The organism is Acholeplasma granularum ATCC 19168 (assembly GCF_000526235.1).
In the GTDB taxonomy this organism is placed as follows: Bacteria; Bacillota_I; Bacilli_A; order Acholeplasmatales; family Acholeplasmataceae; genus Acholeplasma; species Acholeplasma granularum.
Genome location: NZ_JAFR01000006.1, coordinates 115,343 through 326,094 on the forward strand (window position 1 = coordinate 115,343; position 210,752 = coordinate 326,094).

General features: G+C 28.9%; 202 protein-coding genes, 2 tRNA genes, 2 other RNA genes, 3 riboswitches and 2 other annotated features (1 of these 211 cut by a window edge). Of the genes, 180 read left to right on the forward strand and 26 right to left on the reverse strand.

What is annotated here, in order from left to right; all coding sequences use genetic code 11:
- From G324_RS0100940 to obgE, 34 genes are all read left to right on the forward strand, one after another.
- A protein-coding gene (locus G324_RS0100940; RefSeq protein ID WP_025724524.1) for an ABC transporter substrate-binding protein crosses the window boundary here: on the forward strand, positions 1-752 show its 3' portion. Its footprint begins 742 nt before the window's first position; the window shows 752 of its 1,494 coding nt (coding positions 743-1,494); the start codon falls outside the window, past its left edge; its stop codon occupies positions 750-752.
- A gap of 77 nt (positions 753-829) precedes the next feature.
- Complete coding sequence (locus G324_RS0100945) at positions 830-1,393, forward strand: SGNH/GDSL hydrolase family protein (protein ID WP_025724525.1); 564 nt, start codon at positions 830-832, stop codon at positions 1,391-1,393.
- Positions 1,394-1,414: 21 nt separating this feature from the next.
- Positions 1,415-2,767, forward strand: coding sequence for an immunoglobulin-like domain-containing protein (locus tag G324_RS0100950; protein WP_025724526.1), 1,353 nt, complete (start codon positions 1,415-1,417; stop codon positions 2,765-2,767).
- Positions 2,768-2,781: 14 nt separating this feature from the next.
- On the forward strand, positions 2,782-4,293 hold the full coding sequence (locus G324_RS0100955; protein WP_025724527.1) for a DUF4127 family protein: 1,512 nt from the start codon (positions 2,782-2,784) through the stop codon (positions 4,291-4,293).
- Positions 4,280-5,014 (forward strand): alpha/beta hydrolase family protein, encoded by a 735-nt coding sequence (locus G324_RS0100960; RefSeq protein ID WP_025724528.1) that lies wholly within the window; start codon positions 4,280-4,282, stop codon positions 5,012-5,014. The genes G324_RS0100955 and G324_RS0100960 overlap by 14 nt, the downstream gene beginning before the upstream one ends.
- Entirely contained in the window at positions 5,015-5,746 is a 732-nt protein-coding gene (locus G324_RS0100965; RefSeq protein WP_025724529.1) for an alpha/beta hydrolase family protein, read from the forward strand. It abuts the gene before it with no gap.
- Between the two features lie 4 nt (positions 5,747-5,750).
- Entirely contained in the window at positions 5,751-7,307 is a 1,557-nt protein-coding gene (locus G324_RS0100970) for an FAD-dependent oxidoreductase (protein WP_035357014.1), read from the forward strand.
- 2 nt (positions 7,308-7,309) lie between these two features.
- Positions 7,310-8,284, forward strand: coding sequence for a hypothetical protein (locus tag G324_RS0100975; protein ID WP_025724531.1), 975 nt, complete (start codon positions 7,310-7,312; stop codon positions 8,282-8,284).
- Between the two features lie 22 nt (positions 8,285-8,306).
- Positions 8,307-8,981: a putative N-acetylmannosamine-6-phosphate 2-epimerase gene (locus G324_RS0100980; RefSeq protein WP_025724532.1), complete on the forward strand. Its 675-nt coding sequence runs from the start codon at positions 8,307-8,309 to the stop codon at positions 8,979-8,981.
- Between the two features lie 251 nt (positions 8,982-9,232).
- Positions 9,233-9,937, forward strand: a complete 705-nt coding sequence (locus G324_RS0100985; protein WP_035357015.1) for an ABC transporter ATP-binding protein — start codon at positions 9,233-9,235, stop codon at positions 9,935-9,937.
- Entirely contained in the window at positions 9,918-10,688 is a 771-nt protein-coding gene (locus G324_RS0100990; RefSeq protein ID WP_025724534.1) for a hypothetical protein, read from the forward strand. Before G324_RS0100985 ends, G324_RS0100990 begins: the two co-directional genes overlap by 20 nt.
- A 96-nt stretch (positions 10,689-10,784) precedes the next feature.
- Positions 10,785-13,619 carry an ABC transporter ATP-binding protein/permease gene (locus tag G324_RS08020; protein ID WP_025724535.1) on the forward strand — a complete coding sequence of 945 codons (2,835 nt, stop codon included), beginning with the start codon at positions 10,785-10,787 and terminating at the stop codon, positions 13,617-13,619.
- Positions 13,620-13,738: 119 nt separating this feature from the next.
- A complete protein-coding gene (locus G324_RS0101000; protein WP_162146777.1) occupies positions 13,739-14,617 on the forward strand; it encodes a U32 family peptidase in 879 nt (292 codons plus the stop codon).
- Complete coding sequence (locus G324_RS0101005; RefSeq protein WP_025724537.1) at positions 14,614-15,795, forward strand: peptidase U32 family protein; 1,182 nt, start codon at positions 14,614-14,616, stop codon at positions 15,793-15,795. Before G324_RS0101000 ends, G324_RS0101005 begins: the two co-directional genes overlap by 4 nt.
- 52 nt (positions 15,796-15,847) lie before the next feature.
- Complete coding sequence (gene tpx / locus G324_RS0101010) at positions 15,848-16,339, forward strand: thiol peroxidase (protein WP_025724538.1); 492 nt, start codon at positions 15,848-15,850, stop codon at positions 16,337-16,339.
- Between the two features lie 90 nt (positions 16,340-16,429).
- Positions 16,430-17,386, forward strand: coding sequence for a signal recognition particle-docking protein FtsY (ftsY, locus tag G324_RS0101015; protein WP_025724539.1), 957 nt, complete (start codon positions 16,430-16,432; stop codon positions 17,384-17,386).
- Positions 17,386-17,700: a YlxM family DNA-binding protein gene (gene ylxM, locus G324_RS0101020; protein ID WP_025724540.1), complete on the forward strand. Its 315-nt coding sequence runs from the start codon at positions 17,386-17,388 to the stop codon at positions 17,698-17,700. Before ftsY ends, ylxM begins: the two co-directional genes overlap by 1 nt.
- A complete protein-coding gene (gene ffh / locus G324_RS0101025) occupies positions 17,697-19,103 on the forward strand; it encodes a signal recognition particle protein (RefSeq protein ID WP_425393910.1) in 1,407 nt (468 codons plus the stop codon). The genes ylxM and ffh overlap by 4 nt, the downstream gene beginning before the upstream one ends.
- 127 nt (positions 19,104-19,230) lie before the next feature.
- Positions 19,231-21,870, forward strand: coding sequence for a DNA polymerase I (polA, locus tag G324_RS0101030; protein ID WP_025724542.1), 2,640 nt, complete (start codon positions 19,231-19,233; stop codon positions 21,868-21,870).
- 12 nt (positions 21,871-21,882) lie between these two features.
- A complete protein-coding gene (gene mutM, locus G324_RS07575) occupies positions 21,883-23,247 on the forward strand; it encodes a DNA-formamidopyrimidine glycosylase (RefSeq protein WP_025724543.1) in 1,365 nt (454 codons plus the stop codon).
- Positions 23,247-24,452 (forward strand): replication initiation and membrane attachment family protein, encoded by a 1,206-nt coding sequence (locus G324_RS0101040; protein WP_025724544.1) that lies wholly within the window; start codon positions 23,247-23,249, stop codon positions 24,450-24,452. The genes mutM and G324_RS0101040 overlap by 1 nt, the downstream gene beginning before the upstream one ends.
- A gap of 1 nt (position 24,453) precedes the next feature.
- Positions 24,454-25,251, forward strand: a complete 798-nt coding sequence (locus G324_RS0101045) for an ATP-binding protein (RefSeq protein ID WP_162146778.1) — start codon at positions 24,454-24,456, stop codon at positions 25,249-25,251.
- A 27-nt stretch (positions 25,252-25,278) separates the two neighbouring features.
- Positions 25,279-25,495 (forward strand) — a binding site (T-box leader).
- A gap of 54 nt (positions 25,496-25,549) precedes the next feature.
- Positions 25,550-27,478: a threonine--tRNA ligase gene (thrS, locus tag G324_RS0101050; RefSeq protein WP_025724546.1), complete on the forward strand. Its 1,929-nt coding sequence runs from the start codon at positions 25,550-25,552 to the stop codon at positions 27,476-27,478.
- 114 nt (positions 27,479-27,592) lie between these two features.
- On the forward strand, positions 27,593-28,498 hold the full coding sequence (locus G324_RS0101055) for an ABC transporter ATP-binding protein (protein WP_051457509.1): 906 nt from the start codon (positions 27,593-27,595) through the stop codon (positions 28,496-28,498).
- Positions 28,485-29,819, forward strand: coding sequence for an ABC transporter permease (locus G324_RS0101060; protein WP_162146779.1), 1,335 nt, complete (start codon positions 28,485-28,487; stop codon positions 29,817-29,819). Before G324_RS0101055 ends, G324_RS0101060 begins: the two co-directional genes overlap by 14 nt.
- Positions 29,816-30,814 (forward strand): P-loop NTPase, encoded by a 999-nt coding sequence (locus G324_RS0101065; RefSeq protein WP_025724549.1) that lies wholly within the window; start codon positions 29,816-29,818, stop codon positions 30,812-30,814. Before G324_RS0101060 ends, G324_RS0101065 begins: the two co-directional genes overlap by 4 nt.
- 18 nt (positions 30,815-30,832) lie before the next feature.
- Entirely contained in the window at positions 30,833-32,107 is a 1,275-nt protein-coding gene (locus tag G324_RS0101070; RefSeq protein ID WP_025724550.1) for a hypothetical protein, read from the forward strand.
- Complete coding sequence (locus G324_RS0101075; protein ID WP_025724551.1) at positions 32,108-32,797, forward strand: DUF6320 domain-containing protein; 690 nt, start codon at positions 32,108-32,110, stop codon at positions 32,795-32,797. It abuts the gene before it with no gap.
- A 57-nt stretch (positions 32,798-32,854) separates the two neighbouring features.
- Positions 32,855-33,508: a RadC family protein gene (gene radC, locus G324_RS0101080; RefSeq protein WP_162146780.1), complete on the forward strand. Its 654-nt coding sequence runs from the start codon at positions 32,855-32,857 to the stop codon at positions 33,506-33,508.
- Positions 33,509-33,537: 29 nt separating this feature from the next.
- Positions 33,538-34,491, forward strand: coding sequence for a DUF697 domain-containing protein (locus G324_RS0101085; protein ID WP_025724553.1), 954 nt, complete (start codon positions 33,538-33,540; stop codon positions 34,489-34,491).
- 165 nt (positions 34,492-34,656) lie between these two features.
- The gene (rplU, locus tag G324_RS0101090) at positions 34,657-34,956 is read left to right on the forward strand and encodes a 50S ribosomal protein L21 (protein ID WP_025724554.1); all 300 of its coding nucleotides are present in this window, start codon (positions 34,657-34,659) and stop codon (positions 34,954-34,956) included.
- Positions 34,956-35,270, forward strand: coding sequence for a ribosomal-processing cysteine protease Prp (locus G324_RS0101095; RefSeq protein ID WP_025724555.1), 315 nt, complete (start codon positions 34,956-34,958; stop codon positions 35,268-35,270). The genes rplU and G324_RS0101095 overlap by 1 nt, the downstream gene beginning before the upstream one ends.
- A 1-nt stretch (position 35,271) precedes the next feature.
- The gene (rpmA, locus tag G324_RS0101100; protein WP_025724556.1) at positions 35,272-35,550 is read left to right on the forward strand and encodes a 50S ribosomal protein L27; all 279 of its coding nucleotides are present in this window, start codon (positions 35,272-35,274) and stop codon (positions 35,548-35,550) included.
- Positions 35,551-35,616: 66 nt separating this feature from the next.
- Positions 35,617-36,876 carry a GTPase ObgE gene (gene obgE / locus G324_RS0101105; RefSeq protein WP_025724557.1) on the forward strand — a complete coding sequence of 420 codons (1,260 nt, stop codon included), beginning with the start codon at positions 35,617-35,619 and terminating at the stop codon, positions 36,874-36,876.
- Between the two features lie 77 nt (positions 36,877-36,953).
- Here obgE and G324_RS0101110 read toward each other — a convergent pair whose 3' ends face one another.
- Entirely contained in the window at positions 36,954-40,505 is a 3,552-nt protein-coding gene (locus G324_RS0101110; protein ID WP_025724558.1) for a hypothetical protein, read from the reverse strand.
- Between the two features lie 257 nt (positions 40,506-40,762).
- Between G324_RS0101110 and ruvA the strand changes: the two genes are divergently transcribed.
- From ruvA to queA, 3 genes are read left to right on the forward strand one after another with little or no spacing between them, the layout of a single operon-like run.
- Positions 40,763-41,323, forward strand: coding sequence for a Holliday junction branch migration protein RuvA (ruvA, locus tag G324_RS0101115; RefSeq protein ID WP_025724559.1), 561 nt, complete (start codon positions 40,763-40,765; stop codon positions 41,321-41,323).
- Positions 41,324-41,330: 7 nt separating this feature from the next.
- Positions 41,331-42,344, forward strand: a complete 1,014-nt coding sequence (gene ruvB, locus G324_RS0101120) for a Holliday junction branch migration DNA helicase RuvB (RefSeq protein ID WP_162146781.1) — start codon at positions 41,331-41,333, stop codon at positions 42,342-42,344.
- Complete coding sequence (queA, locus tag G324_RS0101125; protein ID WP_025724561.1) at positions 42,341-43,360, forward strand: tRNA preQ1(34) S-adenosylmethionine ribosyltransferase-isomerase QueA; 1,020 nt, start codon at positions 42,341-42,343, stop codon at positions 43,358-43,360. The genes ruvB and queA overlap by 4 nt, the downstream gene beginning before the upstream one ends.
- On the opposite strand, the gene G324_RS0101130 is transcribed toward queA, so the two are convergent.
- Positions 43,353-44,189: an undecaprenyl-diphosphate phosphatase gene (locus G324_RS0101130; protein ID WP_025724562.1), complete on the reverse strand. Its 837-nt coding sequence runs from the start codon at positions 44,187-44,189 to the stop codon at positions 43,353-43,355. The two genes, queA and G324_RS0101130, sit on opposite strands and share 8 nt — an antisense overlap.
- 104 nt (positions 44,190-44,293) lie before the next feature.
- Here G324_RS0101130 and G324_RS0101135 point away from each other — a divergent pair, with 104 nt between their 5' ends.
- The 19 genes from G324_RS0101135 (at position 44,294) to G324_RS0101225 (ending at position 63,320) form a co-directional block, all read left to right on the forward strand.
- The gene (locus G324_RS0101135; RefSeq protein ID WP_162146782.1) at positions 44,294-44,653 is read left to right on the forward strand and encodes a PTS sugar transporter subunit IIB; all 360 of its coding nucleotides are present in this window, start codon (positions 44,294-44,296) and stop codon (positions 44,651-44,653) included.
- Positions 44,650-44,922 (forward strand): HPr family phosphocarrier protein, encoded by a 273-nt coding sequence (locus G324_RS07050; RefSeq protein ID WP_162146783.1) that lies wholly within the window; start codon positions 44,650-44,652, stop codon positions 44,920-44,922. The genes G324_RS0101135 and G324_RS07050 overlap by 4 nt, the downstream gene beginning before the upstream one ends.
- The gene (locus tag G324_RS0101145; protein WP_162146784.1) at positions 44,919-45,836 is read left to right on the forward strand and encodes an undecaprenyl phosphate translocase family protein; all 918 of its coding nucleotides are present in this window, start codon (positions 44,919-44,921) and stop codon (positions 45,834-45,836) included. Before G324_RS07050 ends, G324_RS0101145 begins: the two co-directional genes overlap by 4 nt.
- Positions 45,802-46,419, forward strand: a complete 618-nt coding sequence (gene trmB / locus G324_RS0101150; protein ID WP_025724566.1) for a tRNA (guanosine(46)-N7)-methyltransferase TrmB — start codon at positions 45,802-45,804, stop codon at positions 46,417-46,419. Before G324_RS0101145 ends, trmB begins: the two co-directional genes overlap by 35 nt.
- Positions 46,403-47,449, forward strand: a complete 1,047-nt coding sequence (locus tag G324_RS0101155; protein ID WP_025724567.1) for a M42 family metallopeptidase — start codon at positions 46,403-46,405, stop codon at positions 47,447-47,449. Before trmB ends, G324_RS0101155 begins: the two co-directional genes overlap by 17 nt.
- A gap of 14 nt (positions 47,450-47,463) precedes the next feature.
- Positions 47,464-48,303, forward strand: a complete 840-nt coding sequence (locus tag G324_RS0101160) for an aldo/keto reductase (protein WP_025724568.1) — start codon at positions 47,464-47,466, stop codon at positions 48,301-48,303.
- A gap of 100 nt (positions 48,304-48,403) precedes the next feature.
- A complete protein-coding gene (parE, locus tag G324_RS0101165) occupies positions 48,404-50,359 on the forward strand; it encodes a DNA topoisomerase IV subunit B (RefSeq protein WP_162146785.1) in 1,956 nt (651 codons plus the stop codon).
- Positions 50,356-52,929 carry a DNA topoisomerase IV subunit A gene (gene parC / locus G324_RS0101170; RefSeq protein WP_035357023.1) on the forward strand — a complete coding sequence of 858 codons (2,574 nt, stop codon included), beginning with the start codon at positions 50,356-50,358 and terminating at the stop codon, positions 52,927-52,929. The genes parE and parC overlap by 4 nt, the downstream gene beginning before the upstream one ends.
- Before the next feature lie 9 nt (positions 52,930-52,938).
- Positions 52,939-54,573, forward strand: coding sequence for a nucleoside kinase (locus tag G324_RS0101175; protein WP_025724571.1), 1,635 nt, complete (start codon positions 52,939-52,941; stop codon positions 54,571-54,573).
- Between the two features lie 27 nt (positions 54,574-54,600).
- A complete protein-coding gene (locus G324_RS0101180; RefSeq protein ID WP_025724572.1) occupies positions 54,601-55,668 on the forward strand; it encodes a hypothetical protein in 1,068 nt (355 codons plus the stop codon).
- A 12-nt stretch (positions 55,669-55,680) separates the two neighbouring features.
- Positions 55,681-56,550 carry a DegV family protein gene (locus G324_RS0101185; RefSeq protein WP_025724573.1) on the forward strand — a complete coding sequence of 290 codons (870 nt, stop codon included), beginning with the start codon at positions 55,681-55,683 and terminating at the stop codon, positions 56,548-56,550.
- Positions 56,537-56,899, forward strand: a complete 363-nt coding sequence (locus G324_RS0101190; protein ID WP_162146786.1) for a hypothetical protein — start codon at positions 56,537-56,539, stop codon at positions 56,897-56,899. The genes G324_RS0101185 and G324_RS0101190 overlap by 14 nt, the downstream gene beginning before the upstream one ends.
- 1 nt (position 56,900) lies before the next feature.
- Positions 56,901-57,266: a hypothetical protein gene (locus tag G324_RS0101195; RefSeq protein WP_025724575.1), complete on the forward strand. Its 366-nt coding sequence runs from the start codon at positions 56,901-56,903 to the stop codon at positions 57,264-57,266.
- 17 nt (positions 57,267-57,283) lie between these two features.
- Positions 57,284-57,625, forward strand: a complete 342-nt coding sequence (locus tag G324_RS0101200) for a hypothetical protein (protein WP_025724576.1) — start codon at positions 57,284-57,286, stop codon at positions 57,623-57,625.
- Between the two features lie 130 nt (positions 57,626-57,755).
- Positions 57,756-58,838 (forward strand): BMP family lipoprotein, encoded by a 1,083-nt coding sequence (locus G324_RS0101205; RefSeq protein ID WP_025724577.1) that lies wholly within the window; start codon positions 57,756-57,758, stop codon positions 58,836-58,838.
- 87 nt (positions 58,839-58,925) lie between these two features.
- The gene (locus G324_RS0101210; protein ID WP_025724578.1) at positions 58,926-60,434 is read left to right on the forward strand and encodes an ABC transporter ATP-binding protein; all 1,509 of its coding nucleotides are present in this window, start codon (positions 58,926-58,928) and stop codon (positions 60,432-60,434) included.
- Complete coding sequence (locus tag G324_RS0101215) at positions 60,434-61,576, forward strand: ABC transporter permease (RefSeq protein ID WP_162146787.1); 1,143 nt, start codon at positions 60,434-60,436, stop codon at positions 61,574-61,576. Before G324_RS0101210 ends, G324_RS0101215 begins: the two co-directional genes overlap by 1 nt.
- Positions 61,573-62,526, forward strand: a complete 954-nt coding sequence (locus tag G324_RS0101220) for an ABC transporter permease (RefSeq protein WP_025724580.1) — start codon at positions 61,573-61,575, stop codon at positions 62,524-62,526. The genes G324_RS0101215 and G324_RS0101220 overlap by 4 nt, the downstream gene beginning before the upstream one ends.
- Positions 62,527-62,666: 140 nt before the next feature.
- A complete protein-coding gene (locus G324_RS0101225) occupies positions 62,667-63,320 on the forward strand; it encodes a deoxynucleoside kinase (RefSeq protein ID WP_025724581.1) in 654 nt (217 codons plus the stop codon).
- Positions 63,321-63,365: 45 nt separating this feature from the next.
- Here the strand turns inward: G324_RS0101225 and gcvPB are convergent, their stop codons facing one another.
- From gcvPB to gcvT, 4 genes are read right to left on the reverse strand one after another with little or no spacing between them, the layout of a single operon-like run.
- Entirely contained in the window at positions 63,366-64,820 is a 1,455-nt protein-coding gene (gene gcvPB / locus G324_RS0101230) for an aminomethyl-transferring glycine dehydrogenase subunit GcvPB (protein ID WP_025724582.1), read from the reverse strand.
- The gene (gene gcvPA, locus G324_RS0101235; protein WP_210994105.1) at positions 64,817-66,130 is read right to left on the reverse strand and encodes an aminomethyl-transferring glycine dehydrogenase subunit GcvPA; all 1,314 of its coding nucleotides are present in this window, start codon (positions 66,128-66,130) and stop codon (positions 64,817-64,819) included. Before gcvPA ends, gcvPB begins: the two co-directional genes overlap by 4 nt.
- A 12-nt stretch (positions 66,131-66,142) precedes the next feature.
- Positions 66,143-66,511, reverse strand: a complete 369-nt coding sequence (gene gcvH, locus G324_RS0101240; protein ID WP_025724584.1) for a glycine cleavage system protein GcvH — start codon at positions 66,509-66,511, stop codon at positions 66,143-66,145.
- A gap of 14 nt (positions 66,512-66,525) precedes the next feature.
- Positions 66,526-67,608, reverse strand: a complete 1,083-nt coding sequence (gene gcvT / locus G324_RS0101245; protein ID WP_084027020.1) for a glycine cleavage system aminomethyltransferase GcvT — start codon at positions 67,606-67,608, stop codon at positions 66,526-66,528.
- A 105-nt stretch (positions 67,609-67,713) separates the two neighbouring features.
- On the opposite strand from gcvT, the gene G324_RS07580 reads away from it, so the two are divergent.
- The 3 genes from G324_RS07580 (at position 67,714) to G324_RS0101260 (ending at position 70,304) form a co-directional block, all read left to right on the forward strand.
- Positions 67,714-68,406 carry a metallophosphoesterase gene (locus tag G324_RS07580; protein WP_025724586.1) on the forward strand — a complete coding sequence of 231 codons (693 nt, stop codon included), beginning with the start codon at positions 67,714-67,716 and terminating at the stop codon, positions 68,404-68,406.
- 141 nt (positions 68,407-68,547) lie between these two features.
- Entirely contained in the window at positions 68,548-68,871 is a 324-nt protein-coding gene (locus G324_RS0101255; protein ID WP_162146788.1) for a PadR family transcriptional regulator, read from the forward strand.
- Positions 68,868-70,304 carry a hypothetical protein gene (locus G324_RS0101260; RefSeq protein WP_025724588.1) on the forward strand — a complete coding sequence of 479 codons (1,437 nt, stop codon included), beginning with the start codon at positions 68,868-68,870 and terminating at the stop codon, positions 70,302-70,304. Before G324_RS0101255 ends, G324_RS0101260 begins: the two co-directional genes overlap by 4 nt.
- Positions 70,305-70,366: 62 nt before the next feature.
- Here the strand turns inward: G324_RS0101260 and gpmI are convergent, their stop codons facing one another.
- Positions 70,367-71,899: a 2,3-bisphosphoglycerate-independent phosphoglycerate mutase gene (gene gpmI / locus G324_RS0101265; protein ID WP_025724589.1), complete on the reverse strand. Its 1,533-nt coding sequence runs from the start codon at positions 71,897-71,899 to the stop codon at positions 70,367-70,369.
- A 221-nt stretch (positions 71,900-72,120) separates the two neighbouring features.
- A riboswitch (FMN riboswitch) is annotated at positions 72,121-72,243 on the forward strand.
- 78 nt (positions 72,244-72,321) lie between these two features.
- Between gpmI and G324_RS0101270 the strand changes: the two genes are divergently transcribed.
- The 11 genes from G324_RS0101270 to G324_RS0101320 all read left to right on the forward strand — a co-directional run bounded on the left by G324_RS0101270 (position 72,322) and on the right by G324_RS0101320 (position 82,460).
- A complete protein-coding gene (locus tag G324_RS0101270) occupies positions 72,322-73,053 on the forward strand; it encodes an ECF transporter S component (RefSeq protein ID WP_025724590.1) in 732 nt (243 codons plus the stop codon).
- 131 nt (positions 73,054-73,184) lie between these two features.
- Positions 73,185-74,480: a phosphopyruvate hydratase gene (gene eno, locus G324_RS0101275; protein ID WP_025724591.1), complete on the forward strand. Its 1,296-nt coding sequence runs from the start codon at positions 73,185-73,187 to the stop codon at positions 74,478-74,480.
- Between the two features lie 179 nt (positions 74,481-74,659).
- Entirely contained in the window at positions 74,660-76,282 is a 1,623-nt protein-coding gene (locus G324_RS0101280) for an EAL domain-containing protein (RefSeq protein WP_025724592.1), read from the forward strand.
- Positions 76,283-76,413: 131 nt separating this feature from the next.
- The gene (mgsA, locus tag G324_RS0101285; protein ID WP_025724593.1) at positions 76,414-76,782 is read left to right on the forward strand and encodes a methylglyoxal synthase; all 369 of its coding nucleotides are present in this window, start codon (positions 76,414-76,416) and stop codon (positions 76,780-76,782) included.
- Positions 76,783-76,786: 4 nt separating this feature from the next.
- Positions 76,787-77,422 carry a hypothetical protein gene (locus G324_RS0101290; RefSeq protein WP_025724594.1) on the forward strand — a complete coding sequence of 212 codons (636 nt, stop codon included), beginning with the start codon at positions 76,787-76,789 and terminating at the stop codon, positions 77,420-77,422.
- 47 nt (positions 77,423-77,469) lie between these two features.
- Positions 77,470-79,599: a ribonuclease R gene (rnr, locus tag G324_RS0101295; RefSeq protein ID WP_025724595.1), complete on the forward strand. Its 2,130-nt coding sequence runs from the start codon at positions 77,470-77,472 to the stop codon at positions 79,597-79,599.
- Positions 79,600-79,647: 48 nt separating this feature from the next.
- Positions 79,648-80,097 (forward strand): SsrA-binding protein SmpB, encoded by a 450-nt coding sequence (gene smpB / locus G324_RS0101300; RefSeq protein WP_162146789.1) that lies wholly within the window; start codon positions 79,648-79,650, stop codon positions 80,095-80,097.
- Positions 80,094-81,083 carry a patatin-like phospholipase family protein gene (locus G324_RS0101305; protein ID WP_162146790.1) on the forward strand — a complete coding sequence of 330 codons (990 nt, stop codon included), beginning with the start codon at positions 80,094-80,096 and terminating at the stop codon, positions 81,081-81,083. Before smpB ends, G324_RS0101305 begins: the two co-directional genes overlap by 4 nt.
- On the forward strand, positions 81,076-81,951 hold the full coding sequence (locus tag G324_RS0101310) for a phosphatase PAP2 family protein (protein ID WP_025724598.1): 876 nt from the start codon (positions 81,076-81,078) through the stop codon (positions 81,949-81,951). The genes G324_RS0101305 and G324_RS0101310 overlap by 8 nt, the downstream gene beginning before the upstream one ends.
- Before the next feature lie 4 nt (positions 81,952-81,955).
- On the forward strand, positions 81,956-82,369 hold the full coding sequence (locus G324_RS0101315; protein WP_025724599.1) for a GNAT family N-acetyltransferase: 414 nt from the start codon (positions 81,956-81,958) through the stop codon (positions 82,367-82,369).
- Between the two features lie 14 nt (positions 82,370-82,383).
- Positions 82,384-82,460: transfer RNA gene (locus G324_RS0101320), tRNA-Arg, on the forward strand.
- 4 nt (positions 82,461-82,464) lie between these two features.
- On the opposite strand, the gene G324_RS0101325 is transcribed toward G324_RS0101320, so the two are convergent.
- Positions 82,465-83,409 carry an L-lactate dehydrogenase gene (locus G324_RS0101325; RefSeq protein WP_025724600.1) on the reverse strand — a complete coding sequence of 315 codons (945 nt, stop codon included), beginning with the start codon at positions 83,407-83,409 and terminating at the stop codon, positions 82,465-82,467.
- 127 nt (positions 83,410-83,536) lie between these two features.
- Here G324_RS0101325 and G324_RS0101330 point away from each other — a divergent pair, with 127 nt between their 5' ends.
- From G324_RS0101330 to G324_RS0101410, 17 genes are all read left to right on the forward strand, one after another.
- Positions 83,537-84,196, forward strand: a complete 660-nt coding sequence (locus G324_RS0101330; protein WP_025724601.1) for an HD domain-containing protein — start codon at positions 83,537-83,539, stop codon at positions 84,194-84,196.
- 90 nt (positions 84,197-84,286) lie between these two features.
- A complete protein-coding gene (locus G324_RS0101335) occupies positions 84,287-85,546 on the forward strand; it encodes an HlyC/CorC family transporter (RefSeq protein WP_025724602.1) in 1,260 nt (419 codons plus the stop codon).
- A gap of 25 nt (positions 85,547-85,571) precedes the next feature.
- Positions 85,572-85,763 (forward strand) — a binding site (T-box leader).
- 58 nt (positions 85,764-85,821) lie between these two features.
- Entirely contained in the window at positions 85,822-88,386 is a 2,565-nt protein-coding gene (gene alaS, locus G324_RS0101340) for an alanine--tRNA ligase (protein WP_025724603.1), read from the forward strand.
- A 1-nt stretch (position 88,387) separates the two neighbouring features.
- Positions 88,388-88,804 carry a Holliday junction resolvase RuvX gene (gene ruvX / locus G324_RS0101345; protein WP_162146791.1) on the forward strand — a complete coding sequence of 139 codons (417 nt, stop codon included), beginning with the start codon at positions 88,388-88,390 and terminating at the stop codon, positions 88,802-88,804.
- 2 nt (positions 88,805-88,806) lie between these two features.
- Positions 88,807-89,079: a DUF1292 domain-containing protein gene (locus G324_RS0101350; RefSeq protein WP_025724605.1), complete on the forward strand. Its 273-nt coding sequence runs from the start codon at positions 88,807-88,809 to the stop codon at positions 89,077-89,079.
- Entirely contained in the window at positions 89,057-89,629 is a 573-nt protein-coding gene (locus tag G324_RS0101355; protein ID WP_162146792.1) for an O-methyltransferase, read from the forward strand. The genes G324_RS0101350 and G324_RS0101355 overlap by 23 nt, the downstream gene beginning before the upstream one ends.
- A complete protein-coding gene (locus G324_RS07585) occupies positions 89,626-90,246 on the forward strand; it encodes a M48 metallopeptidase family protein (RefSeq protein ID WP_025724607.1) in 621 nt (206 codons plus the stop codon). The genes G324_RS0101355 and G324_RS07585 overlap by 4 nt, the downstream gene beginning before the upstream one ends.
- Positions 90,247-90,295: 49 nt before the next feature.
- Positions 90,296-90,772 (forward strand): transcription elongation factor GreA, encoded by a 477-nt coding sequence (gene greA / locus G324_RS0101365; protein WP_025724608.1) that lies wholly within the window; start codon positions 90,296-90,298, stop codon positions 90,770-90,772.
- Entirely contained in the window at positions 90,772-91,320 is a 549-nt protein-coding gene (locus tag G324_RS0101370; RefSeq protein WP_025724609.1) for a YqeG family HAD IIIA-type phosphatase, read from the forward strand. Before greA ends, G324_RS0101370 begins: the two co-directional genes overlap by 1 nt.
- On the forward strand, positions 91,301-92,329 hold the full coding sequence (locus G324_RS0101375) for a GTPase (protein ID WP_162146793.1): 1,029 nt from the start codon (positions 91,301-91,303) through the stop codon (positions 92,327-92,329). The genes G324_RS0101370 and G324_RS0101375 overlap by 20 nt, the downstream gene beginning before the upstream one ends.
- Positions 92,326-92,880 (forward strand): bis(5'-nucleosyl)-tetraphosphatase (symmetrical) YqeK, encoded by a 555-nt coding sequence (gene yqeK, locus G324_RS0101380; protein ID WP_025724611.1) that lies wholly within the window; start codon positions 92,326-92,328, stop codon positions 92,878-92,880. The genes G324_RS0101375 and yqeK overlap by 4 nt, the downstream gene beginning before the upstream one ends.
- Positions 92,881-92,882: 2 nt before the next feature.
- Positions 92,883-93,194 carry a ribosome silencing factor gene (gene rsfS, locus G324_RS0101385; protein ID WP_025724612.1) on the forward strand — a complete coding sequence of 104 codons (312 nt, stop codon included), beginning with the start codon at positions 92,883-92,885 and terminating at the stop codon, positions 93,192-93,194.
- Between the two features lie 6 nt (positions 93,195-93,200).
- A complete protein-coding gene (locus tag G324_RS0101390; RefSeq protein ID WP_025724613.1) occupies positions 93,201-93,848 on the forward strand; it encodes a class I SAM-dependent DNA methyltransferase in 648 nt (215 codons plus the stop codon).
- Positions 93,849-93,899: 51 nt separating this feature from the next.
- Positions 93,900-94,397, forward strand: a complete 498-nt coding sequence (locus G324_RS07065) for a ComEA family DNA-binding protein (protein WP_025724614.1) — start codon at positions 93,900-93,902, stop codon at positions 94,395-94,397.
- The gene (locus tag G324_RS0101400) at positions 94,366-96,348 is read left to right on the forward strand and encodes a ComEC/Rec2 family competence protein (protein WP_025724615.1); all 1,983 of its coding nucleotides are present in this window, start codon (positions 94,366-94,368) and stop codon (positions 96,346-96,348) included. Before G324_RS07065 ends, G324_RS0101400 begins: the two co-directional genes overlap by 32 nt.
- A gap of 64 nt (positions 96,349-96,412) precedes the next feature.
- Positions 96,413-97,360: a DNA polymerase III subunit delta gene (gene holA, locus G324_RS0101405; RefSeq protein WP_162146794.1), complete on the forward strand. Its 948-nt coding sequence runs from the start codon at positions 96,413-96,415 to the stop codon at positions 97,358-97,360.
- Positions 97,357-98,040 (forward strand): 3'-5' exonuclease, encoded by a 684-nt coding sequence (locus G324_RS0101410; protein ID WP_025724617.1) that lies wholly within the window; start codon positions 97,357-97,359, stop codon positions 98,038-98,040. The genes holA and G324_RS0101410 overlap by 4 nt, the downstream gene beginning before the upstream one ends.
- Before the next feature lie 7 nt (positions 98,041-98,047).
- On the opposite strand, the gene rpsT is transcribed toward G324_RS0101410, so the two are convergent.
- Positions 98,048-98,308: a 30S ribosomal protein S20 gene (rpsT, locus tag G324_RS0101415; RefSeq protein WP_025724618.1), complete on the reverse strand. Its 261-nt coding sequence runs from the start codon at positions 98,306-98,308 to the stop codon at positions 98,048-98,050.
- A gap of 103 nt (positions 98,309-98,411) precedes the next feature.
- Here rpsT and pgsA point away from each other — a divergent pair, with 103 nt between their 5' ends.
- The 4 genes from pgsA to G324_RS0101435 all read left to right on the forward strand — a co-directional run bounded on the left by pgsA (position 98,412) and on the right by G324_RS0101435 (position 103,931).
- Positions 98,412-98,999: a CDP-diacylglycerol--glycerol-3-phosphate 3-phosphatidyltransferase gene (gene pgsA / locus G324_RS0101420; protein WP_025724619.1), complete on the forward strand. Its 588-nt coding sequence runs from the start codon at positions 98,412-98,414 to the stop codon at positions 98,997-98,999.
- A gap of 62 nt (positions 99,000-99,061) precedes the next feature.
- Positions 99,062-100,054: a recombinase RecA gene (gene recA, locus G324_RS0101425; protein WP_025724620.1), complete on the forward strand. Its 993-nt coding sequence runs from the start codon at positions 99,062-99,064 to the stop codon at positions 100,052-100,054.
- A gap of 121 nt (positions 100,055-100,175) precedes the next feature.
- Positions 100,176-101,909, forward strand: a complete 1,734-nt coding sequence (locus G324_RS0101430) for an ABC transporter ATP-binding protein (RefSeq protein ID WP_025724621.1) — start codon at positions 100,176-100,178, stop codon at positions 101,907-101,909.
- Positions 101,910-101,921: 12 nt separating this feature from the next.
- A complete protein-coding gene (locus tag G324_RS0101435; protein ID WP_025724622.1) occupies positions 101,922-103,931 on the forward strand; it encodes an ABC transporter ATP-binding protein in 2,010 nt (669 codons plus the stop codon).
- A 68-nt stretch (positions 103,932-103,999) separates the two neighbouring features.
- Here the strand turns inward: G324_RS0101435 and G324_RS0101440 are convergent, their stop codons facing one another.
- Positions 104,000-104,647, reverse strand: coding sequence for a hypothetical protein (locus tag G324_RS0101440; protein ID WP_025724623.1), 648 nt, complete (start codon positions 104,645-104,647; stop codon positions 104,000-104,002).
- Positions 104,648-104,965: 318 nt separating this feature from the next.
- Between G324_RS0101440 and rny the strand changes: the two genes are divergently transcribed.
- From rny to G324_RS0101520, 16 genes are all read left to right on the forward strand, one after another.
- Complete coding sequence (gene rny, locus G324_RS0101445; RefSeq protein WP_084027037.1) at positions 104,966-106,546, forward strand: ribonuclease Y; 1,581 nt, start codon at positions 104,966-104,968, stop codon at positions 106,544-106,546.
- A 54-nt stretch (positions 106,547-106,600) separates the two neighbouring features.
- Positions 106,601-107,365: a TIGR00282 family metallophosphoesterase gene (locus G324_RS0101450; protein ID WP_025724625.1), complete on the forward strand. Its 765-nt coding sequence runs from the start codon at positions 106,601-106,603 to the stop codon at positions 107,363-107,365.
- A 116-nt stretch (positions 107,366-107,481) separates the two neighbouring features.
- Positions 107,482-109,380 (forward strand): ring-infected erythrocyte surface antigen domain-containing protein, encoded by a 1,899-nt coding sequence (locus G324_RS0101455; protein ID WP_025724626.1) that lies wholly within the window; start codon positions 107,482-107,484, stop codon positions 109,378-109,380.
- 29 nt (positions 109,381-109,409) lie between these two features.
- Complete coding sequence (gene mutS, locus G324_RS0101460) at positions 109,410-111,941, forward strand: DNA mismatch repair protein MutS (RefSeq protein ID WP_035357028.1); 2,532 nt, start codon at positions 109,410-109,412, stop codon at positions 111,939-111,941.
- 3 nt (positions 111,942-111,944) lie between these two features.
- Entirely contained in the window at positions 111,945-113,657 is a 1,713-nt protein-coding gene (gene mutL / locus G324_RS0101465; RefSeq protein WP_162146795.1) for a DNA mismatch repair endonuclease MutL, read from the forward strand.
- Positions 113,654-114,505 (forward strand): tRNA (adenosine(37)-N6)-dimethylallyltransferase MiaA, encoded by an 852-nt coding sequence (gene miaA, locus G324_RS0101470; RefSeq protein WP_162146796.1) that lies wholly within the window; start codon positions 113,654-113,656, stop codon positions 114,503-114,505. The genes mutL and miaA overlap by 4 nt, the downstream gene beginning before the upstream one ends.
- Positions 114,502-114,993: a shikimate kinase gene (locus G324_RS0101475; RefSeq protein ID WP_162146797.1), complete on the forward strand. Its 492-nt coding sequence runs from the start codon at positions 114,502-114,504 to the stop codon at positions 114,991-114,993. Before miaA ends, G324_RS0101475 begins: the two co-directional genes overlap by 4 nt.
- The gene (locus tag G324_RS0101480; protein WP_025724631.1) at positions 114,990-115,418 is read left to right on the forward strand and encodes a type II 3-dehydroquinate dehydratase; all 429 of its coding nucleotides are present in this window, start codon (positions 114,990-114,992) and stop codon (positions 115,416-115,418) included. Before G324_RS0101475 ends, G324_RS0101480 begins: the two co-directional genes overlap by 4 nt.
- Before the next feature lie 36 nt (positions 115,419-115,454).
- Positions 115,455-116,012, forward strand: coding sequence for an elongation factor P (gene efp, locus G324_RS0101485; protein ID WP_025724632.1), 558 nt, complete (start codon positions 115,455-115,457; stop codon positions 116,010-116,012).
- Positions 116,013-116,120: 108 nt separating this feature from the next.
- The gene (locus G324_RS0101490; RefSeq protein WP_025724633.1) at positions 116,121-116,840 is read left to right on the forward strand and encodes a pseudouridine synthase; all 720 of its coding nucleotides are present in this window, start codon (positions 116,121-116,123) and stop codon (positions 116,838-116,840) included.
- Between the two features lie 54 nt (positions 116,841-116,894).
- Positions 116,895-117,563 (forward strand): (d)CMP kinase, encoded by a 669-nt coding sequence (cmk, locus tag G324_RS0101495; protein ID WP_162146798.1) that lies wholly within the window; start codon positions 116,895-116,897, stop codon positions 117,561-117,563.
- On the forward strand, positions 117,556-118,962 hold the full coding sequence (locus tag G324_RS0101500; RefSeq protein ID WP_025724635.1) for a S1 RNA-binding domain-containing protein: 1,407 nt from the start codon (positions 117,556-117,558) through the stop codon (positions 118,960-118,962). The genes cmk and G324_RS0101500 overlap by 8 nt, the downstream gene beginning before the upstream one ends.
- 15 nt (positions 118,963-118,977) lie before the next feature.
- Positions 118,978-120,294 (forward strand): ribosome biogenesis GTPase Der, encoded by a 1,317-nt coding sequence (gene der, locus G324_RS0101505; protein WP_025724636.1) that lies wholly within the window; start codon positions 118,978-118,980, stop codon positions 120,292-120,294.
- Positions 120,284-121,279 carry an NAD(P)H-dependent glycerol-3-phosphate dehydrogenase gene (locus G324_RS0101510; protein ID WP_025724637.1) on the forward strand — a complete coding sequence of 332 codons (996 nt, stop codon included), beginning with the start codon at positions 120,284-120,286 and terminating at the stop codon, positions 121,277-121,279. The genes der and G324_RS0101510 overlap by 11 nt, the downstream gene beginning before the upstream one ends.
- Positions 121,280-121,355: 76 nt before the next feature.
- Complete coding sequence (locus tag G324_RS0101515; RefSeq protein ID WP_025724638.1) at positions 121,356-121,634, forward strand: HU family DNA-binding protein; 279 nt, start codon at positions 121,356-121,358, stop codon at positions 121,632-121,634.
- Positions 121,635-121,768: 134 nt separating this feature from the next.
- Complete coding sequence (locus G324_RS0101520) at positions 121,769-122,728, forward strand: ankyrin repeat domain-containing protein (RefSeq protein ID WP_162146799.1); 960 nt, start codon at positions 121,769-121,771, stop codon at positions 122,726-122,728.
- A gap of 30 nt (positions 122,729-122,758) precedes the next feature.
- Here G324_RS0101520 and G324_RS07590 read toward each other — a convergent pair whose 3' ends face one another.
- On the reverse strand, positions 122,759-123,952 hold the full coding sequence (locus G324_RS07590; RefSeq protein ID WP_025724640.1) for a CPBP family intramembrane glutamic endopeptidase: 1,194 nt from the start codon (positions 123,950-123,952) through the stop codon (positions 122,759-122,761).
- A gap of 104 nt (positions 123,953-124,056) precedes the next feature.
- Here G324_RS07590 and rdgB point away from each other — a divergent pair, with 104 nt between their 5' ends.
- The 8 genes from rdgB to G324_RS0101565 all read left to right on the forward strand — a co-directional run bounded on the left by rdgB (position 124,057) and on the right by G324_RS0101565 (position 131,437).
- Positions 124,057-124,656, forward strand: a complete 600-nt coding sequence (rdgB, locus tag G324_RS0101530) for an RdgB/HAM1 family non-canonical purine NTP pyrophosphatase (protein WP_162146800.1) — start codon at positions 124,057-124,059, stop codon at positions 124,654-124,656.
- Positions 124,616-125,062: a metallophosphoesterase family protein gene (locus G324_RS0101535; protein WP_162146801.1), complete on the forward strand. Its 447-nt coding sequence runs from the start codon at positions 124,616-124,618 to the stop codon at positions 125,060-125,062. Before rdgB ends, G324_RS0101535 begins: the two co-directional genes overlap by 41 nt.
- Positions 125,052-125,927 (forward strand): choline/ethanolamine kinase family protein, encoded by an 876-nt coding sequence (locus G324_RS0101540; RefSeq protein ID WP_025724643.1) that lies wholly within the window; start codon positions 125,052-125,054, stop codon positions 125,925-125,927. Before G324_RS0101535 ends, G324_RS0101540 begins: the two co-directional genes overlap by 11 nt.
- Positions 125,928-125,944: 17 nt before the next feature.
- A complete protein-coding gene (locus tag G324_RS0101545) occupies positions 125,945-128,941 on the forward strand; it encodes an EAL domain-containing protein (protein WP_162146802.1) in 2,997 nt (998 codons plus the stop codon).
- Positions 128,931-129,974 (forward strand): hypothetical protein, encoded by a 1,044-nt coding sequence (locus tag G324_RS0101550; RefSeq protein ID WP_025724645.1) that lies wholly within the window; start codon positions 128,931-128,933, stop codon positions 129,972-129,974. Before G324_RS0101545 ends, G324_RS0101550 begins: the two co-directional genes overlap by 11 nt.
- Before the next feature lie 44 nt (positions 129,975-130,018).
- The gene (locus tag G324_RS0101555) at positions 130,019-130,219 is read left to right on the forward strand and encodes a hypothetical protein (RefSeq protein WP_025724646.1); all 201 of its coding nucleotides are present in this window, start codon (positions 130,019-130,021) and stop codon (positions 130,217-130,219) included.
- A gap of 145 nt (positions 130,220-130,364) precedes the next feature.
- On the forward strand, positions 130,365-130,724 hold the full coding sequence (locus tag G324_RS0101560) for a hypothetical protein (RefSeq protein WP_025724647.1): 360 nt from the start codon (positions 130,365-130,367) through the stop codon (positions 130,722-130,724).
- Between the two features lie 11 nt (positions 130,725-130,735).
- Positions 130,736-131,437 (forward strand): Type 1 glutamine amidotransferase-like domain-containing protein, encoded by a 702-nt coding sequence (locus G324_RS0101565; RefSeq protein ID WP_025724648.1) that lies wholly within the window; start codon positions 130,736-130,738, stop codon positions 131,435-131,437.
- Positions 131,438-131,585: 148 nt separating this feature from the next.
- On the opposite strand, the gene G324_RS0101570 is transcribed toward G324_RS0101565, so the two are convergent.
- Positions 131,586-131,661 (reverse strand) — tRNA-Lys (locus G324_RS0101570).
- Between the two features lie 116 nt (positions 131,662-131,777).
- On the opposite strand from G324_RS0101570, the gene G324_RS0101575 reads away from it, so the two are divergent.
- Both G324_RS0101575 and G324_RS0101580 read left to right on the forward strand, forming a co-directional pair.
- Complete coding sequence (locus tag G324_RS0101575; RefSeq protein ID WP_025724649.1) at positions 131,778-133,319, forward strand: hypothetical protein; 1,542 nt, start codon at positions 131,778-131,780, stop codon at positions 133,317-133,319.
- Between the two features lie 57 nt (positions 133,320-133,376).
- Positions 133,377-134,012 carry a Pr6Pr family membrane protein gene (locus tag G324_RS0101580; RefSeq protein WP_025724650.1) on the forward strand — a complete coding sequence of 212 codons (636 nt, stop codon included), beginning with the start codon at positions 133,377-133,379 and terminating at the stop codon, positions 134,010-134,012.
- Here the strand turns inward: G324_RS0101580 and G324_RS0101585 are convergent.
- On the reverse strand, positions 134,009-134,953 hold the full coding sequence (locus tag G324_RS0101585) for a helix-turn-helix domain-containing protein (protein ID WP_025724651.1): 945 nt from the start codon (positions 134,951-134,953) through the stop codon (positions 134,009-134,011). The two genes, G324_RS0101580 and G324_RS0101585, sit on opposite strands and share 4 nt — an antisense overlap.
- 86 nt (positions 134,954-135,039) lie before the next feature.
- On the opposite strand from G324_RS0101585, the gene G324_RS07935 reads away from it, so the two are divergent.
- From G324_RS07935 to G324_RS0101680, 19 genes are all read left to right on the forward strand, one after another.
- Positions 135,040-135,216, forward strand: a complete 177-nt coding sequence (locus G324_RS07935) for a hypothetical protein (RefSeq protein ID WP_156921264.1) — start codon at positions 135,040-135,042, stop codon at positions 135,214-135,216.
- Positions 135,217-135,506: 290 nt separating this feature from the next.
- Positions 135,507-135,989: an NUDIX hydrolase gene (locus tag G324_RS0101595; RefSeq protein WP_162146803.1), complete on the forward strand. Its 483-nt coding sequence runs from the start codon at positions 135,507-135,509 to the stop codon at positions 135,987-135,989.
- Positions 135,986-136,459, forward strand: coding sequence for a hypothetical protein (locus tag G324_RS0101600; protein ID WP_025724653.1), 474 nt, complete (start codon positions 135,986-135,988; stop codon positions 136,457-136,459). Before G324_RS0101595 ends, G324_RS0101600 begins: the two co-directional genes overlap by 4 nt.
- Positions 136,460-136,461: 2 nt before the next feature.
- On the forward strand, positions 136,462-138,003 hold the full coding sequence (locus G324_RS0101605; RefSeq protein WP_025724654.1) for an ABC-F family ATP-binding cassette domain-containing protein: 1,542 nt from the start codon (positions 136,462-136,464) through the stop codon (positions 138,001-138,003).
- Positions 138,004-138,071: 68 nt separating this feature from the next.
- Complete coding sequence (gene rpmG, locus G324_RS0101610) at positions 138,072-138,221, forward strand: 50S ribosomal protein L33 (RefSeq protein WP_025724655.1); 150 nt, start codon at positions 138,072-138,074, stop codon at positions 138,219-138,221.
- A gap of 35 nt (positions 138,222-138,256) precedes the next feature.
- Positions 138,257-138,880 (forward strand): MBL fold metallo-hydrolase, encoded by a 624-nt coding sequence (locus G324_RS0101615; protein WP_084027028.1) that lies wholly within the window; start codon positions 138,257-138,259, stop codon positions 138,878-138,880.
- A gap of 16 nt (positions 138,881-138,896) precedes the next feature.
- On the forward strand, positions 138,897-139,640 hold the full coding sequence (locus G324_RS0101620; RefSeq protein WP_162146804.1) for a type III pantothenate kinase: 744 nt from the start codon (positions 138,897-138,899) through the stop codon (positions 139,638-139,640).
- A 13-nt stretch (positions 139,641-139,653) separates the two neighbouring features.
- Positions 139,654-141,288, forward strand: a complete 1,635-nt coding sequence (locus G324_RS0101625) for a phospho-sugar mutase (protein WP_025724658.1) — start codon at positions 139,654-139,656, stop codon at positions 141,286-141,288.
- A 17-nt stretch (positions 141,289-141,305) separates the two neighbouring features.
- Positions 141,306-142,559 carry an aminopeptidase P family protein gene (locus tag G324_RS0101630; protein ID WP_035357032.1) on the forward strand — a complete coding sequence of 418 codons (1,254 nt, stop codon included), beginning with the start codon at positions 141,306-141,308 and terminating at the stop codon, positions 142,557-142,559.
- Positions 142,560-142,639: 80 nt separating this feature from the next.
- Positions 142,640-143,260: a hypothetical protein gene (locus G324_RS0101635; protein WP_162146805.1), complete on the forward strand. Its 621-nt coding sequence runs from the start codon at positions 142,640-142,642 to the stop codon at positions 143,258-143,260.
- Positions 143,257-144,000, forward strand: a complete 744-nt coding sequence (locus tag G324_RS0101640; protein ID WP_025724661.1) for a hypothetical protein — start codon at positions 143,257-143,259, stop codon at positions 143,998-144,000. The genes G324_RS0101635 and G324_RS0101640 overlap by 4 nt, the downstream gene beginning before the upstream one ends.
- Positions 144,001-144,039: 39 nt before the next feature.
- Positions 144,040-145,764, forward strand: a complete 1,725-nt coding sequence (locus G324_RS0101645; protein WP_162146806.1) for an ABC transporter ATP-binding protein — start codon at positions 144,040-144,042, stop codon at positions 145,762-145,764.
- A complete protein-coding gene (locus G324_RS0101650; protein WP_025724663.1) occupies positions 145,761-147,557 on the forward strand; it encodes an ABC transporter ATP-binding protein in 1,797 nt (598 codons plus the stop codon). Before G324_RS0101645 ends, G324_RS0101650 begins: the two co-directional genes overlap by 4 nt.
- A 278-nt stretch (positions 147,558-147,835) precedes the next feature.
- Positions 147,836-148,333, forward strand: a complete 498-nt coding sequence (infC, locus tag G324_RS0101655; protein WP_025724664.1) for a translation initiation factor IF-3 — start codon at positions 147,836-147,838, stop codon at positions 148,331-148,333.
- A 14-nt stretch (positions 148,334-148,347) separates the two neighbouring features.
- Positions 148,348-148,548: a 50S ribosomal protein L35 gene (gene rpmI, locus G324_RS0101660; protein ID WP_025724665.1), complete on the forward strand. Its 201-nt coding sequence runs from the start codon at positions 148,348-148,350 to the stop codon at positions 148,546-148,548.
- Positions 148,549-148,562: 14 nt separating this feature from the next.
- Positions 148,563-149,156 carry a 50S ribosomal protein L20 gene (rplT, locus tag G324_RS08150; RefSeq protein WP_025724666.1) on the forward strand — a complete coding sequence of 198 codons (594 nt, stop codon included), beginning with the start codon at positions 148,563-148,565 and terminating at the stop codon, positions 149,154-149,156.
- 141 nt (positions 149,157-149,297) lie between these two features.
- Positions 149,298-150,776, forward strand: coding sequence for a hypothetical protein (locus tag G324_RS0101670; protein WP_025724667.1), 1,479 nt, complete (start codon positions 149,298-149,300; stop codon positions 150,774-150,776).
- Positions 150,769-151,632 carry a UTP--glucose-1-phosphate uridylyltransferase gene (locus tag G324_RS0101675; protein WP_084027031.1) on the forward strand — a complete coding sequence of 288 codons (864 nt, stop codon included), beginning with the start codon at positions 150,769-150,771 and terminating at the stop codon, positions 151,630-151,632. Before G324_RS0101670 ends, G324_RS0101675 begins: the two co-directional genes overlap by 8 nt.
- A 248-nt stretch (positions 151,633-151,880) precedes the next feature.
- Entirely contained in the window at positions 151,881-152,918 is a 1,038-nt protein-coding gene (locus G324_RS0101680; RefSeq protein ID WP_025724669.1) for a M42 family metallopeptidase, read from the forward strand.
- A 50-nt stretch (positions 152,919-152,968) separates the two neighbouring features.
- Here G324_RS0101680 and G324_RS0101685 read toward each other — a convergent pair whose 3' ends face one another.
- Genes G324_RS0101685 through G324_RS0101695 form a run of 3 tightly spaced genes read right to left on the reverse strand, consistent with a single transcriptional unit; the run spans position 152,969 to position 154,737 of the window.
- The gene (locus tag G324_RS0101685; RefSeq protein WP_025724670.1) at positions 152,969-153,904 is read right to left on the reverse strand and encodes an SPFH domain-containing protein; all 936 of its coding nucleotides are present in this window, start codon (positions 153,902-153,904) and stop codon (positions 152,969-152,971) included.
- Between the two features lie 14 nt (positions 153,905-153,918).
- Complete coding sequence (locus tag G324_RS0101690; protein WP_025724671.1) at positions 153,919-154,362, reverse strand: NfeD family protein; 444 nt, start codon at positions 154,360-154,362, stop codon at positions 153,919-153,921.
- Complete coding sequence (locus G324_RS0101695; protein WP_025724672.1) at positions 154,363-154,737, reverse strand: hypothetical protein; 375 nt, start codon at positions 154,735-154,737, stop codon at positions 154,363-154,365. It lies immediately after the preceding gene.
- A 136-nt stretch (positions 154,738-154,873) separates the two neighbouring features.
- A riboswitch (TPP riboswitch) is annotated at positions 154,874-154,980 on the forward strand.
- A 54-nt stretch (positions 154,981-155,034) separates the two neighbouring features.
- Here G324_RS0101695 and G324_RS07075 point away from each other — a divergent pair.
- Positions 155,035-155,658, forward strand: coding sequence for an energy-coupled thiamine transporter ThiT (locus G324_RS07075; protein WP_025724673.1), 624 nt, complete (start codon positions 155,035-155,037; stop codon positions 155,656-155,658).
- Here G324_RS07075 and recU read toward each other — a convergent pair whose 3' ends face one another.
- On the reverse strand, positions 155,659-156,225 hold the full coding sequence (recU, locus tag G324_RS07080) for a Holliday junction resolvase RecU (protein ID WP_035357034.1): 567 nt from the start codon (positions 156,223-156,225) through the stop codon (positions 155,659-155,661).
- A gap of 146 nt (positions 156,226-156,371) precedes the next feature.
- Between recU and G324_RS0101710 the strand changes: the two genes are divergently transcribed.
- Positions 156,372-158,054: a ribonuclease J gene (locus G324_RS0101710; RefSeq protein ID WP_025724674.1), complete on the forward strand. Its 1,683-nt coding sequence runs from the start codon at positions 156,372-156,374 to the stop codon at positions 158,052-158,054.
- A 46-nt stretch (positions 158,055-158,100) separates the two neighbouring features.
- Here the strand turns inward: G324_RS0101710 and G324_RS0101715 are convergent, their stop codons facing one another.
- Both G324_RS0101715 and G324_RS0101720 read right to left on the reverse strand, forming a co-directional pair.
- Positions 158,101-158,622, reverse strand: coding sequence for a DJ-1/PfpI/YhbO family deglycase/protease (locus G324_RS0101715; RefSeq protein WP_025724675.1), 522 nt, complete (start codon positions 158,620-158,622; stop codon positions 158,101-158,103).
- A complete protein-coding gene (locus G324_RS0101720; RefSeq protein ID WP_025724676.1) occupies positions 158,622-159,866 on the reverse strand; it encodes an AAA family ATPase in 1,245 nt (414 codons plus the stop codon). Before G324_RS0101720 ends, G324_RS0101715 begins: the two co-directional genes overlap by 1 nt.
- A 171-nt stretch (positions 159,867-160,037) precedes the next feature.
- On the opposite strand from G324_RS0101720, the gene G324_RS0101725 reads away from it, so the two are divergent.
- From G324_RS0101725 to G324_RS0101785, 13 genes are all read left to right on the forward strand, one after another.
- Positions 160,038-160,550, forward strand: a complete 513-nt coding sequence (locus tag G324_RS0101725; protein WP_025724677.1) for an adenine phosphoribosyltransferase — start codon at positions 160,038-160,040, stop codon at positions 160,548-160,550.
- Positions 160,551-160,571: 21 nt separating this feature from the next.
- Positions 160,572-162,746 (forward strand): RelA/SpoT family protein, encoded by a 2,175-nt coding sequence (locus G324_RS0101730; RefSeq protein WP_162146807.1) that lies wholly within the window; start codon positions 160,572-160,574, stop codon positions 162,744-162,746.
- Complete coding sequence (gene dtd, locus G324_RS0101735; RefSeq protein ID WP_025724679.1) at positions 162,743-163,186, forward strand: D-aminoacyl-tRNA deacylase; 444 nt, start codon at positions 162,743-162,745, stop codon at positions 163,184-163,186. The genes G324_RS0101730 and dtd overlap by 4 nt, the downstream gene beginning before the upstream one ends.
- Before the next feature lie 5 nt (positions 163,187-163,191).
- Entirely contained in the window at positions 163,192-164,268 is a 1,077-nt protein-coding gene (locus G324_RS0101740; protein WP_025724680.1) for an AI-2E family transporter, read from the forward strand.
- Positions 164,269-164,541: 273 nt separating this feature from the next.
- Entirely contained in the window at positions 164,542-165,099 is a 558-nt protein-coding gene (locus tag G324_RS0101745; protein WP_025724681.1) for a GNAT family N-acetyltransferase, read from the forward strand.
- Positions 165,089-166,360 carry a histidine--tRNA ligase gene (hisS, locus tag G324_RS0101750; RefSeq protein WP_025724682.1) on the forward strand — a complete coding sequence of 424 codons (1,272 nt, stop codon included), beginning with the start codon at positions 165,089-165,091 and terminating at the stop codon, positions 166,358-166,360. The genes G324_RS0101745 and hisS overlap by 11 nt, the downstream gene beginning before the upstream one ends.
- Positions 166,353-168,056 (forward strand): aspartate--tRNA ligase, encoded by a 1,704-nt coding sequence (gene aspS, locus G324_RS0101755; RefSeq protein WP_162146808.1) that lies wholly within the window; start codon positions 166,353-166,355, stop codon positions 168,054-168,056. Before hisS ends, aspS begins: the two co-directional genes overlap by 8 nt.
- Complete coding sequence (gene msrA / locus G324_RS0101760; RefSeq protein ID WP_035357121.1) at positions 168,053-168,550, forward strand: peptide-methionine (S)-S-oxide reductase MsrA; 498 nt, start codon at positions 168,053-168,055, stop codon at positions 168,548-168,550. The genes aspS and msrA overlap by 4 nt, the downstream gene beginning before the upstream one ends.
- The gene (locus G324_RS0101765) at positions 168,547-169,023 is read left to right on the forward strand and encodes a deoxycytidylate deaminase (RefSeq protein ID WP_025724685.1); all 477 of its coding nucleotides are present in this window, start codon (positions 168,547-168,549) and stop codon (positions 169,021-169,023) included. The genes msrA and G324_RS0101765 overlap by 4 nt, the downstream gene beginning before the upstream one ends.
- The gene (locus G324_RS0101770) at positions 169,007-169,984 is read left to right on the forward strand and encodes a S16 family serine protease (protein WP_025724686.1); all 978 of its coding nucleotides are present in this window, start codon (positions 169,007-169,009) and stop codon (positions 169,982-169,984) included. The genes G324_RS0101765 and G324_RS0101770 overlap by 17 nt, the downstream gene beginning before the upstream one ends.
- Complete coding sequence (locus G324_RS0101775; RefSeq protein WP_025724687.1) at positions 169,968-170,351, forward strand: hypothetical protein; 384 nt, start codon at positions 169,968-169,970, stop codon at positions 170,349-170,351. Before G324_RS0101770 ends, G324_RS0101775 begins: the two co-directional genes overlap by 17 nt.
- Before the next feature lie 2 nt (positions 170,352-170,353).
- A complete protein-coding gene (lspA, locus tag G324_RS0101780; protein WP_025724688.1) occupies positions 170,354-170,854 on the forward strand; it encodes a signal peptidase II in 501 nt (166 codons plus the stop codon).
- Positions 170,841-171,731, forward strand: coding sequence for an RluA family pseudouridine synthase (locus G324_RS0101785; protein ID WP_025724689.1), 891 nt, complete (start codon positions 170,841-170,843; stop codon positions 171,729-171,731). Before lspA ends, G324_RS0101785 begins: the two co-directional genes overlap by 14 nt.
- On the opposite strand, the gene rnhC is transcribed toward G324_RS0101785, so the two are convergent.
- The gene (gene rnhC, locus G324_RS0101790; protein ID WP_025724690.1) at positions 171,723-172,580 is read right to left on the reverse strand and encodes a ribonuclease HIII; all 858 of its coding nucleotides are present in this window, start codon (positions 172,578-172,580) and stop codon (positions 171,723-171,725) included. The two genes, G324_RS0101785 and rnhC, sit on opposite strands and share 9 nt — an antisense overlap.
- 60 nt (positions 172,581-172,640) lie before the next feature.
- Between rnhC and G324_RS0101795 the strand changes: the two genes are divergently transcribed.
- From G324_RS0101795 to rnpB, 8 genes are all read left to right on the forward strand, one after another.
- Positions 172,641-174,941: an endonuclease MutS2 gene (locus G324_RS0101795; protein WP_025724691.1), complete on the forward strand. Its 2,301-nt coding sequence runs from the start codon at positions 172,641-172,643 to the stop codon at positions 174,939-174,941.
- Between the two features lie 77 nt (positions 174,942-175,018).
- The gene (gene trxA / locus G324_RS0101800; protein WP_035357035.1) at positions 175,019-175,327 is read left to right on the forward strand and encodes a thioredoxin; all 309 of its coding nucleotides are present in this window, start codon (positions 175,019-175,021) and stop codon (positions 175,325-175,327) included.
- An 86-nt stretch (positions 175,328-175,413) separates the two neighbouring features.
- The gene (gene truB, locus G324_RS0101805) at positions 175,414-176,253 is read left to right on the forward strand and encodes a tRNA pseudouridine(55) synthase TruB (RefSeq protein ID WP_025724693.1); all 840 of its coding nucleotides are present in this window, start codon (positions 175,414-175,416) and stop codon (positions 176,251-176,253) included.
- A 28-nt stretch (positions 176,254-176,281) separates the two neighbouring features.
- On the forward strand, positions 176,282-177,190 hold the full coding sequence (locus G324_RS0101810) for a bifunctional riboflavin kinase/FAD synthetase (protein ID WP_025724694.1): 909 nt from the start codon (positions 176,282-176,284) through the stop codon (positions 177,188-177,190).
- A gap of 45 nt (positions 177,191-177,235) precedes the next feature.
- Complete coding sequence (locus G324_RS0101815) at positions 177,236-177,559, forward strand: cyclic-di-AMP receptor (protein WP_025724695.1); 324 nt, start codon at positions 177,236-177,238, stop codon at positions 177,557-177,559.
- A gap of 155 nt (positions 177,560-177,714) precedes the next feature.
- Complete coding sequence (gene rpsO, locus G324_RS0101820) at positions 177,715-177,984, forward strand: 30S ribosomal protein S15 (RefSeq protein WP_025724696.1); 270 nt, start codon at positions 177,715-177,717, stop codon at positions 177,982-177,984.
- Between the two features lie 148 nt (positions 177,985-178,132).
- Positions 178,133-180,280: a polyribonucleotide nucleotidyltransferase gene (locus G324_RS0101825; protein ID WP_025724697.1), complete on the forward strand. Its 2,148-nt coding sequence runs from the start codon at positions 178,133-178,135 to the stop codon at positions 180,278-180,280.
- Between the two features lie 117 nt (positions 180,281-180,397).
- An RNA gene (rnpB, locus tag G324_RS07820) (RNase P RNA component class B) lies at positions 180,398-180,747 on the forward strand.
- Positions 180,748-180,786: 39 nt separating this feature from the next.
- On the opposite strand, the gene G324_RS0101830 is transcribed toward rnpB, so the two are convergent.
- The 4 genes from G324_RS0101830 to G324_RS0101845 all read right to left on the reverse strand — a co-directional run bounded on the left by G324_RS0101830 (position 180,787) and on the right by G324_RS0101845 (position 185,910).
- Positions 180,787-181,488 (reverse strand): glycerophosphodiester phosphodiesterase, encoded by a 702-nt coding sequence (locus tag G324_RS0101830; protein WP_025724698.1) that lies wholly within the window; start codon positions 181,486-181,488, stop codon positions 180,787-180,789.
- A gap of 76 nt (positions 181,489-181,564) precedes the next feature.
- Positions 181,565-184,300, reverse strand: coding sequence for a cation-translocating P-type ATPase (locus tag G324_RS0101835; protein ID WP_025724699.1), 2,736 nt, complete (start codon positions 184,298-184,300; stop codon positions 181,565-181,567).
- A gap of 179 nt (positions 184,301-184,479) precedes the next feature.
- The gene (locus G324_RS0101840) at positions 184,480-185,391 is read right to left on the reverse strand and encodes a pseudouridine-5'-phosphate glycosidase (RefSeq protein WP_025724700.1); all 912 of its coding nucleotides are present in this window, start codon (positions 185,389-185,391) and stop codon (positions 184,480-184,482) included.
- 12 nt (positions 185,392-185,403) lie between these two features.
- Positions 185,404-185,910 (reverse strand): peptidylprolyl isomerase, encoded by a 507-nt coding sequence (locus G324_RS0101845; RefSeq protein ID WP_025724701.1) that lies wholly within the window; start codon positions 185,908-185,910, stop codon positions 185,404-185,406.
- Positions 185,911-185,993: 83 nt separating this feature from the next.
- Here G324_RS0101845 and mvk point away from each other — a divergent pair, with 83 nt between their 5' ends.
- Genes mvk through fni form a run of 4 tightly spaced genes read left to right on the forward strand, consistent with a single transcriptional unit; the run spans position 185,994 to position 189,880 of the window.
- A complete protein-coding gene (gene mvk / locus G324_RS0101850; RefSeq protein ID WP_162146809.1) occupies positions 185,994-186,935 on the forward strand; it encodes a mevalonate kinase in 942 nt (313 codons plus the stop codon).
- A complete protein-coding gene (gene mvaD, locus G324_RS0101855; protein ID WP_162146810.1) occupies positions 186,932-187,879 on the forward strand; it encodes a diphosphomevalonate decarboxylase in 948 nt (315 codons plus the stop codon). The genes mvk and mvaD overlap by 4 nt, the downstream gene beginning before the upstream one ends.
- Positions 187,876-188,907: a phosphomevalonate kinase gene (locus G324_RS0101860; protein ID WP_025724704.1), complete on the forward strand. Its 1,032-nt coding sequence runs from the start codon at positions 187,876-187,878 to the stop codon at positions 188,905-188,907. Before mvaD ends, G324_RS0101860 begins: the two co-directional genes overlap by 4 nt.
- Position 188,908: 1 nt before the next feature.
- The gene (gene fni, locus G324_RS0101865) at positions 188,909-189,880 is read left to right on the forward strand and encodes a type 2 isopentenyl-diphosphate Delta-isomerase (protein ID WP_025724705.1); all 972 of its coding nucleotides are present in this window, start codon (positions 188,909-188,911) and stop codon (positions 189,878-189,880) included.
- Positions 189,881-189,934: 54 nt separating this feature from the next.
- Here fni and G324_RS0101870 read toward each other — a convergent pair whose 3' ends face one another.
- The gene (locus tag G324_RS0101870; RefSeq protein ID WP_025724706.1) at positions 189,935-190,645 is read right to left on the reverse strand and encodes a hypothetical protein; all 711 of its coding nucleotides are present in this window, start codon (positions 190,643-190,645) and stop codon (positions 189,935-189,937) included.
- 87 nt (positions 190,646-190,732) lie between these two features.
- On the reverse strand, positions 190,733-191,113 hold the full coding sequence (locus G324_RS0101875) for a hypothetical protein (protein WP_162146811.1): 381 nt from the start codon (positions 191,111-191,113) through the stop codon (positions 190,733-190,735).
- 92 nt (positions 191,114-191,205) lie between these two features.
- Here G324_RS0101875 and G324_RS0101880 point away from each other — a divergent pair, with 92 nt between their 5' ends.
- The 17 genes from G324_RS0101880 to G324_RS0101955 all read left to right on the forward strand — a co-directional run bounded on the left by G324_RS0101880 (position 191,206) and on the right by G324_RS0101955 (position 210,030).
- On the forward strand, positions 191,206-191,913 hold the full coding sequence (locus G324_RS0101880) for an acyl-ACP thioesterase domain-containing protein (protein ID WP_025724708.1): 708 nt from the start codon (positions 191,206-191,208) through the stop codon (positions 191,911-191,913).
- Between the two features lie 75 nt (positions 191,914-191,988).
- A complete protein-coding gene (locus tag G324_RS0101885; RefSeq protein ID WP_025724709.1) occupies positions 191,989-192,966 on the forward strand; it encodes a GMP reductase in 978 nt (325 codons plus the stop codon).
- Positions 192,967-193,071: 105 nt separating this feature from the next.
- Positions 193,072-194,580, forward strand: coding sequence for a sensor domain-containing diguanylate cyclase (locus G324_RS07595; protein WP_025724710.1), 1,509 nt, complete (start codon positions 193,072-193,074; stop codon positions 194,578-194,580).
- A 126-nt stretch (positions 194,581-194,706) separates the two neighbouring features.
- Complete coding sequence (locus G324_RS0101895; RefSeq protein WP_025724711.1) at positions 194,707-196,425, forward strand: bifunctional metallophosphatase/5'-nucleotidase; 1,719 nt, start codon at positions 194,707-194,709, stop codon at positions 196,423-196,425.
- A 51-nt stretch (positions 196,426-196,476) separates the two neighbouring features.
- A riboswitch (Lysine riboswitch) is annotated at positions 196,477-196,630 on the forward strand.
- Between the two features lie 70 nt (positions 196,631-196,700).
- Positions 196,701-197,960 (forward strand): diaminopimelate decarboxylase, encoded by a 1,260-nt coding sequence (lysA, locus tag G324_RS0101900; protein WP_025724712.1) that lies wholly within the window; start codon positions 196,701-196,703, stop codon positions 197,958-197,960.
- 4 nt (positions 197,961-197,964) lie between these two features.
- The gene (locus tag G324_RS0101905; RefSeq protein WP_025724713.1) at positions 197,965-199,167 is read left to right on the forward strand and encodes an aspartate kinase; all 1,203 of its coding nucleotides are present in this window, start codon (positions 197,965-197,967) and stop codon (positions 199,165-199,167) included.
- Positions 199,168-199,250: 83 nt separating this feature from the next.
- Positions 199,251-200,237 carry an aspartate-semialdehyde dehydrogenase gene (locus tag G324_RS0101910; RefSeq protein ID WP_162146812.1) on the forward strand — a complete coding sequence of 329 codons (987 nt, stop codon included), beginning with the start codon at positions 199,251-199,253 and terminating at the stop codon, positions 200,235-200,237.
- Entirely contained in the window at positions 200,234-201,115 is an 882-nt protein-coding gene (gene dapA / locus G324_RS0101915; RefSeq protein WP_025724715.1) for a 4-hydroxy-tetrahydrodipicolinate synthase, read from the forward strand. The genes G324_RS0101910 and dapA overlap by 4 nt, the downstream gene beginning before the upstream one ends.
- The gene (gene dapB / locus G324_RS07090) at positions 201,108-201,827 is read left to right on the forward strand and encodes a 4-hydroxy-tetrahydrodipicolinate reductase (protein ID WP_035357039.1); all 720 of its coding nucleotides are present in this window, start codon (positions 201,108-201,110) and stop codon (positions 201,825-201,827) included. The genes dapA and dapB overlap by 8 nt, the downstream gene beginning before the upstream one ends.
- 75 nt (positions 201,828-201,902) lie before the next feature.
- Complete coding sequence (locus G324_RS0101925) at positions 201,903-203,027, forward strand: M20 metallopeptidase family protein (protein WP_025724716.1); 1,125 nt, start codon at positions 201,903-201,905, stop codon at positions 203,025-203,027.
- A 4-nt stretch (positions 203,028-203,031) separates the two neighbouring features.
- A complete protein-coding gene (locus G324_RS0101930) occupies positions 203,032-203,457 on the forward strand; it encodes a putative immunity protein (protein ID WP_025724717.1) in 426 nt (141 codons plus the stop codon).
- A gap of 71 nt (positions 203,458-203,528) precedes the next feature.
- A complete protein-coding gene (locus G324_RS0101935; RefSeq protein ID WP_025724718.1) occupies positions 203,529-204,305 on the forward strand; it encodes a hypothetical protein in 777 nt (258 codons plus the stop codon).
- Positions 204,306-204,329: 24 nt separating this feature from the next.
- Positions 204,330-204,687: a transfer-messenger RNA gene (ssrA, locus tag G324_RS07825) on the forward strand.
- Positions 204,688-204,767: 80 nt separating this feature from the next.
- Positions 204,768-206,129, forward strand: coding sequence for an IS3 family transposase (locus G324_RS07600; RefSeq protein ID WP_051457511.1), 1,362 nt, complete (start codon positions 204,768-204,770; stop codon positions 206,127-206,129).
- Positions 206,130-206,568: 439 nt separating this feature from the next.
- Positions 206,569-207,828 carry an ATP-binding protein gene (locus G324_RS0101945; protein ID WP_025724720.1) on the forward strand — a complete coding sequence of 420 codons (1,260 nt, stop codon included), beginning with the start codon at positions 206,569-206,571 and terminating at the stop codon, positions 207,826-207,828.
- Between the two features lie 16 nt (positions 207,829-207,844).
- Positions 207,845-208,243 (forward strand): hypothetical protein, encoded by a 399-nt coding sequence (locus tag G324_RS0101950; protein ID WP_025724721.1) that lies wholly within the window; start codon positions 207,845-207,847, stop codon positions 208,241-208,243.
- 353 nt (positions 208,244-208,596) lie between these two features.
- Complete coding sequence (locus G324_RS0101955) at positions 208,597-210,030, forward strand: hypothetical protein (RefSeq protein ID WP_025724722.1); 1,434 nt, start codon at positions 208,597-208,599, stop codon at positions 210,028-210,030.
- Positions 210,031-210,752 lie beyond the last annotated feature (722 nt).

A 210,752-nucleotide genomic window follows, 5' to 3' on the forward strand; every position in this document is an offset into this window, starting at 1 on the left:
GAAGAACTTATAACTGGGCATACGGATTTATCGGTGCAAACGGTGGGCAATTAGTTGATGATGAATTCAATACATACTTAACTTCTAAACCAGTACTGGATGCACTTGAGTACTTAAACGGATTATATCAAGTACCAGGTATGTGGATTGATGATGCAAGTTTATCAAATACTTCACAACCACAATTTTCAGCTGGTAATGTTGTATTCCAAGATGGTGAATCATGGCATATAACTGCATCTAACAAATGGGGGAATGCTAATTTTCCAATTAACTTTATACCATATCCAGTAGGACCTAATATTAATGAAGACAAATCTAATTACAGATCATTATATGTAGGTGGAAAATCAACACACGTTATATCCTCATCATTTGCAAAAGCAAACATACCTCCAGGGTATGAAGATTTAATGATTCACGATGAAATAATCTTTAAAATTTGGGCAGATATGCAATATTTCCCTGAAACATTAGAAGAAGTACAAGATGACTTCTATAACACTAGATTACGTTCAAGTTATGAAAGTGCTGATTCACGTGAAATTCACTTAGAATTAATTGATAATACTTATCCTGATAATTTCTATAGTGTTGCTGAATCTTTAAACCAGGTAGAAGGTTCATTTATGCTTATGATTCAACAATCTATTCGTTCAGGTGATGTCAGAAACGTAATGACTTCAACTGAATCAAGTCTACGTGCAATCTTAATTGAAAGATTTAAACTAGGCGAAGGTTTTTACAATTAATTATTATTAAAAAAAATTCATATGGATAGCGTCATCAATTGGTGACGCTCTTCCAAGTGTTTAAATAAGAGGTCGAAATGAAAAAAATTGTATTTATGGGCGATTCAATTACAGCAGGATTTAAACTATTAAGTAACTATGAAAACATAATAAATATGGGTGTTGGTGGCAATAAGACTACTGAAACAATCCCACTTGTAAAAAACTTAAGACTACATCAACCGGATATCGTTGTTTTAATGATTGGTATAAATGATTTTTTATGCAATGTACGTTACTTTGATCATGGATATACAATTCCATTTTATAAAACATACGATGCATTAATTGATTTAATATCAGTTAACTTACCCAGAACTAATCTCTATTTAGTTTCTATGTTACCAATGAATAGCCGTAGTGAAGGTCAATTAACAAAAGAAAATGTTCTTGAATATAATAAAGATATTTATTTCATTAACAAATTCATTAAACATCAAGCCAAAGCATATAAAGCAACATATCTTGATTTATATAGCAAATTCATAGTTGATGGATATTTAAACCCACATTACACAATTGACGGTATTCACTTAAGTGAATTAGGATATGAAACATATCTAGAATTCTTAAAAGAGAATGCTAAAGACATATTTATTTAAAGACCAGGAAGAAGGAAAATAATGAAAAAAATATATTCGATTTTATTAATTTTATTACTCATATTTACACTTATTGGCTGCATACCTAATGATGTTCCTAATCCAGATCCAAATCCAGATCCGAATCCGGATGTAGATCCTGATGAAGAAAAATACTTAAATGATACATTTAGTCCAATATTAAGTTTTTCTGATGCATCAAAACAAACAGTTTCAGTCAATCAGTATAGTGATTTTAATGTATTTGAAGGGCTTCGTGCACTTGATAATCTAGAAGGTGATATTACAGATAAAATTCAAGTAGACCTTGGAGAATTTGATATCACTAAACCTGGAACATATGAAGTTGTATTCTTTGTCCTTGATAGAGCTCAAAATGTATCCAATCAACTCATTAAAAGTATTACTGTTATTCAAGTTTATCCACTTGTAGAAAAATATCCAGTTTTTACAGGAATTATTCCAAATGAATCACCAATTCCTGAAAAACCAAGAGTGTTTCAAGGTGCATATTATCATAGAGTTTTTTCATCAAGAGATTATTGGGTTGGGCTAGAAGCAGAATTTACATTACCAATGCCGGATATTAATAGATATCAATCCACATTTAATCAAAACTTAAATATAGATCCATTTTCTAAGAACTTAGATAATCCATCAATATATATGGGTGGTAATGCTACTTTTGAATCTGATGTAGGTCTATCATTATCTACAGTACTTGTTAAAAATCAAAGTGGAAGTATGGTAATTTCTACAGGTTCATACGCATTTAGACCTTTTTGGAGATATATTACGACATCAAATTATGATATCGGTGGTTATGATAGAGCAAATGGCAGATTTTATGCTGTTAGTAGCGTATCTACAGGTAATACTAAAAATATGATTGGTAACTGGGATTTTAATGACACACAATACTATTTTTTACCAGGTGACCGCCTAAGAATGATTCTATATTCTCCAAAACCAGGATATTTACAACTTCAAATCGAAGTACTAGAAAAATCGACATTAGAGTATTCATTAAATGTACGTTCATATAATGGATGGAAAGATCCGGAAAACTTTATGTCACCAGTATTTTCTAGTCCGGGAAATGGTGATATTAAAACAGAATTTAAACGTGTAAATGCAATCGATCAATCAGCTAATGAAGGTAAACCAGTTATTCCAACAACCTCAAGTGTTGGTGAAATGATATGGCATAATACATATCTACACCGTAAGATTGATGGAAAATTATACCGAGTGGTATTAAATATGAATCGTGGAAACTTTATAAGTGCACCACTAGAATCTTATTTTACAGCAACTCCAGTTGATCCAACAACTGGTGGACAAACAGTTATGATTCATCCAAATAATGCATAAAAGAGGTATTTAATTTGAAAAAAATAGCAATCCTGCCTTTAGATGAAAGGCCATGTAATTACCAATTTAATCAACTACTAGTAGAAGGCATGCCTTATGAAATTATTGCACCTGATCTATCAATATTAGGACTTAAAAAGCAAAAAGGTGATTTAGATAAAATCAGTACTTGGCTAAAAAATGTGGCTAAAGATGTTGATGGTATGGTTATTGCAGTTGATACATTAGTTTATGGGGGTATTGTTCCTTCAAGGCTACATCATGATGATGTAGAAACCTTACTTCAAAGATTAAATGTATTAAAAATGATTAAAGAAGAATATCCTCATATTAAAATTTATGCATATAACTTAATTATGCGTAATCCAAAATATTCATCAAGTGATGAAGAACCTGATTATTATGAGTATATGGGCCGTGAAATACATCTTTATGGCGTATATAATCATAAAAAGAGTTTAGGTATTTTAACTGAAGAAGAATCAAAAACACTTGAAAGAATTGAAAAAACAATTGACCATACAAACTTAAAGGATTATTTAGATCGTCGTGATAAAAATATTGAAGTTAACATTGCATTCTTAGAACTTATTAAAGAAGGTATTGTAGAATTTGGTATAGTTCCACAAGATGATTCAAGTCCTTACGGCTTAACAGCAAATGATCAAGTAAGAGTTAGAAAAGCAATTAAAGACTTAAATATAGAGCTAACATGTTATATGTATCCAGGAGCTGATGAAGTTACAAATACATTACTAGCTAGACTTATTAATCAATATGAAAATAAAAAACCACTCATCTATCCATATTATGCCTCAATTACTGGTGGTATGCAAATTCCTTTATACGAAGATAGAATATTAAATGAAACAGTTAAATATCAAGTGCTAGCAGCAGGTGGTATATTGGTTTCAAGTCTTAAAGAAGCTGAAATTGCATTATTAATTAATGTATCATCAAATGATATGACTGAAGCAAATAATCAACATGAAGCGAGTCTAGCATATGATGCAAACAGAAACTTAATTGAATATGTTGAATTTGCTAACTATGCATTAAGTATTGGTAAAAAAGTTATTATAGCCGATGTTGCTTATGCAAATGGTGGGGACCTAAACTTATTAAAACTTTTACGTCAAAAAGGTATATTAACAAAAATATCTGCATATGCAGGATGGAATACATCCTCAAATACTTTAGGTACATGTATACCTCAAGGAATGTTTGATTTAATTTATCCTAATCGTAAAGAAAACATTAACTTTTTAGGGTTACGTTTTGTTGAAGATTTTGGATATTGTAGTGTTGTTAGAAAAAATGTAGCTAAATCACTTAAAGAACCAAATAATTATTTTTTAATCGATGGACAAAGAGGAAAAGTGGTTGAGCAAATTAAAAAAGAACTAAATAATTTCATTAAAAACGAATTAAATGGTGAGTATACATTCGAAATAACAGATATTTATTCACCATGGAATCGTATGTTTGAAACAGGATTAAAAGTTATTGCACATGAAAATAAATAAATTATGGTTGGATGGTATACCCCTTACAACCTATGAAATTGAAGATAACAAAGAAAAACCACTAATATATTTTTTCCATGGTTTTAGTGGTAATAAAGATGCAAACATCATGGGCCGTGGAGAAATTTTAGCTAACTTAGGATTTTATGTAGTCGCAATTGATGCATACATGCACGGTGAACGTATGTCTCATTTTGAGAAAAATCGTTCAAACGTTAAAAGATATGAAGATATTATTGAAATAGTCATTCACACAGCTCATGATGCAAAACATTTATTTGCAAAATACTTTAGTAAGATGCCTTTAATTATTAAAGATAGTTACCATGCTTATGGTGTATCAATGGGAAGTTTAACAGCATTTTACCTAGGTACGATTGATACAAAATTAAAAATGATTATAGGTATTGTTCCAACACCATCTTTTGTAGAATATTATGAAGATAAAGCAAACATGTATGGATTTAATGAAGGGTTTTTCTATGATAGAAAAATAGATTATTATAAAAAAATAGACCCTACTTATAATTACTTAAAATTAAAAGAAAAAACAATTTACATGGCATGTGGAATAAAAGATGAAATTGTTCCAAATAAATATGCAATTAAGTTACATGAATACTTGCCTGAATCAACCATTAAGTTTTATGATACAGGTCATGTTTCAACTGATGAGATGCTTAAAGACAGTTATAGTTTTTTAAAAAACGAGGTGTTTTAAGTGGAAGAAATTATTGTAAGAAAATTTCATCTAGACGGTATTCCAATATCTATTTATGAATTAAATAATACATTAGATAAACCAGTAATATATTCATTTCATGGATTTAATGGATATAAAGATGGAGATTATTTTAAAAGAGAAGATGCACTAGCTAGATTAGGATTTATTGTAGTAGGACTAGATACAATATTACATGGCGAAAGAAGAATACCTTTATATGAACTAAAATCTGATTCTGAAAAGATGAAAGATATTTGCCATATGATTATTGAAAGTGCAAATGATGCCAAAACTTTATATGAAAAGTATATAAAATTTATGCCTCGTGTAAAAAAAGATGAACTCTACAGTATTGGTGTATCAATGGGTGGTGCAATTTCAATATATTTTTCAACAATATACCCATTAAAAAAAGCGGTATCTATAGTTGGTTCTCCTTCAATGGTTAAGTTTTATGAACATAAAGCTAAATTATTAAATTGGGAAAAAGACTTTTATTATCAATCAAGTATAGATTACTTAAAATTACATGATCCAGTGATAAACTCACATCTCATACAATCAAAATTATTTTTAACTGGTGGTATCAATGATGATGTAATACCTATAGAGTTTGTAGAAATGTTAAAAGATCATAAAAATGTTACTACAAAAATATATAATACAGGACATATGCCTAATCAACAGCAGTTTGATGATGCATACAAATTTTTATTAAAAGAGGATTAGCAAGATGAAGATAAAATATGATGCAGTAGTCATCGGAGGATCGTTAGGTGGCATAATGGCTGCCTATGCACTTAGTAAAGAAGGCATTAAAACTGCTTTAGTTGAACAATATCATTGGATTGGTGGACAATTAACGTCACAAGGTGTACCAAGTGATGAACATGATTTCATTGAGTTTACAGGAGCTACAAAAACATATCGTGATTTTAGAGAAAATATTCGTTCATATTATAGAAATCATCCAGATATTATTGATGAATTAAAAATAAAAGACATATTTAATCCTGGAAATGGTTGGGTTTCTAAAAACTCAAGTGATCCAAGAATATCATTACACTTTTTAGAAAAACTATTAGAGCCATTTATTGAATCCGGTATCTTAACACTTTATAAAGATACAACATTGTTAGGTAGTGAAACCAATCATAACACAGTATATAATGTGCTTCTAAAAAAAGATAATAAAGAATTTATTTTAGAAGCAAAATACTTTTTAGATGCTACAGATACTGGTGAATTATTACCACTAACAAATACTAAATATGTAACTGGCGCTGAAAGTTTTGATGAAACAGGTGAACCACATGCACCTAAAGAAGCTAAACCATTTGACATGCAACCGATTACTTGGACTGCTGCAGTAGGATTTGATCCTGATAATAAAACTAAAATGGAAAAGCCAGCCTTATATGATTATTTCAAAAATTATATTATGCCATTTAATGAATCCATTTTAAGTTGGTATGCTGCAGGTTTAGATCAAGGTTCTAAACGTGAATTTTCAATGTTTGGTGAAAAACCATATGAGCATACACCTGCTATGTTTACATATCGACAAGTGATTGAAAAAAATCACTTTAAAAAAGGTGTAAATGCTTCTGTAATGCTCATAAACTGGCCACAAAATGATTACATTTTAGGTAATATTTATGATGATAAAAACGCACTTTATCATCAATACAAAGCAAAACAATTAACACTTTCTTTAGTTTATTGGTTACAAAACGAAGCAAGACGTGATGATGGTAATGGAATTGGTTATCATGAAATATTTCTAGTACCTGATGTGTTAGGTACAAAAGATGGGCTTGCTATGGCACCATATATTAGAGAATCTAGAAGAATTAAAGCACTATATACGATTAAAGAACAAGATATCTCTAAACGTTATGCAAAAACTGCACCTAATTTTAAAGATTCAATAGGAATTGGGCATTATCATATCGATTTACATATGACAACAGAAACAAAAACATACTTTTTTGATGAAACATATCCATTCCAAATTCCCCTAGGTGCACTCATACCGATTGAAACCAATAACTTAATTGCTGCATGTAAAAATATTGGAACAACACATGTTACAAATGGTTGTTATAGACTACATCCGGTTGAATGGAACATCGGTGAATCTGCAGGATATTTAGTAGCATATTGCTTAAAAAATAATACAACACCTAAAGCTGTCTATGAAAATGATTCATTACTCAAAGACTACCAAGCTTTACTTATAAAACAAGGCATACTTCTTCAGTGGCCAGAAAGTGTATTAGGTAAATAATTATGAAAGATGATTTAAATAAATTAGTAACTCCAACACTTGATAGTCACCACGTATCATTAGAGGCTTTTAATGATGTTAAAGTATATGACAAACCATTTGAAGAAACAAAACCAACACCTCCACCTCAATGTTTTTTAGGTGCTTGGTATCATAAAGTTTTTTCATCAAAAGATCAGTGGTTAGGTATTGAAGGTACAATTCGTTTAGGAGAATTTATTCCGGATCCTAAACGTTTTGGTCATGATAATAGAACACATTGGCAACGTTATTTAGATAGTCCATCAATTTATATGGGTGGGCATGCTTTAAGTGAATCTGATGCTGGTTTAGGTTTAATGAGTGGCTATGAAACCCTAGATACATCAACACCAATTAACTATGGTACTAAAAAGGTAAGCTATCGTCCTTTTTATAGATATATTTATAGTGAAGCAATTGATAAAAATGGTAACGTGCAAAGAAATAATGTTAACTCATGGAATGTATCAGATCCAACTAGATTTGAGTATTATTATTTCCCAGGGGATTTAATAAAAATGAGTGTTTACAGCCCACTACCTAATTACCTTCAATTAAAAATCGAAGTATTAGAGACAACAACTATAGAAAAATATAAAAATCAAAGAGCTTTATACAAACTAAAAAATAACCAACCATCTACTTACTATAGTCCACTGTTTTTTAGTGAAGGACATGGATTATCAAATGCAGAATTTAAACGAGTAAACTCAATTGATCAATATGGTAATGAAGGTTCAAATGTGAAACTAACTGATGCTAAAGTAACAAAAGCAACGTGGGAATCTGTTTACTTATATAGAAAAATTGAAGATGAAATTGTAAAAGTTCCATTCAATAAAGAAAGACAATCTGTTATGACTTGTCCAAATGTGGAATCATTTACCATTACACAAAATGAAGAACAAATAAAAAAAGGTGGAGAATCTATTGAGATTCACCCTACATCATACTAGGAAAGGGGAGCTTAAAATGAATATCTTAGAACTTATAAAAGGCAAACTTATTGTAAGCTGCCAAGCACTAGAAAATGAACCACTTCATGGTCCTGAAATTATGCGAAAAATGGCTAAAGCTGCAAAAGAAGGTGGAGCTGTAGCCATTAGAGCAAATGGCATTAATGATATTATTGCCATTAAAGAAGAAACAAATCTACCTATAATAGGTCTTGTTAAAAGGGACTATCCAGGATGTGATGTATATATTACACCAACGATAAAAGAAATTAATGAACTCATTAAATCAGGTTGTGAAATTATTGCAATGGATGCTACAAATAGATGTCATGCTGATAATGTCAGTTTAAAATCAAAAGTAGATTTAATACATGAAGCAGGCTTATTAGCTATGGCTGATATATCAACATATGAAGAAGCGATCTTTGCAGAACAAATCGGATTTGATATGATTTCAACAACACTATCAGGATACACGCCATACTCAAGACAGCTTGTTGGACCTGATATTGAACTTGTAAGAGATCTTGTAAGAGATTTAAATATACCAGTAATTGCTGAAGGTAGAATATCAACAGTAGAAGAGATTATAGAAATAAAAAAATATAACCCACACGCAATAGTCATAGGCAGTGCTATTACACGTCCACAAGCTATAACAAAACGATTTGTTGATGCTTACTTAAATCAAGAATAATGAGTAAAAAATATGTAATTTTATACATACTTAAGTGTATAACTTTACACTCAAAACTAAAAGGAATATAATGAGAATGCATCCAAACAATTGGGTGCTACTTATCCCCTATTAGTGTACTTAGTACACAAATCCCCTTTAATGACCCCTTGGCCTTTAGTCAAGGGGTCGCTCTTTTTATATTCACATAAATAATATCCTTTTTATGCTACAATATATATAATAAAACACACAAAATATAAGGGGAAATTATGATAAAGGTACACAATCTTACAAAAGCATATGATAATTTATTAGTCGTAAAAGATGCTAATTTTGATATAAGTGAAAACCAGATCGTTGGATTATTAGGACCTAATGGTAGTGGTAAAACTACAATTATCAAACTTATAAATGATTTAATAAAACCTACAACAGGCCATATTGAATTTAAAGGTGAAAAACTTAATTTAAATGCTAAAAATTGTATAAGCTATTTACCAGAACGCAGTGCATTAAATATTAGTCAAACGGTTAAAAGTGCTATTAAAATGTATAGTGATTTTTTTCTAGATTTTAATTCAGAACACGCACTTCATATATTAAAATTATTAGATATACCAACGAGTAAAAGATTATCACAACTATCCAAAGGACAAAAGGGTAAGGTTCAACTAGCACTTACATTTGGCAGAAAAGTAGATTTATATATACTTGATGAACCACTAGATGGTATGGATCCTGCATCTAGAGATTTAATCATGAAAATTATTTTAAAATATAAAAAAGAAAACTCATCAATACTCATATCAACACACCAAATTACTGATATTGAAGATTACCTAGATTCAGCTATATTACTAAAGAATGGCGAAGTTATTGAATTTGGCTTAGTAAGTTCCTTAAATCAGTTGCATAATATGAAATTGTCGCAATACTTTAAGGAGGTCTATAAATATGATGAAGAAATTATATAAGTGGGATTTGATTTCCTATTTTAATCAACTTAAATGGCTTTTTGTATCAACATTATTTTTAAGTTTAGTTTCATTTATAGCTAAACAATTTATAGATGATAATTTTATTTGGACATTTTTATATCAGCCTGTATATATTATGAGTATTGTTGGAATTATAGCTTTATCAGTATATTCATATTTTTCTATTTTTCAACGATATTATCAAACGATGTTTAAAGATGAAGCTTATTTTACGCATACACTACCCTTATCTAAAACTAGAATACTTATCTCAAAAATGTTATCTGCTTTTACACTACTTATTATTCTTATCATGATTGTAGGTGGACTGCTTATATTATTAGAAATAATTAATATCAAACAGTTTTGGGACTTAAGACTTATTGATCAAAATCTATTTAATATTTCATTATTTAGTGTATTATCAGCAATACTCATGCTATTTATTACCATATTGGTAATCTATGCAGCAATTTCATTTGGCTTTTCATATAACAAAAGAGAATGGCTTTATACATTTTTATATTTCATAATATATTACATGGTCAATCAGTTCTTAAGTCTATTAAGTATGGGTATAAACTTAATATTTAATCCGAACTTATTTGATTCTGAACCAGATCAAATGTTTAACTCATTAATTGGTATCATTATTGTTCAACTTATATTTTCTATTGGATTAGGAGTTCTTAACTTCTTTATATCCAGACTATTAATTACGAAAAAATTAAATTTAAAAAATGGTTAATTATTTAGGCAATCACAACTATCAGTGATTGCCTTATTTTTATAATAATATGCTATAATAATAACATTGAAAATCTGCACATAGGGGATAAAATGAATGTTAGAATTAAAAAATATATATAAAAAATACGCCACGAAAAAAGGTGTGGAAGTCCATGCTTTAAAAGATGTAAGCATAGTTTTTGGTCAAACTGGTCTTGTTTTTGTTACAGGAAAATCAGGAAGCGGAAAATCAACCTTACTGAATTTAATTGGTGGTCTTGATATATATGATTCAGGCGATATAATCATTAATAATAAATCAAGTAACGACTTTAAACAAAGAGATTTCGATTCATATAGAAACACGATGGTAGGGTTTATTTTTCAAGAATACAATATACTAGATGAATTTAATGTAGCTCAAAATATTGGTCTAGCACTTGCACTACAAGGTCAAAAAGTTGATGATGAGAGTGTTAACAAATTATTAAAAGACTTAGATATAGAAGGCTTAGGTCAAAGAAATCCTAATGAACTATCCGGAGGTCAAAAACAAAGAGTTGCTATTGCAAGAGCATTAGTGAAAAATCCTAAAATAATTTTAGCAGATGAACCAACTGGAGCACTAGATAGTACAACAGGAACACAACTAATAGAAACATTAAAAAAATTATCTAAAGATCGATTAGTTATCGTTATCTCACATGACTTAGAATTTGCAAGAAAATATGCTGATAGAATGATTCATTTTATAGATGGTAAAATCGACTACGATATTACCTATACAGGAAAAACAGTAGAAGAAAATGAACCAATTAAGATTACAAATGAAGGTATCTTAATAAAACCCAAATATCAACTAACGCCCAATGATTTAGAGATTATTAACAACTACTTGAAAGATAAAGACAATCTTACAAGTATTAAGTTAAATAAATCAAGTAAATTCCATGATGGTTTTGAATCGACAGATGAATCTTTAATTAATAAAAGTACTGAAGAATTTGAACTGATTAAATCAAAACTTCCATTAAAAGCTTCTTTTTCAATGGCACTTAATGCCTTATCACATAAAAAGCTAAGATTGATATTTTCTATTATTTTATCTTCAATTGCACTCATTATGTTTGGTGTTGTTGATACCTTTTCAAATTACGATGCTAGAAATAAGTCATACCAATCAGTTATTGATAATGGTCACGAAACAATTGTATTAGGATATGCAAAAAAATCAGGTGGAGACTGGGTATATTATAATCGTGAGATAATGAATAATAATCAAAAATTATTATTAGAATCTAAATATGAAAATCAAACATTTTTACCTATTTATGAAGACATTCGATTGTTTTATAGTTTTTTTATAGATGCAAAACACGATGATATGACATATTATGATTATGATGGTTTAAGACAATATATTGAAGCGGATAAAGAGTTTCTTGATAATACTAATTATGAACTTATAGGTGAATTACCCAGCAATTTAGAAGAAGTAGTTATCCCGATGTATCTATTTGAACAGTTTAAGACATATGGATATATTGATGAATCAGATAATAAATTTGAAATTGATACACCAGAAGATATAATAGGAAAAACAATTTCATCTAGTTATTTTGAATTTACAATTTCCGGTGTCATGGATTATAAATATGACTTATCTAAATATGAAACATTAAAAAATCATCCAAGAAACGAAAGTATATCAGGAAATTTATACTGGGAGTTTAGGGAATTTATGGATAAATCACCTGCAGGACTATTTATTTTGGGTAAAGGCATAACACAAAAAGTAAATGAATTTCAAAGCAAAAATACATCATCAGTACTCATCCACACGAGTTTAACAAATAACGTATTTTTTAGCTACATAAATAAAATAAGTGAACTTAATTTAAGTGATATCGTCACATTTAAAGATTTATCAGTAAATGATAAAACACCTTTAGACATTGTAGTTGATCAAAATACTATGGAATACATTGCAAATCAAATAATGGGTCTTGACATTAAGCATGACATTGGACTAAATTATGTATTAAGTAATTACTATGATGAGGCAACAGCACTTTTAGATATATATTATCCGCAATACGCAAATCTTGAATCAATCCCGGTTGAATTCAAACAAGATATAATCTATCTTTCTTTAGGCTCACAAGTTTTAACTCAAGATGATCAAAAGTTAATTTCTGCCCTATCAATTAAGTATTATTTAGATAATTTCGAACCAATTACATATACAATGAATATTGATATGGTTAATAATGGAAATGATGTTATTTATGAAGAATTTAGAGTTATCGGCTATTCTAGTGATGCTAGCAGGTCAACATTTTATGTAAGTGATACCAAATTTGATGAAATAGTAGTTAAGCCAGATGCAAAATATTTTAGTCTAATAACACCTACAAAAACTTTAACAAAGAAAAACTTTTATCAAATGATTGAAGAAAACATGGATAAGTCACAAGACTACCGTTTTGAGGTTATGGATGCAGATGTTAACTATTTAGTTTTTTTAAGTGAAAATATATATAGTATGCAAACATTTTTCTTTTACACTGCACTAATAATGGCTTCATTTGCAGGGCTTTTAATGTTTAGCTTTATGAGTTCTAGTGTAGCCTATAAAAAGCAAGAAATAGGCATATTACGCGCCATTGGTGCAAGTAGTAAAGATGTCTTAGGTGTCTTTTCTAAAGAAACATTAATGATTTCTTTAATTAATTTAATGATTTCTATTATTGGTACAATAATTGTTTCTGATTTACTAAATAAAACGATGATTCAGTCCCTTAATTTAAAAACTACATTATTTGATTTTGGTATAAAACAAATTATATTACTAATGATAATTTCGTTAAGTATTGGATTTATATCAAGTGCACTACCAGTACTTAAAACAGCAAATAAAAAACCGATCGATGCAATTAAAAATAAATAAGATTTATATAAAAGGTAATATTATGTTTTTATTACCTTTTTTTATGAGTGAGTTATAACTTTCTTTGACTTCAATGATGCATCACTTTATAATAAAAACATAGAAATTAGAGGATGATTATGAAAATACTGACAACAATAAATGATCTAAAAAACCTAGATCAATTACTTAATGTTTCTGATGGCTTAATCTTAGGAGATGAAAGATTTGCTAAAACATTAACCCTTGATTTAGGTTCAAACATGATTGATACAATCAAACAAATAAATAATGCAAAAAAAGAAGTTTTTATTCTTCTTAATAAAATTTATACAGATAAAGAACTAAGTGAAGTTAAAAACTTTATTTTATCTTTGCCTAATGATTTAATTACTGCATATATCGGTGCTGATATAGGCTTATTAGAAACTTTTAAAACTTTAGGTCTACTTGAAAAATTTGTATATAATCCTGAAACTTTACTAACAAATGACGTTGATTTTAATGATTTGTCTAACCTAAATATTAAAGGTGCATTTGTTTCTAAAGAGATTACTCTAGATGATATATATGAAATTGGTAAACTAAAAAAATATGAATTATTTTATTTTGGTCATGGACATATGTCAATGTTTTATTCTAAAAGAATGATGCTTCAAACATTTAGTGATTATCAAAATAAAACTAACAACCTACACTTTAATAAAAACTTAAGATTAAGTGAAGCAAAAAGACCAAATGAAAGTTATCCAATATTAGAAGATACATCTGGAACGCATGTATTTAGAGGGTATGTTTTAAATAGTTTTGATGCAATGGATAAACTAAATGAAGTAGTTGATTACTTTATTGTAGATACACTATTATTAGATGATGCATATGCATTAGAAGTTATTCCAATGTATAAAAATATAAAATTAGATGAAAATGTAAAAATCAAATTACTAGAAACATATAATCAAACTTGGCATGAAGGTTTTCTATTTGATGAATCAACAATTAAGGGTGAAAAAAAATGACTGAACTACTCGCTCCAGCAGGAGATTTAGATAAATTAAAAATAGCAATTATATATGGTGCAGATGCTGTCTTTATTGGTGGTAAGTCTTTTAGCTTGCGTGCTAATGCATCAAATTTTACAAAAGAAGATTTAATTGAAGGATGTAATTTTGCCCATAAGTTTGGTAAAAAAGTTTATGTAACAACCAATGTTATACCACATCAAAAAGATAAAGAAGGACTAATTGAGTATTTAAAGACTTTAGAAGAAGCTAAAGTTGATGCAATTATTGCAGCAAGCCCACTAATTATTAATACAGCACTTGAACATACAAATTTAGAAGTTCATATATCAACCCAGCAATCAGCACTTAATATTCCAACAGTAAACTATTGGTACAATAAAGGTGCAACACGCGTGGTTTTAGGTAGAGATATTAGTTTAGATGATATAGAACATATTACCAAAAATGTGAAATCAGAAATTGAAGTATTTATTCATGGTGGTATGTGTGCTGGTTATAGCGGACGTTGTGCGCTATCTAACCACTTAACTAATAGAGATGCTAACAGAGGTGGATGTGCACATACTTGTCGCTGGTTTTTTGATTTGAAACAAGATGAAGAATTAACAACAAATATACCATTTAGCATGGGTTCAAAAGATTTAAGTGCCGTAAAAGAAATTACAAGACTGATGGATATTGGTGTACATTCATTAAAAATAGAAGGACGAATGAAGTCACTTCACTATATTGCAACTGTTGTAAATACATATCGCCAAATAATAGATGAATATAAAGAAACAAAAACAATAAAAGACTATCAAAAATATGCAGATATGTTAGCATATGCTGAAAATAGAGAAACTTCTCACGGATTCTTTTACGGATTACCTACTAAAGATGAGCAACTCTATGAAAAAAGAAGTGAACGTGTGATGCAAAACTTTGTTGGGTTAATTCTTGATTATAATAAAGAAACTAAGTTTGCTACTGTTGAAACTAAAAACGTATTTTTAAATGAAGAATTAGAGATATTTTCTCCAAGTAAAGAACCTATCAAGTTTATGAATGAGAAAATGTATAATAAAGATGGCCAATTAATTAACCGTGCAGCCAGAGCTAGAGAACAAATTCAAGTATATATACCATTTGAAGTCAAACCATTTGATATGCTACGTGCGAAAAGAACATAAATTCAAACCTCTTATCCTATAATAGAACTATAAAGGATAGGAGGTTTTTTATATGAAAACAATGAAACAAAAACCAATTACAGTATTGGGTAAGCAATTAAATGTGGGTGATATGGCACTTGATTTTGTTGCAGTAAATAATGATTTAAAGGATGTATCATTTTTTCATACATTCAAAAATGATTACGTATTAATTAGTGTTGTTCCAAGTTTAGATACATCTGTATGTGATATACAAACACGTACCATAAATGAGCGACTTGCAAGTTATAAAAATGTTGATTTTATTACCATTTCTAATGACCTACCTTTTGCTCAAAAAAGATGGTGTGGTGCAAACGGATTAACCATTCATACATTAAGTGATCATAAAGATTTAGACTTTTCAACCAAATATGGGCTCCTTATTAAAGAACTTAGATTACTTGCTCGTGCTGTGATTTTACTTGATCAAAAAAGAAAAGTAATATATGTAGAGTACTTAGATGAAATGAGTAATCATCCAAACTACGATAAACTGTTTAATTTCTTAGATTTATTATAATAATATATTAGAATCATAAAGGATAGTATACCTTTATTTAAGTCCCATTTTATGATAAAATAACATAGATATAAAAAGGATGTGACTTGAATGGGTTTTTTCGCACGATTATTTAAAAAGAAACCAAAAAATGATAAATATCAAATGGGCTTACATAAAAGTAAAGAGTCTTTTGATAACTTAAAAAGATTATTAGATGAATCAGATGATATTAATGATGATTTGTTTGATTCTATTGAAGATTTATTAATTTCTGCAGATATTGGTGTTGAAACTGTTTTACATTTTACAAATGAATTAAGAAATGAAGTTAAAAATAAAAAATTTGAATCACCAAGCGATTTAAGTGAAACGATTGTCGACAAGTTATTTGAAATATATTTAAAAGATGAGTTTGTTGATACAACACTTAATTTTGTTGATGGCAATGTGAATGTCTTTTTATTTGTAGGAGTAAATGGCGTAGGTAAGACTACAACAATTGGTAAATTAGCTAAGCAATATAAAGATCAAGGAAAAAAAGTATTGATGGTTGCAGGCGATACATTTAGAGCTGGTGCAATAGAGCAACTTCATGAGTGGAGTAAACGTGCTAAGGTGGACTTTTATCAAAAGGATGCAGGATCTGATCCATCATCAGTAATTTTTGAAGCACTTCAAAAAGCTCAAAAAGAAAAATATGATTTAGTATTAGTTGACACTGCAGGAAGACTTCAAAATAAAGTTAATCTAATGAATGAATTATCAAAAATGAAACGAGTTATTGAAAAAGTATTGCCTGAAGGACCACAAGAAACGCTTTTAGTTATTGATGCAACAACTGGTCAAAATGGTATGAATCAGGCTAAAGTCTTTAATGAGGCAACAGATTTAACAGGAATTGTACTTACCAAACTTGATGGTACAGCTAAAGGTGGTATTGTTCTTGCAATTCGTCATCTATATAATCTTCCAATTAAGTATGTTGGATTAGGTGAAAAAATAGATGATTTAGTACCATTTGATATTGAAGATTATATCTATAATTTATTCAAAGGATTTTTCTAATGGAAAACTTAGAGAAAATAGAATATTTAAATATTCTTTATAGTTACTATGGTGAACTTTTAACTGATAAACAAAAAGAGTATTATACAAATTATTATCATCAAGACCTATCCTTACAAGAAATTTCAGAAATATTTAATGTGTCTAGAAATGCAGTTCATACACAATTAAAAAATGTTGAAAAACACTTGTATCATTTTGAGGATAAATTAAAATTAGTTGAATTAAATGAAAAAAGAAAATCTATTATTGAAAAATTAGAACAATCAAAAGATTTCAAATATTTAGATGAATTAAGAAAGTTGGATGAATAATGGCAAATTCACTCTCTGATCGCCTACAGATGTTTGTAAGACGTGCCACTGGTCGTGGACGTTTAACAGAAAAAGATATTGAGGAAATGATGCGTGAAGTACGTTTGTCTTTATTAGAAGCAGACGTAAATTTTAAAATTGTAAAAGAATTTACAAATAATGTAAAACAACAAGCACTTGGTGAAAAAATATTAAGTGGATTAAATCCGGGACAACAAGTTGTAAAAATTGTCCATGATGAGTTAAAACGTGTCATGGGTGAAGAAACTGTTGGACTTATCTATGCTAATACGGGTATGTCGACTATTATGACAATTGGTCTTCAAGGTAGTGGTAAAACTACGGCTATTGGTAAACTCGGACTACATATTCGTAAAAAAGATAAAAAGAAAGTTATGTTTATTGCAGCAGATGTATATAGACCGGCTGCAATTGATCAACTTGTTACAATTGGTAAAGGTTTAAGTATTCATGTATATGAAGAAGGTATAAAAGATGCACGCATCATAGTTAAAAATGGTATTAAATATGCCAAAGAAAATAATTATGATGTAGTTATTGTTGATACTGCTGGACGTTTAACAATTGATGAAGACATGATGCAAGAATTAAAAGATGTTAAAGATATTTTGAAACCAAATGAAATATTATTAACAGTTGATGCAATGATGGGGCAAGAAGCTGCTAATGTTGCAAAATCTTTCCATGATCAAATTGGTGCTACAGGTGTTATCTTAACCAAGATGGATGGAGATACACGTGGTGGTGCTGCACTATCTATTCGTGAAATCTCTCAAATACCTATTAAGTTTGCAAGTAGCGGAGAAAAAATGGATAGTTTAGAAACTTTCCATCCGGACCGTATGGCTTCTCGTATTTTAGGTATGGGTGATGTACTTTCATTAATTGATGAAGTTACAGCAAACATAGATGAAGATGAAGCCAAATCAATGATGGAAAAGATGATGAGTGATTCTTATAATTACTTAGATCTTCAAAAACAATTTAAAATGATTAAACGTATGGGATCAATTACAAAACTTTTAGGCTTTATTCCTGGTGCAGGCAAAATGAAAGAAGCTTTATCTCAAGTAGATGACAAGCAATTTGACCGCATTAATGTTATCATACAAAGTATGACAGAAGATGAAAGAAAATATCCGGAACTCATTGATAAATCATCTAAAAGACGTGAAAGAATTGCTAAAGGTGCTGGAGTTGAAGTATCAGATGTTAACCGATTAAGACAATCCTTAGTACAACAAAAACAGATGATGAAACAAATGTCTAATATGGATGAAAAACAACTTGAAAGACTACAAAAAAATCCTAGTAGTTTCCAGCCAGTCCAACCTAAAGCCAAAAAGGGTAAAGGTAAGGGTAAAGGCGGATTTAGATTTTAAAAATTATAAGGTAGAATCCTTTTAGGATACTACCTTTCATTATAAAATGTATAAGTTATCCACAAATATTGTGGAAAACTTATTAGAATAACTGTGTTAAAATACAGTCATAAGAAGGGATAATTATATGAAAAAATTAACGCTAGTCGACGGTAATTCGCTACTTTTTAGAGCTTATTATGCAACTGCATATCCTGGTGCTAAAGTTTTACAAACTTCAACTGGTATTTATACAAATGCCGTTTTTGCATTTAGTGGTATGATAGATAAAATAATTGAAATATCAAACTCACATATGCTAATAGCATTTGATACAGGAGAGCCTACACATCGTCACCTTGCATATGATGAATATAAAGCTGGAAGAAAACAAATGCCTGAGGAATTAGGCATGCAAATACCTTTAATTCATGAACTTATTAAATATCTTGGTATTAAAGATTTTTCTTTAGCTGGTTATGAAGCAGATGATATAATCGGAACACTTGCAAAACTTGCAGAAAAATCCGGTTATGAAGTAGATGTTTTTTCATCTGATTATGACCTACTTCAACTTGTAAGTGAAAAAGTAACAGTTCATATGCTTAAAAAAGGTATGAAGGTAGTTGAAACTTATACACCCGAATCACTTTTAAGTACTTATGGTTTAACACATGAACAATTTATAGATTTTAAAGCATTAATTGGCGATAAATCAGATAATATACCAGGTGTACCTGGCGTTGGTGAAAAAACAGCTACGAAATTGTTAATTGAATATGGTACTTTAGAAAATATTTTAGATAAAGCATCCGAAATAAAGGGTAAACTTGGTGAAAATATTAGAAACAATAAAGATCAAGCCTTGTTTTCTAAAGAATTATGTACAATCCACACTGAAACACCTCTTCCATTTACACTAGATGATATAGTAACGGGTCCTGTTGATGAAGAAAATTTAATTAATTTTTATAAAAAATTAGAACTTAAACAGTTGGTTATTTCCTATAATAAGAAGAACCCTGAATCAACTCAAACGCCTACAAATGAACCATTTAAATACCAACAATTAGAAACTGAAGAAGAAATTCTTTCTATTTTAAATCAAAACTTGGCTATTTATTTTGAATTTTCAGACTTTAACTATCATAAGGCTGAACTTTGGGGTGTGGGTGTAAGTAATGGAAAAAAGAATTATTTTATTTCTTATGAAACCTTTTATAATTCTACTGTTTTTAAATCATATTTACTTGATAAAACTTATGAAAAATATACATATCATTATAAAGGAAGTAAAGTTTTTTTAAGAAAAATAGGTAATGAATTTAATAATGTAACCTATGATTTATTACTTGCAGCTTATTTAATTCAACCAAGTATTGGCAAACAAGATTTCACATTCATCGCTCAAAGTTTTGATATTACAGACATTCAATATGATGAAGAAATATATGGTAAAGGTGCTAAAAAAGCATTACCATTGCTTCCTGATGAATATGAAGCTCATATAGCTAAAAAAGCTCAAATAATCTATAAATTAAAAGATCATACACTTGATATATTAAAAGAAAGAGAACAATTAAGTTTACTTAATGATATTGAACTACCGCTTTCTGATGTTTTAGCAGATATGGAATATCAAGGATTAAAGGTAGATCTTGTAGAACTAGATAAGCAAATTAAAGATTTAAACCAAAGACTAGACACTTTGCGCCAAACAATACTTAAACAAGCAGGTATAGACTTTAATGTTGACAGTCCAAAACAGTTAGGTGAGGTTTTATTTGATAATTTAGGACTACCAAATGGAAAGAAAACCAAAACCGGATATTCAACAGATATTGACGTCTTAAACAGTCTTATAACGAGACATCCAATCATCCAAAACATTATAGATTATCGTCAATTAAATAAACTATATTCAACTTATTTAATAGGTATTAGAGATTCTGTATTTGAGGATAACAAAGTTCATACAATCTATAATCAAGCATTAACCCTTACAGGTAGATTATCAAGCTTGGAACCTAACTTACAAAATATACCAATTCGTACTGAAGAAGGTCGACAAATTAGAAAACTATTTATTCCTAATAATGAAAATCTATTTGTAGGTGCAGACTACTCACAAATTGAATTGCGTGTTTTAGCTGAAATGGCGAATGTAGAAAATTTAAAAAAATCATTTTTAAATGATGAAGATATTCATACATCAACTGCTCAAAAAGTTTTTCATGTAGAAACAGTAGATAGCGAACAACGTAGACGTGCTAAGGCTGTTAACTTTGGTATCATTTATGGAATAGGACCATGGAGCCTATCAGAAGATATTAATGTTACAGTTAAAGAAGCAGAATCATTTATCAATAGATATTTAGAGGTTTATCCTGAAATTAAAGATTACATGACTAATATCGTTACATTTGCTAAAGATAATGGATATGTTAAAACACTATTAAACCGCAGACGTTATATACCTGAGATTAATTCAAAAGTATATAACCTAAGAGAATTTGGAAAACGTACAAGTTTAAATGCACCTATTCAAGGTAGTGCTGCAGATATTATTAAAATTGCGATGATAGATTTATTTAAATATTTAAATGAAAATAACAAAAAATCAAAACTTATCTTACAAGTACATGACGAACTCATACTAGAGGTGGTTCCAGAAGAACTTGAAGAAATGAAAAAAATGGTACCAAAAATTATGGAAAATGCTTATCCTTTAAGTGTGAGACTAAAAACCTCATGCGATATAGGTAGCAATTGGTACGAACTAAAGTAAGGATGTAATAAAATGCCCGAATTACCTGAAGTAGAAACCATTAGAAGAAATTTACATTCAATCATATTAAATGAAGTCATTGATGAGTGTATTGTTTATTATAGACCTATAGTTTCAAATGATTTAACATTTGAAAAAAAATTAAAGGGTCAAAAAATCAATGATATCCAAAGACAGGCAAAATATTTAAAATTCATTTTAGATGATTATGTTTTAATCTCACACTTACGTATGGAAGGTAAGTATTTTATGGATGCTTTTAAATCTAAACATATTCATGTAGTTTTTAAATTTAAAAGTGGGCACACATTAAGTTATGAAGATACTAGAAAGTTTGGTCGATTTGAACTTATAGATATTAAGGATAAAGATACATATTTACATGATGTAAAAAAACTAGCACCTGATCCTAATAAAATCGATCTAAATACATTCTATTTAAGTATCAAAACTAGAAACAAAACCATTAAAGAAATACTTCTAGATCAAACAATTATTGGTGGTATCGGTAATATTTATGCAAATGAAATCTTATATTTATCTAAAATACATCCTTCTAAAAAGGGCTTTCTAATCACATATGAGGAATCTAAAACACTACTTGACTACTCAAATATAGTGTTAAATAAAGCAATCTTGATGGGTGGATCAACAATTGATACATATGAATCCTTAGGCCATAAGGGCATGTTTCAGCAAGAATTAAAAGTGCATGGTAAAAATAATGAAACATGCAAAGTATGTGGTGATAAAATTAAAAAATATCAACTTAAAGGACGCGGTACTTATATATGTCCAACGTGTCAAAAATCACATATCATTGCAATTACTGGTGGTATTGCAACGGGAAAAACAACCGCTACAAATTATTTACGTAAAAAAGGTTTTGTAGTGATTGATGCAGACTTAATCGTGCATGAATTATATAAAAACGAAAGTTTTAGTTATATAATCGGAAAAACATTTAATGCTCTAACAGGTAATATATTAGATAAGCAAAAACTTGCATCCGTTATATTTTCAAATAAAAAACATAAAAAGAAGTTAGAAGATATAATACATCCACTCGTTTATAACGAAATAGAAAAACAAAAAGCAAGTTTAAACGAACATATATTGTTTTTAGATATACCACTTTTATTTGAATCTAATTATTCAACTTATGATGAATCTATTTTAATTGATACCTCTTCAACACTACAATTAACTAGGCTAATGGATAGAAACAAATTAAATGAACAAGAAGCAATGAAAAGAATTAAAGCACAAATGCCTTTAAGCAAAAAAAGGAAATTAGCAACACTTATAATAAAAAATACATCAAGTAAAGAAGCGTTATATAATAAACTTGACCAAATTTTAGAAAGGTATAAATAATGAAACCCAAGCATACTTTTAGTATCATTACACAATCTGGATTATCAAGCGATGAATGGAAAGTTTTAGGACTTTTATATCAACCACTTATTGGTTCGGATGCTTTTTCACTATATCATACCTTCTATCATTTGCTGAATCAAAGAAATTATCAATCTGAAGTATTTACAAATCAGTTTCTTATGGATTTATTAAACATTAAAATTGATCAATTAACTGAAGCTACACAAAAGTTAGAAGCAATTAATTTACTAAATACTTTTAAACAAAATGAACATACAGTCTATCAATTAAAATCACCATTAACACCAAGAGGTTTTATACAAGATACTGTATTAGGACAATTTTTACTCACTGAAATGGGTAAAAATATGTATAATCAATTAACCAATATTTTTAAAGTAGAAAAAGTTGATTTAACAGGATATACTGAGGTAACTAAAAACTTTGATGATGTATTTAACTTCATTGATGGGCATCATTTTTATGACTCAGATGTTTATTTAGGTAAAAAAAGCAATTTAGGCGTTCAAATTAAAGATCAAATCAATTATGAGGCTTTTGTTGAAAAATTACCAAACCGAGCTAAAAAACCAATATTAATGTCTAGACTAACCAAAGATACCATCCAAAAATTGGTCTTTGTCTACGAATTTTCTATTGACGAAATTGTTGATTTATATATAAAAACCGTGTTACCAAATGGCGATATTGACTTAGGACAACTAAGTTTTAAAGCTCAAAACTATTATCAAAATAAAAAGAAAGACTTACCAGTTGTTTCAGAAACAAAAGCATTAAATGATACAGAAACAGCCATTAACTACTTAAAAACTGTTTCACCAATTAGAATTATAGAACTTTATGCTAAAGATGATTATCAAATGATGTCAACAGATACGGTCATGCAACTAATGGAACGTAATCAAGTAGAAATTGGTATAATTAATGCATTGTTGTTACATATTCTTAAATTTAAAGAAGGTCATCTACCACATTTAACTTACCTAGAAAAAGTATTAGAAACTTGGATTAAAAAAGGTATACGTAAAACAGAAGATGCTTATCATGAAGTATTAAATAAATCTAATTTTGATGATAAAACTAAAAAGAGTACATCAAAAACTAAACAAGTAACTAAAAATCCTCAATGGGTTGATGATTATTTAGAAGAACTTAAAAAAGAATTTGAAGAGGGAAAATAAGATGTTAGACGATATTAAACGCATCATTAAAAATGATAAAGAAACTAAAAACTTAAAACTTAATGATGACGATTTATTAGTTGTTTACCAGTACATTCTTCAAAGAGATAGCAACATACACCAAGACTTCATTCCTAAACTTATTTTAAAACCAGATGTTCATATTATCTATGAACCTACTAAAGAGAAAATAAAAAAAGATCTAACAAAATCAATTATAAAAAATTTAGAAACATTCGAATCAGATATTTATATTGCTGATACGACATTAGATGATTTTATTATTAGTGATGACCTACAACAACAAGCAATTGATTATGCAAAACAAATCATAGCTAATAAAGATAAATATATGCCAGGACTATATTTATATGGATCTTATGGAACAGGGAAAAGTTATCTTTTAAGTGGACTGGCAAATGAATTAACAAAAAACCATATTGATGTAGTTTATGCTTTTGTACCAGATTTAATTAGGACACTAAAAGCAGCAATATCAACAAACCAACTTGAAAAAAGAATTAATATATTAAAACGAACTAAAGTCTTAATATTAGATGATTTGGGTGGCGAGAATATGTCTATATGGTTTAGAGATGAAGTACTGCTTCCAATACTACATTACCGTTTAAATGCCAACTTACAAGTGCATATTTCAAGTAATGTAAACTATGTAGATTTGGCTCGTGTAATGACTTTAGGCAATGAAAATGATCAAATAAGAGTTGTTCGAATCATTAAAAGAATACAAGATTTAACAAAGACCTTTAAACTTGAAAAAAGATTCAAAAAAGATTGATTTTTTAATAAATCAGTGTAAAATATGATAGAAGCAATGAAAAGGACATGATTTTAAGTTGACCCGTATTAAAAGCGATGTAAGAATAGGTGAAAGCTTACAAAATAAACTTAAAAATTACCACCTTGGAGCTAGCTTAAACCAATAAGCTCGTTAATCTAGCGTTAATAGATAAACTTTTAAGTGCATACATAATTAATGTATGAATTAAGGTGGTACCGCGGAATTTTATTTCGTCCTTACATGTTTTTTTGTAGGGACTTTTATTTTTATAGATAATCAAAGGAGAAATATAGATATGATAAAGATTACATTTCCAGATGGCAGTCAAAAAGAATTTAATAAAGGTGTAGAAGTTATAGAAATAGCAAAATCTATATCTATTTCACTTGCTAAAAAAGTTATTGCAGCCAAGTTCAATGATGATTTAATTGAAATTAATAGAAAACTTGATACGGATGGTAGTTTAGTTTTATTAACTGCAAAAGATAAACTTGCATTTAATGTTTTAAATCATTCTGCAGCACATTTGCTAGCACAATCAATTAGAGCATATTATCCATCAACATATTTTGGTGTTGGACCATCCATTGAAGAAGGTTTTTATTATGATGTTGATTTTGGTGATACTGTCTTTTCTGAGAGTGACTTATTAAAAATTGAAAAGAAAATGCATGAGTTAAGTCAAAAAGATTTTCCAATTGTTAGACATGAAGTTAGCTATGAAAAAGCAAAAGAAATCTTTAAAAACGATCCATATAAACTTGAATTAATTGAAGTTTATAAAGACAGTGGTTTAACGGTCTATGAACAAGGAGATTTTATAGATTTATGTCGTGGTGGACATGTACCAAGCACACGTTATATTAAACACTTTAAATTATTGAGTATTGCAGGTGCTTATTGGCGTGCAGATGCTAAAAATAAGCAATTGGTAAGAATTTATGGTGTTGCGTTTTTTGAAAAAGAAGAACTTGATAAACATCTTATAATGTTAGAAGAAAGAAAATTAAGAGATCATCGTAAAATTGGTAAAGAATTAGATATTTTTATGACAAGTCAAGAAGTTGGTTCTGGTCTTCCTTTTTGGTTACCAAAAGGTGCAACTATTAGACGAATCATCGAGCGTTATATTACAGATAAAGAACTAGAATTAGGTTATCTACATGTATATACTCCGATTATGGCCAACGTTGAGTTTTACAAACAAAGTGGACACTGGGATCATTATCATGAAAATATGTACCCACCAATGGATTTAGGTGAAGGTGAAATGTTGGTACTTCGTCCAATGAACTGTCCACACCATATGATGATTTATAAAAAAGATATTCACTCATATAGAGAATTACCAATACGATTTGCAGAACTTGGTATGATGCACAGATATGAAAAATCAGGTGCATTAAGTGGATTACAACGTGTAAGAGAAATGACTTTAAACGATGCACATATTTTTGTAAGACCTGATCAAATTAGAGATGAATTTAAACGTGTAGTGCATTTGATTGTAGAGGTATATAAAGACTTTAAAATAACTGATTATTCATTTAGAGTTTCCTTAAGAGATCCAAAAAATACTGAAAAATATTTTGATGATGATCAAATGTGGAAAAAGGCTGAATCCGAATTAATTAGTGTCATGGATGAAATGGGCCTACCTTATGTAAAAGCAACCGGAGAAGCAGCCTTTTATGGTCCAAAACTAGATATTCAAGTTAAAACTGCTATGGGTATGGAAGAAACATTATCAACTGTTCAACTAGACTTCTTACTACCAGAAAGATTTGATTTAACATATGTTGGAGAAGATGGTAAGAATAACCATAGACCTGTTGTTATACACCGTGGTGTTGTCTCTACAATGGAAAGATTTGTTGCATACCTAATAGAAGAATATAAAGGTAGTTTCCCATTATGGTTAGCACCTACACAACTTAAATTAATACCGGTAAATTTAGATATTCATAAAGACTATGTCATGAATTTACATGAAAAACTTTCAAAACTAGGTTTCAGAGTAGAATCAGACTTTAGAAATGAAAAATTAGGTTATAAAATTAGAGAAGCACAAACACTTAAAATACCGTATCAACTAGTAGTTGGTGATAATGAACAAAACACACAAACAATTACTTATCGTCCTTATGGAAGTGATTCTCAAATAAACATAAAAATTGATGATTTTATCAAACGTCTACAAGAAAGACTCATAGATAAAAACTAAAAATATATGCAATTAGCAGATTTTCTAATGTAGTAGAATATCTGCTTTTTTCTAATATCATGTTATGATATTAATAGGTAATAAAACAATACACAAAAAAGAAAGGAAACAATTATGCTTGAAGTAAAAAACGTGACATTAAAATATGGTGACTTTATTGCAGTCGATGATTTATCTTTTGAAGTACAAAAAGGGGAAATATTTGGGTTATTAGGTACAAATGGAGCAGGTAAAACAACAACATTTAGAACAATTATGGGACTTTTATACCCATCTAGTGGTTTTGTTAGATATAACAATAAATTCGTATCATATGATACAGTAGATGAAATAGGCTATATGATTGAGGAACGTAGTTTATTAACTAAACTTACAGTTAAAGACTTAATATTATATTTTGGTCAATTAAAAAATGTTGAAGTGAAAACTATTTTAGAAAGACTAGATTACTGGTTAGATCGTTTTAACATAAAGGATTATAAAAATAAAAAAATTAAAGAGTTATCCAAAGGTAATCAACAAAAAATACAATTTATATCAGCACTAATTAATGAACCAAGTTTACTTGTATTAGATGAACCATTTAGTGGGCTTGATGTTATAAATATTGAGATGTTTGTTGAAGTCATTAGAGAGTATCAAAAAAAGGGATGTACAATTATCTTTTCATCTCATCAAATTGATCATGTTGAAAGTTTTTGTGAGCGACTTGTTGTACTTGAAAAAGGTAAACCAGTCATTACAGGATTAATTAAAGATGTAAAAAATGATTTTAAAAAACATAACATTAAAGTTATTGCAGACGGACTTGACCCTGAAAAAGTAATGGCAATACCAGGGGTATTTGAATGTAGAGAAAATGCAAAAGAGTGGGTCATAAAAATTGAATCTGATGATGTTGCACCTAAAGTTTTTGACTACATAAAGACATTAGAAAACATTCGTAAATACGATGTTGAACAAGCTAGTTTATCAGAAATATTTATTGCTAAGGTAGGTAAAAAGTATGAAGAAGCTTAAGTATTTAATTAAATATGGATTAAAAAAACGCTTATTTACTAAAGCATTTTATATTTCTACAGCAGTTATTGGATTACTTATAGTTGCAATTACATTACTACCTACAATTATTAATGTATTTACAGGTGAACCAACTGCTGAAAAAGTTGAAGACAAAATAACTGTGGTTAATACCACAGGTTATCTAGGATTTAATGATTTAATTGAAGATAACGTTAAATCTCAATTAGCCATACTTGGTTATGAAGATGATACACAATTCATTTTCACATCAGATGTACTTGAAATACCTAATAATGACTACTATACAAGTGAATATGATGAATCTGCAAGAGTTTATATTTATTTAGATCTTGAAGCAGGTATTTTAGTTCAAATATATGATCAAGGATTAAATGTAACTGTAAAAAATCTTATTCTAGGTCAAATAAGAGAACTTAATCGCTATAAGTATTTTATAGATAATAACACATCCACTGACATCATTTCTGATGTAATCTATGAAGAAATCATCAATCCAAACACTTCTAATAGTGAACTACAAATGATCGTATCTAGCTTATCAACACTTATAATTATTCCAATATTTATTATCATTACAATTGGACTTCAATTTATTGGAACAGAAATTATGGAAGAAAAATCAACTAAAGCTATTGAAATTATAATAGCCTCAGTACCACCTAGAACACACTTTTTTGCTAAAATATTATCAATTATGATATTTTTAGTCGTACAGCTATTAACTTATGTCTTATTTGGTTTAATAGGATATGGGTTAAATGAACTGATTGCTGGTAGTAGTTCAACAAATGCTGGTGCATGGGCATCAATTGTAGGTGAACTTGGAGTAATTATTTTACCTACACTAATTATTACATTATTTAGTGCAATTTTAGGTGCCCTAATATACTCAGTAATTGGAGCGTTTTTTGCATCCATGGCAGTAAACCAAGAAGATTATCAATCCATTCAAACACCTATTATGATGATCCTAATGATTTCTTATATGGGAGGGATTTTTGCAGGTAGTGCAAATATAAAGGAAGTCTTATTATTCTTTACATACTTCCCATTTAGTGCACCACTTGTATTACCGGTTGCTTATGCAGCAGGATATATAGGATATTTAGAAGTAATTATAAGCTTTTTAATCATGTTAGCTACAACTTCATTATTACTTCTGGTATTTACACCACTTTATAGAGCAAGTATTTTATCTTATGATCAATCAAAACTAATCAAACGTATTAAAAATACTTATCAAACATCAAAAGTTTTAAAAGAAAATCAAAAACAGTATGAGGAGAATCATAATTGACAAAATTAGAAACACTAATAGAAGAACTTAATAATATCGTTGATCCATCCTTAAATAAGACATTTAAAGAAGCTCAAAGTATCATCTCTTATCATATGGATGATAATGATGTATTAGAGCTAAAAATCGCATTAAAAAGCCGTAGAAAAGATGAATCAAATATTAAACTCGAAATTGCAAGATTAGTAAAAATTAAGCACGCTATTCCCGGTTTAAGGGTGGAATTTACGGATTCTAACTATAAATTAGAAGATGAAAATACTATCCAATATATAGGCATCATATCTGGCAAAGGCGGTGTTGGTAAATCAAGTGTAGCAGCTAATCTTGCGCTTGCTTTTGCAAACATGGGATTTAAAGTGGGTATTATTGATACAGATGTATATGGATCGAGTTTACCTAGTATTTTTAAATTACCCATTGAACCGCTTGATACATCAGAAGATGATGAATTAATACCGGCAAATTACGAAGATAAAGTTCAAGTAATCAGCCCAGAGTTTTTTATGCCTAAAGATCAACCACTGATGTGGCGTGGACCTATGCTAGGTAAATTAATTACACATTTTTTTAACAATGTATTATGGGATCCAGAAACAAAATATGTTTTTATGGATTTACCTCCAGGAACAGGAGATATTCAATTAGATGTACAAACATTTGTACCTGATGCTAAAATGATTCTAGTAACAACACCGCATCCTAATGCAAGTCATGTTGCATTAAAAGCAGGTTTAGGTGCTCAAGAAATTGGTCATGAAATATTAGGTGTTGTTGAAAATATGAGTTATTATTTTAATGAAGCAACTGGACAAAACGAATATTTATTTGGTCAAGGTGGGGGAGAAATAACTGCAAGTAAGTTAAATACAGAACTACTTATACAAATACCAATAAACCAACCTACAAACAAGGAAACATATCTATATAGTTTAGATGACATGAATGGTAAACTATATTATGCACTTGCAAAAAAAATACTTGAAAAACTTTAGTAAAGGATGTGAACATCTGTGGCCAAACTTAGAAAATTTTATGATTTAGATAATGCAGCAAAAATATTTCCTGTAGTAGCAAATGAATCACGCAGCTATATGTTTAGACTATCTGTTGTTTTTAAAGAACCAATTAAAATCGATATTTTACAACAGGCACTTAATAAAACAACTAAACGTTTTAGACACTTAAATGTTAGAATTCGTAAAGGATTATTTTGGTATTATTTTGAAGAAAATTTAAAAGAACCAATTATACAAAAAGAAGATGGAATGATTAACAAATATTTATTTTTTAGAGAAAATAATGACTTTTTATTCAGAACACTTTACTTTAAAGAAAGATTATCTGTAGAGTTTTTCCATGCTTTAACCGATGGTAAAGGCGCATTAGAGTTTATAAACTCACTAGCTTTAGAATATTTACTACTAGATGGTAAAAAAATAAATCCTGAAGGAATGGTTATTAGTGCAGATGCCGCAGCTACTTATCAAGAAGTAGAAGATGAGTTTAAAAAACTCTATCAGAAGAAAAAATTGCCAAAAATGAAAGAACCTAAGGCACATCATTTAACCGGTACATTTTATGCAAACAACTATAATGCAGTATTAAATGCATATATTGAAGTCGATGAATTAAAAAAAGTAAGTGAAAGTTTTAATGCATCAGTATCTGAACTTTTAGTTTCAATCATTATTTTATCAATTAAAAGAACAGGCGGATTAAAAAAATATAAACATCTACTAAGGGTATTTATCCCTGTAAATATGCGCCAATTTTATCCTTCTATTACACTAAGAAATTTTGTAAGTTTTATACGAGTCAACTATGATTTAAATGAACCGGAAAAAGAACTTAAAGAAATTATAAAGTTTGTTAAAGAAGAGATGAAAAAAGAACTTGATTTAGAAGATATGGTCAATCGTATTATACAAAATGTTAAATATGAACAAAATCCACTGCTTAGAATTACTCCACTACATCTAAAAATAATTGCTATGCGAAAAGCATATGATATTATTGGTGAATCACTCAATTCATTTGATATTTCTAATTTAGGATTAGTTAAATTACCAAAAGATATGGAACCATTTATCTCTCATTATCATTTTTCAATTGCCCCATCTAATGATACACCTAAAGCAATGGCAGTGGTAAGTTATAAAAATATAGTAAATATTTCATTTATTTCTAAAATAATCGAAAGAGATTTTGAAAAGGAATTTTTCAAAATTTTAAAAGAAATAAATATTACTTCTCAAATTGAAGGTAATAGTTGGGAGGTTGTTTAAATGAACTACTGTAAGCAATGCAACGCATATTATTTTAAAGAAGAAACATCATGTAAGATTTGTGGTAGACCACTGATTACTACAGATCATGAATCAAAGGTTTTAACTCAAGGTTACCCATCATTAAAGGTTAAAAAAAGAAAACGTAAAATGGTTTCTAAGATTTTTGGAATCATATCATTATCTGCAATATTAATTACTGGAATCATTAATTTACTAACATATGATTCAAATCCAACCTTATGGAGCCTATTAATTATTGGTCCAATAATTTATGGGTGGATATTATTAGTATCTCTTATATTAGCCAAGCATGAGTACCCACAAAAAATTAATAGACAAATCTTAGTAACAAGCACGCTTCTTATACTGATAGATATATTAATTGGTTACAAAGCATGGAGTCTTACTTATGTGGTTCCTGCTTTGATATTTGCTGCAACTGTAATCGTACCACTATTTGTTGCAAGTAAGCCGGAAAAATATTATCTTCATGCTCGTAGTTTACTGTTCTTGATTTTATTAAATATAATCGTTGGAATATTACCATTTATTTCAAATTTCATGATTGAAGGTGTTTACTGGACAGGTATCACACTGATATTATCAGGAATATTATTACTTTCTAGTATGTTTTTCTTTGCAAGAAAAGATACGTGGACAGAGTTTATAAAGATATTTAGACTATAAATAAAAGACAAAAACATCCTTTATACCTACTATAGGGTATGAAAGGATGTTTTTTTTATGAAACCAAGAGAAAAACTAATAAAGTATGGTGCTAAATCACTATTAAATGAAGAGTTAGTTGCTATTTTATTAAGAACCGGTACACAAAACAAACCAGTAATACAATTAGCTAAAGAAGTCTTAGAACTACTAGAAAATATAACGGATCTTAAAGTGTTAAGTGTTGAAGATTTAATGACAATTAAAGGTATATCTAATGCAAAAGCAACATCAATTATTGCATCAGTTGAACTGATTAGAAGAATTGATGAAAGAAAAGAACCTAAAAAATTAATATTTAAAGAGTCTAAAGATATTTATTATTTATTAAAAGAGGATATGACTTATTTAAATCAAGAGCATTTAAAAATTATATGTGTAGATGTTAAAGGAAAACTAATAAAAATAGAAACACTTTATATTGGTACAAACAATTATATATCTGTATCAATTAAAGAATTATTTAAGACTGCAATTAAGTTAAGTGCTTATGGTATTATATTAGTTCATAATCACCCTAGTGGTGATGCAACACCTAGTTTAGCTGATGATGAGTTAACTAGTAGGGTAGAAGAGGCAAGTGAAATATTAAATATTACACTCGTAGATCATATTATTATCGGTAAAAATCAATTTTACTCATATCGTGGTCAAAGAAGAGTCAAAGTTTGATATAATTAAATAAAAAAGGTAATAAGTATATGAAAAAAGGCACAAACAAAAAATTTTGGTACTTAATGGGTTCAGGTGTTGTTATACTCATTTTGTTGATGATTACTTCATCAGTAATTCAAATAGGTGAACGACTAGTAAACCTACATCCATATGCCCCATATATTTTTTATGGGTTATCTTTTATACTTCTTTATTTTTTAATTATAAGACCAACTTTAATTATTATATTTTCTCCATCATTTTCAATTGATACTACCTTAGATAATAATCCTAAAAGAGAATATAAAGTATTTAAACGAGTATCTAAAAGAATTTTAGAGCAAGAGGATCTACCTGAGGCAATGAGACAAAACTTAATTGACTCATATAATGATCCTAAAAAGCTTAGAGATGCATTAAATAATGTGTACAACAAGCACATTAAGAAGAAAATAAATAAAGTTATTAGAGAACATGCAAAAACTGTCATGGTTTCAACAGCAATATCACAAAATGGTAGATTAGACTTTATTACTGTAATTGTTGTAAATATTAAAATGATAAAAGAAATTGTTGTATTATGTGGATTTAGACCAAGTTATAGAAACTTAGCAAAATTGATTGTTAATGTATTTGTTACAGCACTGATTGCTGAAGGTTTAGAAAATATAAACATTAATGATGTACTTCCGACATCAACAATGAAAATGTTAGGTGAAATTCCTTTAATTAGACCTATTATGTCAAGTGTTGTTGAGGGCATATCAAATGCACTGCTGACACTTAGAATAGGTATAGTAACTAGAAAGTACTTATTTGATGATGCATCAGATTTAACTAAAGAAAAGATACGCTTTGGTGCGTTAGTTGAGGCTGCAAAACATCTACCTATGGTTATTGCAGATGGTTTATTTTTATTTCCTAAAACGGTTATGAATATCTTCAAACCCAAAAAGACACAGTTAGATCAACTAGATGAAGACGTAAATCCCACGAAATAACTATTTTAATTAAATATAGTAATATTTCGTACGCTTTACCTTGACAAAAACAGTAAAATCATATAAAATAATACTCGCGTTGTACCACATAGAAAAGGTTTATAAATGTCTGATTGACTACCTTAATAGTGAGTCTTCAAATTTAAATATAAGGAGGGAACACACATGTTTGCAATTATCAAAACAGGTGGTAAACAATTAAAAGTTACAGAAGGTCAAGAAATCTATGTTGAAAAACTAGATGTTGAAGCTGGTGATACTTATGAGTTTACTGAAGTTTTAGCAACTAACGAAAAAGTTGGTCAACCATTAGTTGAAGGCGCTAAAGTTATAGCAGAAGTCATCAAACAAGGTAGACAAAGTAAGATTATTGTTTTCAAATATAAAAGACGTAAAAATTATAGAAGAAAACAAGGTCATAGACAAGCTTACACTAAATTAGTTGTAAAATCCATTCAAGGCTAATGATTAAATATCGTTTTACGAAAGAAAATGGATATATCAAGACACTTACAGTCAAAGGACATGCATTATTTGGCGAATATGGCACAGATATTGTATGTAGTGCAGTATCAACTGCTTTAATTGTTAGTGTAAATGCAATTGAGGTCTTAGGATATAAAGAAAATTTTTATGCCAAGGTCGAAGAAGGAAACTTTGAATTAACTATCTATGAAACAAATGAAGTTATCGAAGGATTACTTAAAAATTTAGAATACACATTAAATGAGCTAGAAGCTCAATATAAAACATACATTAAAAACCATAAGGAGGGATAACATGTTAAAGATTAATATTCAGTTATTCGCATCTAAAAAAGGGGTAGGGTCCACAAGAAACGGTCGTGACTCTAGATCCCAAAGATTAGGACAAAAATTATCTGACGGACAATTCGCTTCAGCTGGTTCAATTATTTATCGCCAAAGAGGAACTAAAATTCATCCAGGCAATAACGTTGGACGCGGCGGAGATGATACTTTATTCGCTAAAGTAACAGGAACTGTTAAATATGAGCGTAAAGGTAAAAACCGTACGCAAGTATCAGTTTACGAAGCTTAAAATATTAAGGGTAATTGCAAATTACCCTTTTTTGTTGTAAAATTTTATTTCAAGGAGTAAAAAAATATGAGTGTATTTGTTGATGAAGTCACAGTTGAGTTAAAAGCTGGACGTGGTGGGAATGGAAAAGTTGCATATAGAAGAGAAGCCCATGTATCTATGGGGGGACCATCTGGTGGGAATGGTGGTTTGGGTGGTAACATCTTTTTTGTAGGTGATTCCGGAAAAAACACATTAATTGATTTAAAATATAATCGTCACATTCGTGCTGCAAATGGTGTACATGGTGGACCAAAGGGTATGCATGGTGCCAATGGTGAGGATCTTTTTGTTAGAGTCCCATTAGGCACGATTGTATATGATGAAAAAAATAATCTTGTTGGTGAAGTTTTAGAAAATGGTCAAAAATTACTTGTAGCTGCTGGAGGCAAAGGTGGACGTGGAAACATGGCATTTGCATCCAATAGAAATAAGGCACCAGACTTTGCTGAACAAGGTGATTTTGGTCAAACATATTTAGCACGCGTGGAACTTCAAGTGCTGGCGGATGTTGGTTTACTAGGCTATCCATCAGTTGGAAAATCTACCTTAATTTCTGCAATTTCTAATGCTAAAGCTAAAATAGCAGATTATCCTTTTACGACTCTTTACCCACAACTGGGTATGGTTCGTGTAGATAATGATGAATTTGTAATGGCTGATTTACCTGGATTAATAGAGTTTGCGCATTTAGGTGTTGGTTTAGGATTGCAGTTTTTAAAACACGTTGAACGTTGTAGAATATTACTACATATTGTTTCAATGGAATCAGAAAATCCATATGATGATTATTTAAAGATTAATAAGGAATTAGTTTTATATGATGAGTCATTAGAAAATCGAACTCAAATAGTTGTGGCGAGTAAAATGGATTTAGATGGTTCAAGACAAAAACTAGAGACTTTTAAAAAACAATTAGGTGATATTAAAGTTATAGAAATATCAGCAGTTACTCATCAAGGATTAGAAACGTTAAAACATGAAATTATTAAAACCTTAAAAGTAATACCTAAATTTGAACCTAAAGAAATTACTAAAGTATATACATTTGATGAAGTTAAAGAGTCTGATTTTATTGTTAAAATTGGTGATGATGGTATTGTTGATCTAAGTGGTGAAAAACTATTTGTATTGTTTAACCGTACTGATTTTAATAATGATTCAGCTGTTAAACGATTTGCTAGACAATTACGTGGGCTTGGTGTTGATGAAGCACTTAAGGATGCGGGTGTTAAAAATGGTGACATTGTTAGAATCTTTAGCTATGAATTTGAATATTTAGAGTAAGTTAAGTTTAAATCAATAAAAATGAAGAACTAATCCACATGATTAGTTTTTTTTATAAAAAAACTATAGAAGTTAATCTATAGTTTTAATGTTTTTTGTTTAAAAATGTAACTCTTTTTAGCGTCTTCTAACTCTTTTAAATATAAAACTTTTTCATGATTCTCAACTTTAAGTGTGAATTTTTGCATTTTCTTGTCATTTTCCTTAATGACTTGGTTTTTCTTATTTAAGATTTCTTTAAGATATTCAACCACTTGAGATCTTTTCTTATCAAACAATTGTTGTTTTTTGATAATTGACTGCTCTAAATTTGCTAATTTTTGTTTGTTTTGTTCAATCAGTTTATTTTCTGTATGTGTAAATCTAGATGATAGTTGAGTATTTTTAGTGCTCGTATTTTCTTGAAGGACCTTTAAATTTTTTTCTTTAACTAAAAGGAGTTCATTAAGTCTTAAAACTGCTTTTTGATTATTTTGATCAAGTTTTAGAACTTGTTTGTTATATTCTAAATTCATTTGTTCAATGACTGATTTTAAATTCGCATCTATTAACATCATTTCGTTTGTTAAGTTTGATTCTGATGACATAATTTGATCTTCTATAATCTTAATAGCTTTTCTTTTTTGTTCGAGTTCTAACTCTTTTTCTTTGAACAAAGAGTTTTTTATATTTAGGATTAATGAATCTTTTTCCTTGATTAGGTTTTCCAAATGAATATTAAATTCAGATAGAAGTTTTTTCTCACTTGTTTCTAACGCTGTCTTTTCGCTTTGAAGCTGTGATTGAACAGATTTTTGCTTTTGAGTAAAAGAGATTTTAAGTAAATTTTGTTTTTGCATTAAACTGTTAGATAATTTTACACTACCTCTTAATAGATCTTGATATAAGGAGTTATTTTGTTTTTCAAATAATTCTTCAATGTTAATAAATCCTTTTTGATATTCATTCATTATTTTATCAGTTAGATAAATAGGTTGATCTAATTTACTTGTAAGTGCCATTATACGGTCTTCATAGGATTCAAATAATTGTGAAACTTTTTTAATAGAAACAGTATAAAATACTTTTTGTTGTAGATAATTTTTAGCTTCTTTTTGATTTTTAATTGTAAGTTGACTTTTCTTATGATTTAAATCCTTATTTATATTTTCTAGTTGATTGTATAACTTTTCAATTTGAATTCCATTTTTAATAATTGTGGCATCTAAAGTAGCTATTTCAGATTCTAAGTTATTTAACTGTTTTGAAAGAAGTAACTTTTCTGCGGATAATTCCTTTTGACTTAAGTCTTTTTTCTCAACATTATTAATTAAAGACTGGATACGGTCTATATTAGATGATAATATAATGACTTGATCATCAAGTTGCTGATTCAGATGTTTTAGGTTTGAAATTTTATCGTCAATCACTCTAATTTTTTCTTGATAATCAGATACTAATATATTAATATCAGTATTTAATTTATCTGATGTTAAATCATTTATTTTTTGTTCTTGGAATGTGTTTAAATCAAATAAAAATTGATCTTTTGAATATTCTTGTAGTGTTTTTAGTTCTTTAAATACTTGTAAATAAAGTTGAATAAACTGCTTAACATCTTCAGGATGAGCAGGTATTTCATAAAAGTTAATTAAACTTAGCATGAAATGGTGATGTATATTATAAATTAAGTATATTTGATTAAATAAAAAGTGAACTCTAGAGTGTATAACCTCTAAATCTTTGGTAATCAATTCTTTCTTATTGTTAACTAACTCGAGTTGTTCATAAAAGTATAAGTTACTATCCTCTAGTGAGAGTTTAACCTTTAATGTATTATGTTTTAGATGTAGACTATTAGATAAATATTCGCTATAGGCTTGCTCTTGTTTTTTAAAGTGTTCAAGTTCTATTTCAAAAGCTGTTTTATCCTGCAAATATTTTAACTCATTGGCTTCTACAACGGATTCAAAGGTATGATTGATTAAATCTTTTTTTAATTTTTGATTAGCCAATTGTTGTTCTTTTAGTACGTTTTCTTTATCAATTTGTAATTGTAAAGTCATATTTAATACATTAGTTTCATGTTCTAATTTTAAGTCAAGTAATGAGATTTCATGTTTTTTATTTGTTCTAAAAACATTTAATTTATGATTTAGGCTATCTTCCTCATATTGATAGTGACTTAGATGGTAATTGGTATCATTTGATAGTAGATTGACATCTTTTTCAGAAATAGAATTGGCTATACTTAACTTTAAATCAAGTGGTGCAATTTGAGATAAGTGGTCATGATCAAGTCTATCCATTTCTAATTCGTATAGTTGCTTGATATGTTTTAATTGCTGCTCAATAACTTTTTGCTCATATATGTAGTTTTGTTCATTATTATATATAAGTTGTTTTTGTTCAATAATAATTTTTTTACCAAGCATGCGCCAATTAGATTTATCTTCAATAAGTTTGTATTCTAATATAGATAATTTATGATAATGCTCTTTCATTTTTGATTGAGTTTCTTTTTCGGTGCGAATAATTTGTTTATTAAGTTCGTTTTCTTGATTGCGTAAAAATTTTCTATGTTCTTTATTTAGAGTTTTAATTTCATCTTCAGTTGTCGCATCATTTACTAATTTTTTATGTTCTAAAGTTTTATCTTGTCTTTCTGAGGTGATTGCATCTCTAAAAGAACTCAGTTTGGAGTTTAATAATGAAATTGATTCTCCAGTTTCTTTGATTAGTTTTTCTTTTTCAATATTAAAGTTGTCAATAATTATATTAATATTATTTTTATGAGTCTCAACTTTATCTTTATATGTTTTTTCAAGTTCTTTATTATTTAATTGATAATCACTTTTTAATTTATCAAGTGCTGCTTCAAGTGGCTTTTTTTGAGATTCATAAACATCTTTAATATCTTTTAAAAGATCTGCCTTTTTAATCTTTAGATTATCAATAGATTTATTAAATTCTGTTAAGGCTTGATGATAATCACTTTTTATAGATAAGTATTTTTTATCTGATTGGTCACGGTAAAAGTTTTTTGTCTCATTAATTGATTTAATTTGAGTAGATATACTTTTTTCATAATCAGAAAGTTCATTATCAATTAAAAGCAAGTTGTTTGCATAAATTTCATTGATATTTGTTATATCTTCATGGTGATTAGATTCTAGTTTTTCAATAGATAATGCACTTTGTTTTTTAATGTTTATAATATTTCTTTCAATAATTGAAATTTCTTTTGAACGTATATTTTGTGCAGATGATTTAGATTGTAAAAAGACATCATATATTTCTGATAAAGAATTATTTATTTTATCAATTTCATGTGCCATTTGATTTTTTAAATTTATTAAATCTAAATTGGATTGTTCATCAAGTACTAATAATTCTTGATCAACTTGTTCATGTACAAGTTGAATGTTAGTTTTAAAAGTTTTAATTTTTTCAGAGAAAAGATGATTGAGTTTTTCTTGATTATCATTTGTATCTTTTAATACTAATTGATGAGCTTTTTCGAAAGACAAAAATTCTCTCTTGATATTTGAGAGTAAAGTTTTTAGTGGAGCCACTATAGATTTATATTTTTTATCCTTTTTAGCAAGTTCTTCAAGTGCTAAATTTGATTCTTTTATAAAGTCAAACAAGTATAATCACCTACATACCTAATTATATCATAATGCCTTAGTAGTAACATCTTAAATATCTATCTAAATATGAACTATAAATCTTTTAATTAAATTTATTATAAAAAAAAGAATGTATATTCTAGATTATGAACATAAAAGATTTGAATTTTATTAATATTTGTAAAACACTATAAAGATATAACTAAAAAGATAAAAAATGAGCATAAAATGGTATAATAAACGTTATAAAAGTAATTAAAGATGGGTGATGAATAATGTACAGATATATTAAAGGTGTTGTAACACAAATCACACCTCAACACATTGTAGTTGAAAATAATGGTATTGGATATTTAGTATTAAGTCCAATTCCTTATCAATATAAAATAGGTGAGGAAACAACACTTGTTACCTATTTACACGTTAGAGAAGATCTTTTTAGTCTCTATGGATTTAAAGATGATGAAACGCTTCAACTTTTCTTAAAATTAATTAGTGTTTCAGGCATTGGACCAAAATCTGCGATGAGTATTGTAGCATATGATGATAGTACAAAGATTATTACAGCTATTGAGCAAGGAGATGCGAAGTATTTAACGAAGTTTCCTGGAATAGGTATGAAATCAGCACAACAAATAATACTAGACTTAAAGGGTAAACTTGTAAGTGATGACTTAGATGTAAAACTTATAAGTGATAATTCTAAAGATGTCGCAGCTGCATTAGAAGCACTAGGCTATAACAAGAAAGAGATTGCAAAAGCAATTAAAAACGTTGATTTTGATCAAGAATTAGACAAAGCACTAAAAAGTGCATTATCATATCTTTTAAAGTAGGTAGTTTATGAGTGAAGAAAAATCAGTATTAAGAGATCTTAATTTAAAAAATGATGATGAGTTATTACTACGTCCTCAAACACTTAATCAATACATTGGACAAGATGATATAAAAGAAATGTTAAGTATCTATATTCAGGCAGCATTAAAAAGAGAAGAAAGTTTAGATCACGTATTATTATATGGTGCCCCAGGTTTAGGAAAGACTACACTTGCTCAAATTATTGCAAATGAGTTAGGTGTGGATATTAAGATCACATCAGGACCAGCTATTGAAAAAACTGGTGATTTAGTAGCGCTTTTATCTACATTAAATGCCGGTGATGTCTTATTTATTGATGAGATTCACCGAATACCTAGATTTGTTGAAGAAGTTTTATATTCAGCAATGGAAGATTATACACTTGATATTGTCTTAGATAAAGAAAGAGATTCTAGAAGTATTAGAATTGAATTACCTCCATTTACCTTAATTGGTGCAACTACCAGATTTGGTGATTTAAGTCATCCGTTAAGAGAACGATTCGGTGCTGTTTTTAGGCTAAGTTATTATAAACTTGAAGAAATTAAGAAAATAGTACGTAGAACATCTTTAGTCTATCAAAATGAAATTGAAGAATCAGCAGTTATCGAACTTTCTAAAAGAAGTCGCGGTACACCAAGAATTGCTAACCGTTTATTTAGACGTGTTAGAGACTTTGCTGAAATAATGACGGATACAGTGATTACTTTAGAAATTACTGAGCTAGCATTATCAAAACTTGGTATCGATCAAAAAGGTCTTGATGCTTCGGACTACTTATATTTAAAAGGTATTGTAGAGCGATTTAATGGTGGCCCGGTTGGACTTGAGTCACTCGCATCAACAATTGGTGAGGAACCTGGTACAATTGAGGATGTTTATGAACCATATTTACTTCAAGAAGGATACATTAAAAGAACACCCAGAGGTAGAGTAGCAACTGAACTTGCTTATAACCTTTTAGGTAAAAAATATTATAAAGGATTACTAGAAAATTGAAATTAGACTTATTTGACTATGAATTACCTAAAGAACTTATCGCACAACATCCAAAAGATAAAAGAGATCATTCTAAATTGCTTGTTGTTGATAGAAAATTAAATACTACAAAAGATCTAATGTTTTATGATTTTTTAGATGAATTATGCGAAAACGATGTTTTGGTCATGAATAACACTAAAGTTATACCTGCCAGACTGATTGGAGAAAAAACAGATACCCATGCAGTTATTGAAGTATTATTATTAAAAGACCTAGGTAATAATCATTGGGAAGCATTAACTAAACCTGCAAAAAAAGTTAAAGTAGGTACAAAAATATCTTTTGGTAATGATAAATTAATCTTAGAATGTATACAAATAAAAGATGAAGGTATACGTATATTTAAAACCATTTATGAGGGTATATTTTTAGAAGTTTTAGAAAGTTTAGGCACAATGCCTCTACCTCCTTATATAACTGAAAAACTAGAAGATCCAAATAGGTATCAAACTGTTTATGCTAAACTTTCAGGGTCAGCAGCAGCACCTACTGCAGGACTTCATTTCACAAATGAACTTTTAGATAAAATCAGAAAAAAAGGTGTTTTAGTACTTGAAATTACACTTCATGTTGGATTAGGCACGTTTAGACCTGTACAAGTAGAGGATATAACAACCCATCAAATGCATCATGAAAGTTATGAAATCTCAGAAGAAGTTGCAATTAAATTAAATGATTCCGTAAAAAATAAAAAAAGAATTATTGCTGTTGGAACAACAACAGTTCGTACTTTAGAATCAAATTATAATAATGGTTTTACATCAGGAAATTACTCAACAAATATATTTATATATCCGGGTTATAAGTTTAAAGTGGTTGATTCAATATTAACTAACTTTCATTTACCTAAATCTAGTTTAATGATGTTAATTTCTGCTTTCTATAATAGAGAAAGAATTCTTGAGGTTTATAAAGAAGCTGTAAATAAAAACTATCGCTTCTTTTCATTCGGCGATAGTATGTTTATTAAATAAAATATAATGTTATTGATAATATTCCAATTAAAAGTGCATATATTGAAAACCAAATAAGATTATTAACCTTTACATATTTACTCATAATGCGAACAGTAAGTAATGAAAAGATAAAACTAAATACAAAAGCAATCACAAATCCTGGGATATCAATTATTCCAGGATTTTTTATTGAATCATATAACCCAAGTGCTGATACAGGAACACTTACAACGATATAACTTAAAAATGAAAACTTTAATACTTTAGAAATTTCTATTTTTTGACTTAAACCACCAACCATAGTTATACCTGAACGACTAATACCAGGAAAAACTGCAAACATTTGAAATAATCCTATGAAACTTGCACGCTTAAAACTAATATTATTTTCAAAGTTTTTATTTCTTAAATTGAAAACTAGGAATAGTAATAAAGCAGTTAAAATAAGTGAGATTCCTACTGTAAGTAAATTAGTATAATCATTAAGAACTGAATTAAAGAAAAAACCGACAATACCTATTGGTATAATAGCAATTATAAGTTTTAGACTATAATTAAAATTTTCTTTAATTAGGTTATCATTTCTTGAATTCCTATTAAAAATAAAACGCCAACTATCAACAATCAACGACTTTATATCCTTAAAGTAATACATAAATAGCGCTAAGAATGAACCCATATTAGTAATCATTAAAAATAGTGATAAACTTTCACCTAAATCCTTACCACCCATAAAAATTTTTGAAAATAGTACTAAATGACCAGAAGATGATACAGGAAAGATTTCAGTTATCCCTTGAATAATACCTAATATCATATATATAAATAAATCAATTATGTAACTCATAGTTAATATGTCCTTTAAAATGTTGTATTATCGCTATTATAGCATAATAAAGATTGAATTTTCTTGAAAAAAAACATATAATGATAAGTAAGGAAAGTGATATCATGTTAACAACAAATCAAATAATTACTTTAATCGTATCATTGATTGTTATTGCAGTAGGTATGACATATTTATATTTATACCATAGAAAAAACACTCAAGATTCAAAAAATAAAATGACTATTAATATTAAAACACTACTAGAAGCATTAGGTGGTGCAAATAATATTATAGATACATTTTTGGATCATAAAAGACTTAAAGTAAAATTAGAAAATCCAAAATTAATATCTCAAACCTTGTTAAAATCTCTTGAAATATCTGGGTTTTTAACAGGCAAAGAAATTAAATTATTAATTAAGGATAACCCAGTTGATGTAAAAAATAAGTTAGATAAGTTAAGAAATGAGGTAAGACAATGAAGCAAAAATTTGTTATCGTTTCAGAGTATGGACTGCATGCAAGACCAGCTACAAGATTAGTAAATCAGGCAATGAGCTTTCAAAGTGAAATCACTTTGACTGCATTTAACCGTACGGTTAATCTAAAAAGTATTATGGGCGTGATGAGCTTAGGAATTTATAATGGAGAAGTTGTTGAAATTTCTGCAGAAGGTGACGATGCTCAAGAAGCTATTTTAAGTTTAACCGATTTTATGGTAGCTGAAGGACTAGGACAAGTTAGTAAATGATTAAAAAAATACTCCAAGGCTTTCTTGTTGGCGTCGGAGCAATATTACCTGGAGTAAGTGGCGGTATGATAGCTGCCGCTTTTAATATATATTCAAAACTTATTGAATCTTTAGATCAAATAACTAAAAAACCTATCAAAGCTGTTTTAAATATATGGGAATATCTTGTAGGGATTTTATTGGGTATTTTAATTGGTTTTTTAGGTATTGCATATATATTTTATTTAATTCCAATACCATTAACATTATTGTTTATTGGTCTTATATTAGGTGGTATTCCAGAAATATATAATTTATCTAAACCTACATCAAAAAAAATCATGCCATATATTATTATATTTGTAACAATGATACTCATGTTATCTTTAACAATCTTTGGATCTAATATAACTCAAAAAGATACATTGAATACAAATTATATTTTGTGGTTTGTAGTGGGTATACTACTTGCTGTAAGTTTAATAGTTCCTGGTTTAAGTGGAACAATGCTAATGCTTATGATTGGTTATTATGGACCACTTATTTTAGTTGGTAAAAATTTAATTGAGTCAGTTTTGACTATAAATTTTGATCTATTTTATGGTAATGTACTACAAGTCTTATTTGTAGCTTTCGGTGTTGTATTTGCATTTATAGTTTTAGGAAAAGTATTTAATTATGTACTCAAACGTTTTCCCAAAACGTTTTATCAAATCGTACTTGGAATTGTAACTATTGCACCAATTAACATCATTTTTAGTTTAAATGATGATTTAAAAACACATGAGAATCCGGTCTATATATTTAATATTCAAGAAAATTGGTATATGTGGTTAATTGGTATCGCATTCATACCATTAGGAATTTATGTAGCTAGATTATTTATTAAGGAAGAAAGTAATGAGACAGAAAAAAGTAAAAGAAGCAACACTTGAAAATTTAATCAGTTTAGGTGTATTAACAAGTCCAGATCAATTTAAGATGAATAAAGCAGATAATGTAACTTTAGAAGTTGGTAGTGGAAAGGGGAAATTCATAACATCATTAGCAAATGATTTTCCGGATCAAACATTTATTGCAGTTGAAAGAGACATTAATGTTTGTTATAGATTAGCTTTTAAAAGACAAGAATTAAAATTAAATAACCTAATCATCATTATGGATGATGCACTTAAACTTTATGAGTATTTAAAAGATATTAAAGTTGATTTGATACAATTAAACTTTTCTGATCCATGGCCAAAGAAAAAACATCATAAACGCAGACTAACCTATCCATCAATGCTAAACATTTTTAAGCAGTTCTTAAAAAATAATGGAAAGATTATTTTAAGAACCGATCATGTTGATTTATTTAATGATTCATTTCAATATTTTAATGAATCAGGCTTTAAAATCATAGAATGTAATTGGGATTTAGAAGCGTCAAATTATATGACCGAATATGAGGTTAAGAAAAGACAATTCGGACCAATATATCAATTAGTAGCGGAGCAAATATATGATCAATCACTATAAAAATTTAAGTCTATTACCAGGAATATCTGGTAATGAAAAAAAAGTAAGAAACTATTTTAAAGAGCAAATTCAAAAATATCCTAACTATGAAATGATTATTGATAAATTAGGTGGCATTTTTGCTTACAAAAAATCCAGCAATCCAAATGCTTTAACAGTACTTGTAGCAGGACATTTAGATGAAGTAGGTTTAATGGTTAAAGGTATTAAATCAAACGGTGCAATCGAACTTTTGCCAATTGGTGGATTATCAGGAGAGGTATTTATATCTCAAATTATGTATGTTTATACAAAAGATAATAAAAAAATACCTGGAGTTATAGGAAGTATTCCTCCACATTTAAAACAAAACAATCAAGTAGATATTAAAAGTTTATTATTAGACATTGGTACTACAAGTAAAGAAGAAACACTCAGTTTAGGAATTAATTTAGGTGATATGGTTTTATTTGATACACCATATATAGAAACAGAAAATAAAAAACGTTGGATATCAAAAGCAATTGATAATCGTTTTGGATGTGGACTAGCACTTGAAGCGATTGAAAAATTTCATGACAGTTCATTCGACTTTAATTTGGCAATTGGTGCAACTGTTCAAGAAGAGGTTGGTTTAAGAGGTGCTGAAGTAGCAACCAATTTATTTAAACCAGATATGTTTATTGCACTTGACTCATCACCGTTAAATGATATACATGATAATAATGCTATTGGAAAACTAGGTGAAGGATATTTATTAAGAATTTATGACCCTAAAAACATCATGTTATTTAAATTGAAAAACTATATGAAGGAATTAAGTCATAAAAACAATATTAAATATCAAGAATATATATCCATGGGTGGAACCGATGCTGCAAAAGCAATTGATATGCATGAAGGTATCATTGCAACAACAATTGGACTTCCAGCAAGATATATTCATAGCAGTGTAGCAATGGCTGATTTCTTTGACCTAGAACAAGCAAGAAAAATGTTGTATACTTTAATTGAGGACTTAAATAGTCAAAAGATAAAAGATTTATATTAAAAAGGAGAGCCAAAATGAAGACATATATATTAAACAATGGTGTTATAATGCCAAGCTTTGGATTAGGCACATTTTTAGTTGAACAAGGTGAATCGGCTTATGAAATTGTAAAGTCGGCACTAAAAATCGGATATCGACATATAGATACTGCTCAAGCGTATGGTAATGAAGCAGATGTTGGTAGAGCAATAAAAGACTCTAAAATTCCAAGAAAAGATATTTTTGTTACATCAAAGCTATCTAGAAAATACTTTGGCGATGAAAAAGTTATTCGTGCTGCACTTGATGAGTCGTTAAAAGTACTTGACTTAGACTATATTGATTTAATGCTCATACATTGGCCAAGTCATGACATAGAACAAAATAGACTGATATGGTCAATTTTTGAAGAATACTATATGGCAGGTAAATTTAAAGCAATTGGAGTATCCAATTTTCAAAGACACCATATGGAGGATTTACTTAAAACTGCTAAGGTACGTCCAGTAGTCAATCAAGTTGAATGCCATCCTTTATTAAGTCAACAACCACTACATAAATATTTAGAGACAATTGATTGTCAAATGACATCTTATGGACCATTTGCAAAGGGTGAAATATTTAAAGGCAGACCTTATGAAATATTACTTGAGGTTGCAAAAAAATATGGTGCAACAATTCCCCAAGTAGTCATTGCATGGGGCCTAGAACGTCAGATTGTCATGATTCCAAAAAGTGTTCATGAGGACCGTTTATTAGAAAACTTTAAAGGTCAAGAACTAGTTTTAAGTAAAGAAGATTTAGAAAAGGTTAATAGTATTAATAGAGGTCGTAGATTATATACAGATCCTGATAATACACCAGATACTTGGTAATAACTAAATAAGAAAATAAGTTAAAGATAATCATTGATATTTAAATGATTATCTTTTTCATGTATAATAGAGGTATCATATTAACGAACGGAGTACGATTGTGGCAAAGAAAAATTATGATGAAACAAGTATTCAAATACTTGAAGGGTTGGAAGCCGTTAGAAAAAGACCGGGAATGTATATTGGTTCAACAGATCAAAGAGGATTACATCATCTTGTATGGGAAATTGTTGATAATGCAATGGATGAGGTATTAGCTGGATTTGGAAATGAAATTAATGTAACGATTAAGTCTGATAATTCGATTAATATATTAGATAATGGCCGAGGCATGCCATATAAAAAACACACATCTGGGGTACCGACAACCCAGGTTATTTTTACTGTTTTACATGCTGGAGGTAAATTTGGTGGTGATGGTTCGTATAAAGTAGCAGGTGGACTTCACGGTGTTGGTTCATCAGTGGTTAACGCATTATCTTCAGTTTTAGAAGTTACTGTCTACAAAGATGGTGGGATATTTAGACAACGTTTTGAAAATGGCGGTAAAATAATTTACCCATTAGAACAAATTGGAGAATCTAAAAAAACCGGAACAGAAGTTTATTTTAAACCAGATCCTACAATATTTTCAACAACACTATATAATTATGAAACAATTAAAGAACGTCTTAAAGAATCTGCATATTTAATTAAGGGTTTAAAGATTAATTTAACTGACGAACGTAGTAATAAAAAAGAAACATTTAAGTTTGATGAAGGTATTAAAGCATATGTTGAAATGATGAATCAAGGTAAAAACGTACTGCATGAAGTTACAGATATTGAAGGTAATTTTATAGCTACTAATAAAGCAGTTATAGAAGTAGAAGTTGCATTACAATACACAGATAGTTACAGTGAAAACATCATTTCATTTGTAAATAATGTACGTACAAAAGATGGTGGTACGCATGAAATCGGATTTAAAAGTGCACTTACTAAAGTAATCAATGATTATGCTAGAAAGTATAATCACCTTAAAGAAAAAGATTCAAACATCGATGGTGTTGACATAAGAGAAGGCTTAACTGCAATTGTATCCTTAAGAATACCTGAAACCATTTTAGAATTTGAAGGACAAACGAAAGCAAAACTCGGTACACCTGAAGCTAGAAATGCACTTGAATCAGTTTTCTATGAAAAATTTAATACTTTTTTAGAAGAAAATGCAGATAGTGCTACCCAAATTATTTCTAAAGCACTAGCCGCAGCTAATGCTAGAGAAGCAGCTAGAAAAGCTAGAGAAGAAGCTAGAGAAGGTAAAAAAAGAAGCAAAAAAGAGGTTATTTTATCAGGCAAACTTACACCTGCACAAGGTAAAGATAAAAAAATAAATGAACTTTTTTTAGTCGAAGGTGATTCTGCTGGTGGCTCAGCAAAACAAGGTAGAAATAGAAGATTTCAGGCAATACTACCTTTACGTGGGAAAGTAATCAATACTGAAAGAACTAATACTGAAACAATCTTAAAAAATGAAGAAATATCTACAATGATTTATACCATCGGGGCAGATTTTGGTGATGATTTTGATATAAATAAATGTAATTATGCAAAAGTTATAATCATGACCGATGCTGATGATGATGGTGCACATATTCAAACCTTATTACTTACATTTTTCTTTAGATACATGAGACCACTGATTGAAGATGGTCGTTTATATATTGCTCAACCACCATTTTATAAAGTTTCCTATAAGAAAAATAAAAAAGAAGAAATTATTTATGCATGGAATGATGAACAATTAAAAGAAATATTAGAAAATGTTGGTTCTAACTACATGATTCAGCGATATAAAGGGTTAGGTGAGATGAATTTTGGCCAACTTTGGGATACAACAATGAATCCTGAAACACGATCATTAATTCAAGTTACAATTGATGATATGAATGTTAGTGATAAACATATTAGTATTTTAATGGGTGATCAAGTTGCACCAAGACGTGAATGGATTGAGTCTAATGTTGATTTTGAAGTGACGGATGAATTTGATATAGAAGGTAAGATAAGATGAGTAAACTAAATAATAAACTGGATAAATTTTTAGACGAAAAAGTTGAAAAAGTCTTGCTGGAAGATATTATGTCATCACGTTTTGCAAGATATTCAAAATATATTATTCAAGACCGTGCATTACCTGATGCACGTGATGGGTTAAAGCCTGTACAAAGACGTATTTTATATGCAATGGGTCAAATGGGTTTAAATTATAATAAATCCTATAAAAAATCTGCAAGAATTGCAGGAGAGGTTATGGGTAAGTATCATCCGCATGGTGACTCTTCAATTTATGAAGCAATGGTGCGTCTTAGCCAAGACTTTAAAATGCGAATTCCTTTAGTAGACATGCATGGTAATAATGGTTCTATTGATGGTGATAGTGCTGCTGCAATGCGTTATACAGAAGCAAGATTATCAAAAGAAGCTGAATATTTACTTAAAGATATCGAAAAAAGAACAGTTAGTTTTGTTCCTAACTTTGATGATGAGGAACAAGAACCTACAGTTTTACCTGCAAGATTTCCTAACCTTTTAGTCAATGGTGCAATGGGAATCTCTGCTGGTTATGCAACAAAAATTCCACCTCATAATTTAGGAGAGGTAATTGATGCAACTGTAGCATTAATAGATAATCCTGATATTACGAATGATGAAATATTAAAATACATTAAAGGACCTGATTTTCCAACTGGCGGTATTGTTCAAGGTAAAGCAGGTATTAAACAAGCACTTACAACAGGTAGTGGAAAAATAATTATTCGTTCAAAAACAAACATAGAAGAAATCTCTAAATCACAAGATAGAATCGTTGTTACACAAATACCTTACGAAGTCAATAAAGCAGATTTAGTTCGTCAAATTGATACATTAAGAATAAACAACAATATTGAAGATATTTTAGAAATAAGAGATGAAACTGACCAAGAAGGATTAAGAATTGCTATAGATCTTAAAAAAGGTGCAGATTCACAACTTATGCTAAATTATCTGCTTAAAACAAGCGATTTACAAGTAAGCTACAACTACAATATGGTAGCTATTTTAAAGCATCGTCCTGTATTATCGGGTGTACTTGATTTACTTAAAGTTTATGTTGAACATCAAAAAGAGGTTGTTACAAACCGTAGTAACTTCGAACTTGAAAAAGCAACAAAAAGAAATCATATTGTTGATGGCCTTATTAAAATGACATCAGTAGTCAGTGAAGTAATAGAAGAAATTAGAAAATCAAAAAATAAATCAGATTCTAAAGAAAATATACAAAAACATTTCGGCTTCACAGAAATTCAAGCAGAAGCAATAGTTATGCTACAACTTTATAGATTATCTACTACTGACATACAAGCACTTATGGATGAAAAAGCAAATCTGGATAATGAAATAGAAGCTTTAGAACGCATACTTTCAAATGAACGTTTACTATTAAAAACGATTAAAACAGAATTACTTGAGGTTCAAAAACAATTACAATCTCCAAGAAAAACAGAACTTGAAGCTGAAATTGAAAACATTAAAATAGATGAAAAAGACCTTATTAGTGATGAGCAAACAATGATTGGTGTAACCAAGGACGGGTATATAAAACGTGCTTCATTACGTTCATATACTGCATCAAAAGAAGTAGGGTTAAAAGAAAATGATGCATTTATTTATGAAGGAGAATTAAATACATTAGATACTTTAATTCTATTTACAAATATGGGTCAGTATATTTATTTACCGGTTTTCAAAATTGATGAACAAAAATGGCGTGATTTAGGCGTCTTTATTAATAACATTGTTCCAATTCAAAAAGGTGAAATGATTATTAGAGTACTTGCTGTAAGTAATTTTAGTCAAGATATGAAAATACTTTTAACAACAAAACTTGGACAAATGAAACAAATAAACCTTGCAGATTTAGAAGTAAGTCGTTATAATAAAACGTTACGCGTAATGAAGTTAAATAAAGATGATCAATTAGTATCAGTAGACTTTAATCAACAAGAAAATATTATTGCAATTTCCAAAGAAGGATATGTCCTGCGCTTTGATACAGAAGAGCTTCCAATATACGGTTTAACAGCTGGTGGTGTTAAATCAATGGCTCTAAATGAAAAAGATGAGGTGGCGGTTGCATTTTACGCAAAAGAAACAGATGATTTCTACTTTTTAACTTCTCGTGGTCACGTGATTAAAGATACAGTATTAGAACTTCCAAAATATGCTAGAAATCGTCGTGGTATCATCTTAATCGAACGTATTAAAACATCACCACACTTTATAGTTAGCGCGTCTAGATTATCAAAAACACAAGTAAAAGAAGATGTAAAAGTTCGACTAGTATCTACAAAAGATACGCTTTTAACAACTGTATCTGAACTTAAATATGTAGCAAATAAATTTGGTAAAAAAATGATTGACGATGGTTACTATATGGAGATATATCCATCCAATGAACCTGAAGAATTTATAAAGCCTACTCCCCCAAAAGTAGTTAAAAAAGAAGAAGTCACACAAGCAAAAGTAATAGAAGAAACTATACAAACAAAACAAAATCAAAAGTTAAGGCTTTCAAGGCTTGATTTATTTGATGAAGAATAGAGGGTAAATATGAAATTAGTTGTAAATAAGAAACAAATTGAAGTTAAAGAACCTGTGAGTCTTGAAGATTTAGCAAGATTAGAAGGCATTGAGGGAGCGATATTCGCAACCGTTAACGGACGTATGCGTGAACTTGCATATAATGTAGCAAATGATGCAACAATTGAATTTAAGGGGCTATCAAGTGATGTAGGTATGAGAATTTATGAAGCTACATTACGTTATGTGTTTGCAAAGGCAGTATATGAAATCGATCCAACATTAAAAATTAGATTTAGCTATTCAATTTCAAGATCTATTTTAGTAACCATTGAAAACAAAGAATTAACACCAGAATTATATGAATCAATATTAAATAGAGTGAATGAAATCATTGCTAAAAAAATTGATATTAAAAGAATTTCCGTAACTAAAGAAGAGGCAACAAAACTCTACACAAAACAAAATTATTTAGATAAAATTGAAACACTTAAATTAAGAGTTGAAAATCATGTAAACCTTTACCAAACAGATGATTATATAAATTACATGTTTTCATACATGCTTCCAAATACAGGTTATCTTACAAAATTTGATACTAAATTTTATAATCCCGGATTTTTAATATTTTTCCCAAGATCAGAACTAAAAGGTGAACTACCAGTTTTTGTTGATCAAAAAACATTTGGACGTTCCTTGAAAGAAGCATATAAATGGGCAAAAATTATTGGTGGTGACACCATTGCAAACATTAATAAAAATGTTGATACAAGAGATAAAGAAGTAGATTTTGTAAACCTATGCGAAACGAAACATAATAATCAATTATCTGAATTAGGAAATATTATTCAAGAAAATATTGATGATATTAAATTAATTGCAGTTGCAGGTCCCTCATCATCAGGTAAAACTACATTTACTAATCGATTAAGAATTGAATTATTAGCTAAAGGTATCAAACCAATGATGATTTCAATGGATAACTACTATAAACCTAAACATGAAGCACCAAAAGATAGTGACGGAAATCCAGATTTAGAGCATGTTGAAGCGCTTGATGTACAACGTTTTAACAAGGATATGGCTGATTTAGTTATGGGTAAATCTGTTAGCATGCCAATCTTTGACTTTAAACAAGGAAAACGTGTAGAGGGTCCAAGTGTTAAATTAGAAAAGGGTTCACCTATCTTAATTGAAGGTATTCATGCTTTAAACGAAAAACTTACAGATTTAATACCAAGTCACCAAAAATTCAATATATTTATTTCTCCAAATACACAACTACATATTGATAATCACAACCCAATTTCACTCACAGATTTAAGATTAATTAGAAGAATGGTTCGTGATCAAAAATATAGAAATACACCAGTAACAATGACCCTTGATATGTGGAGTAGTGTACGTCGTGGTGAATTTAAATGGATTTATCCATATCAAGAAACAGCAAACTATGTTTATAATTCAGAATTAACATATGAATTACTGGTTTTAAATAAAATAGCACTACCTCATTTAAATGCTGTACCTCGTGATGACAAACACTTTATTGTTGCTAACCGTTTAGTTAAATTCTTAAAATACTTTAAAGAAATCGATTCAAAACTGATTCCATCTAACTCTATATTATTAGAATTTATTGGTGGATCTCCATTTCATGATTAAAATATAAAAACAAAAGGACGGATTTAAATGATAGCATTATCCAACATGAACAGACTTCAAGTATCTACCGATCTTTTATTATTGCTGTTAAAAGTTTATGAAGCTAAAGGTAAAGACTTTTACTATGATGAGCTCTTTAGTAAAGATAAAGATGTGTTCTTAAAAAAGACAATTGAAAAGAACGTATTTTACTTTGCTAAAATATTAAAGATGCCACTAACTGATGCAAGATTAAAACTAATTTCAACCAAAAAGTTAGTTGCTAAAAACAAAACAGAAAGCTTATTAATTAATATTAAAGATGCGCTATCATCGATACAAAAACATCCTAAAGAATTTGAGCTCATGACTAACGAATTTGATAATTTAATTAGAATGTTAAGTAAGGATTATGAGCCAATTAAATTTAATACAACATTAGTTAAAAAAGATGGGACACTTTTTGCAACAAAAAAAACTAATGGTAAAAAAGATGAACTTGATCAAATTATAGAAGTCTATAATAAACAAAATAAAACAAAACAATATGAATTAACACAATTGATATCAAATTTTTATGTCGATTTTATTAATAATAACTTATTCACCTCAAGTACTGAAATCATTGCATATATAGGATTATATGCAATGATTTTAAGGGACTTTTCAGTGTTTAAATATTTTTCATTTTTTGAATTGTTCTATAAAAAATTTGAACAATATGAATTAGCAATAAATCAAGCAAATTACTATTACAATACTGGATATCCAAATACAGATATGCTATCAAAGTTCTTATTAGACATATTTGATACAGCTTATGAACAAGTCAATGATTACTCTAGAGAGTATTCATTTGAGATAAAATTAAATAAAAGTGATAATATAGAAGCATCCATTAGAAATGGTAAAGAAATATTTTCTAAAGCGGAACTTAGACGCTTACATCCAACCGTTTCTGTAATTACAATTGATCGTACATTAAAAAGATTAAAGGATGAGGGAATCATCCAAGTACTTGGAAAAGGCAGAAGTTCAAAGTGGCAACGTGTTGATGAAGATAAAAGACGTGGTGGACGACAACTTGATATTTTCCATTTCACAGATGCCTTATAATAGGAGAATATTATGAAAATAGGATTTACCTCAGATTCATCAAGTGGTTTAGCATACGCACCATTTGATCATCATGCGAAAATCACAAAAACAACTATTCACTTTGGAAGTGAAACATTAATAGATGGAGTTGATATTTTAGCAGATGAATTCTATCTTAGACTAGAAAAAGATCCGAGTGTACCTAAAACTAGTGCACCAACAACACAAGAAATATTAGATCGAATAACTGAATTGAAAAATGAGGGTTGCACACATGTCATTCATTTTCCGATTTCAACGAATTTATCTACTTATGGTAAAAACTTAGAGCAAATCATTAAACCTCTAATTAGTGATATCGAGTTTAAAGTTATAGATACGAAGGCTGCAACACTTCTTCAAGGTTATATGGTATATTTCGCACAAAAACTACTAGAAAATGGATACACTTACGACCAAATAGAAAAAGAGGTACTAAACTTAAGAAATCATACAAATGCCTATTTTGTCGTAGACGACTTAAAATACTTAATTAAAAATGGTAGACTATCAAACATTACTGGAACAATTGGTATTTTAGCTAAAATAAAACCAATACTAAATTTAGATAAAAATGGATATATTACAACAAAAGAAAAAGTTAGAGTTCATTCAAAAGCCATTGAAAGAATGTTTGAGATGATTAAAGATGAAGCAAAAGATGCAAAAAAGGTTACTTATATGGTACTTCATACAAACAGACTAAATGATGCACTAGAATTTAAGAAAAAAATTGAAACAGAACTTTCTAATGTTAAACAAGTACTAGTTTCAACAATTACTCCAACAGTTGGCGCACATATTGGTTCAAAAATATTAGGTGCGGGCTATGTTATAGAAGATGAGTATGCGTTCCTATAATAAATACATTAATTATTTTAATACTGTACAAAACGAGCTGTTTAATAGTAATGATGAGAATAATGTACGTTATATTATTACTCAACTTATGTTATTTCTTAAAAATAATCACCTAATTGATAAAAATTATCTAGATAAAAACCAATTATTTGTTAAGTGTGAAGCCGATAAAAGTTTAATTAAAGAGCAAAGTATAGATGATTTACTAAGTTTTTTAACAATGATATATAGAATAGATTATATAGACTCAAATAGTGATGCGTATATCATTTACTATAATAACCAAATGATACATGAGATTTTAAATAATTTAATTATTAAGCTAAAGAAAATTACGGAGGGTAATTGATATGTTTCAATATAATTGGCAAAAAAGAATAGTTGCTGCAACACCATTAATTGCTTTAATCATCTTTTTAAGCGTTGGATTTTTATATGATGCTTGGCATCCAGGTTGGACAGCATTTTTATTAATTCCAATCGTACCTTTTCTAGTGGGATTAAAACAAATAAGGATTACTTTTCCACTTATTGTATTTGTAGCTTATATTGCATTAGGTATTTCAGGATATTGGCATCCAGGTTGGATTATATTTTTATTAATACCACTACAAAATATTTTATTTCCACCTCAAACAATTTCGAAATATATAAAAAAAGAAGATAAAAACAAGTCTAAACCTAAAGATTATATGGATGCTGAAATAGATGAATAATTAGAGGCAAGAAAACCATGGAAATAACAAAATTTGCAGAAATTATTAGTTTGATACATGAAGCATTTTTTGAAGAAAAACTAACTATTAAAAAAACTGGAAATATTATTTATCTTACAAACAACAAAGAAACTTTCAGTGTTGATAATATAGTTAAGACACGTATAAGAATCACATTTCCTGACTATGTAGGTAAAATAGACATATTTAGAGATTTTTTCGGATTTATCATGAAAAATAATGATAATCTTTGTGACACATCAGATTTTATTGATTTATCAATTTCACATGCGATTAAAATTAGTGGAGTGGTTGATAATATTGATATGTATGAAATTAAAAATTATAAAGATTTATAGAAATATAAATCTTTTTTAATACATAAATGTAAGGGTTTTACTTGTAATATTATTGTAAGTAAAGTATACTTAAAATTAAGAGATGTATGAAGACATCTTAAACTTAAAAAAACTCAAAGGAGAAAAAAGAATGAAGAAAGTGTTACTCTTATTAATGGTTCTTGTTGCTGGTTTTGCTTTAGTTGCATGTGGACCAAGTTCATACGAAATCGCTATGATTACCGATACTGGTGATATCGATGATGGCTCATTTAATCAAGGAACTTGGGAAGGAATTGTTGAATATTCTGAAGAATTCAAGAAGTCCCATAAATATTACAAACCTGCTGGTGAAGCAACTACAGATTATATGGCTGCTATTGACTTAGCAGTTGCAGGTGGAGCTAAGATTGTTATTACTCCAGGATTCTATTTTGAAACTCCTATTTTCCAAGCACAAACTAAATATCCAGATGTTAAGTTTGTCCTAATTGACGGATCACCACACAGTGGAGACTTTAATCCGGTTGTTGGAGATAATACATTATCAATATTCTTTAAAGAAGAACAAGCTGGATTCTTAGCTGCATATGCAAGTTATAAAGAAGGTTTAACAAATCTAGGATTTATGGGTGGGATTGCTGTTCCAGCCGTTCAAAGATTTGGTATTGGATGGGTTGCTGGTGCTTACCAAGCTGCAAAAGATGCTGCTAATACAACTTATGCATATAATCCAACTCACTATACATATTTAGGTACATTTGGTCCAAGTGACTCATACAAAACTGAGGCTGCTACTTGGTATTCAGCTGGTGTACAAGTAATTCATGCTGCTGCAGGTGGTGCTGGTCTATCAGTTATGGCTGCTGCACAAGATGCAACTAATAAATGGGTTGTAGGTGTTGACTCTGATCAAGCTGATGACTCAACTAGAGTATTAACCTCAGCAATGAAGGGTGTTGGTACAGCTGCTTATGATGCACTAGAAGCATTCTATGCTGATGAGTTCCCAGGTGGAGAAACTTGGAATCTTGATGTTTCTGATGATGCAGTTGGTTTACCAATGACAACTTCAAGATTTACTACTTTTACAGAAGCAAACTATAATACAATTTTAAACACAGTTAAAGCTGGTACAATATCTGTTCCTGCTACTGCTGCACAATTAGAAACATTTATTACTGGACTTGGATACACTGTTCCAGCAGGATTAATTGCTGCTATTAACGATTAAGTAAAATTCAAATAAGGTTTAAACTTTAAATCAAGGGGAACATTTATTTGTTCCCCTTATTTAAAATACAAATTTTGGAGGCAAAATATGGTAAGAATGCAAGGTATTACCAAAAAATTTGGTAATTTAGTTGCAAATGATCAAGTAGATTTTGATGTTAAAAAGGGAGAAGTTCATGCTTTATTAGGTGAAAATGGTGCTGGTAAAAGTACCTTAATGTCAATATTGTTTGGTTTGTATGAGCAAGACGAAGGTGATATATATATTAATGATGAGTTAGTGAATATTAAACATCCAAATGATGCTGCAAGATATAATATTGGAATGGTACATCAACACTTTAAATTGGTGGAGATTTTTTCAGTATTGGATAATATTATTTTAGGTTCAGAAGAAACTAAAAATAAAATCTTATATTATGATAATGCACGCGAAAAAATCACACAAATCATGAACCAATATAATCTATATGTTGATTTAGATAAAAAAGTTAGTGAACTAACCGTTGGTCAACAACAAAAAGTAGAAATTATTAAAATGTTATACAGGGACAGCGATATTTTAATTTTTGACGAGCCTACAGCAGTGTTGACTCCACAAGAAATTACAGAGTTAATAGAAGTTATTAAGAATTTCGCACTAGAAGGTAAGGCTGTTATTTTAATAACACATAAATTAAACGAAATTAAAATGTCCTCTGATCGTTGTACAATACTAAGACGTGGTAAAAAAATTGCTACTCTAGATGTAAAAGATGTAAGTGTTGATCAAATGGCTGAAATGATGGTTGGTCGTCCAATACTTCAAAGTTATGATAAGGCGCCATATAATCCAGGAAATACAATTTTAGAAGTTAAAAACTTATCAGTACATGGGAAAAACAAAAACATATTAAACAATATCAATTTTGAGATTAAAGCTGGAGAAATTGTTGGAATCGCAGGTATTGATGGTAATGGTCAAACAGAATTAACATATGCTTTAACTGGCCTAATGCCAATTTCATCAGGGCAAATCATTTTAAATGAAAAAGATATATCTAAATTTTCTATTAGAAAACGTTATGAAGCAGGTTTATCGCATATACCAGAGGATCGTCATAAGTTTGGCTTAGTACTTGATTTTAAATTATATGACAATTTCGTCCTTCAAAGTTATTATAAAGAACCGTTTCAAAAGTTTGGGCTGTTGAACTACGATACAATTAAAGACTATAGTCAAAAATTAATAGATAAATATGACGTAAGAACCTCCAATGGTTTGGAAACCTCTACACGTAGTATGAGTGGTGGAAACCAACAAAAGGCTATTTTAGCGCGAGAAATAGAACGTAACCATAATTTCTTATTAGCATTTCAACCAACAAGAGGTTTAGATGTTGGTGCAATTGAAAATATTCATAATAATTTAATTAAAGAACGTGATAATGGACGTGGTGTCTTACTTGTAAGTTATGAGTTGGAAGAGATTTTTAATGTTTCAGATAGAATATTGGTGATTTATGAAGGTGAGATTACAGGTTCATTTAAAACTAATGAAGTCACTGCAAATGAATTAGGATTATATATGTCTGGATCAAAAAGGAGTCAAAAATAATGCAAACTAATCAAACAAATAAAAAGACTTTCTTAGGGAAACTACTAAGTGTTTTAAATGTAGTATACAACAAATTAAAACCTAGTTTATTGGCGGTTGGTGTAGGATTAGGAATTGGATTAATCATCATGCTTATCTTTAATCCTATAGGAGCATTTCCAGGCTTAATTACGATGTTATCTGGCGGTTTAGGTATTGGAGTAAAAGGCTTAGGTGATTTACTTTTACATGCTGCACCAATTATTTTAACCGGGGTTGCCTTAGTTGTTGCATTTAAAACAGGTCTATTTAATATAGGTGCATCTGGACAAATGATTGTTGGTGCATATGTTGCAGTTCATATTGGAGTTTTATGGAATATACCTGCACCACTTCATTGGATGGTCTCACTAATTCTAGGTACCCTAGCTGGTGCTTTATGGGGAGCTATTCCAGGATTATTAAAAGCCTATACAAATACAAATGAAGTTGTTTCAAGTATTATGCTAAATTATGTTGGTACTTTCTTGGCGGTATATCTAATCAAACAAAATATATATAATTTAACATATGCTAAATCTTTAAACATTCAACCAAGTGCAGCACTTCCAAGGTTTGGAAACTTATTTAGTAATTCATCTGTCAATATTGGTATATTAATTGCTATAGGTGTTGCAGTACTGATGTATTATGTATTTAAGAAAACAACATTTGGTTATGAACTTAAATCATCTGGATTTAACCGTGATGCGAGTAGATATGCAGGTATGAATGCTAAACGTAATATAGTATTATCTATGCTAATTTCAGGAGCTATAGCAGGTTTGGCTGGTGCTGTTCAGTTCTTGGTTATTGGTACAAATATGAATACAGACTATAACTTACTTCCACAAGGCTTTGATGGGATTTCAGTAGCACTACTGGGATTAACAGATCCAATCGGTGCTGCATTTGCAGGAACATTCTTAAGTTATATTAGACAGGGTGGATTCTATATGCAAATAAATGGTTTTCCACAACAAATAATCGACATTGTGACATCTGTTATAGTTTATACCACATCAATTGCAATGGGTATTCAATTATTCTTAGCAAACCTAAAAGAAAAAAGAATGTTAAGAAAAAGTGCCGAATCTAATTTGGAAGAAGGTGATTTAAAATGATTGAGATTATTCAATTAGCCTTTGTAAGTATTATCCCATTATTAGTTGTCGCTTTGGGTGGATTAATGTCTGAAAAAAGTGGAGTCACCAATATTGCTTTAGAAGGTCTTATGTTGTTAGGTGCATTTTTTGGGACATGGACAATTAGAATCCTACAATTAGGATCAAACCCACCACCACAACAAATCATTTTCTTTATTGGTATTTTAGTTGGTGGAATCACTGGTGGTTTATTTTCTTTAGCACATGCTTTTGCATCAATAAAATTAAATGCTGATCAAACAATTAGTGCAACAGCAATCAACTTGTTTGCAACTGCTTTTGCTATATTTACTGCAAGAAGTGTGTTAGGTGGTCAACAAGTTAAATTTAATTCTGTATTTAGAATTGATAAAGTTCCTTTTTTAGGTGATATACCTTTATTAGGTGAAATATTCTTCCAAAAAACATATATTAGTTTTTATTTAGCAATAGGAATACTCGTATTTATTTGGGTACTTTTATATAAAACTAAATCAGGTTTAAGAATTAGAGCTGTAGGAGAAAATCCACAAGCTGCAGATGCACAAGGTATAAATATTTATAAAATTAGATATTTATCTGTATTAGCATCTGGAATTCTTGCTGGTATTGGTGGTTTAATATTTGTTGTTACAACATCTGAATCGTTTGATGCGACAGTTGCAGGTATGGGTTTTTTATCTATAGCTGTATTAATATTTGGTAATTGGCATCCAGGTAGAATTCTACTTTCTGCTATTTTCTTTGGTTTATTTAGAACAATAGCAAGTGCTTATTCAATTATTCCGTTCTTAAAAGATTTAGTTATTCCTAGAGAATTTTATCAAATGTTGCCATTTGTTATAACTTTAGTAGTGTTGGCATTTACTTCTAGAAACAGTAGAGCACCTAAATCATTAGGACAAATATATGAGATGGGTAAACGATAATAAATAGATTTAAAATAGGCAAATTATTTTGCCTATTTTTTATTTTTAACATATATTGAATTGATAGCATTTACACATATTTTCAGCATTGACTTAAAGACTCATAAAACTTACAATAGTTATTGGAAGGAAGTGAAGATATGTTAATAGTTATTGGTGGAATGATTGGTTTAGGTAAAACCAGCATTGGAGAAATATTAGCAGAAGAGTTTAAGGGAAAAATGTATTATGAAAGTGTCGATGATAATCCGATTTTACCTTTATATTATACGGCATCAGAAGAAGAAACTAAGGCTAAAAGATATCCTTTTTTACTTCAACTATGGTTTCTAAATTCAAGATTTAAAGCTTTAAAAGATGCTGCTAAAAATGCTACGAGTAATTTTTCAGTTGTCGATCGTTCTATTTATGAAGATTGGTATTTTGCAAAAACGAACTTTGATTTAGGACGAATGAATCAACTAGAGTTTGATATTTATTCTGAGTTATTGGATAATATGATGGAAGAAATTGAGTCATTACCAAAAAAATCACCAGATTTAATGATATATTTAAAAGGTTCATTTGAATCTGTTTTAGATAGAATTAAGAGTCGTGGACGTGCTTTTGAAATAGATGATGATTTAAAAAGTTATTATAAACGTCTATGGGATGGCTATGACAACTGGCTAGAAGAGCATTATAAGTTTAGTGATTGTTTTATCATTGATACGGATAAATATAATGTTGTACATAATTTGGATGATAGAAAAATTATAATTAACCAAATTAAGGAAAAATTAAAAAATAAGTAAGCAAAAAAGGACCTAATCTGATTAATGATAGGTCCTTTTTATATGTTAAGTTAACTTTGAGATATCTTTAAATTTTACAATTGGATTTCTAGCTGCTTTTGCCTCATCAAGTCTTCTTACAATAGTATTGTGTGGCGCATTTTTAACTATTTGTGGATTATTTATAGAGTCATCAGCAATAATAGACATTGTTTCAATAAAATGATCTAAGGTCTCTAAACTCTCAACCTCGGTTGGTTCAATCATAAGTGATTGACTAAATGTCAATGGAAAATAAATAGTTGGAGCATGAATACCATAATCTAATAAACGTTTTGCTATATCTAATGTTTTAATATTAGTTGATTGATCAATTAGACCATCAAATACAAACTCATGCATCGCATGCGTTTTTATAGGTAATTTAAACAAGTGTTTTAAACTTTCTTTAATATAGTTTGCATTTAGTGTGGCAAGTGGTCCTATTTTTGAAATGTTTTCCTCACCTAATGTACGAATATAAACATATGCTCTTAAGTAGACAGACGCATTTCCGTAAAAGGATGATAAAGCACCTATTGTTTCCTTTGGTGTTTCAAAAACATATTTATCACTATATTTATACACTACAGGACCAGGTAAATAGTCTTTTAAAAATCCTTTTACTCCGACTGGACCAGAACCCGGTCCACCACCTCCATGTGGTGTAGAAAATGTTTTATGTAAGTTTAAATGTGTAATATCAAAGCCCATATCACCAGGTCTTGCTATACCTAGTAAAGCATTTAAATTAGCACCATCATAATATAACAAGCCACCACATTCATGAATTAAATTACTTACTTCTAAAATATCTTTTTCAAACATACCTACAGTATTTGGATTTGTTAGCATTAACCCTGCAACAGTATCATCTAAAGCTTCTTTTAAGGCATCAATATTTATCGTACCATCTAAGTTAGACTTAACTTCTACAATATCAAATCCTGCAACAGTAGCAGATGCTGGATTAGTTCCGTGAGCAGAATCAGGAACTATAATTTTATTACGTTTAAAATCGTTTCTATCATGATGATATTTCTTAATAATCATTAATCCGGCAAGTTCACCTTGAGCACCAGCGTATGTGTTAAGTGAGTAAGCATCCATACCAGTAATTTTAGATAAATAGATTGCCAAATCGTGATATATTTTTAAGAATCCTTGAGATACACTATTAGGCTGAAGTGGATGTATATTTGCAAACCCAGGTAGTGTTGCAAGTTCATCATTAATTTTAGGGTTGTATTTCATTGTACAAGATCCTAGCGGATAAAAACCTGTTTCTACTCCGAAATTTTTTAAAGACACGTTTGTATAATGTCTTACTAAATCTAATTCAGTAACCTCAGGTAGGTTTGCATCATCATTTCTTAATAACTTTGAATCTAGTTTTATATCAATAAAATCATTAGTTGGAAGGTTGTGTCCAACTCTATCTTTCTTGGATAGTTCAAATATTAGTTTATCGTAGTATCTCATTTGAATTCACCTATAACTTTTACAAATTCATTAATTTCTTTTTTTGTTCGTTTTTCTGTTACTGCAAATGTCAGTAGATTGTCACCTAAATGAATTGGCCCTAAATATCCTTTAGATATTAGATACTCATCAAATTTATTGACATCGCCATTAAATTTGAGTGTGAATTCTTTGTAGTGAGGTTGATCAAATACTTTATTAAAAAGGTTTGTTTCTAATAATTTAGATTCTAAATAATAAGCACCATTTAAACTAAGTTTTGCAACATCTTTAAATCCGTTTTTACCTAGACTTGATAAATAAATAGCAACAGACAGAGCCATTAAAGATTGATTTGAACAAATATTTGAGTTTGCTTTAGCGCGTTTAATATGCTGTTCCCTTGCCTGTAATGTTAAAACAAAAGCACGTTTCCCATCTAAGTCAGTTGTCACACCACAGATTCTACCAGGCATTTTTCTTATGAGTTTATTTGTAGTAGCTAAATAACCTGCATAAGCACCACCATATGAAAGTGGTATACCAAAACTTTGAAGATCTCCGGTTGCTATATCAACACCAAGTTCACCCGGAGTTTTTAAAAGTGCTAAACTTTGAGGATCTTGATTTGTAATAAATAGTGCACCATGCTCGTGAATTAAATTACTAATACCATCAAGATTTTCAATGTTGCCATAATGATTTGGATTTTGAAATATTACTCCAGCACTATCTTTTAATAAATCAGCAAGTTTTGATAAGTCACTAACACCATTTAATTCAGGTAATAGTACAAACTCTAGATCTCTATACTTACCATAAGTTTTTATAATATCTATCGTTCTTGGATTGATTGTTTCAGAATAAATGATTTTTTTTCTTTTTGTTTCTGCTACGGCCATAAACATTGCCTCAGCAGTTGCACTTGGACCATCATACATACTTGCATTTGTAATATCCATTCCAGTTATTTCACAAATTAGTGACTGGAACTCAAAAATATATTGTAGTGTACCTTGACTTACTTCAGGTTGATAGGGTGTATATGAGGTTAAAAATTCTTGTCTAGAAGTAAGTGATTTAACAATAGAAGGTGTATAAACGTCATATGCACCATAACCTCTAAATATAGTTAACTGTTTATTTAGATTTGATAAATTCAATAATTCTTTAGTTAATTCCAAATCAGATAACTGATTTGGAATGCCATATGGTTTATTATATTTTAAATCATTAGGTATATACATGGTTAAATCATCGATATGTTGAATACCGATTTTTTTTAACATATGTTCTATATCTACTTTTGTATGTGGTAAATATTTATGCATTATTAAATGTTCCTATAAAGCAGCTTCATAATCTGCAACATTAAGAAGTTCTGCGGATTCTGAAGGGTTTGTTAGTTCAATTTCAACAATAAAATTCCCGAATGGGTCTTCATTTACAAGTTGTGGTTCGTCACTAAGTTTTGTATTAACTGAAACTATTTTTCCTGATAAAGGCAAGTATAAATCAGATGCGCTTTTTACAGATTCAACAGCAGCAAAAACTTCACCCTTTTTAAATGATTGTCCAACCTCAGGTAAATCAAAGAATACGATGTCACCTAAATGCATTGCTGCATAAGATGTAATACCAATTTTTGCAATATTTCCTTCGATAAATGCCCATTCATGTGTTTCTAAATATAGTAAATTATTTTTATTCATAATAATTGCTCCTTTTAAATTTTATTATTTTTATTAATGAATTTCTTATTTCTAATAATAGCCTTATAATACTTATTTCGAATCATTATATCAACTGTTGAGCCTAACTTTGCATAATTAATGTCGATTAAAGCAAAAGCCAATGCTTTTTTTGTAGTAGGAGATAAATAACCTGTTGTTATAAATCCTATTTTAGTACCTTCGAAAAAAACTTCATAGCCAGAACGTGCTATATTTTTATCAATCAATTCAAGTGCTACACTTTTTCTAGTCAAAGTATCTTTTTGATTAATCAAAATATTTCTGGCAAAAAAATCAGTTTTAGTAAAATCAACAGCAAAACCTAAACCTGCTTCAAATGGATTGATTGTCTCATCCATTTCGTTACCATATAAAGGCATTGCTGCTTCAAAGCGAAGTGTATCTCTTGCACCTAAACCAATAGGTTTGACACCGTCATCATAAAGCTTATCCCATATTTGATTAATATAAGAATCATGAGCATAAACTTCAAATCCGTCTTCTCCAGTATAACCAGATCTTGATATGAGTAGTGGACCATTTTCATCATTAAAATACATATAATCAGATGAATGGAGTGGAAGATTTTTAAATATTTTTGACATTTTATTAAAACTTTCGGGACCTTGTATTGCTATACATCCAAAGCTATCACTTATATTTCTTATAACAACATCAAACTTTTCTTTATTGTTAAGTAAATGATCATAATCTTTTTCTATATTTGAAGCATTTACTACAAGTAAAATTTGATCTTCACTAAATGGATAAACCATTAAATCATCAACGATATTTCCTTTATCATTAACAAGTAGTGCATATTGGATTTTCCGTGAAACCTCAATTTTAGCTGTTAAAATATAATTTGAAAAATTTAAAGCATCTTCACCACTAATTACAATTTGACCCATATGTGAAACATCAAATATACCACAGTTATTTCGAACAAAGTGATGCTCTTCAGCAATTGATGTGTAGTATAAAGGCATATCAAATCCACCAAAATTAATTAGATTGGCACCTAATGAAACATGTTTTGAATGTAAAAATGTTTTTCTTAAATTGTTCATAGGCATACAAACACTCCTTATAGTTTTTGTTATATCTATTATAAACTAAAATGGACTTTTATGAGGGCTAAGAGTTTATAAAATGTTAAAATACATATATGAGGTAAAGTTATGAAAAAATATTTTGTATTTTCTGATATTCATGGGAATTTAAAACCTTTAGTTGAAGCTTTAGATGAGGCTGGTTTTAATATGGATGATGATAATCATATTTTATTATCTTTAGGAGATCATTTTGATAGAGGTACTCAAAACCTTCAAGTTTTAGCCTATCTTATGCATTTTGATAAATTAAATAGAATTATCATGATTCGAGGAAATCATGATGATTTTTTACTAAAGTTTTTAAAAAACGAAAGTGATGGTATTTTTAATATTCAAAAAAACGGATTTGGTAACACTTTAATTGAACTAGCCTCAAAAGATAGTGTAACGATTCCTATGATGAGAGATTCAATTAATAAAAGGTTTCCTAACTTGATAACATTACTTGAAAAAATGATTGATAAATTTGAACTAGGTGATTATGTATTCACACATGCAGGATATGCATATGATAAGAAACGAGGGTGGTATATATATAATTTTGCATCCACACCTTATTTTTTAAAACATTTTGATACAAAAGATAAATATTACGTATTCGGCCATGCGCATGCTAGTGCTATGAATTATTATGAATTGGGTATAGAAAGTAATGATATATTTGAAATGGGAAACTTTATTGGTATTGATGCCAATACAGTTTTAAATAAAAAGGTTCACATATTGATATTTGATGAATTTGGTAATAAATTAATATAAAAATACTATCTAAATAAATTATTAATTAAAACATTGTTTATTAATGAAAATAAATGATGTTTTTTTATTATTAATATTGTTGACAACATAAAATAAAAAATATATAATTTCAGTATATTGCAATACAAGGAACTGATAATTATGATACAAACTCAAATGATAAAAGGATTTATTGAGGGCTTTATATTAAAAGTCTTATTAAATAATACCTTTTCAAGTATCGAAATAATTACATATCTTAGACAAAAATCAAATTTAGAAATTTCTGAAGGAACAATTTATCCTTTGATGTTACGTTTAGAAAGGGATCAGTATGTGACATCAGAACAATTTTATAATCCAAATGGACCAAAGATCAAAAAATATAGTATAACAAAACGAGGTATTATTGAACTAAATTTGATTAAAGAATACTGGAATGAATTTAAAGAAATTGCCACTACACTATTGGAGGATAAGGAATGAAAATAAAATTAAAGGGTGTATATAAGTATACATATAAGTGTATTAAAAAAGAACTACGCCGTATTGTTAAAAATAATAAATTATACAAACAATCAACTGAAGATTTAAAAGATATGTTTATTAATATGCAAGCAAATAATTTAGAAATAACGCCTGAACTTATAGATACATCTAACTATGCAAAATCTATTGCAGATAGTCTAATATTAAAGAAGTATCCAAATCTCATTAGATATAGTTTAATACTTAGCTCATTTATAATGTCTATCATACTTATATTTTTTATTACAGCTCTTATACTAAATATTCAAACATTCATCGAAAGACCTCTTATTAGTATGAATGATATGATAATTGAGTGGGATGAAATACCAAATGCGGACAAATATTATGTAGTGGTAAATGGAACAGATATTCACGAAACTAAAGACACACATTTTGAGTTTACACCATTAAGGTATGGAGTAAATGAAGTTTATGTATATGCTGAAAATAATACTAGATTCTTTGTTCGATCAAAGTCTTCTAATGTTATAACTTATGAAGTTAAAGAGTTTATATTTGATGGTATTTCACAAATAAATACACATCAATTGTATCAATTAAAAATAAATGAACTAGGTGAGGCCAAATTTTTATTTAGATTAGTATATAGTGGTAATTATAAATTTAACTTTAATAATATTGTTAATAAAGATGAGTTCGTTTTTAAAATATTGGATGCGGATAATAATACATACTTAACCCCCGATCAATATGGACGTTATTATTTAGAAAATTATTCTAATTATTATATTGAAGTATCATATATTGCCAATGAAGAAATAGGTTATTATGTAGAACCACAACAAGTCACCTTAAATTCTAATATTACATTAGAGCCACATAAAAATTATATATATGAAGTAAATACAACATTTAATGATTATGAGTTTATTACACATAAAGATTATCAAAAAAGTGTTCAGTTAATGCACATTGAAGATATTTTTGGTTATCCTGGCATTCCACCGGGTACACTTAGTTTCCAAAGACAAATATTTGCAGTACTTAATCAAACTAATGCACCTAGATCCTTTAACCTTATAAAAAAATCACCTAAAATATTAAATTTAAATCAGACACTATCAGTAACTGAAATAAATCAGGTTGAGGTATTAAAATTTAGTAGACAAATAAACTGGTGGACATTATTCATCAATTATAATAGTTCCTATTATGATATTCATTTTATGGATAACTATTTAAGAAAAATTGATGTTTACAAAGCACAAAGTGGCACAAATCAATATATTACAATACCTTTAGTTGAAAAAAGTAATATTACCCATGTCTTTGCTATTTTAGTTCCAAAAGACAATAAATCAGAATCAGCAACAACTATAGATGTATCACTTATTAGACCAAGTGAAGGAAATTATTATCCGAATTAAAAAAAAAGCTTATCCGGTATCAATTGATATGGGATAAGCTTTTTTATATAGGTTATGTTTAATTAACGAACGATTAGTGATTTACCAGTCATTGCTTTAGGTTTATCAATACCAAGTAAATCAAGTAGAGTAGGTGCAACATCACAAAGTGCACCACTATTTACTTTAATACCTTTTTTAGTAATTACAACAGGTACTAGGTTAGTTGTATGCGCAGTGTGTGGATTACCAAATTCATCACGCATTTTTTCTGCATTACCATGGTCAGCTAAAATAATAGCAACACCACCTAACTCTTTTGTAATAACATCTGTAACTTTACCAACGCATTCAACAGTTACTTCAACTGATTTTTTAGTTGCTTCAATATTTCCAGTATGACCAACCATATCAGGGTTTGCAAAGTTTAGGATCATTGTTTGATATTTATTTGTTCTTAGTTCTGCAATGACTTTATCAGTTAGTTCATAAGCAGACATTTCAGGTTTCAAATCATATGTTGCAACCTTAGGTGATTCTGCTAAAATTCTAGTAGAATTTTTTAAAGGAACTTCCTTACCGCCATCAAAGAAGAATGTAACGTGTGCGTATTTTTCAGTTTCTGCTGCTCTAATTTGGTTCAGACCGTTTTTCTCAATTACCTCACCATATAAATCATCAAATGTTTGTAGTTCAAATGCAAGTGGTCCTTTTACAGTTTCTTTATAGTGCATCATAGATACAAAGAAGATGTTTTTAGGTGCTTTAGAAACATTTAATAATGGTTTACCATCAGTGTATAAAGTTTTAGCTTCAGCTGGATTTGATAAAGCTGTTGCCATACGAATTGCTCTATCAGGTCTGAAGTTTGCAAAAATAATGGCATCATTATTTTCAACTAAGCCTTTATCGTTTACAACAAACGGAATAATAAATTCATCTTGGATGCCATTTTTATAACTTGATTCAATACCATCAAGTGCACTGTTAAAGTGTGGACCATCGCCAAGTGTAATTGCATCATATGCAAGTTGGATACGGTCCCAGTTATTGTCTCTATCCATAGAATAATATCTACCAGAAACTGTTGCCACATTAAATCCATAATCAACTAATGTTTTGACAAAACCATAAGCTGATTCTTGTGGGGTATCTCTACCATCAGTGAATACATGTAAATATGTATTTTCTAAAATGTTTTGGGATTTTGAAAAATCATATAATGCTTTAAAATGCTCAACATGTGAGTGTACACCACCATCAGATACTAATCCCATAATATGTAATTTAGAATTATGTTTTTTTGCATATGCGACAGCATCTAAAAATGCTTGATTCTTAAAAAAAGAACCATCTTTAATCGCAACATTAATTCTTGATAATGATTGCCAAACAATACGACCAGCTCCTAAGTTTAAGTGGCCTACTTCACTATTACCCATTTGACCATCAGGTAAACCAACTGCTTCACCTGATGTTACTAATGTGTTATTTGGATACTCTTTTAATAAATTATCTAAGTATGATGTATCAGCAAGTGTAACTGAGTTTGAGTCACTAGCCGGTGCTAATCCTAAACCATCCATGATGATAAGTGCTGCAAATTTTTCTTTCATTTATATTTACCTCGTTTCTTTTCATAAATATTATACTATATTATAATTTTTGATTATAATAATATTATTATGAAAGGGTATACATTTCTTAGTTTGGATTATAAAAGATATAAAGAAACAAAATAAGTCTTAAATAATCGATAAATTATGTAAAATATGGATTAATTATCATATCTTTTGAATTTATTTTATGTAAGTGCTAGAATATGGTTGCACAATTAAATCATCTTCGGGGCGAGGTGTAATTCCTCACCGGCAGTTAAAGTCTGCGAGCAAATTCTACATTTGCAGGATCCTGTGTAATTCAGGTACCGACAGTATAGTCTGGATGAGAGAAGAATAAGTAATCTTTTTTTAACTTTTTTTAGTTACCCGATTTTGTTTTTTTGGGTAACTTTTTATATTTAAAGGAGAATATTTATATGGATCAAATTGTTCAGTTTTTAAAGAGTAATATGAAAGTTATAGAAGCAAGTTTAATGATAACATTTATTATTGCTTTAGTAATTCTATTTATTTTTGCATGGCGCACAGAAGAAAATATTGAAAGTAAACCTAAAAAAATTAAGAAAATGGTTACAATCTCTTTATTGTCAGCATTATCTGTTGTATTATACTATTTTATTAAGTTTCCAATTCAATTAATCTTACCCTTTATTCCTGGTTTTTTAGATATTCATTTTTCTGCGGTACCAATTTATATAGGTGGTTATTTATTTGGACCAATTAGTGGAAGTATTATTGCAATTATAAGGTTTTTAGTTAAATTACCGGGATCAACAACACTAGGTACAGGTGAATTATCAGATCTTTTAATTGGACTTGCTACAGTTTTGGTTTCATCGATAATGTATCATAGAAACAAAACTAAGAAAACCGCTTTAAAATCTTCTATAGCAATTGTAGTTGTATGGTTGATTACTTCAGTATTATCGAACTGGCTATTTATATTACCTTTTTATATGAATTTATACGATTTTAATTCGGTGTTAGGTATGCTTAAAGTTATTCCTGGCGTAAACGAAAATAATTATATGTTACTCTACATTTTATATGCAGTTATACCGTTTAATCTTATATTATCAAGCTTAGTAAGTGGAATAACCTTTGTTTTATATAAGAGATTATCAATAACATATAAAAACATTACATAATTTTACAAGAATTTAAAATAAGTATGCGTTTTCATTTTGACTATACTTTATAATTAAAATGAATTAATGTATAATACAAAGGTAAAGACAACTATTTAAAATTAAAAAATTATTATAAGGAGAATTAAATTATGCCATACATTACAAGCGTTTATGCTAGAGAAGTATTAGACAGCCGTGGGAACCCAACTGTTGAAGTTGAAGTTGTTACTGATTCAGGTGCTTTCGGTAGAACATTAGTACCATCAGGTGCATCAACTGGTGAATATGAAGCAGTTGAATTACGTGATGGTGATAAATCACGTTATTTAGGTAAAGGTGTTTTAAAAGCAGTAGAAAATGTTAATGACATTATCGGACCTGCTGTATTAGGAGATTCAGTTTTAGATCAAGTTGCACTTGATAGAAAACTAATTGAATTAGATGGAACAAAAAATAAAGGTAAATTAGGAGCAAATGCAATCTTAGGTGTATCTATTGCTGTTGCGAAAGCTGCTGCTGATTTATTAGGATTAGAATTATACCAATATCTAGGCGGATTCAATGCTAAACAATTACCAGTACCAATGATGAATATCGTTAACGGTGGTGCTCACTCTGATGCTCCAATCGATTTCCAAGAATTCATGATTTTCCCAGTAGGAGCACCTTCATTTAAAGAAGCTATCCGTTGGGGTGCTGAAATATTCCATGCTTTAAAAGCGATTTTAAAGAAAAAAGGATTATCTACAGCAGTTGGTGATGAGGGTGGTTTTGCACCAAACCTAGCATCAAACGAAGATACAATTGATAACATCTTAGAAGCTATTAAAAATGCTGGTTACAAAGCTGGTGAAGAAGTATTTATCGGATTTGACGTTGCTGCTTCAGAATTCTTTGACAAATCAAAAGGTAAATATGTATTTAAAAAATCAACAAAACAAGAATTTACATCTGCTGAATTAGTAGAATACTATGCTGGATTAGTTAAAAAATACCCAATTATCTCAATTGAAGATGGTATGGATGAAAATGACTGGGATGGATGGAAGTTATTAACTGACAAATTAGGCAATCAAATTCAATTAGTTGGCGATGACTTATTTGTTACAAATACTGAATACTTATCAAGAGGAATCAAAACTAATACTGCAAACTCAATTTTAATTAAAGTTAACCAAATTGGTACACTAACAGAAACTTTTGATGCAATCGAAATGGCTAAACGTGCTGGTTATACAGCTGTAATTTCACACCGTTCAGGTGAAACTGAAGATACAACAATTGCTGATATTGCTGTTGCAGCAAATACTGGTCAAATTAAAACAGGTTCTGCATCACGTACAGACCGTGTTGCTAAATACAACCAATTAATGCGTATTGAAGATCAATTAGGTGAAGATGCTGTTTACCTAGGCTTAGATTCTTTCTACAATTTAAAAAAATAAATTTTAATATCATAAAAAATGAGCCATCAACTTTTTGTTGATGGCTATTTTATTCTATTTAAAGGGTAATGATAATCATTTAATAAAAAATTATAGTATAATGTACACATATCCTATCTAGATTTTTTATATTGATATATTTAATTTAAGTATAATTTAATTTATGGAAGAGGTCTTTTATGCAGTTAAAAAATATGCATGTAAAAAAAGAGAACATTAAACGAATTTATTTTAAAATAGCTCTAAATATTTTGATAATTATCCTAATTGGTGTGATTGTTTATATGACGGGTGGAGTAAGAAATTCATTTACACATTTAATGTATATTCCAATAATCTTAGCATCAGCAACATTAAATATGTATTTAACAATTGGAATATCTGTTTTTGCTGGTTTAATTTTGGGACCATTTATGCCACAAGATACGTTTGCTAATATATCACAAGAAATTACTGGATGGTTATTTAGGCTAACGATGTTCATAATTATTGGTGCTGTTGCCTCGTTCCTAAATTTAAGAATCAAAAATCTGCAAAGAGTTGAAATAGAAAGATCATTTAAAAATAGCTTAACAAAGTATCCTAATTTAAATAAAATGAAATTTGATTTAGATTACTTTATTAAAAATGACATACCATTTTATCTACTAGCTTTTAGAATTGAAAATATTAATACAATTAAGCAAAACATTAATTATGATATAGGTACTAAAATTTTAATTAAAATACTTAAGGAACTTGATTCAATATCTAATGGGTCAGTTTATTCAGTTAACTCTAGTGAAGTTTCAATGATTTTAGTAGATATATCATATGAAGAAGCACTTAAAATCGGAAATGAATTTTTAAAGTCATCAACAAAACTATTCGATATAGACGAATTTAAACTAGGTCTATTAATTAGTGGAAGCATTTTAAGTTATCCTAAAAACTTTAATGATAGTTTGGATGCTATTAAGAAAAGTGCTATCATTTTAGATAATGCTAAAAATGACTTTGTATTGTACGAATATAATGAAACAATGCTTACAAAAGGAAAAATTCAGGCAGAACTTGTTCCGGATATATTAGAAGCAATAAAAAATGATGAATTCTTCCTTCAATTTCAGCCTAAAGTTTGTTTGAAGAATGAACCAAATTATGGTGTTGAAGCGTTATTGAGGTGGCACCATCCAACCAAGGGTTTAATTAGTCCAAGTGTATTTATACCTGTTGCAGAAGAAACTGGACTAATTACTGAAATAACTAAAATTGTAATTAAAAAAGTTATTGAGCAAAAACAAATCTGGAAGAAAAATGGTCTAAATATTGTTACATCAATTAACCTTTCACCTAAAGATTTTAATAGTAAAGAGTTTATTAATTATTTAATTGATATACTAAGTGATAAAGATATTGATATATCACTTATTGAACTTGAAATTACAGAAAGAGCAGTATTAGAACAAACAGAAATGCTTATTCCATTATTTGATTATATTAGGGGTAAAGGCATTAAAATATCTATTGATGATTTTGGCACAGGATATAATTCACTTATCCACTTAGTTAAAATACCTATGGATTATTTAAAAATTGATAAATCTTTTATTGATTATATATTAGAAGAAAAATATTTTGTTATGATTAAACATTTAATTAATGTAGCACATAATATCGGTGTTAAGGTTATAGCAGAAGGTGTTGAAACTAAAGAGCAGTATGATATATTAAAGCAATTTGGTTGTGATTTTATTCAAGGATACTATTTATCCAAACCATTAAGTCCTAATCAAGTAGAAGCATTCTATAATGGAATGTAAAATTACTTAATAAACTTGAATTATTAAATAAGAGTGCTAGTCATTGCACTCTTATTTTTATAGTAGACATACCATAGCATGATATAATAAATAATAGAAAGTTAATTAATTTTTAATAACGAGGTATGATTATGAAAATAGCACTCATAGCGCATGATAAAAAAAAGGATTTAATGATAGAGTTTTGTAAGGAACATGAAGGCTTTTTAAAACTACACACACTCTATGCTACAGGTACTACTGGTCGCAGAATTATGGAAAATACAGGACTAAAAGTTAATCTAAAAAAATCAGGACCACTCGGTGGTGATCAAGAAGTTGGTTCGATGATTGCAAACGGTAAGTTAGATATGGTTTTATTTTTTAGAGATCCACTTACTGCACAACCTCATGAACCAGACGTTTCAGCACTATTAAGACTTTGTGATGTATATGAAATCCCACTTGCAACGAATATGAAAGCAGCTGATCTATTTATTAAACATTTAAAAGGATTATAAAATTATGAAGCAAGAATTTACACCTAAAGAAAAACAAAAAATGGAGCATCAACGGCGTAAAAAAAGAAACGTAAAAGACTTTATTAATAAAGATTATATTGATGATAATGGCAACGCAGTCGTAGATGTAGTAATAAACGATAGAAGTCAACTTTTTTCACCATACTCAAATAAAATGCTTTTAAAAAATGAAATATTTACATATCTAGATACAATTGCAGATCCGATTCCCAATATATATCCACTTGTTATAAACTTCATTGTAAGAGATTTAAGCACAATAAACCAAGAATACGTTAAGGAAGCATTAAAACGTTATTATTGGTTTAGCTATAAAGCTATGGAAAAAAAGTTAACAAGAGACTTTATATTCATTTTTCTTTATTTCATTATAGGATTTCTTTTAATCATGGGTTTTAACATAATTGACTTTAACATGTTAGGTATACATCAAACATGGCAAAACGTAATTGAAAGTTTTGTAACAATATTGGTTTGGGTAATTATTTGGGAAGCCATATCTCAACTGATTGTAGGTCGTAAAGAAAAAGTAGATGAAATGCTAAATGAAAAACAAATGGCACTTGCAGAAATAAAGTTTTATGAATCACTTGATGCAGCTGATGCTGAAATACATTAATTAATTTATATGATAAAATTAAGATATAAGAAACGAGGTATGTAAACTTGAATAAAGATTTTATGAAATGGTACTATGACCAAAGAAGTCCGTACATAACCTCTCAGATGATTAAAGAAGTTTATAAGGAGCAATCAGATAAAATCCTTTTAGAGGTGGCTCCTTTTTTTGATATGGATAGTAATGATAATTTAACACTTAAAAAAGATTATGCTATTGGAAAACTAACTATAAAAAGAACTATCGCATTTTTAATTGTTTCAGAGACCACTAAAGATATTCCAATAGATTTATATGAACTAAACGGGGCAATGGAAGGCGACATTGTATTAGTTAAGAAATATTTTGACCCGTTTGTAGTAGAAATCATTGAAAGCAAATTAAAAAAAATAATTGCTGATGTAAAAATTACAAAAGATAAAAAAATGCGTTTTGATGCAGTTGCAGCAGACAATAAACTTATCGTTGTTGAAAATATACCGGATTATTTAGTCGATGGACATGTTATATTACTGAATGTAATTGAGGTAACTAGAACCAAAATAATTACTAATTTCGTACAAGTTATTGGACATAAAAATGATCCTGATATGGAGATAGTTAAAATAGTATATGACTATGAGTGGCCACTTACATTTAGTAAAGAAGCACTAGATGAACTACATCATATCAGAGTTGATAAAGCATACGAAAGTAAAACTAGAAAAGACATAACAGATAAATTTATAGTAACAATTGATGGTATAGATGCTAAAGATTTAGATGATGCAATTTCAATTGAAAAATTAGATAGTGGTAACTATAAATTAGGAGTTCATATTGCAGATGTTTCATACTTTGTTAAAGATGGAGGGTTCTTAGATAAAGATGCATATCAAAGAGCAACTTCTGTATATTTAGCCGACAGAGTAATACCAATGATACCACATGGCTTAAGTAATGATTTATGTAGTTTAAATCCTCATGAAGATAAATATACAATTACTTGTGAAATGGAACTTAATCAAGACATTGATGTTGTTTCATATAATATATATGCGAGTATAATAGAATCAAAAAGACGGTTAACATACGATGAAGTCAATTCACTTTTTAAAGAAAATCAGTCAACAGGCTTAAAAAAACTAGATGATATGTTATATTTAATGAATGAAATATCTCAAAAATTAAAAATGATTCGAAGCCAAAGAGGTGCAATTGACTTTGAATCAAGTGAACTCAAATTTAAGCTTGATATGGATGGAAATGTATTAGATATCGAAGAGCGAAAAACAGATGCTGCTGAAGAGTTAATTGAATCATTTATGATTTTAGCCAATGAAACGGTTGCTAAACATTTTCATAGTAATCATTTACCTGGAATATATAGAGTTCATGAAAAACCAACCATTGAAAAATTAGAAATTGCACTTGAAACAACTTCAAAAATGGGATTTAAGTCAGACGCTAAATCTAAATCAACAGCACAAACACTTCAAAAATTAACAAAAAAAGTATCAGGAACTGAATATGAATACATTATAAATATGATACTACTAAGAAGTATGCAAAAAGCTAAATATTCTGAAAAGCCTATTGGACATTTTGGTTTGGCTAGTCCATATTATTCACATTTTACATCACCAATTAGAAGATATCCAGATCTTCTACTACATCGAATGATAAGAGATTTAATATTAAATCATCCATCTGATGAAGAGTTTATAAAAATTAAGAATCACTATGAAAATATATTACCAAGTTATAGCGAACATACCTCATCAAATGAGCGAATAGCCATAAACATGGAACGTGATGTAAACAAACTAAAAAGCAGACAATACATGCAAAACTTTATAAATAAAAGTTTTGAAGGACAAATTGTTTCAATGATGCCAAGTGGTTTCTTTGTTAAACTAACAAATGGTATTGAAGGGTTTGTAAATGTAAGAAACATTAACCAATATTTAATTTATGATGAGCAGCAATTACTCTTTTATACAGATCATGGAAATAGATACCGTCTTGGTGATATGATCAAGGTAAAACTCATTAAAGTTGATGAAATTGATAATAACATTGATTTTACAATCGATCAAAAAAATAAAGCAGTTAAACATGAGTTTAAAAAAGTAACTAAAAAGCCAAGTTATTCAGCCAAACCTAAAAAAGTTCATCGTAAAAAAGTTAAAAGATAAATAGTAAAACATGATTAATTATTAATCATATTTATAAGGAAAGATTAAATGAAAATAATTACCCAAAACAAAAAAGCACATTATGAATACTTTATTGAACAAAAATTTGTTGCAGGGATAAAACTTCAAGGTAGTGAAGTTAAAAGTATTCGTGCAGGAAAATGTTCTATTGATGAAGCACATATAACCTTTAAGAACAATGAGGTATATATATTAAACATGCATATTGCAAAGTTTGATGCATCATCAATTTTTAACCATGAAGAAACTAGAACAAGAAAACTTCTACTTAATCGCTCTGAGATAAATAAGTTAATGGGTGCCAAAGATAGAGATGGTATGACAATTATTCCTTTAAGTGTTGAACTGCATGAAGGTTTAATAAAACTAACAATTGCACTAGCTAAAGGTAAAAAATTATACGATAAACGTCAAACAATTAAAGAAAGAGATTTAAATAGGGAACAACGTCAGGCATTTAAGGAAAATAATAGATGAGTAAAGATAAGTTAAAAGTGGGTTTAATGTTAGGTGGAGGAGGTGCTAAAGGAGCCTACCAATTAGGTGTCATCAAAGCACTAGAAGAAGCCAAACTCTTAAAACATATAAATAGCATATCAGGTGTTTCAATAGGTGCTATAAACACTCTTTTACTTATGAGTAATAAAAAATATCAGGAAATGTCAAAAATTTGGGAAATACTTGATAATGAAAATGTTTTTGGAACAAGGGTTAATCAAATATTTAAAAAAAATAGACTCTATGATTTTAATTCTGTTGCACAAAATTTAGTAAAACATGTAAATCTTAAAGATATAAAAAAATCAAAATATAACGGATATGCCACAGCAGCTTTAATTTATGATAAAGAATCACTTATACATCAAATAAAAACTGATACTATGAAAAAGCATGTTTTTCATTTAAATAAGTTTGAAGATCCATATTTAGCAGCGATGGCATCCTCATCGATACCTGTTGTATTTGGTCCTACTAAAATAAATGGAAAAAATTATGTTGATGGTGGTGTTATTGATAACTATCCAATTCAACCATTAATTGATGATGGATGTAACTTGATATTTACTGTTGCACTTGATGACTGGTTTAATCCACATTTATACAATGATAAAGATATAAATATTATTAACTTTACATCAACCAGTGCTTTTGAAAAAAGTAGAATTAAAGATATACTTGATATTATGAAATTTAATGATTCATTTAAAATGGAAAAAGAAGAATTAGGTTATCAGGTTGGTCAATTAATCATTGAAAAGATGAAAAATAATCGATACATTAAAAGAAAATTTGGATTTACATATCTTAAGAAAAAATCTGGATTTAGAGTTTTAGAACCAGATAAAACAGATGAAATGTATATCACAATATTAAAAAAAGAAAAGAAGCTTAGTATCAAAAGATTGATGAATAAATTAAAAATAGAGAGAAAAATGAAAAAAGGAAGTCAAAAAGATGAATGAAATAGAAATTATACGTTGGATTCAAAAGATTAGATTTCCATTTATGGATACACTCATGCAACTTTTAACAGAAATTGGTGACCAATTAGTATTTATTGCAATTGCGTTAATTATTTATTGGTTCATAAATAAGAAAGTTGCATTTAAATTGGTTTTTGTATTTATAAGTAGCGCAATTGTAAATGAACTATTAAAAGGTATTTTCACTAGAAATAGACCATATATTGAAGATCCATCTTTAGGAGTTGGAGAAGGTACACATGGATATAGTTTTCCATCTGGGCATGCTCAAAATACAGGCGTTATTTCTACTGTACTCTATAAGAACTATGGACGTTCTAATAAGTGGCTAAAATGGGTTTTATTATCAATAGTAATTATTGTACCTTTTACTAGAATGTATCTGGGTCAACACTATCTAACAGATGTTATTATGGGATTGTTCCTAGGAATTGTATTGGCATTAAGTGTATCCAAACTTGTTGATTTAATGGGGGATAAAGAACATTTATATGGACTTGTTATGATCATTCCAATTTTTGCAATTATCTTAACAATGTCATTTTTAAATCAAGACTACGAACAACTTAAAAATTTATTTGTAGCTGCTGGTGGATTGACAGGTTTTTTTACAGGTTATGCAATAGACAAAAAATATATTCAATATAATTTTAAACCAAGTGGTATAACAATTGTTTATAGATTATTAGTAGGTATAATTATCGTTGGAGTATTTTACTTAGGGTTAAAACCAGTCTTTAACTTAATTGCTGAAGAAAACCTATATCTAGATTATTTAAGATATTTATTTGTTGGTTTTGGTGGTAGTGCACTATCTATGTATGTATTTAAATTACTAAAGGTTTAGAAAAATGATATTTGAAAAGACACTTAAAGAACTCTCACAAGAAGAATTATTATCTATATTTAAGTTACGACAAGAAGTTTTTATGATTGAACAAGGTATTAAAGAAGTTGATATTGATGACCATGATATTAATTGTAAACACCTATTTATCAAGTTTAATGGAAAAATAGTATCATATGCAAGATTAATTAATGAACAAGGTGAATTATATATTGGCAGAATCGCAACAGATATACATTACAGAAAAAACGGATATTCATCAAAAATTATTGAATATTTAAAAACTAAACATGATGTATTAGCCATAAGCAGTCAAGAACAAAGAATTAGTTTTTATAAAAAACTAGGTTTTATTCCTGTCGGTAAAAAATATAAAGATGCAAACATTTTACATCAAAAAATGGTTTACATTAAGTAAACCATCTTTGATAAGTATCCGTAGCTTAACTGGATAAAGCATTTCCCTCCGAAGGAAAAGAGTGTCGGTTCAAGCCCGATCGGATACACCATGAATTAAAAGTTAATTAAATCCAAACTCGATTTAAGAATATTTGAAGATTTCTTTAAATATTCTTTTTCTTTTGAACTGAGCTTAAGTTTGACAACATGATCAACGCCATCTTTATTAATTACTGCAGGTAATCCAATATATAAATTATCAATATCATAAACACCATTATTTAAAACAGATATTGGCATAATTCTATTTTCATTATTAAATATGGCTTTAGTTATTCGAACAAGTGCCATACCAATACCATAATAAGTAGCTTTTTTGCGTTCAATGATATGATAAGCAGCATTTTTTACATCTAAATAAATTTTATCTAAATCAGAAAAACTAATATTTTTTGGCAAACTTTCCATGACATCTGATAAAGGTTTAACACCTACAAAAGCATTAGACCAACAAACGAATTCAGAATCTCCGTGTTCACCCAAAATATATGCATGTATATTCCTAACATCAATATTTATATATTTTGAAATTTCAAATCTTAGTCTTGCAGTATCAAGTGATGTACCACTACCTATGACTCTATTTGAAGGTAGTCCAGATGTCTTCCAAACAACATAAGTTAGAATATCAACTGGATTAGTAGCAACTAAAATAATTCCATTAAAACCTGATTCCATAATATTCTTTACAACAGATTTCATAATCGAAGCATTTCGATTTAACAAGTCAATTCTTGTTTCACCTTCTTTTTGATTAACTCCGGCTGTGATGACAACTAATTTTGCATCCTTGCAATCTTCATATGTACCGGATTTTATCATCATTTTTCTGGGTGCAAAAGCAAGTCCGTGGTTTAAATCCATTGCCTCACCTTCAGCTTTTTTATAATCAATATCTATTAAAACTAGCTCTTCTACAGTTCCTTGGTTAAGTAGAGCATATGCATAACTCATTCCTACAAAACCTGTACCAATTATAACAACACGATTTTTTTCCATATTACCCCTCCTTTATCTTTAGTATATATAATTTATATGAATATATTGGTGATAATACATTATGATTACCTATACATGTTATAATGAAACGTAATTATAATTAGATATGAGGTTATTTAAAAAAAATATGATAATAGATAATAATATATTTAACAAAAAACATAAAAGTTTAATTGATTACTGTGTTAAAAGTATCATTCCCAATTACTCCAAATTAGATAAAGCGCATCAAATAGATCATGTATATGAAGTGATTAATAAAAGCTTTGATATAGCAAAGGATTATGATGTGAAACTAGATTTAGTTTATATAGTCGCTGTATATCATGATTTAGGTCTTTTAATTGATCGCAAAACGCATCACATAGAAGGTGGGAAAATCCTATTTGAAGATGAGTTTATAAAAAAACATTATTCAATTACTGAAAGAAATATTATGAAAGAAGCAATTGAAGATCATAGAGCATCAAGTAAATATGAGCCTAGATCAATTTATGGAAAAATTATAAGTGAAGCTGATAGATTAATTGAGCCTAAAACAATTATTATTAGAAGTTTTTATTATCAAATGAGTATGGAATCAAATCATGAATTTGATAATTTATACCCAAAAGTGTATGCGCATTTAGTAGAAAAGTATGGAAAAACAGGTTATTTAAAACTGTGGTTAGAGGTTGATTCAACACTTAAAACATTAAATGATTTCCAAGAACAGATTGAAAATTCGGAGTTGATTAAAGCAATTTGCTTAAAAATTTATAATGAGCATATCTTAAGAATACTTTAATAACAGTTATTTCAATTGTAATTTAAGGGTCATTTTGATACAATGAATATAACAATTTCAAATATCAGGAGTAATTAAAAAAACTATAAAATGAGCGACAGTACAATATATATATTAGTAACAATTGCAATTATATTTTCAGCTTTTTTCTCAGCCTCAGAGGTAGCATTTGCAACTCATAACCGTATTAGAATGAAAAATTTAGCTGAAAAAGGTAATAAAAAAGCAAAATTAGTGATGAAATTAAATGAAAATTATGATGTTTTTTTATCAACGATTTTAATTGGTAATAACATTGCTAATATCTTAGGTACATCACTTGTGACAATATTGTTTGTTAATACATTTGGAACCGATTTAGGTGCAACACTATCTACCGTAACATTTACAATTATTATTTTAATTTTTGCAGAAGTATCTCCAAAATCAATTGCAAAAGAATATCCAGATAAATTTGCAATGTTTGCATCCACCTTTATTCAAATTTTAGTCTATTTATTATTACCACTTAACTATTTTTTTAAAGTATGGAAAAAGTTTTTATCGTTAATATTTAAACCTAATACAGGGCAACACATGAGTGAGGATGAGTTATTAATGATTGTTGATGAAGTTCAAGAATCAGGTGGAATAGATGAATCATCAAGTTCACTTATAAAAAGTGCTATAGAATTTTCTGATTTAGAAGCTGTAGATATTTATACACCTAGAATTGATATTGTTGCTATTAGTAAAAATCAGTCAAACGAAGAAATATTTGAAGTATTTAAAGAATCTGGCTATTCGAGGCTCCCAGTTTATGAGGATAATATTGATCACATTATTGGAGTGATTAACTATAAAGATTTCTTTTCAATACTAAATGAAAACTTAAAATTAGATGAAGTAATAAAAAATGTATTATACATACCAAAAACTAAAAAATTAAAAGATTTATTATTAGAGTTACAACAATCAAAATCCCATATGGCAATCGTAATTGATGATTACGGCGGTACATCAGGACTTCTAACACTCGAAGATATTTTAGAAGAACTTGTTGGTGATATTTGGGATGAGCACGATGATATTGTAGAAGCTGTTAAAAAAATAGATGATAATCACTATGTTGTATTAGGTAATAGTAGTATAGAAGATTTTTTAGATACAATTGAATCAGATGAAGAACCAAATGTACTGACTGTTAACGGTTGGATTGTAGAAAAAATTGGCACACTTCCAGTAGAAGGAAAAACATATGAGGTTGCTCCCTATATTTTTAATATCATTAAAATGGATGGTAAACGTATAGAAAGTGTAGAAATTACCATCATTAAAGAAAATATTGAAGAAAACGAAATTAGCAACTAAAAATTTTATAATATATGTTAAAATGATTTATGCAATGATTAAGAAGGAGTAATCCAAAATTACTTAAAAAAGCGAATGATGTATTTGGTGAAAACATCATAATTAATTTGGATGAAGGCTGTCTTAGGAGCAAGAGTATGTTCGGCTTTAACGAATGATTAAGTGCACAAATATATATTTGTGAACTAAGGTGGTACCGCGATTAATCGTCCTTAGAAGATTTATATCTTTTAAGGACTTTATTATTTTTTATACCAGAATAAGGAGAAAAATTTATGAAATACATGACAAGTCAAGAAATTAGAGATACTTGGTTAAAGTTTTTTGAAAGTAAAGGGCACTCAATCGAACCTTCTGCATCATTAATACCGGTTGATGATCCAACATTATTATGGATTAATGCAGGTGTTGCGCCATTAAAAAAATATTTTGATGGTACTGTTACACCTAAATCAAAAAGAATAACAAACATTCAAAAAAGTATTCGTACAAATGATATAGACAATGTAGGTAAAACAGCAAGACACCATACATTTTTTGAAATGATGGGGAATTTTAGTATTGGTGATTATTTTAAAACTGAAGCAATTCAATTTGGCTTTGAACTCTTAACAAGTCCAAAATACTTTAATATGCCATTAGACAAATTATATATGACATATTATCCATCAGATTTAGATGCTAAAAATGAATGGTTAAAATTAGGTGTTAGTGAAGATCACCTCATACCGGTTGAAGGAAATTTCTGGGAAATCGGAGCTGGTCCATCAGGTCCTGATACTGAAATATTTTTTGATCGTGGTGAAAAATTTGATAAACGTGGCATTGAACTTATTAAAGAAGATATAGAAAATGATCGTTATATTGAAATTTGGAATATCGTTTTCTCACAATATAATGCAGATCCAACAATACCTAGATCTGAATATAAAGAACTGCCTAACAAAAACATTGATACAGGTGCAGGATTAGAAAGGTTTGCTTGTATTCTTCAAAATACTAATACAAACTTTGAAACTGACCTTCATTATCCAATTATTCAAAAAATCGAAATATTAAGTGGCGTTAAATATGAAGGTCAAATGGCTTTTAAAGTGATTTCTGATCATATTAAAACACTAACATTTGCAATATCAGACGGAGCTAACCTTTCAAATGAGGGACGTGGGTATGTTTTAAGAAGAATCTTAAGACGCGCGATTAAATATGGAAAAAATCTTGGATTTAATGAACCCTTTTTACATTTATTAGTTGATACAGTAATAAAAATGATGCAATCATTTTATCCACAACTCATTTCTACTACCTCAATAGTTAAAAAAATTATTTTAAAAGAAGAAGAAAAATTCTTTTCTACAATACTTGATGGAGAAAAACATCTTCTAAACTCAATAAAAGATGGCAACTTAAACGGAAAAGAAGCATTTAAACTCTATGATACATATGGTTTTCCAATTGAATTAACACTAGAGTATGCTCAAGAGCACAATATTAAAGTAGATATTGAAGGATTTAATGAAGAATTAGAACAACAAAAACAACGTAGTCGTCAATCTAGAAAAGTTAATGCAACTATGAAAAGTCAAGATGAGGCATATCTTCAATTTGATGAACCATCCACATTTGTAGGATATGACGAACTTCAAAAAGAATCTAAAGTAATAAAAGTTTTTGATAATGGTATTGTATTAAGTGAAACTCCATTTTATGCAAATAGTGGTGGACAAGTATCAGATACCGGGTTAATCAATGGTTTACCGGTAAAAGATGTAATTAAATTACCTCATGGTCAACACTTGCATATTATTGAAACTGATTCTTTTGAAATTGGTGATGAAGTATTAGCTATAGTTGATGAAAATAGACGACTAGATACGATGAAACATCATACAGCGGCACATCTACTTCATCAAGCAATTAAAGATGTAATTGGTTCACACTCTCATCAACAAGGAAGTTATAATGGACCTAATAAACTTACCTTTGATATTAATCACTATGAATCCTTAACATCAAATGAAATATTAAAAATCGAAAAAATTGTTAAAGAAAAAATAGCTGATAAATTACCTGTTGTAACACATGTCCTACCAATAGATGAAGCAAAAAAACTTGGAGCTAACATGCTATTTGGTGAAAAATATGGTGACATCGTACGTGTTGTAGATATTGATTCATGGAGTTTAGAATTCTGTGGTGGTACCCATGTTAAAAATACTGAATTGATTAATAACTTTATGGTTACATCAGTAGAATCAATTGGTTCTGGTATATTTAGATTTGAATGTATTGCAGGAGATATAATTAATCAAGTTGATAACTTACTTATAAATTTAAATGAAATGATTGATCAACACATAAATAAAATCAAAAATATTGATAGTTCAATAAAAATTAATAATAAACCTGAGATTATTGGTAGTTTCCAAGACATCTTAAATTACAGACAATATTTAGAATATGCATCAAATCTAGCAAAACAAACAGAAAAAGCTAATGAAGATTTAATAATTTCAAACATATTAAAAGATGCTGATAGTTTTATACCAGAAAACTTATATCCTGAAACATATATTTATACAACAAATTTAAATCCATCATCATTAAAACCATTGATAGATGTCTTATATGATAAAATAAAAGTAGATACATTAATATTAATTAATGAATCAAGTGATAAGGCAAGTTATCTTGTTAAGTCAGGTAAAAATGAGGCTAGAAATGTGATTTCAAGAATAAATGAAATGACACAAGGAAAAGGTGGCGGCAGACCTGATTTTGCACAAGGTGGTACGTCTAACTTAAACTTATTAAAGACGTATTTGAAAGGTAAAATATAATTTGAAATATTTAGGATTAGACTTAGGCGATAAAACATTAGGTGTAGCACTATCAGAATCAGGAATTATAGCAAGTAATCTAACCACAATTCGATTTGGTTATAAAGATTTCACATTCGCAATAAATGAATTAATAAAAATTATTGATACTTATAAAATTAACATTGTAGTTTTAGGTTTACCTAAACATATGAACAATGATTTAGGCGAACGTGGTCAAATGATGATTGATTTTAAGGAACAATTACTTTCAAAAATTGATGTTGAAGTAATTTTATGGGATGAAAGACTCTCAACAAAATCAGCACTTAAAATGTTATCAGATCAAAATAAAAAATATGATAAACAAAGAAAACTTAAAGACGAAGTTGCAGCGCAAGTAATATTACAAAACTATTTAGACTCTAGGAGGTCTTAAAAATGATGGAAAAAGATAATGAACTTATTATAATCACTGGGGATAAAGAAGAAAAAGCTACTATATTATTTACATTTGAAAATGATGATAAAAATTATGTAGTTTTTGAATTTGATGAAACTAAAGAAGTTTCAGCTGCAAGATATATACCAACTACAGAAGATGGTATTGGAGAACTTTTAGATGTTGAAACTGAAAGTGAATGGGATTTAATTGAAAAGATTTTTGACCAATACGAAAAAGATTTAGAGGATGAAGAAGAACTTGACGATTAAAGATTTAAAAAATCATGCTTTAGCTGACAATATACCAATTATACAAGATGATGCTTTAAATTATATAAAAGATTTAATTAACAAAAAATCTATAAAAAATATACTAGAAATAGGAACTGCATATGGTTATAGTGCCATATCTTTTTCTAGTGATAAAACACATGTAGATACACTTGAAAGAGATCAAAAACGCCTTAAAGAAGCGGTTATTTGGGTAAATAAATTAAAAGCAAACGTAAATGTATATAATACAGACGCACTAGAATTTATTCCTGATAAAACATATGACATGATCTTTATTGATGGTGCAAAAGCACAATACAAAAAATTCTTTTTAAGGTACCAAAAGTATTTAAACCCTAATGGAATAATTGTATGTGATAACATTGATTTTCATGACTTAAAAATAGAAGAAGTTAAAAATCGCGGTACTAAATCATTACTTAAGAGATTAGCTGAATTTAAAATATTTTTAGAATCAAATACTGAATTTGAAACTATGTTTTTAAAATATGGAGACGGACTTTCAATATCCGTACATAAAACATGATTAAATCATATATAAAAAATGAAAAAATCATATCATATGAAATTATATATAAACCAATAAAACATGTCTATTTTAGAAAAACTCAAACACATATTTTAATATCTGCTAATAATAAAATGTCAGAAAAATCAATATTAAATATTTTAGATATTAATTTTGATAAAATATATAAACTTCAAACAAAATCACCACGTTTAAAGACTAATAAATTTCAATTATGGGGCGAAAATGTAACTAAAGAATCTTATTTTGATAATTTAAGCCCTACAGAAGATAATTATAAAAAGATACTTATAAACGAAACACTAAATAAAATAAAGGAATTTGAACCTTTATTAATAAAAGACTTATCCAAACTAAATTTAAGTACTGTTCCAACAAAAGTTAAACTACTTAAATCGAAATTTGGGTCATGTCATACATTAAAAAAAGACATTATTATAAATGGATTCTTAGCAAAATTAGACCCAAAATATCTATATTATGTATTGCTACATGAGTATTGTCATTTACTCATACCCAATCATTCAAAATCATTTTATGAATGTTTAGATATACTGCTTCCTAATCACAAGCTCATTCAAAAACAATTAAGAAAATATGTAATTTCGTTTTAGCTATCATTTCATGATATAATAATAGAAGAAATTAAGGAGAAACACCATTATGGCAACTAAAAAAGTATATGAACTAACCCAATCAGGATTAGACCAATTAAAAAAAGAATTACAACATTTAAAAGATGTACGTCGTGTAGAAAACTTAGAAGCTCTGAAAGAGGCTCGTGAACAAGGAGACCTTTCTGAAAATGCTGACTATGATGCTGCAAGAAATGAGCAAGCACGTATTGAGGCTCGTATTGCTGAAATAGAAGTTATCTTAAAAAATGTTAAAATCATTAAAATTAATGATGATTCTACAAGTGTTAACATTGGTAGAGCTGTAGAGTTATTATTTGTTGAGAAAAATGAAACTAAAAAATTTCATTTAGTAGGAACAATTGAAGCAGATCCACTTAATCATAAAATTTCTATTGAGTCACCACTAGGTAAAGCAATTAAAGGTAGAGAAGTTGGTGAGGTTGTAACTATCAAATCTGCTACAAATAAACAATCAACTGTCAAGATTTTATCTATTAACTAATGTTAAATTTAAAATATTTACTACCAGATAGTTACCAAGACTCAATATATCAAATTAACTACCAAGGATTAGCAAAGCAGGGAATAAAAGCTCTGCTTTTTGACTTGGATAATACACTCATTGATTACGTTCAAACCAAACTAACGGTAGAAGTTATTGAATTTTTAAAAGAATTAGAAAAAACTTTTAAGATTATAATCATTTCTAACTCTCACAAGAAACGTGTTCAAAATGCAATTGGTACTCATTTTGATTTAATATATTTTGCAAAAAAACCACTTAAATTTGGTTTTAAGAAGGCTATTAAAAATTTAGGATATAAATCACATGAAATAGCAATGATAGGTGATCAATTAATGACTGATATTTATGGTGGTAATCGCACTGATTTATTTACTATCATCGTTGATCCAATACAAAAAAAGACCGATAAACTACCTACACGTATAAATCGAAAAATTGAAAACTACTTCATTAGAAGAGTAGAAAAAAAATATCCTAAAGCCTATGAAGAGGTATTAAAAAAATATGCAATCAAAAACAAATAGTTGCCTTGGTTGTGGGGCGAAACTTCAAAATGAAAATATAGAACAATTAGGTTATGTCAAAAGCTTAGATCAACCATTTTGTATGAGTTGTTTTAAATTAATGCATTACGGTACATCTACTTCACATTTTAACCCGGATAGTTTACCTGTTTTTAATAAAGATTCTTTAATTGTTGTAGTTACATCAATACTTTACTTAAATAGTATCGTAAATACAGAAGTAAAAAGATTAGGCGATAACTATAAAGTTGTATACTTAATTAATCAAATTGATCTACTTCCAGATGCCACATCAAAAAACTACTTATTAGGTAAGGTACAAAAATCATTTAGATTAAACCGTGTAACCTATGAAGATATCGTATTAATGAGTGCAATTAATCCACATGATATTGAACATTTAAAATCCTATTTATTAAATTTTAAAGAAAAAAACATATACTTAATAGGTCTACAAAATAGTGGAAAAACTACAATATTTAAAGCATTAACAGGAAATAAAGATGCACTTGCTCTTCCTAAAGCTGCACTTACACAATCCATATTAAAATCAGATTTTAATGGTAAACAAATCTTTGATACCCCAGGACTTTATCAATCAGGATATTTGCATGAATTTTTTGATTATACAGAATACAAAGACTTTTTACCTACAAAACAATTTAAACCTAGAAATGGAACTTTAAAATCTGGTGAGGCTATGATTATAGGTGGTCTTGTTGCCGTAAGTGTTATTAAAGGTGAAACAAAGTCTACTTTATATGTGGCTGATTCATGTAAACATCATCTAACAAAATCTGATAAAGTAGAATTACTATTAAAAGATGGCAAATTATTTAATTTAATATTTGATCACTATAGTTTTAAAGACTATAAATTACAGGACTCTATAAAATATCAATTTACTTTAGCAGATTTCGGTATATTACATATCATGGGACCAGTAACGATAAGAATTTATTCAAATCCTAAAATGCATCTAACGCTTAATGAAGGTTTTTTTAAATGATTAATCAAATATTTGATGATGTAAAACATAAATATATGAACCGTCCAGATAGATTTGAGCATATCTTAGGTGTTATAAAAACTGCAGTAGCATTATCCATACAATATGGTGTGGATACAAATAAAGCATACATTGCAGCTTTATTTCATGATTACACTAAATACGACACAATAGAATATCAAAAAAAGTATTTATCTAAAGAAGAATTTTTACAATACTATGATTATCCTGTAATGTATCATGCACTCAGTGCAGCGAATCTACTAAAGGAAAAATATAATATAACTGATGTTGATATATTAAATAGCATACGTTATCATGTTCATGGAAGAATTTCCATGACAAAACTAGAAAAGATTATTTTGTTAGCTGATAAAACAGAACCAACAAGAAAATATACAACTGTAGATAAAATCAGAGATCTTAGCTATAAATCTTTAGATGATGCAATTATTTATCTACTGGAAGATACGATTAAATACAATCAATCAAAAAACTATCAAACAAACCCAGAAGTACTAAAAATAATAAAGGAATTAAAAGGAGACTAAACTTGTCTAAACTTACTCAAGCAATTGAAATATTAGAAAAACTAAATGCAGATGATATTGCAGTATATGATTTTTCTGGCCGCAGCCCATTTTACGATTATTTTATCGTTGGTACGGTTAATGAACGTGCTAGTTCATCAGCTGTTGGCTATTTTACAAAGGATTTCAAAGATGAAATCAAGCAAATCGAAGGAAAAAATAATACCGGTTGGTTACTTATTGATTTAGGTGATATTGTTGTACACTTATTTAATGAAGAGTCACGTGAGTTTTATGGATTCGATAAAAGATTTATGGAAATAAGAAAAAAATAATTATATATGATCGATTTCAGCCGTTTTTATGATGCCTTCCAAGAGGATGTAGATTATAAATCACTTTTAGAGCCTATCATTCCATATTTAAATAAAAATGAAATACTGCTTGATGCTGGCTGTGGAAGTGGCCATATATTAAAGTACTTATCATCACTTGGCTATAAAGTTTTAGGAATAGATAATGATGAAAAGATGCTATCTTTAGCTCAAGAAAAAATAGAAGAAAACAGTCTTGATGCATCAGTTTTTTACCATGACCTACGAAATCCAATGAACCATAAATTTAGCCAAATTATTTGTTTACTAGATGTATTTCATTATTTTAAAGGTGTTAAGAGGTTGGTTAAAAATTTGTATACATCACTTGATAAAGGTGGTATCCTTATCTTAGATTTATATACGCATCCTGTAAATGAAAATGAAGCAGACACATTTTTAAATCTAAATTATATGTGGCAAACAAAAACAGTCAATCATCAAATTGATCACTACATAGAATTAAGTGATCAAAATAATACCTATAGCTATCATATTAAACAATACTATCAGCCGCTTGATTATTATATAAGTGTTTTAATTAATCAAGGATTTAAAGTGGAATCTATAAGTGGTTTTGATGATAGAAAAACATATTTAATTTGCATAAAATAAAAGTCGAATCCTCCCATTTATCTATTATATAGATGAGGGAGGATTTTTATTATGAAAAAAAATATCGTTATAACTATATGTTTTCTATTACTTGTTACAAGTTTTATAATTTTTCAAAAAGATGAGAGTGCTGCATATTATACATATGAGCCTATTACAGAAGAGGTAGAAATTTCAGGTGCAGTCACTAACCCTGGAAAATACACTGTTACTAAAGATATGACACTGGCATATTTAATTAATTTAGCTGGTGGATTAAAAGAAAATGCTGATATTTCTAATATTAGACTAGGTGAAAAATTAAGTAAATCACACTATAAGATAGAAAGTTATCATGTTGAAATAAATCCAATTATTCAAAAGATTAATTTAAATGAAGCTAAACTATCTGATCTTCTTAAAATTCCTAATATTACAGAGACAAGAGCAACACAAATCCTTATATATAAAGAAATAAATGGAAAGTTTAAAAATGTTAATGAATTACTGAATATAAAAGGTATAGGAGAAGCAACGTTTGAAAAGATTCATATATACTTTTACGTTTAATCATTTCTACATATATGTCATAGCACTTATATTATGTGTAATCAGTATAATTTATCCGATATGCTTCATAATATTTATTTTTATAGTTTATAAATATAAAAGTAAAATTAACTTTTATATTTTATTTATTATTATTTTATTATATTCACTTAGTTTCTATTTATATACGCCAAAAGAAGAAAATATATCAAATAATGTTGTCATACTAGAAAAAGAATCATTTGACACATATTCTAAATATGTCATACTAAATTTTCCTTATAAATATCATTTAACTTCAAGACAAAGTTTTAATATAGGAGATATTATCAATGTTCAAGGAAATATTTTAAAATATAAAAAAAATACCATCCCAAATGGTTTTGATAGTTATACTTATAACTTAGGAAAACACATTCAAGGGCAAGTAAAAATTGAAAGTATAAAACTACTTTATGAATCTAAATTACCTAAAATTGATAGTAAAGTTCCTTTAATGAGCCTTTTTAAAGATCACAACATGTTTGAAGATTACTTTTTCTCGTTTTTATTTAAGCTAAATTCCTTACATCTATCTGTAATTATTTTATTAATATTTAAACTGCTTTATTATCTAGATATAGAAAATCAAAATAAATATTTAATTACTTCACTAATCATGATATTTATATATTTTATAGGATATTCTATATTAGTTTTTAGATTATTTATAAAATATATATTAAAATATATCGATTCACGACTGGAACTTGAACTTTCAAATTTTGAACTTGAAATGTTTACATTATTCCTGATTTTAATTTTTTTACCACTATCAATTTATAATCAGTCATTTATCGTCGTATATTGTATTGTGATACTTAATTATTTAAAAGTACTAAAAACTCCACTTATAAATAATATACTAACACCACTTATATTAATCCCGTTTTTATCTATTTGGTATTATGAAATTAATATATTATCAATCATACTTATTCCAATTATCACGCTATTGGTAAAATATATTTATGTACCATCGCTTATTTTGGTCACGCTGTTACCCTTTTTAGGTTTGATAGGTTATATGGATAAATTATTTTATTTCATGGATGTGTTTTTAAGTCATTATTCAATTAATATACCAATTTATCCGATTAATGGATTTTTATTAATAGTATATTTTTTATTGATCATTTATACACTAAAATCAATAAAAATAAATTTATTATTAAAGAGGTTAGTAATTGTTTTATCATTTATCTTAATTTTAGTTCTTTATACATCTAAGCCTTTAGAAGACAAAGTGGTATTTTTAGATGTTGGACAAGGAGATAGTGCTGTTATATTTAAAAATAATCATGTTATAGTTGTAGATGCATTTGGTCCAGTGGATAAATATTTAAAATCAAAATATATTGACACAATTGATTATCTTATTTTAACTCACCCTGATTATGATCATATTAAAAATGCAGAAGTTTTAATGGATAAGTTTAAAGTTAAAAATTTAGTCTTAAATAAATATGATGAATATCCACACTTTTATGTAAATAAAATATTGGTAGGTTCTAATAATCTACTAAAAATAGATGAGTTAGATTTATATTTTATAGGACCTTTAAGAAACTATAACAATAAAAATGATAACTCATTAGTGTTTAAGATAAGTGTTAACCATAAAGAATACTTATTTACTGGTGATATCGGGGTTGGTGCTGAAGTTGATTTAGTCAAAACATATAAATCAAAATTACAAAGTCAAATATTAAAAGTATCACATCACGGATCAATTACATCAAGTAGTTACATATTTTTAGAAACTATATTACCCGAGATGGCTATAATAAGCGTTGGAAGTAATAGTATTTATGGTCTTCCAGATGATTTAGTCATACAAAGAATTAATCAATTAGGAATTACTATATATAATACAAATCTTCATGGTTCAGTAATTATTAAAAATAAAACTATAGAGACCTATCCTCCATAAAAAGGTAACTATTGTTTTGAAAATAATATTAAAAATAGTATAATTATATATAGTGAGGTAACTTATGGAATCTATCTATTTATTAATTGGCCAATCCGCATTTTTGATTAATGAACAAATCAAAGTTTATCAAGAACAATTTAAAATAAATGAATTTAACTTAATTAAAATTGATGCACTAGACTCTGATATTGATGTTATAAATCAAGAACTTCAAACTGTGTCATTTTTTAGTGAGTTAAAAATGGTAATTATTGAAAATGTTGATAGTTTAAATAGATTTGATGAAAACCAATTAACCATCTTCTTAAAGTATTTAGAAAAACCAAGTGATGATATAGTATTAATACTTAGTGCAATTACACTACCAAAAAATCATGTCATTGAAACATATTTATCTAAATATGCATTTATAGAAACAATAGATCAATTAGAGGGCAAAGCATTAGAACAATATATACTTAATAAATTTACTGAAGAAGGTTATTATATTGAACATGATGCAATTGTTACACTGCTTGAGCGTACGCAAAATGATCTTTTTTTATTAAATCAAGAAGCACAAAAAATAAAAACATACGCTCTTGAAGATAAGTCTATAAAAAAAGAAGATGTTGAATTATTAGTAACCAGAAATCTAGAAGATAATATATTTGCATTTTCCACAGCATATCTAAAAGGAAACATTAGAATTTGTATTCAAATTTATGAAGATTTACTAACAACAAAAATGCAACCTAGTATGATTTTTAGTCATTTGTACAATACAATTAATTTAATTTTACAAACAAAAAAATTAATTGATGAAGGATTAAATCAGACAACAATTGCTTCGAGCCTTGGAGTGTCAACAGGTAGAGCATATCATCTAATTAAGGAAGCTAAACAGCAAAGAAAGGCTGATTTAGAACATCTAATTAAAAGTTTGGCACAACTTGATGTAGATATTAAAAGTGGCAATAAAGATGATAAATTAGGAATTGAATTGTTACTATTAAGGAGATTACCATGATATTAGATTATAAAGAAATACTTGTTTTTGACTTTGAAACAACAGGGCTTTATCCAAAAAGAGATAAAGTAATTGAAATAGGTGCAGTATTATTAGAAAAAAAAGATGATACATATATCATCAAAGAAGAAGTAAATTTATTAATTAAACAAGATAAGCCAATCACGGATTTCATTTCAAATTTAACTGGTATTACAAATGAAATGCTAGAAAAAGATGGAATAGATGAAGAATCTGCATTTAGAAAGCTTGATAGTATGATTTCTGAAGATACACTGCTTGTTGCATATAATTTAGCTTTTGATATTGGTTTTTTAAGTGCACTATATCAAATGTATGTAAATCCAAGACATTTAATAAAAAATGATATTTTAGATTGTATGGCAGTTTATAAAGATCGTTACCCATATCCTCACAAACTAGAAAGTGCTGTTACTACGTTTAATTTAATTAATCAAAATGCTCATAGAGCAAGTGAAGATGCTAAAGCTACATTCGAAGTATTAAAAATGTTAGCAAATGAACAAAATAACTTAAAAATTTATGTAAACGTACTTGGATATAATAAAAAGTATGGACTACCAAATAGAGAATATTTCTTTAATAATATCAAATTAGTAGCACAAGGGTTTAATGGTTATAGAGAAATTGAAAAAGAACAAATAAAAAACACCTATTAGGTGTCTATTATAAGGAGTTTACAAGACTTGCTAACGCTGACTTATGACGCGCAACAAAGTTCTTATGGAAAATTCCTTTAGCTTGTCCTTTGTCCAATTTCTTATGAGCAAATGACAATTTAGTTAATGCAAGGTCTTTATCTTTAGCTTCTACAGCTGCACGAACTGCTTTAACTGCAGTTTTATATGAAGACTTGAAAGCTACGTTTGCTTGATGACGTTTTTCATTCGTTTTGTTTCTTTTGATTTGAGATTTAATATTAGCCACAAATTCACCTCCTAAATAAGCACATATCATTTTACCAAAACAAACACATAAAAGCAATAACATTTAATGAATTATGATAAAATATTCAAGATAGGATAAATAGATGACAACAGCAAATAAATTAACAATACTCAGAATACTTATAATACCGATAATGATTTTGGTTTTATATGTAGATAGTTTGAAGATAAATACGAATTTTTTAAATATGAATGTACAAGAAATCATTTTTGCATCACTTTTTGTAGTAGCAAGTCTAACTGACTTTCTTGATGGTTATATTGCAAGGAAGTATAATCAAATTACCACATTTGGTAAGTTTCTAGATCCAATTGCTGATAAGGTTTTAGTCTTTACTGCATTACTTTATTTAATGATTCAAATGCCTGATCGTGTAGGTATTTGGGGTGTTATGATTATATTAATTAGAGAGTTTTTAGTCACTGGTGTGCGTTTAATAGCGGTTGAAAATAATAAAGTAATAGCAGCTAGTAACTTAGGTAAATATAAGACAGTAACTACAATGGTTGCAATTATATTATTTTTATTCAATGATTTTGGATTAAACTTAGTTGAGCCAAATTTAGTTTGGATAACAAACATTATTTATTATGTAGCAATTTTCTTTACAATTATTTCAGGTTTTGATTATATTTATAAAAATAAAGATATTATACTTGAAAGTGTATAACAAAATAAAAGTCAAAAATTTAAAATATTACTACTATATTATAGGAGGAATGATGATTCATTATGAGTGATAATAAAAAACAACAAGCGTTGGAACTCGCTTTAAAACAAATTGAAAAACAATTTGGTAAAGGTTCTATTATGAAGTTAGGTGATGAAGGCGATCATTCAATTGAGGCAATTCCTAGTGGATCAATTGCACTAGATATTGCTTTGGGTATTGGTGGATACCCTAGAGGCCGTATTATAGAGATTTATGGACCTGAATCTAGTGGTAAAACAACACTTACATTACATGCAATGGCCAGTGCACAAAAAAATGGTGGTACGGTTGCATTTATTGATGCTGAACATGCACTTGATCCAAACTATGCCAAATCATTAGGGGTAGATTTAAATAATTTAATTTTATCTCAACCCGATACAGGTGAGCAAGCATTAGATATAGCTGAGGCTCTAATTAAGACTGGTGCTGTAGATATGGTGGTCATTGACTCAGTAGCAGCACTTGTTCCTGAACAAGAAATTGCAGGGGATATGTCTGCTAATCATGTTGGATTACAAGCTAGAATGATGTCTCAAGCTATGCGTAAAATGTCAGGTGTTATTTCTAAATCAAATGTAGTAGCTATTTTTATCAACCAAATTAGAGAAAAAGTTGGAATTATGTTTGGTAATCCAGAGACAACTCCAGGAGGTCGTGCACTTAAGTTTTTCTCATCAGTTAGATTAGAGATAAGACGTGCTGAGGCTATAAAAAGTGGTAGTGACTTAATTGGTATACGTTCAAATGTAAAAGTCGTTAAATCTAAAGTTGCTCCACCACTAAAGATTGCAACAGTCGATATAATGTATGGTACAGGTATTTCAAGAAGTGGAGAAATTTTAGATCTTGCAACAGAAATTGATTTAATTAATAAATCAGGTGCTTGGTACAATATAGGTGAGGAAAAACTTGGTCAAGGACGAGACAACGCCAGACAGTATCTAGAATCAAAACCAGAGTTGCTTAATGAACTAGAAAAAAAGGTTCGTGTTCATTACAATTTGAAATAAAACAGTAAAACTTTCATAAATTTTTACATAATCAATAAAATGAGGATAACATCCTCATTTTTTATTTAAAAAGCGTATAATAGTAGTTAATAATTTATTACATAAATATATAGAGGTTAAGATGATTAATATTATTAAGAAAATTAGTTGGTTTATAAAAAGAGAGTGGAAAAGCTATATAATGATGCTTATTTTTTTGATAGTTATTGCGCTTTTATCTTTAACACCTGCATACATTTTAGGGATTGCAATTGATGTAATAGTTTCAAAAACTTTAACTTGGCAATCACTTATTTTAATTGGTAGTGCTTTAGTAATTTTTCCTATATTTAGATACGTATCTTCATTAATTTATAATTATACAGTTAATAAAACGTCTCAAAAATTAGCATTTGAATTCAGGAAAATTTACTTAAGAAAATTGTTTTCTATGGATGCCGAATTTTATGAAAGATTTCAAAAAGGTGATTTGATAACTAGAGCAACATCAGACTTAGATATGATAACTGTTGCTGCAACCTCTATTTTAGAAGGTATTATATTTAATAGTGGTTTAATAATGATAGCAATCACAATTATGGCTACAACTATATCATGGCAGCTTACATTATTATCAGTTACTATCATGCCAATTGGAATTACAATTTTAAATATCATTCGTGTTAGAAAACGTGAATACGTAAAAAAGCATAGAGTAATATTTTCTGAAATGACAGAAAAAATATTAGAATCTGTGGAAGGTCAAAAGACAATTCGAGCTTATGTACAAGAAGAAAATGATCTTAAAGAACAAAAACGTGTAATAAATAATGATATCAATTCATGGCGTGTCATTATTAATTATGAAAATAGATTGGCACCACTTTTTGAAAGTGTATATGCAATTGCATATATATTAGCATTTGTTTTTGGTGCCTACTTTATAATGAATCAAAAAATGACGGTTGGACAACTAGTTATCTTTATATCATATTTAGGAATATTATATGGACCAATTATTTCAATATCAGGTGTATTCCAACATATTAATAATGCAACAGTTGCAGTCGATAGATTTGATGAAATTATGAAGGTTGAACCAAAAGTTAAGGATGATATTGTTGCTGAACCCATTATAGATTTTAAACAAATTGAATTTAAGAATGTTGGATTTAAGTTTCCTATGGATGAAAATCCAACATTAGATCAAATAAATCTTACTATAAAAAAAGGTGAAACAATTGGTATTGTTGGACCAACAGGTAGTGGAAAATCAACACTCGTAAGACAGCTTTTAAGAGAATTTAACGTTACTGAGGGTGACATATTAATTGATAATAAAAATATTAAAAAATATGTTACAAAAGATATTAGAACAATAGTAGGATATGTACCACAATCACATATTTTATTTAGACGAAAAGTAACTGATAATATTCTAATTGGTAATCCTCAAGCAACAATTGATCAATTAAACTTGGCAATAAAGATTGCTGATTTTGAAAAGGATTTAGGTTATTTGACACATGGTATACAGACCAAGGTTGGAGAAGGTGGAACTACCTTATCAGGTGGACAAAAGCAAAGATTATCTATTGCTCGTGCACTCATAAAGGACCCTCAAATTCTCATACTTGATGATTCTTTATCGGCTGTGGATGCCAATACAGAAGAAAACATTTTAAGACAGTTAAAAACATTTAGATCTGGTAAAACCAATATCATTGTTGCACACCGATTTTCTGCAGTTAGAGAAGCAAATCTAATTATAGTCTTACAGCAGGGTAGGATTGTAGAATCCGGTAACCATGAAGAGTTAATGCAGAAAAAAGGTTGGTACTATGAACAATATAACCAACAAATGAAAATGAACTAGGTAGATTAAGATATGAAACAATTTAAAAAAGTATGGCGTTATATTAGAAAATATAAGAAGTTACTTACAATCTCAATAATTAGTATGTTAGTTGTTCAAATATTGGGTTTGCTAGCACCACTTATTGTACGTTCTATTTTAGATGATCAACTTGTTGGTATAACAAAACCATGGTATGAAACTACAAATAGCTCTGGTGTTAACTATAACAATAAATATTACACACAAGATAATGTTGATGGTAATCAATTAACTATTGTCATTATCAATGGTAAATATTTAGTAATTGATGGTGAAATTCAAATTGGTAGCCAAAATTATGAATCCTTAAATTCTAATGAAGGTATACTAACTATATCTACAAATGATGGATTAACATATACATATGATGCAAAAGTATTAAGTGGAAAAGAAGTTAGTAGTTTTTATCAACCATTTTTTGAACCAGTATTGATTCTATTAATATTACTAATAGTTAGATATGTTTTTAACATTATATTCTTATTTATTCAACGTATTTCGACTGCCTATATCACGATGAATGTGGTTAGAGATGCAAGATTAGATGCGGTTAGGGCACTTCAAAATATGCCGATGTCATATTTTGAATATGAACCTGCTGGTAAGGTGGCTAATCGAATTATTACAGATGTAAATGGTATGATAAATTTATTTTCTACATTAATGAATTTATTATTTAATGCATCTTTAAGTGTAATATTTGCTTATATAGGAATGTTTTATTTAGATTCGAATTTAGCGATTCTAACATTCTTATTATTCCCATTAATTTATATTTGGCTTAAGATTTTTATAAGAAATTTAAATGAAATAGCTCAAAAAGTAAGTGAAGCAGCATCAATGATTACTGCTCAACTCAATGAAATTATTAATGGTGTTAATATTTTACAAATATTTAATTATCAAGAAAATACTGAAAAAGAATTTGAGGAAATTTCAAATACTTATCGTAGAGAACAATTAAAAGAACAAAAACTTCATTTAACAATTGGATGGAATTTAATAAGGCTAATTGGATTTTTAGTAACTGCTTTTGTTATCGGTTATTTTGGATTTAAAAGTTTAACCGTTGCCAATTATATGATGACAGCGGGCACAATTTATGCATATAATGATTATCTATCAAGACTTATTGAACCGGTTTCTGTGTTATTTAGAGAGTTTGGTAATTTACAATTGGCACTAGTTAGAACAGATAGAATATTTACAATAATTGATTCTGAGCAAGAAGATGATAGTTTTGAACTCATACCTAAATTTAAAGGGCATATAGAGTTTAAAGATATACATTTTTCTTATGTTAAGGATAGTCCAGTATTATCTGGTGTAAGTCTAGAAATTCTACCAAATACAATGCTTGGAATTGTAGGCCATACTGGTAGTGGTAAATCCACAATGATGAATTTATTATTAAGGTTTTATGATTTTAAAGACGGTGATAGTGGTCAAATCTTAATTGATGATGTTGATATCATGAATTACTCTAAAAGAACATATAGATATCATATTGGAATGATTCTACAAGATCCAATGATTTATAAAGGTACAATTAAAAGTAATATAGCTTTTGGTAAAGATATAGACGATAGTCACATAGAAAAGGTATTGAGAGACATTGGTGGTGGTCCGATGATTGACAAGTTGCCAGAAGGTATTAATGCACCACTTTTCCGTGGTGGGGGAAATTTATCTGTCGGAGAAAAACAGTTAATTAGTTTTGCTAGAGCGGTTGTACATGATCCTTCTATACTTATTATGGATGAGGCTACAGCCAACATCGATACAGAAACTGAAACACTAATTCAAAATGCTCTAAACAAAGTTAAAGAAGGAAGAACAACAATTGTTATTGCTCATAGGCTATCAACGATTAAACATGCTCATAAGATTGTTGTATTAGAAAATGGTTATAAAATAGAAGAAGGTACACATGAACAACTTCTAAGTTTGAATCAAAAATATGCAAATATTTATAAGTCTCAAATGAAATCTGTTAATTAAAAAAAGTAAGCTTATGATAAGTGATTATAATTTAATCCCATAAGCTTACTTTTTATTTTAGTGATAATTTATTTGTTTTCTAAGTCAGTTATTGTTGTTGGTGTAACATCACCAAGATATGTCTTGAAATAATGTGTTTTACTTTCTACTTGATCAAGTGGCAAACTTAAGTTGTATGAGACTTTAACATATAAGTTAGGATGATTAACACTGATAAATAATAAAGGCTTTTGTGGCAGAACATGATTAAAAGATATACTTTTATCTGATCCAAATGTCTTTGTTGTAGGTATGTTTTGTTGTATGGATTTTGCATTAATCCAATCTGTTTGGATTACTAAATCAACCTTTAAATTATTAATAGTTTTATTTGTTTTTTCGTAATAACGTGTTTTAAATACAAATTTACCATCAGTTTCATCATAATAATTAATATAATTATAATTGATTAATTTAATTTCTATTACAACATCATCTGTGTGTAATTGAATAACATCATGATTTGTCAAATCTTCTTGAATAAGTGAAGTTGACTTAAAATTTGTTATTTTAGTTTCATCAAATATGACATTTTTATTTCTTAAGTAATCTCCAAGATATAGTGAGACAACAAATATGATGGGGATAATTACTAGAAATGAAAATAAAATTAATTTTAAACGATATTTTAATAACCATTTCCCGAATTTAGAACTTGGTTTGTGTGCTGGTACCATATGTACAAATCTCCTTTAGTTAGTTACTCTGTATCATTATACTATAAATTAAGTTAATATTTAAATCATAAAACAAGAATAGTTTAAAATAAATTACAATATATTAAAGAAAAAAATCAAAAAATCAATGATTTTTAATATAAGTATAAATATTAATATGGTAATAATAATGAAATAAATGATGACTACTTTTCATTGACTAAAAACGAAATAAAAGTTATAATAAATTAGATGTAAATAATACATCCTACTAATTTTTGATTATTACTAAATTAAAAGTTAAAACTAAATATGGAGGTTACAGATATGTTTAACATTATGTTTAATGTTGACACTCCTGCATTAATTACCTTCATTTTGCTAATCATTGTGGCTGCGGTTATCGCAGCGGTAATAGGCTACTTTATTCGTGTAGCTCATCATGAGAAAAGTATTCGTTTAGCTAAAGAAGAAGCTGAACGTATTATTGAAGATGGAAAAAAAGAAGCTGAAAAAACAAAAAGAGAACTTGTTTTTGAAGCTAAACAAGAAATTCTAACCTTACGTAAAGAATTTGATGAAGATATAAAAGACCGACGTCAAATTGTTGTGAATCTTGAAGAGAAAGTTTCTCAAAGAGAGACTGCTTTGAATAATAGAAGTCAGTACTTAGATAAAAGAGAATCTAATTTAGACTTAAAAGAAGAAAAACACAACGAACGTAAAGAACAACTTGATATCCAATATAGCAAAGTGGAAGAATTAGTAAAGGAACAAGAAGAAAAACTTGCTGCTATTTCAGCGCTATCCAAAGAGCAAGCAAGAGAGTTGATAATGGCTCAAGTAAGAGATTCAATATCAAATGAAATCGCGGCTTATATACGTGAAGAAGAAGAAAATGCAAAAGCAATTGTACAAAACAAGAGTAAAGAGTTACTTGCACTTGCTATGCAAAAATATGCAGCTGAAACAACATCTGAAAGAACAGTTACAGTTGTTGAAATTCCTAATGAAGATATGAAAGGTAGAATCATCGGTAAAGAAGGACGAAATATACGTACGATAGAAGCACTAACAGGTGTTGACTTAATTATTGATGATACCCCAGAAGCAGTTGTATTATCTGGATTTGATCCGGTTAGAAGAGAAGTTGCAAAACGTGCACTTACAATTCTCGTTCAAGATGGAAGAATCCATCCAGGACGTATTGAAGAAGTTGTAGAACGTGCTCGTACTGAAATTGACATGTTTATACGTGAAGCTGGTGAAGAAGCAGTATTTAAAACAGGTGTTGGAAAAGTACATCCAGACATTATAAAATTATTAGGACGTATGACATTTAGAACATCATACGGACAAAATGTTTTAAAACATTCGATTGAAGTAGCGTTCCTAGCAGGTAAACTCGCAGCTGAAATTGGAGAAAATGAAATGCTTGCAAGACGTGCAGGACTATTCCACGATATTGGGAAAGCAATCGATCATGAAGTTGAAGGCTCTCACGTTACAATAGGTGTTGAATTAATGTCACGTTATAAAGAACCAAAAGAAGTTATTGATGCTATTGCATCTCACCATGGTGATCAAGAACCAGAATCAATTATTGCTGTATTAGTTGCAGCAGCAGATGCTTTATCTGCAGCACGCCCTGGTGCAAGATCAGAATCTATGGATTCATATATGAAACGTCTAACTCAATTAGAAGAAATATCTAATGAAGTTCAAGGTGTTGATAAAGCCTATGCTATCCAAGCTGGTCGTGAAGTACGTGTAATGGTACTTCCTGATAAGGTAGATGATTTAGGCATAATTAATATAGCACGTTCAATAAAAGAAAAAATCGAGGCACAAATGACTTATCCAGGAACCATTAAGGTTACTGTTATTAGAGAAAAACGTGCTGTTGATGTTGCAAAATAATAATTATAATGACTTAAGAGGCAAGTTTGCCTCTTTTTCATTTATAATAGATATATGAAAATATTATTTATAGGGGATATCTATGGTAATCCTGGTATAGATTACTTAATAGAAAAAATCCCATTTCTTAGACAAACATACCAACCCAATTTAATATTCGCAAATGCTGAAAACTCTGCAAATGGCAGAGGTATTACCCAAAAAATATATAAAAAACTAATGAATGCTGGTATTAGCATTATTACGATGGGTAATCATACATGGAAGAATCCTGATTTAAAAAATTTTATTGACGGGTCAAATATCATTAGACCAATAAATGACGGATCTAATATGGGAAAAGGGTACACTATAATCAACTATAATGATAAAAAAATTCTTATCATAAATGCATTAGGTAAAGCCTTCATGAATGAGGAAAATGAACCTCCATTTGAAATGGTAAAGCAAATATTGGATACCCAAAAATATGATTATTCGTTTTTGGATTTTCATGCTGAAGCAACATCTGAAAAGGTTGCTATGGCACATTTTTTAGATGGTAAAGTAGATATGATGGTTGGTACACATACGCATATTCAAACAAATGATGATAGATTACTTCCTAATGGCACTTTATACATTTCAGATGTAGGAATGACTGGACCACTTGAAGGTGTTATTGGTGTAAAAAAAGAAATTATAATTGACCGTTTTATATATGGACAAAGTAGACCAAATGAAGTAGCAGAAGGTCCAAGACAGCTAAATGCGGTTTTATTTACATTAAGTCCAAAAAGAAAAATAGAAAAAATACATTTGGATGAGACACAAATATAACATTAAATGTTAATTTAAGGCAGTTTTCGATATATTATTTAATAATGATTTAATTGATAATGTAAAACTTACTGTGATATAATAAAATTAATAAATAGATGTAGGGGGAAATTTAAATGGCAATCATAAATAAAGAAGGATTAATCGTCACAAGAGATAGTAAATATCAGGTTTCTGACTTAATACAACGTTTATCATTTATCTCAGAAACATATGTATTAGAATTCTTACAATCGATTGGTTTAAGTGTGCCAAGAAAATTACGTATGAATGCACTTAAAGATGTATTAAAAGAACCTGTTGCAAAGACTATTCAAGAAAGAAAAACGTTGGCCGATGAAATGGGATACCGATTAACTTGGTTTAACAAATTTACTGATTCACAATTAGTAAATCTTTTGGAATGGTATAATAGTCCATCCTTAAATAATCACTATATTCAATCTTTTTGGAGACTTCTATTAAACTATATGGTAACTGCAGGTGTATCAGATACGGATTTGAATCGACTATTTTCTGAATCAGAAGTTGCTTATAAAAATAATAAGCGTCCTACTTCTAATAATTTTAATTTAGCACTTGATAAAGTTTTATATGACGAAGATGGTGAAATTGACGGTGTAACCCAAGATCAATTTAGACCAGTAGTATATAAAGCAACTACTTTAACAGAACTTAGAAAAATTGGTGAAAAATATAATGCACCAATACCTAAGCGTTTAAAGAAAAAAGAAATGCTTGATTATATTTTAGAAAAATTAACTGAACGTGGTGAACTAAATAAACAGCTAGAAGAAAAGTTAAAATCTAATAATATTATTTTGCTTGAAAGATTTGCTAAAGATCATGATATTAAAGTATCAACCGAATTAAAAAAAGAAGAAATTATTGAATATATTTTAGCCAACGCTAAAGAAACAAAATCTACTTATTTTGTACCAGAATCATCAGATGTATATGAGTTAACTGAAGAAGTAGTAGAAAAAGAACAGGAAACTGTAATTGTTGAAAATGTTGATTCACAAGTAGAAACCTCTGAAACAGTAGCACCTGAAAAAGTCGTACAACAACAAGTGATTATGACAGAACAAATTGATTATCGACCTCAATTTGATAAACTTGCTGATGCTTTTATCAAACTTGCTGAAAGTTTTGATAAAAAAGAATTTAATGTTCAAGTTCAAAATCAACCAGTTGTTCAAGAACCAGTTATAAAAGAAGAGGTTCAAACACAAAACATCAAAGATGAAGCAAAAGTGGTTTCTCAAGATGTAATGATTAACCCTGAACTAATTATTAAAGAATTACTTGCAGACGAAGAACTAGATTTACCAGAAGAAGATTTATACCAATCAGCAACCCAAAACCCAAAAGAAGAAAATAAATTCAAAAAAGTTTATCACCAAAGAAAGGGTTTATCAAAACTTGCAGGTTTCTTTGCATTAATCTTTGCTCTTGGATTTATTTGGATAGCATTGTTATCATTTGGCTTACTTATCGCACCGTTTTTAATTGAGGCAAATAGCTTTGTTAATACACTTACAGCTGAACAACTTCTTATGCTACAATACGGATCAATTGCTTTTGCTGTGATTAATCTTATCGCAACATTTGCATTATTTAGTAACTTAAAGAGAAAATATTTAATCTTTTGGGGTATTATCACATTGTTTTCTGGTGTTATAATAACTGGACTAATTGCACTTCTTGCGATAGGTACAAAAACTAAAAAAGTCTATGATGAAGCAACCAATGATACCCAACGTTTGGCAGAAGCACTTGAAAAAATCACAGAAACCAAAACTACTAAAAAGCAAAAAATAGGAAGTAAGTTCAGCGTCGTACTACTATCAATTATTACATTTGTACTTTTAGTCTTCGTCATCTTATATGGCATTTGGCGATTAGAATTTACATATGGGTATGAAAATATTCCAATACTTGGACCATTCTTAAGAGATCAAATTATTATTCCACTTTTTGGCTCATCACACGACATGGCACAATACTTCTAAAAAATAATCAATTTAAGGAGTTCTAAAAAGTGAAAGACATAACAAAATTTACCCCAATGATGCAACAATACTTAAAAATTAAAGAAGACTACGCGGATGCGATAGTCTTTTTTAGACTTGGTGACTTCTATGAAATGTTTTTTGATGATGCTATTACAGCATCAAAAGTACTAGAAATTGCACTTACAAAAAAAGAAGCTGGCCAAACAGTACCTATGTGTGGTATACCATATCATGCAGCAAAAATATATATTCAAAAACTCATTACCAAAGGTTTTAAAATAGCAATTGCTGAACAAACAACTCCTCCAGGTAAAGGCTTAGTTGAACGTGAAGTAGTTCAACTTATTACTCCTGGAATGATAATTGATGATGGTATATTACCATCTAATGAATTTAATTTTATCGGATCTGTGGTTTTAAGTGAATATGGATATATATTGAGTTATGCTGATATTTCTACAGGAGATACTTTTATACTTGATGGTTTAAACAAATCAAGTTTAATTGATGAAGTTAAAAATCTAAAACTAAAAGAAATGATCTTAAGTAACAAATCAGATACATTTTTAATTGATTACCTAAACAATAATCAAATACTCATGACAATTTATACAATTAATGAAGTCAAGAATCATTTAATATATAAAAACTTAAAAACCAAAGAAATTAAAGAAGCAGCAGCAATACTTGTTAACTATTTAAATGAAGAAAGTAAACTTGAACTCAATCACTTAATGCCATTTAATCATGTAAAAGTTGAAAGTTTCATGCGACTTGATCATCAAGTATTAGAACACCTTGAACTTACAGAATCATTTACGAATCAAATTAAATCAACATTGTTATATTGGATTGATAAAACCCATACTGCAATGGGTTCAAGACTACTCAGATATCAATTAACTCATCCACTAAAAAGTGTTGAAACATTAGAAAAAAGATATGACTTTATTGAGGCATTTTCATTACATGAGCCTCGTACAAAAGTAGAAGAAATACTTAATGATATTTATGATATCAATAGACTTGTTGGGCGTATTTCAAGTAATCAAACACATGCAAGAGACTTACTACAATTAAAAAATACATTAGGATTGATACCTAAACTAAAACAAGCACTATCAATGTATCAAAATAAACTCGTAGATTCACTAAATAATGAAATTCATTTGCATGAAGAACTATACGAATTATTAGATCGATCAATTACAGATGAACCACCACTAACAATTAAAGAAGGTGGCATGATTAAAGATGGATATAATAAAGAATTAGATGAATTAAGATCAATAGCGAAAAATGGTGATCTTTGGTTAGAAAAATTTGAAAATGAGGAAAAAGAAAGAACTGGCATTAAAAATCTTAAAGTCGGTTATAATCGTGTTTTTGGTTACTTCATCGAAATATCAAAAGGAAATATACAATTTGTAGATGAATCTTTTGGATACATTAGAAAACAAACACTTGCAAATAGTGAACGTTATATTACTGAGACATTAAAGGAAACGGAATCTAAATTATTACATGCTAAAGAAAAAGGCGATAATTTAGAGTATGAAATATTTCAATCGCTTAAAGAAGAAACAAAAAAACATGTGCATACTTTACAGTTTTTAAGTCAAACAATTGCACAAATAGATTTATACATTTCTCATGCTAAAGTAGCAGAAATATATAAATATGTTAGACCAAAACTTAACAATACAAGATTTGTTGATATTGAAAGTGCAAGACACCCAGTTGTAGAACAACATTCAGAATTTATCTCAAATCATATTACAATGAAACCTAATCAAATATTCATATTGACTGGTCCTAATATGAGTGGTAAATCAACTTACATGCGAATGTTTGCTATGATCGTAATAATGGCTCAAACAGGTATGTTTGTGCCTGCTAGTAGAGCTGTACTACCAATATACGATGCGATATTTACAAGGATTGGTTCTAGTGATGATATTGCCGGTGGTAAATCAACTTTCATGGTTGAGATGGTTGAGGCAAATGAGGCATTAACCAAGGCAACAGAAAATTCACTTATTTTATTTGATGAAATTGGTAGAGGAACAGCAACTTATGATGGACTTGCACTTGCTCAAGCAATGATTGAATATGTACACACAAACATTAAAGCACAAATGATGTTTTCTACTCATTATCACGAACTTACAAAATTACAAAAACAATTTGAACTAGTTACAAATCTTCATGTTAAAGCAATCGAACAAAAAGACCACATGGTATTTTTACATCAGGTAGAACTTGGTGCATCAGATAAATCTTATGGTATTCAAGTTGCAGCACTCGCACATCTACCAGAAACAATCATTAAAAGGGCTAAAACTTTACTTAGAAAGTTAGAAAAAGAATCCAGTCAACTTGACCACAACATTTTTATGTTTGAAGAAAAGATAGAACTCGATAGTATTATTCCAAAGGATGTTCAACTCATCTTAGATCAAATTAATCATATTAATATAGATCATTTAACACCAGTTGAAGCACTGATACAATTAAAATACATACAAAATGCTCTAAAAGATTTAAAAAAGGATTAAAAAATGAAAAATATTAAAGTCATGGATATGGCGCTTGCAAATACAATTGCTGCAGGTGAAGTAGTCGAAAGACCTGCCTCTGTTATTAAAGAACTTGTAGAAAATTCAATCGATGCAAATGCTAAAAATATCGTTATAGAAGTTAATCAAATGGGATTAGAATCTATTATAGTTACCGATGATGGTGATGGTATGACCAAAGATAACTTAAAAAAAGCATTCCTACGTCATGCAACCTCTAAAATTAGTGAAATTAAAGATTTAAACGATATCCATACATTGGGATTTAGAGGAGAAGCTCTCCCCTCAATTTTATCTGTGGCCCAAATAGAAATTACATCTAGAACATTAGAAACTGATGCATATTATTTAAAACTTGAAAATAATCAAATTGTTGATGAAGGTCCAAGACCACTTAATAAAGGAACAAAAATTAAAGTTTCTAGTTTATTTTATAATACACCTGCGCGCTTTAAATATATGAAATCAGAATATGCCGAAAAAAATGCAATATCTGATATTTTTGAACGCCTATCTCTTTCACATCCTGATATTAGTTTTAAACTAATGATGGATCAAAAATTAATTAAATCAACTCTTGGAAATAACAACATCCCCCAATTATTAGAATCAATTTATGGTAAAAATATTACGCAAGGTATGAAACACTTAAATACAACAATATCAAAAATAGGTATTGATGCTTATCTAATCGATCCTAAATATGTTCGTTCAAGAAGAAATGATGTTAGCATTTTTATTAACTCTAGATATGTGAAAAACTATGCGTTATCTCAAGCGATTATTGATGGATATACAACATTTTTAATGACAAACAAATTTCCAATTAGTTTACTTTACATAACAATTGATCCAAGTCTAGTTGATGTGAATGTACATCCACAAAAAATGGAAGTAAAACTTGCTAATGAAAGAATGCTTTCTTTCATGCTAGCACCTGAGGTTAGAAAGTCATTAGAAGGTGGAAGCTTTCCTATTAGGCAAACACTTCCTGAAATTAAAAAAGAAGCATTTAAGCCTCAAATTATTGATTTATTTGAGTTTGCTTCAAATCAAACACATGAAGATAATCAATTACAAGAACAGGCATTTGATCAATTAGATAATAACAATAATAATGAAGTCATGAAATTACCACATCTAGAATACATTGGAACACTTTCAGGAACTTACTTACTTTATCAAAATAATGAAGGTTTATATTTGATGGATCAACATGCAGCTGCTGAACGTATTCGCTATGAATATTATGAAAATAACGTAGCAAAACTTTCAAGTGATCATTATGAACTTTTAGTACCTAAAGATTTATTCATTACATCAAAAGATTATGAAATACTGAGCCAAAATAGTACTAAGCTACGTTTAATTGGATTAGAATTTAAAGATGAAAAATTAACTACACATCCTACATGGTTAAGAGATAGTGAACTAGATATAATTATTGAATCTGTAATTGATCAATTAAAAAACACTCAAAAAATAGATTTAAAAGAATTAAGAAATCAACTAGCAAAAGATATTTCTTGTAAGGGTGCAATCAAAGCAAATCAACAACTTTCAATAAATGAAATTAATAAATTAGAATCAGACCTAAGAAATTGTAATAATCCATATACATGTCCTCACGGACGACCGGTACTTATTAAATTATCAAATCAAGACATCGAAAAGATGTTTAAGAGAATTGTATGAGAAAAGTAATTTCTATTGTTGGACCAACAGGTACTGGAAAGAGTCGATTAGCAATTCAACTAGCAAAAATGATAAATGCAGAAGTTATTAATGGTGATTCTGTCAGCATTTATAAAGAATTAAATATTGGATCAGCAAAAACTCTTAAAAATGAACAAGAAAATATTAATCATCATCTCATTGACAAAGTAAGCTTAGATGAAAACTATACAATTTTTGATTTCCAAAGAGATGTTCGTTATTTAATTGAAAAAATAAATACACCAATTATCGTAGGTGGAAGTGGACTTTATATAAAATCTGCATTGTACGATTATAAATTCGAACAACAAATTCATACAGATTTAAAAACAATAAATGAAATGATAGATTTTATTCAAAAAAATGATCCGAAAGCAATAATAGATATCAATAATCCTAGAAGAATTGAGTCAGCATATAAACAACTAATTAACGGTTCAAAAAGAAGTGATAAACAAAATAAAAACACGCCCTTATATGATATCCATTTAATATATTTGGAAATAGACCGTGACCTACTAAGAACTAGATTAGAAAAAAGATTAGAATCTATGTTAGAAAATGGGTTTATTGAAGAAACAAAATCATTGATTAATTATGAATTAAACATCATTGGATACCGTGAATTAAAATCTTATTTATTAGGTGAATGTTCCCTAGAAGATGCAAAGAAAAATATTATCACATCAACAATGCGTTTTGCAAAAAGACAAAAAACATGGTTTTTAAATCAAATGACACCACATATATATAATGCATTAGATGATAATTTATTAATCAAAGTCTATGAAGATGTCACTAAATTTTTAGGAGAAAAACGAACTTGAATATCTATTTAATTGGTATGCCTGGTAGTGGAAAAACAACTATAGGTAAAAAACTAGCACAAAATATTAATAAAAAATTTATTGATTTAGATAACTATATTGAAGAAAAACATATGATATTTATAGATGAGATCTTTTCATTTTATGGTGAAAATAAGTTTAGAGAACTAGAATCTGAAGCTTTAATAGATTTAATTAATGAAGATGCCGTTATATCAACTGGCGGTGGAATTGTAATGAATAAATTAAATAAGAAACTGATGAATGGATTAATTATTTATATTGATACGCCACTTGAAACCATTGAAAAAAGACTAAAAAACAGCCATTCAAGGCCACTTTTAAAAGAAAAAACATTAGAAGAATTATATGAAATTAGATTCTTAAAATATCAAGGTTTCGCTCAAAAGATCGTATCAAATAATGATTCAATTTCAAAAACGGTCGATGATATTATTAATATCATTGAAGAAAGTGTTAAATTATGAATATATTAATTATTAATGGTCCTAACTTAAACATGCTTGGTAAAAGAGATCCTGTTCACTACGGAAAAATGACTTTAAATGAATTAAATGATTATATAAGAAATTCTTTTAAAGATATAAATTTTGATTTTTTCCAAAGTAACCATGAAGGAGAAATTATCGATTACATTCAAACAACTTTAGCTGATGCACTGATAATTAATCCTGCAGCATACACTCACACATCACTAGCCATTAGAGATGCTCTTGAAATATTTAATAAAATAAAAGTTGAAGTACATCTATCAAATATCAATGAGCGTGAAGAATTTCGTAAAGTAAATTATATAAAAGATGTTTGCGATGCATCATTTTTAGGTAAAAAAGAACAATCTTATATTGAAGCAATTGAATATATACTTGATAATTTTAGGAAATTAAAGTAAAATAAATAAGGTTTTTAAAAAAGGAGAATAAAAGATATGGTCTCAACAAGTGAATTTAAGACAGGTCTAACTATTGAAGTAGATGGACAAATCTATGTAATTTTAGATTTCTTACATGTTAAATCTGCGCGTAGTGGTGCAATTATTAATACTAGATTAAGAAATTTAAGAACTGGAAACATTCAAGAAATTACATTTAAATCAGGCGATAAAGTAAGTAAAGCTATAATTGATCGTATTAAAATGCAATATTTATATGCATCAGGTGAAACACATGTTTTCATGAACATGGAAACATATGAACAAATTGAAATTAATGCTTCACAAATTACTTATGAACTAAACTTCTTATATGAAGGTTTAGAAGTTGAAATTAACTTCTATGGTACTGAAATTATTGGTGTAAACCTACCTGAAAAATTAGTATTAGAAGTAAAAGAAACTGTACCTGGTGTAAAAGGTGATACAAAAACAAATGCGATGAAAGATGCATTTTTAGCTTCAGGCTTTTTAGTTAAAGTACCAATGTTTATAGAAGAAGGCGAAAAAATAATCGTTAATACTTCAAACGGTACATATGTATCTAGAGCATAATTTATTGTAATACTAAATTAAAAAGACGTTAATCGTCTTTTTATTTTGAAAACATATAAATTTTATATAAACATGCAAAAAACATGCTATAATATTTAGGGTGAAATAATGGAAAGATTATCAAAAGTCTTGGCACAAGCAGGCATTGCCTCAAGACGTAAAGCAGAAATATTAATCTTAGAAAAAAGAGTTAAAGTCAACGGCGTAGTAGTTGATGTTTTAGGTTTTAAAGTAAGTTCCAAAGATGTTATAACTGTTGATGATAAGTCTATTCAAAAAGAACCACTAATATATATTCTAATGAATAAACCAACAGGATATTTATCAACAACAAGTGATGAACATAAAAGAAGAAATGTACTTGACCTTCTAACACCTGATGATAAGCAATTACGTTTATATCCGGTACATAAACTAGAATACGATACCGCTGGTTTACTAATTCTAACCAATGATGGAGACTTAACTAAAAAGCTAACAAATCAAAGTTTTAGTATTCAAAAAGAATATATTGTTCGCACAAAAGGTGTAATGATTAGAGAACGTTTAAGAGAAATTAAACGTGGTGTTAATATCGGAACTAAAGTTATTAAACCTGTTGATGTTGGTATTGTTGAACTTGACAAAGAAAGTCAATCAACTTTAATTAAACTAATTATTACAAATGAATCAGCTAAAGAACTTAAAGAAATGTTTAAAAAATTAGGACACGAAGTTAAAAACATGACTCGAATTAGATTTGACTCATTAACACTAGAAGGTGTACAAAGAGGATCTTACAGACATTTGAAAGTACATGAAGTGAAATATTTATACAGAACATCCTAAGAAAAACAAATCATACAAAATATGGTATAATAAAATGTAGTGTGGAGGAAAAACATGGCAGGATTTAAAGTGGCCATTGATGGACCAGCAGGTAGTGGCAAATCAACTATTAGCAAAATGATTGCTAAAGAGTTGGGGATGACACATGTTGATACAGGAGCAATGTATCGTGCAGTTACCTTGCTAGCCATTGAGCGAAGAATCAACTTAAATGATGAATCTCAATATGATTTTTTAGAGACCATTCAAATAAGTTACCACGATGATCAAATCTATGTAGATAATCGAATCGTTGAAGATGATATAAGAAGTAAAGAAGTAACAGAAAATGTAAGTTTAGTTTCAAGTTTTCCATATGTTAGAAAAAAGATGGTTGATATACAAAAAAACCTTTCTACTTCTGGTGATATTATAATGGATGGAAGAGATATTGGAACGGTAGTTATTCCAAATGCAGACTTAAAAATATTTTTAGTAGCAGATGTTGTTGAACGTGCAAAACGTCGTCAATTGGAAAAACATAAAAAAGGATTCAAAGTTGATCTTGAAAAATTAGTTGAAGAAATTACAACTCGTGATCATAAAGATTCATCAAGAGCAGAGTCCCCATTAAGAAAAGCAGATGATGCAATCATCGTAGATACCACAAACTTAACTGTAAATCAGTCAGTAAAAAAAATAATAGAGCTGATACAATCAGCAAAAGGAGCAATCAATGAATGACTTTATATTCCCAAAAAAAGGACAAGTAATTGAAGGAGAAGTATTCCAAGTTAAAAAGAATTTAGTCTTATTATCTTTTAATGCTGCAACAGAAGGAACAATCTATGCAGAATACTTTGACCAACCTGCACCAGCAGATCTTAGAAAAGTTGTAAAAGTAGGCGATAAAGTACGCGCCAAAGTTGTGAAAGTAGTTGAAGAAGATCATACCTCATCAATACTTTTATCTAGACTTCCACTATTACACGAAAAGCATATTGAAAATCTTGAAAAAGCATTTAATGAAAAAACTCAAATAGAAACTACTGTTAAATCATTTAATGAAAAAGGTTTAGTATTAACATTTGAAGGTATTGAATTATTCTTACCATTTTCATTACTAGATTTTGAACTTAAAGATAAAAAAGAAGAACTAGTAGGTACTAATTTAGTTGTACTCGTTGAAGAATTTAAAATGGATCGTAAAAGACCTAAATTAATTGCAACAAGAAAACCAATTTTTGAAGCAAAGCGTGCTGAAGAACAACAATTACGTCAAGAACAACGTCAAGAAGAATTAGAAACAATTCAAACTGGTGATGTTGTTGAAGGAACAGTAGAATCATTTGAGGCACATGCTGCATTTATACGTTTTCAACATGTATCAGGTATGTTAAGAATTTCTCAAGTATCACACCATAGAATTGAAAAAATTGAAGACGCTTTAACAATTGGAGAAAATGTTAAAGTTAAGGTAATAAAAAAAGAAGGTAATCGTCTAGATTTATCTATGAAGGCACTACTTCCTACACCTTATGAAGCATTCATTAAAGCTCATAAAGTTGGACAAACTGTTAAAGGAAAAGTGGTTTCAAAATTACCATTTGGTGTTTTAGTTGAGTTAGAACAAGATGTCAAAGGTTTATTACATAAATCAGAATATTCATGGAATCCAAAAGATAATTTTGATTCATATATTAAAATTGGAGATGAGATTGAAGCTGCAATCTTAAATATGGACGCTAAAAAAGAAAGAATAGCATTATCTAAAAAGGTATTAGAAGACAATCCTTGGGCTAAATTAAGTCTACGTCAAGGTGAAGATATTACAGTACGTGTAGAATCTGTTGAAAAAGATGGTGTACATGTATCTTATCAATCAGTGGATGGTTTAATACCAACAAATGAGGCTCATAATAATCCAAAGGTAAATATAGAAGATCACTACCAAAAAGGTGATGAAGTTCTTGCAAGAGTAATCGAAGTTAATAAGGCAAACTGGGTATTAATATTATCAGTTAAACGTTTGTTAAATGCACAAGAACGTCAAGAGTTTGAAAAATATCTAGGAGATTCAGAAGATACTGAAAATATCACTTTAGGTGATTTATTCTCCGATTTAAATAAAAAAAATAAATAAAAAGAAGGTTTTAGGATGCCATTTACTGTAGCAATCGTGGGTCGTCCCAATGTTGGAAAATCATCACTTTTCAACCGTATATTAGGTGAGAGATTTTCTATCACAGATGATGTAGCGGGTGTCACAAGGGACCGTATCTATGCTCAATCAGAGTGGTTAACTAAGCGCTTTAGTATAATAGACACTGGTGGCATCGATATAGGCGATGCCCCTTTTTTAACTCAAATTAAACATCAAGCAGAAATAGCGATGGACGAAGCAAACGTCATCATTTTTGTTGTTGATGGATTAGTAGGTTTAACTGATGGTGATTATTATATAGCCAAACAGCTTTATAAAACTGATAAACCAGTTATCGTTGCCGTAAATAAGATAGATGATTTAGTACATGCAAATAATGCATTTGAATTTTATGCATTAGGTTTTTCTGATCCAATTGCAATTTCAAGTCATCATGGTATTGGAATAGGTGATTTATTAGATAAAGCATTAAGCTACATGGTTGATGAAGAGCCAATAAAAGATAAAGGTATCATTTCTTTTTCTGTAATTGGACGTCCAAATGTAGGGAAAAGTTCATTAGTTAACGCAATCATTGGAGAAGAAAGAGTTATTGTATCTGATATATCGGGTACAACAACAGATGCAATCGACTCAACATTTACAAAAGATAAACAAAAATATACAATAATTGATACCGCAGGTATAAAAAAACGCGGAAAAGTTTATGAAAACTTAGATAAATACTCTGTTTTACGTGCTTTAACAGCCCTTGAACGAAGTGATATTGCATTACTAGTTTTAGATGCTGAAACAGGTATACAAGAACAAGATGCTCACGTTGCAGGTTATATCATGCAATATATGCGTGGTTGTATCATTGTTGTTAATAAATGGGACAGTGTAGAAAAAGATAGTAAAACGATGAAGAAATACGAAGAAAACATTAGAGAAGAATTTAAGTTTCTTCCGTATGCACCAATCGTATTTATCTCAGCCAAAGAAAATCAAAGAATACATACAATATTCCCAGTATTAAAAGAAGTATATGAAAACTTTACTAAACAACTACCTACTAAACTAATTAATGATACATTACAAGATGCAGTAGCTATGAATCCACCTGCAATCTTTAATCAAGGTAAAGCTAAGTTTTCATATGCAACTCAAATTGATGTCAAACCACCAACTATAGCAATTTTTGTAAATGATCCATCGTATATTCATTTTAGTTATGAAAGATACTTACAAAATCAATTTAGACAAGTATTTGATTTAACAGGTACACCACTAAAATTTGTATTTAGAAAGAAGGAAAACTATGAAGATTAGTGTTATAGGTGGCGGCTCATGGGGAACAACACTTGCTCAAGTGCTTTCTGATAATGGACATGAAACCTTAGTTTATGATGTAAATCCAGTAGCTGTTGACAAAATAAATCATAATGAACACTCGTTTTTTGATATAAAAATTGAAGGTATTAAAGCAACAATTAATTTAAAAGAAGCACTTGATTTTGCTGATTATATTGTACTTGCTGTACCAACAAAATTTATGAGAGAATCATTAAAACAAATCAATCAATTAGCTACTAGAAAACTATATTTTATTAATGTATCAAAAGGTATAGAACCAGAAACATTAAAAAGAGTATCTGAAATTGTAAATGATGAAATTTCACCTTCAATGTTAGGTGCTTATGCAGTACTTACAGGTCCTTCACATGCAGAAGAAGTTATTTTAAGAAAATTAACTGTATTAACAGCTGCAAGTGACACCGAATGGTTTGCAAAAAGTGTTCAACATCTATTTTCTAATAACTCATACCTACGTGTATACACCTCAGATGACTTAATTGGTTGCGAGGTTGGTGGCGCAATAAAAAATGCAATAGCAATCGTTTCTGGTATGATGACTGGTTATGGATTAGGTGAAAATGCTAGAGCTGCACTCATTACTCGTGGTATATTAGAAATAGTTCGTGTAGTGGTATACTATGGTGGTAAAAAAGAAACAGCATTTGGGTTAACTGGTATTGGAGACTTAATTGTAACAGCTTCAAGTACACATTCAAGAAACTTCAATGCAGGATTAAAAATTGGTCAAGGTATACCAGTAGATCAAGTTATTAGTGAATCTAGAATGGTTGTTGAAGGTATACGTGCAATTCAAGCTGCTAAAGATTTATGTATTAAAAATAAAATAGAATTACCAATCATTGAAGTTGCATATGATGTAATCTTTAATAATATTACTGTTCAAGAAGGTATCCAATTATTACTAACTAGAGAATTAAAAGCAGAAACAGTTGAATAATTCTTAAAAAAATATATTATTGTAATGATGGCTTTATTATGATATAATTTAAACATCTTTAATAGGAGGATTAAAAATGAACAAAACAGAATTAGTTGCATTAGTTGCCGACAAAGCTGGAACAAGTCAAGTTCAAGCAGAAAATGTTGTCAATGCATTTGTAGAAGTAGTTTCAGAAACTCTAGCGAAAGAAGAAAAAGTAGTTGTTACAGGATTTGGTACTTTTGAAGTTCGTCACCGTGTAGCACGTAGAGGTAAAAACCCTCGTACTGGTGAAGAAATTATTGTTCCAGCTCAAAAAACGCCTGCTTTTAAAGCTGGAAAACTTTTAAAAGATGCAGTAAAAGAGATTTAAAGTTTAACTAAAGGATTCATTAAAAAAACACTATAGATACTTTATCTACAGTGTTTTTTTTAAAAACAGTAACAGATAGAACCATTAAATTAATCAAGTTAGGTTATAATAGAATTATTAGTGGGGTGATTAGATTGGATTTATTTAAATATGCTTTTAATAATGATGTTTCAAGTCTTCAAGCATCAATAGATCATATTAATATTAAAGATCAACGTGGAAAAACATTATTGCACCATGCAGTATTAGGTAGTGCTAATGATGTAATAGACTATCTTTTAAACCAAGATATTGATATAAACATTGTAGATCAGATGGGGGAATCAGCAATTTTTGATTGTGCTAGAAAAGCTAAATTAAATATTGCAAAAAAACTACTGGCTAAATTTGCAAAAGTCGATTTAAAAAATAATAAAGAAGAAACTTTACTTCATTTAGCAGCACATAAAGGTAATTTAGATATGATTCAGCTACTTGTAGAACATGGTGGCAATCTAATGTCTTTAACACTAGAAGATAAACTGCCGATTCACTATGCAATTTTAGCAGGACATTTAGCTGTGGTAGATTATATGATGGAAAATTCTAAATTATCATATTTTCATTTAGATAGTCATAAAAACTCATTTCTACATTATGCAACAAGAACAACAAACATCCAATTAATTGAATACTTTATTAATCAAAAACTTGATACAAACTTACTAAATGATTATTTTGAAACACCTCTTTTTAATGCAGTAAGATTCAGTACTAAAGAAGTTATTTTACTTTTGTTAAAATATGATGCTTATATTGATATAATGAATAGAAGATATGAAACACCTTATATACTTGCTAAACTTGATAGAAATGATGATATTACAGACTTATTAAATGAGTGGAAAAAATCACCTTATTATACAAAATTAATCACTGAACAAAGTTTAACGATTGCAGTTTTAAATAGAGATGATAAAAAACTTAGACACCTTATTGAATCAGGTCAAAAATTAAAAAAAGATCGATATAAAAAAGATGCTTTTGATTATGCGACGTTTTATAAATTAACACCTTATATTAACCTTTTAAGAGTATTTATTGATACAAGATAAAAAAAAGTCCAAGAAGGACTTTTTTAATTCTTAAGTTAAAAATAATGAAATAAGTACAGAGACTAGATTATATCCCATATGAGCTAAAATTGGAATTAATATATTTTTTTCATTTTTTAAATAAATATAACCAAATATAAAACCTGCACCAATATAAGGTAGACCGCTTACAATAGCTACTCTTATATCACCTGTAAGTAGTTCAGTAGTAACATGAATTAAACCAAAGACTAGTGATGATGTAACTAATGCCCAGTTTTTATTTTTAATTAGTCCAAAAAAAGATTTTCTGAACACTAATTCTTCCACAATAGGGCCTAGAATAACTGCTGATAATAACATGAAAATAAAATAAGGTGATTTAAGCATCAAATTAATTGCTAATTGGTTAGCAGAAATTTGTTCAGGAACTTGAAGAATTTTACTCAATAGGCTATTTACTAGTCCGATTGCTAAATTACCAGCTAATACGTATAATATACCAGTTCCAGCTTTACTTAATAGTGATGTATACAAATTATCGTTAGAATTTTGATTTTTTAAAATTAGATAATCATTTTTAATTATAGGTTTTGAAATAATTACCATTGGTATAGCAATAATAAGCATAATTGAAAATCTATATAAAGATAACAATGCCATCGTAGGTAATTTAGATTGTGGTACAAGATTACTTGAAATATCAATTGCAGTTGCAGCGATAAATGGTGCTTTATCATCAACTGGTATGTAGAAATTAATCTTAGCATTGTTTGACCAAACAGTAGTAATGCCATTTAAAATATCACTAAGTACATCCTCTTTAAGATTTATAATTGTTTGATCATCTATATTAGTAATTGTAAAGTAACTACCCTCAACATAAAAACTTGCAGAATCATGTGCATAAATTATGAAGTCACCATCTTCATAAATATCAACCAAAAACCCCTTATAGACATCATCAACATCATCAATCATACCTTTTCTTATAACTAAAAATGAATTTACATCATTTGCTGCAAGGTAAATAGCACTTTGTGATGGATTTGCAGGTTCATAAAAAAAAGTATTATTTGAAAATAGCAAACTAATTAGTGAAACAATAAAGATTGGTAAAATCATATATCCTAAATATAAAAAAACGTTATAAATATATATTTTTTTAGATTTAGGATCTTCACCCTCAGAATTACTATGTAAGGATGAAAAATCCTTTTCTATTTCTTCTAAATGTTCATACATGTGATAAAAACTCCTTAGCTTTATAATATACCTATTATACTAGAAAAGCCAATGATTTTCTAATAATGGTATAATAAATATAGGGTTATAGGAAGGTTGTCTTCATGATAGAATTAATAGTAGCATCCAATAATAAGGATAAAGTTAAAGAATTAAATCAAATTTTAGGATCAAATATTTTTTTACTTAAAGAATGTGAAATAAAATTAGATGTTTTAGAAAGCGAAACTACTTTTGAAGGTAATGCAGCATTAAAAGCATATGCGTATGCCAAACAATTTAACCAAGTAGCAATCGCTGATGATTCTGGATTAGTAGTGGAAATAATAGAACCATTACCTGGAATATATTCTAAAAGATATTCCGGATTAAGTGATCATGAAAATAATATTAAACTCCTTGATGTATTAAAAAACACAAACAATCGTAATGCAAATTTTATTTGCATCATTGCAATATCATTTCCAGATGGTAAAATATTTACATACGAAGGAAAACTTAAAGGACACATATCCAAAGAACTAAGAGGTATAAATGGTTTTGGATATGATCCACTGTTTATACCATCAAATGAAAACAAGACACTATCAGAATTGGGTCAAGCATACAAAAATAAACACTCGCATCGTAGTAAGGCATTAATGAAACTTTTGGAGGATAAAGATGAAATTATTAATTACTGGCGATATTCATGGAAGAGATGATGTACTACAAAAAGTACTTAAAAAAGAAAAGACTTTTGATATGCATTTAAATACCGGAGATATTGGTTTAGATTTTCAAACGATTGAAAATTCAAAAATGATTGCAGTTAAAGGCAATACTGATTACTATTTGGATTTGCCTACAGAGCGTTTAATTGAACATAATGGGTTACGTATATTACTAACACATGGTCACCTTCAAAACGTTAAATATGGCCTAACTGAACTTATCATGATGGCAAAAGAAATGGATGCCAACATTTGTATTTTTGGACACACCCATGATCCTTTTTATAGAAGAATTGACAACATCATATTTATCAACCCAGGAGCATTAACTGGTATCAAAGACAAAACTTATGCAATATACGAAGACCAGAAAGTGAGTATTATAAATGTCGATTGAAGAGCGTATTATAAAAACAGCTTGTCATGTATTTAACTTACCTGCTGATGACATAAAAATTGATTCTAGATTTAAAGGAGGAATGAGTAATTATACATATTTAATCTATGTAAAAAATCATCCATATGTTATTAGAATTATTGGAGAGGGCGGCGAACATCTTGTCAACCCTCACACTGAAAAAACACATTTAAAGACAATAGAAACACTAAACATTTCATCAGATGTTGTTTATTTTGATGTCAAAACAGGTATTAAAGTATCTAAATATGTTGAAGGAACACCACTATCAGTAGAAATGTCAGATGAAGACTATCATGATGTTGCAAAAATATTAAAAAAATTGCATGATGCAAAATTAACAGGTGCTGATTATGATTTAAAGGGGCGTTTAAGACGTTACGAAAAACTTTTAAAGACTTTGCCTAGTCCACATTATTACCAGCTTAAAATGGCATGGCTTACTTTATATGATAATTACTATATTAATTACCCAAAGGTCTTATGTCATGGAGATGCACAACGCTCAAACATAGTTAAAGGTAATGATAAAACATATTTATTAGATTGGGAATTTACAGGATTAAATGATCCATATTATGATATAGCATCCTTTGGTAATATTGATTTTAAAGATGCAGAAAAACTTCTTGAAATATATCTAGAAAGAAAACCATCATCAAAAGATTATGAACGTATTAGATTTTACCGTATGTACCAAGTTTTGCAATGGCACATTGTAGCATCATATAAACACGAAATTGGTTTATCAGAAAAACTTCACTTAGATTTTAAAATGATTGCTGAAAAATATTTGAATTTTGCTGATTACTTATTAAAACTAATAAAGGGTGAAGACGTATAAAAACTAAAGATATTTTATTGCTGGAACCAAACGAGCAATCAATTATTGAAATCATTAATTTTATAAATAACAATACACTAACTGTTTTGGAATACGAAACAGTTTTTATGCATTTAATTGATATCTATTTTGAGTTAGGTCAATATGATATTGTTATTCAAGAAGGTATAAAATATCACAAATCACGACCACAAGATAAAAATTATCCAAGTCTTGAACCTCTATATAAAAATATAATTAAAGCAAGCATGCAAGTAAAATCTTTTGATACAGCATATCAATATATTAATTACCGAAAAAATGTGTTACCTATTGCAGATAGATACTTTTCCGATTTAGACATCATTGAATTTAAAAGAAAAACGAATCAAAACTATATACCTGAAATAGAAAACTTAATTAAAGAATCAATTCCACAAACAATTAAACTTTACTTATTAAAAGATTTGATGAATTTATATATTGAGAAAGACGAACCCAATAAAGCGATAACTTTAATTAATGAATTAAAAAAACTTGACAATGAACACTCTTATATTCCAAATTATTTAACTGTATTATTAAAATTAGGAAACATTGAAGAAGCAAAATCAATAGCTAGTTCATATAGAAATCATCCTAAATATGAAATGGCTAGTTTTAAAACACTTCTAAAAATTTATATTAAAGAAAATGATGACCATAAAATAGCTATTTTAGATGCTGATTTTAGTCAAAAAATAGAAGGTGAATCATATGAATTTAGAAAAGAAGTATATGAATTATTTATTAAATATTATCAGTCAATAAAAAATAAATATCAATTAGAAAATTATACTAAAAAATTAAAATCACTTGAAAAAGAAATTAAAAAGACAAATAAAAAAAATGAAGACACTATTGATAAACAAGAAGTAAAAATTGTTGATCATACAAAACCTATAAATGAAATAGTCAAACCTAAAGAAAATATTTATCAAATGGATGTATTAATAGAATTATTTTCTTATGCGCATCAACTATCACATACATTAAGTTATAGAGAATATTTAAGATTATTGTTTATACATATTGATAAATATGTTAAAACCTCTGATTACATCATCTTTAAGAGTAAAGATGAAATGTTATATCATTATAAAAAAGAGCGACTCTATGATAAACAACTAGCCAGATCAACATATTCAAATACTATAATCGAATCCATTTTAAATGAAGGAAACGATTTATTTGGAGAGCCTAAGAGTTTTAAGTATGATAAAAACATTTTAACACTAAAAGAATTTAGTGATGATGTTGGATATATTTATGCATTTCCATTATATGATTTAGGTGTTTTTATCGTTTACCTAGACAAAAAGGTCGATGATCCTGGAACTTATTATGATTTATTTAAAGGAATTGCTGCAATTTGCTATGCGAGTATGAAAGATGAAGAAAAACTTAGTGAATTGAAATTAGAAACCAACTTTCTAAGAAATATTATGGGTTCTAGTCTAAATAATATAAGAATTCAATATGAGCACCATGCTGATTATAATAAAAGTGCTCAAGTACTATTAAATGTAGATAGTCACCTACCATTTGAGCTGTTTTTAAGAAATTTAGCTGTTCATGAGATTAAAAACTATGAAAAAGCATATGCTAGACTTTATGAAAAAGCTGGACAAATGGATATCATAACTTATCTTTATTTAAATAAACAAATTAGAGAAAAAATGATTTCTTTAAAAGATAAAGATGAAATTGTCATTATTTCTGTATTTGAAGATATTACAGAAATCCATGAAGAAAGAAGTCGCTTAATTGAAGAAGCAACAGTTGATTTTGAAACATCACTTCAAAACTTGAATGCTCTTAATAATCATTTAGTAGATTATGTTAAAGACAAGGGTTCTTTTTTACTTATTTCATTTAATGAGTCAATTTTACCAATCTATGGAAATGAAGTTACCTTAAAATTTTTTAAAGAGTTTGGACAAAGAACTCAAAAATTCTTTGAAGAGGGTACGGTATACCGATATGCGACGTATGAACTTTTCGTTTATTTACCGATTAATGATATACGTAGTGTAACAAAATCAATTAAATCATACTTAAAATATTTAGTTGAAAAAGAATCACTGGTCATACCATATGAGACATATGAACCTAAAATAGCAGTTATTCGCTACCCTGTAGTTACAGAAGAAAAACTCCCCCACAAACTATTTAGATTTTTAGAATTATCTTTAGATAACTTAAAAAGAAATTATCCAGAAGATGATTATATATTTTATGAGCATCAAATATATGAATCAGAAATGTTTGAGCAACAAGTAATAAATTACTTAAATCAAGCAATCGAAGCTAATCAATTATCACTTAATTTTCATCAAATAATCGATTTATCTCGAAACGTTATATGGCAATATGAATCAGAAATTATTCTGGAAAATATTGAAATTGATAGTAAATATTTACTAGCTATTGCCAAAAAAAGAAATAGATTAAAAGCTCTTGAATATGATCATATTAAAATGGTTTGTCAGTTTTTAAATGTACTAGAAAAGGAAACAGGAAAACTCATAAAAATCACTATTCCTATATCTAAAGAAACATTCTTTGACATCAACTTTAATCCATATATTTTCGGTATATTTCATGAATACGGTATTCCTTTAGAGTTTATTAGATTTAAAGTTAAAGGAGATAATCTAAAAACTAACCAATACATTAACCAAATCAATGAACTTACATCAAGCGGTATCGGGCTAGATACTACAAACGTAGATTCAGCACTATCATATCCATTTAACGCACTACATTTAGACTTTAAAAAAGCTGACCCAAAATGGTACGACTATATTAAAGTGATGCATGATTTATTCTCAAATCATCAAATGGCTTTAGTTGTAAGAGATGTTGAAACCATCGATCAGAAGGAATCACTATTAAATTTAGGAATTAAATATATTCAAGGTAATATATATAAATCAATTACTGCTGATAAACTATATTTACGCATTAAGGAGAGTTTACCCCATGAAAATTGAGCAAGCAATTAATAATCTTTCCTTTGATGCAAAAATTAGAGCAAACTCATCACTTGCCGCATTAAAATATGTGGATTTAATGATCGAGGACTTTATTGTAAGAGATGCTCATAATAAATCTGATATATTACTTGACGTATTTGGGTTACTCCAAGGACTTTTTGTTGCAATTGATGCACTATATCAATTATCCTTTACTGCAACTAAATATAAATATAATGTAAACATAAACTCTAATCGTACCCTAAGACACTTGAAATATTTAAGAAATGATATTGTAGGACACCCAACAAATAGAAACTATGAGGATGGTTCCTTTGGTTTTTCAATTATTATTGATGATGAAATCACTAAGGATAAACTCTCATATATTACTTACATTATTAGGGGTAAAAATATAAATAAAAATAAACAAACAATTTATTTTGATGAGGTTCTTAAAGCTTATCAACTAGAAAAAAACAAAGTTTTAGAAAACTTAGAAAGTTATTTAGCTAAAACACCTCATTTGGTAGAAACTACAGGATTAATCGTCAACTTATTTGAAAAATCTTTAAACAACATGGAAAGTATTGATGATTTATTAGAAATTGAAAGAAAATTTATAAAAGAAAATAATTTAAGTAAACATTCTAATCACCGCTTTTTACACCGATTAAATTTACTTAAGGATTGTTTTACATGGAAAGATAAAACTTATCAAGAAATCATTGATTATGCCAAACGTATTCAAATTTTGTCAATATATCAAATCAATCTAGATATCAATGATAAGAAAATTAGAATACCTGTCATAGATAAACCCGACATACTTAAAAAATTTAGAAACATAGTAAATAGAAATGCACTTTCAAGAAAGCTTATATCAAACCTAAATGATTTAGATCATCCATTATTTAATTCAGATTTAGAACAACTCATAAAACTAGTTAAAGATCCAGAGGTTAAGGGATTATTATTATGGTTCCAAAAAATTAGGGATAGAGACCATAGTTTCTTAATTGGTAAACTATTTAAAGATATATTATCTTAAATATGATATAATTATTAGTAGTTACAATGTAAGGAGATTAACACATGGCATGGAGTAATGATACATATTTAATTGGCGAACGTATACGCGTTGAAGGCGAAAGAGACTTAGGTATAGTCACAAGACTAGATACCCAACGTGGCTTAATTTATGTGATGTTTAAACGTCAACGTGAAGAAGCATATACTTATCCTGAATCACTTGAAAATGAAACGCTACAACCTCTTGTAGCAAAACGTATCTAATTAATGAAAATAAAATAAGGGTATTAACCCTTTTTTTATGCCTTTATGTGAAAAATTTGTATATGTATAATATACAGGCCATTTTTCATGACAAATATAGACAATGGTGCTAAAATACTAACATATTAATGAAAGGATAATGTTTATGACGGAAGCCAAAAATTATAAAAATTGGGTAGAAACTGAATATGTCAAGAAAAAACAACCAACAGTAGACGCACTACGTTCACTGAGTGTAGAAGACTTAAATGAACATATTAAACAATATAAACAATATATATTATCCTTAGTAATGGATCATGAACAAGAAATTCATGATGGAAAATTAACCAAACAAGCTGAAAAACAACTCAGACAAATTCATGAATTAGAAACCTTTTTAAATGAAGGTTTAACAAATGCATTAATTCAAATCATGCTTGATGAAGATATTATGCTTCATTTAATTAAAAGAGTACAAAAAGACCAAGAAATCGGCGCATGTTGCATAACACACTTTGAATAAAGGTGTGTTTTTTGTATAATAGAATTATGATAAATATATTAAGTTCAAAAACAATATACGACAAACCATATGTGGTTGAAAAATTAAAGAAATATATAAAACCAGAATCAAAGATATGTGTGATAGCATTTTCTTTTTTTGAAAAAGAAGATATGCTTCATAGTTATTATGAAGGATATAAAATACCTGATGGTATTTGGTATCTACACATACTTGAGCCCCTATTAGTTTATGGTATAAAACCAGAACAAGTTCAGTGGGTAATATATAAAAAAGATGATATCGAAAGTGCTAAAAGAAAGGTTGAAGAATCAGATATCATATTTTTACCAGGTGGTGCACCGGATTTATTTTATAAAAGATTGTATGAATATGATTTGATATCATCCATTAAAAATAGTTCGATTGTAATGGGACCATCTGCAGGTACAATGGTACAGTTTAACTGGTTTCATATTTCAAAGGATTATGATTATAAAAAATATCAATTAAGTGATGGTATTGGTTTAATAAGTGATTTTGGTGTAGAGGTTCACTTCAAACGTAGAAAACAACAAAAAAAGAGTCTAAGAAGAGTGAGTCACTACAACAAAAGACCAGTATATACAATAGAAGAACCAGGATTTATGATACTAGAAGACGGTCAAATTATCTATCAATACATGGCTAACAAATATTATGAAAAAGGTAGAAGAATAAAGATAAAAGCTTAAGTCTAAAAAGACTTAAGCTTTTTTAACGATTATATCATCCATAAAAGTCTATAATACTTTTAATAATTAAATTTTTATAAATATATTACATTCATACTAATAAAAAAATAAAAAGGTTTGATACTAAATCAAACCATATTTTTATAATTGGTACACCCTGTGGGATTCGAACCCACGACTTACGGATTAAGAGTCCGCTACTCTACCAGCTGAGTTAAGGGTGCAAATATTAAAGCATATTCATTGTAACGCAACAAAATTATAATGTCAATGAAAAAATAAAAGTCAAATTTATATTTTTCTCCTATTATAGTGTAAAGACTATAAAAGGAGATTTAATATGAAACAAAAATTATTTTATATTCCAATACTATTATTTTTATTTATTGGAATAGTTACACTTTATAATGAAACGCATGCAATAAATAATCCTGTGATTTTATCACATATAGAAGGTGATAATGTTTTTGCACTAGAAGAATTAGAAGATAATATCTATATTATATTCGGCGGTAATCGAATTATTAATAATGAAGACCCGTTATTGTTTTCTCGTAATAAAATAGAAATTAAAACACTTTATAAGAAACTTATTATTGAATATGCATCTTCTGGAAATATTCTAACAACGATTGATGTTGATGGAAGTTTAACTATTAGTACAACTGATTTTGCCTCTACAGGAGTTATTGAATTTAGAAGTTTAAATAGTTCTTTTGATTTAGATATGTTTGGAGAGGTATATTTATATTTTGAAAAGTCAGAAGAAATATCTAAGCCACCTATTGATTTAAAATTAATTGTGGATGTAAATCATCCAGAAGGTATTGAAGATATTAATTCATTATTTATTGCATGGGATAATTATGATGGTGATATTACTCATTTAATAGATGTTGAAGTCGATGAATATACACCGAATAAAACGAAGACAGGAACATATTTAGTGACTTTAGTTGTAGCAGACAGTTCAAATAATACCACACGTTTAAATTATTATATAACTGTTAAAGATATGGATGCTCCAGTTGTTGAAAAACCTAATGATATAAACATCAGTTATACTAAAACACTAAGTATGGATGAACTTATAATGGATATAGTAGCTACAGATAACTATAGTACAAATATAGATATAACAATTGAAAGTCAAAACTATGAACAAACACCAAATGTTGTAGGTAGTTATACAGTCATAATAAAAGTCGATGATAATGAAGGTAACATCACTTTTGTAGAAAGAACTATAAATGTTATTGATGATGTTGCACCAGTTATTGATGGGAAATTTGAATATAAAATAACTACTGAAGACACTTTATCAATAAATGAAATTATTAATGGATTAATTATTAATGATGAAGTCGATAAAGACTTATTAGTTCCTTATATAATCAGTAATAACTATAATCTAAATCAAAAAGGTGATCATGAACTTCTTATTGGAGTAAAGGATAAATTTAATAACGAATCAACTAGAAAAATCACAATTACAATTACTGATGAGATAGCTCCTGTATTTTATATAAAAATTCCTCCGATAATGATTCATCAAAATACAACTTATCATGTTGATGAGTTACTAGAGTTAATTGAATCAAAAATGGCATTTAAACTAGATAATTTAACAATTAACCTTAATGAATATACTCATAATGAGAATAAACCTGGTATATATAGAATTAAACTTTCAGGATACTCTGTAGATGAACGTATTGATATTGAAACATTTATACGTGTAAATGAACAAATATTAGAAGAAGAACCTATAAAAGATACTAAACACACAAATTATTTACTGGTAGTATTAGGTGCTTCAGTGGGATTAGGTCTAACATCTATTACAGTTATATGGTTTATTAAGAAGAGGCGAGTTCTTTAGATTGCTAAAATTTATATAAGTTTGTATAATATCCTTTATAAGGAGAATTTATATAAAATGACAAAATTTATTAATAAAATTAGAAGTGATATGAAGCTTACAAAAATCATTGTAGGTATCATATTCATATTTAATACTTATGCAATGATAGACCTATTCTTTTTAAATGAAACACTAACTGAAACGCTACATAGACTCAGAATGTTTACAAATATATCAAATATCATTATATTTATCGTAGTTGGATTATTTTTAATGAATCAACATCAAAAAAAATACTTTAAATATCTATCGGTTATAGGGTTGGTTGCTATATTGATGACTGGTATTATCTACCATGCATTACTAGCTGAACCGAATATGTCATTTCAAAACCACGTTGTTCATACAATTAATCCAATACTATTTCCAATTTTTTACTATCTATTTGTTACACCAAGTATAAAGTTGTATCATATGTGGGTTTCTTTAATACTTCCGCTAATCTATTTTGGAATTATACTACTTATAGGACCGTGGACTAATTGGTATCCATATAACTTTATGAATCCTACATACTCAGATCAAACTTTGGGTAGTGTGCTTATATTTTGTCTAGGTATTTTATTTCCTGTAATACTTTTGTTTACAGCAATACTAGTACTATTAAAAAATATTTTAGAATCACGATTAAATAAAAATGGCTTGAACTAAGTGTTCAAGCCATTTAACTTATATTTCTTGCGGTGATATTCATTTACAAACTCTATTAAATCAACATTAAAGTCACGTTTTATAATATCTGCCATAATCATCGTTTTTTCATGATTATCCTTCACTTCTAATACTGTAAAACAGCGATATAAATTTTCTTCAAATAGTTCTTTTTGATTCAGTTCAAAATAACTTAAAGCTAAGAAGTAGTAGTAGTATTCTAAATTCAAGAAATATTTTGCTTTAAAATTAAGTTTAATGCCTAAATTACAGAAGTTTATAACCCTTTCAAAGTCCTTAATAATACCTGAGTATTTAGCTAGTCTAAACAGCACAACATTATAAGTTATAATTTCACTACCAGTCCAAACCAAATTAGGATTTGATAAAAATGAAGATAGTTTTGATACAATTTGAGTTTTTTCTGTCTCACTTACATTATCTAATAGTGTAGATAATATAACTACCTCATGTGTATTCACAGTAGCTTTTTTTAAAATTTTTGGATAGTCAATTAACTTTGATAACTCAGAAACATATTTAATTTTATCAATTTTATTTAGAATATAGGTTTCGGTTAATTCAGAAAAGTTATATAGCATTAAATTTGTATAATCCATGATATACTTTGAGTTAATGTTTTCTTTAATTTTTGAAGCATTTATTAAATCTTTATTGCTAACAGCATTAAAATAATCTAAAATTAATTGAGTTTCCTTTGAGGCATAATTATCAAATTCAAGTAAAAGTATTTCCTTTTTTATATTTAACCTTTCAGAAAACGCATCTAAAAGATGAAAAGGCATTGCTGAACTGCCATTGATATATCTTTGATATTGTCTATTTGAAATGATGCCTTCAGTAAAGTCTTCTTGAGATAAACCTCTTGATACACGAAGTTGTTCGAGAAAAAGCGCCAAGTCACGAGAATCTTTATACAAATAAATTTCCACCCTTCATTATACGACACATATGTCGTGTTGTTTTGTTTTGATATTTAGTAGAATAGACTTAAGAGGTGATTTGAATGAAAAAAATCTTATTAGTTATAGTGTTTTTATTAGTCGCAGTAGTCTTTGTTTCAAATACATTGAATACTACAAGCGTTGATCATAATGCTGAAAAAGCAGAAACAACACAGTTAGGTTTTGAAGATATTGCTAATACAGAATTAGCTGCACCTTACGGACCTGTACATCCTTAACAGGACTATTATACCTTAAAGTAATTATTAATTTTATTTTGAGTCATCTTTTTATGACTAACAAAATAAAAATATTAAAGATTCACCCCAAATAAATACTTAGGCTCTCCACCTAAGTAATCGTTTGATTAATGTACTCTCCCTACATAAATCAAGTAAATGAAAATAGAGTGTATGATTACTATCTACTTTTTAATAGAAATTTCTTCTAAAAAAGTATTTGGTTAGTTCTAACTCTATTTTTATTTTTATATAACTAATGTTATAATTATTTAGGTGAGGAAATAAAAATGGACTATTTATATACATTATGCTTTATTAAAAGAGATGATGAAATACTTATGTTAAACCGTAATAAAGCACCATGGTTGGGAATTTGGAATGGTGTGGGTGGAAAAAGACATCGTAATGAATCTCCATTAGAATGCATATTAAGAGAAATTAAAGAAGAAACACACATAAATCCTAATGATTATCATGTTGTAGATAAGGGAATTGTTACTTGGAATGGTGATTTTAAAGCATCATCTAGTGGATTACACTTGTTTTTAATGGAAGTTTCAAAGAATTTTCAATATCAAACTCCAATTGAAACAGATGAAGGTATATTATCATGGAAAAAAATTAACTGGATTAATGATATTGATAATTTAGGTGTTTCTTATAATATTCCCTATTTCATTAATAATTTAGTTAATGATAAAAATAGATTTCACTACCACTGTATTTTTAAAGGAAATGAATTGTTAAGTGTTGAGGTGAATGCATTATGAAAGATCCACTTATATATTTATTAATAGTATTAATAGTTCTAGTTATACTATATAGTTTATATCAATTAGTAAAAAAACATTTAGAAAAAAAATCAAAACATGTAAAAAAAATTAAACAGACTTTAGAAACATATGGTAGACTTGAAGAAAAAGAGCATTTCATGTCATATGAATATCAAAATCAACACTATTCACTATTAATTTTTAAAGTTCCAAGTGGCTCTAAATTTACATTTAATTCAAGAACTATTTGGGAAAGAAGATTTGGTCAAAAAAAGATTTATTCAGATCAAAGTTTATTTTCTAAAATGCCACATAAAAAGATAGTAGTTATTTATCCACATGAAGGACCATTTATGTATCACTACGATGAAAATGAAATTAGATTTACTAACTATAAAGAACGTATTTGGGATATGCATATAATATCCATAAATGAATTGGAAAAAGCTTTAAAAGAAGGATTTTAATATTGAGTTTACTAGAAATTAACAATCTCACATTTTCATATAATAACGAACAACTATATGAAGACTCAAACATGCGTCTTTTTGAAGGTGAACATGCCGTATTAGTTGGAAAAAATGGAGCTGGTAAATCTACATTATTAAAACTATTAAATAAGTCTTTATCACCTGATAAGGGAAGTATTTCATGGTTAAGTAACCTGAAGGTAGGATACTTAGACCAGTATGCAAAGATCGATCCAAACTTAACTGTAAAGTCTTATTTATATGATGTATTTTTACCTTTATTTGAAAAAGAACTAATTATCCAATCATTATATGAGTCGATTGCTACAATTCCTGAAAATCAATATGAAAAAGTACTTAATCGTGCACATATATTAGAACAAGAATTACAAGAAGACAATTTCTATGCAATCCAATCAACAATATCAAATATCATCAATGGTCTAGGACTAGATATATCAGTTTTAAACCAAGAAATAAAAACATTATCTGGTGGTATGCGTGCTAAAATTATATTAGGTAAACTTTTATTAGAAGAAGCAGATGTATTATTATTAGATGAACCAACAAACTTTTTAGATATTAAACATATTGAATGGTTAATAAAGTTTTTAAACGGATTTAATAAAGCATTTATAGTTGTAAGTCACGATGAATATTTCTTAAGTCAAATTGCCCAAACAGTATTTGCTGTTGAAGGTAAACAAATTACACGTTATAAAGGTAATTATGATTTTTACTTAAATGAGCATCACCTTAGAATTGAACAACAAGAAAAAACCTATAAGGCTCAACAAAAACTTATTGAAAAAACTGAAGATTATATTAAGAGAAATATCGTACGTGCATCAACCACTAAAATGGCTCAGTCTCGTCGAAAAATGTTAAATAAAATAGTAAGAATACATAAACCGATTGAAAATAAAAAAATTCATATAGAATTTTTATATGGCCGCTCAACTGGCCGTGATGTATTAAAGGTGGATAATCTTATCATAGGATATAATGAACCTTTAGTTGAGCCACAAGAGTTTATAATTACAAAAGGCGATAAAGTAGTTATTACAGGTAAAAATGGTATTGGTAAATCTACTTTAATTAAAACAATTACAGAACAAATCAAACCACTAGGTGGAACATTTACATGGATTGATACAGCAGATATACTGTATTATGAACAAGATATAAACCTTGAAGATGAATACACACCATTTGAACTTATACATCATGAAAACCCAGATCATGATAAGAAGAAAATACTTAATATATTAGCTCAGTTTGGAATTGATTATGAAATGGCACAAAGACCACTTAAAACATTATCTGGTGGAGAAAAAACAAAGGTTAAGTTTGCTTTAACAAGAACACATAAATCTAATGTTATTATTCTTGATGAACCTACTAACCATTTAGATAAACAAGCAAAACAAGTTTTGAAAGAAGCACTCATAAAATACCCGGGTACAATTATCTTAGTTTCACATGAAAAATCATTTTATGAAGAAATTTGTGACTATGAAATCAATTTATCAAATATATAATGATTATTTAGTTGAAAAATTAAATTAAGTTTGATATACTTATAGGTGCAAGTTTGGAGGGATGATTCATGCGTGAATTAGTTAAATTAGTTTGTACAGAATGTGGCGATGAAAATTATTATACAACTAAAAACAAAAAAACGACACCAGATCGTTTAGAAATGAATAAGTATTGCCCACGTTTAAGAAAGTATACACTTCACAGAGAAAAGAAATAAACTATCATGTATAGTTTTTTTTCTATCTAAAGACTATGTTATATACATTTAATGGAAGCGAAGATATCGCTCATTCTTATCTTATATGTCGTTTTGGCCACTGTTTATTAATTGATCCAAGTTATGATTATGAATCTATTATGATGAAACTAGGCGATCAAATACTTGATGGTATTTTACTAACACATGCGCACAGTGATCATGCTGGATTAATACATCTTTTTAATGTACCCATATACATCAATGAAATGGATGTTGCATTATTATTTGAAGATAAATATAATGGGTTTTCAAAAGAAAATCCAAGACCATATAAAAGAAAAGATTTACAATTTAAATTTGTTAATGATTTAGATAAAATACCTTTAGCAGATCAGGAGGTCATATGTTACCATACACCTGGTCATACTAAAGGTTCTTTATCATTTCTATTTCAAAAATATTTATTTACTGGAGATACTTTATTTAAAGGAAGTGTCGGCAGACATGATTTATATAGTGGTAACTTATTTGATTTAAAAAGAAGTATTTTAAGATTAATAGATGAAATAGATTCAAATGTTATGATAAAACCAGGTCATGATGAAGAATCTACTGTTCGTATTGAACGAAAAATGAACCCATTTTACATAAAATGGAAAAAACAAGGTAAAATATAATAAGAGGGTAAAAATTATGATTATTTTATTTGACGTAGGCAATACAAGTATTTATACAGGTCTTTCAGATGGTGAAAAGATAATAGAAACTTTTAGAATTAATACAGATTCTACTAAAACACCGGATGAATATTATATTACACTTAATAATTTTTTAAATAATAGAAAAATTACTGGTGTTGTTATTGGATCTGTAGTACCAGCTGTAACAATTACATTATTAAGAATTTCTCAAAAATACTTTAATTTAGAACCGGTTATTGTTGAACCAGGCACAAAAACTGGAATTTTAGTTAAAGCTGATAATCCTAGAGAAGTTGGTGCTGATTTAATTGCTGATGCCGCTGGACTAAGTTCATTAGAACCAACATTAATCATTGATTTAGGAACTGCTAATAAGTTTATTTATGTAAAAAACAATCAAATTACAGGAGTAATTATCTCTCCTGGAGTAGAACTTAGTATAAAAGCATTAGATGGAAATACTGCACTCTTGCATAATGTTGAAATTAAAGCTCCTAAAAAATATTTAGGAAACAATACGATTACATGTATCCAATCAGGTGTAGTATATGGTACAGTAGTCATGCTAGAAGGTATGGTTGCTCGTATTAAAGAAGAAGTTAATGAAGAGTTTAAGGTGGTTTTAACAGGGGGACTATCTAAACTTATATCTGAACATATTAGATTAAATATAACTAGAGATTCAAGACTTGTATTAAAGGGACTATTAAATATTTATTTAAAAAATAATAAGTGATAAGGAATTTTATATGACATATCAAGATAAATATAACTTATGGTTAAATGAAGAAAGTTTAACCATAGATGAGAAGCAAACATTATTAAAAATGAGCGAAAAAGAAAAAGAGGAATCTTTTTATCAAGAATTAAGTTTTGGTACTGGAGGTATCAGAGGCATACTAGGTCTTGGACCCAATCGAATCAACCAATATACGATTAAAAAAGTTACTTTAGGTTTAGTTAAATATCTTAAGAAAACCAATCAATTAAATGGTGTTGCAATTGCTTATGATAACCGTTTTGGGTCATATGAATTTGCATATGAAGCAGCTAAGGTATTAGCGTATAATGGTATGAAATCATATATATATAAGGCATTAAGACCAACACCGATGTTAAGCTTTTTAGTTAGACATTTTAAAACATCTGCAGGCATCATGTTAACTGCATCGCATAACCCTAAAGAATATAATGGATTTAAAGCATATAATTCAACAGGTGCTCAACTAAGTACTGAAGAATCTAATGAAATGATCAAACAAATACAGACCATTGACTCACCATTTAATATAAAGAGTGTGGACAATGATTTAATTAACTGGATTGATGAATCACTTGATCCGCTTTACTTAAATGAAGTTGAAAAAATTGCTATTCAAAATGATAAAAAGATTGTAAAAATAGTCTATTCCCCACTCCATGGAACTGGGGGAACGGTTATTCCTAGACTATTAACTAAAAATGGTTATAATGTAACACCAGTAAAAGAACAAATGATACCTGATCCATCATTTAGTCACACTAAATCATCAAACCCTGAAGATAAGATAGCTTTCGAATCATCTATTAAATTAGCAAATCAAATAGATGCGGACGTTATATTTATAACAGATCCTGATGCTGACAGGTTAGGTGTTTGTGTTAAACATAATGGCGAGTTTATAACCTTAAATGGTAATCAAACAGCAAGCTTAGTACTTTACTATATTTTAAGCAAGAAGCATAATCAAAAAGGCATAGTTTACACAACAATAGTAACAACAACTTTAATTAAAAAAATTGCAGAATCTTATAACATGCTTGTAGGTGAAACATTAACTGGATTCAAATTCATAGGTGAACAAGCAGAAAAAAATAAAGATAAGTATCCATTTATCTTTGGATGTGAAGAATCATATGGATCACTTGTTAGTGATTTTGTTCGTGATAAAGATGCAGTGCAAGCAGTATACATCTTAGCTGAAATAGCAAACACATTAAAATTAGAAAATAAAACGATGATTGATTATTTAGAAGAAATATATCAAAAATACGGATATTTTAGAGAAGATACGATTAGTCTAAGTTTTAAAGGCATAGAAGGACTAAAAAGAATTGATGAAATCACTTCATATTTTAGAGAAAATGACTTAATACTTAATGGTTTTGAAGTTAGAGAAAAAATAGATTACATAAACGGATACATTAATCCACATGATATTATTTTACCTCCTTCAAATGTCATAAAATTTTTAAGTGAAGAAGGCTATGTAATCTTTAGACCTAGTGGCACAGAACCTAAATTAAAAATATACTTATCAATTAAAAAAAATAGTCTAGAAGAATCTAATCTAGCATTAGAAAAATTAAAATCTAAAGTACTAGAATTAATTGAAAAGATTTAAGAAAGGATTTTAAAAAAATGTATAAAAATCGTAGAAACAATTACATTAAATTAGTTGATAACTTTAGTTTATCACTATTTTATTCCGGCAGTGCACCACATTTATCGAATGATGCTTATTACCCATTTCAAGTAAACAAGAATTTTTGGTATTTAAGTAATATTAGTCAAAGTGATTCAATATTAATGATTGTAAAAGCAAATGATATTGAAACAAGTTATTTATTTATTAAAAAAATTGATCCAATAGAAGCGTTGTGGGTTGGTGAGTCATTGACTTTTGAAAAAGCTAGCCATATCTCAGGTATTCCACTAGAAAATATAGTAGATATTTCAAATTTTGATTCATTTTTTAGTAATCTATTTACACAAACTAGACGCGCACTATTTGGTCAAATTAAATCAGTTTATTTTGATATAGAAAGACAATCCATTAAAGATGCACCTTTAAAAGGTGAATTAGAGGCTAAACTTTTCAATCAAAGATATCCTCATATACAAATAAAAAATGCGCATGGATTACTGGCTAACTTAAGAAGTTCTAAAGATGAATTAGAAGTAGAATATACAAAAAAAGCAATTGAAGTGTCAAGACTTGCAAACCTAAGACTTCTAGATACAATTAAATATGCAAATAATGAATCTGATTTACTCGCGGAATTTAATTATATTTTAAATAAAAATCAAACAAAACCTTCATTTAATGAAATAATTGCAAGTGGTAAGAATGCAACAATTCTTCATTATGAAGATAATAACCAACCAATTAATAAAAATGACTTAGTTTTACTTGATTTAGGGGTAAGATTTAATCAATATGCTTCAGATATTACCCGTACTTATCCTGCAAGTGGTAAATTTAACAAACGCCAAAAAGAAGTATATCAAGCAGTCTTAAATGTAAATAAAGCAATAATTAATTGGGTTAAACCTGGTGTTACTCAGTTTGAATATAATCAAAAGGGTAAGGAACTTCTAACAATTGAAGCGAAAAAATTAGGACTAATTACAAAAGATGAGGATATTATAAAATATTATTATCACGGACTTGGACATCCACTTGGATTAGATGTTCATGATGTTGGTAATCCTTCATTACCATTTAAAGTAGGTCAAATTATAACTGTAGAACCAGGTTTATATATAGCCGAAGAAGGAATTGGTGTTCGTATAGAAGATGATCTATTATTAACTGAAGATGGATGTATTAATTTAAGTGAATCTATTATAAAAGAAGTTAAAGATATCGAATTATATTTAGAAAAAGTTTAGGAAACTAAACTTTTTTTATTTTTATATAAAAAAAGTCAAAATTAAATACTTTTTCTAATATATAGTAGGAGGTAATATATATGAAAAAGTATTTAATAATTATATGTTTATTTTTTATTTCTATTTTGTTTTCAAATACAAGTTTTGCTTATGCAGATTTTCAAGATTTAAAAAAAGTTGGCAACGGAAAACTTCTTCAAGAATACAGTTTGGGTGATTATGATTTTGCTTATAAAAAAGTTAGTAAGAATCGATTTCTAGGGTGGAATTACTATCATGTTAATGAAGATATGAAAGTGACATTTACTTCAGAAACTCTATTTAGTTATTATAATAATGGTAAATCACCAATATCTTATAATTATAAAGCAAGTAAAAAAACAATCAATCACTATCAATTAAAAGTATCAGGAGGCGTAAAACTTCAAACTCAGAAAGATAATAAAGTCTTTGGTAGTGGATTAACAGCACATATGAACTTGGATTATCTTTATGATACAAAAATAGAGGATATAGAAAGTTATGATATAAAAGTTTCTATTGAACCGGGTACACAGATGGTTTTATATCTTTATGGAGAAGGAAAAATCACCAATGGTGTTGCCAAAAATTACTTGTTTTGGATGGAAATTGCTAAGGGTGGATATGAAATATTTGTAGTTACTACGCACTATCAAAGACTTGAGATTACCCCAATATGAAAAAATATATAGTATTTTTTATTGTAATAGGTATATTAACTACTATTTTAGTTTTTATGTTGATGCCTAAAAAAGATCCGACAAAACTGATTTTCATCAAACAAAATCATTATATACTCTATGATAATGAAGAAAAAATTAGAATAAAATACTTTACAAGAACTAAAGAATATGACTTATCTAGTCAGATTAATAGTGGCTTTATTCAAAATAATGATGAGTCTTACAAATTTTTAATTGAATCATTAATGATAGAAAAAATGCATGATGAGGTTTATTTGGGTGATTTATACTATGGATATGAAATGTTAATTAATTTACCTAATGTATCTGATAGTTATTACTTAGAAAATTTTATTATCAATTTAAAAATAAATGATAAAAAATATCGATTTGATGTAGGTAGCTTATATGTTGAGTATCCAGAATATAATGATAATTATATTAAATGGTATGGATTAGAAGGAATTAAAAATAACTCTGTTCAATTAAGTCAAATAATTGTTGATATCAATGAAGATACACCAATATTAAATATACTACTAGCAGATCAATTACTAGACTATTTTATGTTAGATCAAAGTATCATAATTAATATGAATGAACATTTTGAATTATTTAATCGTACCTATATAAAGATTATTACATTAGATGGAATAACCTATTTACCAAATTTTACATATTTTAATAACTATGAACTATTAAGCCATACAAAGGGCTCAAGTTACGTAATTTTATAAGGATTTTATGATAAAATAGATAACAGAGGTAAAAAGTACATGTTATTTATTTTTAAAAGAATGGGTAAATATATTTGGAGCGTAATTTATTCGCTTGTTGTAAAAGCATTAGGTGCTGGAGCAGATTTATTATTACCATTTTTACTAGCTTATATGATTGATGAAGTGTTATTGGTTTCAACACCTAGTGATTTTAAATTACTGGTATATATTGGAATTGGAATGTTTTTAATTGCTATAATCGGATGGCTTTTTAATGTTTCTGCAAATCGCTCAGCTGAAAAAGTTGCTAGTTATACTGTCGCTGATGTACGTAGTGAACTATTTTATAAAATTGAGCATTTAAATGCATCACAAGTTGACAAAATAACAACATCATCTTTGATTTCTAGATTAACTACAGATACATATAATATATTTTCAATGGTTGGTTCATTGCAACGATTGGGTATTAGAGCACCGATGCTATTAATTGGTGGGATAATTATGTCGTTTTTTATGGATCCACTCTTAACATTGGTAATGATATTTTTATTACCATTTATTGTTGTTATTGTTTGGTACTATACAAAAAAAGGGCGTCCTATGTATGCAGACATCCAACAACAAGTTGATGAAATAGTTAGAGTTTTAAGAGAAAATGTTACAGGTGTTCGAGTAATTAGAGCCTTATCCATGACAAACTTTGAACAAGAAAGATTTAAACAAGAAAATAAAAAAGCAGTAGAAAAAGAACTTAAAGCAACTATGACAATGAATAAGATTAGGCCACTTATGGATATTATAATGAATGTTGGATTGGTTGTTGTACTTGTTTTAGGTGCATATCGTGTGATGGATGGTTATACAAAGGTTGGCCAAATTGTTGCACTTATAACCTACTTTACATTAATTCTAAATTCAATGTCAGCAATTACTAGAATCTTTATTCAAATATCAAGGGCAAGTGCATCAGCAGCTAGAATTGTTGAAGTCCTTAACATGGAAGATGAAATGGAAGATGGTACATTGCCACTTATCATTAATGAAGACCCACATTTAGAATTTAATCATGTCAACTTTTCATATCATGGAAAACAAGATCATTTAGAGAACATTGATTTTAAACTATATAAAGGACAGACATTGGGAATAATTGGTGCAACCGGTAGTGGGAAAACAACAATTATTAATTTAATCATGCGTTTTTATGATCCTCAAAAGGGTGAAATTAAAATATATGGAGAAAACATTAAAAACATTAAAAAAGATGATTTAAGAAGACATATTGGTTTAGTGCTTCAAAATGATTTAGTGTTTTCTGATACAATTCATGGAAATATATCTTTTTCAAGACCTGCTGTTGGTCCTCAAGATGTGAAGTTAGCAAAGCAAATTGCACAAGCAGATTTTATAGATGAAATGCCTAACCAATTTGATTACCAAATTTCACAGCGTGGAACAAATATTTCGGGAGGCCAACGTCAAAGATTGTTAATTGCAAGAGCTGTTGCAAGTAATCCTAAATTGTTAATTTTAGATGATGCCTCATCTGCACTTGATTATCAAACAGATAGAAACTTAAGACAAGCTATTCAAACTCATCTAAAAGAAACAACAAAAATTATAGTTGCTCAACGTATTTCATCCATTAAAGATGCAGACTTAATATTACTAATAGAAGATGGAAAAATTAGTGATAAAGGGACACATGAAACATTATTAAAAACTAGTTCTATATATCAACTCTTAGTGGAACATCAATTGGGAGGTGATGCACTATGAATAGAAGCATGGGAAAAGGCCGAACTAGAAATGATGGTTCACAAGTAGCTAAAAATAAAAAAGCGACAATCAAAAGATTATGGTATTACCTATCTTATTATAAGAGCAGATTAATCATTGGTATTGTATTAACTGTACTGTCAAATGCCCTTTCACTAATAGGACCTTATTTAACTGGTCAAATGATTAATGAAATGACAGTGGTAAATGATGGATTTGCTATTGATTTTAATAAAATATTTATATTAGCATCACTAATGATCTCGTTTTATTTGGTATCTGCAGTAATGAATTACATTTTAAGTGTTGCTTTAGTTAAGATGTCTCAAAGTGTAGTGTATAAATTAAGATCAGATTTATTTAATAAAATGACTTCAGTTCATGTGAATTACTTTGATTCAAATCAAACAGGAGATATTATTTCTCGTATGAGTTACGATATTGATACAATTGCAACATCAATATCCTCTGATGTTTTAAGTATGATTACATCAACTATTACACTTGTAGTGTCATTTGTCATGATGATTATTGTATCACCATTACTACTTGCAATATATTTTATTACAATTCCTTTATCGTTTTTGATTACATCATTGCTATCTAAAGTTATTAAGAAGAAGTTAAGAATTCGTAATCAACAACTAGGTGTAATGAATGGATACGCTGAAGAAATGATTAGTGCACAAAAAACCATTCAGTCGTATGTACAAGAAGAAGTTATATACCAAAAATTTGATCAACATAATAAAGATGCTGCTAAAAAAAGTTATGAGGCAGGATATTACTATACAACAACTGGACCAAGTGTTAACTTTATTAACAATTTTGGAACAGCATTAGTTGGAACTGCTGGTGCAATTTTAGCAGTATTTGGTGGAATTAAAATTGGTGACTTATCAGCATTTATGCTTTATTCCAAGCGCTTTTCTGGACCGATTAATCAATTAAGTAACTTAATTGCTGATATTCAATCAGCACTTGCAGCAGCAGAACGTATATTTTATGTGCTCGATCAAGAAGATGAACAACAAAATATAACAGATGCAAAAACTAAAGGTATAAATCGTGGATTTGTTGAATTTAATGATGTAAGTTTTGGGTATACAAAAGATAAAATCATCTTAAAAAATGTAAGTTTTATGGCTAAACCAGGTCAGAAAATTGCTATTGTAGGAGCGACTGGTGCTGGTAAAACAACACTTGTTAATCTTTTAATGCGCTTTTATGAAATTGATTCTGGAAATATATTAGTTGATGATATTCCGATTACAGACTATGATAGAAAATATTATAGAAAAGCATTTTCGATGGTGCTTCAAGATACATGGTTATTTAAAGGAACAGTACTAGATAATATTAAATATGGAAATGAAAATGTAACATTTGAAGATGTAGTTGAGGCTGCAAAAAAAGCTAGGATACATCATTATATATCTGGATTACCCGATGGATATGATACATTTTTGTCAGATGATGGTGTAAATATATCTAAGGGCCAAAAACAATTAATAGTTATAGCTAGAGCAATTTTAAGCCGCTCACAAATGCTTATTTTGGATGAAGCCACATCTAATGTAGATACTTATACTGAAGTAAACATTCAAGAAGCAATGATGACTTTGATGGAAAATAAAACAACTTTTGTAATAGCACATAGACTTTCTACAATTAAAAATGCAGATTTAATTTTACTAATGAGTCATGGAAATATTATTGAACAAGGGTCACACAATCAATTAATGGAACAAAAAGGTGAATATTATAACTTGTTCATGTCACAATTTTCATAAAAACACACATTAATTATTTTGTATTTGACATTTATGCTTCAAAATTATATAATAACTACGGTAATATTGTGAAAAGAAGAGATACCCTCTCACCTGATGGACGAATCCTTGGGTAAATAGCACGCTAAACAGATTCTATAAATTCGAAATTTAGTGCGAAGTGGGTATAATTCATTTATACTCGCTTTTTCATTTTTTACCAAAATAAAAACTGAAAGGAGTGGTTACATATAAAACCACAAAAAACAGGGTTTAAACCCAAACAGAGTTCGGATTTAGTGAATGAAACATTACCAAATGGACAATTCCTAATCATTGATGAAGATGGTCAAAAACTGGGAACATTTGATCGAAGAAAAGCAATAGAACTTGCTAGTCAAAAAGACTTAGATATTCTAGTTGTATCTCCGCCGAATGCAAATCCTATGGTAGCGAAATTATTAGATTATTCAAAATATCGCTATGATCAACAAAAAAAGCTTAAAGAGATGAAGAAAAATCAACAAATTGTTAAGCTAAAAGAAATTAAATTATCACCAACAATTGATAAACATGATTTTAATACAAAATTAAAATCAGCTCAAAAATTTATTGATGGTGGAGATAAAGTTAAAGTGTCACTACGTTTTAGAGGACGTATGATTACACACAGTGATATCGGATTAGAGCAAGTTAATAAATTTGTTGAATCATTAACAGATATCGTTATAGAAGCAAAACCTAAATTAGAAGGTATGCAACTTATTGCAATAGTTGCACCGGCAAAAGAAAGATAAAAGAGGGACACATCATGCCAAAACAAAAAACACACAGTGGATTAAAAAAACGTATTAAAATCACTGCTACTGGTAAATTAATGCGTCACAAAGCATATTCAAACCACTTGGCAGCATCAAAAACAACAAAACAAAATAGACAATTAAGAGCTGAAACATCTGTTCATGAAACAGATGCAAAAAGAATTAAACGCTTAATTGCTAACATGAAATAAGGAGGAACTAAACAATGGCTAGAGTAACGAACACACCAGCAACAAGAAGAAGACGTAAAAAGGTATTAAAATTAGCTAAAGGATATTTTGGTTCAAAACGCTCCTTATATCGTACAGCAAACGAACAAGTTATGCGTTCATTAATGTATGCATACAGAGACCGTAAACAAAACAAGAGAAACTTTAGAAAATTATGGATTTCAAGAATCAACGCAGCAGCTGTTGCAAATGATTTTAAATATTCAAAATTAGTACACGGTTTATCAATTGCAAATGTTGAACTAAACAGAAAAGTATTAGCAGACTTAGCAATCTCAGAACCAGCTGTATTTACAAATTATGTAAATTTAGCAAAAGATGCAATTGCTAACCCAACAAAGTACGCTAAACAAGTTGTTGCACCTAAAGCAGAAGTAAAACAAGCACCTAAAGCAGAAGCAAAAAAAGATGTAGCTAATAATGTTGATTTAGTAGCTGAACTTTCTAAATTATTAGTTGCTGATTTAAGACCTGCTGCAGTTGAAGCTGGAATTGAAAACGCATCTTCATTAAAAAAAGCTGAATTAGTTGAAGCATTAGCAAAAATCGGCTACAACCCAAATAAGTAATTTAAACTTAAAGATGAGTCTTAAGACTTATCTTTTTTTTATGATATATACCATGAATAATATAAACCTTAATTGTCTAAAATTGACTAACATGGTATAATAAATATTAAGTGATTAACCATTTCATAAGGGGAATGTGACATGAAAAGAAGATTGATAATAAGCCTCATCTTAATACTTATATTACTCATTTCTTTTTCATTGGTATTCCCACTAATGAATCTAGACCACTCGATAATATACACAGTTTTTGCAATTATTGGTATTGTTTTAGTGTTTGTATATTTATTTAGTGGTGTGGCAAAATTTATAGTTGTACTAATATATTCATTAATAATAATTGTTGGACTAATTATACTTCCTGATTATAAACATGCGATCATGGCAGTTGGGACATTTATGATTATATTAAATCCGCTTTTTAATTTTGAAAACTATATAGAAAGTAAAATGATTTCAGATGAAACAGCACCGTTAAGTATCTCATTACGTGGTAGATATTGGCCATTTTATGCTTATCGTCAGGAAATGAAAAACTATGTAAGGCTACCCCAAACAAAAAAACTATTTACAAAACCATGGTACCTAAAATTAAGACAACTTGTAACCCTTTTATTACTTTTTTCAGCCATATTTTTATTTATGAATGAATTAAAAAATTTATATATAGATTTGAGTAGATATAATCCTATTCAAGTATTTACCTTTTATGGTGTTATAACATTGTTTATTTTGACATTTATCTTATATAAAAACGGGTTTACAGCTCTTTTTAGAGCTTCTATAATGTTTATATTTCTGCCTATCATATTAAGTGCATGGTTATTACCTGTAACTCTTTTTTCAAAAATTATATTTACAATAATTGTTACTATATTAGGAATTACTGATGTTATTTATGAAAAATATTTATCCTTAAATAGAGTTGCATACCATGCTTATAAATATTATGATTTAGACGATCAAAGACAGGTCTTTGCAAATGAGTTTTATGAACCACTAGTTTATAATGAAACCTACTACATTGTAGGAATTTATAAATTCAGAACAACATTAGAAAAGTTTCAACAAAAATTGCAAGAAATATTATTTTACTCAAACAGAAAACACTTCATGATTACGGCATATACATTTGATGGTAAAGATCTAGTTATGTACACTGAGTTTTATCATAAACATGGTAAAAGAGCTAATAATTTTATATCTTATTTAGAATCATTATTTCATACAAAAGTACAGTCACAAATTATTTATGATAAACAAAAAGAAATTTATGAAAAAACATTTTTTCATAAAACTGAGTATATTGTAGCAAGAGCATTAAGTCTTGCTGAATTAATGAGTGATTTAGATATTACAAATAAAGATTTAATTATCTCAATGATTTTCTCATTTCAATCTAAAGAAGATATATTAAAAATAAGTAAGCATTATTATGTGACGAGATTAGAAGAACTCGATGATTCGGAATATTATGCAGCTAGAATTTCCGTTAAGACTACAAATTCCAAATTTGCCATAGAACAGAAGGTAAGAGATATATTATTAAATGCAATGATTTATAAAGCACAATACGTTAGAATATTAGTATATTACGAAGGAGATAAGCAAAATGATTAAAAAAGCAGTCATACCCGCAGCAGGTTGGGGAACAAGATTTTTACCAATAACAAAAGCAGTACCTAAGGAAATGCTTCCTATCATTGATAAGCCTGCACTTAGCTATATCATTGAAGAAGCCGTTGATTCAGGCATTGAAGAGATATTAATTATAATCTCATCAAATAAAGGGGCTATACAATCATATTTTAAGTACAATTTAGAACTTGAGCAATTTTTAAAAGAAAAAAATAAATTAGATGATATTAAACTAATAAGACAGACACATCATGGAGCAAAAATATTTTATACAACACAAGAAGAACAATTAGGTCTAGGACATGCAGTTCTGCAAGCTGAAAAATTTATTAATGGTGAACCATTTGCAGTATTATTAGGCGATGATGTTTATGTATCAGAAGATAAACCTGCACTTAAACAACTAATTGATGCTTTTAATGAAAAAAAGTCAAGTATTCTAGGAACTATGGAAGTCAGTGATGAAGATACTAAACTATATGGTATATGTATGCCAAAAGAAGATAGTTCTAAACCTATTGTAGAATTAAAAGGAGTGGTTGAAAAACCAAAAAGTAACCCTCCTTCAAATTCAGCAATATCTGGACGTTATGTACTGACACCAAAAATATTTGAATTACTAAAAAATCAAACACGTGGTGCTGGAAATGAAATTCAGTTAACAGACTCTATTTTAAGATTAATGGATAGCGAGAAAGTTTATTCATTTGATATGATTGGAAAAAGATATGATATTGGTTCAAAGATAGGGTATTTAGAAGCAATCATTGATTTTGGACTAAAAAGAGAAGAACTAAAAGACGGGTTAATGCATATTTTAAAGAGTAAAACTAAATAAACAAATAACGTTTTAATTGACAAATCTATTAAAATATAGTAAATTAAAGGTGCCTAGGAAGAACCCGTGGAACCCAAACATTTCTTTTTGGGAATTGAACCATACCGGTGTTGAAGGCCAATGTTATTTATTTGGAATCCCAACGTATGTGTATACGAAATTCCCACGTAAATATAAGAGATTCTCACTACTTCCTAGGTTTTTATTTTGCAAAAATAATAATTTGAATCAAATAAAGGATATTAAAAATGAAAAAAACAATTAATCAACTTAACGAACTAACCAAATTAAATGCAATTTCTTCAAATGAAGAACAAGTTTCAGTGTTTCTTCAACAAAATCAAACAGCTAAAATAACAAATGATAAACTAGGATCTGTAATATTGACTAAAGGATCTGGAAAAAAAGTCATGATTACTGCTCATATGGATGAATTTGGAATGATTATCAGCCAAATTACAAAAAATGGCTTATTAAGATTCCAACCTGTAGGTACATTTAATGTATCTTCAATGGTTCACAACAAATTTGTTATTACCTCAAATAAAGGACAACATACAGCAGTATTAACAGCCAAACCGTTTATGCAGCAATCAGCAGAAGAAAGATTGAAAACACCTGATGTAAAATCTTTATACTTAGATGCAGGCTTTACATCAGATGAAGCAGTAAAAGATGCTGGTATTGAAGTTGGCGATATGGTAACTAGATATCACACATTTGAAGTAATCAATGAAGATATAATTATATCTAAAGCACTAGATAATCGATCAGGTGTGTGCGTTTTAAATGAATTGATTGATGAAGTCAATGATTTAAAATGTGAATTAAATGTAAGTTTTACTGTTCAAAATCAAATGGCTATGAAAGGTTCAAAAACAACTTCATTTATGATAGAACCAGATATAGCAATTTCACTAGATGTATTTGATAGTGATGATATATATGGAGAATCTAAATATAAATTAGGACATGGACCACTTATAATTTTCTATGATCAAGGTCTAATAGCTCATAATGGATTAAGAAATTACATAATTGATATTGCTAAAAAACATAACATTCCTTATCAAGAAGCATCAAATGAAAAAGAGTCATCTGAAGGTGGTTATTTACAACTTTCAAAACTAGGAGCAGCAACTGTCTCTATCGGTATACCAATTAGAAATAGAAATACACAAAATGAAATGGTAAGTTTAAGTGATTTAATAAATACAAAAAAACTACTAAAACTATTTTTAGAAAGTCTAAATGATTTAGAAATAAATCATATACTTACATATTAAAAACAAAAGCCACTTTGGACTCGTTTATGATTTCAAAGTGGCTTATTATTTTATTTTGTTGTTTTTTTAACAGGTTCCTTACCAGATTCAACAACCTCTGTAAGTGCTGTTACAGTTCCTGCTAAATCAGCTAAATTAGATGGAACAACAATCTTTGTAGCTTGACCCTCAGCAAGTTTAGCAAGTGCTTCATATGCTTTAATTTGTAGCACTGCTGCATCAGGCATTGATTCTTTAATTAATCTTATACCAAGTGCTTCAGCTTCTTTAAGTTGACGAATTGCTTCGGCTTGAGCTTGTGCGTTTAATATTACTTGTTCTTTATCAGCCTGAGCTTTTAAGATGATTGCTTGATTTATACCTTCAGCCTCTAATATCTTTGCGCGTTTTTCACCTTCAGCAATAAGAATCGTTTGTCTTCTTTCTCGTTCGGCGCGCATTTGTTTTTCCATTGACTCACGAATATCTTTTGGAGGCATAATGTTTTTAACTTCGACACGGTTAACTTTTATTCCCCATTTATCTGTAGCATCATCTAGTGTATGACGCATTTTAGTATTAATGATATCTCTAGATGTCAATGATGTGTCAAGTTCTAAATCACCAATGATATTTCTTAATGTAGTAGCAGAAAGAGATTCAATAGCTAAGATTGGATTTTCAACTCCATATGCATAAAGTTTTGGATCCGTTACTTGATAAAAGACTAAAGTATCAATCTGCATTGTTACATTGTCTTTAGTAATAACTGCTTGAGGATCAAAATCTTTGACTTGCTCTTTTAATGATACAACAGCTACAACTCGATCAACAAAAGGAATTAGCCAGTGTACACCAACACCCCATGTAGTATGATATGCCCCTAATCGTTCAATAACATATTTTTTTGTTTGTGTTACAAAACGAACGCCTGATATTGCAAGAAGTGCAATAACCCCTAAAATTACTACTAATACAATTAAAACTATTTGTCCTGTTTCACCCATTATTTTTCCTCCTATTAATCGATTTTAGTGACAATAAACTTATTACCTTCAATTGAAAGTATTTTGACTTGTTTTCCAACCTCAATTGTCTCAGAAGAAACAGCTGTCCATATCATATGCTCAAAATCAACCTGTCCACGACTTATAGATGTTATTTCTTTTATTACAATTGCAGTTTTACCAACATATGAATCAACATTAGTTGTTACAATGTTTTTCTTAAAATATTTAATAAGTGCTGGTCTTGTAAGTAACATTAATCCAAAACCACTTATAAAGAATAATATGATTTGTAAAGCAATATTTTCAGGTAAGAAGATTGAAAGAATTAATGATGGAATTGATGCAAGTGCAAACCAAATACTTACAAATTCTACTGTGATAAACTCAATAACTATTGTAATTACAAATACAGCCAACCAAAACCAAACAATGTAATCAGATATTATTGCAATCATTTATAATACCTCCTCTAAATATACTTCGAGTACGTTTAAGCTCTTATTCCAGTCGGCACGATATTTAGAGCCTTTTTCATCAAGAGAAAGGTTAAATAAACTGTCAATTCGAGTTAAAAAAGCCTTATTTGTTATTCTGCCATATGAAGTGTTTACGCTTACATTATATCTAGAATGTTCGGGTATATCACCACGTAAAACCTCATCTTTTGATAGCAGTTTAATTAAAATTAAACGTTTATCTACATCATAACCAAGCATAACTTGATTAGCAAATTCAAATAATTGTGATCCTGACTTATTAATAGTAATACTGTTATGAGTCAGTGTAACAATAATTTCTTTGGGTTCTCCATTAAACCATGTAACACCCATGATAATCACCTCTCTATACTTTCATTATATAAATAATTATTTCATATGTCAATCAAATTATAAAAAATTATTTTATATTATTATTTTTATCGAAGCAATTTATTTTTGTTTTATAATCCATATGATATAATAATGGTGATCAACTTCGGGGAGTCCAAAATATAGGACTGAGAGGATTTAATAAAATCGACCCGTCAACCTGATCTGGATAATGCCAGCGGAGGGAAAGTTATAATATTTTTTTAACTTTATTTCTTTTGGCCAAAGAAATTTTTTTATTTTCTAAGGAGGAAGAAAATGGAACAAAATAGAATTATGATACGAAATATAGTAGTCGTATCAACATTACTTGCAATAGCAATAGCTATTGATATAGTAACAGGCATGATACCTGGATTAAACTTATCAATGCCATTGGGGGGTAGATTATTCAATCTATCACTGTTACCGATTATATTAATTGGTATATTTTTAGGTCCTGGTTATGGAATAGTTGGTGCAGTAACTTATGGATTGTTTGGATTTTTTTATGATGGATACGCACTATCTTATTTTGCTCAAAATATAAGCGAAGCAGCTTTAGTTTTTTTCTTGGACTATATTATTGCTTTTGGTGCTTTAGGATTAAGTGGTTTTTTTAAGAACAGTCTAAAATCTATTTGGAGTTTTTCACTAACTACAACTATAGTATTAGTGATACGTTGGTTCTCATCCACAGTAGTTGGTGCTATCTTATGGGCTTCTTATGCAACCAGTAATGAATGGACTGCAAATCTTATGAATAATGTCGGAAAAAATGCATTTATATATTCAGGTATATATAATATTTTATATACACTTACTACATTAGTAAGTATGATTGTAATAGTGGCATTTTCAATTAATCAGTTTAGGGAATTAAAACTGCAATTAGAAAAATAACTATAATAGGTTATCAACCACTTTTAAATAATCTAATCGTGGTTGATAACCAAATTTTATTAACATACAATGCTCTTTAAAATATGAATAAGGAATTGATTTTCTACCATCTTTTTTACTAGATTCCCACATTTTATATAATTCATCAAATTTAAGTAAGTAATACTCTTGATAGTTTTTCCATCCAATAATTAAAAATGCAATTCCACCATGTTCATGAACATCTTTTAAATGAATAATCTGGTGCTCATGTATATTTGAAAGTGGAAAACTTGTTTTGGAATTGGTTTCTTTTGCATCAAAATCAATATACTTACCTTTATAAACACCATTGTAATCTGTTGTGGAAGGTGTTCTATAATAAGCCTCAATAATTTTTGCTTTATTTCTAGCAGGATAACTTACATTAACAACCTGTATTGGGGTTGGTTTTTTATGAATAACCGCAATATTTTTTTGTAAATAATATTGATTTGTTAAGTCAATATCAGATTCTAATGTCATTCCTAAATTGGAATAATTATTTTCTTTTTTGACCATCTTTTTTTTATTAGGATAATTAATCATATATAGGACCTCTCATTAAATTAATTATAAACTAAATGTAAATAAAACGATAATAAATGATAATTTTAGATTTTTACTGTCTATGACAAAAAAATATGATATAATAAATTAATTGATAAATTCGTTACTGAAAGGACAAACTATTTGTGAGTGAAATACGCTTTTTCGCTTTAGGTGGATTGGGAGAAAACGGTAAAAATATGTATGTCGTTGATGTTGACAGACAATATTTTATTTTGGATGCTGGGTTAAAGTATCCAACCCAAGAACTTTATGGCGTCGATGAAATTATACCTAATTATAAAATGTTAACTAATATAAAAGATCGTATAAAAGGGATCTTTTTAACACATGCTCATGAGGATCATATTGGAGCATTACCACATATATTAAAAGATTTAAATGTACCTATATATGCAACTCCTTTTACTATGGAAATCGTAAAAGATACTTTAAAAGAAAAAAACTTTGATTTAAAAGATTTAACGCTTTATACAATTGATAAGAATTCAATTATACGTTCTGGAAATGTAAAAATTACTTTCTTTTCTACAACTCATTCTATACCTGAGTCTGTTGGTATAGCAATTCATACAATTGATGGTGTTATTGTTTATACATCCGATTTTACATTTGCTCAAATGGGAGATCCAAAATATCAAACTGATTTTTCAAAGATCAATGAAATAGCTCAAAAAAATGTTATAGCACTATTACCTGAGTCACTAGGTTCTACCTTTGTTCAAGATGGTGGTATTCAAAATGCATTAAATCATAAAATTAACTCTGTATATGCAAATGCAGAAGGAAGAATAATCGTTTCACTATTCTCATCAGACTTACAAAAAATTCAAAAAATAATTGATATATCACTAAATCATCATAAGAAAATAGCCATAATTGGACGTAGAGCTCAAAGAATTGTTGATATTGCAATTCAAAAAGGCTATTTAGTTATTCCGGAAGAATCCTTGGTTAATTTAAAATTCATAGATGAAAAGAATAAAAATGATGCAAATAATTTAGTGTGTTTAGTTACAGGAAGCCGTCATGAACCGTTTTATATGTTACAACGTATGTGTAAAAAACAAGACAGACTTATACATATTTGTCATAAAGATACAATATTAATTATGACTTCACCAGTTCCTGGAACTGAGAAAATGGCAGCAAGAACATTAGACGTATTATATAGAAGTGACGCTGATATCCAAGTTATTGATAAGAGATTACTTGCCTCAAACCATGCAACAGCTGAAGAAATTAAAATGATGATTAATTTATTAAATCCTAAATATATCATTCCAACAATTGGAGAATATCGTCATCAATATGGTGTAAAACAATTAGCAATGCAACTAGGTTATGAGGAAAACAGAATTTTCCTACTTGACAATGGAGACTCTGTAAATTTTAGTGATAAAAAAGAAACCTATGTATCAAAATCTGAAATTAAAACAGGCGATATATTAATTGATGGTACAGCTGTAGGTGATGTTAACGACTATGTAATGCGTGATAGAGAATTACTGGCTGCAGATGGTGTTTTAATGATTGTTGCTAATATAAATCCAAAAACTAAAAAGGTAATTGGTAATGTTGAAATTATTTCTAAAGGATTTGTTTATATTAATGAAGATCAATCGATGATGGATGAAATAAGAACTATTTTTGATTCAATCACTCTAAAACATTTAGATGGTAAATACATTAATTGGAATGAATTTAAACTACAAGTTAGAGATGAAGTCTCTAAGTATATCTATCAAACGACAAGAAGAAGACCAATTACTATACCTGTTATTATTTCAACAGAACTTAAATCATAAAAAAAAAGAAGAATTTAATAAAATTCTTCTTTTTTTATAATTATCATTACTTTTTAATCGCATCAATTAATGCTGGTAAATAATAAGGTAAATCAATAGGTCGTCTGGCAGTAACTATATGGTTATAAACAACTACAGGCTCATCCATCCAAATTGCTCCCGCATACATTAAATCATCTTTAATGCCAGGCGTAGATGTCATTTTTACACCTTTTAATATATGTGCACTAGACAATACCCATCCAGCATGACAAATTACACCTATTACTTTTTTGTGTTCATTTAAGTATTTAACAAAATTTAAGACTTCTGGAAGCCTTCTTAAATAATCAGGTGCCCACCCACCAGGAATAATTAGTGCATCATACTCCGTAATATCTACATCCTTAAAAGAAATCTCACTTTTTGTTTGTAGACCGTATTTACCATGATACACTTTATTAGTTTCTTCACCTGCAATTGTTACTTTTGCACCAGCTTCAGTTAGTCTAATCAATGGATAATGAAATTCTAAATCATCATAATCATTACTAACAATTGTTAGTATTTTTTTACCTTTTAACATTATTATTTTGACTCCTTTTTCTTATAACCTTTAATTTGATCGATTAATTTCTTTCTCTCAAACAATGCTTTTTCATAAACACTTTCTTGTTTAGGATTATAATAACTTACTCCAAATAAATTTTCTGGTAAATATTGCTCACTATTAAGGGAACCAACATCATTATGTGGGTATCTATATGCATCTGGGTTTGTTCTTAGATATTTATTATCAATATGTTTTGGAATAGGACCTGCAATTCCGGCACTAAAATCTTCTAATGCTTTATCTAAAGCTACCATTGCAGTATTAGATTTAGGAGATAACGCCATATCAACAACAGCAACAGATAAAGGAATTCTAGCCTCAGGAAAACCTAACATTTTAGCGGTTTGCATCGCTTGAAGTACTTTACCACCCATTGTGGGATTTGCAAGACCTATATCCTCATATGCAATAACAATTAACCTTCTTACAATGACTTCTAAGTCACCTAATGTAATAAGTCTAGCTAAATAATGAAGCGATGCGTCTACATCTGAACCTCTAATTGATTTTTGTAGAGCAGATAACATTTCATAATAGTGATCTTCATGATCATCTAAGGAAAGTTGAGGTTTACCTGCTAATTTTCTAATAATGTTTGATGTAATTTTTTTACCATCATCGACAACTAAGGATGCACTTTCTAATATATTTAATGCAGACCTTATTTCGTGATTAGAAGCCCTAATTATGGCACTTACCGCATCATCTGTTAAGATTACTTCGTTATCTAGATATGGAATTGCTGCCAATATTGCAGATTTAATATCTTCATCACTTAAAGATTTTATTTCGTATAGATGACATCTTGAGCGAATCGCTAAGTTAATACTTTGATATGGATTTAATGTGGTGAGTCCAATCATCACAGCTTTTCCACTTTCTAAAAATGGTAATAAATAGTCTTGTATATCAGTTTTCATTCGGTGAATTTCATCAACCACAATTAATACATTATGATACGCTGTCATATCAAGAATATCTTTGAGTTTTGCTTTATTATCTGTGGATGCATTGAAAAAATAAGTATCAAGTCCGCTAGAATAAGAAAACAAATTTGCAATTGTGGTTTTTCCGGTTCCAGGTGGCCCATATAAGATGAAAGATAAATACTTTTTTTTCTCCAACATCTTTGTTAATACACCATCTTTACTTAATAAATGGTCTTGTCCATAAACATCTTTAAATGATTTTGGACGCATGCGACTTGCTAAAGGTTCCATACTGTCCCTCCTAAAAACTATTATAACATTTTATAATACTTAACATTTTAAAAAACTATTAAACAGGTTTATAAATGCCTAAAACATTGTAAAAAAGCCATAAATAACATATAATAATATGTAGACAAAATAAATGTCACACTAAGATAAAAATTGAAGGAAGTAATGTATATGGATTTAAAACAATATATAGCAGCAGTTCATGATTTTCCAAAAAAAGGTATTTTATTTAGAGATATTACACCTTTAATGCTTGAAGGTAAAGCATACCAATATGCAGCTCAAGAATTTACAAATTTTGCAAAAGAAAAAAATGCAACATTGATTGTTGGACCTGAAGCCCGAGGTTTTATCTTTGGATGTCCTGTTGCTGTTAATTTAGGTATTGGTTTTGCACCTGTTAGAAAACCGGGTAAATTACCGAGAAAATCAGTGACATTAACATATGATTTAGAATATGGTACAAATTCTTTATCTTTACACGAAGATGCTATTAAGCCTGGTGACAGAGTAGTAATTATTGATGATTTACTAGCAACAGGTGGTACGATGGATGCAACAATTAAACTCGTTGAAAAACTGGGTGGTATTGTTGTAGGTCTAGCATTTTTAATTGAATTAGATGATTTAAATGGAAGAGAATTATTGAAAAACTACGAAGTTAAAACACTTATGCACTATTAATTAATAAAGGACGTGATTAATATGGAAAAAGATGCACTATATAATGCATTAATAAAAGATATTTCACACTATATCAAAAGTGAATCAAACATCAATTTAATCACTAGAGCTTATGAAGTTGCAAAAATTAAGCATCTTGGTCAAATGCGTAAAAGTGGGGAACCATATATTACACATCCGACTGCTGTTGCAAGAATTTTAGCAGAACTAGAAGCTGGTCCACAAACACTCGTTGCTGCTTTACTACATGATACTGTAGAAGATACAGATTATACGCTTGAAGGACTAGAAAAGGATTTTGGAAAAGATATAGCTTTACTTGTTGATGCAGTTACAAAATTAAACAAAATTCAATTCAAAGATACAAGACAAACCGATAATCAACAAAAAATGCTATTAGCAATGGCTAAAGATGTACGAGTAATATTAATTAAAATTGCTGATAGATTACATAATATGCGTACACTAGATTCAATGGATCCTGATAAACAAATTCGAATTTCTAAGGAAACTTTAGATATTTATGCACCGATAGCTCATCGCCTCGGTCTTTTTAGATGGAAAGCCGAATTAGAGGATAGATCATTAAGATATGTGCATCCAGCAATGTATTATAAGGTATCAAATTTAGTTAAAGCAAAAAAAGAAGAACGTGAAAACAGTATTAATAATGTTATTGCATATATTAAAGATTTATTTAAGGAATCAGAACTTAGTAATTTTGAAATAAAAGGTAGAATTAAAAATATTTATTCTATTTATAAAAAAATGATTAATTCAGGTCGTGATTTTGAAGATATCTATGACCTATTAGCAGTTCGTATTATTGTTGATAAAGTAGAGACATGTTACCAATCACTTGGTATCATTCATGCTCATTTTACACCAATTCCAAAACGATTTAAAGATTACATTGCAGTACCTAAACCAAACCTTTATCAATCACTTCATACAACTGTACTACATTCTGATGGTACATTATTTGAAGTTCAAATTCGTACCAAAGAAATGGATAAAGTTGCAGAAGATGGTATTGCTGCACACTGGGCATATAAAGAAAACAAAGTATATTCTAAAGAACGCGAACAATTTGAAATGATGTCTCGTTTAAAATGGTATGCTGATTTAATGAAGATGACTGAAGACAAAGATGATCAAGGTGAAAACTCTGAAGAATTTGTTGAGACTGTAAAAACTGATATTTTCTCTGCAAACGTTTATGTATTTACTCCAAAGGGTGAAGTAATTGAATTACCTAGTGGTGGTACACCAATCGATTTTGCATATAAAATTCATACAGATGTGGGTCATAAAACTGTTGGTGCAACAGTGAATAACCGTATAGTTACTTTAGATCATGAACTTCAAACTGGTGATGTAGTATCCATTAAAACAAACAAAAACTCATCTGGACCAAGCGAAGATTGGCTAAAAATTGCTAAATCGGCACATGCAAGACATAAAATTAAAGGTTTTATTAATAAAACTAACCAAGAATTTACTTACTCTACAGGAAAAGACCTAGTAGAAAGAGAATTAGTTGCCAATAAAAGAAATGATGAACTTACAGATGAATGGGTTCGCATAAATTTTGAAAAATTATCAATCACAACACTAAATGATCTATATTTAGAAGTGGGTAAAGGAAATATATCAGTTAAAACTATCATCAATAAATTGATGCCAGATTTAACGAAAGAACAATTATTAAAACGTCAAATAGAACGTACAGCTAGACAATTAATAGCCACATCTGAAACAGGAGTTGTCATAGAAGGTCTTTCTAACCCACAAATAAAGTTGGCTAATTGCTGTACACCAATACCAGGAGATACAATCTTAGGTTATGTAACAAAAGGTAGTGGTATAGTTGTTCATGCTACGCATTGTATTAATTTAAATCAATATGATAAAAATAGATTAATACCTGCATTATGGGCAGATAACATTAATAGAAAATACCCAACATGGTTAAAAATAAAAGGTACTACCAGAAATGGTTTATTAACAGAAATCATTCAAGTTGCTAATTCAAGTGGTATAAATATAGCTGAGGTATCAGCTGTAACAAATCAAGAATTGGAGAGTATCATTAAAATAAAAATAACTCTCAAAGAAAAAAGAGAATTAGACACATTAGTTGTAAATCTGCAGAAAGTACCACAAGTATATTATGTAGAGCGTGAAATTATATGAGAATGTTAGTTACAAAAGTATCAAAAGCCAAATTAACAGTAGATAATCAGTTGATTTCTCAAATTGGTGAAGGCTATGTTGTATATTTTGGAGTAAAAACTACTGATAATGAAAAATTAGTAGACAAATGCGTTAGAAAATTAATGAACTTAAGAATTTATCATGATGAAAATGACAAATTAAACTTAAGTCTAAATAAAGAAAAGCATCAAATACTTGTAGTTTCTCAATTTACTTTATATGGTGATGCTACTAACAATAATCGTCCAAGTTTTACCAATGCTGCAAGACCTGAACATGCAAACTTACTTTATGAAAGTTTTGTAGAAAAATTAAGAAATCATGGTTATCACGTTCAAACAGGTGTTTTTGGAGCACATATGACAATTGATGCAACTTATGTAGGTCCATTTAATTTGATGTATGAAATAGAGGCGTAAATAAAATGAAAAAGATTAACTTTAAGTTTTTAAATATATTATTACTCTTATTAATAATTATATTAGTTATTTATATATGGCCAAATATCAATGGAACAATCATTAAAGCTTTTAAAGCTATATTACCGCTTATTATTGCATTTACAATAGCATATATATTAAATCCTTTAATTAATCTTTTACAAAAATATAAAATACCTAGGTGGCTTGGTGTAATTATTGTTTATTCAATCATCGTCTTATTCTTTATATATCTTGTTTGGGGTGTTGTAAAACCTGCAATTGATACGATCGGTAATTTATCATTGGGTATTGAAAATATCATGATAGAAATTGGTGATATTTTAAATGTTGATACATCAGGTATGACAACTTATATTGTTTCAATTGTTGACGATGTTGTGCTTGAGATTAATAACTTCTTTAGTGCAGAAGGTGGCACTGTTGGACAAGTTTGGAATGTAATAGTTGGTGGTGCGGTTGTTATTGTTGTGGGTATAATATTTATCATTAATTTTCCTAAAATCAGAGAAAGAATTAAAGAATACTTATCTATAACAGTTAAGCCAAAAACTTATAGCTATATTCAAAGAATCGATAAAGAATTAACAACCTATCTTTGGGCTGAGGTAATTATTGCCGGTATTCAAGCAGTACAATATGGTGGTTTAATGTTAATACTCGCTTTATTTTTTAATGAGTTTTGGGTATTTGTACCACTGGTTGCAATAGTCGCAGCCATACTTTCATTAATACCATACTTTGGTGGACATTTTTCAATTCTATTTACAGCAATTATTGTAATGACTGTACCAAGTGCTGCTTATGGTATGATAGCAATCGGCGTATTTATATTAATATTTCCACAACTTGATGCTTATGTTATTAATCCTAAAATATATCAAACGCAACTTAGACTCAATCCAATATTAACCATTGCCTTTGTTTTACTTGGACAAACCTTCTTCGGTATTATTGGTGCTATCTTATCTGTGCCAATTCAAGTTATTTTAGAAGTAACGATGCAATACTACAAGGAAAACATTAAAAAAGGCATTAAAAATTTAAATCAGCACCTATAAATTTATTGACTATTTAGTGCTAAAATGATATCATAATCATAATTAAATCGGTTGATGATAAAGAAGAAATGATTAATATAATTCTAAGATATAAAGAGATTAGTTTAAATTGGTGAAAAAACTAAAATAGAATATAATCATGGGACAACTTTGTAAACCAAAAAAGCAATTAAGGGCCAGTTAATCTGGAACTAAGGTGGCACCGCGAAATCAATTCGTCCTTAGAAATTTTTAAGGACGATTTTTTTATTTAAAATCAAGGGAGATTAAATTATGAAAGAACCAATTATATATTTTGAAAATTATTTATTAAGACCTGTTCAAATTGAAGATGCAAATGATATGTACGAATATGGTTCAGATTTAGAAACTGTTAAATTTTTAAGTTGGGGACCATATATGGATGTGACCGAAGCACATGGTTCAATCAAACAATTCTTCCTTAAAAGACCTCAAAGAGGCTTACCAATTGGGTATGCAATTGTAGATTTAAAACTTAATAAAATGATTGGTACAATAGATTTTCATACAATCATAAGTGATGGTGTTGCTGAAATAGGTTTTTGTTTGAACAAAGCATATTGGAAAAAAGGTATAATGACAAAAGCCTTACATCAAATTCTGCAAGTAGGTTTTTATTATCACGGTTTTAAAAAAATAGTAATCGGACATGCCAACCAAAATACTGGTAGTAAACGCGTTATTGAAAAAAATAAATTTATATTTGATTATGTTGATAATGAGAAATATTATAATCGTTTTACAGGACAAAATGAACCGTCAAGTTGGTATTATTTGACGAGAGAGGATTTTATAAAAAATGAGTTTTAATAAAGTAAAAGGTACATATGATGTACTTCCAAATGAATCTAAAAACTGGGTAAAATTAGAAAATTATGTAAGAAACTTATACAATTTATTTAACTATCAAGAAATTAGAACACCGATAATTGAATATTCTAATGTATTTCATAGAGCTTCTGAAGGTTCAGATATGGTCATAAAAGAAACCTATAACTTCAAGGATCGTTCTAATAGAGATTTGACTTTAAGACCAGAAGGTACAGCAGGCTCAATTAGAAGCTATGTAGAAAATAAATTATATGTAAATAATGGTTTAACCAAACTATTTTATATTGGACCAAATTTTAGATACGAAAGACCTCAAAAGGGGCGTTTTAGACAATTTATGCAATTTGGTGTTGAAGCTCTTGGTTCAAACGACCCAAGACTTGATAGTGAAGTCATTGAACTTGCTTATCAAACAATCAACCAATTAGGATTAAAACAAGTTAGCGTAAAAATTAATAGTTTGGGCGATGAGGAGTCTAAATTAAATTTCAGAAAAAACTTAGTTGACTATTTAATGCCATTTGAATCTAAACTATCAAAAGATTCTAAAGAACGTTTAGTAAATAATCCACTTAGAATTCTAGATTCAAAAGATGAAGGTGACATTGAAATTACAAAAAATGCACCACTACCATTAGACTACTTATCTGAGTCATCAAAAAAACATTTTGAGCAATTAATCAACCATTTAGATAACCTAAATATACCTTATGAAGTCGATAAAAAACTAGTTCGAGGATTAGATTACTATTCTGAAACAGTATTTGAAATACATGCAACTACAGATGGATTTGGTGCTCAAAACGCTCTTGGTGGTGGTGGGCGTTATCAAAATTTAGTTAAAGAATTTGGTGGACCTGAAACACCTGGTATTGGATTTGCATTTGGTATGGAAAGATTATTAAGTGCACTAGAAATAGAAGGTGTCTATAATAAAGTTGAAAACAGTTTAGACGCATATATTATAACGTTTAATGAAGATGCAAAAAACTTAGCATTAAAAATACAATCAAATCTTAGATTAAATGGTTTTACAGTGGATATTAACTACACTAATAAATCATTTAAAGCTCAACTTAAAGAAGCACTTAATTATGGTGCTAAAAATCTACTCATACTTGGCGAAGACGAAATTAAGAATAATACAATAGAAGTTAAAGATACATTAACTGAAAAACAAGTTACCGTAAGTATGATTAATCTAATAAATCATTTAAAGGAACATAAATCAAATGAATAAATATACACATCATAATAATGAATTAACACTGAAAAATTTAAATCAAGAAGTCAGTTTAAAAGGATGGGTTTCTAAAAAAAGAAATCTGGGTGGTTTAATTTTTATTGACTTAAGAGATATGCACGGAATTACACAACTTTTATGTCGTCCTGAAAGTCCTATTTATGAAGAGGTTAGCCAATTAAAAAATGAATACGTTATTGAAGTTAAAGGCGTTGTTTTAGAAAGAGAATCTAAAAATAATCAAATTTTAACAGGAGATATTGAAGTGTTAATTTCAGACTTAAATGTATTAAACACTGCAGTAAATCCTCCAATCACAATAAGTGATCAAGATAATATCTCCGAAGAAGTTCGTTTAAAATATCGCTATTTAGATCTTAGAAAACCATCTTCTAAATCATATTTAATCAAACGTAGTTTAATTACGCAACAAGTGCGTCAAACACTATTAAAAAATGATTTTTTAGAACTTGAAACACCTTATTTAGTTAAAACTACACCTGAAGGTGCAAAAGAGTTTATTGTACCTTCAAGACTATATCATGGTGAAGGATATGCACTTGCACAGTCCCCACAAATCTTTAAACAACTTTATATGATATCAGGATTTGAAAAATATTTTCAAATAGCAAGATGTTTTAGAGATGAAGACTTAAGAGCAGACCGTCAATTAGAGTTTACTCAAATAGATATTGAAGCATCTTTTAGTAAGGAAGAAGATATTTTTAATTTAAGTGAAGAAATCATGCAAGCAATCTTCAAAAATGTTCTTAACAAAGAATTAAAACTTCCAATTGAAAAAATGACATATGAAAATGCATTTAACCTTTATGGATCAGATAAACCGGATTTAAGATTTGAATTAAAATTGATGGATTATACTTCAAAAATTAAGCGCTTTAACATTCCATTATTTGAAAATAAAGAAATGGTTCGTGCACTTATAGTACCTAATAACCCAATATTTACAAGAAAATATTTTGATAAATTAACAGAAATTGTTAAAAAAAATCATGGTGATGCACTTGCTTATGTTAAAAATGAAAATAATAATTTACAAGGTTCAATTGCTAAATTTGTCGATACATCGCTAGTAGAAGAAAACCATATATTATTTTTAATTCCAGGTACATACTTTAATGCAACAAACGCAACTGGTGCATTAAGAAAACAGTTAGGCCAAGACTTAAATATGATTGATGAAAATCTTGAATCACTTGTTTGGATAGTAGATTTCCCATTATTTGAATATGATGAAAATGATCAAAGATTATATGCAAGACATCACCCATTTACAGCACCTAAAAATGCTTCAGAATTTACTACAAATCCAAAAGACATGATAGCAAGAGCATATGACCTTGTTTGGAATGGTTATGAAGTTGGTGGTGGGTCAATGCGTATTTATGACCAAACAATACAAAATCAAATGTTTGAAACGTTAGGATTTACTAAGGAAGAAATTGAAAATAAATTCGGATTTTTTATTGATGCACTTAAATATGGTACCCCTCCACATGGTGGAATTGCGTTTGGTTTAGATAGAATTGTTATGCTTGCAACTAAAACTGATAACATTAAAGACGTCATAGCATTTCCTAAAACACAATCTGCAAAAGATTTAATGATGGGTTCTCCATCAATGATTGTAGAAGAACAATTAGAAGAATTAGGACTTAAGGTGGTTAAATGAAAAAGATAGTATTAGCTGGTGGATGTTTTTGGGGAGTAGAAGCATATTTTAAACAATTAAAAGGTGTAGTTGATACATCTTCAGGATATGCAAATGGAAACTTCAATAACCCAACATATGAACAAGTATGTAAAGGAATCGCAACACATGCAGAGGCTGTTTCTATTACATATGATGAAAAATTAATATCTTTAGAAAAATTATTAGAACACTTTTTTAGAATAATTGACCCAACATCATTAAATAAACAAGGTAATGATGTTGGACTACAATATCGTAGTGGAATTTACTATACAACTGAAGTGGAAAAACAAATAGCAGAAACCTATATACAAAAAGAACAGTTAAATTATGATAAAAGTATTGTTGTTTCAGTTGAACCACTTACAGAATATTATCTAGCTGAGGAATATCACCAAGATTATTTAGATAAAAATCCAAATGGTTATTGTCATATTGATTTAGGATTAGTAAAGGCAGATGAAGTTAAATGAAAAATCAAAACTACATTTCGTGGGATCAATACTTTATGGGGCTAGCAAAATTATCAGCTTTACGTTCAAAAGATCCTAATACACAAGTTGGTGCTTGTATCATTAATCAAGACAAACGTATTGTTGCTATTGGCTATAATGGACTACCTATAGGAATGTCAGATGATGAGTTTCATTGGGAAAAAAATCAAGATTATTCCAATTCTAAATATGCATATGTCGTACATGCTGAAGCTAATGCTATATTAAATGCAACATCTAACTTGAAAAACTCTACACTTTATGTGACATTATTTCCATGTAATGAATGCATGAAATTATTAGTGCAGGCGGGCATAAAAGAAATTGTTTATATGTCAGATAAGGACAAGGGTAAAGAAAGTCATATCGCTAGTACTTTAATGATGAAAAAAGCAGGTATTACAAGTAGGCAAATGAAATTGGAGACGATACTACTTGAAACAGAAGTTTAATATTAAAACATTTTTACATACAATTGTATTTGCTTATATTTACTTAATGATTTCATTAATTGTTCCAACAAATTTTACTGTAACAGCACCTAATGAAACCCGTTCTGCAAATACAATGATTAAAATAGAAGGTATAGACCAAACTGAACACCTAAAATCTGTATCTGTTTTATCTATGGATAGAATTACAGGTTTTGCACGTATGATCTATGAAATAAGCCCCTTATTTGATGTAGAAAAATTGGGATATGTTGCATCAACTCTTACAAATCAAGAAAATAATCTAAGAGGTCAAATTCAAAAAATGGCCTCTTTTGACCAAGCAATAATTTCTGCATATACCTTAGCTAGTCAAAAAAATAATCAAATTCAAATTGATTATGATTTTATAGGTATGACAATTGACTATAGAGATATAAGTTATCCTGAGTTAAAAATTGGTGACATTATTACAGATATTAATAATATTGGATTTACTGATTATGAAACACTTGGTATGTATTTTATAAATAACTTTGGCACCTTTGAACTTGATGTTTTAAGGAATAATGAAAAAATTAGAATTACTATTGATAAAGAAACTGATAAAATATTTAGATTCTACCCTAAATATAATATTACTAGTGCAACACCTAAGTATAGTTTACCAGGTGAATTTGTATTTATGGGAGGACCATCTGCTGGTATGATGTATACTTTAAGTGTATATTTTGCTCTAGTAAAAGATATAGAGATTAACCTTGATGTTGTAGGTACTGGTACAATACGATATAATAATGATATTGGTGAAATAGGCGGTCTAAAACAAAAAGTATATGGAGCATACCATGAAGGCATTAAACACTTTTTATTACCTGCATCACAATACAATGAAGTTAAAGATGAAAAATTAAACATCAATTTATACCCGGTAAACAATATCAATGAAGCCATAGAGGTGATTTATGAAATCTTTAGTTAAACTATGGCAGATGCATAAAGTAATTAGACATCGATTAGATGATCTTACTACCTTTAAAACAACCATCTTGAGTGTATTAGGCGGACTTGCAATTACCCTACTTATTATGGCGCCACTTTATTTAATTATTATCCCCTTATTTATGTTTGCACATTTAAAATATATACTTATCGTACTTATATTTATCCTGCTTATTATAACAATCTTTTTATATGAGTACTTTATGTACTATGTAAGCGGAATAATTGAACCCAAAATTAAAAATATTCAAACAAAATACTTGATTATTGTAGAAGGTACATTGATGTCAATCATTTATGTCATTGTTGGAATCATTATTACAGTAATTATCTTGAAAGGATTTTAGAAATGGTTATTTCATATATATTAATTGGTTTATTTGTCTTAATCGATTTTATAACTAAACAAATATTTTCCAATATTTACAATCTTAATGAACTTCAAGAAATTATTCCAGGCATCTTAAATTTTGGGTATGTCCAAAATACAGGAGCATCTTTTGGTATGTTAGCAGGTAAACAGTTTTTATTTTTTATAATTACTATCATAGCACTGTTAATATTTGGATACTTTTTTTCAAAATCAAATATAAAAACAAAAAAAGTTTATACGATTGCTTTAATATTACTCATCAGTGGAACTTTAGGCAATGCTATAGATCGTTTATTATACGGTTATGTAATAGATTTTGTCCAAATGCCGTTTCTGCCTATTGTAGGGAGCACCATTTTTAATGTTGCAGATATATTTTTAAACTTTGGTGTGGCAATGTTATTTATTGATATAATCATATTAGATTACTATAGAAGCAAAAAAAGTAAAGAGGTTGGACAAAATGAAGAAAATTAATTTTCAAGATAATGAGTCAATTAGACTCGATCATTATTTGGTAAACATCTTAGAAATATCACGCAACCAAATAACTACACTCATTAAAGAAGGTCAAATACTAGTTAACAATTTAAAAGTAAAACCAGGCTTTTTACTACAATTAAATGATGAAATAACTATTAATATACCCGAAAAAGAAGATACAAATATAAAACCTGTAGCAATGGATTTAGATATTATATATGAAGATAATGACATCTTAATAATCAATAAACCTAAAGGTCTAGTTGTACACCCATCTGAAACATTTACATCACCAACACTTGTACATGGACTTATTCATCATACAGAAAATTTATCAGATGTTAATGATGAGACAAGGCCAGGTATTGTACATAGAATTGATAAAGATACATCTGGTCTTTTAATGATTGCCAAAACAAATGAGGCACATAAAATTCTTGCACAAGATTTAAAGAAACATGCAATTAAAAGATCTTATTATGCACTTGTTCATGGTGTTGTTACAAATAGTAGTGCAATAATTAATGCACCTATTGGAAGACATCCAAAAGTGCGTACTAAAAATGCAGTAATTGCATCAGGAAAACATTCTGTAACGCACTTTAAGACAGTTAGAATTTATCAAAAGTATAGTTTGCTAGACTGTGACTTAGAAACCGGTAGAACGCACCAAATTAGAGTACATTTAGCCTATATTGGTCATCCAGTTGTAGGAGACCCTCTATATTCAAGTGTTGGAGAAAAAGTTGAATCAGGACAATTATTACACGCCTACAAACTAGAATTTACACATCCGATTACAAAAAAAGCAATGACTTTTGAAGCGCCATTGCCTGAAGTATTTGAAACATATTTAAGTCGTTTAAGTTAAGTTTTGTTTTGTGACGTTTTTAAAGTTCATCTTAGCTATTTTTTGTAAGCCTTTAATACCTTTAAGATCATAAATCTCTTTAATTTGTAAATCAACTTCCTTACTTGCACCTAATTTTAATTTGATTCCTATATCTTTACTGTATTGATGCATTTTAACTAAAAATGCATATCTTGCGATAATTGATGCGGCTGCAACACTTAAATGTACACTTTCAGCTTTTGTATAAAACTCAATATCTCTGTATATAAGTTTTTCATCTTTTAAATAATTAAAATAATGTGATGGTAGACAAAATTGATCTAAAATTACAGGTACAGGACTTTCTACTTTTGATGTCGTTTTAATTATCATATGGTTGTGTAATAGGGCTTTAATTTTATTTAAATTATGACCTTTTAACACTTGTTCGTTATATTTTTCAGGTGATAAAATAACGATAGAATGAGTTAATCTTTTAGCAATAACAGGTGCTAATTTAATAATTTCACGATTTGTCATAGATTTGGAATCACGGACATTCATTTTTTCTAACCACTCTAAATCTTCAAGTGAAGTATAAGCACTACATACAATCACAGGACCTAATGCATCGCCAGTTCCTACTTCATCTGAACCAATTGCAGGATAGTTCTTAATATTTAAAAATGTTTTAATAGCAACCAATTCTGCATTAATTTCCTCGCCTTGAAGTAAAACCTTACCTGAGTTAAAAGCATTAATCCTGGTATCGTTATGATGGGCAACAAAATAAACATAAGGTTGACTTACATTTAGTAAATAATTGCTATAAAATGTTTTTAATTGTTCTAGTTGGCTACTAGATAAGCTGATTGTATAATTTCTCAATAATATATCACTCCTAGGTATATTATACCATATTTTCGGACAACAAGGAGGGCGAAAAATATGTTTTCACATAAAACACTTGAATTAGATAAGATACTTTTGCTCATATCTGAGTATACATTTTCTGATAGTGCTAAGACAATGATTTTAGAAACCATGCCTAACAACAAAGAACACTTAGTATTAGAAAATTTAAATCAAACAAATGAGTTAAAAACTTTTATTCTTAACTACGGCAAACTTCCATTTATTAATGATTTTGATATATTAAAAATTGTTCATCAAATTAAATCGTTTAATTATTTAAAAATTGATGATTTGATTAAAATAAAAAAATATATATTAATGGAAAAAACATTTGAAAGTTATAAATCAACAATAACAAACCATCCAATTACTTATAATTTATGGTTAAAGGATTTAAAACATCATAAAGAAGTACTGAATATTATTAATTCCAAAATATCAGATGATGATTTAATTTATGATGATGCAACATTAGAATTAAAAAACATAAGACAAAATCTAAAGTCTAAAACTAAATTATTAGACCGTTTACTTGAAAGTGTTCTTGATAGATACCAAAACTATTTAAATGAACGAATTATTGTTACTAGAAGTGGAAGATATGCTATTCCTATTAAAGAAACATATAAAAATAAAGTAAAAGGTATTATTCATGATATATCAGCATCAAAACAAACAGTTTACATCGAACCTGAAGAAATAAGACAAACAACACAAGATATTGAATATTTAAAAAGACTTGAAGAAAACGAAGAAATTAAAATACTTACTCAAATATTAACAGAAATTAAACCACACCAACTAGAACTTTTATTACATATAGAAAATATGGTTCACTTAGATAATTTACATGCTAAAGCACTTTATGCAATAGATATAAGAGGCATATTGCCAATAATTAATCCTATAGGAAAAATATACTTACTACAAGCAAGACATCCACTCATTGACCCTAAAATAGTCGTACCTATTGATGTATCTTTAAGCAAAGAGCAAAATGTATTAATGATTACTGGTCCAAATACAGGTGGTAAAACTGTAGCACTTAAAACGGTTGGATTACTCACTTTAATGCTTCAATCAGGTATTTTAGTCCCTGCATCTGAAAACAGTCAAATGAGCATATTTAATCAGGTATTTGCAGATATTGGTGATGAACAGTCTATTCAACAATCATTATCGACTTTTTCATCACATTTAACTAAAATAAAAACAATGTTTGATAAACTGAAATCTAAGGCACTTATCTTACTTGATGAACTAGGAAGTGGTACCGATCCAGTTGAAGGTGTTTCACTTGCTATTTCAATTATAGATAATTTAAGACAAAAAAAAGATATTAGAATGATACTTACAACACATTATTCAGAACTTAAATTATATGCATATGAACATGAAGATATTTTAACAGCTAGTGTAGCATTTGATGAGAAAAGTTTAAAACCACTTTATCAACTAAGGTTAGGGGTAGCTGGTTCATCTCATGCATTATCAATAGCTAGTAGATTAGGTATTCCAAAAGATATTATTGACCATGCTCAAAAACTATTAAATGGTAGACAATCTAATTTAGCCAAAAGCTTAGAAAAATTAAGCAAAGAACAAAATGAGCTCGATGAACTAAAACTAGAGTTTCAAAATAAGGTAAATGAACTCAATACTGAAATTGAATTATATCAATCTAAAATAAAGAATTTTGAAGTTAATAGAGATATAATGCTTGAAAAAATAAGACAAAAAGAACTGAAAAAACATGAAAAATTAAAAGAAGAATTAGTTCAAATGATTGATGAACTATCTAAAAAATCTCAAATTACTACACCAGAGGTTGCCAGTATAAAAGGAAAATTAAATAAAGGTGTAACACCATCTAAGTTTGAAACAGATGAGGTCATTAAAGTTGGAGATTATGTAGTCATTGAAAACTATGGTCAAGAAGGCATAGTAACCGAAATAAGAAAAGATAAGTATTATGTATCTGCAGGGTTATTTGAATTACCATTTAATAAATCAGATTTGAAAAAAACACAGAAAAAAATAAAAAAAGAAGAACCAAAGAAGGTTAAATATACCGGATCAAATCCTTCAAAAGCACCAGCTTTCGAACTAGATTTAAGAGGAAAAAGGTATGAAGAAGTTGCAGTATTAATGGATAAAGCAATAGATGATGCACTACTATCAAATACAAGCTATATTCGAGTTATCCACGGGTTTGGAACTGGAGCGGTTAGAAAGGCAGTATATGCCTATATAAAGACCTCACCATACATAAAATCACATAGATATGGTACCGAAGGTGAGGGCTTAAACGGTGTAACTGTCATCACATTGTAAAAAACAACCATATTCTTTGATTAATTTGTGTAATTTAGTTATAATTAATTTATGATAATAATAAGGAGGCATTTATAATGCAACAATATAAGGGAGAAGATTTTAAAAGTGTTACTTCAAAAGAAGGTCTGGTTGTAGTAGACTTCTTTGCAACTTGGTGTGGACCATGTAAAATGTTGATGCCTGTTTTAGAACAATTAAGTACTGAAGATGTAGAAACTACGTTTGTTAAATTAGATATTGATGAATACCGCAAACAAGCAATTGATAACGGAATTCGTGCTGTTCCTACATTAGTATTATTTAAAGACGGAAAAGAAGTATCAAGAGCATCAGGATACCAACCAAAAGAAAAATTAGTTTCTTGGTTAGCAGAACATAAATAACAAGTAATAATGGCTCTCTATCTATGAGAGCCTTTTTCTTTATTGTGTTATAATATAAATAATATATTTTTAGAATAAAGGTACATATGAACGGAATATTTTTAGTGAATAAACCAACAGGATTAACTAGTCATGATGTGGTTTTTAAAGTAAAGAAAAAATTTAATCTAAAAAAAGTAGGCCATACAGGAACATTGGATCCTTTTGCAACTGGATTATTAATAATTATGGTTGGAAAAGCTACTAAACTTGCATTTTTATTTGAAGAATTAGACAAACGTTATACAGGTAAAATAGTATTTGGAAATAAATATGATACCGATGATATAACAGGACAAATAATTGAATCAAAACCATTTGTCTATGATGCTGATAAATTAAATCAAATAATTCAATCATTAATGCCTTCTTATAACCAGCTACCACCCAATTATTCAGCAGTCAAAGTTGGTGGTCAAAAAGCTTATGAAGCAGCAAGAAGTGGTAAACCACTTGAACTTTCAAAAAGACTCGTTAAGATATATGAATTTAAATATGATTATTTAAACAATGAGTTAAATTTTGATGCTTTCGTATCCAAGGGAACATATATTCGTAGTATAGCAAGAGATATTGGTGAGAATCTAAATTCATTTGGTGCCTTAAGCCTTTTAAATCGCACAATAATTGGTAAATATAGTATAAAGGATGCAAAAACTATTGATGAATTGGAAGCAAGCAATTTAATTGAGGATATAAAACTTTTATCACATGTAAGAAAATTGGAGTTAAGTGACTATATTGTTAAACTAGTAAAAAATGGTGTACATTTAGATCATAGACAAACACATATACCTGAACCATTTGTAGTAACTGATAAAAATGGGAATTATATTGCATACTATGAACCTTTAGGTGATAAGTTTATTCCTAAATATATATTTTAAGAAAAATAAGATTGGAGTAATGACCTAATTGGTCAATAACGAAAATATGCAAACACAACAAAATACTTATGAAAATATTAAAAATGATGAACCATTAACGCTTACGATAGGTAATTTTGATGGACTGCATTTAGGGCATCAAAATTTAATTAAAAAAACAAAAATGTACAATGATTCAAAAAGTGCAGTAATGACATTTGATCCCCATCCAATGCAAGTTATAACTAAAAGAGATTTACCAGTACTTATGAATTTTGATGAAAAACAAAAAGAACTTGAAAAACTTGGAATAAATAATTTTTTCGTGGTAAATTTCAATAGTGATTTTTCAAAGTTATCACCTCAGATGTTTATTGATTTCTTAAAGAGGTTAAATGTAATACGCATCGTTGTTGGAAGAGATTTTAAATTTGGTTATAAAGGTCAAGGAAATGTAGATGATTTGAAACTACACTTTGATACAGTTGTAGTGGATGATCTATTACACAATAACACAAGAATTTCCACTAGTTATATCAAATTATTATTAGAATCCGGTGATATAAAGCTTGCAAAAAAACTACTAAATAAGAGTTATGAAGTAAGTGGTAAAGTTGTTCATGGTGACAAAGTAGGAAAATTAATTGGATATCCAACTGCAAATATAGATTATAAAAATCACTTTCTACCTAAGGTGGGAATTTATGCAGTTTATGTAAAAATTGATGGTAAAACTTATTTAGGATGTGCTAATTTAGGTCACAATCCTACATTAAACTATTCTACTCAACGCAGATTAGAAGTGTTTATAATTGATTATGATGGGAATTTATATGATAAAGAACTAAGTATATCTTTTGAACATTATTTAAGAGATGAAGTAAAGTATGAAAAATTAGAAGATATGTTAAAACAAATAGCAAAAGATGTAAAACAATCGGTTGACTTATTAAAATAATAATTAAAATATGGTAAAATATACATATCCTAGGAGGTATTAAGTATGAAAATGATTATTGCAATTATTTCCAATGACGATGCAAATCGTGTTCAAAAAGGATTAGTTAAAGAAAACTTTTTTGCAACTAGATTATCAACGAAAGGTGGATTCTTACGTGAAGGTAATGCGACATTCTTAATTGGTGTTAATGATGAAAAAGTACCTGAAGTATTAGATATCATTGAAAAGTTCTCAAAAACTAGAAAAAAGATTGTACCAAATGCTATTGTTAATGAATTTGGTTCATTTAGTACATTACCAATTGAGGTTTCAGTTGGTGGGGCAACAGTATTTATTATAAATGTGGATCAATTTATAAAGTTATAATGTAAATTTTCACTAATTTTACATTATTCATGAAAAAAATATCTTTTTAATATTGCAATTTTATAATAAATATGGTATTATTCATTAGGTCGATAGCAAGGACAGCGTTAGCCAAAACGCATTCTTTAGTTATTCGAGACATAGGAGGAAACATTATGGCGCTGACAAAAGACAGTAAAAAAGCAATCGTTGAAAAGTTTGCAAGATTTCCTGGAGATACTGGTTCACCAGAAGTCCAAGTTGCAATTTTAACACACGAAATCAATGAGTTAAATGATCATTTGCAAACTCATATTCATGACTTCCACTCAAAACGTGGTTTATTCATGAAAATTGGTCGCAGACGTAATTTACTTAAGTATCTAAGACAAACAGATGCTCAAAGATATGCTGATTTAATTAATGAACTTGGCTTAAGAAGATAAAAAACTCCAACTTGGAGTTTTTTTCTTTTACTAAATACTTTATTTAACATTGTTCAATAATTAAATTCTAATTATAGTATTAAAAATGATATAATAGTATGAAATATAAAAAAATATATTATTTAATATAAAATGAAGGAGATTTTATATGTCAAAACAAGTTTTTGAAACAACGCTTGCAGGTAAAGTATTACGCGTTGAAGTTGGTGAAGTTGCAAAACAAGCCAACGGAGCTGCAATGATTTATTATGGTGACACAGTAGTTTTATCCACTGCTGTTGCAAAAGCAAAACCAATGCAAACTGATTTTTTCCCATTAATGGTAATTTATCAAGAAAAGTTATATGCAGCTGGTAAGATTCCTGGTGGTTTTTTAAGAAGAGAAGGAAGACCTTCTGAACTTGAAACACTTACATCTAGATTAATTGATAGACCACTAAGACCTTTATTCGATGAAGGTTATACAAACGATGTTCAAGTCGTAAATACAGTGTTATCATCTGACCCTGAAGCATCAAGTCAAATGGCAGCAATGTTAGGATCATCTATAGCACTTGAAATATCAAACATTCCATTTTTAGGACCTATTGCTGGTGCTCATGTTGGACGTGTTGATGGTCAATTCATTCTAAACCCAACATCACAACAACTTGAAGTATCTGACATTGATTTAATCGTAGCTGGTACTAAAGAAGCAATCAATATGGTTGAAGCTGGTGCAAAACAAGTATCTGAAAAAGATATGTTGGATGCTATATTATTTGGTCATGCAGCTATTAAAGAACTATGTGATTTCCAAGAAACTATTAAAAAAGCTGTTGGAGTTGAAAAAGTAGTACCTGAATTATTAAAGTTAGATGAGGAAGTATTTAACCAAGTTTATAACTTTCGAGGTAAAGAATTAGTTAAAGCAGTTGCTATTATTGAAAAACAAGAAAGATATGATGCAATTGATGCTCTTAAAGAAGAAGTTATTGCTCATTTTGAAGATAAAAACTTTTGGCAATCCGTTGATGGTGTACAAGTCCTTGACCAAGATGCAAAAAAAGATTTAATGAGTCAAGTTAAAATGTCTGTTGACCGCATTGTTACAAAAGAAGTACGTCGTTTAATTACTGAAGATAAAGTAAGACCTGATGGTAGAGGTTTATCTGAAATTAGACCACTTTCTTCAAGAATTGATGTTTTACCTAGAACTCATGGTTCTGGTTTATTTACAAGAGGACAAACTCAAGCATTAGGAGTTGTTACTTTAGGTTCACTTAATGAGAACCAAATCATTGATGGATTAGAACATTCTGATGTTACTAAACGCTTTATGTTACATTATAACTTCCCACCATACTCTGTAGGTGAAACAGGACGTTATGGATTTGTAGGACGTCGTGAAATTGGTCATGGTGCTTTAGGAGAACGTGCACTACTTCAAGTATTGCCTTCAGAAGAAGAGTTTCCATATTCAATCCGCGTTGTATCTGAAATTCTAGAATCCAATGGTTCAAGTTCACAAGCAACAATATGTGTTGGATCTATGGCATTAATGGCTGCCGGAGTTCCACTTAAAGCTCAAGTTGCAGGTATTGCAATGGGCTTAATAAAAGAAGGCGATCATTATTCAATATTAACAGATATTCAAGGTATGGAAGACCATGAAGGAGATATGGACTTTAAAGTTGCTGGTACTAAAGATGGTATTACAGCGCTTCAAATGGATATTAAAATTACTGGTATCACTACTGAAATTATGCATGAATCACTTGAACAAGCACGTCTTGGAAGATTACACATTTTAGAACATATGAACAGTGTAATAAGTGAGCCTCGTTCTGATTTAAGTGCTTTCGCACCTAAAGTGAAAATGATTCGTATTAATCCAGAAAAAATTAGAGATGTTATTGGTTCAGGTGGTAAAGTTATTACTCAAATCATTGAAGATCATAACAATGTTAAAATTGATATTGAACAAGATGGACGTGTATATATTATGCACTCAGACTCATCTTGGTTAAACAAAACAGCTGCATATATTGAAAACCTGGTTAGAGAAGCAAAAGTAGGCGAAGTATATGAAGCTAAAGTAACTCGTTTATTAATGGATAAAGAAGGCAAGAAAATCCAAGGTGTATTTGCAGAAATATTCCCTGGTACTGAAGGTTTAGTACATATTTCTAAGTGGGCTAAAGAAAGAACCGAAAGTCTTGAAGGTAAAGTAAAAGTTGGCGATCAAATTTTAGTTAAAGTAGTTAAAATTGATGAACGCGGACGTGTTGACTTATCTAGAAAAGATGCAATTTAATTGTTAATAGAGATAAACCAGTCATGCAAATGACTGGTTTTGTTTTATATTGTGTAAATTATGATTGATTGTTTGACAAAATATATAAAACCATATAAAATGTCTATGCAATGAGAATTGGGAAGGTGACTGAGCAAAACTTTAATCGTTTTGTTAGGAAAGTCCATGCTAGCACATACCTTCATGGTATGTAGTGTTTGTGCTAAGGAAACAAATAACCTTAGGTATGTATTATACATAACGGCAATGAGTTTATAACTAAGGTTTTACTATGTTATAACTCAACATAAAGTGCCACAGAGACGAATTTACTAAGAAATTAGTAAGGTGAAACGCGGTAAACCCCTCAAGCTAGAAACCCAAATTTGGTAGGGGCACGAGATTAACAGCAATGTCAAATCTTGCAAGAGCAATCTTGAGATAAATAGTCACAAGGAAGTAATTCCTACAGAACATGGCTTATGCACCAGTTCACATGCAAAAAAAACACTATCAAGTGTTTTTTTTTATATATGAAAACCATCAGTTGTAATATAATCAATACCAATTTCTACTAATCTTTCAATAGAAGTAAGGTTATTAACTGTCCATGCTGCAACTTTTAAATTATTTTTATGCATCTCTTCAATAATATCTTTAGTGATTGCCTCATGATATAGTGATAACTCTAAATGATAATCAATGAGGTTTTTAAAAATGTCTTGATTAAATTTACTACTTAAAAATTGTAATGTTAAGTCAGGATACAATTTTCTAATATTTATTAAATTATCCATATGAAATGAAATAATGATAACTTTATCTAAGTAATTTCTAATTTTAATTTCATCAAATAGCATCGTTAATTGATGTGGTTTAAAAATTACTTTAAGTTCAATAATTGCTACCTTATTATATTTCTTACATATATTTAGATAAGTACTAAATTTTGGTATGTTATCAAGACTATCTTTTAATTTAATATCTGATATTGAATTTAAGTCCAGTTCACTTATCAATGCATCAAGACCAGTTATACGTTTTATATTATGATCGTGATGAGCAACAATATGTTCATCTTTTGTAAGATGTAAATCTGTTTCAATACCAAAAAAAGGTAATTGACCCGCTAATTCAAAGCCTGTGTTTGAGTTTTCAACAGCTTTATATGGAAGGCCACGGTGTGCTATCCAATAAATATCTTTATATTTTTCTATTAATTTTTTCATAACTTAATTATACAATAAATTTAACTAAAAAAAGAAGGAAATATATAACTATTTTCCTTCTTTTAAATTAAATTGTTTATACAGATTTTTTTATTAATTTATTTTGAATTAATTTAACTAACTCAACAACTAGAAGTGGTAATACTGATAGTCCAACTACAACTAACCAGTCTACTAATTGCCAGTGTAACACATCATCAACACCGAATATATTGTTTGCTATAAATGGTACAAAAACTGTAACTAGTTGAAGCGCTAAACAACCAAAAAATGCTAAAATTAAATATTTATTAGGTTGTAGACTAAATGTTGAGAAGTTTTCACTACGAACATTAAATGCATGGAATAATTGTGAGATTGCTAGTACCATAAAACCTATTGTCTGTGCGTGTCTTAAGTTATCTCCACTAATTTTATAACCAATGAAGAATGCTAAGAAAGTGATAAATCCAATCATAATACCTTGCCATGCTACTTTTCTACCTAAACCATCAGCAAATATACCTTTAGAATTATCACGTGGTGGATGATTCATAACATCTGGTTCTTTTGGTTCTAGACCTAATGCTATTGCCATAAATGAGTCGGTTACTAAATTTACCCATAAAATTTGAGCAGCTGTTAATATTTGAAGTTGTGGCTCATTTGGGAATAATATAATACCTAGCGTAACACCTAAGAGGATTGTAATGATTTCACCAATATTACATGAAAGTAAGAAGTGAATAGCTTTTTTAATATTAGCTAAAATTGTACGACCTTCTTTAACAGCGGATACGATTGTTGCAAAGTTATCATCAGTTAAAATCATATCAGCAGCACCTTTAGCAACTTCTGTACCGGTAATACCCATGGCAATACCAATATCAGCACGTTTGATACTTGGTGCATCATTAACGCCATCACCAGTCATTGCAACAATTTTTCCAGATGATTTCCAAGCCGTTACAATTCTTACCTTGTTTTCAGGAGAAACACGGGCATAAACTCTGATTTGATTGAGTTTCTCACTAAATTCTTCATCAGTCATGTTATCAAGTTCTTTACCTGTAATTGCTAGATGTCCGTTTTCTAAAATGCCTAAGTCGGTTGCAATTGCAACAGCAGTATTTTTATGGTCACCTGTAATCATTATTGTAGTGATACCGGCGTTTTTTGTTTCAATAATTGCGTCTTTAACCTCAGGTCTTGCTGGGTCAATCATACCAACTAAACCTAACATTGTTAAATTAGATTCAAGTTCATTTTGTTCAAAGTCTAAGACACTTGGATTTTTATCATAAATTTTATATGCAATTGCAAGTACTCTAAGAGCTTGGTCAGCAAAATTTTGATTTTGAACTGTGAAAACATCTAAAATTTTATCTGTTACATTTTGAATTTTTCCTTGAATATTTACATTAGACACTTTTGATAATAATACATCTGGAGCACCTTTTGTAATTGAAACATATTTACCATCAATTTCATGAACTGTAGTCATTAATTTTCGCTCGGAATCAAAAGGTAGTTCATGTACTCTTGGGTTTGCATTAATAATATCTAATGGATTATGATTTGTTGCAATTGCCAAATCAGTAAGTGCAATTTCAGTGGGATCGCCAATTTTAATAAATGTTTCGTTATCGGAAAGTTGAACTTTAGTATCATTACATAATACACCATAGTCAATTAACATTTTAAGTTCTTTACTTGGATTATTTATTTCCGATACTTGTAATTCGTTTTCATATAAATATGTATTAGTAATAGTCATTACGTTTTGAGTTAAAGTACCCGTTTTATCTGAACAAATAATAGAAGTAGAACCTAAAGTTTCAACAGCAGGTAGGGTTCTCATAATTGCGCGTTGCTTAACTAGGTTTTGCATACCTATTGCTAATACGATTGTAATAATTGCTGGTAGACCTTCTGGTATAGCTGCTACAGCAAGTGCAACAGAAGACATTATGATATCAATCCAAGGTACAGCATCAATACCAACAACAAATATTGATCTTAATACTTGTATAACAAATATAATAGATACGACAACAAGCGCTAATAAAGCTAAAGTTTTTCCTAAATCTGAAACTGTTTTTTGAAGTGGTGTTAATTCTGTTTCGGTACTAGATAGCATAGATGCAATTTTACCTATTTCAGTTTGCATACCAGTAGAAGTCACAACTGCAAGACCGCGACCATATGTGACAACTGTACTCATATAACCTAAGTTAATTCGGTCCCCTAATGCAACCTCACTTTGGTTAATTGGATTTGTGTGCTTTTCGACAGGAATTGGTTCACCAGTTAAAGCTGATTCATCTGTTTTTAAGTTAATAGACTCAATAATTCGAATATCAGCTGGTATGTAATCACCAGCATGAAGAACGACAATATCACCTACAACTACTTTATCAACATCAACAATAACTTCTTTACCATCTCTTAATACAGTAGCATGTGGATTAGACATCTTTTTAATAGATTCTAATGCTTGTTCAGCTTTGGCTTCTTGAGCAACACCTAAGATAGCATTAATGACTACAATAGCTATAATTAATATACCCTCTGTTAATTCAGATGGATTTTGTTCTATAATTGCACCTAAGAATGCGATTAATGAAGCAACTAATAATACAATTACCATGAAATCCTTAAACTGATCTAAGAACTTAAGGAATAAAGAACGTTTTTTACCTTCAGCTAGTGCATTAGGTCCAAATTGCTCTAATCTTTTTAATGCTTCATCACTACTTAATCCTTGAAGTGATGTTTGGTGTTGAGCTAATACTTCTTCAACACTTAATTGAAAAACTTGTTTTTGGTTCATATAAATTCTCCTTTTTTATATAAATAAAGACCATCAAAACCAAAATAGGTCTTGAAGGTCTCGTTGACAAGTCAAACTTGAAAATTAACCGGGCTATCAGCCGTATTGACGATTAATTTTTGGGAACTACTCCCCTTCATCGATAAGTATTTTATCACAATTAAATTAAATATACAAATTTAAAATTTAAAAAATTCAATTGCAATTTTTGCTGCTAACTTGGCATTACTATAAATTAATTGAATATTTGATTCAAGTGAATTTATTGATTTATTTTCTTGCATATTTTTTAGTATGTAAGGTGTGATATCTTTACCCTTTATTTTGTTTTGTTTGGCCATTTCTAAAGCGATATTAATAGATTCTTCCATTTCGTTATTAGGTATTGAATAAATAGAAGAAATTGGATTTGCTATTAAAATTGAACCATTTAGACCAATACTCCATTTAACATACATAAGTTTTGCAATTTGGTTTATATCATCAATTTGGTATGTAACAGGATTTCCAGAACTTTTTGAGTAAAAAGCAGGAAAATCATGCGTTTGATAACCAATTACCTCTACACCTTTTGTTTCTAAGTATTCAAGTGTGTTTGGTATATCTAAAATTGATTTTACTCCAGATGATACAACAGCTATATTTTTATTAGATAAATCTTCAAGATCTCTAGAGATATCTAGTACTTCATGATAATTTCTGTGAACACCACCAATTCCACCGGTTGCAAATACTTTAATACCGACCATATCTGCGATAAGTAATGTTGCAGATACAGTGGTAGCACCATCATAACTTTTAGTAACACAGTATGCAATATCTCTTTTTGATACTTTTAAAACGTTTTTTTGACTTGCAAGTTTTGTAAGTTCATTTGGTTCTAAACCAACTTTTATACGTCCATTGATTATGGCAATAGTTGCAGGAACAGCACCTTCTTGTTCAACTATTTTTTCAATAGTTAGGGCAGTTTCTATATTTTTAGGATATGGTAATCCATGACAAATAATAGTAGATTCAAGTGCAACAACAGCCTTATTTTCACGCAAAGCATTCAATACTTTTGGATGAATATCAATATATGGATTCATAATATAAGTATCCTAAACATACTTTACTGCTGGTAAAATTGCCTCATTTTTTGTAATAACAAAGTTTTCAATTATTACATCTATTAATGGTTTGTCATAAGCATTTGTTTTAACATTTGCGATTTTATCAACAATTTCTAAACCTTCAATAACTTTACCAAATGCTGCATATGCGCCATCAAGATGTGGTGAATCATGATGCATAATAAAAAATTGAGAAGTTGCTGAGTTTTTATCATTTGTTCTAGCCATTGATAAGACACCTTTAGTATGTTTTAATTCATTTTTAAATCCATTAGAGGAAAATTCACCTTTTATAGGAGGAGTTGTATTATTTAAAGAACCACCGCCTTGAATCATAAACCCTTTGATAACTCTATGAAAAATAAGTCCATTATAAAAACCTCTACTTACATAATCTAGGAAGTTTGCTACCGTATTTGGAGCTATTTCTGGATATAACTCTATTTTAAGCGTACCATAATCTTTAATTGTTAATGCTAATTCAATGTTTGACATAAAATTTATTCCTTTCAAGTTTTACTTAATTTTAATTCAATTATATCATGTTATAATAGATGTAGAAAGAGAGCGATAATTTTATGACAGATTTTGGCACAGGTGTTGCTACTGGAAAAATCATACTAATGGGTGAACATTCCGTTGTTTATGGTAAACCAGCCATAGCATTACCATTTAAACAAGCACAAATTACATCTAAAGTTTTTAAAACAGATAATAAAATTACAATTGACTCAATTTACTTTAAAGGATTATTAGAAGATAGTCCTGATGAATTATACGGTATAAAACAATTAATTAATATTGTTCTTATTTACTTAAAACAACCTTTTTTTGGTATTCATATACTGATTGAATCTAATCTACCACCTCAAAGAGGACTGGGATCGTCAGCAGCAGTTAGTATTGCAGTTGTTCGTTCTTTATTTGATGCTTTTAAAGTTGAACTCACTCATGATAGATTAAATCACTTTGTTGACATAGCAGAACAAATTCACCACTTAAACCCTTCAGGCCTTGATGCAACAACTATAACAGCTGGTCAAGCTGTGTTTTATCACAAAGATTTAGGTAAAAGTGTTATTCCACTTAAGATGGACGCTGTTATTATCGTTGCAGATACAGGAAAAAAAGGATTAACTAAAGAAGCTGTAACTGAAGTTAGAAAACTCTGGAATGATAATCCAACTGTAGTTAATCCAATCATGGATAGACTTGAACAACTTACAAATGATGTTAAGATATATTTAGAAAATAATGAAGTATTAAGATTAGGTTTAGCGATGACTGAAGCTCATCAACTTTTAAGAAGTATACATGTATCAGATGATCTTTTAGAAAGTTTAGTAAGTGTTGCACTAAATAAAGGTGCTTTAGGTGCTAAGCTCACTGGTGGAGGTAAAGGTGGCTGTATGATTGCTTTATGTAAAAATGAAAGTCAAGCTATTATTATCGCTGATGCTTTAAAAGATGCTGGAGCAATAGACACTTGGTTATATAATTTAAAGGAAATTGTAACATGAAACATACAGCTAAAGCTAATGTAAATATTGCCTTAATTAAATATTGGGGTAAAAAGAATAGTGAGTGGAATTTGCCCCTTACATCATCAATTAGTGTGACGTTAGATAAGTTTTATACAATCACTACGGTTACTTATGATAATAATCTAAAAGAAGATATTTTATATATTGATAATAATCTAATTGTTGACTCTGAATTTTTGCGTGTGAAAAATTTTATGGATAAAATTAGACAGTTATATAATATTCCTTATTATGCCAAAATAGAAAGTATGAACTATGTACCTAAAAAAGCTGGACTAGCCTCAAGTGCATCTGCATTTAGTGCACTTGCTAAAGCAGCAACAATGGCTTATAACATTAATTTAAGTGATAAGGAACTATCTAGTTTGGCAAGACTAGGTTCAGGTTCTGCATCTCGCTCAATTTATGGAGGAATTGTGAAATGGCATGAAGGATTTGATCACCTATCAAGCTATGCTGAACAAATTTCAACCATTGATGATTTAGCGATACTAATTTGCTTAGTTGATACTTCTGAAAAAAAGATAAACAGTAGAGATGCTATGAATACACTAAATAAATATCCTAAACTTAAAAAAGAATGGATATTAAACACTAAAGATGCACTCGAATCAATGGAACAAGCAATATTTGAAAATGATTTTGAATCAATGGGTTACATATTAGAATCACATGCTAAACTTATGCATTATGTCATACAAGAAACAGGGATTACCTATCTAAATCATAAATCTTTTGAAATTATTGATCTAACAGAAAAAATAAGAAATGAAGGTATTCCTGTATTTGCAACAATGGATGCAGGACCAAATATAAAAATTATAACAAAAAAAGAATATATTCAAAAAATCATTTCACGATACGAAAAACATGCAACAACATTGGTTAGTTTCGTTGGAAAAGGAGTAGAGAGTATATGATAACTCTTAAAGTACCAGGTAAACTGTTTATCATTGGGGAATATTCAGTCATAAAACCGGGTAATGAGGCTGTGTTAGTAGGCGTAGATAAATTCATTCATGTAAAAATCAAAGAAAGTGATGATTATGAATTTAGATCAGAACTTGGTAGATTTAGATGGATGCTATCAGATCAAGTACCTGTTTTTATGTATGATACACTAACCCATGCCAAGGCGGCTATCTATATTGCTCATAAATATTTAAAATATAAAGGTATAGAACCAAAAACATATGAACTTGAATTATCTAGTGAACTAACATCACCACATAATATTAAATATGGATTAGGCTCATCTGGAGCAGTCATTATTGCGTGTATTAGAGCAGTATTGGAACTTCATCAAGTAAAAATAAAGAAAATTGATTTATTTAAACTAGCTGTACTGGCTCAAATAGAAATTAGTGATGTAACCTCAGGTGGTGAACTAGCTGCATCAATTTATGGTGGGTGGGTTTATTACCAAAGATATGACTTAGTATGGGTAATGAACCGTAAAGGCAAACTTGATGAAATCATGGCAATGACTTGGCCGTTTTTAAAAATAGAACAATTAAATAAACCACTTATTAAACTAGCTATTTGTTTTTCTGGAATGTCTCAATCAACAAAAGCATACACTGATAGTTTATCAAAGGTAAGTGCGACTCCTTGGTATGCAACATTTTTAAGTAAGACAAAGTTAATTGTTAACCAATTTAAGGAGGCATTAGTAAGGTCAGATTATTATACTATGAAGTATATGATGGAACTATACAGAGAAATGCTTAAAGAATTAGAAAATAAAACTGGAATTATTATAGAATCTGAACCATTTAAAAAGATGATTGAAATTTCTCAAAATCTAGGATTTAGTGCGAAAACATCGGGTGCAGGTTATGGAGATTGTGGGATTGCCATTGTTCGTAATGAAACAGATAAAAGAATACTTCAAGATGCTTGGATTAAAGCAGGTCTTACAGCACTTGATTTAAAGGTATGGGAATAAAATGAGCTTAACTAGAAAAGATGAACATATTAATCTAGCACAAAAACAAAAAAATAAATCAAATTACTTTGATAATATTTTATTAGAATCAGATGATTTGCCTAATTTATCAATAGATGATATTGATTTATCATCAACATTTTTAGGTTATGATATACCATACCCTTTCTACATCAACGGTATGACAGGTGGGAGTCAAAAAGCCCTTGAAATCAATGATTTTTTATCAAAAATAGCAAATCATTATCATATTCCTATGATGAGTGGTAGTCAATCAATAATGTTTAAAGATCCAAGTTCTATAAAATCCTTTGAAATCATTAGAAAGAATCATAAAGGAATAGTAATATCCAATATTAATCCAAACATGACCCTTGAAATGGCCATGCAATCAATTGAGGCTATGCAATCAAATGCTTTAGCTATACACTTAAACGTTATACAGGAACTCGTAATGAAAGAAGGAGACAGGGATTTTAGAAAATGGGAAGATAATATTAAATATATCCATTCAAATTTGAACATTCCTGTAATCATTAAACAAGTAGGTGCTGGTTTTTCTAATAAATCAATCAATAAATTAGTTAATATAGGCATTAAACACATTGATGTTTCAGGTAGCGGAGGAACATCATTTATTGATATTGAATCAAGTCGTGGTAATTCTGATTATAATTTCTTAAAAGGATTTGAAATTGATACAGCGAATATTTTATTAAACTTAAAAAAATATGAGGGTGTAAACTTTTATGCCTCTGGCGGTATTAGAAATCCTATGGATGTAATAAAATCTTTAGTTTTAGGTGCCAATGCTTGCGGATTATCAAAATGGTTTTTAGATTTGACACAATTAACTTTTGAAGAAGCATTAAAAAAAGTAGATCAATTCATAACTGATCTAAAGAAAATAATGATTATTTTAGGTGTTTCTAAAGTAAGTGAGTTATCAAGAGTTCCATATACACTTATATAATAAAAACACCACAATGAAAGTATATAAACTAATCATTGTGGTGTTTTTTTCATTTTATGCTTCGTTATGATCAACTAATTTAAATAAATCTATACTTAAGAATACAATGACTGCTATACCAATTAGTGCAACAAACCAATGATTGAACACTTGATTTGAATTATTAGAGAAGTTATTAAATATTTGATTTAAATGTGAAAAAACAGGTAATATCAATGTACTTAATGCATAAGAAATTGCAACAACCTTACTACCTAATAAAAGCGCACCAAGAATAATTAAAAATGTAATAAGTGTAGAATTAAATCCAAATAATATATAACTAACAACTAAATAAGCAAGTATAGATAGCGAACCTAATATATTCAATTTTGCAGGTTTTGGTTGTTCATAAAGTATTACAGCAATAGACACTAATAAGAAGTATGCCATAGAAATTAAACCAAATAATGAATTACCATCAAATGCATTTGTTGGATTATTACTAAAAAGATTACTTATGAACTGTTGTAGTGCAGAGGCGTATATAAAGAACATAATACCGTGCGACAATAGTATTTTATTCTTTAATTGTGCCCAAATTATTGAAAATGCAAGAACAATAGTTGATAGTAATGAACCAACTAAGGTAAGTGTAAAACTAGTAGGAAAGTTTTGAATCAAATCAATGATGTCAAGAACTCCAATAAGTAATACAACAATAATTACTATTAATCCTCCAATAGAGTAAGCAAAATTCTTTAAGGCTGTTAAAAATGCCTTCATAACATAAATACCTCCTAATTATTATTTTAATTTCTAATTATATTATACTAAATAATAAAATAACAAGGTAAGTAGATACTTGATTAATCATTTTCGTTGTTTCTTATTAGACTTTTTAGTGCGAGTAAACCAATTAAAGGGTATAATATTAACTAAAGCTAGTGTAAATGCATAGTAATACCAAGCGATTAATGGTTGATCTAAATCATCAGTTGTTAGATGAGATGATAGTTCAGATTTAGGTACTAGATAAATATTATTCTCATCATAGGTGATTTCAATATAAATTTTTGGCGCTCCAAGCTCGATTTCATAATAGGCACTTGATATAGCGCTTGCGGGTGGTCTATTATAAGAATACATCTGTGTGGGCATTAATTTAAGCATATTAAAATCCAATGCAAAAACAAAAAAAATCAATATAGAAAGAATAAATCTATTTAAAATAAGTTTAAGTATAAATTTCATTTTGTGTCACCTACATGTATAATATAATATATTAATTGTATCATTATTATGCGCAATTTTAAATAGTACAATACAAAAAAGAGGATATAGTAATGTATAAAGAAACCAGAATTATTCAAGCATCTGAAATCGGATTTAATAACAAAGTAAGAATAAAAAATTTAATTGATATGATTCAAGATGTTGAAGGTGCACATATTGAATCACTTAGAGCATTATCGGGAGAAATTAAATCAGTTGGGTTTGCAATTATTTTAAACTTTAGATATGTACATATTAAAAAATGGCCAGTATATAAAGATATGCTAGAACTTACAACCTATCCTTACGAAACTAAACCATTTTATGGTTATAGAAATACAATTATAAAAGATTTATTAGGTAATTTAGTATTAGAATCATACTGTTTGGGCTCTTTTATTCACCTCGATACTAAATCACCACATAGATTAAGTCCATATGTATTAAACACACTTGGAAATAAAGAAAAACATGAAATGACTTATATCGGTAGAAAAATTGACTTGAACAAAGAACTAGAATACTTAAAAACAAGTACCCAAATTGTTCAACCCTCGCATCTAGACTATTATAAACATTTAAATAATGCTATTTATATTGACTTTGCTTATAATATGTTACCCATTAACTATGATTTTGATACAGTTGCAGTTGAATATAAAAAGGATTTTCAATTATTTCAGAAGATCATAATGAAATTATATAAGACGACAACTAGTTATATTGTTCAGTTTTATGATGAAAATGATAATCTTTTTACAATTGTAGAATTTAAGTAAAAAAGGATTAAAAATTAGAAAATACCTTGTATATATGTTAATATAGGTTGGCATTAAAAATAAGGAGTGTGTAAAATGAAAGTTTTTGATTATGAAGATATTCAATTAATACCAAATAAAAGTATTGTAAGATCAAGAAGTGAATGTGATACAACAGTTAAATTTGGACCTAAAACATTTAACTTACCTGTTGTTCCGGCTAATATGGCAACAATTATTGATGAAAAGTTAGCAATCTGGCTAGCTAAAAATAATTATTTTTATATTATGCATCGTTTTGATGAAGAATCAAGAATACCATTTATTAAAAAGATGCAAGAAATGAATCTTTATACATCTATTTCAGTGGGTGTTAAAAATCAGGAATATAAATTTGTTGAAGAATTAGCAAAAAATAACCTAATTCCAGATTATATTACAATCGATATTGCACATGGACATTCTGAACTTGTAATAGACATGATACACCATATAAAAAAACTTTTACCGCAATCTTTTTTAATTGCGGGAAACGTGGCAACGCCAGAAGCAGTAAGGGAATTAGAAAATGCTGGTGCTGATGCAACCAAGATTGGTGTTGGTCCTGGAAAGGTTTGTATAACGAAAATTAAAACCGGTTTTGGAACGGGGGGTTGGCAACTAGCTGCTTTATCTCGTTGTTCAAAAGTTGCAAGAAAACCTATGATAGCCGATGGTGGTATTCGTACACATGGTGATATTGCAAAATCAATTCGTTTTGGAGCATCAATGATTATGATAGGATTTTTATTTGCCGGGCATGAAGAGTCTCCTGGTCAAAATGTTGAAGTTGATGGAAAAAGATTTAAAGAGTATTTTGGATCAGCATCAGAATACCAAAAAGGTGAAAAAACCAATGTTGAGGGGAAAAAAATACTTATTCCTTATAAAGGTAAAATTAAAGAAACACTAAAAGAAATGAAAGAAGATCTACAATCTGCAATTTCCTATGCAGGTGGTAAAGATTTAGGAGCTATTACTAAAGTTGACTATGTTATCGTTAAAAACTCTATTTTTAATGGAGATTGGATATAATTATAGTTGATATGCATATAAACGACTAAAATATTCGTAAAAATAACCTGTTTGTAAAAATAATTGTTATAATATATCTATCATAAATCATGATGGGGAGAGCGTATGATTTATAACATAATAATACTTACAGGTTTTTTTGTGTCTATACTTATTACTTTTAATTTAGTTTTTGCACATAGAAAAATAAAAGTTAAATTTGAAAGTCTTATCTACTGGCTAATTGGTCAATTTTTGATTATATCAACATTGACTATTTTATGGTTTATTAATAATGAAAATAAAGACGTACTAATTATTTTGGGGACTGGTTTTCTATTTACTGGATTATATTTTATTAATAAAGCATCGTTTATATTAGTTAAAGCTAAACCTATTAAAAAGGATTTATTAATTATTTTTCTAATGACAATATTACTGGTTGTATATTTTTTATATTTTAATGAAAATATAATTGCTCAAGTAGTTACTTTATACTCAGCAGCAATATATACCTATGTTAAATCAGTAATTATTATGAAAAAACACAAACAAAATAATAATCAAAGAGAAGTTTTAAAGTTTATCATTATAATGATTGCTTTGTCACTTTCAAGTTTATTAAGAGTTATAAATATTCTAATAATTCCACCTGAAGGATTAAACTATAATAATGTATCTAACTCGAATTATTTAAGTATCATTGCACATCATATTAGCTTAATTGCCCTTATCTTAGTCTTAAATTACCGTGTAACTAAAACAGTAGTATCACTTTCTGAAGAAGAAATTCATAAATTTAATACAATATTTCATCAATCACCATTATCAATGTTAATGTGTGATTCTAGATTCATCGTAATAGATATTAATCTACGATTCATTGAATTGTTAGGTTATTCAAAAAGCGATATTATTGGAAAGAAGTTACTAGAACTTGAATTGTTTAATACAACATTTACAAATTCTAAAATGAAATATTTAATTGAAAATGATACTAATACTTATAATGAGGAGATATCTGTTATAGATATCAATAATAATGAAATTAGAGCTTTATTATCAATATCTTCTATGCATAGTTATAACCAAAAAAAGATGATATTGACATTAACTGATATCTCAGAGATTCATACCCTCAAAGAAAAACTAAATGATTTTGCATATTATGATGAATTAACAACCTTACCAAATAGACGTCATTTAATTAACTACTTTAATACAATTAAAAGTCAACAAAATAACTTCGCTGTTGCGAGTATAGATTTGGATAACTTTAAAATAATTAATGATACACACGGACATCAAGTAGGTGATGAAGTATTAGTAAGCTTAGCTCTAAGACTAAAAAGTAAACTGTCTGATAATGACTTTATTGCTAGATATGGTGGAGATGAATTTATATTTATACTTAGTTATGATAATGGAATCAATGATATTGAAACAAAATTAGAAAAAATATTGAATTTAATTAATGAAGAAATTGTTGTAAATGACCATAAATTTAATCTAAGTGCCTCATTAGGATTATCAGAATATCCTAGACATGGTACGGAATTACAACATTTAATTAATAAAGCAGATTTTGAGATGTATCATGTTAAAAAAATTTTTAAATCGGGAATAAATCAATAATTAGAACACACAAAGTTGATTTGTGTGTTTTTATTATATACATTATGTCTTTACTTAATAAATGTAAAATGCATTTAATTATATATGATATAATAATATGCTAAAAGATATTTTGGAAGGCCAACTATGAAAAAAATATTTATTATATTTACCATGTTATTATCAATTATATTAGTGTCATGTCAAGAAGAAAAGAAGTTAGAGATTATCTTTAATGTAGATGCTACACAAGTTTATTATATTGGTGATAATGTTCCTGACTATTATTTAAGTGTTGAAGTTAAACTATTAGACGATACGGATTTAAAAGGATTTTTAACAATTAATGATGATCAAGTCGATTATTTAAAAAAAGGCATCTATAAAGTAGAATTTACTGTAAATTATCTTAATAATACTTATAAAAAAGATATGAATTTAATAGTTGAATCGAAATTGGATGATTCAAATAATACAACAGATTTATATTTTTATTATATAAATGACTTACATGGTGCACTTTTACCATCAGATGACAGTCTTGGCTTAGCAAATATAGGAAATCTAATCTTAAATTCACAAGAAAAATATAACGATAAAACGATATTTTTATCAGGTGGTGATATGTTGCAAGGCCAACTTATTTCTAACTGGTATGATGGTGCATCAGTAATTAGCGTATTAAATGACCTCGACATGGATGCTTTTGTTTTAGGAAATCATGAATTTGATTGGGGCATTGAAGAAGTTACGCAATATTTTAATGGAAATAATGAAGTACAAGCCAACTTTGATTTATTAGGTGCAAATGTTTATTCAGTAGAAACAAATCAGATGATTAATGATGTTAAACCATATACAATAATTGAAAAATCCGGAATAAAAATAGCAATTATTGGTACAATGGGATATGATCTTGAAAGATCAATTGCTTATACTCGAATTAAAGATTATAAATTTATTGATCCTGTTTATGAAGTCGAAAAATATGCAAAACATGTAAGGGAATTTGAAGGTGCTGATATTGTAGTTGCTATCAATCATGATGATTCATCTTATTTTAATAATAGTGTTGCAAACTTTACAGGTGATAGCCAAGTTGATTTGATATTTAATGCACATACACATCGTAGTTATGTAAGAACTATTAATAATAAGTATGTAATACAAAGTGGTTCATCAGGTTCAAATGTTTCATATGTTAAATTAACATTTAATAAATATGATGGCATCATAAATAGTAGCGCAAATAATTTAAATCAAACGAATGAAATCCTACTTGCAACACCTAATCCATTAATTGAATCTAAGCTTAATGGATATTATCAAGAAATAAGTGGGTTATATGATGAAATTATGAAATCTAAATATTTTGTATCACAAGGTGAGTTAACTACTTATATTGCTAAATTAATGACTGTATATTTTAATACAGATGTGGGAATTCATAACTATGCTGGTACAAGATCAAATATAACAGCAAATGAAAGTTTATCTTATTCAAAATTATTTCAAATTTCACCATTTGACAATACTGTTGTCGTTGTTGAAGTTACAGGAAGCGAATTAAAAACTCTAGTTGGAGAATATACCTACTATAAAGAAGGATTTAATTATAGTATGATTTCAAATTCTAAGACATATAAAGTAGCTATTAATGATTATTTAATGGGCGGTAATAGTATGTTAAGAAATAAAGAAAACGTTCAATATACTGGCGTTTCATTGCATGATTTATTTGTGGAAACTGTTGAAAATCAAGCTTTATTATATGATGAATGGACGATTCAATTACCATTAATATTTAATAAACCAATATCTGTAAACTTTGTTAATTTTACAAAAAGCATGCAAATTAGTATATAAATTGATACATTTTTTAAATGCATGTTATAATGAAATATGAAAATAAATACTCTCTAATAATGAGGCTGCGAAAAACAAATAGTACTTGAAGGAAAGGTGTTATTCGCCGAAGTGATTTTAAATAATTACTGGGTGTAAATTGAATAAATTTACAACTGTTCCTTATAGCTTGCCTAAGGCTATAAAGGATTGCGCATTATCTTGAGAATAGGCAAAAGTAATGTGAGATCATGGCTTTTGCTATGATTTTTATTTTTTAAATTAAGGAGAAAAAAATGACAAAAATCAATGGTGTATCACTTTATGAATTAAAAAGTAAGTATCAAACCCCACTATATATTTATGATGAAGATATGATTAGAAATCAATGTAAAATATTTACAAAGAATTTTAGACACCCCAAAATGAAATCAAATGTAGTTTACGCATCAAAAGCATTTTTAACAATTGCTATGGCACAGCTTATTCATAGTGAAGGTTTATATCTAGACTGTGTTTCTCAAGGTGAGGTTTACACAGCACTTAAAGCTGGATTTCCAGTTGAAAAAATAGTTTTACACGGTAATAATAAAACTAAAGAAGAATTAATGATGGCATTAAACTTTAAAATAGGAACCATTGTAGTTGATAATGAATATGAAGCAAAAATGTTAGCAACTTTAGTTAATGATTCTTATAAAGTAAATGTAATGTTAAGAGTTAATCCTGGAATTGATGCACACACACATGAGTATATTAAAACTTCAACACTTGATTCCAAGTTTGGAATGTCAACATTAGACACTAGAACAATTGAAACTATTAAATTATTAAGTAATCAACCAGATATTAATTTTCTTGGAACTCACTCACATATTGGTTCACAAATACTTGAAGAACAATCATTTTATGATCATGCAATTACGATCTTAAATTTCTATAAAAAAATCAAGGATGAAACAGGTATTGAATTAACTGCAATTAATTTAGGTGGTGGATTCGGGGTTAAATATTTAAAGGATGATGTTAGACTTAATTTAAATGTGGTACTTAAAGAACTACTTGATATTATCTATCAAAAAAGTAATGAACTTGAACTTAAATTACCTCATGTCTTTATAGAACCAGGAAGAAGTATTGTTGCTGAAGCAGGTTACACTCTTTATACAATAAACCAAATTAAAACAACAATTAATCATAAAAATTACATATTTATTGATGGCTCGATGAATGATCATATTAGAACTGCACTTTATCAAGCTAAATATGATTGTTTAATTGTTGGTAAAGAAAATTTAAATCATGATATTAATTATACAATTGCAGGAAAAGCTTGCGAAAGTGGAGATATTATTATTCATGATATTAAACTACCTGAAGCATATCCGGAGGATTTATTACTTGTTAAAACAACAGGGGCGTATCATTATTCTATGGCATCACATTATAATAGATTAACAATTCCACCGGTTGTATTTATTAAAGATGGTAAACACCGTTTAGTAGTTAGAAAAGAAAGTTTCATGGATTTATTAAGCCATGATGAGGAATTATAAAAAAATGCGTGCTGTATTAAAGTTTGGTGGTTCAAGTGTTTCAAACTTGGACCTAATGAAAGATGTTGCAAATATCATCATTGAGAAAAAGAAAATATATGATGAACTGGTTGTTGTTTTATCAGCTATGGGCAAAACTACAAATCAACTGATTAAAATGGCAAAAGATATTACAAAATATCCGAATAAAAGAGATGTAGATTTATTAATTTCAACAGGTGAAATTGTTTCAATCGCACTTTTATCGATTATGTTAAATCATATGGGTTCTAAATCATTAGCATTAACTGGTGAAAAAGCCGGAATTTTAACTAAAGGAACACATACAAAAAATAAAATTAGAGACATCTATACTAAAAAGATAGAAGACAGTTTAATGGATAAAAATATCGTTATTGTTGCAGGTTTTCAAGGCTTTAATGACCAAGGGGAGGTAACAACTCTTGGTCGTGGAGGTTCTGATACTACTGCGGTTGCGCTTGCTGCAAAACTTGGTGCAGTGTGTGAAATATATACCGATGTAAATGGTATATATGGTGTGGATCCAAGACTATATAAAGATGCTAAAAAATTAAAACAAATCGATTATGAAGAAATGAAGGAAATGGCTTTTTTAGGTGCAAATGTTATGGAACCACGTTCCATAGACATTGCACAAAACTATAGCGTTCCAGTTTATGTGACATCAGTTAAAAACCCAAATGAAGGTACATATATAAAGGAGTATAAGGACAATATGGAAGATAAAAAGATTACTGGTATTGCAGTATCAGATAAAGTGGTTATGGTTTCAATTAGAAGAATTCCATATTCAGCAAAAATCACAGCATCCCTTTTTAAAGATTTAGCACTAAATGAAGTGAATGTTGACGTTATTAACCAAAACCCAAGTGTGGGTGGATTTATGAATATTGCTTTTACCGCGCATGCTGATGATTTAGATGCGGTAAATGAGGTACTAGATAAGTTTCATCAATCAAATCCAACAATTCAAATATTAAAAATTGTTGATGTTGTCAAAGTATCTATTGTAGGTAGTGCAATGCGCTCTCAAAGTGGTATTGCTGCTGAAGTTTTTGAGCTTTTTGCACAAAATGATTTAGAGGTTAAACTAGTTACAACTTCTGAAATATCCATTTCATATACATTTGATAAAAAATATAAAGAGCAAGTAGTTAACTTGTTAGCTAGTCATTTTAATGTTTAAAAAAACAAATTATTTAAGAAACTAAGCAATTATATTATCATCTTATATAGTTCCTATAAAAAAACATTTAGAAGGTAAATTTTATGAAAAAAATTAACATAGGCATCATCGGTATTACAGGATTAGTGGGTCAAACAATGTTAAAAGTATTAGAGACATCTAAACTACCAATCAATCAATTATATGTTTACGCATCAAGTCGTTCACTTGGCAAAAAAGTAATTTTTAAAGATGAAGAACTTACAATTAAAGAACTAAACATTGAAACATTCAACGATCCATTAGATATAGTGTTTTTTGCAGTCGACAGTGATTTATCAAAAATATATGCACCAATTGCAGTTGCAAAAGGCATTTATGTGATTGATAATTCATCAGCATTTAGAATGGATGAGGATATACCTTTAATTGTTCCAGAAGTAAATAAAAAAATACTAAAAAAAGATAACTATTTAATCGCAAATCCAAATTGCTCAACTATTCAAAGTGTTGTTGCATTAAATGCAATTCACAAATTATTTGAAGTTAGCGAAGTAAACTATTCTACCTACCAAGCTGTAAGTGGTTCAGGTGTGAATGGACTAGAGGATTTAGAGTTAACTTCTAAAGGATTAAATCCCCAGTTTTATCCAAGACCTATACATGATAATGTCATACCACATATCGATGCATTTTTAGAGTCAGGTTTTACTAAAGAAGAAATGAAAATGGTTAATGAAACAAATAAAATTTTTTCAACAAAGATGTATATTACTGCAACTGCAGTAAGAGTGCCTGTAAAATTTGGACACTCAGTTTCAATTCATGCAACTACAAATAAGAATATTGATTTAAACTTGTTACTTGAAACCTACAAACACTCTGAAGGTATTAAACTTTATTTAAATAATCAGTATCCTGTACCTTTAGATGTACAAGATTCTGATTTAGTACACATTGGTCGAGTCAGAATGGATCTAAATTTTCCTAATAAAATTTTATTATGGACAGTTGCTGAAAATGTTAGAAAAGGTGCTGCATCAAATGCTGTACAAATTGGTGAATATGTATATGAGGAGTTTATAAAATGAGACAATTTACTGGTTCAGGTGTTGCACTTGTAACACCTTTTAAAGGAAGTAAAATTAATTTTGAAGTACTAAAGAACCTACTTGATTTTCATCTAGATAATGAAACTGATTTTTTAGTAATATTGGGAACAACAGCAGAAACACCAACACTTAGCCTAAAAGAGAAAAAAGCAATTATTGAATTTGTTGTAAAATATATCGATAAAAGAATACCAATTATGGTGGGTACAGGTTCAAATGATACAAAATCAACAATTTCATTTTCAAGAATTGCGCAAAAATTAGGTGCAGATGGCATACTTGTTGTTACACCTTACTATAATAAACCAACACAGTCCGGTTTGTTAGCACACTATAAATCAATTGCTAAGGCTATTAACTTACCATTAATGATGTATAATGTACCATCAAGAACTGGTGTAAATATGTTACCGGAAACAGTAAAGAAATTAAGTAAAATAAAAAATATAATTGGTACTAAAGAGGCAAGTGGAAATTTAAATCAAGTCAAACAGATTATTGATGAAACACATGAAGACTTTATAGTATTATCGGGTAATGATGATCAAGTATATGACGTACTTAAATTAGGTGGGGATGGTACAATTTCTGTAACAGCAAACATCATACCTTTAACAACAAGCTTACTCATATCAAACTACAGATCAGGTATTGAAAATGAAACTGCATTTAGAAAATATGACGATTTACATCAAATGATGTTTATAGAATCCAATCCAATCCCAGTAAAAAAAGCACTTGAACACTTAGGCTTTGAGGTTGGTAAACCAAGATTACCATTAACTCAACTATCAACTAAACACAATCGTCAATTAGTAAAAACATTAAAGAAATATGAGATTATACAAAATGATTAATATAGCAATTAGTGGTGTACTTGGAAAAATGGGCCAAGTACTTAAAAACGAAGTACTAGACGATAAAACATTTAATTTTATTGGTGGATTTGATAAAGTAAGTGAGTTAAATGTATATTCAAATATTAATGATTTAAAAGAAGTAGATGTTTTAATTGATTTTTCAACCCCTAAGCTCCTTCAAACAATTCTAGATTATGCAAAAAATAATAAGGTGAGTTTAGTACTAGCAACAACAGGTTATACAAAATCAGATTTTAAACTTATTGATCAATATAGTAAATATATCCCTATATTTTATTCTGCTAATTATTCTGTAGGTATATATTTACTCACAGAAGCTCTTAAACTTATTAGTAAAAATGTTGATCAAAGTTATGATATAGAAATGATTGACAAGCATCATCGATTCAAAAAAGATGCACCTAGTGGTACTGCTATAAAATTATATAATTCTATTAATGAATCCTTAGAAGAAAAAAGAGAACTCATATTAGGTGAATCAGATAATAAAGGGATTCATGTACATAGTTTAAGATTAGGAAATTATGTAGGTGAACATCAAGTTATATTTTCTAATCTAAGTGAAACTTTAGAACTTACACACATAGCGCATGATAAAGCAGTATTTGCTAAAGGGGCTTTAAAAGCTGCTAAATTTATTGTATCTAAAAGTAATGGCCTATTTGGAATGGATGACTTACTAGGTTAAGTCAATAAATAGTTTTTCAGTAATTTTCTTATAAAGTTAAGAAACACTAAAAAAGATATAAGGAAAGTGTTCAAGATGAAAGATAAACTTACAAAATATCGTAGACAATTACATCAAATACCTGAATTAGGTTTTGATTTACATAAAACATATAAATATGTAAAAAAAACTTTAGAGTCTTTTGGCTACAGTCCAATCACCTATGCAAAAACAGGTTTGGTTGCTGTAAAAGAAGGAAAAACTATGGATGCAGTAGCATTTAGAGCAGATATGGATGCTCTACCTGTAACTGAGGCACTAGATATCCCGTTTAAATCAAAACATGAAGGTTTAATGCATGCTTGTGCTCATGATGGACATACAGCAATGCTATTAGGCTTTGCAGAATATGTTTCTAAAATAGATACACCTAACCAAACAATAGTATTTATTTTTCAGCCTGCCGAAGAAGGACCTGGCGGTGCAAAGGTGATGATTGATGAAGGAATATTAAAAAATCATCAGGTCAAGAAAATTTTTGGACTACATATTTTTCCTGGACTTTATGAAGGACAAATTGGTTTGATTAGTGGGCCAATGCTTGCAAGAAATGCTGAATTTAATATTTCAGTGTATGGTGAATCAAGTCACGGAGCTCAACCTCAACAAGGCATTGATGCAGTATTAGCAGCATCACAATTAGTCGTTGGATTGAATCATATCGTATCAAGATATCTTAATCCCTTAGAGCCTGCAGTCATATCAGTTGGTACAGTAAATGGTGGAGAAGCAAGTAATATTATTGCTAATAAAGTTAAAATATCAGGTACTATGCGTGCATTTGATGATAAGACATTTGAAATCATGAAATCTAAAATGATTGATACAGCGCGAGCAATTGAAATACAATTTGGTGTGAAGGTAAAGGAGATCATTACTGATTACTATCCAACAGTTAATAATGACAATGAGTTATTTGAAATTGCCAAAAATGCTTGTGATAAAGAATCCATAGTGTATATAAAACCTTACACATTTTCTGAAGATTTTGCATTTTATCAAAAAGAAATACCAGGTTTATTTACTTTTATAGGATCAAGAAACGAATCCTTAGATTATGTTTACCCATTGCATTCAAACAAATTTAATTTTGATGAAAAGATACTTTTAGATGGACTAGGATTCTATATAAAAGTTTCTAGAGCACTAAATTTATTTTAAGACTATGAAAATTACTAATTATTCTAGAATCAATTTAAATGAAGATTTTATAAAAAGATTTAATGAACTGGATAAAAATACCATATTAAAGTGGATATTACTAGTTTTTAAAACTCATATTGACAAAAGTTTTGATGGTTTAAATGAAGAAGTATTAATAATGATTGATGAGTATTTAAATGGTAGTAATAATGTTTCAGATGCAAGAACATTAGCTTTTAAAATCCATAAGAATGCTCGTAAGAGTGAAATGAAAAAACAATTATATCTAAGAGCACTGGCTCATATGGTTTCCACAATTCATGTAAAAACACATGCCCTTAAAACATGTGACTACCTCATTAAGATGATGCATGCTAAAAAAATGGAAAATGATGTAATTATTTCAGAAAAACTTCGCCAAATATCACTTATACATAGTGAAATTTAATATAAGATAAAATTCATATGATATAATTAAGTTACTTATGGGACCCTAAAGAGGCCTAAAAAGGAGAAAATATGAAAAAAAATGAAACTTTTGAATTAGTGTTAACTTCTATTTTTGTTTCACTAATTTTTTTAATGGGCATGGTGCCACAAATTGGATTTATCACAATCGTACCTGGAAATCCTATTACAATCTTGCACATCCCCGTACTTATAGCAGCTGTATTGTTGTCGTTTAAATATTTTTGGATACCTGGACTAGCATTTGGATTGGTAAGTTTAATACAGGCAGCAATGAATCCGGTTGGATTAAATATAGCTTTTATTAATCCACTAGTAAGTGTTTTACCGAGAGTGTTGTTTGTATTTGCGGTATTTTATCTATTTAAATTATTTAAAATTCTTAAGAATACAAAATATGGTAATTTTATTGTTGTAGGTTTAGTTGCAATTATTACTGTTATTGCGATATTTGAGGGTACTTTTGTTGTATTTAATAATTTAGATGATATATGGAACAACTTAATAGCATCTTTACTATTATTAATCTTTATAGGTTTATACATCTATATGTATTTGAAACATGATTTTAAATCATTAGTTATCCCTTCAATATTTATATTAGGAACCTTAATTCATACATTTTTAGTACTAGGATCAGTTGCATTATTTTCATATGGTGCATTTTTTGAAGTCTTTCAAACTGATCAAGTAATGGATGTAATTATTTTTATTGTTGGATTTAATGGTTTAACTGAGGCAGTGATTGCTGCGATAATTGGAACGCCTATTTATATTGCATTGCAACGTATTCCGATTGTTCAAAACAAACTTGCTAAATTTGATTAAAAGATATATAATCAAATATGCAATGGGGCCGTTTATGGATTTGCCAGGGCAATGAATCTATTATATGCATGTAGTGGTAGTGCACTTAAAAACACGAGGTTTATAATAACCGGAAACAATTCACAAACTTTAGCATTTGCTTAATATAAAGTAAAAATGCTTGGCACCTTTATAGTTTACTTGTGACTTAAAGTCTGCCTCAGTAAAACAAGTTATGATCAGATATATGTCTAGGTGTCTGATATGAAAATTGATAACTAGCCTCGTACTTGCCAATTTTGTTAATTTACTAAGCGGTATTAAACTATTAAATTAAATAAACATGTAGATTATAATAGAAGAAATGTCTTGTACATGGGTTCGACTCCCATCGGTTCCACCACATTAGCATGAAATAGTTTCCAAATCTTGGAGAAAGGTTATAATGAATATAACCAATCTAAAGATAGGGGAACTTTTTTTATGAGAATCACGCAGGAAATGAAATTAAAAATGGTAGAGGAACATTTACTGAAAGGTAAATCACTATCACATATATCACAAGCATATGATAATTACGATGTCAGTAATATTAAGTACAATGTCAATTTGTACAAAAAATTCGGTTCAGAAGTATTTTTGAATCGAGAAGGCAAGATATACTATCGAGATACCAAACTATTGGCGATAAAAAGAGTGCTTGAAGGTAATGAATCAATTAGAAGTGTCGCGCTTGATTTTGGATTAACAGATCCGACCATTTTACAAGACTGGATTAAGAACTATAAAAACAAAGGTGAAGCAGGCGTACAAGATACCTATCCAAGAAAGAATTATGTATTAAAAGATGAGCGTGCAAGAAACATAGTAGACAAGAAATTAAAAGAAGAAAACGAACGATTACGAGCGGAGATAGAATACTTAAAAAAATCGCAGTCCTTAACCCAAAAGTTAGAAGGGGCAACAAATAAGGATAAAGTTTTAATTGTTGCAGGGTTAAGGAAGAAACATAAATTAGAGCACCTTCTAGACCTTATAAAGATGGCACCATCGGTTTATTATTACAATCTATCAGTCATTAAAAACAAGGTAAATAAGTATCAAGAAATTGAAGATAAAATTGATGAGTTATATTTAAAGAAGCATAAAAAAAGACAGCATTACAACGCGATTTACATTGAATTAAAGAATTTAGGATATAAGATAGGAAACAATAAAGTTTTGGAGATTATGAGAGCCAAAGGATATCTTAAGTTTAGAAGCAAGAAATGGCGTAAATACTCATCATATGAAGGGGATAAAGGATATGTAAAGCCTAATCATATGAAACAAACATTTATAACAACAAGACCCTTTGAAAAAGCAGGTACAGACATTACAATGTTTAGAGTTAAAAACGCAGCAGTTTATTTATCTCCAGTTATTGATTTTAATACCAGAGAAGTTCTGTCTTATGTAGCAGCCAAAGATGCCAAGGTCGATAAAGTGATGCATATGCTGACTCAATTGAAGCAAAAGCATGGGAATCAAATTGAGGGTATGATGATCCAATCAGATCAAGGCATACAATATCAAAATTCGAGATATCAAGAGAGACTAATTGAATTGGGGATGATTCAATCCATGAGTAGAAAAGGAAACTGTTTAGATAATAGTCCGACCGAAAACTTTTTCGGCAGAATCAAAGATGAAATGTGGTATGGACATGAAGATGAATTTAATTCAGCTGATGAATTAATTAAAGGTATTGATGAATACATTGAATACTATAACAACACTAGAATCGTTCTAAAATTAAAAACGAATCCTATTGATTATAGAAATCGATCTTTAAATAATATATAATAAATATGAGGGTTCATTAGAATCTTCTCCAAGAAAAGAAAACTAAAGCAAAAGCATTAGTCTGATACGTTGTGTATTGGACTTTTTTTATTATTTTTAGTTAAAAACAGTTAAAAAACAACTAAAATCAAATGAAAATGTTAATTCTTAATTTATTTTTATTAATTTAAAGATAAAACTATTAAAATCGCTATTACAATTTAACGATTGTCCAACAATCTAACGATTAGTATTTTATTTAATATAAATATGCTTATGGCAAGTCATTTAATTAATAAATAAGTGGTAAAAAATTTGTAGAAAATAATTATATAACAAAAACCTATAAACTTTCGGTTGGAACATCCATAAACTTTCGGTTGGAACATCCATAAACTTTCGGTTATCTATTGCCTTTATGTATAGATAGTGATATTATATTGTTGTGGGTGGTGACAATATGAAAAAATATATTCCAAGACTTGTTGACAAAGTATTAGACGAAGAATTAAATGCTTTTGGTGCTGTTTTAATAACCGGCCCAAAGTGGTGTGGTAAAACAACAACTGCAAAACAAAAAGCCAAAAGTGTGATTAATTTTCAAGATCAAGACAATAGAGATAGTTATTTACAAACTGCAATGCTAAGACCATCGGCTTTACTAGTAGGTGATAATCCTAGACTTATTGATGAATGGCAAACTATTCCCCAAATATGGGATGCGGTTAGACAAGAAGTCGATAATAGAGGGGAAGAAAGACTATTCATATTAACTGGTTCTTCACATGTTGATTCTAGCAAAATAATGCATTCAGGTGTTGGTAGAATTTCAAGAATAAGAATGAGGACAATGTCTCTTTATGAATCAGGAAATTCTAATGGCTCTATTAGTTTAGCTTCGCTTTTTGCTGGTGGAGCAATTAATGAGAACATTGTTTCGAATTTAACTTTTGAAGATATTTCTAAATTAGTAGTTAAAGGTGGTTGGCCACAGAGCGTTAATAAAAGTTTGGAAATTGCTATTAGACAAAATAAAAGTTATGTTGACTTAATTGCAAGCGAGGAAATGGAAACTGTTGATGGTAAAATAAGAGATTCACATAAAGTGTTGGAATTGCTTAAATCAATTGCTAGAAATACATCCACAGCCGCAAGTGATCAAACAATACTTGCTGACGTAAAAGCTAATAACGAATCAATGCATATTACAACATTAAATGAATATGTAAAGACACTTAAAGAATTATATGTAATAGAAGACTTACCAGCCTGGACACCTAAATTAAGGTCAAAAGCAACCATTAGAACAAAACATGTAAGACATTTTACTGATCCAGCTATATCAGCAGTTTTACTAAACGCTTCACATAATGATTTGATTTATGATATTGAGACATTTGGGTTACTATTTGAATCAATGGTAATAAGAGATTTGAGAGTCTATTCTCAATATTTAAGCGGAGAAGTTTTTCATTATCGAGATAGTGATGGACTAGAAGCAGATGCAATTATACATTTAGATGATGGTAGATGGGGTGCTTTCGAAATTAAACTAGGTTCTAGACAAATTGATGAAGCTGCAAAAAATCTACTTAAACTAAAGAATAAAGTTAACATTAAAAATGAACCATCTTTTTTAGGAGTAATTACAGCAACACAGTTTGGTTATAAACGAGAAGATGGAGTATATGTTATTCCAATAACTTGTTTAAAACCATAATTAGGAGATTGATATTATGTTTGTTAAATTTAATTCTAAAGATGAAAGAAGAAGATTATATGATAATTCAACAGCTTTCATAGAATTACAGTATTGTAAAATGCCGAAGAAAACTACAGTAAAGAAAATATTATCTACAAGAAATGCCAAATATTGGGAGAATGATTCGTTATACATTCATCTTGATAATATAGATTTATTTGTAAAATATTACGGAAAAATATTAAATGATTGTACATATGATAATCCGGAAAAAAGATTATTTGATATTAATGGGTATCATTATTACAATGAAAATGATGTTGAAAAAATCATAAATAAAATTACAGAAGAGAAACCCAAAGACTATGATAAGTTTTTAAAGTGGTTAGAGGTTTCAAAATCATATAACGGATTTTATTTTGTTGGAATTTAAAAGGGCTTAACAAAGTCATCCATTTCGGGGGTGCGCTGGTTTTTACAAGGGGTGCGTAAAAAAACACTAGGGGTGCGCTGATTTTTAGAGGGGTGCGTTAGTGTATCAAAATAGGTCACCCAACACAGATTGAAATGAATAGATTTGATGCTTAGGTGTCAAATCTTTTTCTAATCTAAGGGCAAAACAAACAAACATGAACAAAGACAATGTTTTAGAATGGTATAAACAAACACACTTTTTGTATCTTATCTTTAATTTAGTGTAACTTATCACAATTCAAATAAAATGTACAATATATAAGGTAAAATAAAAGAAAGGTCAATCACTCTACGAGAAACAAGGAGGAAATTATGAGAAAAATCTTCTTAACAACATTTTTAATGATGCTATCATTTCTTTTATTTGCGTGTATCGCTGATCCTGACAAAAATAAAGATAATCCAGACCATACTTACGCAACCGTCCGCATGCTTTTTTTCTACCAGGAAAGCACCATCGATGATTGGAAAGATGATTATCATAAAAAGAAATCATGGTCTTATGATGAACTAAAGAGTTATACGTCTACCAATTCAATTGTTATTACATACAAAAATAAAGACAACCTAGTTAAAGATTATCCGAAAATAGTCGAGAGTTTAAGCTATACACCAGAAATTTATCTTGAACTATATTCACTTGCAGAAGAAATTAAAGTCTCAGATGTATTAACGAAAGAAGAACTGATTACGATTACAGATAAATACGATCAAACGGAAATCCATTTTGATCTACTTGATTATGAAGAACTATATGTATCTATGGATGAATCATACATCAATGGAACACTCATTATCGATAGCAATGAAAAGCTTGCGACCCTTTATGAAGAACTTCCGATTACCATAGAACCAAACTTCTTTGATACAAAAGCACTCATTATTGTGGGTGGATACCGAAGCGGCAGTTTAATAGTTTATGGAGTTGATTCAGTCTTTTATTTAAATGAAACAACGCTCGAGGTTGCGATTAACGGGGAATTAGCAAGTAATGTTGTAACATCAGATGAAAGATATTACACACTCATCCTAAGTGTTGATCAAACGATTCTGACTCCAGTTAATCGAGTCATTCAACACTTCCATATTACTCATTTAGACGGGTTTAGAAGAGACGTTCCTTTTCATAACACACTCAATCCGTGGCCCAATCAAAATTATCAGGAAATGGGATTATATCTTCCTGGCCAACGGATTTATCTTCAAGGCGATGAACTCAATTTTTGGGATTTAGAAATCTATATTAAAACAGATGAAAATGAATATCTTCATCCAGGAAGATATTACTATAAGACACCTGTTGATACAAATATAGTCGGAACCCACACAATCTATGTTTTATATAATGGTTTTATGAAATCATTTTCCATTGAAGTCCTACCGGAAATTGAAGATGTTAAACTGCTTTATTCTAACAGACCAACAGTTGTTGATGAGGCCATTAATGACGGGTTTATTGAAGACTATGAAACCTATGTAGCTCTCAATGTTGATTTAGAGTTGGAAGCATCCTTTTTTGAAGATTCTATTTTATACTTAAAACGATTTGAGAGCTCAAATACCAATCTCTTTCGCATTTTAACACAAGCTGAAGTTTCAAATAATAAACTGTTACTTCATATTTACAAACCACCCTATTCAGCTGGAGAGGCTATTACAGCTGGACAACTCATCTTTTCTATTTCAAAGGAAATAAGAAATCAAGTCGATGATGTGACCTTTGTTTTTAATAGAAACCTAATCTAAAGAACTAAAAGATAAAAAAGAAAAATGAAATGAAGAAGCGATCTGAATCGCTTTTTCTTTTTCAAGGATATGATCAGCCATGCACATTAAAAGCATTAGTCTGATACGAAAGCGAATTAGTAATTCGCCCTAGTATAAGACCTTTTTTCATGAAGTAAGGGATTTTTCTCTCTATATTCAAGCATCCAATAGTCAAGTAGAAGTCAAAAATCTTATTCTAGACGCAGATGCAAGGAAATCCTGTTTAACTAGTTACACGATTACTTAACTGGATACACGTTTAGTCTACTATTTACACGATTATATAATCTTGAAGATAATTACCCATCAAAAAGTGTTATTAATAAACTTGGTGGCATCCACATAGAAACAATTACACCACCTAATTATTATGTGTTTTATTATGATGGTATACCAAAGCATAGTATTTATAGGCTCGATATTTAGATTCTAAATTTTTTTGCAGTTTTCACGGGGTGCTAATATATCTAGCAAGGGTGCTAAAGAATATGATGGGGTGCTAATTTGTATTAAAATAGGTAGCATCACACATATTAGCACGACAGTGTTGATACAATGTTATCAACTTAATAGAATTTGAAAATAGGGAGATAATCCCTTTTTTCTTTCGATAACACTAGTTTTTGAATCACTTTATGTATGTTAGTTCAGAACTTTTTAATTTTCATAGTCAATAAAAACACGAAAGGTCAATAAAAACA

Excerpts from the sequence above, each read along its gene's own strand:
- G324_RS0100945 (WP_025724525.1), top strand. The coding sequence starts at position 830 with ATGAAAAAAATTGTATTTATGGGCGATTCAATTACAGCAGGATTTAAA.
- G324_RS0100950 (WP_025724526.1), top strand. The coding sequence starts at position 1,415 with ATGAAAAAAATATATTCGATTTTATTAATTTTATTACTCATATTTACA.
- G324_RS0100960 (WP_025724528.1), top strand. The coding sequence starts at position 4,280 with ATGAAAATAAATAAATTATGGTTGGATGGTATACCCCTTACAACCTAT.
- G324_RS0100970 (WP_035357014.1), top strand. The coding sequence starts at position 5,751 with ATGAAGATAAAATATGATGCAGTAGTCATCGGAGGATCGTTAGGTGGC.
- G324_RS0100975 (WP_025724531.1), top strand. The coding sequence starts at position 7,310 with ATGAAAGATGATTTAAATAAATTAGTAACTCCAACACTTGATAGTCAC.
- G324_RS0100985 (WP_035357015.1), top strand. The coding sequence starts at position 9,233 with ATGATAAAGGTACACAATCTTACAAAAGCATATGATAATTTATTAGTC.
- G324_RS0100990 (WP_025724534.1), top strand. The coding sequence starts at position 9,918 with ATGATGAAGAAATTATATAAGTGGGATTTGATTTCCTATTTTAATCAA.
- G324_RS08020 (WP_025724535.1), top strand. The coding sequence starts at position 10,785 with ATGTTAGAATTAAAAAATATATATAAAAAATACGCCACGAAAAAAGGT.
- G324_RS0101000 (WP_162146777.1), top strand. The coding sequence starts at position 13,739 with ATGAAAATACTGACAACAATAAATGATCTAAAAAACCTAGATCAATTA.
- G324_RS0101005 (WP_025724537.1), top strand. The coding sequence starts at position 14,614 with ATGACTGAACTACTCGCTCCAGCAGGAGATTTAGATAAATTAAAAATA.
- tpx (WP_025724538.1), top strand. The coding sequence starts at position 15,848 with ATGAAAACAATGAAACAAAAACCAATTACAGTATTGGGTAAGCAATTA.
- ftsY (WP_025724539.1), top strand. The coding sequence starts at position 16,430 with ATGGGTTTTTTCGCACGATTATTTAAAAAGAAACCAAAAAATGATAAA.
- ylxM (WP_025724540.1), top strand. The coding sequence starts at position 17,386 with ATGGAAAACTTAGAGAAAATAGAATATTTAAATATTCTTTATAGTTAC.
- polA (WP_025724542.1), top strand. The coding sequence starts at position 19,231 with ATGAAAAAATTAACGCTAGTCGACGGTAATTCGCTACTTTTTAGAGCT.
- mutM (WP_025724543.1), top strand. The coding sequence starts at position 21,883 with ATGCCCGAATTACCTGAAGTAGAAACCATTAGAAGAAATTTACATTCA.
- G324_RS0101040 (WP_025724544.1), top strand. The coding sequence starts at position 23,247 with ATGAAACCCAAGCATACTTTTAGTATCATTACACAATCTGGATTATCA.
- G324_RS0101045 (WP_162146778.1), top strand. The coding sequence starts at position 24,454 with ATGTTAGACGATATTAAACGCATCATTAAAAATGATAAAGAAACTAAA.
- thrS (WP_025724546.1), top strand. The coding sequence starts at position 25,550 with ATGATAAAGATTACATTTCCAGATGGCAGTCAAAAAGAATTTAATAAA.
- G324_RS0101055 (WP_051457509.1), top strand. The coding sequence starts at position 27,593 with ATGCTTGAAGTAAAAAACGTGACATTAAAATATGGTGACTTTATTGCA.
- G324_RS0101060 (WP_162146779.1), top strand. The coding sequence starts at position 28,485 with ATGAAGAAGCTTAAGTATTTAATTAAATATGGATTAAAAAAACGCTTA.
- G324_RS0101075 (WP_025724551.1), top strand. The coding sequence starts at position 32,108 with ATGAACTACTGTAAGCAATGCAACGCATATTATTTTAAAGAAGAAACA.
- radC (WP_162146780.1), top strand. The coding sequence starts at position 32,855 with ATGAAACCAAGAGAAAAACTAATAAAGTATGGTGCTAAATCACTATTA.
- G324_RS0101085 (WP_025724553.1), top strand. The coding sequence starts at position 33,538 with ATGAAAAAAGGCACAAACAAAAAATTTTGGTACTTAATGGGTTCAGGT.
- rplU (WP_025724554.1), top strand. The coding sequence starts at position 34,657 with ATGTTTGCAATTATCAAAACAGGTGGTAAACAATTAAAAGTTACAGAA.
- G324_RS0101095 (WP_025724555.1), top strand. The coding sequence starts at position 34,956 with ATGATTAAATATCGTTTTACGAAAGAAAATGGATATATCAAGACACTT.
- rpmA (WP_025724556.1), top strand. The coding sequence starts at position 35,272 with ATGTTAAAGATTAATATTCAGTTATTCGCATCTAAAAAAGGGGTAGGG.
- obgE (WP_025724557.1), top strand. The coding sequence starts at position 35,617 with ATGAGTGTATTTGTTGATGAAGTCACAGTTGAGTTAAAAGCTGGACGT.
- ruvA (WP_025724559.1), top strand. The coding sequence starts at position 40,763 with ATGTACAGATATATTAAAGGTGTTGTAACACAAATCACACCTCAACAC.
- ruvB (WP_162146781.1), top strand. The coding sequence starts at position 41,331 with ATGAGTGAAGAAAAATCAGTATTAAGAGATCTTAATTTAAAAAATGAT.
- G324_RS0101130 (WP_025724562.1), bottom strand. The coding sequence starts at position 44,189 with ATGAGTTACATAATTGATTTATTTATATATATGATATTAGGTATTATT.
- G324_RS0101135 (WP_162146782.1), top strand. The coding sequence starts at position 44,294 with ATGTTAACAACAAATCAAATAATTACTTTAATCGTATCATTGATTGTT.
- G324_RS07050 (WP_162146783.1), top strand. The coding sequence starts at position 44,650 with ATGAAGCAAAAATTTGTTATCGTTTCAGAGTATGGACTGCATGCAAGA.
- G324_RS0101145 (WP_162146784.1), top strand. The coding sequence starts at position 44,919 with ATGATTAAAAAAATACTCCAAGGCTTTCTTGTTGGCGTCGGAGCAATA.
- trmB (WP_025724566.1), top strand. The coding sequence starts at position 45,802 with ATGAGACAGAAAAAAGTAAAAGAAGCAACACTTGAAAATTTAATCAGT.
- G324_RS0101155 (WP_025724567.1), top strand. The coding sequence starts at position 46,403 with ATGATCAATCACTATAAAAATTTAAGTCTATTACCAGGAATATCTGGT.
- G324_RS0101160 (WP_025724568.1), top strand. The coding sequence starts at position 47,464 with ATGAAGACATATATATTAAACAATGGTGTTATAATGCCAAGCTTTGGA.
- parC (WP_035357023.1), top strand. The coding sequence starts at position 50,356 with ATGAGTAAACTAAATAATAAACTGGATAAATTTTTAGACGAAAAAGTT.
- G324_RS0101175 (WP_025724571.1), top strand. The coding sequence starts at position 52,939 with ATGAAATTAGTTGTAAATAAGAAACAAATTGAAGTTAAAGAACCTGTG.
- G324_RS0101180 (WP_025724572.1), top strand. The coding sequence starts at position 54,601 with ATGATAGCATTATCCAACATGAACAGACTTCAAGTATCTACCGATCTT.
- G324_RS0101185 (WP_025724573.1), top strand. The coding sequence starts at position 55,681 with ATGAAAATAGGATTTACCTCAGATTCATCAAGTGGTTTAGCATACGCA.
- G324_RS0101190 (WP_162146786.1), top strand. The coding sequence starts at position 56,537 with ATGCGTTCCTATAATAAATACATTAATTATTTTAATACTGTACAAAAC.
- G324_RS0101195 (WP_025724575.1), top strand. The coding sequence starts at position 56,901 with ATGTTTCAATATAATTGGCAAAAAAGAATAGTTGCTGCAACACCATTA.
- G324_RS0101200 (WP_025724576.1), top strand. The coding sequence starts at position 57,284 with ATGGAAATAACAAAATTTGCAGAAATTATTAGTTTGATACATGAAGCA.
- G324_RS0101205 (WP_025724577.1), top strand. The coding sequence starts at position 57,756 with ATGAAGAAAGTGTTACTCTTATTAATGGTTCTTGTTGCTGGTTTTGCT.
- G324_RS0101210 (WP_025724578.1), top strand. The coding sequence starts at position 58,926 with ATGGTAAGAATGCAAGGTATTACCAAAAAATTTGGTAATTTAGTTGCA.
- G324_RS0101215 (WP_162146787.1), top strand. The coding sequence starts at position 60,434 with ATGCAAACTAATCAAACAAATAAAAAGACTTTCTTAGGGAAACTACTA.
- G324_RS0101220 (WP_025724580.1), top strand. The coding sequence starts at position 61,573 with ATGATTGAGATTATTCAATTAGCCTTTGTAAGTATTATCCCATTATTA.
- G324_RS0101225 (WP_025724581.1), top strand. The coding sequence starts at position 62,667 with ATGTTAATAGTTATTGGTGGAATGATTGGTTTAGGTAAAACCAGCATT.
- gcvPB (WP_025724582.1), bottom strand. The coding sequence starts at position 64,820 with ATGAGATACTACGATAAACTAATATTTGAACTATCCAAGAAAGATAGA.
- gcvPA (WP_210994105.1), bottom strand. The coding sequence starts at position 66,130 with ATGCATAAATATTTACCACATACAAAAGTAGATATAGAACATATGTTA.
- gcvH (WP_025724584.1), bottom strand. The coding sequence starts at position 66,511 with ATGAATAAAAATAATTTACTATATTTAGAAACACATGAATGGGCATTT.
- gcvT (WP_084027020.1), bottom strand. The coding sequence starts at position 67,608 with ATGCCTATGAACAATTTAAGAAAAACATTTTTACATTCAAAACATGTT.
- G324_RS07580 (WP_025724586.1), top strand. The coding sequence starts at position 67,714 with ATGAAAAAATATTTTGTATTTTCTGATATTCATGGGAATTTAAAACCT.
- G324_RS0101255 (WP_162146788.1), top strand. The coding sequence starts at position 68,548 with ATGATACAAACTCAAATGATAAAAGGATTTATTGAGGGCTTTATATTA.
- G324_RS0101260 (WP_025724588.1), top strand. The coding sequence starts at position 68,868 with ATGAAAATAAAATTAAAGGGTGTATATAAGTATACATATAAGTGTATT.
- gpmI (WP_025724589.1), bottom strand. The coding sequence starts at position 71,899 with ATGAAAGAAAAATTTGCAGCACTTATCATCATGGATGGTTTAGGATTA.
- G324_RS0101270 (WP_025724590.1), top strand. The coding sequence starts at position 72,322 with ATGGATCAAATTGTTCAGTTTTTAAAGAGTAATATGAAAGTTATAGAA.
- eno (WP_025724591.1), top strand. The coding sequence starts at position 73,185 with ATGCCATACATTACAAGCGTTTATGCTAGAGAAGTATTAGACAGCCGT.
- G324_RS0101280 (WP_025724592.1), top strand. The coding sequence starts at position 74,660 with ATGCAGTTAAAAAATATGCATGTAAAAAAAGAGAACATTAAACGAATT.
- mgsA (WP_025724593.1), top strand. The coding sequence starts at position 76,414 with ATGAAAATAGCACTCATAGCGCATGATAAAAAAAAGGATTTAATGATA.
- G324_RS0101290 (WP_025724594.1), top strand. The coding sequence starts at position 76,787 with ATGAAGCAAGAATTTACACCTAAAGAAAAACAAAAAATGGAGCATCAA.
- smpB (WP_162146789.1), top strand. The coding sequence starts at position 79,648 with ATGAAAATAATTACCCAAAACAAAAAAGCACATTATGAATACTTTATT.
- G324_RS0101305 (WP_162146790.1), top strand. The coding sequence starts at position 80,094 with ATGAGTAAAGATAAGTTAAAAGTGGGTTTAATGTTAGGTGGAGGAGGT.
- G324_RS0101310 (WP_025724598.1), top strand. The coding sequence starts at position 81,076 with ATGAATGAAATAGAAATTATACGTTGGATTCAAAAGATTAGATTTCCA.
- G324_RS0101315 (WP_025724599.1), top strand. The coding sequence starts at position 81,956 with ATGATATTTGAAAAGACACTTAAAGAACTCTCACAAGAAGAATTATTA.
- G324_RS0101325 (WP_025724600.1), bottom strand. The coding sequence starts at position 83,409 with ATGGAAAAAAATCGTGTTGTTATAATTGGTACAGGTTTTGTAGGAATG.
- G324_RS0101330 (WP_025724601.1), top strand. The coding sequence starts at position 83,537 with ATGATAATAGATAATAATATATTTAACAAAAAACATAAAAGTTTAATT.
- G324_RS0101335 (WP_025724602.1), top strand. The coding sequence starts at position 84,287 with ATGAGCGACAGTACAATATATATATTAGTAACAATTGCAATTATATTT.
- alaS (WP_025724603.1), top strand. The coding sequence starts at position 85,822 with ATGAAATACATGACAAGTCAAGAAATTAGAGATACTTGGTTAAAGTTT.
- G324_RS0101350 (WP_025724605.1), top strand. The coding sequence starts at position 88,807 with ATGATGGAAAAAGATAATGAACTTATTATAATCACTGGGGATAAAGAA.
- G324_RS0101355 (WP_162146792.1), top strand. The coding sequence starts at position 89,057 with ATGAAGAAGAACTTGACGATTAAAGATTTAAAAAATCATGCTTTAGCT.
- G324_RS07585 (WP_025724607.1), top strand. The coding sequence starts at position 89,626 with ATGATTAAATCATATATAAAAAATGAAAAAATCATATCATATGAAATT.
- greA (WP_025724608.1), top strand. The coding sequence starts at position 90,296 with ATGGCAACTAAAAAAGTATATGAACTAACCCAATCAGGATTAGACCAA.
- G324_RS0101370 (WP_025724609.1), top strand. The coding sequence starts at position 90,772 with ATGTTAAATTTAAAATATTTACTACCAGATAGTTACCAAGACTCAATA.
- G324_RS0101375 (WP_162146793.1), top strand. The coding sequence starts at position 91,301 with ATGCAATCAAAAACAAATAGTTGCCTTGGTTGTGGGGCGAAACTTCAA.
- yqeK (WP_025724611.1), top strand. The coding sequence starts at position 92,326 with ATGATTAATCAAATATTTGATGATGTAAAACATAAATATATGAACCGT.
- G324_RS0101390 (WP_025724613.1), top strand. The coding sequence starts at position 93,201 with ATGATCGATTTCAGCCGTTTTTATGATGCCTTCCAAGAGGATGTAGAT.
- G324_RS07065 (WP_025724614.1), top strand. The coding sequence starts at position 93,900 with ATGAAAAAAAATATCGTTATAACTATATGTTTTCTATTACTTGTTACA.
- holA (WP_162146794.1), top strand. The coding sequence starts at position 96,413 with ATGGAATCTATCTATTTATTAATTGGCCAATCCGCATTTTTGATTAAT.
- G324_RS0101410 (WP_025724617.1), top strand. The coding sequence starts at position 97,357 with ATGATATTAGATTATAAAGAAATACTTGTTTTTGACTTTGAAACAACA.
- pgsA (WP_025724619.1), top strand. The coding sequence starts at position 98,412 with ATGACAACAGCAAATAAATTAACAATACTCAGAATACTTATAATACCG.
- recA (WP_025724620.1), top strand. The coding sequence starts at position 99,062 with ATGAGTGATAATAAAAAACAACAAGCGTTGGAACTCGCTTTAAAACAA.
- G324_RS0101430 (WP_025724621.1), top strand. The coding sequence starts at position 100,176 with ATGATTAATATTATTAAGAAAATTAGTTGGTTTATAAAAAGAGAGTGG.
- G324_RS0101435 (WP_025724622.1), top strand. The coding sequence starts at position 101,922 with ATGAAACAATTTAAAAAAGTATGGCGTTATATTAGAAAATATAAGAAG.
- G324_RS0101440 (WP_025724623.1), bottom strand. The coding sequence starts at position 104,647 with ATGGTACCAGCACACAAACCAAGTTCTAAATTCGGGAAATGGTTATTA.
- rny (WP_084027037.1), top strand. The coding sequence starts at position 104,966 with ATGTTTAATGTTGACACTCCTGCATTAATTACCTTCATTTTGCTAATC.
- G324_RS0101450 (WP_025724625.1), top strand. The coding sequence starts at position 106,601 with ATGAAAATATTATTTATAGGGGATATCTATGGTAATCCTGGTATAGAT.
- G324_RS0101455 (WP_025724626.1), top strand. The coding sequence starts at position 107,482 with ATGGCAATCATAAATAAAGAAGGATTAATCGTCACAAGAGATAGTAAA.
- mutL (WP_162146795.1), top strand. The coding sequence starts at position 111,945 with ATGAAAAATATTAAAGTCATGGATATGGCGCTTGCAAATACAATTGCT.
- miaA (WP_162146796.1), top strand. The coding sequence starts at position 113,654 with ATGAGAAAAGTAATTTCTATTGTTGGACCAACAGGTACTGGAAAGAGT.
- G324_RS0101480 (WP_025724631.1), top strand. The coding sequence starts at position 114,990 with ATGAATATATTAATTATTAATGGTCCTAACTTAAACATGCTTGGTAAA.
- efp (WP_025724632.1), top strand. The coding sequence starts at position 115,455 with ATGGTCTCAACAAGTGAATTTAAGACAGGTCTAACTATTGAAGTAGAT.
- G324_RS0101490 (WP_025724633.1), top strand. The coding sequence starts at position 116,121 with ATGGAAAGATTATCAAAAGTCTTGGCACAAGCAGGCATTGCCTCAAGA.
- cmk (WP_162146798.1), top strand. The coding sequence starts at position 116,895 with ATGGCAGGATTTAAAGTGGCCATTGATGGACCAGCAGGTAGTGGCAAA.
- G324_RS0101500 (WP_025724635.1), top strand. The coding sequence starts at position 117,556 with ATGAATGACTTTATATTCCCAAAAAAAGGACAAGTAATTGAAGGAGAA.
- der (WP_025724636.1), top strand. The coding sequence starts at position 118,978 with ATGCCATTTACTGTAGCAATCGTGGGTCGTCCCAATGTTGGAAAATCA.
- G324_RS0101510 (WP_025724637.1), top strand. The coding sequence starts at position 120,284 with ATGAAGATTAGTGTTATAGGTGGCGGCTCATGGGGAACAACACTTGCT.
- G324_RS0101515 (WP_025724638.1), top strand. The coding sequence starts at position 121,356 with ATGAACAAAACAGAATTAGTTGCATTAGTTGCCGACAAAGCTGGAACA.
- G324_RS07590 (WP_025724640.1), bottom strand. The coding sequence starts at position 123,952 with ATGTATGAACATTTAGAAGAAATAGAAAAGGATTTTTCATCCTTACAT.
- rdgB (WP_162146800.1), top strand. The coding sequence starts at position 124,057 with ATGATAGAATTAATAGTAGCATCCAATAATAAGGATAAAGTTAAAGAA.
- G324_RS0101535 (WP_162146801.1), top strand. The coding sequence starts at position 124,616 with ATGAAATTATTAATTACTGGCGATATTCATGGAAGAGATGATGTACTA.
- G324_RS0101540 (WP_025724643.1), top strand. The coding sequence starts at position 125,052 with ATGTCGATTGAAGAGCGTATTATAAAAACAGCTTGTCATGTATTTAAC.
- G324_RS0101550 (WP_025724645.1), top strand. The coding sequence starts at position 128,931 with ATGAAAATTGAGCAAGCAATTAATAATCTTTCCTTTGATGCAAAAATT.
- G324_RS0101555 (WP_025724646.1), top strand. The coding sequence starts at position 130,019 with ATGGCATGGAGTAATGATACATATTTAATTGGCGAACGTATACGCGTT.
- G324_RS0101560 (WP_025724647.1), top strand. The coding sequence starts at position 130,365 with ATGACGGAAGCCAAAAATTATAAAAATTGGGTAGAAACTGAATATGTC.
- G324_RS0101575 (WP_025724649.1), top strand. The coding sequence starts at position 131,778 with ATGAAACAAAAATTATTTTATATTCCAATACTATTATTTTTATTTATT.
- G324_RS0101580 (WP_025724650.1), top strand. The coding sequence starts at position 133,377 with ATGACAAAATTTATTAATAAAATTAGAAGTGATATGAAGCTTACAAAA.
- G324_RS07935 (WP_156921264.1), top strand. The coding sequence starts at position 135,040 with ATGAAAAAAATCTTATTAGTTATAGTGTTTTTATTAGTCGCAGTAGTC.
- G324_RS0101595 (WP_162146803.1), top strand. The coding sequence starts at position 135,507 with ATGGACTATTTATATACATTATGCTTTATTAAAAGAGATGATGAAATA.
- G324_RS0101600 (WP_025724653.1), top strand. The coding sequence starts at position 135,986 with ATGAAAGATCCACTTATATATTTATTAATAGTATTAATAGTTCTAGTT.
- rpmG (WP_025724655.1), top strand. The coding sequence starts at position 138,072 with ATGCGTGAATTAGTTAAATTAGTTTGTACAGAATGTGGCGATGAAAAT.
- G324_RS0101615 (WP_084027028.1), top strand. The coding sequence starts at position 138,257 with ATGTTATATACATTTAATGGAAGCGAAGATATCGCTCATTCTTATCTT.
- G324_RS0101620 (WP_162146804.1), top strand. The coding sequence starts at position 138,897 with ATGATTATTTTATTTGACGTAGGCAATACAAGTATTTATACAGGTCTT.
- G324_RS0101625 (WP_025724658.1), top strand. The coding sequence starts at position 139,654 with ATGACATATCAAGATAAATATAACTTATGGTTAAATGAAGAAAGTTTA.
- G324_RS0101630 (WP_035357032.1), top strand. The coding sequence starts at position 141,306 with ATGTATAAAAATCGTAGAAACAATTACATTAAATTAGTTGATAACTTT.
- G324_RS0101635 (WP_162146805.1), top strand. The coding sequence starts at position 142,640 with ATGAAAAAGTATTTAATAATTATATGTTTATTTTTTATTTCTATTTTG.
- G324_RS0101640 (WP_025724661.1), top strand. The coding sequence starts at position 143,257 with ATGAAAAAATATATAGTATTTTTTATTGTAATAGGTATATTAACTACT.
- G324_RS0101645 (WP_162146806.1), top strand. The coding sequence starts at position 144,040 with ATGTTATTTATTTTTAAAAGAATGGGTAAATATATTTGGAGCGTAATT.
- G324_RS0101650 (WP_025724663.1), top strand. The coding sequence starts at position 145,761 with ATGAATAGAAGCATGGGAAAAGGCCGAACTAGAAATGATGGTTCACAA.
- rpmI (WP_025724665.1), top strand. The coding sequence starts at position 148,348 with ATGCCAAAACAAAAAACACACAGTGGATTAAAAAAACGTATTAAAATC.
- rplT (WP_025724666.1), top strand. The coding sequence starts at position 148,563 with ATGGCTAGAGTAACGAACACACCAGCAACAAGAAGAAGACGTAAAAAG.
- G324_RS0101670 (WP_025724667.1), top strand. The coding sequence starts at position 149,298 with ATGAAAAGAAGATTGATAATAAGCCTCATCTTAATACTTATATTACTC.
- G324_RS0101675 (WP_084027031.1), top strand. The coding sequence starts at position 150,769 with ATGATTAAAAAAGCAGTCATACCCGCAGCAGGTTGGGGAACAAGATTT.
- G324_RS0101680 (WP_025724669.1), top strand. The coding sequence starts at position 151,881 with ATGAAAAAAACAATTAATCAACTTAACGAACTAACCAAATTAAATGCA.
- G324_RS0101685 (WP_025724670.1), bottom strand. The coding sequence starts at position 153,904 with ATGGGTGAAACAGGACAAATAGTTTTAATTGTATTAGTAGTAATTTTA.
- G324_RS0101690 (WP_025724671.1), bottom strand. The coding sequence starts at position 154,362 with ATGATTGCAATAATATCTGATTACATTGTTTGGTTTTGGTTGGCTGTA.
- G324_RS0101695 (WP_025724672.1), bottom strand. The coding sequence starts at position 154,737 with ATGGGTGTTACATGGTTTAATGGAGAACCCAAAGAAATTATTGTTACA.
- G324_RS07075 (WP_025724673.1), top strand. The coding sequence starts at position 155,035 with ATGGAACAAAATAGAATTATGATACGAAATATAGTAGTCGTATCAACA.
- recU (WP_035357034.1), bottom strand. The coding sequence starts at position 156,225 with ATGATTAATTATCCTAATAAAAAAAAGATGGTCAAAAAAGAAAATAAT.
- G324_RS0101720 (WP_025724676.1), bottom strand. The coding sequence starts at position 159,866 with ATGGAACCTTTAGCAAGTCGCATGCGTCCAAAATCATTTAAAGATGTT.
- G324_RS0101725 (WP_025724677.1), top strand. The coding sequence starts at position 160,038 with ATGGATTTAAAACAATATATAGCAGCAGTTCATGATTTTCCAAAAAAA.
- G324_RS0101730 (WP_162146807.1), top strand. The coding sequence starts at position 160,572 with ATGGAAAAAGATGCACTATATAATGCATTAATAAAAGATATTTCACAC.
- dtd (WP_025724679.1), top strand. The coding sequence starts at position 162,743 with ATGAGAATGTTAGTTACAAAAGTATCAAAAGCCAAATTAACAGTAGAT.
- G324_RS0101740 (WP_025724680.1), top strand. The coding sequence starts at position 163,192 with ATGAAAAAGATTAACTTTAAGTTTTTAAATATATTATTACTCTTATTA.
- G324_RS0101745 (WP_025724681.1), top strand. The coding sequence starts at position 164,542 with ATGAAAGAACCAATTATATATTTTGAAAATTATTTATTAAGACCTGTT.
- hisS (WP_025724682.1), top strand. The coding sequence starts at position 165,089 with ATGAGTTTTAATAAAGTAAAAGGTACATATGATGTACTTCCAAATGAA.
- aspS (WP_162146808.1), top strand. The coding sequence starts at position 166,353 with ATGAATAAATATACACATCATAATAATGAATTAACACTGAAAAATTTA.
- msrA (WP_035357121.1), top strand. The coding sequence starts at position 168,053 with ATGAAAAAGATAGTATTAGCTGGTGGATGTTTTTGGGGAGTAGAAGCA.
- G324_RS0101765 (WP_025724685.1), top strand. The coding sequence starts at position 168,547 with ATGAAAAATCAAAACTACATTTCGTGGGATCAATACTTTATGGGGCTA.
- G324_RS0101775 (WP_025724687.1), top strand. The coding sequence starts at position 169,968 with ATGAAATCTTTAGTTAAACTATGGCAGATGCATAAAGTAATTAGACAT.
- lspA (WP_025724688.1), top strand. The coding sequence starts at position 170,354 with ATGGTTATTTCATATATATTAATTGGTTTATTTGTCTTAATCGATTTT.
- G324_RS0101785 (WP_025724689.1), top strand. The coding sequence starts at position 170,841 with ATGAAGAAAATTAATTTTCAAGATAATGAGTCAATTAGACTCGATCAT.
- G324_RS0101795 (WP_025724691.1), top strand. The coding sequence starts at position 172,641 with ATGTTTTCACATAAAACACTTGAATTAGATAAGATACTTTTGCTCATA.
- trxA (WP_035357035.1), top strand. The coding sequence starts at position 175,019 with ATGCAACAATATAAGGGAGAAGATTTTAAAAGTGTTACTTCAAAAGAA.
- truB (WP_025724693.1), top strand. The coding sequence starts at position 175,414 with ATGAACGGAATATTTTTAGTGAATAAACCAACAGGATTAACTAGTCAT.
- G324_RS0101815 (WP_025724695.1), top strand. The coding sequence starts at position 177,236 with ATGAAAATGATTATTGCAATTATTTCCAATGACGATGCAAATCGTGTT.
- rpsO (WP_025724696.1), top strand. The coding sequence starts at position 177,715 with ATGGCGCTGACAAAAGACAGTAAAAAAGCAATCGTTGAAAAGTTTGCA.
- G324_RS0101825 (WP_025724697.1), top strand. The coding sequence starts at position 178,133 with ATGTCAAAACAAGTTTTTGAAACAACGCTTGCAGGTAAAGTATTACGC.
- G324_RS0101830 (WP_025724698.1), bottom strand. The coding sequence starts at position 181,488 with ATGAAAAAATTAATAGAAAAATATAAAGATATTTATTGGATAGCACAC.
- G324_RS0101835 (WP_025724699.1), bottom strand. The coding sequence starts at position 184,300 with ATGAACCAAAAACAAGTTTTTCAATTAAGTGTTGAAGAAGTATTAGCT.
- G324_RS0101840 (WP_025724700.1), bottom strand. The coding sequence starts at position 185,391 with ATGAATCCATATATTGATATTCATCCAAAAGTATTGAATGCTTTGCGT.
- G324_RS0101845 (WP_025724701.1), bottom strand. The coding sequence starts at position 185,910 with ATGTCAAACATTGAATTAGCATTAACAATTAAAGATTATGGTACGCTT.
- mvk (WP_162146809.1), top strand. The coding sequence starts at position 185,994 with ATGACAGATTTTGGCACAGGTGTTGCTACTGGAAAAATCATACTAATG.
- mvaD (WP_162146810.1), top strand. The coding sequence starts at position 186,932 with ATGAAACATACAGCTAAAGCTAATGTAAATATTGCCTTAATTAAATAT.
- G324_RS0101860 (WP_025724704.1), top strand. The coding sequence starts at position 187,876 with ATGATAACTCTTAAAGTACCAGGTAAACTGTTTATCATTGGGGAATAT.
- fni (WP_025724705.1), top strand. The coding sequence starts at position 188,909 with ATGAGCTTAACTAGAAAAGATGAACATATTAATCTAGCACAAAAACAA.
- G324_RS0101870 (WP_025724706.1), bottom strand. The coding sequence starts at position 190,645 with ATGAAGGCATTTTTAACAGCCTTAAAGAATTTTGCTTACTCTATTGGA.
- G324_RS0101875 (WP_162146811.1), bottom strand. The coding sequence starts at position 191,113 with ATGAAATTTATACTTAAACTTATTTTAAATAGATTTATTCTTTCTATA.
- G324_RS0101880 (WP_025724708.1), top strand. The coding sequence starts at position 191,206 with ATGTATAAAGAAACCAGAATTATTCAAGCATCTGAAATCGGATTTAAT.
- G324_RS0101885 (WP_025724709.1), top strand. The coding sequence starts at position 191,989 with ATGAAAGTTTTTGATTATGAAGATATTCAATTAATACCAAATAAAAGT.
- G324_RS07595 (WP_025724710.1), top strand. The coding sequence starts at position 193,072 with ATGATTTATAACATAATAATACTTACAGGTTTTTTTGTGTCTATACTT.
- G324_RS0101895 (WP_025724711.1), top strand. The coding sequence starts at position 194,707 with ATGAAAAAAATATTTATTATATTTACCATGTTATTATCAATTATATTA.
- lysA (WP_025724712.1), top strand. The coding sequence starts at position 196,701 with ATGACAAAAATCAATGGTGTATCACTTTATGAATTAAAAAGTAAGTAT.
- G324_RS0101905 (WP_025724713.1), top strand. The coding sequence starts at position 197,965 with ATGCGTGCTGTATTAAAGTTTGGTGGTTCAAGTGTTTCAAACTTGGAC.
- G324_RS0101910 (WP_162146812.1), top strand. The coding sequence starts at position 199,251 with ATGAAAAAAATTAACATAGGCATCATCGGTATTACAGGATTAGTGGGT.
- dapA (WP_025724715.1), top strand. The coding sequence starts at position 200,234 with ATGAGACAATTTACTGGTTCAGGTGTTGCACTTGTAACACCTTTTAAA.
- dapB (WP_035357039.1), top strand. The coding sequence starts at position 201,108 with ATGATTAATATAGCAATTAGTGGTGTACTTGGAAAAATGGGCCAAGTA.
- G324_RS0101925 (WP_025724716.1), top strand. The coding sequence starts at position 201,903 with ATGAAAGATAAACTTACAAAATATCGTAGACAATTACATCAAATACCT.
- G324_RS0101930 (WP_025724717.1), top strand. The coding sequence starts at position 203,032 with ATGAAAATTACTAATTATTCTAGAATCAATTTAAATGAAGATTTTATA.
- G324_RS0101935 (WP_025724718.1), top strand. The coding sequence starts at position 203,529 with ATGAAAAAAAATGAAACTTTTGAATTAGTGTTAACTTCTATTTTTGTT.
- G324_RS07600 (WP_051457511.1), top strand. The coding sequence starts at position 204,768 with ATGAGAATCACGCAGGAAATGAAATTAAAAATGGTAGAGGAACATTTA.
- G324_RS0101945 (WP_025724720.1), top strand. The coding sequence starts at position 206,569 with ATGAAAAAATATATTCCAAGACTTGTTGACAAAGTATTAGACGAAGAA.
- G324_RS0101950 (WP_025724721.1), top strand. The coding sequence starts at position 207,845 with ATGTTTGTTAAATTTAATTCTAAAGATGAAAGAAGAAGATTATATGAT.
- G324_RS0101955 (WP_025724722.1), top strand. The coding sequence starts at position 208,597 with ATGAGAAAAATCTTCTTAACAACATTTTTAATGATGCTATCATTTCTT.